The sequence below is a fragment of the Niastella sp. sgz303648 genome, from assembly GCF_059587045.1.
The window spans coordinates 1-230,686 of record NZ_JCAPSW010000002.1 but is presented as its reverse complement, the minus strand read 5'-3'; the positions used below and the strand labels follow the sequence as shown (position 1 = coordinate 230,686).

The following is a 230,686-nucleotide window of genomic DNA, read 5'->3' as shown; positions in this document are numbered from 1 at the left end:
TCATGAACGGTGAATGTGTACTGTAAATTACCTGATATTCTTGGCTCAAATCCTCGAGAAAAACTAACAAATCATTCTGGGCCAACGCATGAAGATTTAATCCTGGCTCATCAAAAAGTAAAATGTAATTATTATCTGGATCATTTTTTACTTTATTGAACCAAACCACAAATGAAAAAAACCAATTAAACCCCTTACTGCGCCTTTCCAGTGGTAATGTGATCTTGTGAGTAGTATTCTTTATCCGTATATCGAGAACAATTTCCGCTGTAGTTTCAGTATAAGCTTCTTTATGAGCATGATTTTCATTCCCGGGATAACTCGGATGATATACTTTATTCTCCTTTTTTGTTTCTATAATAATTTTATCAATCTTGAATTCAATTTCTAAATTTTCATTCCCCTTCCAATACTTAAACATTTGTTCCGATATTTCGTTGGACGCTGCCTCTAACTGAGCGGTAAAATTTTCAAAATCGTTAGCCCCCAACAGGTCATCAATGTTAATCCCGGCAATGTCCAGTAATGCTTCAACCATTTTTGCTCGCTCAGGGCCATATTTACCAGCCTTGTAATCATTGAAATTAATACGACCATCAAGTTGGTAATAATCATCAAAGTACCAGAACTTAGGTACATGTGGCTCGATGTATGTATTATAAATATAGCCACTAAGCTGGTCTGTCCATTTGGTTGCTTTCATTATGGCTGTCAGAAATTTCGTCAATTCAGGTCCCTCACCTTCTGGAAGTTGAACCGCAGTAAGTTCATTGAAGCTTTTTGCTGATTGAATAGATTGTAAAGCCTCTTCACCAATCTCGTGTTTATATTTTTCTATTAGATGGTATAGGAATGATTTAAAATTATGCGTAAAAGCACTTACATAGTTTTGATTACTTTTCCATTGTCTGTAAATTTCAAAAGTAGTTTGTGTAAAACAGTTAGGGCCTAATTCTTGATTGATTTCATCAGTGAGCTCTTGCCCTATTAAATATTTAGCCCGAATAATATCCGTATCATCTTTGCTTTTCTGGAATTGTATTAATTCCTTACGTGGATAATCTTGTGTTAGTTCGAACTTAAATTTAATATCCTTTGGATTAAAGTATTTAAGTTTTGCCATTGCTTCCAGTAATACTGTTTTTCCGGCCTCATTCATACCTACTAGCACTGTAATGTCATCTTCAATCTTAATGGTTTGCGGCGACTGAAAACTTTTGTATTTATTAATTGTAACTTCTATAAGTTTAATCATGAAATAATTGATTTAGGAAAGTGATCTACTAAATACTTTCTATCAGAAAGATAAACTCCTAATATAACGAAATTTCAAATTAAATTCTCTGAAAATAATTTATTTCATTGCTTGAATTGTCTATGGCCAACGGTTACTACCACTGCCAGCTATCCCGGAAGTGGAAATTGGTCAATTTCAATATAATAAATGAGTTTTTAAACGCCGTTGCCGGAGTTGCTTCCAGCAACATAACTACTCAGTGAATCGGCAAAGCTTTTTTTCCCTTTGCTTCGGCTTCGTGTGATAACAACATCCAGCGGCGGAAAATATAAAAAAATTTTCATCGCAAATGGGGCCCGGCTAATCATGTGTTTTAAATACATTTCGTGGCTTAATAGAGTTTCGTCTCCAACTAAACCGATTTTGTTCTTCCTCCAAAACCTTTTATTTTAGCTCCAAACTTAAAAGGAGTCCGGTGTTAAAGTCAATTTATCAAACCATGCAAACCACGATTTTGCCCGTCCTGCATTTTCCAAATGTTCGGACTATTTCTAATAACTTTGTAATACATTTTTATTATTATTACAAATCCTTATCAAAATCCTTCTCCTGCTCCCTAATCAACTACATTAATACACATTATTCCCCATTAACGCCTGATTCAGCGTACAAAATATTTTTGCCTGTCCTGAAATTCGAAAAGCCGAACCAGAAATTTATTAGTTATAACCGAACTGCACATTATCAATGAACGAGCAACTCGATACAGGAACTTTAGAAGCATTCGTAAACGGAAAGCCAGGGGGATTTAATGCGGTCTTTAATTTATATTATACACAGATTTGCTATTTCTGCGAAAAATTAACCGGCAGTCGTGAAGAAGGTGAAGATATTGCCACACAGACCTTCACGAAACTTTTCAAAATGCATGACCGGTTCAATACGCTGGACAACATAAAAGCGTTTATATTCATTACAGCCCGGAATAATTGTCTTGACTACCTGCGTTCACTTCAAAGAAAACGCAGCCATGAAAAACAGTTTTCTGAACTGGTAGATGTAAAGATGGTTGATAATAAAATTATAGAATCAGTAATTATAAAGGAGGTGTACGAAGCGATAGAAAAGCTTCCACCGGAGTGCGGAAGGGTTTTTAAACTTCTATATGTTTATGGAATGAAACCGGCGGAAATTGCCCAGGAGCTTTCTATTACTCAATCCACTGTTCGCAATCATAAAAAACGCGCTTTAGAATTATTACGCATCTCCCTGGTTAGCAATGAATATGCCGTTACATGGTTAATCTTTCTGAGTGTTTTGGAATTAGACCATTTATTGCAATAGAAATTTCCATAAAAAAAATCTAAAATTTTCCTGTTTATTTCTTAGACGCTTTTTTAAGCGCCATCGTTTCTATATTGTTAAGTGTAAATTATTTTTTTGTTAAGTGTTGTTCGCATAATTACCTCAAGGTTATGGTGAAGAAGGAAATATATACGATAACATTTTTTTTCAAATGATTACAAAACTCGAAAATATCGGAAAGCTGGTAGGCAAATATCTACGGCAGGAATTAACAGAAGAAGAACAAAAACAATTGAATGAATGGATTAATGAATCGGACGATAATAAAAAGCTATTTGAAAAATGGACTGATACTGCAGAACTGATGCAGAACATCAGCGATTGGGAGCGACTGGAAAACGGGAAGCAGGATGTATGGCAAAAGATGGATGTTGGTGCGGATGAAAAATTGCCGCGTTCAAGGCTGTTGAGTTTTCAGTTGTGGAAATATGCAGCAGCTGTAGCCATCATTATTTTAATGTTAGCCGGTTTATATATGTGGAATGACACTAGAAAAGAACAGGCACTGGCTACAACTGAAAACAAGAAAAACAGATTTAAGACAGATAAAGAACCTGGTAAAGATGGTGCGATACTCACACTTGCTGATGGAAAACAAATTGTGCTGGATGATGCCGCAAATGGCAATCTTGCAACGCAAGGCACTACACAGGTAATTAAAGAAGGCGCATCGCTTTCTTATGATCAGGAAGGAAAATTAACAGGGGAAGTTCTTTACAATACATTGAGCACACCACGGGGCCGCCAGTTTCAATTACTCCTACCGGATGGCAGCAGGCTATGGCTGAATGCAGCATCATCAGTAAGGTATCCCACAGTTTTTGAAGGCAAGGAAAGGGTGATTGAAATTAACGGGGAAGCCTATATGGAAATAACCAGAGATGCCTCCCGACCTTTTAAAGTGCATATGGCACATAATGCCGGTGATGCTAATGGGGTTTGGGTGGAAGTATTAGGCACACAGTTTAATGTTAAAGCCTACAAAGATGAAACGAGTGTAAGTACTACGCTGATAGAAGGCAAAGTGAAAATAAGTAGTGGTAGCTCTATTGCATTACTTAGTCCCGGAAAGCAGGCTATTGTCGCTGAAAACCGGAGGGATGTCATTAAAGTCGTTGAAGATGCTGATACCGAGGAAGCCCTTGCCTGGAAAAACGGCCTGATTGCTGCCAACCGAGCCACTATAAAGGAAGCGCTGATGCAAATATCCCGCTGGTATGATGTGGATTTGGTATTTAAAAATGAACTAAAAGAAGAAGATATGCGAATAAGAGTGCCCCGCACTGCTTCGTTAGCCAGTGTATTGAAAATATTTGAACTAAGCAGCCGGTTGCGGTTCGAGATTGAGGGAAATAAGTTAATCGTTTGGCAGCAATAAGCAGTTATGCGCACAAAGGAAGAACAGGATATTAATATGCTCTACCGGCAATATGCTGAAAAGCTGAGGAATTATATATGTTGGTACATGCGATCGGAATTTTATGCAGACGATATAATGCAGGATGTGTTTTTAAACCTGTGGCAGAAAAGAGAACAGCTTCGACAGATTAAGAATAAGGAAAGCTATTTGTTTATGATGGTTAAGAACCGTTGCTGTGATTTCAGGAAATACCAGGGACGCATCAGCGGAATTGAAGTAAACAACAGCAATGCAGTGTATGATGCCGATGCCATCATACACAAAGAGTATAACAGGCTGTTTGAACAAGCGGTATTGCAGTTGCCTCAGCGCCAGCGCCATGTGTATTTACTGATGGATCTGGGATATAAGCGCAGAAAGGTGGCTAAAAGTATGGGCATAGCACCCCGTACAGTAAGCACCACCCTGCAGCAGGTAAGAAAAAAATTAAGCGCCTTTGCAATTAATCACTTGCAGCTAACACTGCAAGACGCAGCATAAACGGATAACATAGTTGTTGGTGCCCTTCGGCAAGCTCAGGACACACAACAACGGCATTAAAAGGTCAACAACTGAAACTGAAACTTATGGTTAGGTTCACCCGCATACGAAAAGGCGTGGCACTGGGATGCTTTGCATTACTATGCAGCCTCACAGCATCTGCACAGCGCGGCAACCAACCTGCTATCTTATATACCTTCCTCCATGTAAATTCCTCTGCAACCACAATTCTAAGCTCTACGAAGTCTATAGGCTTCGTAGAGCATAAAATAATGTTGTTGGTGAAAATACCAACAACGGCATTAACCATGCCTTTCTTCTCTTTTGAAAAACCCAAATTTATTGAATCAATACATCAGCACCCGGCCCCAAAACCGGTGCTACCGGAATATATAAACATCAACTATTGGCTGCCCTCATGCTGTTAACCTATTAAACCTGACTTATTAAAATTGTTTTATCCTGATCTGACCATAAGCCCTTTGGATAGCAAAGACTGCTGTTATCCATTTCTCCTCCGCCAGTTGGCGGAGAGTTAGAGAGGGCCGGGGCAATAAAAAACCGGCAGTGTCATCAGCACTACCGGTTGAAGATGTCAGGATGAAAAACAAAATGCTGGAGCAATCTATTTTCTAACCTAACAAAGTAAAATTATGCAAGATTTAGGTCTTTGCAAAGTTCAGGTTTTTGCCTGGGCTAAACCAAAACTAACGACTGCCTTCGCCCCTATAAAGTCAGGGGCAGGCAAGCAAATATTGCGGATTATGAAGCTAACCGCCATCATAATATTAACCGCCTGCCTGCAGGTAAGTGCAAAGGGATATTCTCAAAAAATTACCCTTTCGGTAAAAGATGCCCCACTGGAGCAAGTTTTTAAAAGCATAGAAAAGCAAAGTGGTTTTTATTTTAATTATATGCATGAGCTGATAAAACAGGCACATCCTGTTACCATACAGGTAAAGGACGCAAGCCTGGAGGAAGTATTGGGATCATGTTTTAAGGGGCAGCCTTTGGACTATACTATAGTAAATACTGACAAGCTTGTTATTATTAAAGAAAAGAAACAATTAATCTTTGCGGAAACGGAAAAGCAAAAGCAGGCTCCACCTATTGATATTAGCGGCAAAGTGACCGATGAAAGAGGAAATCCACTTGAAGGCGCTAATGTCATAGAAAAAAACACTTCACATGGCACCACCACAAATGCTGATGGTGTTTTCGTTTTAAAGGGTGTTGATGAAAACGGAACGCTTGAAATATCCTATGTCGGTTACTCAACCCTGCTTGTTCCTATCAATAGCAGAACCTCTATTGCCATTTCCATAAAACAAACTGAAACAAGTTTAACTGAAGTGGTGATAAATAAAGGCTACTATACAGAAGCGAAAAGATTTAGCACAGGCAATGTTGCTCAAATAAGTTCGAAGGAAATAGAAAAGCAACCGGTGCAAAACCCTTTGCTGGCCTTGCAAGGAAGAGTGCCTGGTTTAGTTGTTACGCAGACTACAGGGCTAAATGGTGGAAACGTAACAGTTCGGATACAGGGCCAAAACAGCTTTAGAGAAGAAGGATTAGAACCTCTTATTATAATTGATGGCGTTCCCTATCCAACGCAGCTACTCAATGCAGGATTCGAAGGGATTCTACAAGGAGGAAGTCCATTGAGCTATATTAATCCAAATGATATTGAATCTATTTCAGTGTTGAAGGATGCGGATGCAACAGCAATTTATGGCTCCCGCGCAGCCAATGGTGCTATATTGATTACAACAAAAAAGGCAAGAGCGGGCAAGCCAAAATTAAGTGTAGACCTGCAACAAGGCTGGGGTAAGGTGACGCGGCACGTAGATATGATGAATACACGTCAATACCTGGACATGCGCTATGAGGCTTATAAGAATGATGGAATTGATTTAACAACACAAAACATTGGTAACCGCACTTATGACCTTATGCTTTGGGATACTACCCGCTATACAGACTGGCAAAAAGAATTGATTGGTGGCACTGCTCAATATACCAATATCAATGCCGGTATATCTGGTGGAACATCGATGTTTCAATACATGGTTGGTGCAAGTTTTAATCGACAAACTACTGTTTTCCCCGGCAATTTTGATAATAAAGTGGGAGGACTGCATTTTAGTATGAATGGTGCATCTCCCAACCAACGCTTGCGCATTCAATTATCGGGCAGCTATCAATATAATCAAAATGGTTTGCCTGGTATTGATCTCACTCAAAATGCTGTTTTACTTGAACCTGTTGCGCCAAAATTGTACAATGATGATGGTTCACTCAATTGGGCGCAAACTGCCAGCGGCAGATCTACATGGACAAATCCCTTAGTTAATTCTTTGTATAGAGAATTCAGCAATACCACAAAGAACTTAATAACCAGTTTGAATCTCGGTTACACCATTTTGCCAGGACTGGCTCTAAGTAGTAATTTTGGCTACAATAATCTTAATGCAGATTTATTTCAAGGTACCAAATTGGAGGTCAATCGTCCTGAAAACAGACCCTTTGCTCAAAGAAGCGCCAGTTTTGGAAGCAGAAATATAAGTTCTTGGATCATAGAACCTCAACTACAGTTGGAGAAGAATATCGGAAAAGGAAAGCTAGATGTTTTAGTAGGCGCTACTGTTCAAAAATCTGTTTCAAAGTTTTTGTATGTACAGGCTTCCGGACAACCAACCGATGAGCTATTGCATTCCCTGGCTGCAGCAACATCAATCACAGCCGGAGCTTCCGGAAATGATTTAGATCGTATTACCAGATTTAATGGTCTGTTTGGGAGAATAGGTTATAACTGGGATAAAAAGTATTTGATCAACCTGACGGGTAGGCGTGACGGTAGCAGTAAGTTTGGGACAGAGAATAGATTTCACAATTTCTGGAGTGCTGGTGTAGGCTGGATCTTCAGCGAAGAAAAGTTCCTACAATCAAGTAAATCATGGTTAAGTTTTGGAAAGCTAAGGGCAAGTTATGGAACTACCGGCAATGACCAGATTAATGATTACAGTTACCTAAATTTATACAACATACTTAGTACAAATATTCAATACCAGGGTGCGACAAGCTTTGATGTTGCAGGTCTTTCAAATCCCTTCCTCCAATGGGAAGAGACACGCAAATTGCAAGGAGGTATCGATCTTTCTACATTCAATGAAAGAATAGCAATTGGGGTTACTTATGTTCGTAACCGTTCATCCAATCAATTAATAGCGTACTCGTTGCCTGATTTTACTGGCTTTTCAAACTTTATAAAAAACTTCCCGGCTACCATTCAAAATACAGGGTGGGAGTTTAGTTTAAATACAATTAATGTAAAAAGTAAAAATCTTTACTGGAGTACCAATTTCAACCTGACGATTCCTCACAATAAAGTTATTAGCTTTCCCGGAATTGAGCTCACATCATATGCTTCCGGAAATAATGGAGTAATCATTGGAGAACCGATTGGCATACAGAAAAAATATCAATATGGCGGTGTCGATCCTGCGACGGGCAGTTATTTTCTTTTGGATTCAACTGGTAAGGTTGTCGATCCTAATGTTTCCTTTGACGCACTTAAACAATCTGAAAAAATTTCTCTTTTACCTAAATTCTATGGTGGTATGAGCAATACCATCAGTTATAAAGGATTTCAACTGGATTTTCTTTTGCAGTTTGTTTATCAAATGGGTGCAAAAGATATGTACTATTCGAATCCGAATATAGTACCGGGACTTTATTTTAGAGGAGTAAATAGTAATCAGCCCGTGACTGTTTTAAAACGTTGGCAAAAGCCAGGTGATAACGCAACTATTGGGCGATTCACCGTAGATCCGAATGGTAGTTTTGCAATTTGGCCTTATTATTATTCAGATGCCGGCTACAGTTATGCCGCAGGTTCTTATATAAGACTAAAAAATGCATCTCTGTCCTGGCAATTACCGGATGTATGGGCAAAGAAAGCACATCTTCAAGCTGCGAGAGTTTACTTCCGTGGTCAAAATTTAGCAACGATTACTGGATATAAAGGTCTTGATCCCGAAACCAGGAGCATAAGTACCTTACCTCCACTTAAAATGTGGACGTTGGGGGCTAAGATTGAACTCTGATTAATTGATTAATCTAATTAATAAACTAACAAAGAATATGTCAACTATAAATTTATATATAAAGCAAAAATGGCAAGGCGTAAAGCTCCAATGGGAAGTTATATTTCTGCTTCTTTGTTTGATTGTTGCTTCGTGTAAAAAACTGGTAGATATACCACCACCTACCCAAACTTTAGCTGAGAATAAAATTTATGCTACTGACGCTACAGCTATTGGTGTTTTAAATGGTATATATGCCAATTTAACAATTGAGGATTACTACAATTTTTTTCAAGGTAACACTAGCATTGGTTTATTAGCAGGCTTATCCGCCGATGAACTTACTAACCTCACTACTTATAATCCCTATACTTCTTTTTTCGAAAATAATTTGAGTATAGGTACAGCTGGTTCCGAATTTTGGGCTCCTCTGTATAATAAAGTTTATAAATGCAATGCTGCCATTGAAGGTTTAGAGAAATCAACAACATTAACTCCGGTAGTTAAGGAACAATTATTGGGAGAAGCAAAATTTATGCGTGGGCTTTTCTATTTCTATTTGGTGAACTTATTTGGGGATGTGCCGCTGGCTTTGTCAACTGATGCTGTCGCCAACACTTTGCTCTCACGCTCACCAAGGGCTGATGTATATAAGCAAGTCATAGTGGATTTAAAAGAAGCAAAAGATTTGATGAATTCGAATTACCCCGACGCTACCCTTTTAGGTGCTACGAGTGAAAGAATCCGTCCAACTAAATGGGCTGCAGAGGCGCTTTTAGCGAGGGTATATTTATTTGCAGGAAATTTTGCCAATGCGGAAGAGGAAGCTACCGGCGTAATAAATAACACGGCTCTTTACGGCCCATTGCCTGCTTTGAATGATGTGTTTCTAAAGAATAGCAAAGAAGCCATATGGCAGTTACAGCCTACTACCAATAATTTTAATACGTTAGAGGGATATGCCTATGTCGTTTCTCCCACAGGTCCAAATGGAAGAGTGCTTTTGAGTAAGTTTTTACTGAGCAGTTTTGAATCTGGGGATCAAAGAGCAGTTTTTGGAAATTGGATTGATACTACGATTTATCAAAACACTCCTACAACTTACGATACCGTTTATTATCCTTTTAAGTACAAAGTGTATGCTTCGCCAGGTGTTAGCTCTGCTGCTGATATGAGTGAGTATTTTATGGTATTACGCCTAGGAGAACAGTATTTGATAAGGGCAGAGGCAAGAGCGCAATTAAATAAGATCAATGAAGCAAAATCTGATTTGAACGCTATACGTACAAGAGCAGGTCTGCCTAATACGACTGCGATTGATCAATCGACATTGCTGACGGCAATTTTGGATGAGCGCAGACATGAATTATTTTGCGAATGGGGGCATCGATGGCTGGATTTGAAAAGAACAGGAAAAGTAGATGCTGTAATGAGTGTAATTACTCCGCTGAAATCTAATAATGCTATACAGTGGAGATCATATCAACAATATTATCCTGTATCAAAAGGTGAATTAGACAAAGCACCGAATTTGAGACAAACACCCGGGTATTGATAAACCATCCCTTTGAAGAACAAATCCATCTCATGAAATCCATACCGGAGGCGAGTAATCGCTAACCTTATTCCTTGTCCTATTTTTTCAACCTAAAAAATTTTCAATCATAAATACCATCCTTTTCCAAAAAGCAAGGCAGGCTCGTGAAACTATGTCCCGGCCTGCCGGTTTGGGACTATGACCTCATTCCTTCCTACTTGCGCTTTGCAGACCGGAATCAGGGAATGGTGGCCCTTCCTCAAGGCCGAATCTGTTCCGGCAAAAAGCAGGTGGCTCAGGGCTTAAACCCCGAACCGGGGAAACAAGGTAAGCCCGGTGAAAACCACGGTATGGCTCTTCCAGTCCCTTAATCGTAACCTAATGACAATTGCACTTAAATATGCAAATACCATTAATAACCATCAAAATCAATCCTTTATGGCAGATTATCTTCCTAAAGATGAACCCTCTCTTGTGCTCTGGCTTGGTAATTACCAGGCTAAACTGGCAACGCATGGCCCTACTCTGGGGCTGGCGCCGGCAGAACTCACTGCATTGAGTACGGCCTGCACTGAGCTTTCCGGCCTTGTTAACAATGTGGAAGCGGCAAAGGCCGCCCTCAAAAATGCGGTGGAAGCAAAGAATGCCGGTAAGGATAGCAACATCGCATTGATCCGGAAGGCGAATAACAAAATGAAGACCAGCAATGCTTACACCGATGCCATTGGCGAGGATATGGGCATAAAGGGCGGGAGCAAGGACTTTGACCCCGAAACCGCGAGGCCCAAATTTTCCGGCGAAGCTTTTCCCGGTTATGTACGATTGAAGTTTTCCAAAAACGGCCTGGATGGCGTTAATATCTATTCCCGGCTGAAGGGACAGGCAAGCTGGAACTTCCTCTCCCGTGATACCAATTCACCTTACGATGACCATAAGCCTCTTGCTAACGGCACGCCAGAGACAAGGGAGTATATCTGCATTGGCGTGATGGAAGATACCGAAGTATGCCAGCAAAGTGATATTGTAAACTGTGGTATTTGGAGGGTGAGGAAGGAGATGACATCCTTTGCTTTGGGCTGTGTGCTGTACAGGATGTCATCTCTACAGTGGGCAGGCATTGCGAAATAGTTCTTTACAAGTTGGGTGAAATGTATATCCGAAAATATCAGAACCAGGATTTTCAGGATTAAAAGAATTACAGGATTTGAGATTTACAGGATCAGGACTGGTTGAAGACTCTTTTAAATTGGAGACTCTTTGCACCGATGTTTATTAAAAGGCCAGTTTCCATTTTATAAGCTTTAAGGTAATTGCGTGCCTGTGCCAGGTGAACATGTTCCAGTTGAATGATGGCTTTCAGTTCGACCATGATTAATTTCTCGACAAAGAAGTCAACACGACGGCTGCCAATGTTCTGACCCCTGTAGAAGATATCCATCGGCTTTTCCATTGCGAAACCCAATCCAGCGTGATTCATTTCTATTGCCAGTGCACGTTGATAAATCGCTTCCTGGAAACCGTTGCCTAATGTTTTGTGTACCTGCATAGCACAACCGATTATTTTTTCGGTTAATTCTTTATGTATCATTTCTTACCGTTTTAATCTTTTAATCCTGAGAATCCTGGTTTAAGACAAAAGGAAAATGCAAAGAGACATAAAGAAAAATGCGAAGCCGGTTTTTAAACCTGTATATCCGATGTTAAATGTGTACACACAGATATTTAGTTGATATAAACACTACATGATTCATTTACTCTTAAAATCACTCAGCAAAATACTCTACGGGAGCTACTTAAAAAATGCGTCCCTCCTTATTCAATTTTCAATAAACAAAAGCAAAATAAAATGAAGAAATCAATCTTAAGCTTACTCATCTGGAGCCTGCCCTTTATATTATTGGCTCAAAACAATTCTTCGGCGCAGTCTATCATGACGAAGGACGGACCTGGCATGACAGAGGAAAAAGGAATAAAATGGACCACCGGCCTTTCCTGGGAGCAGGTAAAGCAAAAAGCAAAAGCAGAAAACAAGTACATTTTCATCGATGCTTTTACCACCTGGTGCGGACCATGCAAGATGATGGATAAAACAGTATTTATAAATGATACTGTGGGTGCTTTTTTCAATGAGCATTTTATATCTGTAAAAGTACAGATGGACAAAACCAAAAATGACGATACATATGTAAAGAGCTGGTATAAGGACGCATCTTTCATCGAAAAAGAATACATGGTTAATTCATATCCTACGGCCATCTTTTTTTCACCAAATGGATCAATAGTCCATAAAGATGGCGGCTTTAGACCCGTACAAGATTTTATAAGCATGGCCAAACTGGCTTTGACGCCTGGAAAAGTATATGAAGATCCATATGTCGAATATAAAATACTTGTGAATGAATATAACCAAGGAATAAAGCATTATGACCGCGTGGCAGATATGGTCAGAATCGCTTTTCAACTAAATGATGGTGATTTTGCAAGGACGTTGTTCAAAGATCATTTGAACTATGCTTCCAACCTGAATGAAAAGGAAAGGTATACGCCCAAAAATGTTGAAGTGTGGTCATCATTTATTTTAAAACCGGGTTCTAAAGTGCTTGGTTTTTTCGTTAAAGATGGGGATAAGATCGACAAAGCGATGAACAAAAAGGGATATTCAAGAGATATTGTTGATAAGAACATACAATCAACGATAGTAGATAGTTTTTACCGGATGCAAAAAGGCGAAACTATGACAATTGAAGGTGTGAAGGTGGCCAATAGTGAGGTTATGTTTAAATGGCTTGCTACAAGAAAAGATGGAAAAATCGAGCCCGATTATGTAGAAGCTGATTGGAAAACATTGGAAACTATGATCAGAAAACATTTTAAGAATGATTATTCGAAAAGAAATGTGTTAACCGCAAGATACAAATGGTATAAACAACACCAAAATATAGTGGCAGCGTCGAAAGTGTATTTTGCACAATTGGACAAATATCCTCCGACGAATTTTGAAGGTGGTCGAATGTTCATAAACCAGTCTGCTTGGGAAACCTTTTTGTATTCGAATGATAAAGAATTGCTCAATAAGGCAGCAGAATGGCAGTTGAAGGTAATACGCAAATTTCCAAATGATGATGCTTTTTTAGACACCTATGCCAGTTTATTATATAAACTCGGAAGAACAAACGAGGCGATACAATGGGAGGAAAAGGCAATTTCTGCAACGAACTCAATGAATGAAGATCAAAAGAAAGTTTATAGGAATGTGATAGAGAAAATGAAAAAGGGTGAACCGACCTACCAGGAAGAGGGCGCTACATGGATGAAAGAACAATTTTAAATGAATAGTTCAAGATATGTGTATGGATGAAAAGACGGTATTAACCCTTTTGTTCGGATATTATGGGCGGACAACAAAAGAGCAACCATTGGACGGGTGCCTATAGTTGCCAAGATTGCTACAGCCGGATATCTTCTGCAGGGGCAATTAAATGATCAACCACAGAGATTATTCCTGTAGTTGCTCGGATTGTGCGCCCGGTATGATCATACCTTGAAGATGTAAGTCTGTAAATTTCGGCGAAGGTGGTTCTTCGTCAGGCTTGGTGGTTTACTAATCTTTTTCTTAAAAGCTCAAAACTCGCCCTGCCGTACATTTGACGCTTGATTATTTTTAACTTATTAACCAGACCTTCTACCGGACCATTACTCCATGGTAATTTTACGCCATTTTCGATTGCTTCGAAATCAGAAAGTAAACCTTTTGCAAATCCTTTTATTTCTTTGACGTTTGATGATATAGCATTTTTGATCCATGCATTTAACATTGAGCCGTCTTTTTCTTGAGCATATTTTTAAATTGCCGTATGAGCTTTGCAGCCCTTTTTATTTCTTTACTCTCCGTGCATAAGGTATCAATAAACATTTTCTCTTCCTTTGATAAGCGTCGTCTATCAATATAGAAAAGATTGCTGGCTTTAGGTGGTACCCAGAATACTGTTGACAACTGATTCGCAGTATTATTTATTTCTCCTCCTCGTAATTTTCTGACGTTTTCATAACACATAGTTATTGAGCCGTTATATCCCATTTCTGTAATTTTCTTTAAAACTTCCTTTGTTTCAATCCTTGGATTTTCATCCAACATTTTCCTTACTGCTTCATCATAAAGATGCATGTTGGTCATTTTGGGTGACCTCTTAGGGGGCAGAAAGTCAAATGACTTCCACTTTCTGATAGTAATTCTTGTTACGCCGGTATCCCTTGCAATTTTTTTAATACTATTACCATCCAACAACATTTGCTTCACTTGATAGAATTTTTTGGCTATCACTCCATTCTCAGTTGTTTCATTTTCTTTTCTCACAACGGGTTGAGGTTGAATTTCGTTATGCGCTTGAATGCTCTTCCGATGTCTGGCGGCTTTTAAACTGACAACATTTCTATCCAATACTTTTTGCATAGCATCACCCAGGTTTTTAAGCAGGTGCCAACGGTCTGCGACATGCTTAATGGATGGAGATGCATTTTTTACACCATTGGCAAAATTAGAATACCGATCTCGACTTACAATTTCAACACCTGGATGTGCTTTTAGCCATCCCTCAACTGAAAGAGTTTCTCTATCAGGTAACAAATCGATTATCTTTCTTTTTTCAAGATCTACGATAATTGTGCCATATCGAGATCCCTTTTTAAAAGCCCAGTCATCAATACCCAATACTTTAGGAACAGAGCTTTGTTCAAGGGGTTGCTGATGTATTAATCTAATTAAGGTTGAACTGCTGGTCGGTATATTCATTAATTGACATATTCGAACACCTCCATTTCCTCCCATTAACGAAGCAATTTTTAATAACTTTTCATTTACTCGTTTTGTAACTGTTTTACGGGCGACTATATGCTCCGAAAACCGTTCTGCAAATACTTTTTGGATGCAATTGACATTAAGGCAATAAAACTTTCTTGCATTGATAAGTAACCAGGTTTGGCTACCTACCATCGGCAAATCCATAATCTTTCTTGTATAATAACTGTGTATACGGGAACTTAATTCATTACAATTCGGACAATTACTGCCTGATTGCTTACTCTTGACATAAATTAACACCTTCCCATCTTCCTTTTCAGCAGTAATCACCTCAAAAATTTCCGATCCTCCAAACATCAATGCATTATATGGCATTCCAGTCGTTTCCCGAGATTACAAACTTCTTCTTACTTTATAAAAGAGTTATGTCTATTTAACACGACCACCAAGCCTGACGAAGAACCACCATCACCGAAATGAGGGGGTACCATAAAACGTATTAGGGGGATACCATGCTCCGGTATCTACAGTAAGTCCTTTACAGGCGCTGATAGTGGGAACCGTTAGACGTAAATACCCGAGATGTCCCGTCGATGAAAATTTTTGATTGAATAATAATTTGCGCTCTTTGACATAATGTAAAAACTTAAACTGGATGGAACATTCAAACAAGCCTTCACGTCCTCACAGGAATGATGAAGAAGTTAAAGCACTACTCAAGGAGTTCGAAGAAAGCAATGTAACAGTAAAAGAGTTCTGTGAAATTTATTCGATTCATGAAACAACATTTTATCAATGGCGTAATAAGCATTCACCAAAAAAAGAAATGCAAGGCGAGTTCATTCAACTGGTAAATGATTTCAGTGCTACTAACACTCCAGGTGTTTATGCTGAATTGGAACTTCCTTCAAAAGTCATCTTTCGTTTTTACGAAAGGCCGGATGTTGATCTCATTAAAGCACTGATGTAATATGCTAAGTATCGATAAAAAACAAAACATCCTTTTGTACTCTCAGCCTGTTGATTGCCGCAATCGTTTTAATGGACTGCTTAACATCATTCGAAATAAAATGTTCTGCGATCCTGACAATGGTTTTATCTACGCATTCATCAACAAGAGAAAAAATACCATTGTATTATTAAGATGCGAAGATGACGGCATTGCTATTTATACAAAACGATTGGAAGTTGGCGGCGTATATGAACGCCCATTGCTTGAGATAAAAAACAATGCAACACTGGTCAGTGAAAGTGTTTTACTGATCATCATCAATGGTGCAGTTGGCAACATCAAGTTTAGAAAACGTTACTCACAAAAGCGTGTGTAATGTGAATAAGTAAACTACTTTTTTAAGTAGTATTTTACTCTTCACAAATCGTCTTTAGTATGACGATGCAAACTGCTTCATATACCGACTTCAAAACACTTTACGAAGAGCAAAAGCAAGAGAACTTAGAACTCAAAGCTGAAGTTGAAAAGCTTCAGCTTTTTGTTGCAAAGCTTGCAGCGATGCAGTTCGGATCAAAGAGTGAGAAGTTTGTTCCTGCTGATAAAAATCAATTATCACTTAGCATCAGTGCAGATACAATCGGTGAGCATTGCAAACTGAATGAAGGAAAGCAGGTAACGTTTGTTGCATCAGCAGAAAAAAAGAAACGTGATCTTCCTGAACTCTACTCTTACTTAGAAGCACTTCCAAAAGTTTACGAGACAAATGAACCGAAAACTCCATTACCAAAGGATGCAGAGAAGATCGGTGAAGATGTTCACTACTCACTTGAGATAACACCGGCAAAACTTTTTGTAAAAGTTACCATTACTCCAAAGTACAAAGTAGGTGTTGATGCAAATGGTAAAACAATCATCGCACAAGCTGAGCCACCGGAACGTCCAATAAAGAAAGTAGTTGCAGGAGCAAGCGTTATTGCAACCATACTCACAGACAAGTTCAGTGATCATCTTCCTATCTATCGTCAAAAAGATCGCTTTACAAGAGCAGGAGCAAAACTTCCTTACAACACAACAGTTGATTGGGGTGCAAAAGGAATCGATTTACTCGATCCTATCTTCTATGCACTTGAGAAAGAAGTTCTTTCTTTAGACTATATCCATGTCGATGAAACAGGACAAGCTGTTTTATGTGGCAGAGAAAATAAAAACAGAAAGAAGATACATGATGGCACACTATGGTGTTATCACAGCTCGATAAAAAATCTTGTCTTCTTCGATTATCAACCTGGTAGAGGTTCGCAGTGGGCACTCGGCAAACTTGAAAAGTTCAAAGGCATTATACAAACTGACGCATGGGGAGCTTATGAGGTAGCTGCGAAAAAACTTCAGCATTTAATACTTATTTGCTGTCTTGTTCATGCACGAAGAAAGTTCATCGAAGCAAAAAAGCTTTATCCAGAACTTGCTGATGTTGCACTTGAAATGTTCCACCGCATTTACAAGATCGAAGAGCGATGTAAAGACGAAGGACTATCATGGGATGAGATTACCAAAGTACGACAGCGTGAGACGGTTCCAATACTCGATGAACTACACGCATGGATGATTAAAGTATCAACTGAACAAGTTTTAAGACCTACTTATGCGATCAGCATAGCAATTAACTATTGCCTGAAGCGTTGGGACAAGCTTACCTACTTCACAAAGAACGGAATGCTCAATCCGGACAACAATCCTGTTGAACGAAGCATACGCCCTGTGGCTGTTGGAAGAAAAAACTTTCTATTTGCAGGAAGTCATCTTAGTGCACAGCGTATCGCAAAAATCTATAGCCTTGACGGAACCTGCAAGATGAACGGAGTTGATCCCAGGGAGTGGCTTAATGATGCCATCTCACGAATCAATAATCATCCTATCAATAAAATCCACGAACTACTACCACACAACTGGAAGAAAAACCAACAGTAGTTTTTACAGTATGTCAAAGAGCATTTTTTTTTATTCACCAAGACGGGGAATGTCGGGTGTTTACCGTTAGACTGAGGCAAGGGTGTTGAAACTCACGCAAACGGGTATTGGGGGATAAGTCATAGTCCTATACTACAAAGAGCGTTGAACAACCCTTACTTATCTCTCAGAGAGAGTTAAGCACCCTTCCCACTGTACGACTGTATTATTCTGATGTGCCGCCTTTTATGTACCGTATGTACGGTGGCTGGAGGGGACAGGTAGCGAACTAATCGCTACCTTCCTACTCACTTTTACAATCCATTTAATAATTCGTCAGTTTGTACTACTCAGTTGTTGTTGTTTGGACAGAAGAAGAGCCACAATCTAAAACTACGCCACTAACTGCACATGGAGAACTTGAGTTCCCTGTAGAAGGAGTGGTACAAAGCCACGTGGATCCTGAATCTCCTGTATTGGCATAATTCGGGCATTTTTTAGCACAGTGGGGTGAAGAAGAATTTGGGAGGGCCCAGCAAAATCTGCTTACACCTTTAGCTTCAAAAGCGAGTGCGCCAGCTACTGTTGCTAATACACAAAAAGACAGAAGCATTATTTTTATTTTTTTCATAAAAGAAGTGCTTTTAATCTAAAGCTAAATTTTATTATTTCAAAATTGCCTACTATTTTATAGTGGTTTTCGGCTTCTCCACATGGTACTATTAGCCTGTTTAAATATTTTCCTTAGTTTGCTTTCGCTGATTTCAAAAGGATTGCACCATAACATGGAAGAGCAACCACAGGACAGTGCCTATAGTTGCTCAGATGACTACAATATCGTATTAAATGAATCGTGGATTAATTTAAATCCATTTAATAATTCGTCAGTTTTTACCCCTCAGTTGTTAATGTTTGTACAGAAGAAGAGCCACAATCTAAATCTACGCCATTAACTGCACATGGAGAACTTGAATTCCCTGTAGTAGGAGTGGTACAAAACCATGTCGATCCTGACGATCCTATACCTGTAGAAGTCGGACATTTTTTGCTGCAGTAGGGTGAAGAAGTAGCTGGGGTCGCGTAGCAAAATTTGGATGTACCTCTAGCTTTAAAAGCCAGTGCGCCAGCTACTGCTGATAATACACAAAAAGATAGAATCATTAATTTTACTTTTTTCATAAAAACAGTGCTTTTTAACCAAAAAGCTAAGTTTTATTTTTTCAAATTTGCCTACTCTATTATAGTGGTTTTCGGCTACTCCACATGGCAGTTGCATTTACGCAACTCCCGTTTGCTCTCAGATGCTTATTTTATGTTCCTTAAATTAAGCATCTTGTAAAAGTCCTGCTAATTATGCCGGCAGGGCCCAGCCTTGGTAATTTTATTAGCAGGTTTCCAGCCCGCCTGATCAGGGCAGACCAGGTATTGCGCAATACATTATTCTTCGGCAGCTTTTTTTAGCTGCCTGATATATGTTTGACCCAAAAATGCCTGTTTTAATTTTTTGTCTTTTCCGTATACGGCGATATAGGGAAGGCCGCCAATTTCGAAATAATCGTTGATAAAATTGGCACTATCTAATCCTACAGTGATGTTAGGCTGTTTGTCCAACTCAAATTCCTGAATATACGTCTTAACGGTTGAAAGTGGAAAACTCGATATGAAGTAAAAGTGGATATCTTGTAACATATCCATTTCTTCTATAATTTTTTTCGTTTGCGCCTTGCAGTAAGGACAGTATGGGCTAAACACTACTAAAGCAAAAGGCTTATTGGCCGGAATGTTCCTGCTATGGATCCTCGTAGTGCTGTCGGTAAGCAGGATGCTAAATTCAGGTAAGGATTTTCCTTCTTTTCCTGTTTTCTCAGGTTCCGCTCCAAAACAACCGGCTAAACAGGCAATAATAAAAAATAGGATGATTTGTTTCATAAATTAATCTTTTAGTACTTAATAATTTGTTGAGGCTTCATATTTGTGATACAGGAATCCGTTGTTCAAAAGCCTCTTGTTCTAATTTTTGTTTGTCAGAACTACTCATGCTTCTCATTAGTTGCAGGAACCAATCTACTAACAACAAGGCAGTTATTGTTGTTAGCACAATCGGAAATGACTGGAACCTTAACGCAGCGGAAGAAGCGAATATGGTAAAGCCTGCATTTAATAGCCAAACGGTAGCTGCTATCATAGTCATTTTATTAAAAACTTTATTGTATTGCCAGCCATTTAATAATATATAATACAATAGACCAAATAGCATAATCACATTTACAATACCAGTAAGGATAGGATAAAAATCCAACACCCATGTTTGGATATTTGTCATTCTTGTATATACTTTCCTGGATTTATAGCCAAACCATTTTGTTGCCTGTTTTGTAACGTCATCCTTGCGGGAGTTATAGGAATCAAGAAACTCGATAGGCGGGGCATAATATTTCTTTGAATTGGGCCAGGCGAAATAGCGTAAGAAATAAAGAGGGTATTTTTTTATTATATAGGAGCCATATTCTTTATAAAAGGGACCCATGCTGGCCCATCTTTTAAAATCAGTAGTTTTAGCAGTGTCCTTAAAAAGGCTGTCGCGATAATCCATTAAGGGCATCCCTTTGGACCACATATAGAAAGTGCTTGCCTGCTGTTGTTCTGAAGGATACATAGAGAAATTTCGGGTGCGGTCATAAAATTTCCGAATCATATTATCCAATGCCTGATATTTTGGGAGTACGGGCTTTCTATCGGCACTGTCTACATAACGGTAAGCATACATGGCATTGTTGGCTATTTGCCAGCCACTAAATGGCGCGTATTGCCAATAACCGGTCAGTTTTTTATGTTGGTACATGGTTATCCCAATAAACCATCCACATAACAATAGAGGAAGAACCATTCCTGCCATTTTATTGCGTAATGATAAACTTGACAAACTAAAAGCCACGGCAGCAATAAAGGGATAAATCAAAGCATTATATCGTATAGTGAAAGCGAAAAACATGACCAAACCGTGCCAAAGGATGATTTTTTTCGATGGGCGGTGAATGATCCACAACAGCAGTGAAAACCAGGTAAGGCTTAGGGAAAGAAATATTCCGTCGCTGCTTACCATATTTCCCAGGTGCAGGAATAGGGGATTAAAAACCATAAAGCATAACAGTATCCATTGCATTAACTTTCCCGGACGATAGAAGTAAAAAATGGTAAAGAGGAAAAACAATGCACTTGCCTGAATTAACAAGTACTGCAGTCCGACCAATACCAAGTCAGGATTAGCAAAAACGCTTACTAATCTCAAAAATTTGGAATAACCGATTGGATGAATAGCGATAGTTACATTGTCATCAGCAGCCTGAAGGTATTTAAACGAATCCCCATGTATAAAACTAGCAAAGGGATATAAGTATTTGAATATCGCAAACTGTATGATAATGGCGGCTGCTACGAACCATAAGATAGTTCTATTACGCTTATCTTTAAAAAGGAAATCTTTAAAGGACATTCTTTCTGCTGGTATTGCAATTGACTCATTCATAACAATGATATTTTACCGATGAAATGATTGTCGATTTTAAAAATTGGAATTATTTACCTTTGAGATGCGAGATATGTATTAACATCATTCCATGCTTTTGTTTGTTCTTTTTTTTCTCGTTTTTGAAGCCTTATGGCTACCGCATTTAACAAAATGAAAACGGTATTGAATACAAGGTGCTGTTTCCAGGAGAGCAAGGCGATGATCCCTCCGCAACTGCAAGGTAGCTCCTTGTTGATAGAGAAAAGCCCTATGATGTAAGCGGTAAACAGGATCATCAGCGTCAATGTAGCGTAGAATCCTTTCAATCGCCACCTGGGAACAATCAACATCACCACAATAGCAAATTCTATCCAGGGCAATAGCAGAGCTACGGGAGTTGCAGCAAATCCCAGGATCGGCGAATCTTCCAGTTGTTCTCTAAATTCACTGTATTCCATAATTTTGGAAATACCAGTGTATAGAAACAGGATAATGTTGAGTACAACAATCGCCTCAATGGTCGTAGTGCGCTTTATCATTTAGAAAAGTTTTGTTGTTTATGCCTGTACCTGTTGAAAGCCTACGCTTTTATTCTTTTGAACAAACAATTGGTTATTGAACAATCCATACTTTATAATGCAATAGATTGCTCTAAAACCATCCTTCCACCCAATCTTCTTCCCCTCAGCAAATGTTCTTCCATAATAGCTTATCCCCACTTCGTATATTCTAATCCCAGGCACCATGCTTATTTTTTGCGTTACCTCCGGCTCAAATCCAAATCGCTTTTCATGCAAGTAGATTCGCTGTATAATGGATGTACGGAATACCTTATATCCAGTTTCCATGTCAGTTAAGTTTAGATTGCTGAACATGTTGCTAAGGAAGGTAAGCACGCGGTTGCCGATAGAATGCCAGAAGAAAAGAATGCGGTGTGGATTGCCGCCGATAAATCTTGAGCCATATACCACATCTGCCGAGCTCAATACAATGGGTTTTAAAAGTGTATTGTATTCGCCCGGGTCATATTCCAGGTCAGCATCCTGTACCAACAGGTAATCGCCGGTTGCCTGGGCTATACCTGTGTGGATGGCCGCACCCTTTCCCTGGTTTACCTCGTGTCTTATGTATTTGAAATAGCTAATTGTAAGATTGGAAACATTGGAAGTATAGCTTTGTATAACCGCTTCTGTTTTATCAGTAGAACAGTCATTTACGATGATCACCTCCTTTTCGATATTTCGTATGAGCTTTACTTCGTTTATACGGTCAAGGATCAATGCGACGGAATTTTCTTCGTTATAAGCAGGAATTATGATGGAAAGGCGTTTTATGGCACCAGAAGTTGCAGGTTGTTCATTAGCCGTTTCACTATCCAGGTTAACGCTATCATTTGTAGCCGTTGTCGGCGCCAATCTGTTAACCTGGCCAATTTCATTCTGCATAGTAAACTAGGTTTAATAGTTAATGATCGCTACTAAAATCAAAACTGATGAAAAATGGTTGCCCCATCTTGGAGTGGCCGTATCTGCTGCGCCTGGAAAGGCGCGGCGTACCGGCTTAAACCTTATCCTTTTGAGAAATTTCGTACTGTATCACCACAGCCAAATCCTACCCGTTCACTCCATTTCTATGGAATGTCCATTCGGATTCTATATGCTTAATTGTTTGAAATTTTGATTGCCTTTCTTCTTTGTGGAGTTGTAAATTACAAATGGCCTTTTCGTCTTCTTCCGGTGACAATCAACCGGAGCTTTATTCATTCTGTATGCAAGTTAAGAGGAACCTAACGGTGAAGCAAATTTATTGTTTGTCAAATTGCTTAACATTTTTGTCCGATACACTGGTTTTTTTGTCCAATAAATTAAGTTTCATTGTGCCTAACACCGTCATTTCGAATCCCGCAAGGCGGGATGAGAAATCTCCTCGCGAAGCGATTGTATAATAAGTCCATCACAACTTTCTCTCAATTCCCAAGACTGGTTGATTATTAAAAAAAACAGTTGCCAAAAAAACCTGGCAACTGTTTGTAATGAATTTGCTATTTATCCGACTTCTGACTTGCTGTCTCTGCGAACAGCGATCCGCGAATGGCGAACAGCCATCTCTTCCTCACTACCCACCTCCTTCATCCTCCACGGCCAACCGTCATTTCGAAGCGCAGCGAGAAATCTCCTCGCAAAGCGTTTACTTCTGACCGGAGCCTGTCCTGAGCGAAGTCGAAGGAACTTCAGACTTCTGTTCCTTCATCCTCCACTCAGGGCATTTCTTCTTTTCAGGCCAGATCTCATCCAGGGTTTCGCTATCATACAAAACCCCCGCCTTCATCACATACTTAATGGTGTTGGTGTTATGTATGTCCTCTAATGGATTTTTATCGAGTATGATAAGATCAGCAATCTTGCCAACTTCTATTGAACCCAAATCCTTTTGCATACCCAATGCCTCTGCTGCCGTAATAGTTGCCGTTTCCAATGCTTCATAATTTGTTAATCCTCCCATTTGCAAACCCCAAATTTCCCAATGCGCTCCAATGCCCTGGTCTTCTCCATGGCTCCCCATTACTATTTTACCTCCGGCATGTTTTATTCTTGCATCGATTCTCGATTGATCTATAAAGCTGGAATCTAAAGTATTTGCATCGATGTCTTTTAAAATTCTGTTTTTATTCCAACTGGAATCAGGATAAAAACGAGATTTTCTATCTAAAAAATCTTTACCATAAAGCTTATGGAAATAATATTGAGAAAATTCACGGCCATAACAAAACGAAAGAGCGGGGCATAAATAAGTTCCTGATTTCGATACGAGTTTTATCATATCATCATAAACATCTCCCCATGTTGGATTATGTTCAATTCCGGTTGAGCCATCTTTACACATACCCAGGTAATAGAAAGGTTCTTTCGCTGCTTCGTTGGTCATGTTTACTCCTTCCTCCATGCAGGCTTGCAATAATAGTTGTCTTTGCAGTCTTGTTGGTTGGGTGTATTGTTTTATATAGGTGGCGCCAAATTTTGCTCGATTACTTACTACAATTCTTGATTCGTTTAAATTGTTTAGATTATAGATGTCGTCCCTTATGATTCCTCCTACTGTCAACAACCGTGGCCCTATTGTCTCTCCTGTTTCTATCAGTTCACTATAGCCAAACGCATCAAAGCAACCTGAAGGGTCGCGCATGGTGGTTACTCCATAAGAAAATTGTAATAAACGTAGCCAGGATTGTTGACGAAATATATCCATTCGATCAGCCTCATGCATGTGACTATGCATATCGATCAAACCAGGCATAACCGTCTTCCCACTGGCATTAATGATATTTGCTTCTTTAGGTATAGTTACTTTGTTACTTTCTCCTATCTTAATAATTCTCCCGTCCTTGATTAAAACAGTTCCCTTCTCAATAACAATACTGCCATGCATGGTGATTATTCTTGCATTTTTTAGTACAGTGATTCCAGTACCTATTTGACGAGGAGCTTTTAGATTAATGCTTATCACTTGGCCTGACGGGATATCAACATCTATAACTCTTGTTAGAGGCAATCCTTCCAGTGTACTGTTAGGCTGAAGATGTTCCGCTGCTTCAATAATCTTATCGGGATCGATACTGTAATAATGATTTCTATCGAGCCATGACAAGGTCTTACCGCCTTCTTCCCAGACAGGGTCGATTACGCCTCTGGCAAACCTGATTAATGGAAGCTGATCAGGATTATCAAAAATGCATTGAACGCCTCCTATACTTGCCAAAGTGGAGAGATAAAGATCACCGTTATAAATAAAAGCACAATATTTTCCATCAGGTGATAAAACGGTTTGACGAATAGGAATCGGGGAAATAAGGCTTTTCGAATTTCTGGTATATACTAAAACAGTTTCTTCTTTAGTATCTATACTCTTTGATACAAGCCTTGGCCATAACTTTTCCTCTGAATTTTTCTGATCGGGTGTCAAAATAATTTGATTTCCTTGCATTGAAAACATAAGCTCATTAAAAAGAGGTACTTTATCTTCAATAACTTTTACAGTACCATCTTTTACTGAAATAACTTGCAATTGTCCGTTGTTACTTTCAATTTGGGTTAGTTCTTTCTCACCTTTAACTACGGCTAACATTTTTCCATCACGCGACCAGGAAGGATGCATGTATAACCCTGGAACTCTTGATATTTGTTCAGCTTTCCCTCCAACCGAAGGAACACGCCACAGGTGTCCACCCACGGTATCACTCCAACTTACATAAGAAATCCATTTGCCATCGGCAGAGTAAGCCGGCTGAAATTGACTAAATGGCTGATCAACTAAAATACGAGGCTTCCCATTAGGCAAATCCTGGAAATAAATTTTATTCAAAGCAGAAAATACAAGGTGCTTTCCATCCGGACTTCTTCTTACTGAACGTATGTACTTTACACTCAAAGAGTCAAGAGAAACAGGAAAGGTATTGTAGTTCAAAGTTCCCATATCAACTTTTACGTTAGCTGTAAAAGGAATGATATCATTCTTTCCGTTTTCAAGTTCTATACGATGGATCTTTCCGCCGTAACCAATAAATAAGTATTTAGAATCTTTTGAAAAGGAATAATGCTGATTTTTTAGAAAATTTGTCGTGAATTTTATATTCAAATCTACAAGCATTTTTTCTTGGCCCGTATTTAGTTTGATTGCCATCAAACTATCCGCCTCAGTATATTCGTCATTACTAAGATTAACAACTTTGAATTTGATATAGGTTAGCCAGTTGCCATCAGGAGAAATTCTCGGATTATTAAAAGTAAACAGCTTGCTGCTCAATATCAACAATCTCGTTTTCCCTTGATTTAACCTATCATACTTTATAAGAGCTGATGAATCACTGGAAATATATTCACTTGAATAGACAAACCTTCCATCGGATGAAAACCCTAAAATGTTTTCCACCTTCCCTGATAAAGAGGAGGTCACACCAGTTAAATGATATATTTTATCATATTTAAGATAAACGTGTTTGCCATCAGGAAACCAGATTGGATTTAGAATTTCATCATAATAAGATTTTACACCTAAAATTTTTTGAAAACTACCTGCAAGATTAGTAACATGCAATTTTACAAAACCCGTAGCATCGCTTTCATAGGCAATCAATTTACCATCCGGAGACCAAATGGGGCACCTGTTAATAGCCAGGCCTCTGGTTAACTGTGTAGCCGCACCACCCTTTGCCGGCAAGGAAAATAACTCACCCAAGCAACTGAATAAAATGGTAGAGCCGTCCGGGGAGATGTCTACATCTAAATAGCTGGCTTCATTTGTCGTGATAGAGATTGTACGCGCTGGCTTTATTGGCAGACGAGAATTATTTTTTAAAGGAGCATTCAGTGATAACCCAGAGGAAGTGGAAGTTTGAGCAAGCTTGCCATTTTTTGTTTGGGAAAATGTTTTGCCAATACAAAATGCTATGAAAAGAATTAGAAAAATGAACTTCATTCCGGCAATTTTTATGTTTTTAATACACAATGCAACTACTGTTGAGAAACAACGAAAAGATAGGATATTACATTCAGATAACAATAGCCGGTTCTATAGTAATCAACTGAAGCTTCATTCTGTATGCAAGTTGGGTTGAAGATAACGTCACCCAATTTATTGTTTGTCAAATTGCTTAACACCTCTGCCCGATACCCTGGTTTTTTTGTCCGATAGGTTAACTTTCATTGCAGTGTTGGTATCCATCTGCTTTTCCCATTTACAGGGGGAAATGCCCTTTACTCTTTTGAAAGCCTTGTTGAAACTGCTTTGGCTGCTGTAACCGCAGAGTGCTGCTATTTCCTTTGTGGTTAATGTTTCATCGGATAGCAAAATACAGGAAACAGTTATCCGGATAATCTCACAGTATTCACTAATTGTTCTCCCGGTCTTGTACAGGAAAACGGCCTGCAATGTTGATTGGCTAATCCCGCTGTAAGCTGATAATTCATCCGGGCTTGTCCATTCAAGCGGGTGACTATTTATATATTGCATGGCTTTGTTGAATGCTTTCATTGTCTTGCGGCTAAAATGATTTTCATCAGGGGCGCCGCAGCTCTTCCATTCGGGCGGATACTGATTGATATATTTGATGGCTTTTCCAAGTGCATTCAACTCAGTCTGTCTATATTTACTTTGATTGTGCATTGTAGGTTAAGGTTGTTGTGTACAATCAGATATTATAAATTCTCATGCAAATTGTATTATTATGGCCGAAGCAGCTAGCCATATGGTCATTCTATTGCGCTTGTTTTGAAAAAGGAAATTCGTAAAAAAATCTCTTTCTCCTGCAGGTGGCAATTATCTCATTCATCTATCGAATGCCAGAAGAAAAGGATGCGGTGCGCATTTGCCACCCATAAATCTTGACCCATATACCCGTCGGTTGTACCCGGTACAGGGCTGGTGATGGATGGGAGCGACTCATCCTTGTAATGACAACTTTTCATCGGTATCGCATTCTGACCCTCGATTTAGTTTTAATAAAAATTGTCTCACCAGCCTGTGACTCGGGTTATACCTTCCAACCTTCCGCCGACCGGCGGTAAGGCGTATTGGATTTCACAGGTTTGCTATGAGAATATGGGTTTTCAGTTTAGATTTTGACAACAACTTATTAGCAACCGTATGGGCCCCGGCATGATTGCCGGGGCGTACCGGCTTAAACCTTATCCTAAATAGTAGGAATTAATACAAGAGACTTAAGAAACAATTTCTGTTATCTAATTTCTGATAAAATTCTTTTCATTCAAGCTAAGCAGGGCAAGATTAAGGTTGTTTTCAAAAGGCAAGATTATTCCTGATCTCCAATGATTTCATTGTTAGCAAGCAGTAGTAAGTCAGCAATTTCCCATTACTAATTAGATGATACTGGCACCGGTTTAATCGGAAATTCAGTTGTGATTCTTGATAAAATGAAATTGTTTGTATTGTGCGTGGGAATGCTACAAATCCCTATGGTAAGTATTGAGCTTTCATTTTCTTCCGGCGATAAATAACCGGAGCCTAAATTCTTTTTCCATTTAATACATTTTCGTTTCAATCACTGATGTAAAGTTACTATCCATTACAACCGAAAAGAAGTTCTTTGCCGGGAATTTCTTTTCCATTTTTACCTATTTTGAAAACAAAATTCATTCATTTTGGAAAAGTCGGTAAGGAGGATGGCCAAAACGGAGCTTGTATTTCTTTGAAAAATTTTGGGCGCTGCTGAAGCCCAGCATGTCAGCAACTACTTTTTCGCTTAGCCGTTTGGTTTCAACCAGCCGCAACGCCAGCCGCATCTTTTCTTCGGATTGATGCTTCAGAATAGGGTATCCGTAAATACTATGAAATAGCACTTTCAAACTATACACGCTAAGTCCCACCTCTTCGGCCAGTTCTTTTAAATTATTATTCATGTAGTAATTGCCGGCCGCCTGAATAATATCGGCCGCCTTATAAATTTTATTTACTTCCTCCTGCTTATCTATAATAGCTGTTTTACGCAGCCCGTTGGTAAGGCACGATACGCCTTGTTTTACCAGTTGGTGAACGATCGTTTCACCAACCTCATTCGATTTATTGGTAGCCGCTATCCATTCGGCCAGTTCATCTATCCATCGTAGTAATTCAATTGAAGCAACCTGTTTACGGGGCGCCAGCTTAACGGCCAACTTGCGGTTTACTTTTCCCATGAAATGCTGCAGGGCCTCGGCGGGTATTGCTAACGATTGCAAATAGTCTGCACATAATAATATATCCACAAAAGAAAAATCAGCACCCGCTTCTACCTGGTATTCCATAGACGGATGCGGCAGGTAAAAGCAGTTATAATTCCTTTCATGAAATATCTGCATGTTAAAGCTGCGGGTAGTATACCGGTGCGAACGCCGTGTGGCCCATCGTACGGTAATGGGTTGGTCGGTAATTACCGTAAGCGTATCCTTTTCATAGGAAAAGAAATGACAACACATAATTACAGCCTCCACCACATTAAATTGCTGAAAAAGATAATAATACCGGTTATCCGGTGCGGCAGCTACCTGTATATGAGCGCCGGGAAGGATCAGGCCAGGGGGAGCATTCGGAAACTCTTGGGCAACCGGTAGCTCGCCCCATTTGCTGGAATAAAGTTTAATGGTCATATGGTGTGCAACAATTTAACTTACAAAATCAGGATTCCTTGTTTTCACAGAACCGGAAAGGCTGTAATGAACAGTACCGGATTTCCATTCATTTAATAGGATTGTTAAAATGAGGGAAATCGAATCCATTCCATCGCCAATCCCCTAAGTCTATATAAGCCCTGATCTCTCCTTCAATATCCTGTTTACGGGTTTCACAATCCTTAATAAGCCGGTTTAAAGCCCGCTTATAGGTCTCTTTGTATCGGCTAATCGCTTTATCCACCAACTGTTCGAAAGGCAATAATTCATCCCCCCATCGTGCTATCAGGAATTTATTGATTTCGGATTTTTTACTATCGTAACCTATTAAAAACGGGTCGGGCGATTTATCATCATACCATATTTCCATTTTAGGAAACCATTCATTTTCTTTGCAGCGATGAATTTCTTGCAAAACCTCTAACGGCAGGGTACCGGCTCCATAGTCTGTATATAGTTCTCTACAGGGACAAAGCATATGGTAAACCCTTTCCGTACGCGGATCTAATTTCATGTAAGGGTTAGCCACTTTCTCTACTTTACCTATTTTTTTTAACTGTTTTTGAAGGCCCAAACCGGTACACAATTGCTCCCACTCTCCGGAATTTTCGTGTAGCTTTTCCAATTCAGGTTCGATAAAAATTTGAGTTGTCATTTGATTTGTTTTTTAATTGTTATGAAATTTGGCAGCTATTTGTTTAGCCACTCAAGGTGTAATGCCAGTGAGATTAATAAATTTCTATTCTCAGGACAAAATATACCCGATCACTCCTTTTCAGGGAAATGTACATTGCAATTATCTGTTGTTTGGAAATTTGATTGCCTGTATTCTTTGAGAAGTATTAAAGCTGCAAACGGCCTTTATTATTCTTGTTATTTCTTCCGGTGACAATCAACCGGAGCATCATTCATTCTGTATGCAAGTTACAAACGAAAAATAAGCGATTCCGATCAATGTATAAGTGATTCCGTTTTTTAAGACAGGTATCATCATAAAATTGTTTTCATTCAAGAAAGCCAAGCAGAATTAAAATTATTTTCAAAAGGCAAGACTATTCCTGATCTCCAATGATTTCATTGTAAGCAAGCAGTAGTAAGTCAGCAATTTTCTATTACTAATTACATGATACTGGCACCGGTCAAACCGGAATTTCAATATTGATTCCTGATAAAAATGGAATTGTTTGTATTGTGCGTGGGAATGCTACAAATCCCTCTGGCAAGTATTGAGCTTTCTTTTTCTTCCGGCAATAAGTAACCGGAGCATCATTCATTCTACATGCAAGTTATAACGAGTAATTTGACATTTTTGCAGTATTGTTATGCATTTTTGCAAGAATGTTGTGCATTTTTGTATACTCATGGCCGTTGGTATTAGCCAAACAGGTTTTGCCATTCGGTTGGGGTAATCTTAAACTCCCGCTTGAAGGCCCGGCAAAACGACGCCTGTCTTTTATAAAAACAATTCGCTGCCACTTCTTTCTTTGCCATGCCTTCCTCCAAAAATTTTTTGGATGCTTCCAAACGCTGCCTGACCTGGTATTCTTTAATACCAGAGCCATAAACTTCTTTAAACGCTTTTTCAACAATGCTTCTATTCGGAGTTTTTAAATGGTCGAGTAATTCAGCGGATGTTCTGAATTGAAACGGGTTTTGGTCTATGTGTAGTTTGATCTTTTCGATGGCGAGCAACACATACCTGGAATAAGGTTTACCGGCGTCTTTATTGAGCATGGCAGGAAAGGTTTTTAACTTACAAATCAGTTTGAGTTCCTAAAGTTCATAGCATACGAATCCTGGCTTAGTTTTAACAAAGTCGGAATAAAGGATAACCTGCAACGAAATGTTGCAATAATTGGAACAATTTAGAGTGAAGGTCAATATGCAAGAGTACGGAACTGCCGGTGAAGTAGTAATAGAAAACGCTTAGAAGTACAAATTTACCCTACATCCATAAACGGATTAAATTTATTTTATACGCTTATGTAAGGACGTGATTTTCATTCTTTGCGGTTTGGAAAGATTTCATCTTTTGGAATAATATCACTATTACGATACAACGCCATTATTATACAAGCCTTGCTGCTACTGTCTTTTACTACATTTGAATGCGGTTCGATTTCACCTCTATTGTGACTAAAATTTGTAATTTATCACTGCTTACTGAAAACAAATATTTAAATTTGGTATAGGCAACACCGCTATTTCAGCAATTCTTTATGTTGCCGGTTTTCATTAAGATCATATAAGCATTGACTGTAAAAAACAGTCTTAATCTGTACCGGTCATTAATAAGTTTTTTTTGTTATTTACTAACAATTCCTCATATCTATTTCAAAAGAAAATTATGACTACCACCACCTCTATACAATATCTCCTATCAAAGTTGGAGCAATTGCCCATGTTAAAGGATGAACTGCCCTTTGAATTTCCGCATTTCATACCAGAATTATTCTATGTTGATTTCTTTCTTGATTTCTTAATGGATTTTAAAGCTCATAAGGATGAAAACATAATTCCTTTCATCAAACAACAATTGGAAACCCCGCTGGAACACTGCATTACTGACATTTGCCGGATACTGGATCAGCATCCTGTTGACGGGTCGACCATCTGGAATATCACCAGTGAAAGACGTTTTATCCTTAAACGTGATCAACGTTCCTATAATAAACGAATTAACGGTAAAGTTCCAAAGGGGATCTCACAATCCTATTGGATGGATTATAATCACTGGCTACTTGCCCTCATCTTCTGGAACGGCATTGAGCAATCACTTGCACCCGGATACAAAGTTGATTTGCCACCGATGGCAGAAGGCCCTGTAGATGCCTTATTGGCCGATATTTATAAACCCCTGTGGGGTATGTGGACCAGCTTTAGCGCTGCGGGCAGGCCCTGCCTTACATTGCCCAATGATCGTGACGGTGATTGCATACATGTCCAACCATTCAAATCATGGGGGCGATACAAGAAATATCTTCAAAACATGTCTCCCCTTGCGGGTAAGGAATAACTACTTCCCTTGCTATTTTAAATTGCACATGCCTCAAAGCCCCATCTGAAGAGAAGGGGCGTACCTTTTTTAGAGCTTAGATTTGTGGTGCCCTCTTTCGAGGAGTGTTATAAGTAAATACACCTATGGGATGGAATTGACAAAAGAATTTTTTTCTTTTATGTTGTTTTGGCTTGAACTCCCGATATGGAACGGGATAAACTCCAGAACCAAAAATCCAAGGACAAACGAATGGTCCGCCCATTTACAATTATTGAAATTCATCACAGCCGTTGCCGGTGAGAATGTATAATACAAGGTGTTTTTCACGTTTCCTGTTTCAGAATATTTATATATTAAAAAAACGAACCCATCCCGAAGAATCGGGACGGGTTATACACACAACAGCAATGCAAATACATTGGTGCTATTTACGATCTTTTAAACCTCACATCACCATATCACTTATATGCACCTCTTAGTATAGCGCTTCACACCATTTTTATGAAAGTAGAATTTGAAATCACATTCATTCTTTATGATAAATTCTGAATTCCAATTCTCCTTTGCCTGCAGGTAATTGAATTTTTCGTGAAATGATGTAAGGACTTTTACTTACATCTTTACCGATTTTATATTCTGCAATCCTGTCTGAAAAATCCGTTAAGAACTGATAAAGTTTGTTATAGGCAACAATTTCATCATCTGGAGAAATATCTTTAGGCTTATCTCCTTTCCAAAAACTTACAATTATATCTTCTCTGATTTCTAATGCATACGAAATGTCAGAGACGGTTAATCCTGGTTTGGTCAACACCCTTTCAAGCTTTTGCTGAATTGTTGGAGGGATGTTAACTATCATTTCATCCAAAAATTTATTTAGCTTGCTATATGTTGCCTCGTTTTCGGGTATTTCCCCTTTGAGGATACTCAGCATAGTTTCAGCAGGAGTATTTGTGAGTTTAGAAATCGTTAATACTGTGATGCCCGTTTTGGATACCACAGTCTTTATTTTTTCATCAATAGGCAATAACCCGGAATCGTGTGTATACTCTAAAGATTGTTTATCAGATTTCATATGTGTAATTTTTATTTAAAAATATTTTTTTTAGAACCTACGTGATTTAACGTGTACAAATTATAGTTTAAGCCGCCTTTTACATTTCCAACATTTTTCAAAACTTTTCAGGGCGTTATCAAATTCCTGAATTATATTACCAATGTGAATAGGCACAAATTCTTTGACAGATTGATAAATACATCAACTATACTCCAGTATTTCGTTGTCGGCCAGCCCTGTTACTTCCCTGATTACTTGTAGAGCGGCAGCTTTAGTGAGATTGTCGCTGTTTTTTTGAATGTATCGCGCAATGGTAAATTCTGTACAACCCAAAGCATCCATTAACCGCCGCCGGATGGCAGGGTTATTAATGGCCTTCAGTGCTTTATTACTTAGCTTCATATTTCTATTAATGTTTTAGTATTTCTGCCTTTACTTTATAAATCGCTTCTATGTGGTTCCAGTGTCTATCAATGGGCGGGTATTTTTCCTGGTCGGGATTGTCAGATAATAGTTTAATGCAGTTCTGAATTTCACTGGCATATACTCTTCGAATGTTACCTATGCCGTTTTTATCAACAATGTAATAATACTCTGCCCAATTAAGAATTTGTGGATTTTGTAAGCTGGATATGACAGCCAGTGAGCCATGCCTGAAGGTTGGGTACATACTATCACCCCACATTTCAACTAAACTATCTGCTGGGCCAAGAAGTGTCAGTAGTTTTTGTAGTATTTGCCTGGCTTCTTTATTAAATTGAACCGCTTCAGATGTGCTTTTTATATCTTCTAATATATTATCAAGATAGTTTGTTAGTTTAATATAATCTTCCGGGTTACTGGGTCTTGTGCCACGGAACCATTTATAAATGTTATCTTTTGGAAAGCCGTTGGCTTTAGCAATTTCTGCAAGCGGTAAGCCTGTTTGCTGAATTACCTTTTTTATCTTTTCCTTAAGTGATTGCATATTCGTTGACACATTGCTTTTAATTCAAGTAGAGCTATGTTAATGCCTCTTTTTCCAGGTCTTTAAATATTATATCATCCAATGACACCGCAAAAAATCTGGAGAGTTTAATTAAGCCTTCGAGAGAAGGCGTAGTTAGACCATTTTCATAATAAGAAAATGTACAACGGGTAAAACCGAGACTGGATCTTACTTTTAGCTGGGTTAACCCCTTTTGCTTCCTTAGAAATTTCAAATTTTTTGAAAAATTAGTTGCGCTCATTGTTTTAAAATATTAACAACATTCAGGTTACTCATTTTCTAAAATATGATAAGCCGCTTCACCCAGGCATAAAATATTGCGGTAGGTATATAATAACTGCACCTCATTCATATTTTCCGGGTATATACCCGTAAACGTTAATCCTGCTTCCAGTAAATCGTTCAGTTCACGGCGGATATAAACAATAGGAAATATGTTGAAGAAATCATTGATTACCTGCAATGGCTCTACAATCTGCTTCTGGTTAAGGTATGTAGTTGTTTCCTTAATTTTTATTTCTTCTTTGGTATGCCTGATATTATGGACATACAGGGCATCAATGAATAAATGTAATTGTTCAACAAAATTTAAAACCTGCCCACGCTGTTCACCTTCTTCATATAAATAAGTATCCGCTGATAATGCTACCATTTGCCAATCACGCAGTTGATCTTGCAGAAACTGCAATGATTCGTCATTAAACACCTGGCTGATTACAAACAACGGATCTTCGCCAACTTTTTCTATAAGTTGTGGTGGCTTATTGAATTGGTCATTCTCTGAAACAATACTCTGTTCATTTTTTTGGGTTTTAGCCTGGTCAACTGCCGTATTAACCGTCCGTTCTTCCGCATTGCTTGCCTGTTTTTTTAGTTTTATTCGTTCTTGTTTGCGTAAGCGCCTATGAAACTTTTTTTGTAGGATGAAGCAGGATTCTACTATTGCTTCCATTTTTTCATAAAAATAAATATGATTGTTACGTTCATATGGTTCACTGGAAATACCGTGAGGGCTGGAAATAACTTCTACCGTCCAATTCCAAAGTATTTCGCGTACCTCATTCAAATGATAACATTCAAAAAAATCTTTGAGGATTAAAATTGGGTTTTGTTTTTGTTCTTTAGTAAGGCGAAGTGGCTGATTGTACCATTGAGGGTGTTTGTTGTGGGTTTTCATTTTTGCAAGGTTTAATCTTTATAATAGATATTCCGCTCCAATAGATGTTTTGCCTATCGGAGTATTTTGACCGAAAACTTATAAAGCATCGGGGATAAAGTAAAACAATCGGCCACTGGATTCCCAGGAGGAGAAACCGGCGGGATGAAATTGTTTTATACAAAGTAAGGACAGATAAAGGCGTAACCTACCAGAAAGGATTTGTAGTTTACCGTAAAATAATGACGATTAACGGTAGGATAGTCTTTGGTGTGTATTTTGACCGCTAATTTATAAGGACAGCTTTGGCAAACGTGGAAGATTGGAAACGCAATCACCGGCAAATTCGGGTTATTTTTATATATTTGATTCTATAGAAACAGAATATTATGGAACAGACTTTAAAACGCCCGGTTCACCAGGGCCAAAATGTTCAAAAGCTGAGGTTTATACGTAATATGAGCCAGGCTGATTTGGCTGCTGAACTTGAAGAAAAACGGCATAAACCTGTCAGCCAGCAGTTAATTTCGGATATTGAAAGCCGGGAAACCATAGAAGATGATGAATTGCTTAAGCAGATCGCAGAAATATTAAAAGTTGACCCCGATGTAATTAAGAATTTGAGTTGGGATGCTGCAATAACTGTTATAGGAAGTTCATTTACTACCAATGATCAGGCTCCTGCAATTAATCAAGCTATTCAATCAACGATTAATCAAACTTTCAATCCGCTTGATAAACTAATTGAATTATTCCAGAAAGAAAAAGATGAATTAAGAAGTGAGATTCAGCATTTAAAAAAGGAAAACGAAGAGTTGAGGAAAGGGAAAAAGTAGAAGTTTGTAGCAACAGGTTGTGGCCTGTTCTTTAAACTGGCCGTAGTGCTCTACGACCAGTTTCTTTATATATTATGGATACTACGTAATACAACAACCATTGCCGCGATTTCTGGCCACAAACCAAATAAACATGAAATGAGAACCGCCGGGTTCAATAAAACCCAGGCGGGATATAAAGTCTGCAAAGTTTTTCTCTGTAATTCTCAAAACGAGACACGGAATTACAATTAATTGCAATTAATCCCCATGAATTACAATTAATCCGCAATTGCTCCCTAATTGCTCCGCAATTGTTTCGAAGGCTTTAATGTATCATCCAGAATAAGTTTATCTGGGTAAGATTCTGGTTTTGTTTATCAACTTACTACAATGGCATTAATAAAGCGTCATGATAATTAGCACTGTCACTTTTGTTTTTACCATCTTTTACCAGCTATATCTTTCCTTTTTTCACCCTCTCTATGTCATTATTTCCTTTCTTCACCCTCAGCCGATATGTGATTTGTAGATTGTGCGGCAAATTTTTCATTAACCGTTGAACAGCAAGGACCATCCTACTCTTTATATTTTCATCTAATTGATTATCAATAATTTGTATCTTTATGAAAGCAACCATTAAACCGCTTACTGCCACTGAACCGTTTAACGTTAAGCGATTTGTATCGGAAAATCTGCACAGAACGGAAGACATTACAGCAAATGAAGTAAGGCAGCTGGAAAGCTTTAAAGACATAAGCGATGAACAGGTGGCGGAACTAATAAAGGCGATAAAAGAGTTTACCATGATTGTTTTTGATGTAATGGCTAAACAGGAAAGAAAGGCGACAATAGTAACCATGCAAACAACACAAACGAAAAATAAAGCAGCATGAATACAACAGTCAAATCCCTTCCTATCACCACCGGCCTCAACCTCTTTGAGCCTTTTGCACGGGGCAAGCAAAAGCAACAGCTTCGGGGCAGCCGGTGTGTCATATATACGAGAGTATCAACAAAAGAACAGGCTGACAATAATCTTTCGCTGGAAACCCAGCGCAAAGCCTGCGAGCAATGCGCCCTTAAAAACAATTACACAATCATGGGTTATTTTGGCGGTACCTATGAAAGCGCCAAAACAGATGAACGCAGACATTTTAACGCCATGCTCAGCTTTGTAAAAAAAAGCCGGGAAAAAATATCGCATATCATTGTGTATAGCGTGGACAGGTTCTCCCGCTCCGGGGCCAATGCCATTTACATAGCCGAGCAGCTAAAGAAAGAAGGCATAACGGTTTTCGCCGTATCGCAGCCTACCGATACCACCACTGCCAGCGGCAGCCTCCAACAGAACATCCAGTTTATTTTTTCGGAATATGATAATCAACTCCGCCGGGAAAAGTGTATGGCAGGGGTAAAGGAAAAGCTGCTGAAAGGCATTTGGGTGAGTACGCCACCCATTGGTTATTCCATTGTAAAATCCGGTGGTCAAAAGTCCATCGTCCTTAATGAAACCGGTAAGCTGATCCAGAAGGCTTTTCATTGGAAGGCGCAGGGGCTGTCTATTGAGGAAATCACAAAACGTTTGGCAGAAAAGGGACTAAAGATTGACAGCCGACGAGTAGGTGATTTTTTAAAGAATCCGTTTTATTGCGGCCTGTTGGTACATAATGCGCTTGAAGGAAAAGTAGTAGAGGGCATACAGGAAAAAGCGGTATCACGGGAATTGTTCTTGCAGGTAAACGGACTGTTGGCGTCCAACCATCACGGCTATAGCATCCAACCGGAAAACGATGATATACCGTTGAAACGTTTTATCCAATGCGAATACTGCGGGGCTTATTTAAGGGCTTACAAAGCATGGAAGAACCAGGAGTATTATTACAAATGCAATACAAAGGGTTGCCAGTGCAACAAGCGGGCTGATTCGATACACGAAAAGTTTTTGGAGTTAATGATACCCCATCAATTAAATATTAATGAAGATACCGGCAGGGTGATCGCCCGGCAAATGATCACCACCTATCACCAGCTTACCCAGGAAAAGCAGGAGGATAAGGAACGTATCCAGAAGCAGCTTGCGGAAGCGGAAAAGAAAATCCAGCGGCTGGAGGAACGTTATATCAACGAGGAAATAGACCGGGACTTATTCCTCCGGTATAAGGAAAAGTTCATTAACGAGCGGCGGGAAATCGAGGCCAAACTCGTCCAGGCCGATGACAGGGTGTCGAACCTTGAAAACCTGGTAGAAAAAGTATTGCACTATGCCACCAAACTCACGTCCCTGTGGGATTTGGGCGAATACCAGGAAAAGCAAAAGATACAATTTTGGGTATTTCCGGAAGGAATGACCTACAACCGCAAAAAAGACGAGTGTCGAACTCCGAGAGTGAATAGTGTATTCCTCTACATTGCAGAACTGGCAAGGATTTTAGAACAAAAGAAAAGCGGGGACAAAGCTAAAATTAGCTTTGTCCCCGCTTTGGTGGAGGTGACCGGATTCGAACCGGTGTCCAAACATATCCGCCAAGAGCTTTCTACATGTTTATTCCGGCATTAATTGTAGGGAAACAGCAGGAACCGGACGAACCAATTGCTTCCTTAGCTGGATAGTCTTAAGCAACCGTCACAGCCTTCGATTGCAGCATTCTGTATTTGTTTTGAGTCGGCGGCGGAGCGTGGTAACAGAACGACCTGCCCGGCGGCCCTAATGACTACTTAATCACTGATTAGGCAGCCATGGCAAATTGTGTATTGCCATTTGAATTTTGAATATTCAGATTAACGTGCTAATTATCCAACGCACGACATGCTTACACTCTCAAAGATCTATGCTGTCAAAACCATACACCCCCAAAATCAGTTCTAAGTTTTAAGTTCTAGGTATGAAGAACAAAGAACTAAGAATCCTGAACTGAGAACTTAGAACCTGCAAAAGTAATGCTATTTCCCCTTCCAAAATAGCTTTGGTGTGGCTAAAATTTTAATTACCAGACATATATCATCAACCGAAAGGTGGTCATCCGCCGGTTGGAGGGTGAGGGCTTACCCTGATTCATTACAAGCTCCTTATCTAAACATCAACAGGGTGAATCATCCACCAGCCAGCGAATGCCCCACCCTTCAAATAAAAATCCCCTGCAAGACTACAGGGGAGATAACCAAAACTAACTGCTATGAGAAACTTATATTTTAAAATTTCGTAGAATGTTGTCAAAGGTATTATACAGCAGCTCACTTAACCGGTACAACTTATTGAACAGTTGTTTTCATTTATTGAACTGTACTATATAGACAATAAACGGGCTATTTTGGTTGTAAGGCAGGCTCTCCACAAGGAGTTTTTAACATTTTTTAAAAAGATGGGCAACCGGAAGCCGCTTTGGCCATAATGAATTACCCAAACATCGCGCCCGGCCGGGAATATTGATTTTGCAACTCATTGTTTCACAATATCATACCTCCCCAGGTTTACCTAAAGTTTACCTTTCAATTAGACATAAAATTGATTTTCAAGATATTGCAAAATACAAGTTTACCTATTGTTTACCCAAAGTTTACTCTTTGTTTACCCTTTGCTTACTTTTCGTATACCTCTTGCTTACTCATTGCTTACTCATTGGTTACTCTTTTGTATACCCCTTGAACGTATTTTCTTTATACCTCCTTTATGTTTTGCTTACCCTTTTCTTTACCTAAGGGGTAATAAAAAGGTAAGCATGGTATTTACCAAATACTTAGAAGGTGTAAAGAAGGTGGTAAAGAAAGGTATAGAATCTAACTCCCAAACGGGAAAAGGCTGGTAGTTAAAAATACACCTTTGGCCTCCAGGCTATGGAAAAGAAAAGCCCTTCCGAACAAGTCGGGAGGGCGATTCATTTATACCTGTATCCTTAGCGAAGACCCGCCCATAGGCGGGTCGAAGGATCGTGAAAGTCGAAGATAATTAATGCTTAAACAGATATCGCCAGAAGTCCAGGCCCAATGCATAAGCCATTACCCCTAACAACAGCACCATACCCGCCATTTGCGCATACTCCATAAACTTGTCGCTCGGTTTGCGGCCGGTGATCATTTCGTACAGGGTAAATAATACGTGTCCGCCATCGAGGGCCGGAATGGGCAAAATATTCATAAACGCCAATACAATGCTCAGCAGAGCAGTCATCGTCCAAAAGCGCTCCCAATCCCATCTTTCGCCAAACATGCTGCCGATGGTTAAGAAGCTGCCAAGCGATTCGCTGGCTTTTACCTCTTTCGAAGTGAACAACAGCTTGAAGTTCTGCACGTTCATTACCAGGGTGCTCCAGCCTTTTTTTACTCCGGCGGGTAACGACTCGAGGAAAGTGTATTTCTTTACTGAAAAGGTCAGGAGTTTTTCGGGTGAACGGGGAAAGAAACCAATACTGGCGTCGGCCGATAGCTGAACCTGTACCTGGGCCGTATCGGTTTGATTACGCAATACGGTGATGGTAACTTCTTTATTCTTATAGTTCTTTTTTACATCGTTTAATTCATACAACGACGTAATGGATTGATTGTTAAACCCAACGATCTGGTCATCTTTCTGCAAACTGCCCGACTTGAATTTGGACGTTTTGGGAACAGAATCAACCACAGCCGGAAATTTGGCGTAAGCCAAAGGATCGCCTTTACGTTTTATCAGTTTGCTGATGGTGCCTTCGGGAATCGGTACATCAACATTTTGACCGTTACGTACCACCTGAATGGTTTTGGCCTCATTTAAAATGATATCGGTGCTCAGGCGCTGAAAATTCTCCACCTCTTTGCCGCTTACCGATACAATTTTATCGCCATCCTTCAAACCAACGCTTTTTCCGAGGCTATCGACATAAATGCCATATACCGCATTTTTTGCCGGCAGGTACTCTTCACCCCACACCCACAAAATCATGGCAAAAAGGAAAAAACCTAATATCAGATTTACAGTAACACCGCCGATCATAATGATCAGGCGTTGCCAGGGCTTTTTACTGCGGAACTCCCAGGGCTGGGGAGGCATTTTCATTGCCTCTTTGTCCATGCTCTCGTCGATCATACCCGAAATCTTTACATATCCTCCCAGTGGCAACCAGCCAATACCATAAACGGTTTCACCAATCTTCTTTTTTGCCAGTGAAAACCAGGGATCAAAGAACAGGTAAAATTTCTCAACGCGGCATTTGAACCATTTGGCGGGAAGAAAATGGCCCATTTCGTGTAATATGACAAGTATCGATAAGCATAATACCAACTGCCCGGCTTTTATACCTACTACAGCCCAATCTATTGCTAACAATGTGATCATAAGCGCTAAATACGCGATGCGTTTAATTTAAAATAGCCTCAAAATATCGAATAATCCTGCAATTCGGTTAACCGCTCACCAAAATTGTGAAAAAGTTTACCTAAAGCCGGTTACCAGTTGCAGGTTACAAGTTGCAGGTTACAAGTTTCAGGTTGCAGGGCTTTCGATGCAGACACCCTTATTATAATCACCGGAAACAACTACTGCCTACTGCCTACTGCCCACTCTCCTACTCGCCACTTACTACTTACAACTTACGACTTACAACTTAATGAGTGAGGCAGCAAAATTACGCGCCTCACCATCGCTGTCAAAATATTCTTCCAGCGTGGGTTTTTCGATCATAGGCACATGCTGCAGGGTTCGTTCAATCAAATCGGTCATGTCTAAAAACCCGATACGGTTGCGTAAAAAGGCAAATACGGCAATTTCATTGGCAGCATTCAATACACAAGGTTGGTTGCCCCCCTTGAACAGAGCTTCTGTAGCCAGTACCAGGTTGCGGAAGGTTTTGGTATCGGGCTCTTCGAATGTAAGCGAACAGGGGTTTTTGAAATTATACCGGGGAAACTCATTTGGAATGCGGTGCGGAAAAGCGAGCGCATATTGTATGGGCAGCTTCATATCGGGCAACCCCATCTGCGCTTTGATGCTGCCATCTTCGAACTGCACCATGCTGTGTATAATACTTTGCGGATGAACAAGCACATTCACCTGCTCGGGCCCCAGGTCGAACAACCACCGGGCTTCTATCATCTCTAATCCCTTGTTCATCAGCGTGGCTGAATCTATAGTTATTTTAGCGCCCATTTGCCAGTTGGGGTGCTGCAGAGCGTGATCGCGTTTTACATTTACGAGGTAATTAGGCTTCTTACCCAAAAAAGGTCCGCCGCTGGCTGTTAAAATAACCTTTTCGATCTTATTGCGGGTTTCGCCTACAAGGCACTGAAATATGGCCGAATGTTCTGAATCGACCGGAATAACAGGCACTCTTTTTTCGATCGCCTTCTGCATTACTATATCACCTGCAACCACCAGCGTTTCTTTATTGGCAAGAGCAATGGCCTTACCGGCATCGAGCGCGCATAATGTAGGACGTAATCCAGCAAAACCAACAATGGCCGCCAGCATCATGTCGTAACAATCCATCGAAGCCACGTCTTCAAGTGCCTTTTCACCGGCAAATACTTTGGTATTGGTGTGCGACAACGCTTCTTTTACAGTAGCATATTTACGTTCATCGCCAATAACAACAATATTGGGATCAAATTGCAGGGCCTGTTTTATTAACAGTTCATCATTACTCTGTGCAGTTAATATCTCCGCTGTGAATTTGTCGGGATTGGCGGCAATAACTTCCAGCGCCTGACTGCCAATTGAACCCGTAGATCCAAATAAAGCAATGCGTCTGTGTGAAATACTGTTCGACATGTTCCGGTTCAATAATGTTTTTTATATAAGCAAATCAGACAGCCTAAACGCAAAAACTACTCAACATATTTTTCAAGTGCCGTAGCAATATTGCGGTCATTGCTCAAACGGGGCACTTTGTTTTGACCGCCTAATTTACCAATGGATTTCATAAAATCAATGAACCCATGCTTTTTTACCGGGCGAATATGAAGCGGTAACAATATATTACCGGTGATCAGATCATTATAATAGATGTTCTTATTACGCAAATAGGTATCAACCTTCAATGCAAACCGGTCGAGGTTGGCCGGCTTATTTTCAAATTCAATAAACCACTCGTGGTACGATTTGCCCTTGCCCTGCTGTATCATGGGAGCTACGGTAAACTCGGTAATGTGTATGCCTTCTTCTTCGGCAGCTTTTATAAGACTGTGCTCCACTTCTTCTCCAATAACGTGTTCGCCAAAAGCCGAAATAAAATGTTTGATACGACCGGTTACTACCAGCCGGTATGGATTGGTTGAAACAAATTTCACGGTATCGCCAAGGTTGTAGCCCCATAAACCGGCATTGCTATTTACCAGCATGGCATAATTCTCGCCCACTTTAACATCTTTTAACGATAAGCGGGTAGGGTTGGTATTGAATATTTCATTGGCAGGAACAAATTCGAAGTAAATGCCGCTGTTGGTATTTAATAATAACCCTTCGGCCTGCTGCGAATCCTGAAATGCAAAAAATCCTTCCGATGCAGGAAATGTTTCAATAGTGGCAATAGATGAACCAATGCTTTCGAGCAATTTGGTTTTATAGGGTTCGAAGTTTACACCGCCATGCACCAGTACCGAAAAGTTGGGAAATATTTCCCTGATCTTTTTACCGGTTTTCTCCATCAGCCTGTCGAAATACATTTGCATCCATGGCGGAATGCCGCTGATCAGCGTCATATCCTGGTTGATGGTTTCGGCCACTATGCTATCGAGTTTGGTTTCCCAGTCGTCGATACAATTGGTTTCGTAAGAAGGCAATTGATTTGCGCGCAAATAGCTCGGCACATGATGGTTTACTATACCGCTTAAACGCCCGGTGGGTATGCCGCCGATACGCTCCAGCTCGGGCGAACCCGATAAAAAGATCATTTTACCATCGGTGAAATTGGTATTGCCCGATTCGGCAATATAACACAACAGCGCATTGCGTGCCGTGTTGATATGGTTATCGATCGACTCCTTACTGATAGGTATATATTTAATACCACTGGTGGTGCCTGAAGTTTTGGCAAGATAAATAGGCCGGCCTTTCCACAGCACGTTGTGCTTTCCTTCCTTTATTTTTTCTATATACGGCTTGAACTGTTCGTAATCGCGCACAGGAACGGCCTGAACAAATTCTTCATACACATTTATATCCTGAAAATGGTGGTCTTTACCAAATTCAGTTGCCTTACCTGTTTTGAGCAGCTCTTTCAGAATGTTTTCCTGATCAGCTACTGCGGTAGTCATGCCTTTTTTGATGCCTTTATATATATAGTGGGCAAAAGGTTTTGCCAGAAACGATTTTATTTTCATTGAATCCCGTATTCCAGTCTTTAGGAAAAACAAACCTACGTCAATTGTTGAAATACACAAAGAGCGTTTTGTGTTTACAGAACAGGATTGATGGTTGGATTGTTTGATAGTTAGATGGTTTTACGCTCATTTTAAAAGCCCTGATAAAAATCATGCAGGCCCGGTACGGAAAAACATATATAATAATATGCAAGCCTGCCCTGCGCTCCTTACCCTATTAACCTGCTTTATTTACAGGTAATGATAGCTGGGGCGGACTCCCAACAATCTAACCTTTCAAACAATGTAACCATTTAATTATTATACCTTTACAAAAAATAAGCCTTCGCTGCTCTAAAAATTGTAAAAAAATACCTGTAAAACCTTCACAATCTGCTGCAAACCCTTACCTTTGCACTCCTAATTTTGGAAATCCATGTTTGCAATTGTTAAAATAGCCGGACAGCAATTTAAGGTTCAAAAGGACCAAACTTTATTTGTACCACGTGTTGATGGCAAGGCCGGAGACAAGGTTGAATTCTCAGAGATCCTTTTGCTGGATAATGAGGGTAAATTATCAGTTGGTACTGCAGTTAAAGGTTCTGTTAAAGCAGAGATCATTGACCAGGTTCAGGGCGATAAAGTAATCGCTTTTAAAATGAAAAGAAGAAAAGGTTTCCGCAAGAAACATGGTCATCGTACTCAGTATACTAAAATTTTAGTAACAGGAATTGCTTAAATAATTTGATTTGTCTTTTGCATTTTCAAATTATCTCATTTTTCAAATTTTCAAATTAATTACAATGGCACATAAAAAAGGGGAAGGCAGTGTAAAGAACGGTCGCGACTCACAAAGCAAACGCTTAGGCGTTAAAATTTATGGTGGTCAACCTGCTGTTAGCGGTAACATCATCGTTCGTCAACGTGGCACTGTATATCATCCCGGAAAAAATGTTGGTATTGGAAGAGACTTCACTTTGTTTGCGTTACAGGATGGCGTAGTTGAATTCAAGAAGAGTTCGAACGATAAAACGATCGTGAACATTGTAGCTGTTGCCTAACATGTTTGTTGCATAATGATTTTTTCACAAAATGTGAAAAAATTTTTGGCGGTTTGAAATTAGTTTTTATTTTTACACTTGTTAAATTCTATTTACTAACCGTTAAATTCACAAAAACATGGCAACTAAGAAAAAAGCTGCAAAAAAAGCTGCAAAGAAAGCCGCTCCCAAGAAAAAGAAAGCTGCAAAGAAGAAGAAATAACTTCAGCTTTTTGGAAAGCAAAAAATATCAAAGTCCCGAAGTTTACTTCGGGACTTTTTTATTGTAGACGCTCTGCGGAACTTGTAGCTCCGCAGTTTCATTCTATGGCCTTTGGCCATTTATATTGGTGCCACAGGCAACAGAGTTGGCGCTTCGACTTCGCTCAGCGCCAAACAAGAATCCTTCGACCCTTCGACTACGCTCAGGGCAAGCCCGCTCAGGATCATCACCTACCTCACGAAACCCGGTCCCCGCCTGCATTTCATTGGATCGCATTTTTAATATCTGTATTACTTCTTTATAAAAAAAACTTTCTTACCCGGATGCTTATTCCATTCAATGATTTACCAAAATAACTTCATCGATAACCTGCTGCCGTTTTATTTTAATACTGTACTTTGCACATTCACTACAACAGAGAAAACTCACCTACTACTGAAGTCCGGAACGTTATCCTTTATCTGTTCGGTACCGGCTTAACCGATAGTCACATGTAAACTTATTGTCAACATTGTATAGTGCGCCCCCGTGTAATGGCGAATTTGAAGAAATTGCATTGGCAGTTTATGGTTTGTGGTTTGTGGTTCTTTCGGTGGATCGTACTGTGCGATTTTGATCCTGTTACAATTTTAAGGTGTGGCGAGGTAATAATGATTTTCAAAATCGCGGCAGCAACTACAAACCACAAACCTCAAACAAACAAATTTGCCCCTGGCACTACTTTTTTATAAAAAAAATCCAATGTCTTTTGATGAAAGACCGTTGCCCGACTGTTTTTATATTATACACAACAACTGCTTTGTCATGTTCAAAAAAATTCTTGTTGCCAACCGAGGCGAAATTGCTATCAGGGTATTGCGTGCTGCTACCGAATTAAATATTAAAACCATTGCCGTTTACACATTCGAAGACCGGTACTCATTGCACCGGTATAAAGCCGATGAATCTTATCAGATCGGCAAAAATGATGATCCGCTGAAACCTTATCTCGATATAGAAGAAATTATTCGCGTTGCCAAACGCGAACACGCCGATGCCATTCATCCCGGTTACGGTTTCCTGTCAGAAAATGCCCGCTTTGCACAAAGATGCGCCGAAGAAAATATTGCCTTTGTTGGTCCTTCGGCTTATATCATGGAACAACTGGGCGATAAAATTGCCGCCAAAAAAGTAGCGCGTAAGGCAGGCGTGCCCATGATCGAAGATAGCCAGGCCGATATCAATATGCCGGCAATTGCTCATCAGGAAGCACAACGCATTGGCTATCCCATTATCATTAAAGCAGCAGCGGGTGGTGGCGGCCGGGGCATGCGCGTGGTACGAAACGATGAAGAACTGCAAAAAACAATGCAGGAAGCCCGCAATGAAGCAAAAACCGCATTTGGAAATGATACCGTGTTCTTTGAAAAGTTTATCGAATCGCCCAAACACATCGAAGTGCAGATATTGGGCGATCATCATGGCAATGTCATTCACCTGTTCGAACGCGACTGCTCGGTACAACGCCGTTTTCAGAAAGTGGTTGAAGTAGCGCCTGCTATTTCGTTGAAACCCGAAACCCGTACACAACTGCACGATTACGCCATTCGTATTTGCAAACAGGTTAATTATAATAATGCGGGCACGGTTGAGTTTTTGGTCGACAAGGCCGGGAACATCTATTTTATTGAAGTAAATCCGCGTATACAGGTTGAGCACACGGTAACAGAAGAAATAACCGGTATTGATATTGTTAAAAGCCAGCTGCTGATAGCACAGGGATATGCGCTAACCGATGCGCCGATCAATATTATTTCGCAACAGCAACTGCAAATATCAGGCGTGGCCATTCAATGCCGGGTTACTACCGAAGATCCATCCAACAATTTCAAACCCGACTTTGGTACGTTGATCGCCTACCGCAATGCAGGCGGACCAGGTATTCGATTAGATGAAGGAAGCTCCTACCCCGGCGTTAGCATCTCCCCTTTCTTTGATTCGTTGCTGGTAAAGATCACCGCCAGCGGCCGCAACCTGGCCGAAACCTGCGATCGTTTGGTGCGCACTTTAAAAGAATTTCGTATCAGGGGCGTTAAAACAAATATTGCTTTTTTGGAGAACGTATTGCTACATGCTACCTTTCAAAGCGGCGATGCAACGGTTGATTTTATCGATAACCATCCGGAGCTGTTTCAGCTAACACCACGTATGGACAGGGGCACCAAAGCGCTGCAATACCTTGCTGAAATTATTGTAAACGGCAATCCCGATGTTTCTGAAATAAATCCCAATATTACTTTTCGTACACCGGTGGTGCCCGATACCGTGCAGCGTACTATCACCAAAGGCACCAAAGACCTGCTGACCGAACTGGGCCGCGACGGGTTCATTAACTGGTTAAAAAATTCCAACGCCATTCAATATACCGATACCACGTTTCGCGATGCACACCAGTCGCTACTGGCTACGCGCGTACGCACTACCGATATACTGAGGGTGGCAGAAACAGTAGCGAAAAATCACCCTGAAATATTTTCGCTCGAAATGTGGGGCGGCGCTACGTTCGATGTTGCCCTGCGCTTTTTACACGAATGTCCCTGGCAGCGATTGCAACTGTTACGCGAACGCATTCCCAATATTTTATTCCAGATGCTGATACGCGGCTCCAATGCCGTGGGTTATACAGCGTATCCCGATAACCTGGTAGAAACATTTATTGAAGAATCGTGGAAGAACGGCATCGACATCTTTCGCATATTCGATTCGCTGAACTGGCTCGAAGGAATGCAGGTAAGCATCCGCGCCGTTCGCGAAAGAACGGGCGGATTGGCCGAAGCATGCATTTGTTATACCGGTGATTTTCTGGATCCGGAACGCAACCACAAATTCAACCTGCAATATTATATCGACCTCGCCAAACGGCTCGAAGATGCCGGTGCGCATATGCTCGGTATAAAAGACATGGCCGGTTTGTTAAAACCCATGCAGGCAGGCATACTGGTAAGCGAACTGAAAAAAGCCATTAACATTCCGGTTCACCTGCACACGCACGATACCTCGTCGATACAAAGCGCTACTTACCTGAAAGCCATTGAAGCGGGTGTTGATGTAATTGATGTGGCGCTGGCTTCTATGTCGGGCCTCACGTCGCAACCCAATTTCAATTCAATAGTGGCCATGATGAAGGGCCATGAGCGCGAGCAGCCCATGAACCTGCAAAAGCTGAATGAGCTAAGCAATTACTGGGAAGATGTGCGTGAATTTTATTATCCGTTCGAATCGCAGTTAAAAGCAGGCACTGCCGAAGTGTTTGATCATGAAATACCCGGCGGACAATATTCCAACCTGCGTCCACAGGCGCGCTCGCTGGGGCTCGAAGACCAGTTCACCGATATCAAGAAAAATTATGTGGTGGTGAACAAGCTGTTTGGTGATATAGTAAAAGTAACGCCTTCGTCGAAGGTGGTGGGCGATATGGCGCTGTTCATGACAGCCAACGGATACACCGAGCAGGATATATATGAAAAAGGCGAAACCATTTCTTTCCCCGATTCGGTGATCGGATTGTTCCGTGGCGATCTGGGACAAACGCCCGGCGGCTTTCCCGCATCATTGCAAAAGATCATACTGAAAAATGAAAGGGCTTATACCGATCGTCCGAATGCCCATTTACAACCTTTGAACCTTTCGCTGGAGCAGGAAAAGTTCGAAGCAAAATACGGAACGCGGTACAGTAACCTCGATTTGTTATCGTACCTGTTTTATCCCAAAGTGTTTGATGAATACCATCAGTTTAAATCAACCTACGGAGAAGTTTATTATGTTCCCTCGCCTGTATTCTTTTTCGGATTAAAGCCCAATGAAGAAACGTTGATTGAGCTGGCGCCCGGCAAAAGCATTCTGATCAAGTTTGTATACATGGGCGAAACGGACGAGAACGGGTACAAGCAGGTATTTTTTAAACTCAACGGACAAACGCGTTCGATATTTGTAAAAGACAGAAGCTTTACCTCGGTAAAACCCACGCATAAAAAAGTAAGCGCCCCCAACGAAATCGGCGCGCCGTTACAGGGCAAGCTGTCGAAAATACTGGTAAAAGCAGGCGATACCATCAAAAAGAACACACCCCTGTTTGTGATCGAAGCCATGAAAATGGAATCGACCATTGTAGCGCCCATTGCATCGGTGGTGAAAAATGTGGTGTTGCACGAGGGCGTGTTTGTTGAGCAGGATGATGTGGTGGTGGAGTTGTGATGAGTTGGGAGTAGCAGTTAGAAAAAAGCCTGAGGGCATTAAGTGAATAGCCTCCGACTGATTGCCTTTAGGCTTTGGATACCATCTATAAATTGCGTAAATTCGTATTAATGTACTTTCCACCCAAATACCTTATATCCTAAAAACATTCTCATATGTCTGAAAACACTTTTCATATCCGCATTAAAAAACAATATGCTGCGGCTCTTATTGAAGACCTGATCAAGGTGCATGCCGTGGAAACTATTCCCGAAGAAGAAGCCATTGAACTTACTGAACAGCAAAAAGCAGCTCTTGACAAAGAATTGGTCAACATAGCCTCCAACCCGGATTATTTACTTAAATGGAACGATATCAAACACCGGTTTAAAAAACCCTGATGCCTTATACCATCTGCATTACCCCTACTGCTGTTGATGATATTGATACAGCTATAGAATATTATAATGCGCTTGCTACCGACCTTGGCTACCGCTTTGCAGATGTGATTCAGGAATATTTTGAACGCATTGCCCTTACACCTGCCGCGTCTGCCATACGATACAAAAACATTCGCTGTAAACCCGTTAAAAGATTCCCTTTTCTTATTACATATACAATCGACGAGGCCAACTATTACGTTAATATTCTGCGTGTTTTTAATACCTATCAGGAACCCCTTTGGTAATAACCGGAATCATTTAATTTAGCGGCATATAATTCATTAATCATTACAATTGCCATCAATATGGTCGACAACTACTTCATTGCTGAACAATTTTCGCTGCTGGCGAAGCTGATGGATATGCATGGCGAAAATTCGTTCAGGTCGAGAACTTATTCAGGCGCCGCCTTTGCCATTGAAAAAATAACACAGCCGCTGGCAGAGATACCCGAAAATAAACTGGTTTCAATAAAAGGAATCGGCGATTCGGTTGCCAAAAAGATTATTGAATTGCTGCAAACCGGCAAGCTGAGCACCCTCGAAGATTATATTTCCAAAACCCCGCCGGGTGTGCTGGAAATGATGAACATAAAAGGACTTGGTCCCAAAAAAATTGCTACCATCTGGAAAGAAATGGGCGTTGAGTCGGTGGGCGAACTATTATATGCCTGTAACGAGAACCGTTTGCTGCTGTACAAAGGCTTTGGCGCCAAAACGCAACAAAACGTGAAGGAAACCATTGAGTTTTACATGAAAAGCCAGGGCAGTCACCTGTATGCCGAAACAGAAAGCTACGCCGCCGTTATTGATGCCACTTTAAAAACGCAGTTTCCCAACCGGCAATTTGCACTAACCGGACAATTTAGGCGTCAATCTGAGATCATCGACCGGTTAGAATGGGTAACTACCGCTACCTCCACCGAACTGCTCGCATTTCTCGGCGCCAATAATTACACCACCTCAGAAACACTGGATGATATCATCAGCGTAATGGGACCCGAAAATGTTTTGCTGAAATTTTACAGCACTACCGATGCGGGCTTCTACCCTACCCTGTTTACCACCAGCGCCAGCGAAGAATTCATTACAGCCTGTCAGGCATTGCCGGGCTGGAACAACGCATTGAACAGCCAGTCGGAAGAAGCGATTTTTGAATCGCTTCAGTTACCCGTTATTCAACCGGCACTGCGCGAAAAAGCCGATGTAGTTACCTCCCCGAAAAATAAGGGTACGCTTATTCAGCCGGGTGATATCAAAGGCATCATTCACAGTCACAGCCAGTGGAGCGATGGGGTTAACACCGTTGAGGAAATGGCAAAAGCATGTATCACCCAGGGTTATGAATACCTCGTGATCAGCGACCACAGCAAAAGCGCCTTTTACGCCAACGGATTAACCGAAGAACGCATCAAAGAACAACATAAATACATTGATGAGCTGAACGATAAACTGGCGCCCTTTAAGATATTTAAAAGCATTGAATGTGATATTCTGAACGATGGCGAGCTCGATTATTCGAATAACGTACTGGGTACCTTCGATCTCGTGATCGCTTCGGTACACTCGAATTTAAAAATGACGGAAGAAAAAGCCATGATGCGGCTGCTGAACGCCATTCGAAATCCTTATACAACTATATTGGGCCATATGACCGGACGCTTATTACTCAGCCGTCCCGGTTACCCCGTTGATCATGTAACTATTATCGATGCCTGCGTTGAACACCAGGTGGTCATTGAACTGAATGCTCACCCCCGCCGCCTCGATATCGACTGGCGATGGATCGATTATGCGCTTGAAAAAGGCGTACTCATTTCCATCGACCCCGATGCGCATGCTGTTGAAGGATATGATGACTGCCGTTACGGGGTGCTGGCAGCGCAAAAAGGCGGACTCACAAAAGATCGAAACCTCAGCAGCTTTTCGTCGCAGGAGTTTGAGGAGTACTTGCAGAAACGTAAGGCCGCACGAGGCTTATAATTAAATATTGAATATCGAATGTTAAATGTCGAATGTTGAAGTAAAGTGCTCAACATTCGACATTTCGATATTTGAAATTCAACATTCAATATTCGATATTAATTTGCTCTCAACAACGGTATTTTCACATAAAACGTTGTTCCCGTTCCTTCCTTAGTCACAAACCATATTTCGCCTTTGGCCTGCTCAACAATACCCTTACTCATGGCCAGACCTAAACCCGTTCCCGATGTTTTGGTAGTGAAGTTGGGCGTGAATATGCGCGACTGCGTTTGCTCGGGAATGCCCTCGCCATTATCGGTTACACTTACGGTAATGTATTCATTGTTCAGTTGTTCATTCATGCGAATAATTCGCCGGTCGCGAATGGTGCAGGCTTCAACGGCATTTTGCAGCAAATTGGTGAACAAGCGGTTTAGTTGCGTACGGTCGGCAAACAACAATACTTTTTGCTCAACCGGGTTCCATTTAAAATCAAGATTGCCGCCGGCATTATATAGTGCAGCTAACGATTGCAGCATTTCGTGCAGATCAAATACTTCGTTTTTGGGGTTACCAATATTGGCGAATTGCGAAAAGTCACTGGCGATTTTTGATAAGTGATCTATCTGTTCTACCAGTGTTTTGGCAACATTGGTAGTAAGCGTTTTTACATCGGTTTGATTATTGTCGATGGCTTTTTGCAGGTATTGAATGCTCAGCTTCATGGGGGTAAGCGGGTTCTTGATCTCATGCGCTACCTGCCGGGCCATTTGTCGCCAGGCGCCCTCACGTTCACTTTTGGCCAACGTTTCGGCACTTTCTTCGAGTTTCTGCACCATCTTGTTATACTCCCTTACCAGTACCCCTATTTCATCATCGCGTTTCCAGTTAATGGCCTCATTCACCTTACGCAGGTTCACTTCGCGCATCTTTTGACTAATGATGGTAAACGACTGCGTAATGCGGTTGGTGATCACCAGCGCAATACCGCCCGCTATGAGAAATATAAATGCGATCAGGTTAATGACCGTTACCACAAAGTTCGAGATCTCCTGTTTCAATTCGGCCTGACTGCTGTACGATGGAATATTCAAAAAAGCAACGGCATGCCCGCGTTCGTTTCGAATGGGTGAATAAATACTCAGGTAATCGAGCTTTCCCACCTGTTCGTTGGTAACCGTTTGCACCTGCTGTAAATGATATAACCGGTAATGAGCCAGCGGGTTCATCTTGGTGCTTAACACCCCGCTGATATAAATATTCATATCCTGGTTAGATGTTACCCGTAAATCGCCCAGGGTATCATACAGGTTCACATCCATACCATGTACTTCACTTATTTCCTGTATCAGGTGCTCCATTTGTTCGTTGAACACCGGCTCATAAAATACCGTATCAGTAAACGAATGGCGCTGGTTGATATGCGTTTGCACCTGGTTCACCATGATCTGCATGGCGCGGGTGAGCCGGTCCTGGTTATTACGCTGGTACCGGTTTATGAAGAACAGAATGGTAGCCACACCGATCACAACGAACGACAACAAACTCACCATCAAAATGGTACTGTGTATCTGCGAACGGATGCTTAACTGCATGTACTGTTTCAATTCTGACCAATGGAAGCGACTGCGGATGATCAGCGAAGTGAACCGGTAAAATGCCAGCAGAAATAAAAAAGTACTGAACAGATAGGCAAACAAGGTAATAGCCTCTATGAAAGAATTTCTTTTGCGGGCTATGATCACCACTTTATCTGATGAAGGCCGGTACCACAATTCTTCGAATGAATTATTGCGGCGGCGTTCAAATTCATTTTGGGGTATGAGCCCCTCGGCCAGATGCGTTGGAAAGGCGTAATCGTTGTAATTCGATATCAGGTTGCGGTTGCTGTCGTAAATGGCGTATGAGTATACCGAAGAATACTGTTCGGGCAGCATTACGTTGTTTTGCCGGAACAACTCGGGTGTAAGCGCTTCATTCTTATTTCGCCGCGGATCGGCCAGCACAAATAAGGATCCCAGTTTTTGTTTCCCTTTGATTGCTTCGCGCCTGAAAATATAGGAGAACTTATCGAACGAACGTTCAAAGAAGCGCATGCCCGAAATAGCCGTTTTTTTACCCTGTATCTGCCATATGGTGTTCAGGGTATCAAACGAAGCCTGCTCACCATTGAACAGGGGATTATCGGTTGAATCGAACGTGAATATCCTGATATCATATTGCCGGTTCAGATCAACACTTCTTCGTACAATACTGTCTTTGAGATAAGCATTGCTTTGCCGCATGCTGAAGCGGCCCATATTCTGCACCACAAAATTACTATCGAGATAGGCAAGATTAACGCTCAGCAGGTGTTCACTCGTGGGGTCGGCCTGAAGGGCCAGTTTTTCGGCAAAACGTTTGCGCTCTTCCAGTTCAATTTTTCCATTTTCAAAAATGATCACAGCCGACATAGAGAACGAGAACACGAACAGCCAGAACAATACTTCCGACACATTCAGTCTGAAGTTAAGACCTGCAAAAATGCGCTGTTGCATCAGCCACATAAAAGCCAGCAGCCAGGGCAATACATACAGGTTCAGTTCAACGATGCTATTGTTGCCGGTGAATGTTAGTATGATCAATCCAACACCCGCGGCAATAATGAACATAAAATAGTTTCTATCGCCCACCATTTTCCCCGCCACGGTCAGCAATATCTGCGACATGAAAAAATAGGTAATCGCCAGCGTTGCCAGCACAAAAAAACCTACAAAACTATATGGTGTTGCAATTAAGCTGAAGAAGTTGGTAACGTTGAATGATATCTTGGCATCCGATACCATGGTTTGCAAAATGGTCGTAAACGTAAACGTTACAATCACCAGTGCACTTATGGATGCACCCAGCGCCAGCCAGTTTTTCCAGGGTTCGTTATAAGGGCGAATATCCGCTATATTTATGCGCCGGTTAATAAAAGTAATTACCCAGGTTAGCAACAGCGCATTAATGAGCAGGTCGCCCAGCGAGCTTAATACATAACTCGACCCGTAAATAGCAGGATCGAAGAGTTCAAACTGGCGAAGGGCCAAAATATCGGGAAAACCATAAACGATCAGTCGTATGGCCCCTACCACACCAGTCAGTAATCCAATGCCGTACCATATACCATATGTGCGGCCTACATAATCAGCCCCCTGGTGCAGGAACAGGAATAACAAAAAGAAACCGACTATCGTCAATGATATCACCCACACATTATGCGGCCGGCCATGCAGGGTGTTTTGTTGCAGGTAAAACAACACTTCGCCCGAAACACTTTTTACCGGGAAATCGGTTACCGTATTGGTAATATCAACCTGCCGCGTGGCTCCTTTGAAGCCAACAAATTCCTTTTGCAGATTTTCAGTTTCAACGTTATACTGCCACTTCCGCATTACCGGTATCAGCGCTTCTGCAATCAGGCGCCGGTCGTTACGCAGTAATAAAACCTTGAAATTATGAACATAAAGACCGTTTGATAACCGGTCGAGACGACTTTTCGCGGTGTCATCTGATATATACACACCATTCGATAACCGTTCCATTCGGCTCGCACTGTCTTCCGGTACGCGTTTAAGCGGAAGTATTTGTTGAGTATTCCAGAAAAGCAGGGCGGGCGGCACATCAAAAGCCGTTTCGGTTTCATCATAGATGTATAACCCATACCCTTTTTCTTTGTCGAGCAAATCCTGCAGCTCGCTTTCGGTATATCTTTGATCAACCAGCCGGCCCATTAAAGTAGTATCGCTGGTGACCTGTTGAAAATCTTTTTCTTTTTGCTGTATTCTTTCCTGAATGATACGGGCAAAATATCGTGGCGAGGTAACATCGGTTACATACCTGTTCAGGATCCAGGCAATAGTAAACAAACCAATGGCAGCCAATAATGTGTAGGTATGCCTGTTCAATAATTTTTGCTGCAACTGATTCAAGTATCGGGGTTTTGTTTTTTGATCGTATTCCAGATAGCATCCATCTCGTTCAGGGTCATATCCGTAAGCGATTTACCCTGTTGCAAAGCCTCCTGCTCCATCAGCGTAAATCGCTTTATAAATTTTTTGTTAGTCTTTTCGAGGGCGTTTTCAGCATCTATCTGCAAAAATCGTGCATAATTGATCAGTGAAAAAAGCAGGTCGCCAAATTCCTCTTCTATCCTGTGCTGCTTGTTTTCAGCTACAGCTTCGTGCAGTTCGCGACTTTCCTCTTCGACCTTATCCCAAACCTGCTCGCGATTATCCCATTCAAAACCAACCTGCTTTGCTTTTTCCTGCAGGCGGGTGGCTTTTACTACGGCAGGCAGTGAAACAGGCACGCCGCTGAGCACCGACTTCTTACCTTCTTTCAACTTCAGCTTTTCCCAGTTCTGTTTTACTTCTTCCTCGTCCTTTACCTGCACATCGCCATAAATATGCGGATGCCGGTGTATCAGTTTATCGCAGATGCCATTAATAGCTTCTTCGAGAGTAAATTGTTGTTGTTCAGCGCCTATTTTGGCATAAAATACAATATGCAGCAACAGGTCGCCGATCTCTTCCTTTATACCCTTCCAGTCTTTATCGGTAATGGCGTCGGTCAGTTCGTACATTTCTTCAATCGTCAGCGGCCGCAGGGTTTGCTCGGTTTGCTTTTTATCCCACGGACACTTTTCCCTTAAATCATCCATAATACCTACCAATCGCATAAAAGCTGCGGCCACCGGTTGTTGTTGCATAAACACAATTTGTTAAAGTTTGAACAAAATAACAGATAAGAATACCGTGAACAGGAATATAAGGGAAAAGAAAGCCAATATGTTCAATATGGTGAATTTTAAGAATGTTTTTCCCCCACCCTGGCCATAAAATTTACGCATGGCTTTGTAAGCATAATACATCCCATATAACAGCAGAATTGCTTCAAGTCCGTACAGCCAGCTCCATCCCAAAGCATCTTTTAGCTTTTGTACCCCAAACACCAGTAACAGATCGATGAAGGTAAAAATATAAAGGTAAATGAGAAAAAGGGCGTGGCTTACAAATAAAAATTGTTTGCGCCGCACGTAAAGTAGTTTTAAATACAGGGCATACAATGGTAATGAAACGAACAGCAGGTATGGGAAGCTATGAAAAAACCGCTCCATCAGCTCTTCTTCCAGCGTGTCGCCATTATCGCCATACCGGTTGCGTAATTCTATACCACGATGCTGCATGGTACGCTCGAACCAGCCGGCGCGTTCATCTTTGGGAAGGGTATGTTGAGCCGAATCATATTCCTTTATGCTGTTATATTTTATACCTTCTTGTACGTTTACATCAACCTTGTTCTTCTTTTTTTCTTTCTTCTTTTTCGAAGGGGCTTTTTTTTCGGGAACAGCAAGCGATTTCCTGGCTTCCTCAAATGCTTCTGCAACCTTTGCAGAATCGGCTTTATTCCCGGCTTTGGCCAGTGAATGTGCCCTTACAGTATCAAGCTTTATTATGGCTGAATCATTTCTTCCGGTTTCATTTTTTTGGGCCTCTTTCCTGTCATCCTCATCGTCGGAATTCCAGTTTTTAACGTTCACCAGCGAAAAGAAGATCAGAAAAAATACGGCAGAAGTAAAAACATACATTCTGATAGGATGCAGGTAACGGGCACGCCTGCCTTCGAGATACTCTTTGGGTAAAAAACCGGGGCGGGTTATCAGGTACCTCGAAGTACTGAAAAACTTACCGTCGAAATGGGTTATATCGTAAAAAAAATGGCTGATTAGCCCCCAAACCGTTTCTTTTGGCTCAATATTTTCCTGTCCGCATACATGACAAAACCTTCCAAACAGATCAGCATTACAATTCAGGCATTTTTTTTCGTGACGCTCTTTACTATGTGACAAATGGTAAAATTTCATTAAAAATAAGGAAAGAGGTTATTTTACAGAAAAATTCGAAGTTGCATTGTATTATTCGATCAAATTCTTCGTTTCTAAAGCGATAAAAAAAACAGCCGTTTTTAATATGAATAAAATCCTGGTATTTACCGTTTTTGTTTGTTTGCTTACTCATACAGCCCACAGTCAGCATTATTACAACGACCTTGTAATGACCAACGAAATCAATAAAAAGCGGGCTATTTATCAAACGAATAAGATCAAAGCTGTTCAAATGACCAGCTTCGATAACAACAACCAGCCCATTGAGGGATTTGGCGGTACCCAAAACATATCGAATAATTTTAGCATAATAACCACGGTTACCACTACCGACCTGAGTGGTAAAGACGAAACCACCCATCAGTTTAACGATAAAGGACAACTGACGCAAAGCATCGATACCAGCGACGGCAATAAAACCGTGATTCAGTATACCTACGATGCCAATAATCAGCTATCGGGCATTACCAGCTTGTCGTTTTCGCCCGGCGGTTATTCAACTTCTGAAAAACACCTGTGGTATTACGACAAAAACGGCAAGCCCGAAAGAATGCTGAAAATAAAGAACGGCACCGACACCGCCATCATAAATTTCAAACAGGATGAAAAAGGCAATGTGGCCGAAGAAAGAAGCGTGCATGCCGGCCAGGACCAGCCCGCCGTTTATTATTATTACGACGATAAAGGCCGCTTAACCGATGTGGTAAGATATAATACCCGCGCCAAAAGACTATTACCCGATTACCTGTTCGAATACGATGCCGATGGCCGCGTAGCCATGATGCTGGTTACCACCCAGGGCGGCGCCGATTACCAGAAATGGTATTACCGGTACGATGATAAGGGGCTGAAACAAAAAGATGAATGTTTTGCGAAGAATAAGATGATGATTGGGAAGGTGGAGTATAGTTATAAGTTCTAAGTTGTAAGTTTTAAGTTAAGAGTTATGAGAAGAGCAAAGTAATTTTTCAGACAAAAAATGTGGAGTTTTAACAGGTTAAAAGACGCTTCAAAAATTAAAGTTGTAGAAATACAATGGCAAGGTCCTTTTTCGTGGCCTGATTACGAAACCCCAAATAATTCTGACACAATTCCCGACATAGAAGGACTTTATCTGTTAACCTATAAATACAAGGATGGTTATTTGATTTATGCTGCTGGAATTACAAACTCTACTAAAAAGAGAATCAGAAGTCATACCCGTGAATACAGAAAAGGTAATTACACAGTATTAGACGTTAGTGCCGCAGTAAAAGGAGAACGACAGGAAATCTGGCACGGATGGAAATACGCAAAGACTCATCGTGAAGAATTTAACGAACGAAAAGAAGAAATCTTAGCAGCAATTGACGAACAGTTAAAATCTTTTAAAGTATTTGTGGCTCAGGTTACCGACAAAAGGATGAGAGAAAGGTTTGAAGCGGCAATAATGCTCAATATTTATTGCTGCAAAGAACCCTGGGCCGAATTAGCAGACAGAGGAATGTTCTTAAACGGACGATACAATGCTGAAATGCCTATAGAAACTAAGAACATAAGTAATTGCAAAATTTACGGACTACCGGATACATTAGAAATTTAGAGTACTAAGTATATTTAAACCCTGGCTTCCGTATGCGAGCTTTAAAATTAATACTGCTCTATTCCCTATTCCCGTTATCGCTTACTTTTTTTGCGACAAGGTTACACGCACAAAATTCAGGAAATGTTCAGACCAGACATGCTGAAAAGTAGCATTAATAAATCTTCCTTTTTTTTCATTTTAGTGATAGAGATCATTTTTTTACATTAACATAATTATTTCCTTTACAGCGTTATTATTTGTTACTTAAATGGCAAATTCAAAACAGCTGGCAGGCTTAATTGGTCCAACACTTATAGTACTTTCGATATCTGAAGCATTAAATTCTCACATCTGGTTAAAGGTTCCCGCCACACAAACATACCTGGCGGGCGCTTTATGGTTTGTAGCTGGTCTCACGATAATTCGCACACACAATATTTGGACGTTGGATTGGCCTGTACTTGTAACACTAATTGGATGGTTTGCATTTCTTGGAGGTTTGGGAAGAATGTTTTTTCCACAAACTGCACAGGAAGGCGGTCAAAATACTGTTATTGTATTGGCATTTCAAATAGCTCTTCTTGTGATTGGTATCATTTTGACTTTTGTTGCTTATATCCGTAAGTGATTCCTTATAAATTAAAAGTTAAATATGAAGGCATCAGGAAAAAGATCTTTAGTTAACTTTTTTTTGCTGCTATTTGGTTTATCCACTCCATGTTGGCTGCTGGGAGCAATTTATGATGTACAAATTTTCCCGGGATTTAAATTATTTCAGCTGCCACTTGCTATGCCAATGGTAGCCGCTCTGATTCTCATTTATAGAGAAACCGGAAAAATTGGGGTAATTGCACTTTTGAAAAGAACCTATGACTTTCGCAATTTTAAACCCAAAATTTGGTTTCTCCCAATACTAATTATATTTCCCAGCATCGGTTTTCTTAATTTTTTGATATTGCGCTTTTCGGGAACTTCCATTCCATCACCACACTTTTCGTTAGCCGTACTTCTCGGTTACAGCACCGTTTTCTTTATGACCTATGGAGAAGAACTGGGCCTGACCGGATACGCCATTGACCCGATGCAACAGCGTTATAGTGCTTTAAAATCAGGCATACTCCTTGGGTTAGTGTGGGCAGGCTATCATATTCCTGGTTTCATTATTAGTGGATATTATTCATTCGGGTGGATTTTCTGGCACGCCCTCTACACTGTAGCGTCCCGGGTTTTATTCGTCTGGATTTATAACAACGCGGGGAAAAGTTTGTTTTCGATGGCTTTGTCCCATTGGACATTTGGCTTGTTTTGGAGCCTATGGCCACAGGACAATTTACAGAGAGCTGTTCCTTTTTATGACCCACGCATCTGCGCCATTATAGCTATCTTCTATACTGTACTTGTTGCTTTCTTGTGGGGACCAAAGACATTAGCTAAATATAGATATGCTTAACCTGAATGGGGTGAATATGGTTTTCGGGTTATTAAACCCAAGCTGCTCAACGCTTTGTACAACGATCCTTCGACTACGCTCAGGATGCTTTAACCCTTCGACTTCGCTCAGGGCCTTTCCCCGGCCAAACCACACTGGCAACATACGCCACCACCACACAAATCAGCACGGCAGCGACGGGATATAAAAAGAAATTGATGATGCCGGCGGCTTGTATGAAATACAGACTGATGGCGCTTACGATAAAACCGGTAATGATGCCCCTGCTGTTGATGCGGGGGAAGAAGATGCCGGCCACAAACATGCCTGCCAAACAACCGCCAAACAAACCGATGATCTTAATATACTGGTCCCAGATAGAAGCGTTGCGCAGGTATACCATGTATACGGCAATCATACAACCTAATCCACCCAGCGCTACAGTTACCCATCGTGCAAAAACAAACCGCTGCCTGTCGGTGCTTGCAGGACGAACCGATTGATAAAAATCTGTAGTTACAACGGTGGCTATCGAGTTCATGCTGCTGCTGATGGTGCTCATGGTGGCGGCAAACAATCCGGCGATGACTAAGCCTGCCAGTCCACTGGGCAACTGGTTACTGATATACCAGGGAAATACATCGTCGATACGCCCGTGCGGATTTAAGTTAGCCGGGTTATGCCTGAAATATACCCACAATGCCGTACCCACGCTGAAGAAGATGAGCGAGGCTGGAATGACCAGTATGGCATTGGTATAAATTGATTTCTTTGCTTCCTGTTCAGTAGAAGTAGTAAGATACCGCTGCACCACTACCTGGTCAGATGAATACGTTACCAGCTGCGTTAAAAATCCACCCACAAACACCACCCACAACACCGGCTCGGTAATTGTTAAATCGGTTATGGCCATCCGAAATTTATCGTGCTGTGCAGCTTCGGTAAACAACTGACCAAATCCACCATCCAAAGAGTTGGCAATAAATATCAATGTAACAAAAGCACCACCCAGCAACACGCCTACCTGCATTACTTCGGTCCACACCACGGCTTCGATACCACCCGATACACTATACGCCGTTGTAATTAAACTGGTACCAATAATACATGTGAATATATTAATACCGGTTACTGCACTCAGCACCAGCGCCGGTAAATAAATAACAATGCCCAGCCGGCTTACCTGAAACACCACGAATGTTAAACTACCCAGCCATTTTACCTCGCGGTTGAATCGGATGTTGAGGTATTCGTAAACACTGGTGAGCTTTAGTTTGCGGAAGTATGGCAAATAAAAATAAACCACTATGGGCGCCACTGCAACGATCATAATATTATTGAGCAAATACACCCAATCTGTTGCGTACGATTTGGCGGGGATAGCAATAAAAGTAAGTGCACTTAGTTTTGAACCGAAAATACTCAATCCTGCTGCCCACCACGGAATTTTTCCGCCGCCCAAAAAGAAGCCGCTGGTAGTTCGCTGCATGTTGCGCGAAACAATAACGCTGATAGCGATCACTAATAAAAAATAAATGCCAACGATTATCCAGTCGAATAATCGAAAGCCACCGGGCGGCTGAACGGGCGCAGCCATCAGCACCCGATTGGTGCGGGTACCCGGCCGCACTTCGCCACCTGCAAATACAATATTACCATTCCATATAGTAGCCGTTGTGGTAACCGGCGCCCAGGTGCTTGCATTCGGATTGTTTTCGGCATCTGCTTTATTATCGGTACTGATATTTCCGATAGAAGTCCATGTATTGGTGATGGTATTGTACATCCACACGCTGTTTGAAAAGCCCGGATGTTTTTGTTGCAGCAAGGCATTCTGATCAAAGTATTTTCCATTATCGCCGCCGAACAGTAACAAATGCGATTGACCCGCAGTATAGGCAGGTCCCGGTGCAGCTGCAACCGGCTGGGGAAGATCGGCAATGCGGCTCCAGCCTTTACCGGGAATATATTTGTACGCATCCGTTAGATATTCACGACGGGCTGTGCTGTCGCCGGCATGCATGTTAAGATGCACACCGCTGAATAAATAAAAAGCGCCTTCCTGTGTTCCGGCCACCGGCAGCATGCGCGATGGTCCGGGCCATGGATCTAATATTTTCCACGCACGTTGCGAAGCGGGTTGCAGCAGATCGAGCTGCCAGAAATTATTTTCGGTTTGTGTTGCATTTGGTTCTTTTATGCCACCTGCGATGTATAGTTTGTCGCCTATGATCACACCACCTGCATTGGTTATGGGTGCAGGCAGCGCAGGCAGATTTTCAATGTTGATCTTTCCATTTACATATTGCAGCAGCATTACTTCGTTTACATGTTGGGTAGCATTACTACCACCTGCAATGATAACGCCATCACGCCAGGTAAGCGAAACAGCATATGCCAACGGATGTGGTAACCGGCCCGCTTCTTTCCATTGGCCATCGGGCTTTTCGAGCACAAAAATTTTATCGTACCAGGTTTTTATTCCACCATTCCACGGAGTACCATTTACAAAGTTTGAACCTCCCGCTACAATCAGTGAGCCGTTAGATATACCGGCTGCAACTCCTGCAAATCCAATCTGATCAGGAATAGCAGGCAACTGCGACCATTGCAGGTAAGGCTTTGGCTGATCTTCGCAAAAGCTGGTCAGCCAAAATAAAAGGCATAGGAAAAGGAATAATACATTGAGGCGTTTTTTCATGTGGTGCACCTTTATTAATATCGAATGTCGAATATTAAATGTAGAATGTTGAAGTTGTTTCTACTTCAACATTTGTCATTGGACATTTAATATTCAATATTTCTTTAGTTCGGCCTGCAAATCCAGTCAAAGAAACCAATATTTTTTAATTCGGTTTCGAGCAAGTTATACTCGTGGTCTTTAAACGGATTCAACGGTAAGCGTACGTTGCCGCAATCGGTGCCAATCAGTTTCATCATGGCTTTTTGGGCACGCAACCCGCCGTATTTTACAATGATGCGCACCATTTCGACCGATATGAACTGCAACTGTTGCGCTTCGTTCAGGTTGCCTTTTTGAAAGGCTTCTATCATGGCATAATATAAAGGAGCCACAAAATTGTAAGTGCTGCCGATAAATCCTTTGGCGCCGGTGGCCAGTGCGCTCAGCAACATTTCATCGGTACCATACAGTATATCGAATTTATTATTGCTGAAGTTCAGGCATGCCTGGTAATCGTGTATCAGTGGAGCGGTGTATTTGATACCGGCAAATGTGGGGATCACCTCCCCTGCCCTTTCGAGCAGTTTAACCATATCAAGACTAATACCGGTTAACACAGGGATATTGTAATAATATAACGGCAAAGATGGCGCGCCTTTTGAAATTTCGAGCAGGCACGATACCAGCAAATCAATTGAATCTACCTTAAAATAAGTTGATGGCGTGGCTGAAATGTAATCGGCCCCTATCTGTTGCGCATGTTCTGCCAGCAAGCGGGCTTCGGTTATGCTGTTGTGGCCTACATGCACAAATACCTTTAATTGTTTATTGGCGGCTTTTACAAAAGCCGCTGCCAGTTGTTTTCTTTCTTCAGTGGTTAAAGAAGGTCCTTCGCCCGTGCTGCCACAAACGAACATACCTTTTACTTTGTTATTAATAAGCAGGTTCACCACATCGGGTACTTTATCGAAATTAATCGATCCATCGGCATGCATAGGAGTAAAGGGCGCAGCTACCAGTCCTGTAATTTGATTCATCGTTGTAGACATTATATCGAAAATTGTTTTTTGATTTAAGTTTCTGCAAAGGCGTGAAAGCTTTTAAATATCGAATATTGAATATTAAATGTAGAATTTCGAAGTAGAAACAACTTCATCATTGGTCATTGAACATTCGTTATTCGATATTTCTTATTTTTTGAAACACAATCGTCTCATACGGATTTTTTACTCCCGCTTCGTACAGACAGGCAATTATTCCGTTCGATATCGCCATACACGAATACGCCGAAGGCCCTGCATAAAGGGTACGGATTACAGGCCAGGTTTTGCCTTCGTCGTAGCTTGCCCTGATGGTCATGTTATGCCGCATTCCCGAACTGGCAGGGTTTAGGAACAGCATGCAACCCTTCTTCATTTTACCGGGCCAGGAATATCTTATGATGCTTGCCTGACAAACCGGTTCAACCAGTGCAGGCACATCAAACGGGGCCGTCCACGTAATACCGCCATCGTAACTGATAGCATGGGTACGGCAATACCTTTTAAAGTACGAGCGCATATTCATGAGCAAGGTGCCATTGCCATCGGCTACTTCAATCACCTGGCATTCGTTTACTTTGGGCGTAATGGCGCCTCCCAGTTTCCACGAATCGCCATGATCATCACTATAAATAATATGCGAACCCATGCCGGATTGCCCATCGGCAGGAATGGCAGTTGAATCATCGAAACTATAATCGCACGGGATTACCATGCGGCCTTTATGCGGACCGTTTTTTATTTGTATGCCTATACCCGGGCCAGTTGCATACCATCCCCAGCCGGGCTTTTTGGTGGTGGCGGTAATGTCAACAGGTGCACTCCAGGTAATGCCATCATCACTGCTTTTACAAACCCATGCTGTGCGGGTTGACCGGCTTAACTTTTTTACAATAGCGCCTTCTTTATCATCACCCAAATTGTGGGTCATCAATAACCAGATGGCGCCGGTTGCTTCATCGATCACAGGGCATGGATTGCCGCAGGTATTGGTGCTATCGTCCCATATTACCTGCTGCGCGCTCCAGGTGCGTCCGCCATCGGTTGAACGTTTCAATAACAGGTCAATATCTCCTGCATCGGCCGCACTGTTCTTTCTTCCTTCACAAAAAGCCAGCAAGGTTCCTTTTTGTGTGGTAATGATTGCAGGAATGCGATGGCTTTTGTATCCATCGTTACCAGATACAAACAGCGAAAGGGTATCGGGCTTTATAGCTGTTTGTGAATGCGCGAAAAATGAAAAGCACATTCCCATAACCAAACCAATAATGCAACAACCTTTTTTTATCATCATACTATCAATCTATAATTATTGTTCTTTGAACATTGTTAAGTGCTCGCTAAGGTGAAGGCGCTATAAATATCGAATGTTGAATATTAAATGTAGAATGTCGAAATAGAAACAACTTCAACATTTATCATTATTCGATTTTCTTTTGCTTTGCGCCCTGGCGCCTTTGCGAGAGCCTTATCTAAACTTATTCAACGCCACACTCTTAAACGCAATGCCTTCGTACGGTTTTGATTTACCGGCTTCGTATAAAATTCCGATGCGGTCGTTGGGTAACAGTACCAGATCGCTATACGCCGCAGGACCTTCGTATACTTTAAAGGTTTTGGTCCAGCGGGTGCCATTGTCGCTGCTCATTCTGATGGTTATGTTATCGCGCGTACTGCTGAAACAGTTCGAAATAAATAACTGGTGCGCCCCGCTGTATTCACCATTTAGTAAGCTGCCCTGACAAACAGGATCGAGCAGATTATAATCTTCCCGAACTTTATCCCAGGTAACGCCGCCGTCGTTACTTATGGATACCATTCTAAAGCCGGTGCTGCTGCGCATGTTCAGCATCAATCGTCCGTCGTTTAATTCGGCCACTGTGCATTCGTTGGTTTTGTCGGTAGCAGCAATACCACCTAATTTCCAGTTGACGCCTTTGTCGTCGGAATAAATTACATGCGACGATCCTTTTTTGGTGCTTATTTCAATGTAATCGCAGGGTATTACTATCCGGCCGGCATATTGTCCTTTTCGTACCTGCAGGCCATGACAGGGGCCTGTTGCATACCAGCCCCATCCGGGCTTTTTCACGGCGTCGGTTATTTGTACAGGTGTTTTCCAGGTAAGGCCATCATCTTCTGATGTGGTTACAAATACGCGGCGGGTATCTTTACCGGTACCACTGTTGATGTCGCCAATATCATCAGGTCCGTAGTTCCAGGTCATCAATAAAATAATAGTGCCGGTTTGTTCTTCTACAATGGGCACGGGGTTGCCGCAGGTATTCTTTGCATCGTTCCAGATGGTGATGGTGGTATCCCAGGTTGCGCCATTGTCGTACGATCGCTTTACTACCATGTTTATGTCGCCATTGTCGCCGCAGCTTGTTTTGCGTGCTTCGGCAAATGCCAGCAGGGTGCCCTTTTTGGTTTTTACAAGCGCCGGAATGCGAAAACAGTTATAACCCTCGGTGCCGGTTTTATATACGTATGTAAGATTAGAATCGGCCGTTGAACCAGTGGTATCAACAAACCGTTGTTTTCCGTTATCGCTTTTGCCACAGCGATTAAAAGAGATCAGGCTTAACCCCCCAAATAATACCAGCAGTATCTTAAAAAATTTCATCTTTATATATGGTTTGATGGTTAAATGGTTTAATGGTTATCGTTGAGTATTTTATTTACCTCACTGTTACGTAGGGTTATCAGGTTTAGTCCGGGTGTTTACGTTATCGGGTAGCCCAACAATCAAACAATCGAACTATCAAACAATCAATACCCCTCCGTTTGTTTAATCTGTCCGTTATTGGCAATTACATTCGCTGCCAGTGGCCAGAACAGCGGAGTAGTTTTATTCAGGAGGTTCGGTACATAGCTGTATACATCTATGGTACCTCCCTTATGAAACCGCACCAGATCGTACCAGCGTTTATTTTCAAAGAACAATTCGCGGCCTCTTTCATCCAGAATTTCTTTTTCAACCGACAACTTATCGGTAGCGCCTGCATAATTTCCAATACCTGCGCGCACCCGCGTTTTGTTCAGGTATTCTATTGCTTTTGTGGTGTTGTCGATGCCTGCATAAGCTTCTGCTTCCATCAGGTATAAATCGCCGAGGCGGTATAGAATAACATCGTTATCCGAAACGCGGTCATCGGCATATTTTGTTCCGGGCAGTTTGGTGATCCATGAAATTTTAAGTGTTGTCCCCTGGCGCTCGGTAACCCAGGTAAAGGGTATGCGTTTATCATTGGTAGCAAACAATGCTTTCGATTTGGCACTGATCTGGTAAGCACCTTGTCCGTAAGTGGTGGTATTGCACCACGGTAAACTGTCTAAATTGGCAGCGCCTTTTACGCCCGATAAATAGGGTAATGCATTCAATCCGTAATTGGAACCGCTTTCATCGCGCAGGTAAAAAGCGGCCAGCAGTATTTCAGTACTAGTGCGTGTGGTAGTTACTTCTTTAAAATCAGCTCTTAGCGTTAAGCCGGCTTTTTCTACTTCGGCGAGTGCGGTGATGGCGTCGTTGAAATCTGTGAGTCCGCCGCCCAATACTTTTGCGCTCCACAACTTTGCATCGGCCTTTAATGCCTGGGCTGCATAATACGAAAAACGGTATTTGCTCGTAATGGTTTTTGAAGGGAACAGACTGATTGCCTTATCCAGATCTGTTATAATTTGTTTCATTACATCAGCAGTTGATGAACGCGGTAACTGTGGCGTTTCATCGCCATACACTGCCTGCAACATAATGGCAGCATCGCCTATAACACGGGTTAAGTGAAAATAAGTATAGGCGCGCAGGCAATAGGTTTCGGCCATAATGCGCTTTTTGGCATCCTCGCTGGCAAAAGAAAAGTCTGCAATTTTTTCGAGTAGCAAATTGCAATGACCAATGGCCCTGTACCAGGTGCTGTAATCTACCGTACCCACGGTGGCACTCAAATTGTGCGACCATGCATTGGAAAACCTCGAGTTCAATGCCGACACAAGCTCTTCGCTTCGTTCGGTACCATAGGTGATATTATTGCACAGTGTTCGCATATACGTATAGATGCCGGTAACGTAGGGATCAAAATCGCCTTCGTTCTGAAAATATACTTCGTCTACGATCTGCGATTGCGGCGTTACGTCGAGTAGCTTTTCGCAACCGGCGCCTGTTACCAGCAAACTGATTATTATGAGTAACTGAAATATCCTTTTCATATATAATAAATTCAATCGTTAGGAATTTTTGTTTCTGGTTTGCGCCCGCCCGGATGACCCGGTCGGACGGGGTTTATTGTTTGTGGTTACGTTGATATTTTATTCTGTTAATTGTATTTGCTTTCTTAAATTTTAAAATCAGGAGTGTCTATTAAATAATAATGCATTTTGCTACCTAAAGAACTATAAACCACAAACCTCAAACTATAAACTATCGCTTCGACTACGCTCAGGATCTACGCTTCACTCTTCGACTCCGCTCAGAGTCGGGCAGTAGCTCCCAGCGAAAACTGGCGCGGACGAGGATAGCCAATGGCATCAAAGCCGCTGTATGTTTCGGGGTTTACGCCTTTGTAGCGGGTGATGTAACCTATATTATAAATGCTGCCAAATACATTCAACCCCGTAATGTGCGCTTTGCGCACGATTGTTTTCGGTAATTCATAACCGAGGTAAATTTCCCGGAAGGCCAGAAAATCGCCTTTTTCGAACATCGTCGATACATCTACTCCATAGGAGTTATTGGTACCTACTGAAGTTACCTGCCTGATGTAATTGCGCTGGCCAAAATCGTAATCGGCAAATGAAAAGCGTGCATACTTTTTACCTTCATCGCCCGATTGCTTCCAGATATCGTTACCCAGTGCTTCGGCCGGAGCACCTTCGTTAAAAGCCCTGCCCTGTCCTAACGAACGGGCCAATGCGCCATTACTGATTACATGGCCCAACGCATAGTCAACGGCCAGTCGTAACGTGATGCTTTTATAAGTAAATGTGTTTTGCATGCCGCCGATTTTATCTGGCGCGCGGTAGCCCATGAACACCATGTCTTTGGTGTCGATCACGTTATCGCCATTTATATCGGCCCATTTGTAATCACCGGCATGTTTGCCTACGGCCTGTCCGGCAGGCGACGCCATCAAATCGGTTTTACCCCAGGCGGCGGCTTCGGCATCGGTAGCAAAAACGCCTTCTACCTTAAAGGCCCATAAGCCATAAGGGCGTTCGCCTTCGGCGAAGCCGCCTACTTCAATATCACTTTTTGACGAAGCATCGTACACTACGCCTCCGCCCTGGCGGTTCTTGGCCCGGCCATTCGATGGCAACATTGTCACCAGCGTACGGTTAAATGCAAACGAAAAATTGGTTTTCCATGTAAATTCTTTTATGTTCAATACCGTGGCGCCCAGTTCTATTTCAATCCCTTTATTTTGAATGGTACCATTATTATAAGTTATGGAAGGAAAAGGCCCTTCGAGCGGCAATGGTTTTGAATCTAACCTGTTTTTGGTAAGCTTGTTGTAGAACTCTACCGTAAGGGTGATCCTGTTTTGCAGAAATGCAGCATCAAATGCGGCATCGGTGGTTTCGGTAGATTCCCATACCAGATTTCGGTTCGATAAATTACCCCGCAATACGCCGGGCGATTGTGCATAGATGGTAGACACATAATTTCCGTAGGTATCGCTTAGATCGAGGTCGCGTGAGCCCGCCTGTCCCCAACTTGCCCGCAGCTTCAGGGCATTCATCCATTGTACATGCCAGAATTTTTCGTTGTGAACATTCCAGCCTGCCGAAAAAGAGGGGAACAATGCATATTTGTTAGAGGGGGCGAAATTCGAAAAACCATCGTACCGGATGGCGCCGCTTACCAAAAAGCGGCTATCGAAATCGTAGTTCAGCTGTCCGAAGTAGCTGGCCGATTTTGTTTCCAGCAAACCGGTACTAAAATCAGTTACGTTGGTAACTGTTGCACCGTTTACGGTAGTGAGGGCCGGTTCATCGATCGTAAACTGGTAATCATTGGTAGCCCGTTGCGAGCCGATATTAATTACACTTCTTGTTTCGCGGGTGTAATTAAAACCGGCCAGTAAAGAAATGTTATGCTGGTTGTTCAGCGAATAATCGTACTGCAATACCTGATCAACCATCAGCTGGCGCAGATTATTGGTATTCTCATTTTTCTGGCGGGTGGTACTCAACTGAATCGAACCGGGATAGGCTTTGCGAAAGTACATGTACCGGTAATCGTCCATCACATAAGAAACCGAAGGACGAAAATGCAATCCTTTAATAATGGTAAGATCGCCTGCGAGGCGCGATACAATGCGTTCGGTGCTTACCCGGGTATCGTCGTATTTTAAAGTATGAAAACGGTTGCGGGTGGTGGTTACTTCACCAAAGGTTGGCAAGCCGTCATCTTTAAAAATGCGAATCAGCGGCGTAACGCGTGTTGCGCGTACGAGGTCGTTGGTGTACGATTCAACATAATTGGGCAACACATTCTGGTAATTCACCATGGCCTCGAGCTTAAAATTATCGGTTACCTTGAAACCGAAATTGCCCAGCGCGTTGTAACGTTTGTAATTGGTGCCCACAAAAATGCCTTCCTGATTAATATAGCCGAGCGATACATTGTAATTGGCCCGGTCGCCCCCGCCGGTTACACTGGCGTTGTAGTTATTGGTAATGCCGGTGTTCCACAACATATCCTGGTAATGATTATCGGCAAAAAGCAGTTTGGTGCCGGGGTTAATGGGATCGTCGATCACCTCCCAGCCGTTGGCCAGCAGGTTATCTACATAAGCCTGCCCTTCAACAGCCACTACGTTATCGTATAATGCAGTAAGATTTATTGAATTGCCATACTGACCTTTGGTAGTGAACGTGGTGGTGCCGGCCGAAAAACCGCCCTTGTTCAACAGGTTGTTTTTATCGAGCGGGTCGGTGGTATTTTGAACTGTGGTTCGGGCCAGCGTGAGGTAATCCCTTGCGCTTAAATAATTGTAATCGCGCATCTGGGTTTCCCAGTTCCTGCGGTAGTTAAAGGTTACCACCGGTTTTGCGTTAAATTTTCCGGCTTTCGTTTTTATAACAATTACGCCATTGGCGCCACGGGCGCCGTAAATAGCGGTTGAGGCAGCGTCTTTCATTACCTGGAAAGATTCAATATCGTCGGTATTGATATCGTTGATAGATCGAAATACACCATCGATCACCACCAGGGGCCCTGATGCATCAACACTACTATTGGCACGGCCACCGCTGGTACCCAGGCCGGTTCCGTAGGTGTTCAGCTTTGTTCCGCCACGAATCAGAATATTATTAGCGCCCGAGCCGGGTTGCCCGTTTACAATGGGAACCGAAACACCGGCAATTTTTCCCTGAATGGCCACAACGGGGTTGGGGTTGGGTGTATTCAGCAATTCTTCAGGAGCGAGTTTTGAAATAGCAGCCGATGTTTTGTTGCGGGTCGATTGGGTGTACCCCACTACCACCACATCGGCGAGCGAAATACTCTGTGCATCCAGCTGCACCTGTAATATGGTTTGGCCGCCGATGGCCACCTCTTTCGACTGTGCTCCCACATAAGTGAACACTAAAGTGTCGGCGGTGAGGCTGTTTACCTGTAATTGGAACTGTCCTTTGAAATTAGTTACGGTTGCATTTGAAGTTCCTTTCAAAACGACGGTTACATTTTGCAACTTTTCGGAACTATTGTTAGTTACTGTGCCAGTAACAATGGGTTTGGTTTGCCCAAAGGTTATAGCAGACAGTAGTAGCCAACAACCCATGATGGGGAAGCAGATTGATTTTTTCATAAATGGCTTGACGTTAGTTTTGCAATACGTAGTTATGTACTACATAATACAAATATAGAACTATACATATTTAACCCAAATATTTTTGTCTGAAATTTTGTCAATGATAACTTTGATAATTACAGACCGCACCAAGGATTTGCACCTGCCGACTTTTTGAACTATTCCCGGTGGCCGCGTATCCATCTCTAAAACAACAACTTACAAAAGTACAGCCAGAAAAAGACAACAACACCTGAGTTCGTGACAACAACACCTGAGTAGTGCCATTATGCTACTTAACACATATTTTTATGTGGTTATGAGCATATGTTGCACATACAATATTGTTTATTAAGTATTACATATTCCGCTAATTATTTTTTATTTTTGATTGTATGAGCATTGAAAAAGACCTATTTAAACTAAAACCCATCGCCTACACGACCATGGCCGACCAGGTGGAAACACATTTAAGGGAGTACATTATCAAAACGGCGATCAAACCAGGGGACCCGATTCCCAAAGAAACCGAAATTGCCCAGGCTTTAGGTGTAAGCCGCAATGTGGTTCGCGAAGCATTAAGCCGGTTACGCATGCTGGGAATGATTGAATCGCGCAAAAAACGCGGTATGATTTTAACCCAGCCTGATGTAATGAAAGGACTTGAATGCATTATTCACCCAACTATCCTCGACGAAGGAGTACGCAAGCAATTATTTGAGCTGCGCCTGGTGTTGGAGGTAGGTTTGGGAGATCTGCTCTTTCGCCGTAAAACTGATGATGGCCTTAAAAAACTGGATGCTATTGTTGAACGCGAACAGAAAGCCACCACACAAATTGAACGTATCCGCTGCGAAGTTGATTTTCATTCTACCTTGTATGAAATGGCCGGCAATGACACACTAAAACGTTTTCAGGATATCCTGATGCCGGTTTTTGAATATGTTGTGGAATATGAATCGAAATTAGACCATACCTCGGCCGGCTCAGTAACGCATGCCGATCTGGTTAAAATTTTATACAGCAATGACGTTGATGCCTTCCCCAATGCTATGCGCAAACACCTGATGCCGCATCTGGATCATTTGTAAGCCGGGCTTATTACTGCATGAGATTATAGATAATTGACTAAAACAACTTTTATATAGGTGTGCCTCACTAAATGTGAAGCACACCTTTTTTTTGCCTCACCCTCAAAGGGCTCCCTTCCCCTGAAGGGGAAGGGCGGAGGGATGGGGCGTTAAGTCCATGTTAAACGCCCCCACGGCGAATAAGCGAAGCAATTTTATATCGTCTCATGGTAGCAACTACATTATATCATTAATAAATACAGTATTATGAAAAACGTGATTATTATCGGCAGTATGCTGTTATTTACCGGTACAACCGCTTTTTCTCAATCCGAAGTAGCTTTATCACTTCCAAACGAAATTATATTACATAAAACCGCAAAGAGTGCAAAGGCAGTTTCATCGCCCTCATATTCAACCGAACAACAATTTTTAAGCGACTTTCCCGGTGCTACCGAAGTTACCTGGAGCCGCGACAGAATTGAACAGGCCAGTTTTTTATTCAATGGAAAAAGGATGAACGCTTTTTATGATTACAGCAGCGCGCTGATTGGTACAACTACCGATGCATCTTACGACAAACTGCCGGAAGTTGCCAGGAAGTTTATTGAAAAACATTATGAAAATTACACGCCCAAACAGGTTATTGAATTTGATGACAACGAATATAACGACAGCGACATGGAGCTATACGGAAATCCTTTTGAAGATGCCGACAATTATTTTGTTGAACTTTCAAACAATAATAAAACTCTCGTGTTGCAAATAAGTAAGGATGGGTTTGTGACGTTCTTTGAGGATTTAACCCATCGCAATGTTAAATAACATTAAATATTACCCGTTTTCGGATTAATTTTCGTAGACCTGTAATATTAAAATAACCGAATCATCGTTATATATTTTTTATGGAACCTGTGACTATATTACTGGCAGAAGATAACCTTGTTTTGGGCCTTTTTGTTAAAAGCTTTTTGCAAAAAGCCGGTTACCGTGTTTGGTTTTGCATGGATACTGCCGAAGCATGGCAATATTATTCCGACAAAAAACCTGATCTTGTTTTGCTTGATGATAACCAGCCAACGAAAAATTTTAAACTGGTGCAAAAGATTCGTGGGATAAATAAAATTGTACCGATCATGTATTTGTCGGGCAAAACGTTTGAGGAAGAATTATTCGATAATACATGTACTGTGGAATCGTCTTCGCAACAGGGAGCAACACAGGTGCTGAATGAAAAGAAATTGTTGAAACATGTGCACGAAATAGTGCCGGTTGCAGCACCTGATAATACTACTCCGGCATTTAATGAAAAAGATATGAGATTGTGCAGCGCCGAAGATATTCTGATTCTTACCACCTTCTTTGAAGATTCGCTACATCTGCGGCAATATGTAGTTAACTAACTAATATTATTGAAAGCGGTGCCACGGTTTTGAACCGTGGCACCGCTTTCCTGCAATAATTTTTTTACTGTTGCTTAGTACCGGGCCGATATAGCTGCGCCGGAGCCTTCAACAAATTCCTTAAATCCGCGAATATCATCTTCAACCATTCTTTTAAATACGGGAGTAAATATACGCGCCAGTTGTTCACCGGCTTTACCCAATGGTGCATGATAAGTGAGAATTACATCTACCGTAGTGCCCAGGTTTCCCAACGAATCGCGAAATCCTACCTTGCCTGCATTTTTGATATCAGATCCTGATAAACTTTGCCATGCGATCATTTCACCGGGACGTTCCTTTACAATTTCAGCCTTCCACTCCAATGTACCAACGCTACCCGGCAAATCCATTACCCAGTTTGAATATTTTTCGTCGATTTCCTGCACACTACGCAGATGTTTTATGAATAAAGGAAGATTGGAAAGATTTCTCCAGCTTGAATAAACCTGTTCGCGTGGTTGATTAACAACCATCGAAACACGGATATTCAGGTTTCGGCCTGTCGTTACTTTTTCAATAGAATGGTAAACTTCGTTAAATGATCGCCTGCCGGCAATACCCTTATAGGCAAGATAACATCCCACAACAGTTTTCATAAAACGCCTTGATGAATTTCTGTTGAATGCACTGCCAATTAACAGCAATCCTCCTGTTACCGAGGCGAACCGTTGCAATGAGGCGGCGCTCATTAATTTATCTCTGTTGCTGTGCATAAAAATAAATTTTAAAAGATGGATAGTATAAATGGATAGCATTAAGTATCAAAATACTATACCAGTGCCGCTGTGCACTGCTCATGATGGAGGGGAGTAAATTGTGGCAATATTTCTACACTATTTAACGCGAAGTCGGAGGTCAGAAGTCTGATGCCTGAAGAACCCGAAATCTGATAACACTTAACAGGACCAAACCACAGGTTCTTCAGACTTCAGACTTCAGACTTCAGCTATCGTGCCGCATGCCTTCCGCCACTCTGAAAATATGAATGATGTAGGGAAACAATGCGTCCATGGTTTCTTCGGTGCCTTTTGTAGAGCCGGGTAAAGTAAGTATAAGGGTATTTTTTATAAATCCTGCTACCCCGCGCGACAACATAGCGTAGGGCGTGCGTTGTTGTCCGTACTGACGGGCAGCTTCCATGATACCGGGAATGTATCTGTCGAATAAAGGTGTTATGGCTTCGGGGGTTACATCGCGGGGCGAAAGACCGGTACCGCCGGTAAACAGCACCAGGTTATAGCCTTCGCTGCTTAGCTGCTGTGCTTTGGCCTGGATGATTTTAAACTCATCGGGAATGATTTCATAAATTTCTGCACTCAGGTTGTATTGCTTCAGCTTTTGTATGATGGCTTTACCGGCCCTGTCTTCTTTATCACCGGCCGAAATACTGTCGGAGCAAACGATTACGGCGCAACGCAAATTTTTGGTGAGCGAATCTTTAAAATCTGTTTTGCCGCCTTTTTTATTTAGCAGCTTAATGGTGGCAATTTCAATTTCTTTATCGATCGGCTTCAGCATATCGTACATAGTTAATGCTGTAACCGATGCGCCGTGCATGGCCTCTACTTCAACACCCGTTTTATAAATCGTATGCACTTCAACGGTGATAATAATATTCAACCCATCGACGGCATGGGTAATGGCGGCAAACTCCACCGGTAAGGGGTGGCAATCGGGAATTACATCGCTTGTTTTTTTAATAGCAAGCAAACCAGCAGCGCGTGAAAACTCAAACACATCTCCTTTCGGCACTTTTCTTTGCTGAATGGCATCGATAGTTTCCTGTTTCGATACTTTTACAATAGCAGTAGCAACCGCCTGGCGTAAACTGGTTATTTTATGCGTAATGTTGATCATCGTGGTCAATGGTGAATGGTGAATCGTGAAACGGCAAACGTGAAACGTGAAACGGCAAAACGATCACTGCCTTGTTAACTTGTCAACTTCTCAACCTGTTAACTTTTTAACTTGTCAACTTGTTATCCTGTGAACTTCCCAACTACTTATTCTCCTTCCATTGGTAAGATTCATCTTCAAAAATCTCTTTTCCCCAGATGGGCAACTCAGCCTTTAATCTTTCCACGGTTTCGGTACAGGCATCAATGGCTGCTTTGCGATGTTCGGATGAGGTAAACACAAACAAACAAATGTCACCGGCGGCAATGGTACCCAAACTGTGGTGCACATGCATGCAGATGAGGGGATATTTTTTAAAAATATCTTCGCGTATAAGGTGCATTTTTTCCAGGGCCATTTCTTCGTAGGCGGTGTATTCAATAGCCTTTACTTTGCTGCCATTGATCACATCGGCCCTTACCTGCCCCAAAAAAATGCTGTGCCCGCCGATATTCGTTTTGGTATTGTGCTTCTGAATGCTGTCGGCAATAAAGGCAGCTTCAATAGCTCCCTGTTTGAATATATTTTTCGGTTTGCGTTCTGTAAGCATGATTACGAGTGTAATTAAGTTAAGATTTAGTTTCTCGCAAAGGCGCTCCCGCCACAGCGGGATAAAGTCGATCGCTTCGCGATCTGTAAGAAGCTAAGAAAAAGCTTAGCGCTTTTGCGCCTTTGCGCGATACATTCTTATCCTCCCGCAAATGGCGGCAGCAACGCCACGGTGTTATTACCGGTTAATGCGGTGTTGGTGTTTACGATCTGTTTGTCAACAGCAATGATATAGGGCGCATTTACGAGGGCCGGATATCGATCCTGCAAACGTTGAATCAGCTGGCTGGTATCGGCAACATCATCTACCGTAACCGCACCATGACCAAAAATATCTGTAAGCTGTCCAAACACAATCACCTGTACCGGCATAAAACTGATTTAATGGTTCACAGGCCTGAAGGGCCCGGGATTTTATTTTTAATTATACGGCATGAAGCCGGGATAATTAATCGCTCATTTTTCTCCGGCCTGAAGGCCAGAGCTATAATCAAATTTACCCCAGCCTGAAGGCCGGGGCTATGCAAAATTACTTAACTAATTCTATAATCGCTACACCCCTATCCTGCTATGGATGGAGCCCCGGGGTAACCACACTTATCAGGAAAAATTATAAGCGAAGTGGAAGGATTGGCCGCTTTGTTGTTCAATTTGGGCTTTTCTGCGGTAAATATCAATTTCAAGGAAGCTACCAGTAAGGCGGTGGCCAGGATATTTTTTAGAATAACCTGTTTGAAACGCAGTGCTCCGAAATACGCTCCTGCGAGTCCGCCGGTGAAGGCAACGGCCACATAAGCAAACATATCTGCACTAATCTGAATGCCCTGGGTAAGCTGTCCGAATAAACCGGCAATCGAGTTCACAAAAATAAACAGGGCGCTGATAGCAGCAGTTTGCTTTTGATCGGTCCACTTAAGCATCAGCAAAATGGGCGATAAAATAATACCTCCGCCAATACTGATCAAACCCGATAAAAAGCCAATGGCACCGCCGATCAGTAACGACAAGGCCCAATTGGATTTTTTAAATTCGGTAACATCTGTTTTGCTGAAAAACCAAAAACGAATAACAGGTATCAGCAATAATAAACCGAGTATTTTTTTATAGATCATTCCGTCGATAGACATTACCCCGCCAACAAACGACATCGGTATTGAGGCAAGGGCAAACGGCAGAAATATCTTCCATTTAAAATGTTTGCCGCGATAGAACTGGATGAATGAAGTAAGCGACACAAACAGGTTCAACACCAAAGCTGTTGGCCTCATAACCGCCATCGATACATTGAACAAAGCCATCAGGGCCAGGTAACCGCTTGCGCCGCCGTGGCCTACCGAAGCATATAAAAAGGCTACGAGAAAAAGTAAAACGTAGAAGATTATTTCCATTGCGCTCATAGATATAAATATAGTCGGAAAGTCGGAAAAGACCGAAAGACGGAAAGATGCATACCTAACAATCATTTTTTTTCGGACTTCCGGACTTTCCGACTTTCGGTCTTTTATACAGGTAATAAATGTACTTCCACCATATCCCCTTCGGTAAACTCCATTTTTTCTTCGGGTAAACACAACAGACAATTGGCCATGGCAAATGAACGCAACCGGTACGATTCCTGCGCATCGAGCGGTGCAACGGTTTGTCCGTTATAATACGCCTTTAAGAAAAATGTAAGCGGCGCGGTTTTCGTATAGGCTTTACCTAAAGGAACATGTATTGTTGGCAATATATTTTTTTGCTGCGTCAGTTGTTCAATGGCCGGTATTACATATTCGTAAAAACAGGTAAGCACCGAAGAAGGATTACCGGGTAATCCAAATACCAGCTTGTTTTCTTTTCTACCAACAAAAATAGGCTTACCGGGCCGTTGTTTTATTTTATGAAACAACTTCGTAACACCACAGGCGGCGGCGGCTTCGGGAACAAAATCATAATTACCTACACTTACACCTCCTGTCAACAGCACCACATCACTATCGTCTAATGCATTGTTCAATACATTTTTTAGCGTTTGCGGGTCGTCTTTGGCAGTAAAAACAGGCACATCTTCTATTTGCAGTTGTTGCAGCGCTGCCCGCAACTGGTATGAATTGCATTCGTACACCTGGCCATATTGCAATGCATGGCCTGGTTGCTGCAATTCGTTTCCGGTTACAATGATACTCATCACCGGAACAGGATATACCAGTACTTCTGCTACGCCGGTAGTGGCCAGAAAGCCTATTGCCGCAGGGGTTAAACGCTGTCCTTTGGCCAGCACCAGTTCACCGGCTTTTATTTCAGATCCTTTGAGCCGTACATTAATACCTTCCCTGAGCTGGTCGTCGAGAATATGCAGGGTGTTGCCTTCTACCTGCACCTTTTCCTGCATCACCACGGTATCGGCCCCTTCGGGTACGGCAGCGCCGGTAAAAATGCGCGTGGCATTACCAGGCTGCAATAAAAATAATTCTGCGGAGCCGGCAGGCACTTCGCCGTGTATCTGCAAAGTTTTATGCAATTGCCATCCTGCAAACGACAATGCATAACCGTCCATAGCCGATTGGGCAAATGCCGGTATATCGGCGGCTGCATACACATCGGCAGCAAGCACTTTTCCTACTGCATCCTGCAGTGGTATTATAACAGGCGATAAAGCATGGGTATTTGTGCGAATAATATTTTTAGCTTCTGCTACAGCAATCATGTTGGTGGTATTAGCCTCCGATAGTAATCATACTACGGTTTTGAATGGCCGTTGCTTCAATATGTTCAAAATCGGCGCTGAATTGTCCGCCCAATTCTTTGGCCTTTGCATGTACGCTGGCACGAATTAAAGGAATAACATCTTCTCCTTTGCGAAGGGCTGAAAGAAGATCGGTTTCATCTTTGGAGAAAAGGCAATTTTTCATTTTTCCATCTGCGGTTAAACGCATCCGGTTGCAGGTACCACAAAAGGGCGCACTCATGGTACTGATCACTGCAAAGGTTCCGGCATGACCGGGCACCATATATTTTTTAGCCGTATCGTTCAATTCATCTTTCAGTCTGATAAACGAATATTTCGATTCAATGATTTCCAGCATCTGCTGCCAGGTAAGCACTTTATTGCTCGTCCACCGGTTGCCCTGAAACGGCATGAACTCAATAAACCGAACATGCACCGGCGTATCTTTCGTCCATTCAACAAAATCAACGATCTCGTTTTCGTTAAATCCTTTCATCACCACCACATTAACTTTGGCGCGAATATTATTATCTAGCAACAGGTGAATGTTGTCGTACACCCGTTTAAACTGGTCGCGGCGGGTTACGAGTTGAAATTTATCGGCCTGCAATGTATCAAGACTCACATTCAGCGATTGAATATCGGCCTGTTTTAATACCGGTAAAAATTCATGAAGGCGGGATCCATTGGTGGTGAACGTTAAAGTAACCGGTAGTTTTGATAAGGCAAGAATGATATCAGCCGCATCTTTTCGAACCAGCGGTTCTCCGCCGGTAAGGCGTATTTTTTTTACACCGAGGCTAACGAATGTTTTTGCCAGCGCTTCAATTTCATGCGCCTGCATCAGTTGTGAGGCAGCAGCAAATTCATACTCCTCTTCCGGCATACAATAAAAGCACCGGAAATTGCAATTATCTGTAAGTGAAATCCGTAAATAATCGTGAACCCTGTTAAACTGATCTATTATCATTTGCCGCATCGATTAGCTGTAAAATTAACTTAAAAAAACCGAAGTCGGAGGTCAGAGGTCGGAAGTCGGAAAACTGAAGTCAGAAGTCGGAGGTCGGAAGAACCCGATTTGCCTGGCCCTTGACTATTTCTGCCCTCTTCAATTTCTATCTTCGGACATCTGACTTCGGACATCTGACTTCGGACATCTGACTTCGGGCTTCTGACTTCGGACATCTGACTTCGTTGCAGACTTCATTCCTGCTATTTCATACTTCGTTTTAATTCCTCGTATTCCCCGGTGGTATCTATATCAATATTTCCCTGCAGAAAAGGAATGGTGGCCACCTGACCGGGATTTTGTTGCATGATCTTTTTTGCACCTGTGTCGCCCTGTAAATCAAGCAATTGCACAAATATTCGCTTATCAAATAAGGCGGGTATGCCAATGGTATTTTCATAAGCACTGGCTACAATGGCTTTACCGGTTTTTTGATGTTCGCTGATTAACTCCCTTAATAAACCGGCAGACACATACGGCTGATCGCACACCATAAAAATAACAAATTCTGGAACCGGGTCCTCTTCGTTTAATAAAGCATACAAACCACAACGAATGGAAGATGCAATGCCTTCCTGCCAGGATGGATTCTGTACGATTTGTGCAGCGGCAGGATCTAATTCAGCACTCAATTGTTCTGCATTTGAGCCCAGTACAACTAACGGTTTTATAATTTCCCCGGCTGTTTCCACTGCACGCTTCAGTAAAGTTTTACCCTGCCATTGTAATAGCTGCTTAGGTTGCCCCAGGCGGGTTGATGCGCCTGCGGCTAATATTATTATGCCGGATCTGTTCATTTGAGTGTTGTGAGGGGCACTTCTTCAATCTCCTTCTGTACCCGCGGATGAATCGTATCGGTGCTGTTGCGTAATGATTGCCCCTGGCGGCCGGCAATCACTGCTTTAATTTCGGCAATGATCGATAAAGCGATTTCCTCGGCATTTTCGGCGCCGATGTTCAGGCCAACGGGCCCGTATATACCGGCCAGTTGTTCTTCGGTTGGCTGAATGCCTTCGGCTTTCAATTCATCGAGCATGCGAACGAGTTTCTTTCGCGGGCCCAGCATGCCAATATAGGTATTGCGCCGGGTGATCAGTTGCCTGAATATTTTCAAATCGTAATTATAATTATGCGTCATCAGCACAAAAACAGTTTGTGCATCGATGGTAACCTGATCAATAACGGTATCAGATTTTGCCACCAGCACCCGGCTTGCAGTGGGGAAACGGGCAGCGGTAGCATATTGCGGGCGTCCGTCGGCCACTGTTACCTGCCATCCCATAATATCAGCCATTTGCGCCACCGGAATAGCATCATTACCTGCCCCTATAATAATCAGCGACACTGCCGGTTTGATCAGTTCTAAAAAGGCGGTGTATTGTTTTCCTTCCGAAACATATGTTTTGGTAGAAGAAACCTGATTTATAAAAGCGGTTTTGGCATCGGCTACCAGCGCTTTTTGCAATGCTTCGTTCGATGTATTGGTGGCAACGGTTGAATTCTGCAATTGCAATAAACAGGTACCGGGCTGCACTTCCCTGCGGTCCTGTAACGAAAAAAGTATTCCCAGCACAGCATTCTGCCGTTGTGCACTGATAGCTTTTAATAACTGAACGGGATTTTCGTGTTGTTCGGGAAGAATCGGTTCTATTACAATATGAATGATGCCTTCGCAACCAAGTCCTACCCCCAATTTGGCATCATCTTCATCGGTGGTATCGTAAGTAACCAGCATCGGTTGTTTACGAACCATCACCAGCAAGGCTTTTCGTAAAGCATCGCCTTCAAGACAGCCGCCGCTGATGGCGCCGGTTAATTGTCCGTCCTGCGTAATGAGCATACGGGCCCCGGGCTGGCGATAAGATGATCCCTCAACATGTACCACCGTTGCCAGTGCTGTTTGCTTTCCCTGTTGCTGCGCCTCATCAAAGGCCTGTATAATGGCTTCTACCTCTTTCATATGAAATCAATTTTGGGAATTTCGGGATTTCGTGATTTCGGGATTTAAATCTCAAAATCTCTAAATCGCAAAATCAGAAATTCAGGGCTTATTTAAAATTACAACTGTTACGACAAAAAGTTGTAAAAATTCGACCAATGGTGTTTGGCAAAATTACATTACCGTTGATATAATTAATTTTTATAGCGCCGTTTCATTGTATTAACTTGACAATGATTATTTGATGGTTTAAAATTTAAATCCTTCATTTTATGGCTTCATATAAACTCAGCATCAATGGCGCCAGCTATGCCGTGGAAGCCGATCCCAAAATGCCGTTGCTGTGGGTACTTCGCGATTTGTTGAATTTAACAGGAACAAAATACGGATGCGGAATGTCGCAGTGCGGGGCCTGCACGGTACATCTTAACGGTTATGCCATACGATCGTGCACCATGCCTGTTTCGGCAGTGGGTAATAAAAAAATAACAACCATCGAAGGAGTTTCTACCGATAACACACATGCAGTACAACAAGCCTGGATTGCCGAACAGGTGCCGCAATGCGGCTATTGCCAAAGCGGACAAATCATGTCGGCGGTAGCTTTGCTGAAACAAAATCCAAATCCAACCGATCGCGATATTGATCTGGCCATGCAGGGCAATATTTGTCGCTGTGGTACTTACCCCCGCATTCGCAAAGCCATTCACCGGGCTGCCGAACTGATAAAACAACCACAGCCAAAAAGTTTTTAACCGCTAATCAACCTGCATATGCAACCAACTAACTCCATCAACCGGCGTACGTTCCTGCGATTATCAGGATTAACCGGCGCCGCACTAACCATAGGTTTTTACTTTCCTGCATTGGCAGCTGAAAGCGAAGCCATCATCACCGCCGAAACAGCCGATACGCTGGGCATTGATCTAACGGCCTGGATATCGATCGATAAAACCGGTAAAGTAACTTTACTCAATCACCGCTCCGAAATGGGCCAGGGTTCTTTTCAGGCAGTACCGCAAATAATTGCCGAAGAACTGGAAGTAAACCTCGATCAGGTAAGCATTTTATTTGCACCCGGCGATCAAAAAAAATACGGCAGCCAGACAACCGGAGGAAGCTCTACCGTTCGTTCGGCCTGGAAACAATTATTACGCACCGGCGCCACCGCCCGCGAAATGCTGATAGAAGCCGCCGCCAAAAAATGGAATGTACCAAAAGAAGAATGCTTTGCACAAAACAGTCAGGTTATTCACCGCCCCACCAGCCGAAAATTCGGTTACGGCGAGCTGGTAGAAGAAGCTTCGAAGCTAACACCACCCAAACAGGTGACGCTGAAAGAAAGAAAAAATTACAGCATCATCGGCAAGCCATTGCAACGTCAGGATACGCCAGTAAAGGTAAATGGCAAAGCTGAGTTTGGTCTTGATAAAAGATTGCCCGGCATGTTGTATGCCGTAGTAGAACGCAACCCGCGCTTTTTAGGGAAAGTAAAAAGTTACGACGACAGCGCCGCTAAAACTATGCCGGGCGTTAAACATATTTTTAAAGTGCAAATGCCGGTATTTGATACGGTACGCGAAGGTGTGGCCATTGTAGCCGACAGCACCTGGGCCGCCATGCAGGCCCGAAAGGCATTGAAAGTAGAATGGGACGATACCGGCTTTGAACACCTGAGTACCACAGCCCTGTATAACCGCATGAAGGAAGATGTAAAAAAAACAGGCTTATCGCAACGAACAGGAGGCAACTTTGAAGCCGTATATGCAAAATCTGATAAGAAACTCGAAGCCGTTTATGAAACGCCTTACGAAGCCCATGCCTGCATGGAGCCGCTGAATTGCGTGGCCGATGTAAAAGAGAACAGCTGTGAAATATGGGGTCCTATACAGGGGCCCGACTGGATACAACGCGACCTGAGTGATCGTTTAAAAATGCCGGTAGAAAATATTAAAGTGCATATGACATTCTTAGGTGGCGGTTTCGGGCGCAAAGCATTTACCGACTATACCGCAGAAGCTGCCCTGATATCGAAAGAAATAAAAGCACCTGTACAGGTGGTATGGACGCGTGAAGACGATACAACACAGGGCCCTTTTCGACCCGGCGCCGTGTATGAATGCAAGGCAGCAATAAACGACGGACGCATTGCCGCCTTTCAAACAAAAATGGCATCGCAGAATATGGACCACCAGTGGCCCCATGCCGATAAAGCGCATTTTAACGGAAGCACCACCGAAGGGTTGCCGGAACCATATTTTAACGCCATTGATCATTATAGCTTTGCCGATATTCCAACCGAATCGCCCATACCTGTTATGTGGTGGCGTTCGGTATATTCTTCAACCAATGGTTTTGCCTATGAAAGTTTTATAGATGAACTGGCACATGCAGCCGAAAAAGATCCGCTCGATTTCAGGCGCCAGCATTTGTGGGATGAGCGTTACCAGGCACTGATCAGCACCATAGAAGAAAAAACAGGATGGAAATCGCGGGCCAAAAATGAAGGCTGGGGCGTGGCTATAACCGAATGTTTTAAAAGCATTGTAGGCGAAGCCGTGAAAGTTTCGCGTAAGCCCGATGGTAAAATTAAGATCGACCGCATAGTGGCGGTAATGGATTGCGGCTGGTATGTTAATCCCGATATTATAAAAGCGCAGGTCGAAGGAAGCATTGTAATGGCGCTTGGCGCTGCCGCCATACATGAAACCCATTTTGATGATGGAAAGGCGGTAGAACAAAACTTCGACAAGTACCCGATGCCGCGCATAACAGATGTACCCGAAATAGAAGTGCATATTATGGAGAATGATGAAAAGCCCGGCGGTGTTGGCGAACCGGGGTTGCCACCCTTTGCCCCTGCCCTGTGCAATGCCATATTTGATTTAACAGGCAAACGAATCAGAAAATTGCCTTTTAATATGAACGACGTGTAACCAGAGGTTGCTGATGCGGGAATTTAGTGATTTCAGCAAGGGTGGGTATCCTGAGAGGAACTCACCCTTTGCATTTTTTGTTTCTCGCAAAGGCGCTAAGGCGCTAAGTTGATCGCTTCACGATCCCTACTCGCCACTACACCACTTGCCACTGCCTATTGCCCATTGCCTATTGCCTTTTACTCCTCACCTGCACAGCCGTAATTGCTTTTGCCTTATTGCCCCAGCTGTTGCGCACAAAGTTCAATACATCGGCCACCTGCTGATCGGTTAACTGGGTTTGAGGGGGCATATCGAGGTTATACATCTTTCCGTTCACGGTTATTTCGCCATTCAATCCGTTCACCACAATACCAATGGCCCGGCTTGCATCTTTCAGTAAAAAATCTGATTTTGCCAGCGGCGGATATAAACCCGGCTGGCCCAGTCCATTATCCATATGACAGATATGACAAATGTTTTTGTATACTTCCTCTCCGCGTTTTACACTTTGCGACAGTGAATTGTTTTGCGAAAAAACCAGCCAGCAGCTACCCATTAATAATATAATTACAATCAGCGCCCTTTTAATCATAGGTACAAAATTGAGTGTTGCTATAAGACAACAATGATACCTGTTCCCTATGGAATAACGTATAATTTTATCCACATACCTTTTAGGAAATAGCACCCGGAATCAAAATCATCGGGGCAAATGCAGATCACAAAAAATCTGCGGCTTAATGTTTACCCCCTCCATTTATCCTGCACCCCCATAAATAATAAAATAAAAATGCATTTATTTCAACAAACCTGGCCTGGCTTATTGAAATAAATGCATCGGTAATGTATAGTAAACCAGCCCCTGTTACCAGAAAGCCGTATATAAGGCAACCAGCAACCCGATGATGATCAAAGCGCCAACGGCAAAACCAGTAGAGGTTTTGAACATTTTGGCATCTATTACCAACCCGTGCGGGGTTACGCCTTTTCTGTTTTCGATGATACTTATAATATACATGCCTATTATACAAAGCACAAATACGATCGCCATTCTGTCGAGGAACGGAATTTCAAATACTCCTTTTGCATTCGCCACCGCAAAACCTGCGGACTGCAGAAAATCAAGATTGATAATACCGGGCAGGAACTTGAGTACTACAGAAAATATAAAACCGCCAATGGTAGCGAACAACGCGGCATTGGATGTAGTTTTTTTCCAGAAGAAACCCAACAGGAACATGGCGAAAATACCGGGCGATACAAAACCGGTATATTCCTGTATGTACTGGAATCCCTGCTTGCCTTCGCCCATCAGGGCATCACCCAAACCCAGTGTAAGCAGAATACCGATAAAGGTAGAAACAACAATAGCGACCTTACCCATATTCACTAATTTTTTTTCAGAAGCCTCTTTGTTGTACACCTTTTTATAAATGTCCAGCGTAAAAATGGTGCTGATGCTGTTTACTTTGGCGGCCAGTGAAGCAATAACGGTTGCCGCAAAAGCCGCTACGGTAACGCCTTTTACACCGGCAGGCAGCAACTTTAATAATGCGGGATAGGCTTTATTGCTATCGGCAACGGTCTGTCCATCCTTGGTAATATCGATCAGCGAATTGTCGATCATACTATGCTGATACAAATAGTAAATAGCAATACCGGGAATTACAATAATAACCGGCATGAGCATTTTTAAAAAAGCGGCAAACAAAATGCCTTTTCTGGCCACGGGCAAACTGGCGCCCAGGGCACGCTGCGTAATGTACTGATTGCATCCCCAGTAGTTCAGGTTGGCGATCCACATACCACCGATCAGTACACTTATGCCCGGAAGATCTTTATAAAACGGACTGTCTTTTTTAAATATCATATGAAAATGGTCCGAGGTATCTGACCGCAGTATAGAAAAACCTTTTACAATACCACTTCCTCCGCCAATCAGATTTAATGAAATATACAGGGCTATAAAACCGCTTACTACTAAAAAGAACACCTGTATGGCGGATGTATATCCAACAACTTTCATTCCGCCCAATGCAATAAAAACTGAAAAGATCGCCAGTATAAACACACAAAGCGTAAAGTCCCACCCTGTAATACCTGAAATCGCTACTGCTCCGAGGTAAAGTATCGACAACAGGTTAACAACAATATACAGCAGCAACCAGAATACGGCCATGATCAGGGCTACACTGGAATTGTATCGCTCATTCAAAAATTGCGGCATGGTAAATATCCTGTTCTTCAGGTACACAGGCATAAAGAATACCGCAACGATGATGAGGGTAAGCGCGGCCATCCACTCATAGGAAGAAATGGCAAGCCCCAGTTGAAAACCCGATCCGCTCATACCGGTCATTTGCTCGGCAGAAATGTTCGAAGCGATCAGCGATGCGCCGATGGCCCACCAGCTGAGCGAGCCTTCTGCCAGGAAAAAGTCGGCAGATGAAGCTTCAGCCTGCTTTTTACGCTTGTAGATCCAGTAGCCGTAAAAAGAGACTATGATAAAATACAGGAGTATAATGATCCAGTCAATCTGTAGCATAAGTATGTTTTTTTATGTTTTCTATAGTTTGAATTTTATGTTGAATTGTCGAAGGTGAACCAGAAATCTTATACGGAGGCTGATTATAGTCATTACCAATACCCCTTTTTGATCACCTTTTCAGGGCCTGTATGCAACCACCCGCCTATCGGGGTGTTATGCGTATCTTTATAATTCAAAAACCCGGCTATGAAACGGAGTGATCAGGAATTTGAACAGGCATTGGATGCCGCCCTCGGTAAAGCCAGGTATTATGTTGATGCCGAAGAAAAAAAAGAAGGCGAGCGATATTTCTGGTTTCCGAACGAGGGCGATAGCATGACTGATAATACCCACCGGTCGATCCCCGCCGGAAGCCTTGTACTGGGCAGATTGTTACCGGTAACCAGTGTAAGAGACATTCCACTTCACCGGCCTATAGTTGTGATCATCAACGATAACGGCCGGCAATATTGCCTGCTAAAAAGCGCCTGCGCCATTACAACCAACGAAGCACCCGATGCCGATGCCAATACCAATTCAGAAGAATTTTGTTTGCGAAGTTATAACCCGTCGCCCCGGTGCGATGATTTTTGGCTGCCCTTCTTTTGCGTGAAATTCATGTTTGTAGTTGAGCGGGTGAAACGCCCCGATGGCAGTGAGTTTGTTCCCAAAGAAGAAGAAGTAATCAGAAAAAGAAACCGTTGAATTAAGCCAGGTTTTACCGCAGGAGGGCACAGATAAAAATTAGTTGCCGGTTGCCAGTTACCGGGAACCGGCAACTGGTAACATTGGTTATCCTTTGTGCAACAGCTTCACAAATTTTTCCAAAGAAATGGTGCCATTAACCGGCAGCCGCTGAATCAATAAATAATTCTGCAGAGGCAATTCGTTCAGGCGGTTGCCTGTTTGAAAGGCCAGCGCAATTTTATTTTTGGTAAGTGTTTTCAAAAGCCGGTACCGCTTTAACGGATTCAAGGTGGGAAATGTGCCCTGCGAAAAGGCCATGCATGACTGAAAAGGAATCCTCATCGATTGCAGCAGATCAATACTCTTTACGATATCAACATTAATTTCATCAATCGATAAGTCGTTAAAGTTTTTATTATCGAACGACTGAAAACCAAATTCTATCAACTGCGGATCAATGGCGTTAATATCTTTCAGGTGCAGATATTCATTAGCTATTTCAATAGTTTGTTCATTTTCGTTTTGCACCAGAGAAGGTACCAGGAATATATTGGCCTTCATGCCGTAGTTTTTCAACAGCGGATACATAAGCGTATAATTGTTACGATATCCGCCATCAAACGTTATTAAAACAGGATTGGGAGGTAACGGTTTTCCGGAATGAGCATATTTGATCAGCTCATTTAAAAATACGGGACAATAACCCTCATTAAGAAGGTAATTAAAATGAGATTCGAGCCGGGTTACATCGATTGTTGTTTCATTGGTATTATTGTCATTATCCGAAACGCTGCGATACAGTAATACCGGTAAGCGCGGACGATTACGCAAATAATACCTCTTCAACACAAACCATGCGATAAGGGCTATTATTACAAAAATATACCAGTAGAGGATTCCGTTCAACATAGGTTTATTGACACCTTAAAATTACATAATTAAGCACTTTGACCGGGGTATTGTTCTTCACAAAAGATATCTGACTGAATATGAATACAATACCAACTCATTACAATTTCTTTAAATAAGTTCCTGAAGTTATCATTATATAATGTAGAACATTTTAATAAGTATTTATAAAATATTTTAGGTCATTTAATAAATCCTTCGTTAATGTATAACTGCTTTATAATAAGATTACTTTAAAATTTATCCACATCTATTTCATTGTGGGAACAATAAAGAGTATGTTTACACCGATTATATTACTTGTTTTTCCCGTGTGTAAATCCGGAACCCTTTATGTTAAAACTTAATCCCTTGAAAGCCCTGCTTCTATCCCTATTGCTATGCAGTATGGCTGCAGGCCTGCATGCACAATCAATGACGCTCACCAAATCTGTAATAAACTTTACAATAGGCGGTGATGGTTCATTAGCATCAGATGGTGATGTATTGATATATACAATCACCGTTAAAAACACCTCTTCGAGCAATTTTACCGCCTCCAAACTATACGATAATATCCCGGCAGGGGTATCGTATGTAGCCGGCTCAACAACGCTGAATGGTTCAGCTGTTGCCGATGTGAGTGGTAAAATGCCCTATGCCAATGGAGGGCTCATCAATACATCATCGAATGGCTCAGGGATATTAGGAGTTAATAAAACGGCTACTATTACTTTCAGTGTTACGGTTACCGCCAATGCCGGAAGTATTAGAAACACCGCAACCGTTGATGCTACCTACAATAGTAACACTTCGTTTGTTAAACAATCCAATACGGTATTTACGAATCTTATTGAGGATGCACTGTGTTCAACCATTTTCCAGAGTACCGGCGCCACACCAACAAGCAACGTATATACCCAGCTCAGAGATGTAGACCCTACTACAGGGCAGGCAACAACTGTTTATTACAACGGTACATCGGGCCCCTGTTATAATGCCAATACCGGCGCAGCGCTTACAAGCGGCACTTTGTATGCGACCCCGGCAGCCATTGCCTACGACAAAAGTAAGAACCGCATCTATTTTGTGAACCAGGGCACCAGCTCGCCGCCGCTCGGTTATATCGACTTAAACTATTCAACGCCCCGTGCTTATTCTTATGTTGGATATCCGCTTGAAACAAGTACCTGCGGAGGCTGCGGCATCAACCGTATGGGTTTTTCTTCGGATGGTTATGGATATGCCCTCACCTCCAATGCAAACGATCTTATACAATTTTCTATCAACTCATCGAATGTACCTGTCATCAATCGATTAGGATCGCTGATCAACGATGCTTCCAATACTTCCTCACACGATATTTTATCTGAACAGGGGGGAGATATTTTTGGCGACGGTTCAGGAAAGCTGTACCTGATTGCGCATTCGGGCGCTATGTACAAAATAAACCCTTCAACACGAGTAGCCGTTTACCTCGGCACCACCAGTCCTTCGCCCGGCGATTCCTATTCGCTGGCTATCGAAGCTTCGGGTGATGTATATGTTGGCGGAGGTTATCAGAGTGTGCTTAAAGTTGACCTGAACACCATGGCCTTAACACAGGTTAACAGCGGTACCACCAATGTTTATTGGGCCGGTGATTATACCAGTTGTTCTTTCCCGGTATTATCGCCTTTGATAACTGCCAGTAAAACATTCGTAAATGTAAATGGAAGTTCAACGGTAGTGGGTGGCGATACCGTTAAATATATCATTACAATAAAAAACAGCGGTAATCTTAATGCTGCCGTTGTAAAACTGTATGATTATATTCCTTCTTCAACACATTACCTGGCTGGCTCAACAACCCTGAACGGTTCAGCTGTGTCAGATGTTAGCGGGGCCATGCCATATTCTGTTACAGGAGGCACCTATGTAAATACTGCAGGAGAGCAGGCCGGCATCCTGAAGCCCGGTGCAGCCAATGCAGCGGTAGTAACCTTTAAAGTGGTTACCGAGCCGTTAAAAACAGTTTGTAACCAATCGAAAATTACCCTGCTCGACGATGATGGCAATATCATATTTGTTAACTCAAGCGATCCCGATAGCGTTGGCCAAACGCCTACCTGTTTTGTTACCGATCAGTTGCTGATCTTAAATGATCTGAAATTCAAAGGCAGTCTAAACAACGGACAGTCGCTTTTAAACTGGTCGATGACGGGAGATGAAAATGTAGCTTACTACGAAATTGAATACAGCGAAACCGGCAGTTCATTTACAACGCTGGGAAAAGTACCCGGCAAAGGAAATACCGGCGTCCTCAACAGCTACCGGTACACAGATGTTACCAACAACCTGTCGGCCATACGTTACTACCGGTTAAAGATTGTACAAAACGGCGGCAGCAGCAGCTATTCGGGCATTATAAGGCTCGATGTAAACGGAATGAGTATACAGGTAGTACCTAACCCGTTTGATAAAAGTTTGAACCTGCAATTGCAGTTAAAAACCCAACAGTCGATTCAGATACGGTTACTCGATTTATCGGGCCGGCCGGTTTATACAACCAATGAATTGTTAGGGGCGGGCAATCATTCGCTCAGTATTAATTTGCCGGCGGGCATTGCAAAAGGCATGTACGTACTGGATGTATCGTCAGGAAATACCCTGTTATTCCATAAAAAATTGCTGAAACAATAGATCCGGAAAATAACAGCAATTATAATCACACACACGTCCCGCCATGGTTTCGTTCATGGCGGGATTTTTTTATTGCAAATTTTCAATACATTTATATAAGCACTTACCCGTTTTTGGCAAACCTGCAACTACGGCACCCAAATTGCAATTATAACGATCAACAAAGCATTTGTTATGACACTTACCGAATTTCTGATCCTTCTTGTAATTGCCGCTATTTGCGGTTCGATAGGACAATCCCTGGCCGGTTACGACCTCGGCGGCTGCCTTGTTTCTATTGTGGTTGGTTTTATCGGCGCTTATATCGGACTGTGGATCGCCGGTAAATTCGGGTTGCCTGAAATCTTCGCTATTAAAGTGGGTGGAAAAACTTTTCCGGTTATTTGGGCTGTTGTAGGCTCGGCCGTTTTTACTTTACTAATTGCATTATTAAGAGGTGCGGTATTCGGAAGGCGACCTTAGCCTTCCTTCGACCCGCCAAAAGTTGGGCAGGCCCGCCGACAGTCAGGCAGGCTTTCGCCAGTGTCGAACACGTCGCTCAGGATTTCGACATTTACTGAAATATTCATTACAAAAAAATCATATCTGCGTTTTTTTGCTTTCACAAAAAACCAGGCAGTAGACACTGCCCGTTTTACACTTTTAAAAACTGTGCCGGATCTATGAGATTAAAAATCCGGCTTCGCATGAGATCTGCCTGTAAGTTCCTCCTCTGTTTTTAATATTCTTAATAAAACCGCCTGAAGCGGGGAAATTACCGAACAAAAACGAAATAATCAGGTTTAACGGTAACGTACAACCTCACTTCAACCCTTTATATACCGCATTTCATCGATAGCACAAACCATTTAGTGTAAAACAATCAATATCTTTATTGTATAACCGAAGCAGACTATAAGGGAAGCGCATCACACACCAACCTTAAGGTATGACCAAAGCTATTATCATCGAAGATGAACTACTGCAGGTTCGTCATCTGGTAAAACAACTTCATGAGGTTCGCCCGGATTTACAAATTGAAGAAGTGATTACCAGTGTGGCAGACGGAATTGCTTTTTTGAGCAGCGAAAGATCGCGGCCGGTTGATATCATTTTCAGTGATGTAAACCTTACTGATGGCGTTTGTTTCGATATCTTTAATAAAGTAAAAGTGAATACACCGGTAATTTTCACTACCGAATATGACAAATTTTTACTCGACGTTTTCAACTATAAACAAATGGCTTATATAATTAAGCCCGTTCGCAAACTGGCGCTTCACATTATACTGAATAAACTTTCACAACAACAGATATCGTCTGGTATGGAAAGCAATGAAGCTTCTGCGATACATAAAAAAAGACTGCTGGTAAATAAACGCGGGGAAGTGTATTCTTTGTTACGGCAGGATATTATTCTGTTCTATTCGCGAAATAAAACAGTACAGGTACTGGATAAAGAAGGCAAATGGTATTTTTCAGAAAGAAGTCTTACCGAACTCGATCTTATGTTAGACCCTGAAATTTTTTTCAGGGCCAACCGGCAATATATTCTCAACATTAATTACATCAAAAGCTTTTCCACCCACGAGAAAAATAAAATACAGGTAAACATTGCACATTATTTAACCCCGGTTATTGTAAGCCAGGATTCGGCCTCCTCTTTCCGTAGCTGGATGCAGAACGCTTAGCACTTCGATGGTTTGATTGTTTGATGGCTTGATTGTTGGGCTGTCGAGAATCTTAATGGTCTCAGAAACTCAGCAACCCAACAATCAAACAATTTAACCATCAAACAATTTGTCTGCTACGGCTTATCCCACCAAACCCTGTTATCGTGAACATCGCCACCAGGATAAGGCATGGCAGATACAGCGGCATTGTATGCTTCTTTATTCAAATTGTCTTCTGTTGTAGGATACGCATACCGGCGCGGAATTTTTCCGCTGGCATTCTGTGCATCCGGTGCAGGAAGAAGATCAGGCACACCGGTTCTGCGCCATTCATTCCAGGCAAACTGACTGCTTCCGAATAAAGCGATCCATTTTTGTTCCTGTATGATGTTGATGGTTACATCTGCGGCAGACGATACGCCAAGGGCTGCGAGGTAAGCCGTTGCATCGCCCGACACCCCCCATTGATCAAACGATTTTTGAATACCGTCGCGCAACAGTATATAGGCATCCTCACCCGTATTATAGCGCATTTGCGCCTCGGCCCTGAGCAGGTATACATAAGCAGCCGGTAAAATGGTAGCTGTTGAAGTTGCCTTTTTATAGTTCGTGCCATATGCTTTGCTATAATCGGGGTTGGTGTTTAACCAGGTAAGGTTATTCGCCCTGCTAAATCCGTAAGGTATCCCCTTCACCTTCCCTCCTACCGCTTCACCATATGCAAACACCCTGGGATCGCTATATGTATTCAGTTTTGTGCTTATAGTAGCAGCAATGGCTAATTCCGAAGCCCCTGTTAAATTATAAAAGGGATAATTGTACGTACCGCCGGGAAACTGCAATGCAAAATTCTGCGCATTTTCTTTTATATAACCACCGGCATCCTGTAATGCAGCAACAAATTCGGTTTTACTTTTATTGGCGTCAATTTTCGACAGGTTCATGGCAAGCGCCATGCGCAGGGAGTTGGCAAAGAATTTCCAGTTTGCCAGTTCGCCGTTATAAATAACATCGCCTTTAACAGCAGCGCCGGTATTTTCAAATCCGGCAATGGCTTCTTTTAATTCTTTGAGCAGGTCGTTATAAATATCCTGTTGTTTATCGTACTGAATTTTTGGAACACCCTGCAACGCATTGCTATAAGGGATATCGCCATATCTGTCGGTAAGCGACATATATATGTATGCTTTCAATATCCTTGCAATCTGAATCTGGTTCTTAGTATTGCCCGAAAGCGCTGCAGGATCCGGATTAGCCGTATTTACATCAATCATCGATTTTAAATCCATAAGCGGCCCTGAGTATAAATCGTCCCAACCCACATTGGTTTGCGCATACAACTGGTCGCCGGGGTATTGCACCTGCGAATAAAATTGTGTGTAATACGACATATTGCTCGACATGCCTACCGTGGCCAGGGTACTCTGGGCTTTTGTAAGCAACGCCGAGGTCACGGGTTTATCCGATTCGTTTGGATTAACATTGGTATCGCCAAACTTTTTGCAGCCTGAAATCATTAAAAGACCAGGCATCAGAAATTTATATAAGATCGATTTGCTTTGTGTCATAAATAATTCCTTTTTTAAATTAAAATCCAACTTTTAATGTGAGGCCATAAGACCGGGCCGGTGGCAGCTGACCCGATTCGCCATACAAACCAACAAACTCAGAAGGATCGAAGTTTTTGTTGGCAGTATATATCAGCCAGGGATTTCTTGCAAAGGCCGACAGCTGCAGGTTTTGCAGGTATTTTGAAAGGCTTCCCATTGTTTTTACCGGGAAGGCATATCCCAGGCTCACTTCACGTAGCTTTACAAAACTGGCGTCGTGCACATAATTTTCATGCACCGCATTACCACCATTTCCAATAAAATAATCAATGGCCTCAACATACATATCGACCGGCGCTTTATTATTATCCACGCCTTTTAAATGAATACCACCGCCATCGGCAACCGGGTCACGAACAGGTTTTCCTTTGTCGTTTAAACCGGCTGTGTTGGCATATAATCCTGAATAAGATCCCCAGAATTCAGAAAGGGAATAATATTTACCGCCTTTGCTGAAATCTACCGATAAAGCAAGGGTGATATTTTTATAGGAGAACTGGTTAAAAACGCCTCCTGTGAAATCGGGCAACACGGTTCCGAAATTTTTATTGTTTTCGAAAGCATATAAACCAGTAGCCGGATTAATAACGGGCTTTCCATCTATATACTGAATACCTCTTCCTCTTAACTGACCCCATTCGCCTCCGGCAACATGCGTGGCCACGGGAGCGTAATCGGCATAGCCACGGCTTTCCCTGTTGTAATCGCTTCTTCCTACTACGTATACATCGATACCGGGCGTCAACTCAATTACTTTCGATGTATTTCGGGCCCAGTTCACCATAGCTCTCCATTGAAAATTCTTTGTTTGAATGGCAGTGCCTTCCAAAGTCAGTTCCACCCCTTTTCTTTCGAGCTTACCGGCATTGATGATCTTGGTTTTAAAACCACTTGCCGATGCAATCGGTACTTCGAGTATTTCGTCTTTCTTTGTTTCGGTGTAATATGTTGCGTTGAAGCTTATGCGATTCTTTAAAAAACGCAGATCAATACCGGTTTCATAGGCCGAAGAAAGAGATGGTTTAATATTCGGGTCGATCAATCTATCGGGAACCGGCATAGTGATATTACCATTCCATGATCCCTGATCGATTTTATAAGTAAGCGCGGTATTGTAGGGATCAAGGTCAGAACCCACTTCTGCCCAGCTTCCTCTTACTTTAGCAAAGCTTAACCAGGGCAGTGTTGGATTCAGGAATTTTGTAAAAATAAAACCGGCGCCCACCGAAGGATACAAATACGAGTTGGCATTTACAGGAAGCGCCGAGCTCCAGTCGTTGCGCAATGAAAAATCAAGGATCGCAATGTCGTTCCAGTTAACAGAGCTTCGGCCATATACCGAACGAACTATTTTATTGGTGGTTATACTTTCGTTGAAGGGTGTTCCTTTACTATTGGCTATGGTAAACAAATCGGGAACTACCAACCCGCCACGGGTATTGTTGTTAAGATAAGTAACAACGTTTTTACGAATGTTACCGCCCACATTCACTTCTACAGAAAAATCGCCGAATTTTTCATCGTAGCTGCCAAGCAGTTCATAGTTGTTTTCGATTGTTTTTTTGAAATTCCTTTTATAAGTAGCCCGTACTGGTCTTGTAGTGGCATTTTCGTTATAAGCCAGCGGCGTTTGACCATCGGCAGTACTGATTTCAAAAATCACCGGTAATTTCGATTCATAATTTTCTTCATTCTGGCTTCGCCTTACAAAACCGGCCAGCTTTAAATGATTGGTAATTTTGTAACTCAATCCCACATCGCCAAAAAAGCGATCATTTTTTCGAACAGCTGAAGACAGTTCATAATAGGCAAAGGGATTCATCCAGTACAGGCTTCCGTTGTTGATGGTTTCGGGACTGATGCCATTGTGGTCATCGAGGTTCCAGTTGGTAAGTTTTCCGTCGGGAGATTTTAAAAAGCGTAATTCTTTTAAGATATTAATATCAAGGTCGCGGTGAAACCATTGGTTAAACGACCCCGATGCATTATTACCATAAGTATCAGAAAATTCTCCGTTTACTTTCTGGCTCACAAAATTGATATTGGCATGTGCAGTGAGCCGTTTCGTAAGGTCTACCGAAGCTTTTGTTGACAAAGCATGTTTATTCAAACTGGAATGAGGGATCAGTCCGGTTTCATTTTGATTGGTATAAGAAAAGCGTACACTGTAGCCATCGCCGGTTTTACTCAATGCTATATTATTAAGCAGCTGTAATCCCTTATCGTAAAAATCGCGAACGTTATTTTTTTGCGGCGTTAAATTAGCCGTTTTGAATGAATATTTTGTTCCCGGAAACCAGGCATACCAGGGAATGTATTCGCTGCCATCCATTTTGGGTCCCCAGGAAGCATCGTCGTAATACGTGTGGTACTTTTTTCCATCCAGCGGTTTCCATTCGTCTGGCATTCCCGTGGTCCATTTAAAAGTCTGAAAACCATAACCGGCTGTTCCGCCCGAATATTCGTTTTGATATTCAGGGGTAATACCTAATGTATTGAGCACAGCGCTTGAATTGAGCTCAACACCAACACCTGGTCTTTTCTTAGCCTCTTTGGTGGTGATCATGATCACACCCGCATCGGCCCGCTGGCCATAAATGGCGGTGGCGGCAGGGCCTTTTAAAACCTGAATTTCATCTACATCATCGAGGTTCAATGCACTGATATCGTCAATGGGGGTACCATCTACAATATACAAAGCACTTTTATCTTTGATAGAACCCACGCCCCTGATACGAATGCCTGAGTTCTCGCCTAATTTTGCTCCCGATTGTGAACGTATTTGTACACCGGCAATTTTACCTGCCAGGGCATTGTTCACATCTGTCATACGGGTTACGCTCAGCTTATCGCTTTTAATTCCCTGCGATGCATAGGAAAGCGCATCGGCCTTACGGCGAACACCCAGGGCCGTTACCACTACTTCCTCCATTTCATCTCCGCCCCGTTGCAAAACTATTTGCATGGTAACACCTGTAACGGCAACCGTTCGGGTTGCAAAACCAATGGCAGAAATAATGAGGCTGCCTTTATCTTTTATTTTGATGCTGAATGAGCCATCCGAATTAGTTTGTACCGCTCTTCGGGTGGCTTTGTCGAGGACTGTGGCGTAGGGAACAGGATCACCACTTTGATCCTGAACGGTACCCGTGACCGTTTTTTCCTGGGCATGCAATGTAATCATGACCATAAGCAGAATAGTCAGGCTTAGAATTTTCTTCATGTGTGTAGTTTTAAAGTTCTGTTAGACCCATAAAACTTACAAATCATTGCAATCCGAAAATAGCTTTCGCCCTCAAAACGAATTTTGTCTGCTTAATGACGGAATTTAGTAACCGAAAAACCGTCAATAATGTATCAGTAGTAAATAAATGAATAAATAAAAATTATTCGCAATAACTATGGGGTCATCAGCACTACATTCTGTAAACAGCCAGGCAGGCTGCCGCCAGCGTTAATATGATCAGGGCATAGTAAGCGGTTTTGGAGTAGGGCTTATTACCAAATTTTATATTTATAAGTGTAACAATGAGAAACATACTCGTTTTAGGAACCACCTTGTAATAATTAATATACGGATATTTCATTACTACCAGTAATACTCCGGTAACCAACAGCACAATGCCGAGCAAAAGGCCTTTGTGGGTTACCGGTTGCCAGTTACCGGTTTCCGGTTACCAGGAATCCGGGAACCGGTAACCGGATAAATAGGTTCAACGCCTTTTGCAATACTCCTGGCCACCACTTTGGCAGTACCTTGTTTGGCAATTACGAGGTTATCAAATTGTGCTGTACATCTGGCGCCGTTTTCATCGGCCGTCAGCAGTCCGGCCATTCCTTTTGTAAATGTTGTATCCATCGCCTGAAGCACCTGAACATTATCAACAAAGCCTTTTATGGTTGAACCTGCAAAACGCAGTTTCATTGTATGCCAGGTGTTGGCCGAAACTTTGGCTGCTTTGCCCGATGCCAGTAAGCGTGGTTTCACTTTACTATCCTGTGTTACGCAGTATAAGGCACAATCACCCTGTTCGGTCATAAGCATATAATAGCCATTCGGCTGGCAGCCGTATCCGGGGCCTGTAGCATTTACCCTGCCCATTAATCCTGCCGAACCTTTATTTTCGATATATACATCTGCATTTACATCATAGTTGTCCCAGCTGGAATCTCCTATAATCGTATAGGGCATCCATTCAGGGGCCCAGCTTTGTGGAATATCACGGATCACCTGGCGCAAACATTTTCCTTTTTTATCGGTACGTTCGGCAATTTCAAACACGCCGGCTATATCAGCCGTATAGTTTGGTAAATAGCCCCATTGTTTGGCATTTTTATATTCATCAAATGATTCGTAATAAGGCAATGGAAAAGGTTTTGAAACAGGAATTTTTTCAAATGATCCTTTTTGCTGTCCGCGGGTAGTTGAAACTGAATACACCGAATTGGGCTCAAGGGTTATTTCAAAACTTCCGTTCACAGGAACAATGTCGGCCTGTTTAATAAATTGAGCAGTGGCATTGCTTTTCCAAACGCACAGATTGCCGGCCGATAATCCCCCGGTAATATTACAGGTGATTTTCTGACTCTGCGATGCGCCTTTTGTTTCGATAATCATACTATAATCGCCGGTGGGTGATTTCAATGTTACGTATGTGCCACCTGCATTCAGTTTTCCGCAGGCGCCGTTTACATATTGCCAACCTGGTTCGGTGAATTGTCCGTAATGGGCATACCCCCACATCACTTCTCTTGTATAATAATGTCCACTCCAGGGTTCACGGGCGATCATGATAGCAGGCGTTTCGGCAAATGGTTCAATACTATAGGTTGAACCCACGAGGTACCAGTTCACAATTTTGGTAGCGCCGCTTTCGATAAAGTTTTTATTAAAAGATTCTACAAGACTTATTTCGCAATCAAAGCCTTCTTTATATACATGCTCTTCCGAATTCCAGATGGGCTTATTTAATTCACTGCTTAACTGAATAATATCGGGCGGCGTGGCTATTTCATACATGGTGTGGGCGCTCATAATATCTACGGATGCCCTTAATACAGAATCGGTTTTCATGTCTCTGCACCAGTCGAATTTATCTTTTGTCCAGTTATCGAACGCATGGATCTTTACATTCGCCAATCCGTTTGCGTTGAGCGTGCTGCGTAACTTCTTTACAAAATCATAGTTTACGCCTTTTTCATTGCGGCAACCTATGGCATCGAGTGTAAGACCATGAACATTTTTAAGTCCCTTTATCCATTTCACATAATAATCGCACATGTCCTGCGACCAGTATTGATTGTCACCTACCCAACGGGGAGCGCTCCATCCATTGGCATCGAGCGTTATGGCCGGATTTCTTTTTTTGGCTTCTTTCATAATCCACCATTCGTACCCGCGGTAATAATTTTCATCGTTCTTTGTGTGCATGTGGCTGGGCTCGCTACCTTGTGTTGAATTTCCATCACCGGGCACTTCAATCAATAAAGCTGATAACGAAGCACCGAACTTAGGTTTGAATAAAAGATCGAGCACCTCGTTTCGTTGCACTACCGGATAGTCTTTCAACAATACCGAGGTAGCGCCGCCGCCGCTTACAGCGCCGATACCATCAAAGCGTTTGCCCCCAGCATTACCATCAATAATGATCGATTGGGCTGTTGAATGCTGCAACTGAGCGAAGAATAGAAAAATGCTGAACACTAAACGCATAACGCCGAAGGCTGAAAACTTGCTTAGCGCCGAAGGCTTAACGCTGAAAGCCGAGTGTTGTATTTGCGTTTGGCATTCTGCGTTCAGCGTTTCGCGTATTGGGTTTTGCGTTTCGCGTTCCTCGTTCAGCGTTTTGCGTTCTGCGTTCAGCGTTTCGCATTCCGCGTTCTGCGTTTCGCGTTCTGCGTTTGGCGTCTGTATCATGGTATTTTTTTTCATTGGCACAATCTGCGCGCGAAAATACGGCAAAACAGATTGTAAAGAAATACCCCGCACCTGCTGAAATTATTCCTGAAAAAACTATAACCTTATAGATCGATGGAGTACATTTAATTTTTTAAAGAATAAATAGTTATGTTCCTCAAAAAGATACCCCCCCATAAATATTGTCCTGTTTTTTGTTATGCTGGGAGTAGTTGCAGCGGCAACGGTTGGAGTGATTAAATTTATAAAAGAGCAGGATGATCCCTATGATAACTATGTAGAAAATACTTTCAATGCAACCCTTAGCAAATATTATACAGATAGTTTGATGCAAACCCCGCTTGCCGAATTAGGCGCCATCAAAATACAGATATACGATTCTGTTGAAAACAGTCCCAAACACTATGTGCTATGCAGCATATCAACCTACGAAAAGGTATCATTGAACGAGGCAAAAAACAGGGCGATTTCCGACTTACTGTCTGTATTCCCTTATGAAACCTGGAACGGCGATTTTAAATATACTCATGTACAAATAAACAGGGTCCGGGTGGTGAAAATACCTTTGGGCCCAAAAGAATTGGAACAGGAAATTAAATGGGAGGATTTTTTTGATTAAAAACACTCAACGCTGAAGGCTTGACGCCGAAAACCGAATATAGTATTTATGTTGCACGTTTAGTGTTTTGCATTCTGCACTCTGCGTTCTGCGTTTTGCATTCGGCGTTCAGCGTTCTGCGCTCTGCGTTTTGCGTTCTGCGTTTTGCAATTTAACGGGATTTCCTTACGGTAAATACCCGCGATAAATTGAATCCAAAACGCACTTCTCCTTTTGCCCAGTTGCCTGTAGTATTGGTAATAAAGGCTTTTTCGTTCATACCTGTGGCATTGGAAAAATGCAATTGAAATACATGCCCGCCTGTTTCAATATCGAAACCTATAGATAAGGGGTCTTTGTACAATTTTTTATCGAGTCCTTTTACGATATAATGATAATCTGCAACAAAAGCTATTCGCTTTGATAGTTTGAACCGTGTTCCAATACCCAGGGCATACACGTCGTTTTCATCAGTAGCCAGTTGTACCAGGTTCCTATGTATAAAAAGCGGGGCCACCTGCAGGCTAAAGCGTTCACTGAACTTGCGGCCAAGGATCACTTCATTGTAAAATGCCATCCGGCTGCTGAAATAATTTTTCCGGGTGGTATCGCTCCACGACTGGGTACCCAGCGTTACACCACTTACCAAAACAATTGAAAATGGAAAAGAGCCCGGACCGGTAGATTGCCATACGGGGCAGAATTTGATAAATCCGTCTAGCTCTTTACCCACGTTGCTCCGGCCAAAACCTACGGTCAGATTGTTCAATATGCCATAATCCAAACCAAAACGCATGCTGGCCTGGTCAAGACCAAAGAGGTTATTCACACCCGAACTAACTTCACCAAAGCGATGCAGAATGCGAAAATCAAGCACGCCTTTACCTAAAAATTCTATAGAATGTCCGTTGATCACGCGGGAAGATTTAAATGCATTGGTAACCCGCTCTTTTTTTATCGTGTCGTTTTTGTCGACCAGAGACAATAAATCGTCCTGCGCAAACGCCATTTGCGAAACAGTTACCAGTAACAGTCCGAGCACCAATTTTTGCATGTTCCAATATTTAATTTTACCTGAGTACATTATAGTTACAGTTTACTTTTATGGTAACTGTTTGAGAAATTTTATCTTTTACCAGTGAGGGTATGTCTATTTTATAATCGGCCAGTAACACGGTAAATGAAGCATCCGAATGAACGGCTTCACCGGTTACTTTAAATGTGCCGGTTGTTTCTATTTCTTTTTTTACCCCATGCATATCCAGCACGCCTTTTACGGTTACCGGGTAACTGCCGTCTTTCTGAAAATTTACTTTATCTATATTGACAATTTTGCCTTTGAAAACCGATTTGGGGAATTTGTCGCTTTCCATATAATTTTCATTGAAGTGCTCCTGCATCAAAGCTCTTTTAAATTCGAACCCTTTTACCAGCACCGCAAACTCTATTTGACCGGTTCCGGCATCAAATACGCTGGTAGTGGATTTATTAATTCCATCAATATCCTCCCCTGTACCGGCAGCAAAATTTATTTGACCAGTTTTTGTAAAGTATCTTTTCTGTGAAAAAACCGGAAGTGCAAGAATGAATAATACAATAGCTATCAGCGTTTGCTTCATAGAATTAGCATTTAATTTTACAGGCAACCTTATTCCACAAGGCTGCATTTATTTAATACAACATCTGTTAACATGCCGGTGCATACTCCTTTTATACGTGCAGAGGAACCGGCTTTTATTTTTTTAACACCTTCATCATTTTGATAAAAACTGCAGGTTACAGCAGCAAGCTGGTCGTTGGTTTGCAGGTATACCGTTGCCTGTCCGCTGCTATCGGTTTGTATATCGGTGACCGTTCCTGTCACAATCAATACCTTGTCAACATATTTCGCGTTGCCGGCCATTTCGTTCTGCTGAAATGCTTTTAACAGATCAACTGCAGTTATTTCAATACCGCCCTTTTGCTTTCTTATATCAGGAGGTGCTTTTTGATACTGGTACCATCCATAGCCTGCCCCTGCAAGCGCCAGTATGATCACTACTGTTACTATTTTTTTCCATGAACGCATAGTGGGTATCGTTTAGTTATTAGGTGTGCCCGAGCTGATCCAGCATTTTAAGATGGCTATTTCTTCTGATGACAGCGCCGTTCCGGGCGGCATTGTTTTTTCAACAATCGCCCGTTGGTTGATCCTGTCGGCTTTTGCTTTGATCTGGTCAAAGGTTTCCAGCACCGTACCACCTGCTGCACTTTGTGCATTGTGACAACCGGAAGTACCGCATTTGCCCGTTATAATTGGTTGCACTTTGCTGAAAGTGGCTGATACTGTAGAACAGTCAACAGCGCTGTTAGGGTAAAGTAAATCAGCTTTATCGTAATAACAGCCTGTCATTGCTATAGTCATTACAGTTATAACAGGCAAAATGAGCCATCCCCTCCTGTTTGGCAGGAATGGTATTCGTTGGATATTCATATAAGTTTTAGTTATTTGCGGACCCGGCCTGGACCCATTTTTCAATTTGAAGTATCTGGCAACCCGTTGGTTTATTACTTCCCGGTGGCATTGGTTTATATCCTGTTGCCTGTTTAATACTGCCCAGCAGCCTTCCATTAAGGGCAACAACCTTTACACTGTCGTAGTTACTTAAATCTATTCCTGCACGGGAAGTGGTAGCGTTATGGCATTTTATACAATAGGTAGTCATCAGCGGCGCCACGGCGCCTGAATAAGTAAATACAATGGTGCCGCAGGTATCGTTGTTTACCGGCGGGTTATTACCATCGTCTTTGTTCGTTATCGGAATTTCATGTTTACAGGTTGCAACAAGGAGCGCTGTTATAACAAACGAAATAATCAGACCTGATTTCACAGTAGTTTTCATAAGATTATAAAACGGACAAGATCATCCGCTTTTGTTATAAACTCAATTTCTATGCAGATATTATCATGATATAGTTTCAAAATACTCATTGGTAGAAATTCAATTCCGGATAGCCGTTTTTTACAGGCTGAGTGGTAAAACTTTTTTTATTAAAAAGATCAATAATGTCAAAAATATTGCACAGGATGATATATTGTCAGTTTAACAATAAACAGCAGCCATCAGTACTGGCAGCTATTAAAAATAACTTAATGTGAAAACAAATGAAATAAAATTCAGCAACCAAAAGAAAGAAAACGGCGTATAAGTTGTTATATAAACAATATGCGCATACTAATTATCGATCAGGATTCCCAGGCTATAAAACATCTTGAAAAATTATTAAATGAGATTGCGCCTGCAATGAAAATAAGCGGCTATTGCAGGGATATTAAAACTGCCGCACATTGGCTTCAAAAAAATCAACTGCCCGATCTGATCTTCTCAGTAATAGAGTTGCCCGATGGGTTAAGTTTTGACATATTTAATAATTTAAGGGAAAAACCACCGGTAATTTTCATAGGCGAATATGAGAAAAATGCGATTGATGTATTTAAGGCTAATGGTATCTATTATTTGTTGAAGCCTGTCAAAAAAGAAGAACTAACAGAAGCGCTTAACCGGTATGAAACTTTTTTTTCATCTATGAAGCCTGAAACAACAATTAAACCTGCCACAATAACCGGTAAGGTTTCGTATCAGGAAAGATTTCTGGTGACTATAGGCCGGCAAATGAAATTAGTACCGGCAGAAGAGGTGGCCTATTTTTTCACAGAAAATAAAATTGTTTACCTGGTTACTTTTCAGCATGTAAAATACAATACGGGTTTTACGTTGGAACGCCTGGAGCAGCAACTGAACCCTTCCCTGTTCTTTCGCATCAACCGGCAGTTTATCATTAATATTTCTGCTATAGAAAAGTTATTGCCTGCCAGCAAATCAAGAATGCAGGTTGTATTGAAGCCCGAAACTATCCACGACACGATCACCAGCTTTGGCCGCACCGAATCATTTTGTAACTGGATGTTGGGCGGCTTTGAAATGGCATGAATGTAACGGCATTCCGGCCCGGGCAGCACTTGCCCCAACATTCCCTTATTTCACCACAATTGTTTTAACGCCAAACGGTGCATTAAAACTATAACTGCTTAATTTTACCGGTATGAAAAGCAGCAAACGCCTGTATATTTACCACATTGCCGGATGCCTGGCCGCGCTGGCTTTGCCTGTTTTTCTATTTCCCCATCCACCGGAAGAAATTGGCTTTCTTTTTTCAAAACCTACGATAAGAGATTTCATTGCCAATGCATTAATACTGGCCTTCTTTTATCTGAACTATTATTTGCTGATACCGCGTATTTACTTACGCAGGCAGTTCATAATTTATGCACTTTGCATAGCTGCCGGCTTTTTGGCTATTACCCTGCTGCCTTCATTATGTACCGGCTATAATCCTATGGAACCGCGACAAGAGGTATACGATATGCCCAAAAATGCTGAACACTGGATCCCTCCCCCGCCAAAAGGCTCCTGGTTCATTCAGGAAGTAAAACATCATATATTTCTTTTTTTAGCCGTTATTCTGTTTTCATTGCTGCTTCGGATACGACAACGATTATTTCAGGCACAGGAGGATAAACTCAATGCAGAACTATCGTCGTTAAAAGCACAGATCAATCCGCATTTTTTATTCAATACGCTCAACAGTATTTACGCGCTGGCTGTAAAAAAAGATGATAAAACGGCCGATGCCGTCATCAATTTATCAGAGCTGATGCGGTATATTATTAAAGACGCCCACAACAATAAGGTGGCCCTTGAAAAAGAATTGAATTACATCGGTAATTATATCGACCTGCAAAAATCGCGTGTAGGCAATACGGCGCGCATTTATTTTACAACAACAGGTAATGCCGAAGGAAAGGAAATAGCCCCGCTGCTATTGATCACTTTTATTGAAAATGCGTTTAAGTACGGTATCAATCCCGATGAGGATTCGGAAATTCGTATCGCGATCAATATTGAAAAACAGGATGTGCATCTGCAGGTGTTCAACAAAAAAGTAAAAACAATTAACAATACCGGTTCAACGGGTATTGGCATTACAAACACCAAAGAGCGGCTGCAGCTGCTGTATCCTTCCAAACACCATATAATTATTCAGGATAACAACAGCTATTTTTCCGTTGATCTTACAATTACGCTGATATGATAAAAGCCATAGCATTGGATGATGAGCCGCCTGCGCTGGAGATTATTGAAACATTTTGCAACAGGGCAGGTACTATTGAACTGGTAAAAACATTCACTAAAACCAGTGAGGCTTTCAGCTATCTTGAAAAATTTCCGGTCGATTTAATTTTCCTCGATATCAATATGCCGTCTTTATCGGGTATTGAGTTTTATAAATCCATTCCGCAACAATCGATGGTCATATTTACCACTTCGTACAGCGAATATGCCGTGGAAAGTTATAACCTCAATGCGGTAGATTACCTGTTAAAACCTTTTACATTCAAACGATTTGAGCAGGCCGTGCAAAAAGCCAATGACTTTTACCGGTTTTCAACACAACAGGAGCTACCCGATGGAAAATACCTGGTGCTACGGGTAGATTACGGTCTTGTAAAAATTTTATCGGATGATATACTTTTTATTGAAGGGCTCGATAATTACCTGAAAATTCATTTGCACCAGCAAAAACCGGTGGTTGTTCGAATGACCATGAAAGCCCTTCAGGACAAGCTAACTGCTTCTAAATTTATCCGAGTTCACCGCTCCTATATTGTTTCCCTCACGCGTATAGAAACTGTTCGCAACAAAACGATCTACATTGCAGGAGAAGAGCTACCTATTGGCACGAGTTATGAGGAAAGTTTCTTTTCTGTTTTTGGCAAATAAGTTCTGAGTTCTATTATCTTTTTATTTCTCGCAAAGGCGCTGAGGCACAAAGTTGATCGCTTCGCGATCTATAAGGACGCTAAGAAAAAGCTTTGTCCCGCTATGGCGGGACGCCCTGGCGCGAGAAATTCTTCACTCGCCAATTCGCCACAGGATTTTTCCAATTCACCCCTAACCGGCTATAGCCGAATAAACCCCGCATAACATTTCCGATCCATCTGCACATTAAACTGATTAAAAAACACAACGAATTACTGAAAAACCACATTCTCAAACCCAACGAAAAGAATATGAATCAACGCAAGATCACCTGGAGCGCTTCGGCAGTTTTAATTTGTACGATGATTGTATTTGCCTGTAAAAAAAACAGCGATACTTCTGCCAGCTCAAGCGCAAGCATTACCGCATTAACCTGTACATCGGCTACTTTTTCGGCCACCGCAACCATTAGTACCGCCTACTCAGGAACAGCCACTGTTGCCTATACAGGTGGCAACAGCGTAGCCTATAGTGCAGGATCAGCCATTTCATCAACCGGTGTTACCGGTTTAACTGCAACCCTGCAGGCAGGCACACTGGCCAGCGGTGCAGGCAATTTAACGTATGCCATTTCGGGTACGCCGACATCATCGGGTACCGCATCATTTGCGATTAGTTTCGGCGGACAAAGCTGCAGCCTGTCATTAACAGTAAACGCGGCATCAACAACCAGCAGTTGTTCTTCCGAAACAGGCGTTGCAAAAGTAGTGTGCCTGGCCAACGCATTTCTGGCAACACTAACAAGCGCACAGCAATCAAGTGTGGTGTTGACATTAAATCTTACCAATGCCAAACGGTGGTCAAACCTTCCCTGTGGCGTATCGTGCCGGAATGGTTTGGCATTCACCAGTTTGACCAGCACCCAGCTGGCCGCAGCCAAAGCAGTAATTCAGGCAGCGGCAGGCACTTCAACCGGCGAAGGGTACGATGAGTTTATCACCATCAATACAGCCGATGATTATTTAGGTACTCTTTCAAGCGGCGGTTATTCTTCGGGTAATTATATTATTGCATTCCTGGGAACGCCCAGCACTACCGGTAAATGGATGTTGCAATACGGCGGTCACCACTATGCAGCCAACATCACTTACGACGCCGGTTCGGTAACCAGCATTACTCCATCGCATCAGGGCGTTGAGCCGCATGGTTCCTTTACCTATAATGGAACAACCTACGCATCCCCTCTTGCGACTGAAGCATCGGTAATGGCCAATATGCTGGCATCCTTTACTTCAACAGAACTGGCAAGCGCTAAAATTTCCGGAACATTCTCTGATGTAACAATGGTGCCGGGTTCTACTACCAATACGTTCCCCACTACCAAACAGGGCATTCAGGTAAGCACCTTAAGCAGTACCGCACAGGCTACAGTACTGGCCGCTATGGCGCCCTGGATAAATGACCTTGATTCGGCATCTGCTGCAAAATTTACTACGATTTATACCAACGAACTGGCGAATACATATGTGTGTTATGCCAGCAACACCAGCGGAACATCGGGCAATGCAAGTTCATTCTTTACTACAAACACAGACTATGTGCGTATCGACGGTCCCAGTGTGTGGATTGAATTTATTTGCCAGACAGGTGTAGTTATCAGCAGCCAGATACATTACCATAGCGTGTTCAGAGATCATAACCGGGATTATATCGGATTGTAAAGTGTTTGTGGTTTGAAGTTTGTGGTTTGTGGTTCTTTCGGTGAAACTTGCCGTGCAATTTTGATCCTGTTAAACAGTTAAGGTGTTTGATCTTAATAATGAAACTCCAAAGCGCGGCAGCAACCGCAAACTTCAAACCACAAACAAACAGGAACGTTTAAAATAATGGAAACGTCCCGTAGGGACGAAACACAGAGGCTCCATATTTCGTCCCTACGGGACAATAATAGACCCAAATGATTTTTCTACCGATATCTGGTGCCTACCGGCACTTTGAGCAAACAACCGCTTAAACGACATTTAATCATGTTTAGTAAATCCATAATCAACAGCCGCCTGCCAAAATGGTGGCGGCTGTTTTTCGCCTTACTGATCCCATTTACAGTACAGGCGCATCAAACCCCGTCAACCATTGCTTTGCTTGATGTTAGTCCGAACCGGGTTGGTATGGAGTTGCAGCTACCGCTTAGCGAGCTGGAACTTGCTTTCGGGCATGAGGTTACTAAAGATCCATCAACTCTATTGGAACGACTGGGCCCGCAGCTGAAGGAATATCTGAAAGCGCATATACATCCTTACGTTACAAAAGGCAATTCCTGGCCGGTGGAAATTACCAATATGCGTATGGACAAAGGCGTACAGGAAGCAAGCGGTCCGCCGTATTGGGAACTGGTGGTTCATCTTCTTTTAATTCCACAGCCGGGAGAAAGTACCCGCCGCTTTTACCTCGATTATGATGTGATCATGCATCAGGTTATCAATCATGCAGCGTTTGTATCGGTTCGCAACGATTGGGAAACAGGCAATACAGGCAAACAACCTGTCGAAGCCGGCGTGATACATTGGAACATGGGTGATAATGTGATCTATCCGCTGGAAATAAATTTACAGAAAGGAAGCTTGTGGAAAGGATGCAGCAGCATGCTCACTTTGGGCATGCATCACATTCAGGAAGGAACAGATCACCTGCTGTTTATTATAGTGCTGTTATTACCCGCTATGCTGGTAACAAACGGAAAACAATGGGGAAGCTTCGGCGGCACTAAATACAGTGTTACCCGCCTGCAGAAAATAGTAACCGCCTTTACGATCGGTCATTCCATTACATTGCTGGCGGGGGCATTGGGTTGGGTGCAGCTACCATCAAAACCGGTTGAAATTCTGATTGCATTCTCCATACTGGTTTCAGCGGTACATGCAGTACGTCCGATTTTTCCCGGACGCGAGGCATGGGTGGCAGCAGGGTTCGGATTGATACACGGTTTGGCTTTTGCGGGTGTATTGGCCAATCTGCAGCTCGACCCATTGCGCATGGGGCTTAGCATTCTTGGTTTTAACATAGGCATTGAGCTGATGCAACTGGCCGTTATAGCGGTAACTGTTCCATGGCTGGTGTTATTAAGCCGTTCAACATTATACACAGGGATCCGCATAACGGGCGCTGCAGTGAGTGCAGTGGCAGCGCTTGCATGGATAACAGAGCGCACATCAGAGCAGGCCAATTTAGTGTCGGGCCTGGTACAAAGAGCGGCCCCGTATGCACCCTGGCTGATTGCATTCCTTGCTGTTTTTGCGCTGGTTGTTTTGTGGTGGGAAAAGAATAAGGTCAGGTCTCTGGTAAGGCGTTGCGTGAAAGAACGTTATTATTGATCTTTACCTGTATATAGTTTTTATATTTTTCTATGGCTATAAGCCGGCCAAGCAAATAGCTATAAGAACCGGCGCTAAAATTAAATACGCTTATACTGATGCCAAAAAGCAGTGGCTGCTGGTTGTTTTGCTTCAGGAAATAATGATTCGTATCAGGTTGCTGTTCGTAATGAAGGCAACCTGTTTTGTATATTGAAATTGCTTCCGTGCACTTCTTTAATTCACGTTTCCAGTGTGCACTTTTTCTTTCGCCATCGCCGGGCTGTAAAAGAACTGATTTGTAAACAAATGAAAAATAATCAACCAACCCGGTAAACTGCGGCTTAATCACTTTATAAAAATATACTTCCTCCTGCCGATCCAAAAAGCAGTAACTATTGGCCATTTTTTCTATACTTAGCCATGTTTGCAGGGCTAACCCAAATGCGCATTCTATCCACTTCAGTTCATCTGTTAATTCAGTTGCCTTCTCTTCAATTTCCTGTTCAATTGTTTTATAACTGTGTTTACATGCATTTAGAAAGGATGAATATTCCATAAGTTTTTTTAAATGTCAAAATAAAAAAGGGTAAGTAGACACAAACCCTTTTGCTCTGTTATATGAAAATGGTCACATGAGAGCTTGCTTATCATCCTATTGCCTTTTCTATATCGGATATAACGTTTATCGTTTTTAATATTGAATCCTTTCATTTTTAATTTTAAAAAGGGTAAGTAGACACAAACCCTTTTATGTGAGAAAATTAAACCTACTTATGGAAAAGTTCTACGTTCTAAGTTCTAAGTTTCGATTCGCCATTGACTACCCCCGACAATCGCGCTGGTTAACAAACAAGCTTTGCATGCAATTCCGGAGCAAAGAGTTTGGAATATACCTGATTAGCGCTACGCTCGGCATTTCGTAAGATCTTTACTTTTTGCTCCAGGGAGCCTTTGTATTGATCGCCTACAGGAATTTGCCCGGTGTGCAAATCAACCATATTATTATCGAACGACACAACTTTACCAATCGCCACTATAAAGCTGCGGTGTACCCGGCAAAACAGATCGGCCGGCAACAGCTCTTCCATTTTTTTCATGGTATTTAATATAACATACTGCTGTTTACCGGTTACTATCTTTATATAGTTACGAAGGCTTTCAATGTAAATAATATCGCACAGGTCGATGCGCACATATTTCGAGTTGACTTTTATAAAGAAGAATTGATTCATTTTGTTTTTGGTTTGTAGTTTGTGGTTCTCATTTTTTAATTTCAAAAAAAGGTAAGTAGATACAAACCTTTGTATATGATTCATGGGGCATACGATCAACACTAAAACAACGCATTTGGCGAGTAGGGCTTACTTATTACTTACTACTCGCTGGCTTTCACAGGTGCATTGCTACATTACGAATGCAAAATGAGTTTATTCCTGTTTATTCAGGGGTACGGTGTTTTCGGTAAGCGCTATAATAATATGTTCCCGAAAAAGGGCACATCCCCCAAAAACTGATAAAAATTTTTTTTCTTTTAATTAATACGAACGGGCAAAAAATAAGTACTACCCGGTTAAATTATTTTCTGAAACCCTGTTAATAAGAAGACGCACAGCCCAAAAGGGAGTACTACCTGCTTTGAAAATTTTTTCCCCGCCAGGGCGGGGTTCTGAGAAACAAAAAAGGGTAAGTAGACACAAACCCTTGTAATAACCAAACCTAATTTAACATTGCGAAACATTCTTCTAACCTTGATCAGCGTTTGGTTATATGATTAACCTTTAAAATCAGACACTGTTTGGGTCTCTCGTCCTGTATATTTTTGATTTATTAATAGTATCCAATGTTCAAAAGAAGGGTAAGTAGAAACAAACCCTTGATACTTTAAAATCTAACTTCTGAGAAAAACTGCGAACACCTTTCTGGCTTTCATAACCTAATCCTTTAGCTGTTTTAAAAAAGGGTAAGTAGACACAAACCCTTTTGCTCTGCGTGCGCCAGCCAACTGGCTGGTTGTTTGATTGTGTCACATGGGGATTAGGGGTAAACAGTATGGTTTATTGGGTGCTTATCTCCTATTGCCTTTTCGATGTCTGATATAGCATTTATCGTTTTTAATATTGAATCGGGCGTAACAGAAATACTGTCAATCCCCTGCTCAACCAAAAACTTTGCAAAGTCGGGATAATCAGAAGGCCCTTGTCCGCATATGCCCACTTTAACGTTGTGCTTTTTAGCAGATACGATCAACATACTAATCATTCTTTTCACGGCTACATTCCGTTCATCATAAAGGTCTGCTACCAGCGAAGAGTCCCGGTCTAACCCGAGCGTTAACTGGGTTAAATCATTTGAACCTATTGAAAAACCATCAATGTGTTTGGCAAATTCTTCTGCCATAATGATATTGGAAGGAAGCTCCGCCATCAGATAAAGTTCCAGGCCGTTTTTGCCTTGTACCAAACCATACTCCGACATCGTTTGCTTTACTTTTAATAATTCCTCCACGGTTCTGCAAAAAGGGATCATTACTATTACATTCTCCAGACCCATTTCTTCACGCACTTTCCTGATCGCTTTGCATTCAAGACCAAAAGCCGGTTTATATTTTTCTGAGTAATATCTTGAAGCACCCCGCCAGCCGATCATCGGGTTCTCTTCATGGGGCTCAAAATATTTGCCTCCTAACAGATTGTAATATTCGTTGCTTTTGAAGTCGGAAAAACGAACGATTACTTTATTCGGATAGAACGATGCTGCGATTTTTGCGATACCATACGCCAGTTTGTTAATGAAAAAATCTTCTTCATTTTCAAATCCGGCTATTTTATTTTTAATAGTCTTTGTCAGTTCAGCATCACCCAGTTGCTCATGATGCAATAAAGCAAGCGGATGTATTTGTATATAGTTATTGATGATAAATTCTTCCCGCGCCAGCCCCACGCCGCTATTGGGTAAATTCGAAAATTGAAAACTCATCGAAGGTGATCCCACATTTAACATCACGGGTGTATTAACAACCGGAAGACTGCATAAGTCATGTTCTTCTTTAACATATTCAATGTGCCCGTCATAAACCAATCCTTCATCCCCTTCGGCACAACTGATTGTTATTCGTTTTCCATCGACCAATACATCTGTTGCATTACCACATCCTACAATAGCAGGCACGCCCACTTCCCTTGCTACGATGGCCGCATGGCAGGTTCTTCCGCCTTTATTGGTTACGATGGCAGAAGCTCTTTTCATAATGGGTTCCCAGTCGGGATCGGTCATATCGGTAACCAGTACGTCGCCGTCTTTAAACTCATGTCCCTCTATAACACGCTTGTCCAGGGAATATAAAATATTCACTTCTCCGCCTGCTATTTTATCTCCAACCGCAATTCCTTTTATCAAAACCTTGCTGCTTCTGTTATCATCACAGATTTTATACTCAATAATTTTATTGACGTTTTTTCTTGAATGAATGGTTTCGGGTCTTGCCTGTACAATAAAAAGCTCTTTGCTGAGTCCGTCGATCGCCCATTCAACATCCATGGGCGTCCACTTTTCCTTTATGCTGCTATAATACTCCTCGATCTTAATAACCCAGCCGGCTAACTTTAGCGCTGTTGAATCTTTCAAACAAAAGCGCGACTGAAAACCTTTTTCTGTGGGAATAACTTTCACTCTTTCATTGGTATCATCGCCATACACCATCATTTTATCTTTTACGCCCATTCTTTTTTCAATGAGCGACGCAAATCCTGCTTTCAATGTTGGTTTATGAACTATATATTCATCGGGTGATATGGCGCCCTGAACAACTAATTCGCCCAGTCCGTACGAGCCATTAATCACAACCACATCTTTAAATCCTGATTCTGTATCCAGTGAAAAAGCTACGCCGCTGGCGCCTAAATCGCTGCGCACCATTTTCTGAATACAAACAGAAAGCCCAACCGAAAAATGATCGAAACTAAAATTCTCTCGGTATGATATAGCCCTGTCGGTAAAAAGGGATGCAAAACAATTTCGAACGGCATCGATCAATGCGGCCGGACCGCGAACATTTAAATAGGTTTCCTGCTGACCGGCAAAAGATGCATCCGGAAGATCTTCCGCCGTGGCGGAAGAACGAACGGCAACGTCGGTTGCATCCTGGCCATAGGACTCTGACAATTCATAATACGCTTCGATAATTTCCTGTGATAATTCAGCCGGAAACCGTGAGTTGCTGATCAGGTTCCTTATTTTCAACCCTGCCCTTCGCAATGATTCGAGGTTGGTAAAATCTATTTCGCTGATTATACTCCTGATCACCGAATCAAGCGCGTTATGATTGATGAACTGATTATAAGCGTTAACAGTAATTACAAAACCTGCGGGAATATTGATCCCTATTTTGGTTAAATGCTGAAGCATTTCACCTAAAGAGGCGTTCTTTCCTCCCACCAGGTCAACATCATTAATACCCACCTGGTTTAGCAGTAATACGTTAGATTTATCCATTTATGTTAGTATAAGAAGATTAAGGATATCTTTTTTTCAGCAGGCAGGGCAAAGGAAATAAAAATAAACTAACAAGTGTTATCAAAATGACAGTCCGGCTATCATGAGGTACAAACCGGTGAAATGGAGGGATGATCAGGCATTACATTCACGGGGTTAAAACGCCGTGCTAAAAACCTTATCTTTATTTCACCTAAAGAAAGCTATGGAACTGATTGAGTACATCAATACCAAAATAAAATTGACCGCAGCAGAAAGCGACGCCATCGACGCCGCTTTTAAAAGGGAATTGCATCCTAAAGGAACCATTCTGGTGCAACCCGATAACCACTCACAAAAGGTTTATTTTGTTGAAAAGGGATTGATCAGGACATTCTATAACAAAGATGGTAAAGACATTACCCATTTTTTCTTTGATGAAAACAGTTTTACAATGCCCCTGGAAAGCATTTATTTCAACAACCCTGACCCTTATGGAAGAGAGGTTCTCGAAAATACCACCCTGCGAACCATTCATTTCAGGGAATTTAATGTACTGTATAAGGAGATAGGCGCATTCAAAGACCTTGCTTTTATGGTAGCCGTTGAAGTGTTGAAACAGTTTTCTGACAGGCTTTTTTCGCTGCAGTTTCAAACCGCAGAACAGCGCTATAAGTATATGATAAACAACTATTCGAACATATTATTAAGAGTACCCCTTGGACATATCGCCTCTTACCTGGGCATTACGCAACAAACTTTAAGCGTTATAAGAGCTAAAAACTGATCCGGACTTTCACTTTTTAAGATATCTTAAAAATTACCCCGCTCTTCTTTATTTGCTTTGCAGTATGAATTACTGATCAAAGAAAATATTGAGGAGATGGACATACACTATTTATATTTCGCAGATGATCTGGGCATTGCCACCATTTTTCCTGCCTTAAAAGACAGGCTTGCCGAACCGGAACACCATCATGTTTCGCTGCTCTATTACTCCATAAACAATACCCATATATTCAAAAAAGAACTGGAAATACTGCAAAAGCATTTTCCCACGCAGTTGTATGTTAGTTACCATTCAAAAGCGCTCAGCGGCCAATGGATCTTTCAGCAGGATGACGTTGAATCGGTGCTGAACGCAAACACCATGCAGCACATGCGTTTCATTATTTCGGGGAATGAAGCTTTTGGTGAGAACGTGAAAGACCAGTTGACTTTTCTGGGCATAACAACCATACAAATACAGGAACAATATTTCTCGGAATAAATAAAAATCACACATGAAACGATACCTGTTTTATTTAACCCTGATCACCTTTTCGTTCCTTGCCAGTTGCAGGAACAGGGAAACAAAACCCACCGGTAGTATCATTGCACCCATTGCAGTAACAACCACAGCCGTTCACCCCACCACCATTGCCGGTGAAGTGTCGGTAAGCGGCAATATCGAAGGAAACACTACTGTGAAATTAGGATTCATGGTGGGCGGCAAAATCAATTATGTTTCCAATAAGGAAGGAGAAAATATTTCGAAAGGACAACTGATCGCCAGCCTCGACCCTACCAATTATTCCATTGCCAAAAAACTGGCCGACGTACAGGTAGGCAATGCCACCGATGAGTATAACCGTTTAAAAATACTACACGACCGGGGCAGTTTGAGCGAGAGTGATTTTTCGAAAATAGGTTACAGTCTTGAACAGGCGAAACTTCAACAAAACATGCAACAGAAAAATTTATCCGATACGAGGTTGTATGCTCCCATCAGCGGCGTATTACTGAAAAGACAGGCTGAGCCGGGTGAGATCGTTGCCGTTGGCATGCCACTGTTTATTATTTCGGATATCAGAAAGGTAAAAGTGCAGGCCTATGTTCCGGAAGGAGAACTGCATGAAATCAAAATAGGGCAACCGGCATCCATTAATATTTCTTCCCTTGATAAAATATTTTCAGGAAAAGTAACCGAAGTGGGTTCTGCCGCCGATGCCACATCAAGGGCCTTTACGGTAAAGATTGAAATAGACAATCCGGGCATACTGATTCGTCCGGGTATGATTGCCGATGTTAGAATTGCCACGAATAGCAACAAACAGGTGATCTTATTACCGGCCGAATGCATTCAACAGGATTTAGCCAACCAGAGTTTTGTTTATGTAGCCGATATGGCACAAAACAAGGCCTTCAAGCGCAGGGTAAGCCTTGGAAACATGATCGATAATAAGATAGAGATATTATCAGGACTATCAGACCAGGAGGCAGTTGTAATAAGCGGACAGAAAAAATTGTCGGATGGTTCTTTAATTTCTATTATTAAATAATTACTGTAATGAACATTATACAAGCATCGCTGAAATATAAGCATGTAACATTATCGGTATTGTTGTTGCTTTTTGCGGTTGGTGTAAACTCCCTGCTGAACATGCCACGCAGGGAAGACCCTAAGATCACGATCAGACAGGGTTTGGTGATTGCCTATTTTCCCGGAGCCAACTCGGCGCAGGTAGAAGACCAGGTGACCAAAAAACTGGAACAATATCTTTTTCAATATGAGGAAGTAGACAAATCAAAAACGTATTCCACTACAAAAGACGGTGTGGTGGTAGTGAATGTTGAACTTACCGAAAGCGTAAAACAACCCGATATATTCTGGAGCAAGTTGCGTCATCAGCTGCTGATTGCAAAGCAAATCGATTTACCCGAAGGTGTGCGAGGCCCCATCGTTAACTCAGATTTTGGCGATACCGAAGCCATGGTGATCGCGCTGGAAAGTCAAACCGCCAGTTACGATGAATTAAAACGCTATACCCAAAAACTGGAAGATTATCTAAGGACAATTGCTGCCGCTTCAAAAATAAAACGTATCGGTGAGCAGCGGGAAGAAATAGTAGTGTCGTCTACTTCTGAAAAACTAAGCCAATACGGTGTAAGCACACAACAGGTAATAAAGTTATTGCAATCTCAAAACAGCATCAATGCCACCGGAGATATAAAAACAGGTATTAATAAAGCACCGTTGTATACCAATGGTTATTATAATACCGAATCAGACCTGGCCAACCAGGTAGTGGGCGCCTCTCAATCGGGTTCAGTAGTAAAGCTGGGCGATGTAGCCGGTTTGAAAAGAGATTATGCCGAACCTCAAAGCATCATTACCGTAAATGGCAACAAAGCCATGCTGCTGTCGGTTCAAATGCAGGAAGGCAACAATATTGTAAAATTCGGAGGGGAAGTAAACCGCAAAATTGAAGAGGCAAAGAAAATCATTCCTTCGAATATTAAAATTACCACCATTATTAACCAGCCACAGGTGGTTGATGAAAATATATCCCATTTTATCAGGGAGTTTTTCCTGGCTATTCTTTCGGTAATTGTTGTGATCGTTTTTTTGCTGCCCTTTCGTATTGCAACAGTAGCAGCCATGGCCATCCCCATGACGGTAGCCGTAACGTTCGCAGTAATGCATTCATTGGGCATCGAGTTACACCAGGTGTCGCTGGCAGCCCTGATACTGGTATTAGGAATGGTGGTAGATGATGCCATTGTAATTGCCGACAATTACGTTGAACTGCTCGATGAAGGCATCGACAGATGGACGGCAGCCTGGCGAAGCGCCAACGACCTGGTAGTACCTGTACTGGCAGCCACCGTTACCATTATTGCGTCGTTTATGCCGATGATCCTTTTAAGAGGTACGGTGGGCGAATTTATTTTTGCATTGCCTATAACAGTAGCTGTTGCCCTTGCCTCTTCATTTTTTGTGGCGATGGTTTTAACGCCTTTGCTTTGTTACACTTTTATCAAAAAGGGATTACATCAGCATCCCTTGCCTGCAGCAGAAGAAGCCAGTCATGCGCCGGCAAAAAAGCAAAGGAAATCACTCCTTGATCTCATGCAAACGGGCTATAATGCATTACTCGACTGGTGTGTAAAGCACCCCCGGTTAACTATTGCCGGCAGCTTAATACCCATCGCACTGGCAGGCTTGTTGTTTTCGAAGGGTGTGCGGCAACAGTTTTTTCCTGCAGCAGAAAGAGCCCAGTTTGTTGTAGAACTATGGATGCCAACAGGAACAAAGCTCGAAAAAACCCATGAAGCGATCACAAGGGTTGAGCGCCTGCTTAAAAACGATAAACGCGTAGAGTCGTATGCCACTTTTACGGGCACAGCTTCGCCAAGGTTCTATTACAATTTTTCACCTGAATTCCCTACCAATAATTACGCCCAGATACTCATTAACACTACCACCGAACAAACCACCGATGAACTATCTGAAGAACTGAGCAGCAAAGTAGATAAGCTCATTCCCGAAGGCACCACCTATGTGAAACTAATGCAACAGGGATCGGCGCTAAAGGCGCCTGTAGAAGTGAGGATCGTTGGAGAAGATATAGACCATTTAAAAACCATTGCCGAACAGGTAAGCGACATTATAAAAAAAGCAACCGGCAGCCGTTTTGTACGGGATGATTTTGCAGAAGATTATTACGGCATCGGCATAAAATTAAAATCATCAGCTAACCGGTTAGGTTATACCACTACCAGCATTTCGCAATCGGTTTATACCGGTTTCAGCGGCGCAGCCATTAGTACCATCTACGAAGGCAGCGATCCGATAAACATTTTACTGCGCCTCGATGAAAAAAGCAGGCAAACTACCAACGATCTTCAAAACGTTTATCTCAGGTCGCCTGTTACCGGAGCCGATGTTCCCCTGCGACAGATCGCCGACCTGGTGCCTCAATGGCAAACCGGTCGTATCATGCACCGCAATGGTGTGCGAACGCTTACCGTGCAAAGCGAAACCACGCCCGATGTACTGCCATCAGAACTATTGGCAGCTATACAGCCGGCGATCAGTAAACTGTCCCTCCCCGATGGCTATCATATTGAATATGGCGGTGAAGATTATAATAAAAAGTCGGCCATGGGTCAGTTAATCACCGCATTGCTGGTAAGCCTTGTTCTGATATTCTTTATTCTGCTGTTCCAGTTTAAAAATATCAAAGAGGCAATGATCGTAATGCTTACCATTCCGCTCAGTTTATTTGGCGCTATCGGCGGATTGTTCGTTACAGGCAACTATTTCAGCTTCACTTCCTTCGTTGGGTTGATTGCTCTTTCAGGAATCGTTGTGCGCAATGCCATCATTCTTGTTGATCATACCCATGAACTGATGAAACACGGTCATGATATAAAAACAGCAGCCATTGAATCGGGCAAAAGACGGTTAAGGCCCATTTTCCTAACGGCCATGGCCGCGGCCATTGGTGTATTGCCCATGATCATATCAGGATCATCGATGTGGGCGCCCCTGGCAAGTGTACTGGCATTTGGCGTGGTATGGAGCATGATCATGGCCCTGCTTACCGTTCCGGTGTTATACATCGCCTGGATAAAATCAAAACCTGTGAATTCGTAAAACATAAAAAACCACCTGATCAATGAAACATACTATAAAATACCTTTTATTGCCGGTGATTTTCACCTGCTGCTGCAATTTGTTGCAGGCACAGGAGGTTCAATCATACTCTCTTGATCAATTAAAAGATTCTGCATTAAAGAACAACTATACTCTTGCCATTAAACAATGGCAAATAAAAGAAAAGGAGGCTAAGATCAGAGAAGATGAAATCAAAAGGTACCCTTCGGCAACTGTGAACGGTAATTATCAATACAATTTCATCTTAGGCGAGTTAACGATCCCTGCCGGCACCATCGGCGCGTTGCCGCTAAGTTCAACCAATACGGTGTTGCTGCCTAATACAGATAAAAATTTTACCGTTGGCAATCATAATAACTATAATATCGGCGTAACGGCTTACCAGCCCATCACCCAGCAGGCTAAAATAAAAACCGGCTTGGAAATAGATAAAACAGATGCAGCGCTCACAGAAAAAGAAAAACTCAGCATATCGTTGCAAATACAACAGGCCGTTGAGAAACTGTATTACGGAATATTGATAGCTCAAAAACAACAGGAAGAAGCAGCAGCCAAATTAGCATTGGCCCAATCGAGGTTGCAGGATGTAGAAAATGCGTTAGTGGCCGGCAAAACCACCACTGCCGATAAGGCCGGTTTGCAGGCAAGTATAGCCGATGAAGAACAAAATATCCTGAAATTAAAAATACAGGCACAGGATTATACAGGCGATTTAATCAACCTCACCCGTATAAATGCAACTTCTTTGAAATTAAATGAAATTGAATCAACGGGCCAGCCGGTGAATGCATTAGATGAATACAAAAATGCTGCTGCCGGCTCAAATGCCGATCTGCAAATAGCCAGGCTTACAAAATCAAAAGCCTTACTGGGCATAACAGCCGCCCGGCAAAGTAACCGGCCCGATGTTGGTTTGGTGGGTGGATACTTTTATCAATCAGGCAATCCCCTATTACCTGCGAGCAACCCCTTTGTAGGGCTGAACCTGAAATGGAATTTACAGGATATTTTTTCAAACAAAGAAATACAGAAGCAAAGGCAATTTCAATTAAATCAGGCAGAAGAAAATTTGTTGAATACACAGCAGCAGATAAACAACAATATTGAAAAAGCATATCGTAAGATCGGCCACTCACAGGAATTGATCGCTGTTGCACAAAAAGCAGTTGCTTACCAAAAAGAGGAAATGAAAATACAGGAAGACAAACAGGCGGCCGGTATGAATGTGAAAACAGATCTGCTCAATTCAAAATCGCATCTGGCAAAAGCAGAAGCAGATTTATATGCAGCCCAATTGGGGTATTTGCTGGCTGTATCGGAATTGAAGCTGTTAACGGGTGAATGATAAGGCAATGGGCAAAAAGAATGTGTGGTAAAAATCCTGCGATTTGGTAAAGCCATTTATCTAAGTTGATATTGATCAAAACAATTTCCCGCACGATTATCTAATACTTAGTTTGCGTATATTGTGCAGGGTAATAAAAAAAATACTATATATCCTCATAAAAATTACCCAAATCTGGTTAAAGCTTGTTTGAGCGTTTCGCATAATAAATTCCGCATGAGATTTCCCGTCACTATTTGACACGTTTATGCATATGTTAAACGATACCAAAAATTACTGCTATGATTGAAGTTGATAAAAATTACCAGATTGTGTATAAACAATTGGTAGATAAAATAAATGGCTCGAGGTATAAAGTAACTCGTGTGGCTAATACTGAATTATTAGCTACTTATTGGGAAATAGGAAGAACGCTCCTTGTACAAAAAGAAAAAGCCGGCTGGGGAAAAAAGGTAATTGCAAAACTTGCCAACGATCTAAAGGCCAAATTTCCCAATATGCGCGGGTTATCTGAACGAAACCTGGTATATATGCAAACTTTTGCTTCAGCCTGGCCATTCTTTCCAATTACGCAGCCAGCGGCTGCGCAATTGTCTAAAAAAGGCCAACCCGATGATTATTCAATTACGCAGTTATCAACTGCGCAATTACAATCACATGAAAATCAAAGCATTGAAGATCAACAGTCGCTACTTTTACAAATTCCATGGACACACCATATGATTATTCTTGACAAGGCAAAAACGTTAGATGAGCGCATCTTTTATATTCAGGAAGCTATTAGAAACAGTTGGAGTAAAAATATGCTTAAACTAAATATCGACACATGTCTGCATAAACGGAAAGGGAATGCTATCACCAACTTCGATTCAAAACTTTCAGAAAATCAGGCAGAATTAGCCACATTAACTTTGAAAAATCCATACATTTTTGACTTCCTGGATATTGGAAACGAAATGCATGAGCGCGATCTTGAAAGAGCCCTACTAAAACATATCAAAAGATTTTTGCTTGAACTGGGAAAAGGATTCGCTTATGTTGGTAATCAGTTTAAGGTAAAAGTACAGGAAGATGAGTTTGCGTTAGATCTTCTTTTCTTTAACTACAATCTTAACTGTTTCGTAGTCTTTGAACTTAAAGCCGGCGATTTTAAATCTGAATATGCAGGTAAGTTAAACTTCTATGTTAATATTATTGATGCCAGGATCAAATTGCCGGGTCATAATCCATCTATTGGGGTATTACTTTGCAAAACGCCCAATGAAATGGTGGTAAAATATTCACTTCAGGGAATTCAGACGCCCTTAGGAGTAGCTGAATATGAGTTAATGCCTAAACAACTAAAAGCTGAAATGCCAACCATTGAAGAACTGGAGCAGGAGTTGGGAAGGGAGATTGAGATTATGATGAATCCAATTGAGGAAAAGAAAAACAAGGCGAAGGACATTCTTGCAGAAGTAAAAGGTCACGAACTAAATCAAAGCAAATGATTATATCTCGCCACAACATCAATGGCCCCTTTCACAGCTCCGCAATGCGACAACCGTTGCTTTAACGAAAAACGGCCCCGATTGAACCGGAACCGTTTTGTATGTTAAAAACCGTATTGCTTACTGCAATACTATCTTCTGCCTTTTTCCAATGAGCTTTCCATTCTGTGATAAACCGAGAAAATAAACGCCGCGCACAAGTGATGGTATAAGCAATGTATTTAATCCCGGAGAAGTATCCTGCTGCAGCAGGAGTTTGCCCTGGGCGTCGAACAGCTGCACCTTCGCATGTACAGTGGCAGGCAGTTTGGTGGTAAACTGCAGCAACCCGTTCTGCACCGGGTTCTGAAGCACTTGCCATTCGGCCTGCGTGGCAATAAAAGGATAGTGTATTAGTCGAAACAGTGTATTGAAGCAGATTACCCGCACAGGTGCCGGCATTGCTGCCGAGAAGGTAATTTGTGCCAGTAGCGGTGGAGGAGATCTTTACCCAGCATTCAAGCGTGAAATCGCTTACAGAAGGAAGACTGTTGCCAATATTCACATAATCATTCGTTCCGTCGAATGAAAGGCAATAATTAGTCTGACTCTTCATGGTCAGCGGGAGAGCAAATGTACCGCATAATAATGCAAGTATTGGTTTCATAGAGTATCAGGGGTGGGTTATAATTATAATGTATCACAACATGCCTTAAACATGTAAAAAATACATATATCTTCCGGCACGAATATAGTTTTATTCTTATTTATTGGCAATAGCAGCTTCCAATTTGTTGATGCAATAGTTCTTAAACATGGTGCGGGTAAAAGTCTAATGTTTTTTTATCCCTAAATAGAATCAGCCGTAGGGGTAATTTACAACATACAGTTTTGTTAAAGGCAGTATGCCATAACCAGAAAGAACATGTCAATGCCTCATCGTAAACGTAAAAACATAATTATTGCCATAATTATCTTTTTAATTGGGTTTATTACTGCTTACTTTTTGTTTATTTGGGGTATTATCAGGTTTGATTTCCTATAACGTTTACCTGTTGCTCCTTTACCTGCCTGACCGCCGGGTAAATAAAAGATAAGGATAACGATTAACAAGGCGCCTTTGACTTTAATCAAGTTTCCATTTATTTAGGCGCATGATTTTTTTGCATTTTATAAAAAAATTGTAACTTTCCCCTACTCATCCGGGTTATTCTTTTCCTGCAGCCTGTTTTTTCGTTTAGCCAAATGTAATTTATATCTACGCATGTAATTCGTTACGCTTAACCAGTGAAATGGAACGCTGCGCACCTGCAGTAAGTGGTTTTACAAATGGCTAAATGGTATACACAAGTGAAATCTATATCATTACAAGTGAAAACGATGCAAATTAACACGTAACAAAGAGGTTTCTGCACGAAACAATGAGAAGGAGGCAATAAACCGGATTCACTTCGACGCTTTTTCCATTGTATCCAGCACTTTATCAGGATGAAGGTAGAGGCAAATCTTACTGGCATAAAATTTTATGTACTCTAACAGTAAAGACTAAACAGTCTGTCCATTTTATGTTCTTTCAGGCTCCTGACTATTTCAGGAGCTTTTATTCCTTTACTAAAAAACATTTGACATGAAAATCTTTTTTTTCTTATTGCTCTCAATCATTTTTACAGGTAATATGCTTCAGGCTCAAAAGCCGGAAGTGATAACGAATAAGAAACCTGGCTGGCATAAAATAGGGAACGCCAATGTAGATTTTAAAACCGATAAGGATGAGTTTTTAATAATGGGAGCCGACAGATTTAAAGCCTTACAGATAAGAGTTTTAGATGCTCCCATACGATTAGAAGACATGCAGGTACAATATGAGGGAGATAAAAAAGAAGATATTTCTCTGAAATCAAATTATAAGGCCGGTACTAAAAGCCGTGTAATTAATCTGAAAAACAAAGATGCTGAAATTAAGAAAGTATCATTTGTATATCATACAGTACCTAATTACAAAAACGAAAAAGCCCATATAGAACTTTGGGGGCTTAAATAAAGTTGGTTTTAAGTATAAACGTCCAAAATGATAGCGGTCTCATTAAAAAGTGAGGCCGCTTTTTGTATTCAGGATTTCACTAACCGTTATCAACATAAAGTTTAAAACAGCAACAGGCAATTGGTAAAAAAAAAGCCTCCCGGAGGGGAGGCTGCACTAATCAAATACCAATAACCATTAAACCTTATCCTATGAAAGGTAAGTTAGCAAAAGTCAATTTATTAAAAGAAAAAATTTATAAAATAAAATTTTTATTGATTTTAATCAATCGTCCCTTGAACAGTAAACAACTTCTAATAACACAACCTGTTCTGATAACACAATCTGAAGTATACTCAAAACAGTTTTAGTTAAGGAACAAACTTTGCATACACAATTTTTACGCGAATCTGTAGAAACAAATCCTTAAGCTATTATTACTCCTTTAAGTTTATTTATTCTGCCGAAGTACCACTTGAAACAACCTGTTACCAGGTTATAGCAATATCCTACATGGATACCAATCATCCGTAAGTTGATTACTCACACAGTAATGGTTTTCATATTGTGTGCGATTTGTTTATCCGGATATTTTAACCATTTAAATTGATGTATTATGAGAAAAAAGCCATCCGGCATTGCCGGCCGTTTCATTGCTCAGGTTGTGTTTTTATGTGCAATAGCAGTGCTATGCATTTTATTACCCCCGGGCTGTATAAAACATGAAATACCTCAAACGAAAGCAGTTGATATACAACTGATAGCCGATAATTTTGTATCGCCTATTCAGGTTGTTGCTGCACCTAATAGCGAACGTCTTTATGTAGTTGACCAGATCGGAAAAGTGTGGGTCATTGATAAAGATGGTAATAAGCGCCCGACCCCGTTAATTGACCTGACCAGCAAAATGGTAACGCTTAATCCTGCTTATGATGAACGCGGTTTATTAGGTCTTGCCTTTCACCATGATTTCAAAACCAACGGTCGTTTTTTTGTTTATTATCAGTTGCCACCGCGTGCGGGCGGACCAGCGCCCGGCGTTACATGGGATAATCTCAGCCGTATTTCAGAATTCAAAGTTATGTCGGACCAACAACTTACAGCAGATCTGAATTCTGAAAAAGTTCTTCTTGAATGGGACGATCCCCAGTCTAATCACAATGGCGGCACACTGGCTTTTGGCCCTGATGGATACCTGTATATTTCAATTGGTGACGGCGGCGGCGCTAATGATGTAGGGCCAGGACATGTTACAGACTGGTATACTGTTAATGCCGGTGGCAACGGCCAGGATATTGATTCCAATTTATTGGGTAACATCTTACGCATCGATGTAAACTCGGGTAACCCTTATGGCATACCATCAGATAATCCGTTTGTAAACAAACCTGGCAAAGATGAAATTTATGCATTTGGGTTTCGTAATCCGTACCGGTTTTCATTTGATATGGGCGGATCGCATCAGTTAATAGTGGGTGATGCCGGTCAGGTTTTGTGGGAAGAAGTTAGTGTGGTAACCAAAGGCGGCAATTATGGATGGAATGTAAAGGAAGGCAGGCATTGTTTCAGCACTGCCGATAGTTCAAAGGTGCTGCCGACCTGCCCTACGGTTGATAATATGGGTAATCCGTTGATTGATCCGGTAATAGAACTCAAAAACTGGGAAAATCCCGAAGGTGGCAGAGCTACTACAGTCATAGGCGGCCATGTTTATCGTGGCCATGAGCTTAGAGGATGGCAGGGCAAATATATTTTTGGAACCTTTTCGCAAACGCCTACAACGGCAAACGGAGAACTGTTTATGGCTACACCGATAGGAAGTTCATGGCCATATGAAGAAGTTTCGCTTAAAAGTCATCCTGATGATGTGGGCTATTACCTGAGAGGATTTGGACAAGACAACGACGGAGAAATATACCTCGCCGTTTCTTCAATGCTTGGTCCGCAGGGAAATACCGGAAAAGTGTTTAAGCTCGTAGCTGCTAAAGGAAAATCTTCTTATTAATTAATTGTAAGCAATATGCAAGGTTACTATTAAAAGCCCTGGTGTATACCACCGGGCTTTTCCTTTTTGGCTACAACAATCTCCATTTTGGCAACATGCCTCAAAAGCAGGTGATGGAAATTTGTTATTCAAATTATAAACAACAATGAAAACAATTTTTATCACAGGCGCCTCAACAGGACTGGGAAAAGCAACAGCAAAATTATTTGCATCAAAAGGCTGGAAGGTGATCGCTACCATGCGTAAACCCGAAAACGAAAAAGAGCTCATTTTGATCAACAACATTACCTTGTTGCCGTTAGATGTTACTAACCCTGCCCAGATTAAAGAAACAACCCAAAAGGCCATTGCCCTGGGCCCTATCGACGTGGTGTTTAATAATGCAGGTTATGGTTTGATGGGACCTCTGGAATCAACCACCGATGAGCAACTGGTGCGTCAGCTGAATACAAACATAACAGGTGTTATTCGTGTTACCCAGGCTTTCATTCCTTATTTCAGAGAAAAACAACAAGGGCTTTTTATAACCACTACTTCAATAGGCGGATTGATCACTTTTCCATTCTGTTCGGTTTATCACGCAACAAAATGGGCTTTGGAAGGCTGGAGCGAAAGCATGGCATTTGAATTGAAAAAAATAGGTGTTGGTATTAAAACGGTTTCACCCGGCGGCATTAAAACCGATTTCCTGAGTCGTTCTGCAGATATGTCTTCCCACCCTGTCTATCAGCAATGGGTTGAAAAAATGTTTGCCAACTTCAGTGAAGATCATTTTTCTTCCGCAGATCAAATTGCTTCCGTGGTTTATGAAGCGGCTACTGATGGAAAAGATAAATTAAGATATGTAGCAGGTGAAGATGCGAAGGCATTCTATTCACAACGTTTGCAAGTAGGTGACGAGGAATTCAGAAAGCACATTGAACAGGCGTTTCTGGCAAACTAATTCACTAACTTTATGCAATGAAAAGAGAAGAAAAGGTACCACATCAATTCAACTCTATATCCGACTTACACCGGGTGATGGGCTTACCCAAGCCGCTTCACCCGCTGGTAAGCCTGGTCGATAATTCGAAGATAGCAGTGGATAAAGACCAGTTGCCCGACTCCTTTCTGCTCAATTTTTATAAGGTTTCCTACAAAAAGGGCCCTGCGGGAAAATTAAGATACGGTCAACATTATTATGATTTCGACGAAGGCGGTTTGGTATTTACATCGCCTAATCAATTGCTGGCCATTACCGATGACACGGAATACTATGGTTATACGCTACTCTTTCATCCTGATTTCATCAGGAATTACCCGTTAGGCAGAAATATTAAAAATTTCGGTTTCTTTTCCTATTCAGCCAATGAAGCATTGTACATGTCTGAAAAAGAAACAGGGATCATCCTGGGTATTTTAAAGAATATTGAAGATGAATTACAAACAAGTATAGACGATTTTAGTCAGGATGTGATTGTATCGCAAATTGAGTTGTTGCTGAATTACAGCAATCGTTTTTATAAACGCCAGTTTATTACCCGCAAAGCAGCCAGCAACGATCTGCTGGCAGCAATGGAAAACATATTGAGTGATTACTTTAACAATGAAACCGGTTTAACGAAAGGCTTACCCACGGTGCAATATCTTGCAGAACAACTGAACGTGTCGCCTCATTATTTAAGCGACATGCTTCGCTCCCTTACAGGTCAAAACGCACAGCAGCATATTCATCAAAAACTTATTGAAAAAGCCAAAGAAGTTTTATCTACCACTAATTTATCGGTTGCAGAAGTGGCTTATAAATTAGGCTTCGAACACCCCCAATCGTTCAATAAATTATTTAAAAGAAAAACGAACCAGTCGCCATTGGCATTCAGGCAGTCGTTTAATTAGCGAGGTACAAATAAAATTATTATCAATGCAAATAACAAGAGTAGGTTCAAAGCCTTCGGGTAAAGGACCCGACAATTGGTTCACCGGCGCAGTACGCATAGATCCTTTGTTCGATGCAAATGAGGCAAGGCGCAGCGCTGCAGCCAGCGTTACCTTTGAGCCGGGTGCAAGAACAGCATGGCACACACACCCACTCGGGCAAACGCTAATAATTACGGCAGGCTGCGGTTGGGTGCAACGCGAAGGCGGCGCTGTTGAAGAAGTACACCCCGGCGATGTAGTTTGGATTGAGCCGAACGAAAAACACTGGCATGGCGCTACTGCAACAAATGGAATGACTCATATTGCCATACAGGAAAACCTAAATGGCAAAGTGGTTGAGTGGATGGAAAAGGTAAGCGACGAACAGTATAGCGATGAGCAAAAATAATGGTGCGGTTTCATCAAAGCCTCCTGAAGCGCCGCAGTAATTTGCTGCACGATGAAGAACCCGCAACTAATCTGCCACCCGGGGTCAATGATAAATGGTTGAAAAAAGGAAGGAGTAGAAACTCCCTCCGGATTGTTTCAATATTGCCGGGGAAAAAAATTTCCGAACCGGCAGCTATTAAAACCAACAAAGATTGCTAAACAGGTCTTATTATATTATCTGTAATGACCTCAAGCTTAATTACATTAGAAATACCTGTAACCAGGCAATCGGTGTAAATTATTACACCGTCTGGAGTTGTTTTGAATGCAGTGGGCTCTGCCAATAAAGTATTAACAGGAACACAATTGAATAGGCTAAATAACAGTATTCGTAATTTCTTATAAAACAATGCAAGCGTAATTGAATGGTGTAAAGCTATGGCTGAGCTGTTTTACACAAGGGCCCGGATTGTTGCAGACTATGGTATGAAATGTTGCAAGCGAATGATTTTCAGCTGATTTATTTGCGCTAAGGACACATTGAAAGCCTTTCTGTACTATTTTTTATCAATTACCACAAACACGACCCCTCTTGCAGGAACCGTTATTTTTATTCCACTATTTGTATCGGCAGCATATGGTTTTAAAGTAGCATAATTGTCGGGACCACCGGCAACACCTGAGGTACTTGCCCCGTTCACTATTACTTTTCTTGAAAACTCCCCATTATCGGTTCCACCGGTCAATGAATACCAGTAAAAACGGCTGCCCGCATTAAAGTTTTTGAATGTCGTTTGCACATTTGCACTGGCCGTTGAAGTATTTACAAGGGCTACTGCAATTTGTCCTGACGAAAAAGTAGTAGCATAACTTATAATACTGCTATTGCCTGCTACTGTTGAATTGATGAATCGGTCACCCATAAACTTTTGAAAGAAATACATATAATAGAAATTGGGGCGGGGATTCCATTTTTGCACGCCGGGTTCATCGCCGCTGCTGAATAAACCCATGTCATTTCCGTTGTTCCAGCCGTTTGCAAGGTCCCATCGACCTGCATAGCCAAATTTATTTTTCATCAGCTCGCCCAGTACAAGTACGGCGTGCATGCCCGATACGCTTGAAACCATTTGCATAGAGCCCTCCGATTGAATATTCCATTCCGTTAAGGCAATTGGTTTTTGGGTGGCAGCGGCTGATGAAACAGATTGTGTAACATAATCCAGCATCGATTTTGTGACCGTTGCGCCCGTATTCAAAATAGTGGCAGCATCGGCATTCGTTTGATAATCGGTATAATAATTATGTACGATAAAAAAATCTGCCGGCGTATTTACCCGTGGCAATACCGTCGCATTCCATGTTTTTGTAGCTGTTGGTTCCCACGACTGCGGTGTATGTTCAATCAGCTGAGCTCCGATATAAATTGTTTTGCCAATTTCTGTAGCGGCCTGGCGCATTGAATCGGCAAAAACTTTAAAATGCGTTCCATATAAGTCGCCTGTTATAAGTTGAGGCTGACCGTCTTTATTTTTACTTACATCAATTCTGTATCCTGCTTCCCAGGTGCCTGCGCTTTCATTACCAATTTCCCAGTATTTTGTTCTGCCATTGTCGTACCGAACCCAATCAGCAGCGAGATGAGCGGCTGTAGCAACAGGATTTGCGCCTGTGCCGTACCGGGCATACGCATAGTTGATGGTGATCATACCCTTATTGCCGGTCTGCTGCAGCATGTTGTAATAATTATCTACAGAGCAGGTCCATCCCTCTGTATTTTTTCCGTACCAATACCCTGCGGCAGATTTCACGCCCTGATCATTAACCAATGTATCCGGCGCTTCGGCCGGTTTTACGTCTTTTGCAGCATTCCAGAAAAAAACATCGCTGATGCTACCACCGGGAAAACGAATAATACGCGGCTGAAAATTAGTTATGTGGGTGAGCAGGGTTGCATCTGTAAAATTGGCCATCCATAAATTGGCATTGTTTGCAAACAGCGTGGGGGGCACTTTTGTAACCACTGTACTCGCATCTATATTCACTGTCACTCCAGCCGCAGCAGGCACTGTGCCGGCCTGGTAATCAGGTGCCGTAAAATTTTTTGCATTCCAGCCGTCAAGAAAAAAGCCGATGGTGTTGGCAACTGCCGGGTCTTGTGGCGTAACTACCGTAACTGTTGTGTCTTGATTATTAGTAGAAGTATCGTTTGTAACTGATTTTTTGCAGGATGTATAAGATATATAACCAATCAGGCAGAAAACAGGTAATAGGAATCGCAGCTTCAACATAGCAATCTTTTTTTGATCGGGTAACAGATGAGTGTTTTAACAATATGAAATTAATCACTGTTTGGCAAAATCAGGGTATATTAATTTGCATTTTATAGGTATAATTTGTTCACAATGGAAGTAAACAGACATTACCCGTCAAAAAAGTATCATCATATCAAATATTGAAAGGTTGCAGGTTGCCAAACGAGGGCTTAACCATTAGCAGAAGCCTAAACGATTTTACTGATGCCTTTTATCCTTATACTCTTTAGGCGACATGCCCATCACCTTTTTGAACATTCTTGAAAAGTAGTAGGGATCATTGATACCTATTTTGTCTCCTATCTCTTTTATCCGAAGGTTAGTAAATAACAAATACTGGCAGGCCTGTTGAATTTTTAAATGATTGAAGTATTCAATGGGCGAAAAGCCTGTTTTACGCTTGAATACATATGAAAAATGTGATGGTGAAAGATTCACTGTAGCAGCAATGTCTTCCAATGATAAATTCTGATCTACGCTTTCCGTTAAATAGTCTATGGCTTTATCGATATCATCTTTCCCATTTATTTTTGCCGCACCAGGCAGTTTGCTGTTAAATACGATGCTGACCAAATAATGCCAGAAGCTCATGTTGGCATACACAAGATTATCATTTGAGTAACCTCTTGTTAATTGGTTATAAATTTCATCAAATAAGCCAACAGGCGTTTGACTGAATTCAATAAATCCTTTATAACTGTGGTTTTTTGTTTTAATCATCGACACAATAGCATCCGCAGCAGGTCCCTTGAAATGTACCCAATATATAGTCCATGGATTTGCTTCATTGGCCTGATAAATATGTGCTTGTTTCATGGGAACAATAATGAATTCGCCCTGCTCAACAGAATAATGTTCTCCTTTAATGACAGCCCTTCCACATCCATCATGACAATAAATAAGAATATGCTGATCGGCGCCTGCCTGGCGTGTTCTATAATGAAACTTTGCATTAGGATAATAGCCGATATCGGTTATGTACAGAGAGCTTATGACTGCGTTCTTTGCACAGCGGGTTGATAATATATTGCGTGGGATGACAATCGCTTTTTGTCCTTCAAAGCCTTCTTTTTTATAAACTTTCTTTTGGCGCATAATCGAAAAGTTAATTAAATACTGTTCGAAGTCTAAAACGAATGTATTCAATTGAATCGTAAAAAAATCCATCAAATACCTTTTTTTGTCTATTTCTTTTAGCGCAACAAAAATTCAAATTTGTGTAGCGCTTAACACTTGCCATATGACTGCACACCACCAAAAATTCAACCAGGGGTACATGCTAAGGATATCTTTCATAGCCGCTATGGGAGGTTATCTTTTTGGTTTTGATTTCGCAGTCATTTCAGGAGCCCTACCCTTTTTAAAAACAGCATTTGGATTGAACGAATACTGGGAAGGATTTGCAACAGCTTCTTTGGCATTAGGTTGTATAATTGGATGCATCGCTGCCGGAAAAATTGCAGAGGTACAAGGGCGCAAAAAAGCTTTACTGATAGCAGCAGCAATATTTTTAGTTTCCTCTATAGCCATGGGATTATCGAACCGGTTAAACTTATTTATTGCTGCAAGATTTGTGGCAGGCGTTGGAGTGGGTATGGCATCGGTAGTATCGCCCCTATTCATTGCTGAAATTGCGCCGGCGCCCATAAGAGGTAAAATGGTGGCGATCAACCAGCTTACCATTGTTACCGGTATATTGATTACGAATGTTGTCAATTATTGGCTTAGCAAAAGCGGTGCAAATGCATGGCGATGGATGTTTGGTCTGGGGTCTGTTCCTTCGTCGTTGTTTCTTATTGGTACTTTGTTTTTACCTGAAAGTCCGCGATGGCTGATTTTGCGTAACCGTTTACAGGAAGCTAAGAAAGTGCTTTCTCGTATCGGTGATCCCGATTTTGTGAATACGTCTATCGCTTCAATATCACAATCGGCCGACAACAAACAAAAGCCTAAATACAGTGATCTATTCAATAAGGCAGTGCTCCCCGCTGTTTTGATCGGTATTGGTCTTGCTATGTTTCAACAGTTTTGTGGGATCAATGTTGTTTTCAATTTCACTACGTCTATTTTTAAAACCATCGGTTTTTCCCGGGAAGACCAATTAAAACAAACGGTTTTCATAGGAGCCGTGAATCTCGTTTTTACGTTGCTGGCCATGTGGCAGGTTGATAAGGTAGGACGTAAACCGTTAATGATCATTGGTGCGGCTGGTTTAGCCGTTCTTTATATATTCAGCGCTATCGCACTTCAACAGCAATCATCGAACGCTGCATGGTTTCTGCTTGCCGCAATAGGTACTTATGCTATGTCTCTGGCTCCTGTAACCTGGGTGCTTATTTCTGAAATCTTTCCAAACCACATAAGAGGTATTGCTACATCTGCGGCAGTAGTGGCTTTATGGTTATCGTATGCATTGCTGGTTTTTACATTTCCCATCCTTGCTGAAAAAATGGGTGCTTATACACCCTTTTACATATACGCCGGTATTTGCGTTTTAGGATTGTTATTTATTCTGCTTAAAGTGAAAGAAACCAAAGGAAAAACTTTAGAACAGGTAGAAGCTTCATTTGCTGCTCACTAAGGTATTTAACAGCTATGCCTAAATAATTATTACTTCTGATAATACAAACGAGTGTTGCTATGAATGTTAAAGTATGGACTGAAAAAGTAAAAATTCCGACCTATAAGATTGGTAAGCCCGATAAAAATCCGATGTTTTTTGAGAAGAGAGTTTATCAGGGAAGCAGCGGTGTTGTTTACCCTCATCCCGTAATTGATAAAGTGTATGATCAAAAAGAAGAAAAAGAATATACCGGATGTTTTTTGGAAAATGAATATTTGAAGGTGATGATCCTTCCCGAATTAGGAGGCAGGATCCAAATGGCTTATGATAAAACGAATGATTACCATTTTGTTTATTACAATAGCGTGATCAAACCGGCATTGGTTGGTTTGGCAGGTCCGTGGATCAGCGGAGGCATTGAATTCAACTGGCCACAACACCACCGCCCTTCTACATTTGAAGCAGTTGATTACACGATAGAAAAAAATGAAGATGGCAGCGCTACTGTGTGGGTGAATGAATACGAGAAAATGTTTCGCACAAAATGCACATTAGGGTTTACGCTTTATCCCGATAAGGCTTATATCGAATTGCATGCACAATTACATAACAGAACACCTTTTCCGCAAACATTTTTGTGGTGGGCTAACCCTGCGGTAGCCGTTAACGAAAACTATCAAAGCGTGTTTCCGCCCGATGTTCATGCAGTTTACGATCATGGAAAAAGAGATGTAAGTTCTTTTCCTGTTGCAACCGGCACTTATTATAAAGTAGATTATTCTCCCGGCACTGATATTTCGAGATACATGAATATACCGGTGCCTACTTCATACATGGCCGTTAACAGCTCATTTGATTTTATGGGAGGTTATGATCATGGAAAAAAAGCAGGCCTTATGCATATTGCCGATCATCATGTTAGTCCGGGCAAAAAGCAATGGACCTGGGGGTGTGGAGAATTTGGTAAAGCCTGGGACAGGCAGTTAACCGACGAAGATGGTCCTTACTTTGAATTGATGTGTGGTGTTTTTACCGATAATCAACCTGATTTTAGCTGGCTCATGCCAAATGAAACAAGGCATTTTACACAATATTTCATGCCTTATAAGGATATCGGTTATGTAAAAAATGCTTCGGTAGATGCAATGGTCAATCTGGAATTTGATGCAAAAGAAGTTACTTTTCAGGTGTACGTTACACAACCACGGTGGGTCACCATTGCACTAAAGCATAACGACCTTGTAATTTTCTCAGAGAAAAAATTTCTTACGCCTAAAGAAGGTTATAAAAATATACTTCAAAACATATTCGAATCTCATTCGCCGCAAAACTTTACGTTAAGTGTATTTGATGAGAAGGAAAACCTTCTGGTGAAGTATACACCTGTTGTTAAAAAAGAAGAAGCTATTCCTTCTGCGGCAAGCCCAATTCCCGAACCGGAAAAAGTGGCAACCATCGAAGAATTGTATCTGGCCGGTTTGCACCTTGAGCAATACCGCCATGCCACTTATTCGCCGCCTGATTATTATAAGGAAGGATTGAAACGTGATAAAGGCGATATCAGATGTAACAACGCGCTTGGACTTTTGTATTTGAGAAGAGGGCAGTTTGCAGAAGCAGAAGCACATTTCAGAACGGCCATTGAAAGAATCACCAGGCATAATCCCAATCCATTCGATGGAGAGTGTTTATATAATTTAGGTCTTGCGCTGAAGTTTCAGAATAAATCAGATGAAGCTTATGATGCGTTTTACAAAGCTACCTGGAATGCAGCATGGCAGGATAATGGTTTTCTGCAAATGGCATATAGCTGCAGCATGAAGCAAACCTGGGAGCAGGCTTTAGTTTTTTTGCATCAGGCATTGATGCGAAATTTTGAAAGCCCGGAGATAAGACACCTTTACGCCATTGCGTTGCGCAAATGCAATAAACTTCAGCAGGCAAAGGAACTGGTTCAGGAAACTATAAAAATCGACCGGTTTGCTTATGGGGTTTTATTCGAGGAATACCTGCTTCTTCTTAGTGATAATAACACAGATCTGGCGGCCCAAAAATTACAGCAGTTGAATTTGCTGATGAGGGGTGAGATCAATACGTATATCGAAATTTCGATCGACTATGCGAATGGTGGAAATTATACCGAAGCCATTGCATTGCTTGATCTTTTACAAAACGCCGATCATCCTTTGGTCCATTATTACAGAGGGTTTTATCAATTCAAAAACAATGAAATTGATTCAGCCAGAACAAGTATATATAATGGCGCTGACTGTTCTCCCGACTGTGTATTCCCCAACCGGATAGAGGATATCGAAGTGCTGCAGCATGCAATAAGCATAAACCCGAACGACTATAAGGCATATTATTATTTAGGCAATCTTTATTACGCCAGGAAAAGATATTCGGATGCTATCACTGCATGGCAACAGTCAATAAGCATACACGATGGTTTTGCAACAACTCACCGCAATCTGGGAATTGCATACTATAACAAGCTAAAACTGGAACAGGAAGCGCTGAAACATTATGAACGTGCTTTTGAAATTGATCCTTCCGATTCGAGAGTTTTATTTGAACTGGATAACCTGTACAAACGGCTTAAAAAATCTCCGGATGAAAGATTGAGGTTTATTGATAACCATAAATCACTCATAACCGAACGCGACGACCTGTACATTGAGTATGTGGCATTACATACAATAACCGGAAAAACAGAAGAAGCAAAGCGTTTGCTGCTCGATAGAAATTTTCATCCGTGGGAAGGCGGAGAAGGAAAAGTTTCGGGTCAGTATGTGGCTATTCATATTGAACTTGCTAAAAGGGCGCTTTCAGAAAATGATTTTGACATCGCCATACAATTCCTTGAAAAAACTAAAATTTATCCTCATAGCCTGGGAGAAGGGAAATTGTATGGAACATCAGAGAACGACATCGACTACTGGCTTGGTTGCGCTTACAAATGTTTAAACCAGCCTGAAAAAGCAAAAGAATACTGGCTGAAAGCTTCGCACAGTAACCTGGAGTTAAAGCCTGCCATTTTTTACAATGATCAGCAACCCGAAAAATTATTTTACAAAGCCCTCGCTTTAATTAAGCTGGGAAAGGCAGATGATGCAGAAAATTGTTTTCAAAGCTTCCTCTCATATGGCAGGGAGCACCTGAACGATGCCATTAAAATTGATTTTTTTGCGGTTTCCCTTCCTGACCTGATGATTTTCGATGAAGACCTTACACTTCGTAATACCATCCATTGTCATTACCTGATGGCGCTTGGGTTTTTAGGGTTGCGAATTTATGCATTATCAGAGGAACATTTTAAGAAGGCATTACAGTTGGAACCAGCTCATACCGGCGTTCAACTTCATTATAATATGTTAAAACAGCAACAGCTAATGGAGGTATCATAACCATAAAGTAGCCATGAGAAAAACCATGATTGAAAAATAGTATTTCAGTTTTCATTTTCTACACCCAAAAAACTAACGATGCGTATGAAAAAATTGTCTATCAACATCCCCTTCCTTTCGCTGCTTATTGTTCTTTTTATAGCATGCACAAAAGACGATAAAGTAAACGTTTATCGTCCACCTTCGGCTGAGATCCATTTCAGTAATGTGTCTGATTTCATTGTCGACAGCCTTGGTAAAACCATCTCTGTTAAGGCGCAAATTGCGGCCGATAATGGTATACAGCAAATTGCGCTGATCTATGATCCGTGGAATTTGAATAAAGTGATTACAAGCTTTTCCGATCCGGCTAAATACGATCTGAATGAAAAGGTAGTTATACCCAAAAATGCTGCCTTACAAATTCATTCCTTAAAGATTGAGGTCACCGATAAAAAGGGCAATATAAGTGTTACTGAAATAAAGGTGGGGTTACAGGACCTGAATTACACAACCTTATACCTGGCCGACGTTAAGTCACAATCAGAGCTTACAGGAAATCTCTTTGGCGTTCCGGTTGCAATGGATAAAATTTCTTCCCACACTTATCAAATAACTTATTACGCCAGAAACGACAATACCCAGGTAAGATTTATCCCCAATCCGGCATCGCTCACTCCGGTTGCAATTGGTTTAGATGCTTCAGGTTCTGCAAAACTTACAACAGATGCTGCTAAGTCGCAACCCCTTGTGCTGCCCCAAAAAGGATATTACAAAATCACTGTAAATACCCTGCTCCTTAATTATTCTGCAGAGCAGGCAGCACCAAAGGGCACAGCGTATGATCAGGTGGCGTTGGTTGGAAGAGGTTTCTATGATTATCCAAACATGAACTGGCAGAACGCATTGCCCGATATCATTCTTCTTGATAAAAGCCCTGTCAATCCTTTTTTGTTTACAAAGACAATTAAATTGGGAATTCCTCCCGGCCAATCATACAACACCGCTCAATTTATTCTCACCACAAACAATGGCTGGACAAACTTCTGGAGGTTTGATAATGCCGTAACACCTGCCAAAGCTGTATTTAATGGAGGTACAAATACCGACATACCCATTACAGGCACACCAAAAAGCTATCTGTTTGTGTTTGACAGTCAAACAGGCATCATCCAGGCAATTAAACAATAACTCAAATAGTAACAGCATATGAACTATTTATTTTCTTCAACAAGAAGTTTCATCATAATTCTGCTCATGACTTCGCTTTGGTCATGCAAAAAGGACGATTCTGCTACGCCGGAAGTTAAAAATGCACCCGTTGTTTCTTTGACCAATGAAGTTATTGTTACTACACTGGGTTCCGAGTTCTTTCTTGAAGCCGATTTGGCAGATTCAGCAGGCATCAAATCTTTTACATTTCACTATGATGACTGGTACCTGTACAATACCATCTCTCTTCAGGACCTGAACTATCCGCATACATATCATGTGAAGTATAAATTCAAAATGCCGGATACAGCAGCCAACAAAACGCACAGTATTGATTTTAAAGTTACCAATATCGGAGGTAAAGAAACGACTGCACAGTTTAAGGTGTTATTAAATGCCGATTTCCCGAAAATGTATGTTACAGAAACATTAGATGCTACAATATTAAGCAAAGATTTATTCGGTGTTCCGGCCCTTGCAGATAAGGTATCTTCTTATAATTATTCTGCAACTTACTATGCGGCACAGTCGAATACAAAGATTTGGTTTATTCCGAGCAAAACCACAACAAAACCTTTTGCCTACGGTTTAGACCCAAAAGATCCCACGAAACTTACCGGCGATGTAAACAGCGCTCAACCCATTGTATTAACTGCTAAAGGATACTATTCCATCAAATACAACACACTTAATTTAACCTATAGCATTACAAAGCTGCCAGACCCGGATCCTTCGTCGGCTTTTGTTCAGGTTGCCTTAGCCGGGCGTGGATTCTTTGATTATCCAAACATGAATTGGCAAAACGCATTGCCTGATATCATTCTGCTTGATAAGGATCCTGTAAACCCTTATTTATTTACAAAGACAATAAAATTGGGAACGCCTCCTGGTCAATCGTACAACACGGCTCAGTTTATTTTCACAACAAATAATGGGTGGACGAACTTCTGGAGGTTTGACAATGGAACAGATCCTGAAGCCACAGTTTTCAACGGAGGTGCAAACGGAGACGGTTTTTCTATTTCGGGTACTCCTGTTACTTACAAAGTAACATTCGACACCTGGTTGAACCGTGTCAAATTCGAAAGACAATAATCTTAAATTTTTTTTTATGATGACGAGATTCAGGCTTTATATATATATGTTTTCTTTCCTGGTCATTTCAATAAATGATGCTTTTTCACAAGCAACAATAGTTGTGAAAGGGCGAATTATGTCGCAGGATGGCGCTCCCCTGGCAGGCGCCAGCGTTAGTCAGAAAAACGGGACAGCAGCTACTACATCAAATCACGAAGGCTATTTTTATATAAATGTACCGGGTGGTGTAACATTGGTATTCTCTTACATAGGTTACGAACCTAAGGAAGTAGTTGCTTCAGAAATCATGCAGGTAACGCTTTCTCCTCTGGCTTTAAAACTGGAGGATGTTGAAATTGTGGTAGACAAGGGTTATGGAAAAAGCAGAAAGATTGCCGTTTCCTCTTCAATAGCCTCTGTTAGTGGAAAAGATATTCAAAATCAAACGGCATACAATATAGGGACCTTATTGCAGGGCAAAGCAACCGGTGTACAGGTAACAAATACCAGCGGCGGATACCCCAAAATATTGATCAGAGGCTTTACAACACTGAACACCAGTACCGATCCTTTGATCATCATGGATGGAATTAATTTAGGAAGGGCCAACTTAAACCTGGTTAATATTAACGATGTTGAAACAATCGACATTTTAAAAGATGGCGCTGCTGCAGCTATTTATGGTAGTGACGCTTCAGGTGGTGTAATTGTGATAACAACAAAAAGAGGAAAAGCCGGTAAGCTGCAAACAGATGCAACTGTTAATTATGGAACTGAGTTCTATAAAGATCCTAAGCTTGCCGATGCCAATGAATATACAGAAATACAAAAAAGAAGATTCAGCAATTATACAACTCCGTCCTGGGCAACGGCTACCGATTGGTGGAATACCGTAATAAAGCCAACCAATGTGGTTAACGCAAACATTAGCATGAGCGGAGGCACCGATAAATTAACCAGCTACGGAAGCATTGGATATTACCGTACCGAGGGGCCATTTTATAATGGATTTACACAAAGAGTAACAGCGAGAGTAAACTTAGATTATAAGCCCAACAATGTTATCAAAGCAGGAACTACGCTTTATCCAAGATTTGAAAACTGGCAAAATTCGGGGTTCAATGGCGACCTGATGTCGGTTATGCGTACTGAACCCATTTTACCCGTTTACATCAACAGGCCGGGACAAAATGAATACAGTCAGTTCTCAGCTTCCTTTATTGAACGTAATGTAAACCCTGTTGCTTACCTCGCAAGGAACAGGCACAACTGGAATTATTTCATGGCACTAATTGGTGATGTTCACGTAGAAATTACGCCCATCAAAAATCTCACGTTGCGTACGCAGGCTGGTGTAAATACCGGGAACGGGTTTTCACGATCTTACTCACCGCCTTTTTACAACAATGCCAACGGCGCAAGAGATCAGAACTATGATAGTGTGGCATCGAACCCCGATCAAACAAAAGACAATTACCTGGGTGCGTCAAGGGCCTACTCAGGTTCTAATTACAACATTGACTGGCGATTGACCAACACCGCCAATTATTTTTATGCAATTGGCGCCAGCCATAAATTTAATTTATTGATTGGCTATGAAACAAGAAAAGAAAGTGGTGCGCGGAATAATACAGGGCGGTCTTACATACCCGTTGACCAGCCGGGTTTATGGAACCCTGATAATGCCGGTACGCCGATCTTAGCCACATCTCCCAATAATTTCGTCACCGGAGATGGCAGCCGTTATAATGAAACATGGCTTTCGTATTTCAGCAGATTCAATTATGAGTTCGATAATAAGTATTTTCTGGAAGCTGCGATAAGACGAGACGGCTCATCAAGGTTTCCGGAAAATAAACAATACGGAATATTCCCTTCCATATCGGGTTCATGGGTAGTGACGAACGAAAAATTTGCACAGGATTTCGGCAAACTCTCATTTTTAAAATTGCGTGCCGGTTATGGCACCGTTGGTAATGCATCGTTTAATGATCCTTCGGTGGGACTTGATTTGTTAAGCCGTCGCATCGTAAGTTATGGCGGCCCGAATAACTACTATGTTATGGGTGGCGCTCCCGGTAATATACTGGCGCTGGCCCGGCCCGGTAATCCCAATTTAATATGGGAAACCACGCAGGATAAAAATGCCGCTGTTGAATCGTATTGGTTCAGGAATAAACTATACATCAATTTTGAAATATACAATCGCCGGTCAAAAGATCTTTTATTCTTTGATGATGCAGGACGCCCCGATCTCGGTATTCGTTCAGGCTCATGGTACAATTTAGGTACTTTGGAAGTAAAGGGAATGGAAGGGATTATTGGATACAAGGATAAATTTTCAAATGGACTCTCTTACGATTTTAGTGTGAATCTTTCGCGCAGCCGGGTATACCTGAATAAGCTGGGTACCAATAACGTTCCTTTATTAGCAAGCTCGCAGGGTAATTACAGAGTGGGCGAAGATCTGGGCGGAGCTTTAGTCAAAATCGATAAAAATGGCGGTGCATTAGGAGATTTCTATGGTTACCAGGTGGAAGGCGTTTTTCAAAATTTGTTTGAAATAAATGCATACACGAACAAGAACGGAAACTTAATTCAGCCTAATGCAGTACCCGGGGATTTCAAATTTGCCGATTTAAATCATGATGGCGTTATTGATGAAAAAGACAAAACAACCTTAGGAAATGCCTATCCGAAACTGGAGGCCGGTATCAATTTAAAAGTAGAATACAAAGGATTTGATTTAGCTGTTACGGGCTACGGACGTTTTGGTCATAAAGTATTTTGGGTAGCCAAAAAATGGATGGAGATGGGCGCTTTGGGCTCGAATGTTTTGAAAGGCTCGTTAGATAAGGCGTGGAACGGAGAAGGATCAACGAATGATTATCCAAGATTTATTAATGATGCACAGGATGCCAACAAGAATTTAAAAACTTCAAATTCGTGGTTCATTGAAAATGGCGATTATTTCCGGCTAAATAATATACAGCTTGGTTATAAGTTAAGCAAAAAGCTGATCGAAAAATACCACATGAACCGGTTACGCATTTATGTGAACCTTCAAAACATTGCAACCATAACCAAATACAAAGGACTCAATCCTGAAATATTTAATAACGATTTTGGTTTGCTGGCACCGGGGTTTGATTTATCACAGGCCCCTGTTCGTAAGGCCGTAACATTTGGCCTTTCTGTTGGATTATAAGTTTTTCAACTTTTAAAGAAAAAAACTATGAACAAAATATATAAACCGGTAACATTTGCTGCATGGTTGCTTTTTATAACCATTGCAGGCTGCAAAAAAAGTTTTTTGAATAAAGAAGTTATCGGCGTAAACACCCAATCGGGATCATTGGATAATGCCGGGAATGCCAGAGCAGCCGTAAGCGCCTGTTATGCATATGTGAACGGAGGCGACTGGAACCAGTGTTTGTTTCCAAGGCTCTTAATGGAATCCGGCACCGACAATGGCTGGGGCGCCAATGATTACCAGGACAGGCCGGCCGAATTAGGTGTTTGCGATTTTACCGGAGTGAACCCAACCGTTTCTTATATCGAAAACTACTATAAGAACATGCATGAGGGTATTCGTAACTGTAATTTCGTTATTAACGGGTTAGCAAACGTGACTACAATAGCAGACAACGTGAAAAACCGGTATATAGCAGAAGCAAAATTTCTTCGTGGATTCTTTTATTTCGAGCTGGTTAAAACTTTTGGGGACGATGTCATCAACATCGATTTCAAACCAGCTGATGCAACCTTATTCCTGGCACGCTCGCCCAAAGCGGATATTTACAAACAGATCGCCAAAGATTTTCAGGACGCTGCTGCCGTATTACCCGAAAAGGGACAATATGGAAGTGCTGATATTGGACGTGCTACAAAAGGAGCAGCATTAGGTTTTCTTGCAAAAGTATATCTGTTCAACGGTGATTATCCAAATGCAGAAAGCACAGCCCTTCAAATCATTTCATCAGGAAAATATTCGTTGGAAAATACCTACAGCAAAATTTTCGAACCGGAGAATGTAAACGGGAAAGAAAGTTTGTTTGAAGTGAATTATACCAATGCGGTAGGTTTTGGTAACGGCCCTTTACCTGCTGAAGTAACCGGTGCAGCTTCTGTTGACGGAGGATGGGGCTGGTTTGGTTTAACAAGCGATCTTGAAAATGCGTTTATAAAAGAGGGTGATGATGTAAGAAGAAAAGCCACTATTAATAAAGCCGGCGATGTGGTAGATAATGAAACCCCCACACGAATTTATCCAAAACATTTGGTGGGAAATAAACCGGCGCATACTTCCTGGCGCTATTACAGGAAATTTTACATACCGCTTTCAAAAAGAGTTGGAACACCCTGGCAGTACAATGATATTAAATTGCGTTATGCGGAAGTATTGTTAATTCACGCAGAAGCTGCGGCATTCAATAACAAGCCCGCAGAATCGCTGAATTCTCTGAACCAGGTGCGCAGAAGGGTTACACTTTCCGATAAAACGGGGCTAAGCGGAGATGCGTTAAAACAGGCTATCTGGGATGAACGGCGCCTTGAGTTAGCCGGTGAAGGCACCTATCGCTGGGATGATATAAGAAGAATAAAAATAAATGGCAAAGTATTGATTACATTACTTATGGGACCCGACGGTTCATTTGTAAAGTATAATACAACAACGAACACCGACCCGGTAGAAACAGCTACACACCGGGAATCATTGAATAAAGGCTATTATTTCAAAGAAGGCGTTCATGAACTATGGCCCATACCCGCAAGTGCTATCAATTCCAATAGCGCTATGAAACAAAATTCCGGATATTGATCGTGAATGGTGAATGGTGAGTGGTGAGTGGTGAATGGGCGCTTCAATTTTAAACTTCGCTATTATTTTCGAAGCCCACACAACAGAGGGCTATTCACGATTCACGATTCACGATTGCCGATTCACGATTCACGATTGACCAGTAATACTAATACCAATGAAAATATTTACAATTACAAATAAAATGATAGCAGTTGGTTTGATTCTCATAATGACGGTATCATGTGGCAAAGGTGGAGCTCCTGCTCCACCACCACAGCCGTTGAACCCTTGCATAGTTAATGGTGTTGACACCTGTGCAGCATCAAAAGGTATTAAAGTCAGCATCGATTTGAGCCAGTCATTCCAAACCATTCACAGTTTTGGCGCCTCTGATTGCTGGACGATCAAATACATAGGTAAAAACTGGCCTGATGCAAAACGAAATGAAATTGCCGACCTCCTGTTCAGCAAAAGCTTTGATGCTGATGGCAATCCCAAAGGCATCGGGCTGTCGATGTGGCGCAGCAACATCGGGGCAGGAAGTTTTGAACAAGGTGCAGCAAGTAACATCAGTTCCGACTGGCGAAGAGAAGAATGTTATTTGAATAGTAACGGAACATACGATTGGACAAAGCAATCAGGCAATCGTTGGTTTGTAAAAGCCGCAAAGGACAGAGGTGTAGAAAATTTGCTGCTTTTCTCAATCAGCCCCCCTGTGTGGATGACTAAAAATGGATACGCTTTCGGCCCCGATGGAACGGAAAAAAGCAAGTTGAATCTGACAGCAGGTAAAACCGATGCATTTGCAGATTTTCTTACCGAAGTAGTGAAACATTATAACCAGGATGGCCTTCCGGTAAATTATGTAAGTCCCGTAAACGAACCTCAATGGGACTGGACTGCAAACTCATCGGGCAAGGCATCGCAGGAAGGTTCTGCTGCCACTAATGCAGAATTTTCAGATTTGATAAAAGCAATCGATCAAAAAATAACAGGTAAAACGTTGCCGGTTAAAATTGCAGCAGGTGAAGCAGGTTCTTTGAACTACCTGTATCAGACAGTGACCGATAACCCGTTAAGAAGTGATGTTGTCAATTATTTCTGGAACTCAGGCAGCAGTGGCTATATCGGCAACCTGCCTTCCGTTGAAAAAGCCATGTTAGGACACAGTTATTTTGCGCAGCCAACCCTTTCGGATCTTGTTTCGAACCGTGTTGCACTCCAAAATAAAATCAGCGCAGTGAATCCCAATCTTAATTTCTGGCAATCGGAATATTGCATTCTTTCTTATGAATACAATACAGCCGGCAACGGAAGAGATTTAGGAATTGAATCGGCGTTGTATATTGCAAGAGTTATACATACTGACCTGGCATTAGCCAATGCAGCGTCATGGAGCTGGTGGTTGGCGGTGAGTCCTGGTGATTATAAGGATGGATTAGTTTATGTTTCCGATTTGTCGGGTAACATGGGTGAATTGGAAGCCACAAAAACAGATGGCCTTATTTACAAGTCAAAAATGCTTTGGGCAGTTGGAAATTTCTCCAGATTTATAAGACCGGGGATGAAGAGAATCAGCGCTGCAACCGATACTTACTCAAATCCCGAAGATGCAGCAAAGAACGTAATGATTTCAGCTTATAAAGATGAAGTCAATAAACAGGTTGTTATTGTTGTCATTAATATGACTACCGCATTACAAAACATTAATCTTACGGGTGTGAATTTTGTTCCAGGGTCGGTAAAATCATATACCACTTCAGGTTCAAAGGATTTAAGTGTGTCATCCGTTTCTGATGTATCGAAGGTTTTAGTAGAGGGAAAATCTATCATAACACTGACAGGTAATTACCAGTGATTAATTATAAAAGCACAAGAATGAGATTTGGTTTACTGTTTTTAATTGTTGTTTTAAGCTGTTCTATTGTACACGGCCAACAATTTTCATTGAATGGAATATGGCAGGTTCGTCTGGATTCAAACCATAAAAAACAGGCTGTTTCACTTCCCGGCACATTAGATGATGCAGGCATCGGCAATCCTGTTCAAATAAAACCGGAACTAAACACGGCAACCCTGACTCACCTTACACGAAAAGTTGAATTTACCGGTAAGGCTTATTATACAAGAACATTCACAATACCGAATGCTTTCGCTTCAAAAAAAGTTGAACTGGAATTAGGAAGAGTAATCTGGAAATCCAGTGTCTGGATCGATGGAAAAGAACTAACAACAACACAGGAGAGCCTGGTAACGCCGCATACATTCGATGTAACCGGTTTTGTTATTCCCGGAAAAAAACAAACGATTACTATTTGTATTGACAACTCGAATATTTATCCCGGCATCAATGTGTATGGTAAAAGATATCCTAAAGGCAGCGAGGAAATGGCGCACGCCTACACCAATCATACCCAAATAAAATGGAATGGTGTTTTAGGTTACATCGGTCTTATAGCAAAGCCAGCTATTTCTATTAGCGATGTACAGCTGTTTCCGGATTTGCAGCAGAAACAGCTTCGGATTGCTGCTGCAATTCACAATAACAAAAACCAAAAAGTAAAGTTTACCTCGTATGTGGTTGACGCCACCGGCAAAAGATGGAGCAATTCATCCTATACATCGGCTACAACTGCTGATTCCCTTAACTACAAAATACCACTGCAAAAAGACGTTACGTCCTGGAATGAATTCACGCCAACCCTGTATACGCTTGTAACCATTGTACAAAGCGAATATGGCAATGATACCGTTAAAACAAAATTTGGCATTCGCGATTTGCATGTTAAAGACAATGATTTGTATTTGAATAATGATCGCCTGTTCATACGAGGTAATCTTGAATGCATCATCTTTCCAAAGAAAGGTTATCCGCCTATGCAAAAGGGTGAATGGATGAAATTATTTTCAACTGCAAAATCGTATGGGTTAAATACATTTCGATTTCATAGCTGGTGCCCTCCGGAAGTTGCCTTCGAAGCAGCCGATGAAACCGGTTTTTATATGCAGGTGGAACTGCCAAACTGGAATCTGGAAGTTGGCAAAGACACGGCTGCGTTTAACTTTTTGCATCGTGAAGCTGCAGCAATACTCAAAAAGTATGGCAATCATCCTTCTTTTTGTTTTTTCAGTATGGGCAATGAACTGGAAGGGGATTTTAATAAACTGAATGCGCTTGTTGCAGCACTTAAAAGTAAAGATTCGCGGCATTTATACAGCACTACTACTTTTACTTTTCAGAAGGGAATTACAGGGGCGCCACAACGGGAGGATGATTATTACATAACCCAATGGACAAATAAGGGCTGGGTGCGTGGACAGGGAGTTTTCAATGACGAACCCCCATCTTTCAGTAAAGATTATACCGCCTCTCTTGAAGGTGTTAACGTACCTATCATTTCACACGAGATCGGTCAATATTCAGTATATCCTGATTTGGCGGAAATTGAAAAATACAATGGCAATCTGTTGCCGTTGAATTTCATTGCCGTAAAAAATGACCTGCAAAAAAAAGGATTGCTGCCAATGGCGCCTTCATTTTTACAGGCATCGGGCAGGTTCGCTTCATTATTATACAAAGAAGAAATAGAAAGAGCGCTGAAAACAAAAGGCTTTGACGGATATCATCTTTTGCAATTGCAGGATTTTCCGGGTCAGGGAACAGCATTGGTTGGATTGCTGAATGCATTCTGGCAAAGCAAAGGCATTGTAACGGCGAATGAATTTCATCAGTACAACAGCGAGGTTACTCCCCTGATTCGTTTTCCAAAAGCCGTTTACCGGAATAATGAAACCTTTGTGGCTGAAGTAGAACTGGCCAATTTTTATAAACCGCTTAACGCAGCAATAGGTTGGAAAATACAGGATGAAACCAACAAGGTTTTGGGAATGGGTTCATTCGAAAAAAAGGAATATGCAATTGGTAACTGTTTAGCAGTTGGCGCATTAAAATTCGATTTAAAGCAAATTACTTCAGCTCAGCATCTGACCGTAGAAGTATCTGTCAAAGGAACTCCCTACAAAAACAAGTGGAGTATTTGGGTTTATCCTGCTGAGCTTACAGAAGAAAACACAGATGTGATTGTCACCGGCTCTCTAATTGAAGCGTTAAATGCTTTACATAACGGACGCAAAGTTTTATTATCTCCATCTCCGGATACTTTAAAAGGTATCAAAGGAAAGTTCGTTCCTGTTTTCTGGAGTCCTGTTCATTTTCCTGACCAACCCGGCACCATGGGTCTTTTGATAAAACAACATCACGAAGCACTAAAAAATTTCCCAACCGATTTTTATAGTAACTGGCAATGGTGGGACTTAACCATAAAAAGCAAAACACTTGATGCGAATACTTTACCGGATAAAGCCATTATAGTAAGGGTGGTTGATAATTTTGTTCGAAATAAGAGTCTTACCAATTTATTTGAAGCAAAGCTTGGAACCGGTCGTTTAATTTTTTGCAGTATTGATATTCTGTCTGATTTAGATAACAGGCCTCAGGCAAAACAGTTACGGTACAGTTTGTTAAAGTACATGAACACCAACCATTTTAATCCTCCCGTAAGTATAACGCAGGAGCAATTGAGTGGTTACTTTAAGAAAGTTTGTCAGTTTATGTTTTTATTTAATCATTGAATTGTTTACCGGCTGGCTATCGACGAACTGCTCAAAACTAATAATTTTACCATCCTTCAATTTCCACAGGTGCGCTACCCTTGCTTCAAAATATTTGCCTGTTGCTTTGTATGTGCCTGAATAGGTACCATAGGCAACAACCTTGTTGTCATTGGCAACATAATCTTCGGGAGTGAATTTGTAATTCAACCATTCGCTGCCTAATCTGGTGAAAACATTTTTAGTTATACTTGTTAGGCCAATATATGTTCCTGCATAAGGAAAGCCTTTGGCTTCGGTCCAGGATATATCTTCGGCTACATGTTCAGCTAAATTTTTACCGTTTTCTTCTGAAGTCTTTCCTTCGTAAGTGCTTTTGATAATTTCCAGGTTTGTCATTCTGCTTTTATTTAAAAAACAGCCCGACAATACAACGAGCATTGTCAGGCTGCCTATAATTTGTTTTACCATTTCATTTCTCCTGTGTTCACTTTGGCTCCTATTTGCAGGGCAATGTCAAAAGTTAATGTTGGATATTTTGCTTTTAATGCGGCAATCAGGGCTTCCGAAGTTTTATTTGTTTTCAAAGCTTCTTCATAGTATTGGATATATGTTTTAGTATGATTCACAGCGGTTAAATCAAATGGTGAATCTGATTTGGCGTGAGCGGGAACTACAATAGCCGGTTGCAGCGATTCAATTTTGTTCAACACGCTTATCCATTGTTTACGGGCTTCTGCAGTTTGTGCATCAGCCATCCAAAGATGAAAGGTGTTGCCAAAAACATTTATTCCTCCAATAACGGCTTTAACAGAAGGTATCCAAACAAAAGTTTTAGATGGAAATTCTTCGAGTCCAATGATTTCCAATTTTTGCCCCTCCAGTTCAATACTATTCCCTTTCAGAACCTGTGGTAAAACGGCATTGGAAGTAATGTTTTTGCCTAATCTTTCGCCCCAGATCTCCAATTTCTTTTGAGCAGTAGCTTTGATATGCTCTACGGTTGCAGGAGAGGCGTAAGCAGTAACTTCCGGGAAATATTTTTTGAATACTTCCAGTCCGAAATAAAAATCGGGGTCGCCATGTGAAACATAAATAGTGGTGAGCTTTTTACCAGAGTTTTTGATTTCCTGTGCTACTTTTTCAGCATCTGCCAATGTAAATTGTGCATCAATTAAAACGGCTTCTGTTTTTCCTGATACAATTACCGATGCTACACCAAAACTATTTTCTGAAGCGTTGTAAACCTGAAGTTTGAAATTGCTGGTTTCAATAGTTTTGAAATTTTGTGCCTGGGTATCCATTTTAAATAAAATTAAAATTATTAATAATGCGGTTACTTTAAGTTGTTTCATTTGTTCTGTTTAATTGGTTATGCAAAGATGCATCGACCCAATCGCTGAAACATTGAACAAGTTCAATAAATGAAACGCGCTTATTTGTGGCCGGCTAATTTCTTTCTTATTTTACTTAAAAATTCGTGGCTGATGCCCAGGTACGCAGCTATTTGAAGATTAGTAAGCCGGGAATAGATGTTGGGATATTTTTCGATGAAATCAAGGTATCGCTGATCAGCCGTTTTACTCAAATTATCTATCATGCGTCTTTGCAGGGCGACATGCGTTTTTTGTGTCATTACCCTGAATAACTTTTCAATTTTAGGTAAATTCGTATAAGCGAACTCTTTATCTTTTTTTGAAATTAAAAGCACCGTGCTGTCTTCAAGCGCTTCTATATAAAGTTGTGATGGCTTTTCATTGGTAAAACTATCAATATCGGCCACCCACCAATTTTCAATGGCAAAATACAGTATTTGTTCAAAGCCATTTTGGTCAATATGATAAACACGAAAAAGTCCTTTGGTAACAAAGCCTTCAAACCTGCAAACTTCGTTTTCTCTTAATAAAAAATCCTTTTTTTTAATCAACTTCTGTTGAAATAAATTACAAAAGGCTTCCGTTTCATCATCAGAAAGAGAAATATGGCTGGCGATATTTTGTTTGAGGAGGCTTGTCATATCGAAAATAAAGATATCGATTTGAAAGCAGAACAAAAAAGAAGCCCGTCAACCAGAAACCGCTATTTACTGTTCACTGTTTGGGAATTGTAAGTAATTCTTTAATGACTGTAGTTAGTCCTTCAATAGAATGCGGCTTTATCAGATATTTTACAGCGCCACATTCATATGCTTTTTTAATAATAGCCAGGGAGCTGGCGGTAGAAAAGATAACCACGGGAGTTGACTTAACCCCTGAGTACTCTTTTATTTTTTGTAAGCATTCCACGCCATTTTCCCCCGGCATATTCATATCGAGTAAAATAAGATCAGGTAAAGTACCATTATTTGAATATAAATTTGTCAAAAGCGTTTTGCAGTTTTTAAACCATGTGATTTGAACTGAGGCATTGACTTCCTTTAATGCAAGTGAAAACAAATAATAATCGTCCGGATCATCATCAACCAAACAAATATGACGTATATCCATTTGCATTAGGATTTGTTTTTTACAGTTAATCTTGTACTACATAAGAACAGCCGTTTTGATTATAACTTCTTAAAAACTCATAGGTGGAGTATTGCAATTTACATTCCGTGTCAGTGTATTTAATAAGTATAAAAGCAAAAGGGGCGAAACGCCCCTTCTGTAGTGCAACATTTTGGAAATAGCTTGTGCATCAAAGGCAAGGAAACATTACTATGTAGTGGTTGAAGATGCATCAGAAATAATATCAGGTGGATGCTGCCCGATTGCAGGCGGTAAAGATTCCTCCTGCTTTCTGCGGTTAATTTCTGTCACAAGAGCATCAATATTAGCTTTGTGAAATGCAGACTCCGTTAATGTGCCACTAATAAAAGCCTTAGTATATTTTTCAGTTTCCTCTGCCAGCAAATCAATTAATGATTGCAAATGTAATTGCTGGTAGTTTTGATCCATATAAAATCCGCTAAGCCACAAATGTTGAACCATTCTTTGGGTTATAGAAAATATTCATATGTTTTTTTTATAAAATCACCTGAACATTAAAGATTTTCATTTACAGTATTTTTTCAATACTATTTTATTTGCATAAATGAAGAACTGAATATGTAGAAAATATTCTACAATATGTTGTCGGTTATGGTTGATAAGAAAAAAAGTGTTTGGTATATGTTCCGGTAATCCAACTTCTATCTGCATTTTTTCCTGTCCGCTTTGTTTCTTTTCTTCTTTCAAAATTTACTCAGCGCTTATTAATTTAATACGTTCAGGCTTCCGGCTCTATGCTCTTAACCGGGCGCACTCAATAAATGATCCGGTCAATGACGACCGGATTAAACTTTAATCACATCGAATGAAATAACACAATTCTAACTGTAAGGAATATACAATATTAACTTCCGGGGTTCATGAAAAACTACAATAATTACAGGGAATTTGATAGCCGTCAATATCCCCCATTTTAAACTGCAAGTGGCTAAAAATTATATCCATGTACGGAATAGTTATTGCGTTCATTTAACCATTGTAAAATCATTCAAAAAATAATATATGGAAACCAACATTCAGGCAACCAAAAATTCGATGTTGCAGAACTTTTTTGAAACATCTCTGCAGGAACTTTATTGGGCAGAAACACACCTGATACAGGTGCTCAATTCAATGAGCACGTCTGCTACCAATACCCAACTTAAGGAGGTGTTTATTGAGCACATGGAAGAAACAGAAAAGCATAAACAACGGCTTGAGGAAGTTTTTTCGCTGTTAGATATTCCTGCCCGCACTCAACGTTGCATGGGTCTTCAGGGACTTTTTGACGAGGGCTGGAAGGTAATAGATGAAACACAGGAAGGGTCGGCGCAGCGTGATGTTGCATTGATTATTGCAGCTCAAAAGGTGGAGCATTATGAAATAGCTTCGTATGGCAGCCTGATAACCCTTGCCAAAACAATGGGGCAAAATAAGATCGCAGATTTATTGGTCCCTACATTGGAAGAAGAAAAGGAAGCCGACCTGGCCCTGACTACCATTGCTGAAACCGGCATCAATACCGAGGCGAGTCAGGAAAAGGTGAACGCTTAACGTGTAAAGATAATAATGGCTTTTTAGCGTCTGTATTTTAATAGTAGTTGGGTGAGCCCCTGAAAGCCCGGGGCTCCCTACTCTATATTAACCAGTTGATAAGATACATACGGTTTATCGCCGTCACTTTTGGTATAGGCAACCATTGATTGATGATCATTTAAAGGTGATAATACCGGATAGCTTGCCAATGAACCATCACTTGTTAAGAAAGCTTTTTCTTCACTGATTCCCTCTTTGTTTCTTACCTCGATACCAATTCTTTTATTTACTTTATTGCCCGTCACCTGCGATTCATCCCAAACAATTACCACGTTTCCATTGGTCAGTGAAGCGAGTTGCGGATGAGAGCCCAACGAACTTACACTATCCTGCATTACAAAGGTTTTTCCGTTGTCGGTTGATTTTGTATAAAAGCAACCGCGTTTTTTGCCTCCTGTAAACCAGGCAAAGTGAAGTCCATCGGCATTTTCTGTCATGGCAGGGCCTGTATGCGGGCATCCGTTGATTACCCAGTTATCATTACTGATTCTTTCAGGATTAGTAAAACTGTTACCGCCATCTGTTGATACAATATGAACCATATCACGTATACTGTCCATAATGATGCCGCGATACAAAACATGAACACTGCCTTTTTTATCAACGAAAAGATCAGTGCGGCAGCACTGACAACAGGGCTGACTGATTAAACGGGCATTTTCAAAGCCATTGTTACCATGAGTAGCGGCAAAATACAGCCCCGACCCTTCCTTTGCGATTGTTTTCCGGTTATCGAGCCAGATAATACCTGCTTCTCCGTTTGGCATCAACGCTATATCATAATATCGCTGGTCGTAACTCGCCGTATCAGTTACCAATGGTTTGGGGGCCGTCCAGTTTTTTCCTTCATCAAACGACTGCACATAATACACCAACCCCGAATACTTATTTTTAGGATTGGGGTTGGCTGCTCCCCAGAGAGCTAAGATTTCGTGCGATGGTTTAAAAATGATCTTCGGAAGATTTTCTCCATGCGGTTGAATATTGCTGCTGCCTGGTATTACAATGGGTGCGGCAAATGTTTTTCCATTGTTACAAACGGCATAACAAAAAGCGGATGTGCTGTCATTGATCATACGCACCCAACTGATAACCGTATTCCCTTTTTCATCTTTAGTCAAAAAAGGACATTGACCGGGAATACTATCAATTTGTATGGCCTGATTTGAGTTGATCAACGGTTTTTGGGAACTGTTATGGCAACTAATACAATTTATTGCCAGTATACAAATGATAAAATATTTCATTTATTATTTCTTAAAGATGTTCGCAAAAATACCTCTTTTTGACTACAACAACAGTAGATTCAGCTACAGCTGTTTCGTGACCATTGTGAAACTTTGCAATATCAAAAAACAGCAAGTATGAAAATAGTTATTACAGGTTCGTTAGGGAACATCAGTAAACCACTGACAAAAGAGCTGGTATCGAAAGGACATTCGGTTACGGTTATCAGCAGTAACCCCGAAAGAAAAAAAGACATCGAAGCTATTGGTGCAAAAGCTGCCATTGGCACCATGGAAGATGCCGGTTTTTTAACAGACACTTTTAAAGGGGCCGACGTAGTTTATGCTATGGAAGCGCTTGGCTACAGCAGTTTCTTTGATCACAATGTTGACGTGATGGAGGCTATTGATAAGATTGTAAATAACTACAAACAAGCCATTGAACAGTCTGGTGTAAAACGCGTAGTGCACCTGAGCAGTATTGGCGCCCATACCGATAAAGGCAATGGTATTCTTGCCTTTCATCACAACGCAGAAAACATTTTGAAACAATTGCCGGCCGATGTAGCTATAACTTTTATGCGCCCTGTTGGATTTTATTATAATTTGTATTCCTTTGTAAATGCCATTAAAACGCAGGGCGTAATAGCATCAAACTATGGAGCCAATGATACATTTCCCTGGGTTGCACCGGTAGATATTGCCGCTGCCGTTGCCTCAGCACTGACAGCACCTCCTGAAGGCAGAAAAATACTTTATGTTGCCAGTGAAGAAATTTCCTGTAATGAAATTGCAGGTATATTGGGTGCAGCAATCGGAAAGCCCGATCTGAAATGGATCATTATTCCTGATGAACAATTACAAAGCGGTTTAATAGCAGCAGGAATGAACCCGCGCACGGCTGCCGGTTTTGTTGAAATGAACGCAGCTATACATAGTGGTAAGTTATATGAAGATTATTACAACAACAAACCGGTTCTGGGAAAAACAAAGATGACAGATTTTGCCAGGGAATTTGCAGCCGTTTATAATCAAAAATAATCCTATTATTGTAGCATGGCGGGCGTTCAACCATATAGAATTAAAACGATCAGTGAATTTCATAAGTTCAGGAATTTACCAAAGCCTGAACATCCGTTGATCAGCGTGATCAATATGGAATTGATCAAAAAGGTTTCCGGCGATGAAACAAGCCTGGTATTGGATTTTTATAACATTGCCCTTAAAAGGAATCTCAATGCCAGGGTGAAGTACGGTCAGCAGGAATATGATTTTGATGATGGCATTCTATTCTTTATTGCTCCCGGCCAGGTTTTTAGAGTTGAACCCCGTAATCAACAGGAAAGTAAACAATCAGGATGGATGTTACTCGTCCATCCCGATTTTTTATGGAATACACCTTTGGCCAAAACCATAAAGCAATACGAATATTTCGATTACGCTGTTAATGAAGCCCTGTTTCTTTCAGAAAAAGAAGAAACTACGGTTATAGGTCTTATACAAAACATCGAGCAGGAATATCGTTCGAATATTGATAAATTCAGTCAGAACATCATCATTGCGCAGCTTGAATTATTGCTCACCTATGCTGAAAGATTTTATCAGCGTCAGTTCATCACCCGCAAAATCACCAATCATAAGATCCTCGATCGTCTCGAAGAAATTCTTACAGACTATTTCAACAGCGATACTTTAATAAAAAAAGGATTGCCAACCGTTCAATACATAGCCGGTGCATTAAATGTATCGCCCAATTATTTAAGCAGCTTACTGAAAGTATTAACCGGACAAAGCACCCAGCAGCACATCCACAATAAACTGATTGAAAAGGCAAAGGAAAAATTGTCGACCACCGATTTAACCGTCAGTGAAATAGCGTATGAACTGGGTTTTGAGCACTCACAGTCATTCAGCAAATTGTTCAAAAGCAAGACCAGTCTTTCGCCGTTGCAGTTCAGGGAATCATTTAATTAGGGGGGGTGATCCGCTCAGCAGACAATGACCTTTTGCGGCAATGTTCTGATTATAGATAATCCTGCCGTATTGGAGTAAACACATCCACAACCTGACCCGCTTCGATGATTTCAATAGAATGCTCAACATTGGCAGGAATGGAATAGGTATCTCCTTCCGACAATAAATATTCTTCTCCTCCAAATTTCAATTTGTATTTCCCTGAGATAACATAACCACTTTGTTCGTTGGGGTGTTTATGAAAAGGAACAAAATCTGTTGCCTTATATAACATCTTTGCTACCATTGAGTCGTTACCAATGGAAAGAACTACAAAATCAACTCCTAAAAATTGTTTCGGAGTACCCTCTTCTTTTTTTACTATGTTTCTCATGTTTTTTCAGTGATTTTCACGTGAATATACTTCTTAAAAACAAAAAAGGGTGTGTATACACAAACCCTTGTAACCTAAGTTATGAGAAACCTGCTGCGAACGCCTTTCTGAGTTTCACCCATTGCCCTCTACCATCTCTATTGCCAGTTCTTCTACAAGATCGCCAATGAACCGGTCGATGGTTTGGGTAGTAATACCCGGCATACAAATAACATGCGATAAGCCACCTTCGCTGGCCAGTTGCCATTTGATGCATATTTCTTTTGACGGTAAAACAAGCATTTTATATAACCAGCTGATGTGCAGGAGAAAATAAGCCATACCCGGCTCTTCCCTAAAAAAAATGATTTTGGTACTCCCCCTTTTTTTCGGCTCGTGTGTCTTATATCTAAAGCGCGTGATTTATTACAACACGCAAAAATTTTAAAAATAAGTAGTACTTGTTTTTGGGCTGTGCGACTTCTTATTAGTAATGCCCATGTATACTATCTATGAGAAAATAATTTTATCAGGTAGTACTTATTTTTTGGTTGTGCGTATTAAATAAAAGAAAAAAAATTATCCCGCTTTGGGGGATGGGCCCTTTTTCGGGAACATATTATTATACGTGCTTAGGAGAAAATCATTTAGCATTCGGCGTAATGCACCTGTGAAAAGCCAGCGAGTAGGAATCAGGAAGTTATAAGTAGTAAGTAAAATCCCGCTTGCATCGACCATTGACCATTGACCATTCACCATTGATCATTCACCTTTTTTAGTGTTTTGTAATCTGTACTCTTTGAAAAACCGGCAGTTTGAGCCCTGTGAAAATGAAGTACAAGGGTTTGTATCTACTTACCTTTTCTTTTTCCAATAACTATGAACTTACAACTTAGAACTTAAAACTTAGAACTCAGAACTAAGAACTCTTTCCATAATGTAGGTTTAGTTTTCTCACATAAAAGGGTTTGTGTCTACTTACCCTTTATTATGAAATTAGAAATAAGGAATGAAAAATCAGAAATGAAAAAGTTCGGGCTGGCGATAACCACAAACCACAAACAACAAATTACAAACTAAAATGCAACAGTATTTCTTTATCAAAGTGAACTCGAAATATGTGCGCATCGATCTGAGCGACATTGTTTATGTAGAAAGCCTTCGTAACTATGTAAAGATCATAACCGGTAAACAGCAGTATGTAATATTAAATACCCTGAAAAAAATGGAAGAGCTGTTGCCGGCCGATCAGTTTTGCCGAATACATCGCAGCTTTATCGTGGCTATCAATAAAGTAGCGTCGTTCGACAATAACATGGTTTATATAAACGCTGAGCAAATTCCTATCGGGGATCAATACAAAGGAGCTATGGAACAAAAAGTAATGATCCTGAGAAATGGCGAGCGCAATGGCGAACAGGTATATACGAAATTTTTCGGCCCCGAATTACATACAAAGCTTTTTTGCCAATAGCTGTTTAGTTACCGGTTACCGGATTACTGGTACCTGGTAACTGGCAACCGGTAACCGTAATGCAATTGCATTAAAAATAAAAAAGGCCCCGAACGGGGCCTCCCTGCTGAAACAGGTTTTCAATTAAAGTTGCATCGCTTGCGGTTTCAACAAATACCCTTGTTTGTTGGGTTAACAAAAAGCTCAACGTATGGTGTATTGCTTTGGTTAGTTAGGTTGTGAAACCTGTAAAACTGCAACATAGATGGTCAGGATAAGGCGGGCAGCATTAGGTAATAGTTAACTGCCCCGTGTACCTGCTGTCAGACAGGTCATTGCCCTTAGTTTTCTTAAAGGCCAGCCAGGTATGAACCGTTTGACCCTTAAATTTGGGCACATTAATGGTAGCTGTACCAGCAATGCGCACAGCGCCATTCAACTTATACACGGTTTTGTTCAGTGCCTCGCAGTAAACTACCAATACTGCTTTGTCATTGGCTGAAGAGAAACCTTCGGCACTGGTATCAGTCCAGGTAAATGTTACCTGACCCGATCCCGCAGTGGCTGCGGCGTCATCTTCATTCTCCAAATCGCCCCGGCTAACAAGCACCTTGCTGTAGTTAATGCCAAACTCAGGGTATTCGCCCGAAACGGCATTCTTAATGTTGTAGCCGAGGGCACTGTTTAGCCCCGTCATATTGTTGGCAAACCGGGCAAAGCTGATTTCAAGCAATCCGTTCATGGAATGCAGAAAACGCGCTACCACTTTAAATTTTGCCTGTTGAATTAACTGGTCATCACTGGGTGCTGACCGTTTACGGCTGGAGCGGCCTTTCATTACATTTATGCCTTTCCAGCTACTTCCTGTTACGGTTCCTACTTTGCCGCTGAATGAGCCGAGGATACCTTGTTCAAACTTTCCCATAAAAAATGGTTTTTAATGTGAAACAAAATGGTTTACTAACGGAACCGTACCCTGTGAGTAACCGGTATATCACTGGCCCGATTCCGACACAAACATACAGCGGCAAAAAAAGGGGCCTTTCGCATTTACTCACATTCGCTCACTTTTACTCATTTATACTCGTTTATACTCACATTTGTCCGCTTTTGGCGTATTTGTCGCGCAGAATTGATTGAATCGAAGGGGTTATAAACAGAAATAGTATTGTTGCCGCCTATTCGAACAACAAAATAAAAATCACTTATTGCAACAGTAAAGGCGCCGGGATGTATTCAGCTTTTGTTCGGGAAGTATTCGGGAAGCATTCAGGAAGCGTTCGGGAATCCTCCGAAGCCGTCCCGAAGCCATCCTGAATACATCCCGGAATCATCCCGAATACAAGGAAGAATAAAAAAGCGCCGCTATTTGAATGAAGCGGCGCTTAGCGTATGCAAACCGTAAAAATGTATCACATCTTCCAACTTTTGTATAATGATCAGGCAAAACTTGTCTTCTAATTTTACATCATTATTAAAAACTAAATAATGAAAAAGACAATATTAATTACAGGCGCCTCCCGTGGATTTGGAAAACTATGGGCAAAAGAATTTCTTAAACGTGGTGATAATGTAGTTGCTACAGCAAGAAACACCGAATCGCTCAATGATTTAACTAATGAATATGGAAATTCAGTGCTGACGCTTCAATTAGATGTAACCAACAGAGCGCAGTGTTTTGAAGTGGTAAACAAGGCGTATAAACATTTTGGGAAATTAGATGTTGTTATCAACAACGCAGGCTATGGATTGTTCGGCGCCATAGAAGAAGCAAATGAGCAGGAAATCCGAAACCAGTTTGAGACGAACGTTTTTGGCACATTGTGGATTAGTCAGGCTGCCATTCCGGTGATGAGAAACCAGGGCAGTGGACATATTATTCAGGTATCCAGCGTTTTGGGAATAACAGCTATACCATTATTAGGGATTTATAATGCTTCCAAATGGGCCCTTGAAGGTATTACTGAATCAATGGCACAGGAAATAAAGAATTTTGGCATCAACACAACGCTCATTGAACCTATTGCTTACAATACCAATTTCTCTGGTGATTCGGCGGTAAATTCGAAAACCATTGATGCTTATGATGGTCTGCGAACCGTAGTTTATCAACAAAGAGAGCATATGCCTTTTGGCGATCCCGTAGCTACAACACCTGCCATTTTAAAAATCGTAGATGCAGAAAATCCACCGTTCCGTATTTTCTTTGGCAATACGGCTTTGCCATGGGTGAAACAGGTTTATGCCGATCGTTTATCGCAATGGGAACAATGGAGTGAATTATCAGTGGCAGCTCACGGATAAAACCTACACCTTCGGGATGGCGCCTGGCAAGTCGTAAACTTAAATTTTAACTGCCACTACCAATAAATTCTATAAAATCTATGTCCCAGTACATAGATTTTTGTTATTTTGTTTATATTAGAAAAAGCATGAAACATTATAAAACCATAAGCGAACTATATACTAAAAATGGATATCCGCCACCGGAAAATCCTTTGTTTAGCCTGGTAACATGCGAAGAGTTAAGCAGTTGTACATTGGCCAATGCTGAGTTCACGACTGATTTTTATATCATTTCATTTAAAAAAATAAAATCAGGCACATTTTTATACGGCAAAACCAGGTACGACCACGACAATGGCTCCCTGTCGTTTATAAAACCCCGTCAAATTATAGCAATAAGCGACCTTGAACTAACTGAAAAAGGTTTTATAATTCATATACACGAAGACTTTTTGATTAAGCATCATCTTCATTCAGATATAAAAAAGTATACTTATTTCGACTATGAAGTAAATGAAGCCCTGCATTTATCACCCAAAGAAGAAGAAATAATCTGGGACTTATTTTATAAAATAAAGCTGGAATATTATAATAACCAGGATGAATACAGCAAAGACATCATGCTTACTCATATTGACTCCATTTTAAAATATGCCCAACGGTTTTATAAGCGGCAATTTTTAAACCGCACTGTATTTTCCGGAACAATAATTTCTAAGTTTACTGAAATTTTGAAATTGTATTTTGAAAATGGAAAACTTCAAAAAGATGGTTTGCCAACAGTGAAATATATGGCATCTCAATTATCAATTTCTTCCAGATATTTAAGCGACTTACTAAAACAGGAAACAGGTAAAACAGCATTGGAACACATCCATATCTTTCTGATTGACGAAGCAAAAAATATGTTGATGAGTACTGATAATACTGTTGCAGAAACTGCTTACCAATTAGGCTTTGAAAACCCTCCCTATTTTTCGAGGTTGTTTAAAAAAGAAGTAGGACTTACACCTGTTGAATACAAAGAGCAGTTTATGAATTAGCGGCTTTGCGGCTCAGGCCGGCACAGCTCAATTCAACGTCTTATATTCATTGGGCGTATACCCCACACGTTGTTTAAATAAACGGCTGAAATGCTGGGTGTATTTAAAGCCCAGTTCATAGGCAACATCGCTGGCTGATTTTCCCGGTTCAAAAATTTTTTCTTTGGCAAGGTCAATCACCTTTGCATGTATATATTCCTGTGCTGATTTTCCCGTTTCTTTTTTTATCAGGTCGCCAAAGTAGTTAGCCGAAAGATGTAATTCTCCGGCGCAATAATTCACTGTTGGTAAGCCAAGATTTTGCGGCTTATCAGATTGGAAATAGCTATTCAGTAAATCTTCGAACTTTTCTAAAATGCCTTTATTAGCCTTGTCACGGGTAATAAATTGTCGGTCGTAAAAACGAATGCAGTGATTTAGAAACAATTCTATAGTTGATACTATCAGCATCTTGCTGTGCTTATCAACTCCATGTTTTAATTCAAATTCAATCTTATTAAAAAGGTCTAATACAATCTGCCGTTCGTACTCCGACAAGTGAAGCGCCTCATTCACTTCATACGAGAAAAATGTATAGTCACTCATATGCCTTCCAAGCGAAGTGCCATGTATCAGGTCAGGATGAAAGACCAACGCATGTCCTTGTGGTTGATAATATTCGCCCGGGTGGTTTGATCCAATCACTTGCCCCGGGGCAAGAAATATTAATGTGCCTTCTTCGTAATCATAGTAGTTGCAGCCATACCGCAAATCGCCACATTTTATTTTTTTTAAAAACACAGTATAGAAGTTATAATTCATTCGCCGGGCTTCTCTTGGATCTGCCTTTGATAAATCAACAATGCTAACGAGGGGGTGCAGCGTTTCCTGTTTATTGAAAGCATTGTATTGGCTGATTGTTTCAAACCTGAGAATGTTATCCATATACTTATTTCTTAAAATGGCATGATACAAATTTACTAATTATTGGGTGCCTGTAATAATGCCCGCCGGTAAATCAGTGATTTTGGTACAGAATACCGTAATCCGTATGCATACCAACCGGAAAATCGCCCTGACCTTTGCATCAGCAGGGAAAAAACACTTCATGAATTAAAATGACAGGTATGAAAAGAATAAAATTGATACTTCTTCTAACACTCGTTTCTGCTCGCCTTGTTTTTGCAGGCAACACTAGCACATACAACATTATGCAAACAAATCAGGCATTGGATGCCAGGCAGCAGGCGATCGTCACCATTTCTGCGTTCACAGCACAGGGAAATATGGTGGAATTACAGAAAGCATTGAACAATGGATTAGATTCCGGATTAACAATCAATGAAATAAAAGAAGTGCTGGTACAGCTTTATGCTTATGCCGGATTTCCACGTAGCCTCAATTCCCTTCACTCCTTTATGGATGTTTTAAAGGATAGAAAGCTGAGAGGAATAAAAGATGAGTTGGGTAAAGCCGCCAATCCTTTTACAACAAATAAAAGCAAGTTGCAATCAGGAACAGAGATTCAAACAAAACTTGTAGGACAACCTGTTACCGGCGAAGTTTATGAGTTTGCACCTGCCATTGACCAATTCCTGAAAGAACACCTGTTTGCCGACATTTTCGGACGTGACAATCCTGACTGGAAAACCCGTGAGCTTGCAACTATTTCTGCGCTTGCAAGTCTCGACGGAACAGAAAACCAATTGCGTTCTCACTTCAATGTTGGCCTATATAACGGACTTACAGAAGCTCAGCTCAATAATCTTGTATCTATTATTCATACGAATGTTGGTAATAACCAAGGTGTTGCTGCAAATGAAGTATTGCAAACAGTTTTGAAGCAAAGGAAAAATAATAATTCATCAAACAAAACAACATCAGGTAGCAATTTGCCCGTTAGAGAAGAACCTGCCGACAGCAATGGTATTCATGTCGAAAAAGTTTTCTTTCCCAATCAAATTGTTCCAAAGAGCAATATTAATATAGCCGCCAACCTGTTTTTTCCTCCCGGTTTTGATACATCAAAAAAATACCCGGCAATCATTGTAGCACATCCGGCTGGCGGTGTTAAAGAACAAACTGCCGGCTTATATGCCCGTAAACTTGCTGAACTCGGTTACATTACTTTAGCTTTTGATGCATCTTATCAGGGAGAAAGCGGAGGAGAGCCAAGGTTTTTAGAAGACCCGGAAGTACGTGTAGAAGACTTCAGTGCAGCCACCGACTTTTTAAGTTTGCATTCTTCAGTTGATCCGAACAGAATAGGCGTTCTTGGAATATGCGCAGGAGGAGGCTATGCGGTTAAAGCTGCACAAACAGAACACCGCTTAAAGGCAGCAGCTACTATTAGCATGGTTGATTTAGGCCAGTTACGCAGAGAAGGTTTAGGCGGTATGCTAACCCCATTATTGCAAAAGCGTATGGATGAAGTGGCAGTGCAACGTACAAAAGAAGCGGCTGGCGAACCGTTAAAAATGGTTTCATTTAGTTCGGGTGCCGGTTCAGATCCATCAAAAGTTCCCACCATGTACCGTGAAATAGCGGATTATTATGGTACACCAAGAGGCTATCATCCAAGAGCAGCAACAGGGTATGTGTTTACCAGCCTTTCGAGGCTGTTTAACTTTACTGCTTTAGATCATGTTGAATTAATTGCTCCAAGACCCCTTTTGTTTATTGTAGGCAGCATTGCCGACAGCCGCTACTTCAGTGACAATGCTTATGCAAAAGCAGGTAAACCCAGCGAGTTATTTGAAGTAAAGGGCGCAACACATGTTGATATGTATGATAAGCCGCAGTATGTTCAACAGGCAGTAATCAAATTGAAAGAATTTTATGGTAAATACTTATAGCCTGCATCAACAAAAATGGGTAACAAATCTCCAATAGGATGTTTAATTTTTAATAAAAATCTTAATAATAAAAATCATGAGTACCAGCAATGAAATAAGCGTTGAAAAAGTCCGCTTCAAAAACCACTTTTCTATAGAAGTAGCAGGCAATATGTACCATTTGAAAGATATGGATAATGCCCAAAAGTATCCTGCTATTGTAGTGGGGCATCCATTTATGGGTGTTAAGGAACAAACAGCGGGACTATATGCTAAAAAACTTGCCGAACTGGGCTATGTAACCCTTGCATTCGACGCCTCCTATTATGGAGAAAGCGGAGGTGATCCCCGCAATATAGAAATTCCCGCTGTACGAGTTGAAGATTTCAGTGCAGCTGTAGACTTTCTTAGCAATAACCCTTTAGTCGATGAAAACCGTATTGGCGTATTGGGCATTTGTGGCGGTGGCGGTTATGTTGTTAGTGCAGCACAGATAGATCACCGAATGAAAGCAGTGGCGACGATAAGTATGTACGACCTGGGGCGTGCACGCAGACAAGGTCTTGGTGATAATGTTCCCTATGACCTTCGTATGAAAACACTTGATGATATCGGGCAACAACGAACAAAAGAATTCAGAGGAGAAACCCGCAGAGATTACAACTCAAGCATTGACCTCAATCCAAGCCCCGGAAATCCGGATCCGAAGAATGCGGAGATGGGACGTGAATTATATGATTACTATGCAACATCAAGAGCTTACCATCCCAATGCTTTAGGTCGTGTTTCGTACACAAGTTTGGCTAAGATGATGAATTTCTTCCCTTTCGCACAGATTGAAACCATTTCGCCCCGTCCACTACTTTTTATCGTTGGCAGTCGTGCCTTGTCAGCCTATTTTAGCGAAGATGCGCATAGCAAAGCCGCCGAACCGAAGGAGCTCTTTGTAATTGATGATGCATCGCATGTAGATTTGTATGATAAGCCGCAGTATGTTCAACAAGCAATACAAAAAATGAAAGATTTCTTTGGCAAAAATCTCTAAACAGGTAAAAGGATGAAACCAACAAGTATTTCAATAATTGCTTTCATCATTTCAATGCTTTTTTCATGTACTCCCGGGAAAAACAGAATGACAATGAGCAGCACTCAGAATACAGTCAGAATATTTCCCAAAGGCGAAAAAATCACCAATGATAATTTTATAGGAAATGCGTGGCTTGAGCAAATGATTGCACCGGACAGCTTGAATCCCACACAGGTTGGAAGCGTAACTTTTGAACCGGGTGCAAGAACGAAATGGCATTTACATCCGGGAGGTCAGATTTTATTAATCATCAATGGAACAGGTTATTACCAGGAAAAAGGTAGTCCGAAAAGAATAATTCATAAAGGTGATGTTATTAAATGTTCCCCGAACATACCGCATTGGCATGGTGCAGGCAAAGACGATGAGTTGATTCAAATTGCTATAACGAATACTCAAAAAGGTGCAACAGTGTGGTTAGAAACAGTAACGGATGAAGAATACCATAAGTAAGTAGCTAACAATTTAAAAATCGGAACATTGGAAGGTTATGGGGTTTTAGATAATAAACATTCATTTTTGACCTGAATATACTTCTCATATTTTTCCAGGGCAATCAGTCTGCCGGGTAAATAGCTGTAAGAACCGGTGTTAAAATTAAACACGCTCATATTGATCCCGAAAAGCATCGGCTGCTGGTTGTTTTGCTTCAGGAAATGAATATCCGAATCGGGTTGTTGCTCATAGTAGCGGCAACCTTCTTCGTATGTTGACATTATTTCACGGCACTTCTTTAATTCAATTTTCCAGTATGTGCTTCTTTTTTTGTCACCCGGCTGTAAAAGAACTGATTTGTAAATTAAAGTAAAATAATCGATCAGCCCGGCAAACGCTGCTCTGATGATCTTATAAAAATAAATTTCCTCCTGCTGACTCAAAAAGCGGTAATCATTAGCCATCTTCTCTATGCGCAACCATGTTTGCAGCGCTAACCCGAATACTTGTTCTATCCACTTCAGTTCATCGGTCAATTCAACAGCCTTCTTTTCAATTTCATGTTCTAATGTTTTATAAGTATGCAGGCACTCTCTTAAAAAAGATGAATATTCCATAAGTTTTTTTAACTTAAAAGAAAGGGTAAAAGAATATTCATAGGCTGCAATTGTCATTCTTAGCTGAAGACAATAAAAGGTAAGTAAAAACATACCCTTTTATCTGTTGCATGGTGTGTTACATGAGAAAACTATAAAATGAAGGGTAAGTAGAAACAAACCCTTGAATCTAACCTTTGTATGTTAAAACCTACTGCAAACATCTTTCTCTTATGCTGCCACATAAATGGTATGGGTAAGTGTATACCCTGCCGATATACTTCCTGTTACCGTACTCAATTCAGTTGTCAGCGAATCGCTGAACACCATATCGGCCGAATTGGCTGTATCCTGTGTACCTCGTGCTGTATAGGCCGAGTGTGTTGTATACACCGTGTTGCACACGTCGGTAGGAAATGCTATTTGGGTTACGAGCAATGAAGTACCTGCACTATTGTAAATATGTGCATGAATGTGTGGCGCTCTTGGCGAATACCAGCCCGGGAAAATACTGGTAAAAGTTACCAGCCCGTTTGAATCGGTTGTTTGACGCCCTCTTAAAAAATGTGAAGCCGTATAATCAATAGTAGCATAACTGCCGCCAGGCGTGTCGCTATATTCGGAATAATAACCCAGTGCGGTGCAATGCCAGATATCAACCAGGGCGCCGGCAAGAACAGCACAACTGTTATTGATGTTCTTAATAGTAATTTTAATTGTTAACGCTACGCCACTCTGACCGTCTGTAATATTGCTGCGTACCAGCGATGAAGGAGTAACTGTAGGGTATGGCCCTGCTGTTTCGGAACCTGTAGCCGTACATGAGCTGGAAGATGAACCGGAACCTGAGCTTGAATCCGAACCGGAAGAATCTGATCCTGTGCTTTTCTTACACGAATTTGCCAATGGTAAAACTGCCGCCATGCCTAAAGCCGCCATGCCTTTTTTCAGAAACGTCTTTCTTTCCATTTGAATTTAGTTTTTATAAGTACGAAATATTTATGCATTGTTGCAATTTGTATTACGACGGTTCACATTGTGTTCGTTGGGTGAAGTATGTAATTTTTTTTTGATTTATTTTTTTCAGGCAACGTAAAAAAAAGGGTTACTGCAAATGAATCTTCTTTCTTCACTTTCTTATTTTTCATTTTTCATTCTTCATTTCTCATTTAAAAGAAAGGGTAAGTAGAAACAAACCCTTTTTTTGATGGACATGTATTGTCACCTTAAAAAAACATAGTTCAAATATTTTATTACAGATACAGGGCCGTACTAAATAAAAAGGGTAAGTAGACACAAACCCTTTGCTCTGATTTAGCATTGCACATGAGAAAACTAACTATTCGGATACAACGCCGTACGTACTTTTTCAATAATAAGCTGTATATGCGCTTTGCTTTGAGGATCGGTAAAGCGCACCACCGATGCTTTCAACTCAGGTAGCAGCGACACCAAATGCGCCCTGATGAGTGCTATTGCATCGGCATCGTAGCCGGCTTCCGGCGCCACTATTTTTTTATCCTTGTCGGGCAGAACTCCCTGAATCATATCATTGATGTAGGCGTTTTGCAGATCGCGCCGGTAAGCGTCGATCGCTTTACCCGTGGTCAGCTCGCGCCAGATACTTTTTTTCATATCGTTCAGAAATTCAAAAGCAGTATAGCTGTTTCCAACCTGGGGTGATCTGTCCTGCATAAACAGCCATCCTATTTTCGACATCGTGGCTTCCAATAATCTAACGCCGGTTGTAGTCATTGCTCCCATGGTGGGGTCTATATTCTCCTGAATTACTTTATTGGTCAACCATTTTGGTGTTTGAAACACCTGTTCATCCAAAAAGGCTACGGCTTCTTTCTGCCGGTTGCGCGACAAAGACCGGTACTGGGGACCATTTTCTTCCACTGACTTAAAGTCGAGATAAAAGCCGGCTATATTGTTGATCACATGTACAGCATATTGCGCGTATTGATTCACCAGCGCCTTATACATTTGATTCAGGCTGGTATAAGCCACTTCGTTTGGCTCACGGGTCCATGATGGCAATTGCTCTATAATACGTTTGAGATTTTTGATACCATAGGTACTTGCTTTTGCAGCATTATCGCCCAGGTCTTCATTTTGATTTCTGGGGTCGTATTGGTATAATGTTGGTTGAGGGCCATACCATAACCGGTGATTTTTAGTAACACTGTCAATGATCCATTTGTTAAGCAAAGTCTTTTCGGCTTTGACGTTCATGGTGCCCGGGAACCGACGGTACCCCCATTCAATGGCCCATTTATCATAATCGTTTATTCGCGGAAAGATGCCTTTTTCACTGATGCTGTCTTCAGGCTGCGCCACGTAATTGAAACGCGCATAATCCATGATGGAAGGTGTATGTCCATGTGCCTCCACCCATTTTTTATTACGCAGGCTGTCAACCGGTACCGTAGAAGAGGAACCGAAATTATGCATCAGCCCCAGCGTATGCCCAACTTCGTGCGAAGAAACAAAACGGATCAATTGTCCCATCAGTTCATCGTCAAATTCCATTTTCCTGGCCCTCGGGTCTACCGCACCTGCCTGTATCATATACCAGTTGTGCAACAGTTGCATTACATTATGAAACCAGCTTACATGGGTTTCGAGTATTTCGCCGCTGCGCGGATCGTGCACATGTGGCCCCATAGCATTGGGTACATCAGAAGGTTTATACACAATAGCTGAATGGGCGGCATCATCGAGGCTCCAGGTGCTGTCATCGGCAGGCGCTTCCTTAGCTATGATCGCATTTTTAAAACCGGCCTGCTCAAATGCTTTCTGCCAGTCGTTCACGCCCTGTATGAGGTAAGGCACCCATTTTTTGGGCGTAGCCGGATCAATATAAAACACGATAGGCTTTTGAGGCTCCACCAGTTCTCCGCGGAAATATTTTTCCCAGTCCCCTTCTTTTGGTTCAAGCCGCCAGCGGGTGATCATATCGGTATTTTTTACCCCCTGCGGGTTGGCATCGAAGTCTACATAACCGGTTGAAAAATATCCTACCCTTCTATCAACATAACGGGGCTGCATAGGTACTTTTGGCAGCAATAGCAGCGAATTGTTCACTTCGAACGTCATAGCATCGGGCATACCTGGCCCCCCGGCACCATATGTTCTGATCGTTTTTATTTCAATATTTTGTGTAAAGGTTTTTATACACTTTACATACGACCTGTCTTTCAGAAATGCGCCGGCCCCTACAGCTGTTTTGTAACCGGGATCCCAGGAAAGCAGGCTGTTATCGTTGCTGACCAGGTCGGTGATATCGATTACGCTGGCAGGTTGTTTCGTGTTATACGTTTTTACCGGAAATGCGGCCACTATGGGCTGCACGCTTGACTGTAACACCGAACGGTACATTCCGTTTTCAGATGAATCGGCCGAGTGTATCTGGTACGACACGCCGCGTACGAATATTTTATCGGCGGGGCCTTTTTCAAAGCGGATCACTTTTTCGTTCACTTCATCGCCTGCATACAGGCCCATGCGCAAACTTTCCGATTTTCGTACAACCGGTGTTTGCGTTAACCTTGTTACCAGCAATATATCACGTCCCAGCAGGCTGTCGAGAATTTCGAGGTAAAAATTTTCATCAATCTGGTGCACCGTTAGCATACCCCTTTGAGTAACCGCTTTGGTTGTGATTACCTTGTCGTAGGCCATAGGCTTTTTTAGCGAAGGGCTATCGATTTTCAGGGCACTTTTGCCTGCCGTGGTATCGCTCTTTAACGGATTTTTTTGCGCCCATGCAGCTGTCGATAATAACAACAGGCATCCAACCAATTGTTTTTTCATCTGTAAATATTTATTGTTTTTTGGCCAGATGGATCTTACCATCCCGATTGCATTGGGATGGTAAGATTCATTTGATTAGCTCCGGTTTTGTCTTTTTTTATGTCAGGAAATAAAAAGCCGGCCAACAATATTGCTATTGTTGATTAACCGGCTTTTGCATAAAAGTTAACGGTCAGTAGCCATCATTCTGAGTGAGATTCGGATTGGCGATCCTGGGATTATCCGGTATAGGAAACAAAACGGCGGTCGACGTCCAGGTGGTTTTTAAAGCACCCAATACATCATCGGCCCTTGTTTTTCCTGATGTGGTGAGGCTGGGCCAGCGTTTTAAATCGAACCAGCGGTGGCCCCATTCGCAAAACAGTTCGTGTCTGCTTTCCCTTTCGATAGCAACCATGGCGGTTGATTTATCTACCATCGTAGTATCATTGGCCAGTCCTGCCCGGGTGCGGATCCTATTAATATCAGCACGGGCACTGTCGATGTTGTTCTGTTGTGCTCTTGCTTCTGCCCTGATTAAATATTGCTCGGCCAGACGCAGTATTACAAGATCTTCATCATTAGTTGTCTCCAACGTAGTTCTTTTATATTTATAGGCGGTGGTTGAAGTATTGTAGGTGAGGGTCCAATTGGTCTTTCTGAGGTCGCCGGTTTCAAAACTGTTTAAGAAGTCTGAACGAAACGGGAAAAATATCAATTTACTGCTGTTATAGTAGCGCAGGAAATCAGTGCCCTCAGCCGTGTTTGTATAATTGCCGGTAGCGTTCCATTCGAGGATAGATTCCTTTTGATTTTTCTTAAATACCGATGCAATACCGACGAGACTATACAAAGTCTGGTTACTGATCAGTTCTGCAGCCATTGCTTCGGCATTGGTGTAGTCGCCCGTATATAGATATACCCTGGCCAATAGTGCGGTAGCCGCCCATTTGTTGGCGCGAATACGTGAGCCGCTGGCAATTGTATAATCTGCAGGCAGGTTATTACGGGCATCCAGTAAATCGGTCTTTATCTGTGCATACACATCTGCTACTGCAGTGCGCGGCAGGTAAGCAGTTTTGGTAACATCGGTCTCTAACACCAGCGGTACCTCTCCAAAAAGATTGACCAGGTGGAAATAGCAAAACGCCCTGACAAACTTTGCCTCGTTGATGAATTGCTTTTTATTGATATCAGACATGCCTGTGGAGGCGCCGGCGTATTTTATGATGCTATTGCATCCAAGCACCAGGCTGTAATTATTATCCCAGAAAACTTGTGCAACAGAGTTCGATGTGAGAATTTTGTTCTGGGTAAATTGATCATAATTCACATCGGTTATGTAATAAGTAAATTCATCGGCTGATACCCCTGTGTATAGCGTAACCAGATCTTTGGTGGCAGAAAGCGTTACCAGTTTACCATACAAGCCGGATATTGCGGTTTGCGCATTATCGTCGCTGGCAAATATTTTTTCAGTTAGAATCTCTTCTTTAGGCTCTCCGGGGTCAACTAATTTTGAACAGTTTGTTAGCATCACAGATAATAAAAGCACTACGCCACCCAAGCCATATATTTTATTGAAAACAGTTTTTTTCATAAATACTCGTTTTAAAATGAACATTGAAGACCTGCCTGAATGCTTAATAAGGGAGGAACGCTGGTTACACCTGATTCAGGATCGAGACCATAATATTTTGACCAAACCCCCAGGTTTTGCGCCCGCATGTAAAGGCTGGCGGCCGACATGTGCAATGGTTTTACCCATTTTTCCGGGGCCATATACGAAAGCGCCACATTGGTGAAGCGAATAAAAGACACATCCCTTAAAATAGCATCGCTTGCTGTATAATTATTCCAGTCGTTTAGTCCGTCAACAGCATTAATCAATTTCTTATCCAGTCCTCTTTTATAGATTTCTTCCAATACTTTTTTGGGCACATTCGTCATTGTACCTGGTCTAAAAGCTCCCGAGAGACTTCCCAAAATATCGGGTTTGGTCATTCCTTTTCTGAACTGGAAGCTGAAATCGACCCGGAAATTTTTATAAGTAATGCTATTGGTTATCCCCCCAAAAAAATCATCGTATGTTTTGCCCAAATACACGTTATCACCTTTTCCATACGCAGCCAAACCGACTGTATAAGTAGTTTTTCCATCTTTATTGGCATCCTCGAACTGAAGATTACCTGCTGTATCCAGCCCCAGGTATCTAACCCCGTAAATTGAAGAGAGGGGTTTACCAACTATATAAATATTTGCGTAGGCGGTTTTCTCAATGTTGGGAAAACTTATCAGTTTGTTCCGGGGAATGGTAACATTAATAGTGGTTTGCCATTTAAACGATTTTGATTGCAGGTTTATCGTGTTCAGATCTATTTCAAACCCGGAATTTTCAACCAGTGCATTTAAGTTGGTCCTGTAACTGCTAAAACCGGTTTGAGTGCTAACAGGATAGGACACGAGCTGGTTGCCTGACCGGCCACGGTACCAGTTACCTATAATGTTTACACGATTTTTTAAAAAAGCCAGTTCCATCGCAACATCTATACTGTGCGTTACCCCCCATACAAAATCGGGGTTCTCTAATCTTGCAGGGAACATGCCGCCGCTCGTACCTGCATAATAAGTACCGGTGGCCTGATAGGTTGAAAGATAGTCGAAGGAGCCTGCATTCGAATTACCTGTGAGCCCATAACTCATTCTCAGCTTACCGAAAGTGAAGATATCAGATTCGGGGAAAAATTTCTCTTTTGTAAATATCCAGGCGCCTGCTACCGACCCGAAGTTTCCGAAACGATGGTTGGCGCCAAATTTTGAAGAACCATCACGCCTGAAATTCGCGCTAAATATGTATTTACCGTCCCAAATGTAACCGAGGTGGCTGAATACCGACAAATATTTGTAGTCGCTATATCCATTACTGATAAAAATGTTGGCTGACCCTACCGAGGCAAGATTACCGAGGAAAGCATCTGAAGGGAAATTTTGGGCAGTAACAGCCATAGGCGTTTCAGACATGCTTTTTTGGAGTGTACTGCCAATTAACACATTCAAATTGCCTTTGGCAATTGGCTGGTTATATTGCAATTGCGGTTCAAAACTGAGGTTTTGGGTGCGGGAAATGCTTGTTACTTCCGAGGCAACATTAGTATAGCTCGAATTTTTAGGGTAAAGCGTTTCCATATGCGTTTGCAATAGGTTATATCCAACCGTGGCTGCCAGATTCAGACCGGGCAAAATGTTATACCTTACATTCAAACTATTGCCAACCATTAACGACTTACTGAAAAAAGACTGCAGCAGTGAACTGTAAGGATTAGCGAGGCCGGTAATATAGATCAATTTCCCGGTACTATCCCTCGGCACAAAATTAGGAGGAATCATATAGGCCGCCGTTGTTGCACCACCCGGAAGGCGAATAGTGGAAAAGTTCAGCAAATTGTTGTAACCAAAAGAAAACCTACCGTTGGGCGATGCATGGTTGATCGACAAATGCAATCCACCGGTGCTGGTGCCACGCCTGTCGACACTAATCGTGTTGGTATGGGTATAATTTGCCGAAAGCAGGAAGCTGGTACCGCCTACACCACCCGAAACAGATGTGTTTGCGGAAACCGTTTGCGCCGTATGTCCAATTAAATCATTCTGCCAGTCGGTATACTTTGTAGTGTCGAATGGGTAAACAGGGTATGTATAAAACATATCAGGAGCAGCACCACGATAGATGGGGTTAGCAGCCACGAGGGAATCAATATTATAACCCCCGTTCTTAAAACCAAGACGCCTTAATGCGAGGTATTCCTGTGTATTCAGCAAATCGAGTTTCTGTGTTACCATACTTATACCGGTATTCACGTTGGTACTAAAAGTAGTTTTACCCTGTTTGCCTTTTTTGGTGGTAATTAACAATACGCCATTGGCTGCCCGCGAACCGTAAATGGCGGTGGCATCTGCATCTTTCAATACTTCAATGCTTTCAACATCATTGGGGTTGATATTATACAAAGTGCTGCCATATCCATTTGGCCCCTGTACAGAATTGTAGCTCCCGTTGACGCTCTTATATTTATACGTAGGCGGCACATTGGGATAGGGAACACCATCTACAATAACGAGCGGTACGTTCAGAAACGGATCGGTCGTTGTATTACTGGAACCATCCGGAGTTTGAAGCGACCGTTGCCCTCTTATCTCGAAATAGATATCACCGCCGGGAAGGCCCGAAGTTTGATTAATGCTTAAACCGCTCACCCTGCCCACCAGCGCCTGCAGCACATTGGTAACCGGTTGACGGGCAATTTCATCAGCAGTAACCCGTGAAACAGAGCCGGTGCTGTACCTGCGTGTTGTTTTTTGGTCGTAGGCAAGCACATGCACTTCATCGAGCTTGTCGGGCGACACTTTTAATTGAACCGTCACAATCCCACTCTTATAATCCTTTACAGCCACTTCCTTTCTTTCGTAACCCATGGCAGCGATTATCAGTATATCGTCTTCGTCTACGTCACTTAGTCTGAACTCGCCATTTGATCTCGTAGTGGTACCCCGGCCGGTTCTTTTATTCAATACATTGGCGCCTGCTACGGGAGCACCATTTTCGGCGGTTATGATACCTCTGATATCAGCACGCGGCTCAGGTGTTTCGGCAGGTTCATTAATTTTAATGGCCACCTTCGGCTTCAACACTACGTTATTTTCAATGATCATGTAGGTGAACGGCTGGTTCTTAAAGCAAATACCAAGCGCCTGCTCGAGGCGAGCATCGCTAACCTGTATATCCACTTTTTTACTTTGGGCCATCCATTCATCTTTGTAAATGAAATAATAGCCCGTTTGCCTGCTTATTTCCTTCAAAACATTCTTAAGCGACGCATCTTTTAAAGAAAGCGTAACGTTTTGTGAATGTACCTTGGCGGTTACCTGCAGACACGCAGCCAGCAATAAAATAGCTGTGAGCTTCATAATCAACAGCGTTTTTCGCACCGCCCGCATGTTCGTTATACGTGCAGTGATAGTTTTGGTTGATGATCCCCGCTTTTGTACGGGCAAAGCAGGGACGCTACAAAGAGCCTCAAAATGCATAACTTTGTTTAGTTTGGGTGAACAATCCCGATGGTCAATCGGGTTTAGCAGTCTTAGTCGATTGTAAAATTTTGATAACCCAAATACTCAGCGCTCCGACTTGCTCTCGGAGCGTTTTTCTTTTAAGGCATCATTTCATTGAATATTCACAACGGTGTGAAATCGGCTTTTGTCAATTGGATTTTGTTTTATTATTTATTGTTTTTTTGCCTATTGCTTATTGTCTATTGCTTATTGCCTATTGTCTATTGCCTATTGCCCACTGCCCATTGCCCTACTTACTAACAATTACCTTCCTGCCCTCAATCTTAAAATGCACCCCTCCCATTGCTTCCATTATCTTCAATACATTGGCAATATTGGTATTGCGGCTTACCTGACCCGAATACGTACCCTTCGGTATATATTCATACACAAATTCAATATTGTACCACCGCGCTATTTGCCGCATTACTATTTGTATGTCGCTTTTATCAAAATTGAATATCCCGTTCTTCCAGGCCATCACCTCCTCTACCTCCACTGTCCGGACTGGGATGGTTTGGGATGGTTGGGATTTTTGGGAAATTGATCCCTGTTCACCAGGTTTCAATATAGCTGATGCAGCATCTTTGGTAAGTTTTACAGAGCCTTCGAGCAAAGTTGTTTTTATTGCCGGTTCATCATCATAGGCATTGATATTAAAATGCGTACCTAATACCTCAACACGGCCTCCCCCAACCCCTCCGGTGGAGGGAAGTATGTCAACAGCAAAAGGAATTTTTTGGCCTGATGCATTTCGAAGCTTTTCTATTTCAAAGTATGCTTCGCCTGTAATCTCAACTCTTCTTTCATTACCTGTAAATGCCGTTGGGTAACGGATCGACGATGCTGCATTCAGCCATACTTTGCTTCCATCGGGCAACACTAACTGATACTGACCTCCTCGTGGGGTAGCCAGGGTGTTGTAACTCAATGGTGAATGCCCGCCCGGACGACCCGGTCGGACGGGGTCAATGGTCAATTGTTTTGCGTCGTAAACCAATTTACCATCACCTGATTTTATAACTGTGGTTTTTCCTTGTTGTACCAGTGCGCCGTTCGCTGCGTTATTCAGATCAATAGTTGAATTATCGGCCAGCGTTAGAATGGCTTTGTTACCACCGGGTACTACTTCATCTGATACCGGTTTACCGGTTTGTTCGGTGACTACCACATCCCTTTTCGGTGTACGGTTGTAATACAGGTACACCAATGTTCCTGTTACCAAAATAACAGCTGCAGCCGCAGCGATGCGGAAAAATGATCGCCTGTACAATGGTATTACGGGCGGTTGCTGTTCGTATTCCTGCCGGCCTGTTGTTATCGATTGCCTGATATCCTGATACAGCGATGCCATCCACGCTGCTTTGGCTTCTTCACTCATTGTTGTCCACTCATTCACAACTACCTCCTTTTGTTCAAGCCATGCTTCAATTTGCAATTGCTCTTCCCGGGAACAGGTTCCGGCCAGATAACGGTCTAATAGTATTTGAATAGCTTGTTGGTCCATATGCATATGCTTATAAGTAGTCGTACGAAGAAACAGTTGGTACTATTAATTGATAAAATTTTTTTAAGAAAGATTCCCGGAAAAGGTAAAAGCAGGTACCATATCAAAACCACCACAATAAAACAGCCAGCTTACTCACGAGGGAGCGCAGGTGGCTGAGTGCAGTAGTAAGTTGATTTTTAACAGTTTGGGGTGAAAGCTGCAGCTCTTCGGCTATTTCAGAAACAGTGCGGTGCTGATCGCGGCTCATCCGGTAAATTTGTTTTACACGCGCCGGCAATTGCTCTACGGCCTGCTCAATAACTGTATGCAGATCCTTCCGGTCTATCACCTGTTCTGTTTCCGTTTGAGCCTCCACCTGTAACGACTGTAATTTTTCGGCGTATTCGCGCCTGGTACTGTGGCGGCGAATGTGATCGATAATGCGGTAACGAACCGCTGCAAATAAAAAGGCTTTGAGGGAATGGGTTATAACGAGGTGTTCTCTTTCTTCCCACAAGCCTGTAAAAAGATCGTGAATAATATCCCTTGCATCTTCGAGCGAATTAAGGCGGGCGGCCGTAAAGCCAATTAAAGCAGCAGCGTATATTTCATATAAAGTAGCAAAGGCTGCTTCATCGCCCGTGAGCAGACGTTGCAGCAATTCTTTCTCATCGTATGAGGATTCCTCCGGCACGGTTTTGTTGAGCGGTTTAATTTTCAATCAGATGTTATAGAACAAGTATAACAGGGAAGGTTTAAAGATAAGGGGTGATTAGTTAATTAAAGGCCTGAACACAAAAGTATTAAAATATTTGTACAGGCTTTGTCCCACATTTAACCCCATTAAAACTATATTTTACCACAATACCAATATAAGCAGCCAAAGAAAAACGATTTTTGCTTTTAAATTAACCTGCATGGTTAAAATGATTGAGCGTAGCCGTATAACAACGCATATTTTTTACTTTTTGCTTTTTCTGGTAGTGCCGGTGCTCGTATTTCCCCGGCTGCCCGGTGAAGCTTTTTTTGAAATCAACCGGCCATTTGTACAGGATACTATAGCCAACTGTTTGCTGCTCGTTTTTTTTTACCTCAATTACTACATTTTAATACCCCGTTTCTTTTTCAGTAAACACTACGCTGTTTATATATCATTCGTATTGCTTTCCCTGCTCATTGCGTTTTCATTGCCGCACCTGATAGTAACCTACATAATAAGGGTGAAGGATTTTGATCATACTTTATTACCCCAGGTCAATAATCATTCTCCGGGCCCACCGGTCAATCGTACGTCTCTTTTCTTTCTGGCCGAAGAGTTGCGCCGCCATCTTTACCTGTTCTTTGCAGCTACTTTTTTTGCTATTTTTTTGAGAACGCGGGAGCATTTGTCGAAATTAAAAGAGGAGAAACTTAGTGCAGAATTGTCATCGCTCAAAGCTCAGATAAACCCTCATTTCCTTTTCAATACCCTGAACAGCATTTATGTATTATCAATCAAGAAAGACAATAAGGCCGCTGAAGCGATCATTCATTTGTCGGGTTTGATGCGCTATGTAATTAAAGACGCCAATAATTATAAGATCTCCCTGCAAAAGGAAATTGATTACATCTCGAATTATATTGAACTGCAAAAGGCCCGGTTGGGAAAAACCACCTATGTCCGGTTCGAGTGTTCGGGTGATGCGGGCAATAAAGAAATTGCTCCATTGATATTGATCACCTATATCGAAAATGCCTTTAAATATGGCATTAACCCCAACATCGATGATTGTATTGTAGAAATAACCCTTCAGGTTACCGACACCGGCATACGATTATATGTGTTTAATAAAAAAGTACAGGATTCACAGAACATGGAAAGTACAGGCATTGGCATCAACAATACCGGCGAAAGGTTAAAACATCTTTATCCTGACAAACATGTTTTGCAAATCAGTGAAAATAAAGAAACATATTCTGTAATGCTTTCACTTCAATTAGTATGATCAAAGCAATAGCAATAGATGATGAACCATTGGCGATTGAATTAATTGAAGCATTCTGCAAAAATGTTGATTTCCTTCAATTTGAAAAGGGATTCACCAATACAGATACAGCTTTACAATACATTGAGAAAAACCCGGTTGATCTGTTATTTCTTGATATCAGTATGCCCGCCATAAGTGGCGTTAATTTTTACAAATCACTGCCGCATAAACCCATGCTGATATTTACCACTTCGTACAGTGAGTATGCATTGGAAAGCTATGAGTTGAACGCTGTTGATTATTTGCTAAAGCCATTTACGCTAAGCCGGTTCGAAAAGGCGGTTGGTAAAGCCCATGAATTGTATAACCTGGTTCATAATGCCACTGCTGCAGAAGGATCAAAATATATAATGCTGAAAGTTGAACATGGGATGGTAAAAGTAATCCTCGATAATATATTATTTATTGAAGGCCTGGATAATTACATAAAAATCCATGTGCAAAACCAAACGCCTGTGGTTGTGCGGTTAACCATGAAGGCATTGATGGAAAAGCTGAATGAAAAAGAATTTATCAGGGTGCACCGCTCCTACATCGTGCCCATAAACCGCATTGAATCGTTTAAACAAAAAATTATCACCATCGCAGGGGAAGAGATTCCTGTAGGGAAAATTTATGAGGATCAGTTGAAGACTTTATTTAATCCTAATAGTTAAATGGCTTGATGGCTTGATTGTTTGATTGTTTGATGGTTATGCTTTCAATGCAAGCCAGTTGCCATTAATCGACCTGGCCGAACCGCGAAGACCCAACAATCAAACAACACAGCCATCAAACAATCTACTTAAATCACTTCACCCCAAATTCAAATACGTTTACCACATTACGCCTCCTTTCATTAAACACGAAGAAAGTTTTGTACTCTAAGTAATGGCTACTGTTTTTTTCCAGAATCAATTTTTTTTTGACTAAACCAACCATTATGAAGGGAAAGTTCGTATTGTTTATTTTATCGGTAGTGCTTACCGTAGCAGGTTTTATTGCCTGTAAAAAAGAAAGTAGTGACAGCAGCAGCAGTTCAAGCAGCAGCGCCTCAGTTTCAGCCCTAAACTGTTCTTCTGCAACATATTCGGCAACTGCCACTATTAATGTTGCATACTCAGCAACTGCAACCGTTCCATATACCGGTGGTAATGGAGTAAGTTATTCGGCAGGATCTGCCATTTCATCAACAGGTGTTACAGGTTTAACGGCAACGCTTGCATCAGGCACGCTGGCAAGCGGCGCAGGCAATCTTACTTACGCCATTAGCGGTACCCCTACTTCATCGGGTACTGCAGCATTTGCTATTTCATTCGGCGGTCAGTCATGTTCGTTAAGTTTAACAGTAAACGCTGCCGCTACAACTACAGATTGTTCTTCAAAAACGGGCATAGATAAAATACTTTGCCTTATTGACAATGTAAAGGCCACACTTAGTTCTTCGCAAATATCTTCAATGCAAATAAGTTACACGCTTGCTTCTGCCGAAAAATGGTCCAACTTCCCTGATGCTATTTATGGTAGCAGGATTGGTTTGAAACTTAGTGGATTAAGCACTACCCAAAAAACAGCCATATTAGCTTTATTGCAAGCCGTATCCGGCTCAGGCAGCAATGAGGGGTATGACGAATTAGTACAATTGTTAGCTGCGGATAATTATCTTGGCCAAAGCAGCAGTGATTATGGTGAAAGTAATTACCATATTTGTATCTTAGGTACTCCATCTGCAAGCGGTACTTTCGAGATTTATTTTGGTGGGCATCATACACAACTTTCCAACACGTATATAGATGGTACATTAGCAGGCGGTACACCATCTTTCAGAGGTGTAGAGCCTTGTACATATGGTACCTCTACCTCTTTCTCTGCAGCAGTAAATAGCAGCAGTACTGCAACCAGCATTATACCAATGAATCAGGAAGCAGCGACACTTTCGGCTTTACTTACCGGCCTTAGCAGCACCAATCTGGCTACAGCACAACAAAGTACCACATTTAGTGATTTGGTATGCGGACCACAAAAGGATTGGAGTTTCCCTACTACCAAATTGGGTGTAAAAGGCAGCAGTTTATCATCGTCGGAACAGGCATTGTTATTAGCTGCCATTAAAACTTACATAGACGACCTTGATGCTACCAGTGCATCAACATTCCTGACACTGTACACTAATGAATTAAGTGATACTTATGTTGCTTATTCCGGCACTACGGGGCTTATCACCAAGTACGATTATATAAGAATAGATGGCCCTCACGTATGGATTGAATACTCTGTAGGTAGCGGTGTAGTATTGAGCAACCCGGCCACACACCCGCATTCTGTATGGAGGGATAGGTCTTACGATTATGGTGGAACTAAGTAAAATTAACGCAATTAACGACTTGTTGTAGCATATAACTGCACCTGTAAAAAGGTGCAGTTATTATACTCAAATATTATTTTAGTATTTTATGAACCGTGGTGTTTTAATATTTTTACTTTCGCTTTTGCACTTGTTCTCGTCTGCCCACCCGATGCCCAGCTCGGTAGTAAGCCTTTCCGTGATGGAGAACAATATTGCCGGTGAGGCGAAAATGTCTCTTCTTGATCTGGAAGCTGCACTGAAAATGGAGTTCAGTGATACGCTTAACGTCAACACCCCTTTTTTTATGGATTATTTCCGCCAGCATATAAAAGCATACAGTGGGAAGGAATTATGGACTACTTCTGTTGACAGTCTGCGCATCACAACCGACATGGATATAAATGTAGGCAAATACCAGGAAGTGCTTATCCGGTTTACAATGACCCCACCACAAGGAAAAAGCCTTCGGAGTTTTTTATTTAACTACGACGTGATTATTCATCAGGTAATAACGCACAGGATATTGGTGTATTTAAAAAACGATTGGAAGAATGGAATACACTCAGAAGATGAAAGCAGGCCTTTAGGTACAATATATACCAATTTCATGATTGGAGCCGGTGAGTACCAGGCGCTTAACGTGAGTCTTGAAGATGGTAGCTGGTGGAAAGGTTTTAAAGTTATACTGAATTTAGGAATGCAGCATATTAAAGAAGGTACAGACCATTTATTGTTCCTGATCGTATTGTTACTGCCGGCTACCCTTTTAATAAACGGAAAGCAATGGGGTAAATATGGCGGCCTGAAATATAGTGTTGTCCGTTTATTAAAAATTGTAACGGCTTTTACCATCGGACATTCTATTACGTTACTAATCGGTGCATTGGGGTGGGTAAAGTTGCCCGCTCAGCCTGTTGAGATATTAATTGCCATTTCTATTCTGGTATCGGCTGTTCATGCCATATACCCGATTTTTCCAGGAAAAGAAATGTATGTGGCTGCAGGATTCGGACTCATTCACGGGCTTGCTTTTGCGGGCGTTTTATCGGGCATGAACCTAAGCGCCGGCACACTGGCAGTAAGCATCCTTGGCTTTAATATCGGCATCGAGCTGATGCAACTGTTTATTATTGCGATGATCATACCCTGGCTGGTATTGCTAAGTCATACATCGGTGTATAAGTGGGCGCGTATCAGCGGAGCTGTATTGGCGGGTATTGCAGCCATGGCCTGGGTAATAGAACGAAGCTCCGGCAAATCGAACTTCATAACCGGCTTCGTTGAAAAAGGCGCGCAATACAGCCTTTGGGCAATTGTTGCACTGGCTGTTTTTTCAATAATAGTTTATAAAAGCTATAGAAAAGTGCTGAGTTCTTAGTTCTGATTTCTATTGTTTAAGTTGTGATGCACTCTGATCACGGCCCCGGCTGAAGCCGGGGCTTTTTTTGCTACATACTATACAAGAATTAATTGATCTAAACTTTTAACTCGCCACGAAATCCTCTGGCGGCATAATAAGATTCGGCGCCGTTGTGATATACAAAAACAGTATCGTAACGACGATCACAAAAGAGAGCGCCACCGAGTGCTCTGATATTTTCAGGAGTTTGCACCCAGCTCGATGTTTTCGTATCGAAATTTCCCAGTTTCTGCAGCTGGCGGTATTGTTCCTCCGATAAAAGCTCTATGCCCATGGCAACTGCCATTTCAATAGCACTATCATCTGGTTTATGTTCCTTCCTTGATGCCAGCGCCTCACCGTCGTAACAAATACTTCTGCGACCTTTAGGGCTTTCAGGGGAACAGTCATAAAAAATGTATTCGCCCGTTTTTTTATCATAACCAACAACATCGGGCTCACCGCCGGATGCCTCCATTTCATTGAGCGACCACAGTTTCTCCGTATTTTTCTCCAGCTTAGCCTGTACGTTAGTCCATTCAAGACCTTTATGGCGATTGCTGTTTTTCTCAAAACGGGCTTTCAATGTTTTGAGTAGTGCAGTACGTTGTTCCGGTGACAAATTCTTTTTGCTTTTCATATTTTTATTTTATCAGGGTAAACAGTTACTGCAAATATAAACGTAGCTATTTAGCTACGCAAATTTTACCTGATAAACCGGAAGTTCCCTGTTGCTATTATTATTTTATTTTGCTGAGCCTGTATAAACCGGCGCCGTGGTTATTAATACTTACAGAAAATTTATTTGTAAAAACACCTACCTGCTTACCTGTCCACAAATCCTGAATTTTACATTGCTGCAAACCCAGCTTTGATAAATCAATATCGATCATGGCTGAAGCCGGTGGCTCGGGGCCCGAAGGTTGTTCGGTAAACACCATACATTGCAGGGTGGCGCCCACATTTTGATCGGCGGCTGCTTTATCGATGCCAACCATAGCCGTAAAGCGGGTAACCCCCTCAGGAAGGTTGTATTCAATCACAGAACTGGCATGAACACCCAGGCCACGTTCGTATTTTTTTTCTTCGACGATCAGATCGTTGCCCGATACCGCTTTATTAACACGGGGCTTTCCCCAGCCTGAAGTTGCCTTCACCCATTTCAGCGAAGTCAATGAAATGCTATCACTTCCTTTATACAGCACCGGGTTTATCCAGTCGGCATGGTCCCAGTCGGGATTATCCACTGCCGAAACCCCCAGCCATAGTTTTTTGGGGCCATTTACGGGTACATCTGCCAGTTGCGAAGCGTGTTGCCTGTTAAGTATATCGCTTTTCCATAGCGCTTTGCTTTCGATCATTTCTTCACGGTCATCGATATTGAATACAGCTAAAAACAGATCGCCATTGGCGGGATCTTCTGCAACCCATGCCGCCTGTTTTTCGTTTTTGAAAAGCGGCCGGTTATTGATGCTTTTATTCAATATATACAACATGTTTTTATTGGTGATGAGTGAATTGGTAAACGCATCGTTATCGGGCAGGTTACCACCGAACATCAGCGGCGATTTAAAAATGCTCCACAACGTCATTAAGGTGTATTGTTCATCCCGGGTGAAATTCGTCATGCGCGGGTCGCCTCGTTCAGCGCGGATGCCTATGCGCCCAATGGGCAGCATATCGCCATCGGGATACGCGCCGTAGGCGCGCCATTTGTTCCATCGTTCAAACACGTCGAAGTGTTCTTTTAATTGCCGCCAGCTATCCCAGAAATCGCCAACGGTGCGCCACATATTGGCATTTTGCTGCACATGCGTTGCATGATCGATGGGCGTTTCACCGGGCGAAGTGCTCAATACGATCTCACGGCCGGTTCGTTCAATAGCCTTCCGTATCATTTCAACTTCACCCGAAAAATAAATGGGCGATGAAAGGTCATCGACCTTTACAAAATCGAGTCCCCAGGATGCATATAAATCAAAAATGGAGTTATAATATTCCTGCGCGCCTGCTTTGTCAGGTAAGATGGTGTACATATCGTGCAGCCAGCGGCATTGACCGGTCGTTGAATAAATATCGGCGGCGGTAAGCTTTGTGCCTTTAACGGGCAGCTTTTGTTTTACAGCTACCACCGGCACACCGCGCATGATGTGTATGCCGAATTTCAATCCTTTTTTATGCAGGTAATCGGCCAGCGGTTTAAATCCCTTTCCCCCTGCTGCCGAAGGAAAACGGTTTACCGCAGGCAAAAATCTGCCAAAGCTGTCGATGTTATAATCAGGATCTTTTTCGTTATACCCATGTGATTTGTCATTGGCCACATACCAGCGGATATCCACTATTATATAATTCCAGCCGCTCGATTTCAGATGGCTTGCCATATAATCGGCATTGGCTTTTACTTCTGCTTCGGTAACAGTTGGGCCAAAGCAATCCCAGCTGTTCCAGCCCATAGGCGGTGTGGGCGCCCAGCTGTGAAAATCATTCTTACCAACTAATTGTGCCTGCAGAAAACAGGTGGCCAATAAAGCAATAGTTACAAGTAGCGACTTCATGTAAGTATCAATAAAATCATCAAAATTTAAGGAAACGAATAAAGTAACAACAATTTTCATTAAATACATACAAAAAGTAGTGTTCCATCACTGGCATGGAATGGTCTTTTATTTTGGGAGAAGCAATTGAATGTGTGAATGATATAACTTATTTGTACAATTGTGTAACAGTTATTGACGATAATAGATGCATTTTTGTATTTCTGTTTAATTTTTAATTAAACATTTAAAAGTGCATTATGCGAAAAATATTGTTATTAACCTCTATTGGTTTGTTGTTTTTTTGTGTGTCTATATCCGCCCAAAAGGTCAATACAGATTCTCTTTCCTTAGTATCGAAAATCAGCGCGGATCAATTGAAACTGGGCAAACTACAAAATCAGGTTGAACAAAAAACAAAAAACGACCAGGACGCTTCAGATCAGGCTCAAAAATCTGCGAATGAAAATTCAATCGCAGCAGATAAATTAAACGATAATCCTTCAAACAGGAAATTAGCCCGAAAAGCCAATAATGAAGCCGGTAATGCCAAAAGCGATTCCAGATTTGCAAGAAAAGAATCAAACAGATTGGATAAATTGAATAAGGATATCCAGGCTCTAAAAAACAGAATAGCTGATAATCAGGTCAAATTGAACAAGCACATGTTATTAACTCCATAAGGTGCCCGGCCCTGTTATGCTCTACTTCACCTGTATTACCCTTGTACAGTTTTACTCCGAAAACACATGTTGTGCGGACATTTTTTAATGAGGATGTGCTTTACACCGTTATCTGGTTTTTATTTTTTCATCAATGAAATCAAATAATTTCTGCCTGGTATGAGGTTCGGGAGCGGCTTTATCAACGATTTGTCCGTTCTTATCGAACAGTAAGTAATGCGGAATTGAATATACGTCTTTTGCGCCCCATATCAGGGTTGTTAAACTATCCTTTAATGGTTTACCTGCGCGAATATGATTTCCCGAAAGATTGTATTTATAAATATATGCCCGCCATAAACTATCCTGCGCATCGCGATCGATGGATATATAAACGACCTGAACACCGGCATTTTTCAAATGATTATACAACTCCCGGCTGTGTTTAAATTCTTCCATACAGGGTTCGCACCATGTGGCCCACAAGTCGATGTAGAAAGGCTTTCCCTTAAACAGTGCGGCTAACTGGCTTATTGAGTGAATGGATATATAATTGTTAACGATCTTCGGCTTGTCATCCTGCCTGTAATCAGTTGCCTTAGGATTTCCCTTAACCGAAAAATGCAGAACCGAAAGGTAAATCAGGGTAAAAAATGTATTCATATTTATTTTTGTAATAATAATTCAATACTTCAAATACATATGAATTTTGTGGGCAAACGTTTGCCTGTTTTCAGTTAAGCGAGGATGTTGCATCGATTAAGACATCTTATAAAAGTTTTTGCTTTCTAAAATTTAGAAGTATTTTTATAACGTTATAACAATGATATGAATGAACCCCAAATTCAAGACTGGTTTCAAGACTGGTTTCAAATCCTGCTCCTTGTAGCATTTATTATTCCTGTTATCTTTTTCTGTTTGACGCAACAACGAACTTTAGAGTTGATTCGTGCCGCCAATCGGCGCATGCGTCCCGGGCAGGTATGGCTTCAGCTAATTCCACTGTTCGGACTAATCTGGCAATTTTTTGTAATTCGAAAAATTTCTGATTCAATCCGTGACGAATTGAATACGCCAACCGGCGATTCAATATTTGCTGAAGATCCTATTCCTCAAAGTAATAAACCAACTTATAGTGCAGGCATTTCGTATGCAACATTATTTTGCATAAGCGTATTACCCATTCCAATGATAAAAAGCCTTGCTGCTTTGGTTGGATTAGGTTCATGGATTAACTATTGGATTCAATTATACCGCTATAAAAAGAAACTTAAAGAGCGGGCATTGTTATTGAATTCATAAACCGCCAAGCATATTACCGGCGAGGCCTTTCATTTCCTCCTCCCATAGTTTTTCGGCATTCTGGAGTGCCCGGTTTAATGCAATGATCAGCAGATCTTCCAGTTCTTCCTTTCTTTCAGGAAAAAGTAACTGATTATCTATTGAAATTGTTTTTACTTCTCTGTTTCCGGTCACCGATACCTTAACGGCTCCATCGCCGGCATCTCCGTCAACGGTTACATTGGCAAGTTTTTGCTTGCCTTCGTTCATTTTCTGTTGCGCTTCCTGAAATTTATTAAACAGATCACCAAACATGGCAAATAATTTTGGACTACAAAGATAGGGACATAATGCAGTCAAAGCAATTTGTCATGCCTGAGGGTATAAAGGAAAAGATAGAAAGGAAAAAAGATATTGCTTTTTATCAATGGTTTCTTCCTAATTGTTTCATGAGTCGCACATGCGAGTAAATGGCCTGCCTCAGGGTTGGGTAATAATTGTAGGGAATACCAAATAATTCACATTGCTGCCGTATTATTTTACTCAATGCCGGATAATGTACATGACTAATCTGTGGAAAAAGATGATGCTCTATTTGAAAATTCAGTCCTCCCACTAACCAGCTAACCACCTTATTTTGAGGGGCAAAATCGGCTGTGGTTTTTACTTCATGAATAGCCCATTCAGATGCTATCACCTTATGATTTTCTGCAACTGAATCAAAAGAAGTTTTTTCTACCACGTGAGCCAGTTGAAATACAATGGATAAAACAAGCCCCATGGTTATATGAATGATTAAAAAACCGGTTAACCATGCCTGCCATCCCAAAAAATAAACAGGTACAACAACATAAAAGAAAACATATAGCACCTTACTAATCCAGAATATGATATGCTGCTTTATATCAATTTTATTAATTACAGTAGTATGGATCTTTTTTGAAAAGTATTTATAAAAATCTGTACCCCACATCCAGGCAAGCGTGCTTACAGAATACAGGATGAACATATAGATGAACTGGAAACGATGTATAGGCATCCATTTTTGAGTATTGCACTGCCTTAATAACGGACCATTGGCAATATCATCATCAACCCCGTCGATATTAGTATAAGTATGATGAATAATATTGTGTTTAATCTTCCAGATAAAAGCATTGCTGCCTAAAACATTCATACTTAAACCCATGAATTCATTGACCCATTTTTTGCCGGAATAACTGCCATGACAGGCATCGTGCATAACATTAAATGCTATGCATACCAGGGTAAACCCAAACAGCGCCGAAAGCAGGATTCCGGCCAGCCAGCTATAATTGCCAAACAGGAGCCAGCTATATATTGCAACAGCAACCGGTACCAGTACCAATGCTTTTACATACAATTTCCAGTTTCCTGTTTTTTTGAGCCGGTTGCCTTTAAAATAGGCTTCCACTGAATTTTTAACAGACTGGAAAAATAAATGATTACTATTATTAAATGTTATTTTAGGCATGCTTTATACCCTGGTTGGTGAATGAAATATTATTTTGTTTACCCTTCATCTCCCTGCCTGACAAGAAATTCATTTATCAGGTTGTTAATCCGAATCGAATTTCGCTTAATAACATCCAGGTATATTTCAAGATCATTATCCTCTATTAAGGATTCGAGCATTTCAACCGATAGATTGATATGGCCCAATGGATTCCGGAACTCCTGCATCAGTGCATGCATCCGGTCAGTATGGTTATTATTGTTTGTAGTCTTATTTCCAAATGAAAAAATAGAGGGCTGATAATCAGCCGCTGTATTACCGCTGAAGGCAATTATAGGTGACTTCATTTTATTCAATTTTAATCAGGTCAAGGCTTCAGCAAAGGTGCCTGTATTTCACCGTAGAACCGTTATATAGTTTTATGAGATAGTTATATTATTCACACATTATTACTTTACTGCCTTTACTCGTATCCGCTTTTTATGGTAGTCAAAATCATTTTAAACCGACCGTTATGCTTTATAAAATTCGGTGAATGCGCAGGTATGATAATTCCCTGACCCGATTCGAGTACATTGGATATCTTATCAATAACGATCTCTGCCCTGCCTTCGATGATCTGGGCAAAAGTATCAAAGGGAGATGTCTTTTCTGTTAAACCTTCTCCGCTATCGAAAGACATTATGCTTATATTGCCGGTTGATTTTTTGATTATTGTTTTGATCACCACCGAATTAGGTACATACTCAATAATTTCAACAATGATGTGTGATTTTGATTTTTCGAGTTCCTGCGTATCTGATTGCTGGTTTTTATTTTCGTTATCCATAATCTTAACATTTAGTTGACTGATTCCAGAACTTCAATATTTATAATTTTCAGTTTTATTTCTAATAAAAAAGGGCCAGGATAAAAATCCAGCCCTGATTAATCCAATATCCTATGAAAAACCAGAACGAAGATAGACGTATGATTTGCTTTGAGCATTATACGATTTTTTAAATATGTTACATGATTCACATGTTTTCAGTTTTAAATAGCGGTCGTTACCTGTTTATTATGTTTCACCAACGCTACTATTTTTTTTGCCACATCTTCTGATGAAGCAGGGTTTTGACCGGTGACGATATTCCCCTCCGCCACCACATAACTAACATAATCAGCTCCCTTGCTATACAAAGCTTCAAGTGAACGCAGTTTAGTTTCTAATAAAAAAGGTACAACCCTGATGTAACCTGTTGATTCCTCTTCCCTGTTGCTGAAACAAGTGAGATGTTTTCCTTTAACCAGGGCCTCACCTTTATCATTTTGTAATGAGATCAGGCCCACAACACCATGACATACCGCTCCAATGGGTTTAACGTCGTTGTCAAAAGATTCAAGCAATTGCTTTAAATCTTTGTTGTCGGCGAGATCCCATATGGCGCCGTGCCCGCCAGGGAGAAATACCACATCAAAATCATCTGCCTTTATTTCCGACAACACTAAAGAATGGGCCAACCAATTCATCGCCTCCTCATCTTTCAAAAAGCGTTTTGTACTTCGGGTTGCAATAATGATAGCCTGGCTTTTGGGATCCAGCGGCACCTGGCCGCCTTTAGGAGAGGCAATCGTAATGTCGGCGCCCACCTCCTTAAATACATAATATGGCGCTGACAGTTCTTCGAGCCATACACCTGTTTTATCGCCGGTGTTGCCAATTTTTTCATGCGATGTAGTTACGAATAAAATTTTTACAGATTTCATTATGTTTAACTTTTTATATGCTAACAAAAATTGTCAGTAAACAGTACTGACAATCATGATTATACGTAAAAAAACCACCGCCGGGTACGTGAAAAGAGGCAGTAGTTTTTAAAAATGAAAGAATGGCTACGGCGTTTCAATAATTTTTTGCAACTCCTCTTTGGTTTTACCCAGTTTAACATGGAGGTTTGCCAACATTTCGTTCTTCTTGCCTAATTCAAAAAACAAATCCTTATCTGTAAGTGCAGGAAATTCCTTCTTAAGCCTTGCCTTCAGTTCATTCCAGCTTTCTTTTGATTCTGTTTTAATTGTCATTTTGTTTTAGTTTTAATAAAAACCTAATGTATAAAGGTGTACCTCTTTTCGTTGATAAGTGTTACATAATTAAACAAATAGGTTACATCATTCACACATTTTCATGGGTGAACCATACGTGCAAAAGCCTGGAAAACTCATAGAAAGGATGTGAACCGAAGGGATTATTGGTCTTCTTTGGGAACGAAACTCATAATATACGCACACGCAAATGTGTGAATGATATAACTTATTAATCAAATTATGTAATAGCTACCTGAGATTAAAGACCCAGTTTTGCATTGTGTTGTATGGTCGTTTCAATCATTCAAATTTATGTCAAACAATATCAATAATATTTCTATTAAAGACAATGAGAAGTTTAATCCGGCAAACTATCAAAATGCGATACGTGAACTTTCAGCTTTAAACCAGGAGATAACAGATATCCCTATTTATTACAAAGTTGAGATCATTGTATCTTACTTAAAAAATCACAGCCTGAAAACTGCCTGGATCGATGCTAATCCTACCCTAACCCGGATGATTACGTCAGGCTTTTTCAAAACATCTCATCTGGAATCACTATTTGAATCGTGCCGCAGCAATAAAGTTTTTTTGAATGATTTTGAAGAATACATCAGCAGGCTGCTTTTGATGCGAAGGAATTAACTTTTAGTTGGGCAAAATCTCTTCTGTTATAATTTTTCTATATATCTTGTGGCAATAAAATAATCAGAAAGGCCGGGAAAATATAAATGTTTTTTATATTTTGTCAAATTATTCCCGCATCCAATGATTATTATACCAGTAACCCCTACCAAACTCCTGCAAAAAGGCGCTATTCTTTTTTTGCTTATTTTATGTATTTCGTTGAAAAGTCTGGCGCAGCCAACCATAAGTTCGTTCTCGCCTGCATCGGCACCGGTAGGAACTTCTGTTACCATCACAGGTACCAATTTCAGTGCAACTCCCTCTGGTAATATTGTATTTATTGGATCGGTAAAAGCGAATGTTACTGCAGCCTCCACAACAGCATTAACGGTTACTGTTCCGGCCGGGGCAACCTTTCAGCCCGTAAGTGTTACCACCAATGGGCTCACGGCTTATTCGCCTAAGCCTTTTATCGTAACGTTTAGCGGTGGGGCCCCTTTCTTCACGCCACAATCTATTGATTATGCAGCCCGGGTTGATTCGGTAGGTAACGATATCGAAACAACAAAATATACGATCGGCGACATTGATGATGATAAAAGGATTGATGTGATTACCGTTGACGGGTTAAATAATACCATGTCGGTTTACAGGAATACAACGGCGGGAGGAGATATTTCATTTGCACCCAAAATTGACTTTACTACAGGTCAAAAACCAAGGGCTGTTGCCATAGCCGATATAGATGGCGATGGAAAACCCGAAGTAGTGGTAACCAATAATAGCGCTAATACAGTTTCAATATTTAAGAATACATCCGGCAGCGGCGTTATTTCATTCGCTCCAAAAGTTGATTTTGCTACCGCCACGCAGCCTGCGGGCATATCTGTAACGGATATTGACCAGGATGGTAAACCAGATCTTGTCATAAATACAGTTAATTTAGATGGGTATGTTTCCATACTGCGAAACACCGGAAGCATCGGTTCACTTTCCTTTGCTCCGAGGGTAGATTTGCAAACCGTGGGCGGGTCAATTGAGGAAATAAGAACGGCAGATATAGATGGAGATGGGAAGCCTGATATTGTACTGCCCGACTTCGCTTCAAACAAAATAAAAATTTTTCGCAACACGGGTTCGGCCGGTAACATTTCTTTCGCTTCACCGGTCAATGTAAACGCTTATCAAAACCCTGATAATATCGAAATAGGAGATTTCGACAATGACGGCAAACCCGATCTGGCGATTAGTCATTATTCAAACCTCTCGGTACTGATTTATAAAAACGTAAGTACTGCCGGAAACATAGTATTTCAATACGGCACATCAAATTCTTACGGAAGTTCGATATACGGAATAGCCATCAACGATCTGGATGGTGATGGAAGACCTGACCTGGCCCTTGACTTCGGCCTTGAATCCGTTAAACTTATAAAAATTGCAGCGGATTTTTCTTTCAGCTCATTAGCTACTGTTCCGGCAGCAGGTACTTCACATGCAATTAGTGGCGATTTCGACAATGATGGCAAACCTGATCTGGCTTTTAATACCGGTATGTTCAGGGTTACGGTATATAAAAACAGAACTACAAGCCCGCAGATCTATTCATTCTATCCTTCGCAGGGCAAGGCCGGCGATACGATAGCCATCTATGGAAGTAACTTTACAGGCGCCACCACTGTAAGTTTTGGCGGGATATCGGCCGCATCCTTTACAATAGAGAATGCAACAAAAATTTCTGCTATCCTGGGTACCGGCGCTACCGGGGATATTAAAGTTTTAACCGCTACAGATTCAGCAAGCTTTTCGGGGTTTTTATATCTGGGTCCGCCTGCTATATCTTCTTTCACGCCCGGTTCAGGCGCATCCTATGAGAAGATCATTATCAAAGGACAAAATTTTACGGGCACAACCAGTGTAAAATTTGGTGGTGTACCGGCAACATTCAATATAATAGATCCATTTACCATCGAGGCATATACCGGTACCGGAGCATCGGGCGACGTTAGCGTTACGAATACTTATGGAACAGCTACTAAACCCGGATTTATTTATATTCCCAAACCATTTATTGCTTCCGTTTCGCCGGTTGAAGCGATAACCGGTTCAACTATTACCATAAAAGGTTTGAACTTTACAGGTGTTACCTCAGTTAGTTTTGGCGGTACAGCTGCAACTTCTTTCACAATTATTGATTCTGCTACACTACAGGCTGTAGTGGGCAATGGATCTTCGGGAAGTGTGAATGTAACCAATGCGTATGGCACAGCCGCAAAACCTGGTTTTACATATTATCCGGCTCCTGTAATTACATCCTTTACACCCGTTTCGGCAGCTCAGGGCGATACCGTAACCATTTCAGGTTTAAATTTTTTACATTACTATAATAATGCTTCCATCACATCCGTTAAATTCGGCGGTGTAGATGCGACTTCATTTACGATCATTGATTCTTTTACTATCAAAGCAAAAGTAAATGCCGGTGCTTCAGGAGCAATAACAGTTATAAGCAACCGGGGAAATGCGTCTTTGCCGGGTTTCACCTTTATTTCACCACCTGTTATATCTTCTGTTTCTCCTAAAATAATCGGCCAGGGCACCGAGGTGATAATTACCGGACAAAATTTTACGCCAGCTACTGTTGTTACATTTGGAAACACCCCGGCAGCTTCATTCACTGTGGTATCGGCCGACACGATAAAAGCAATTGTTGGCGCAGGCGCTACGGGTTTTGTTACGATCACTACTCCCAAACACACTGTAACGAATGGTTCGGTTGAATACATTACAAGCCCGTTTATTTATAACATTTCACCAACATCGGGCCCGGTTGGTACAACCGTTACTATTTCAGGTATCAATTTTCAACCCGGCGTTGCGAATAATACCGTTTATTTCGGGGGCATGAAAGCAAACATACTTTCAGCAACGGCCGATAAAGTTGTTGTTACAGTACCTGAAGGTACAGGCTACAAACCCATTTCATTAGTATCACAAACAACCCGGTTAACCGCCGGTTCCGATGTGCGTTTTAATGTAACCTTTGCTGTAGATACTGCCGCGTTTAATGACAATTCTTTTGCCGGCAATATGGATTTTACTACCGGCATTCAACCCTATCAGGTAAAACATGCAGATATAGATGGCGATGGCAAACCAGATATGATCGTTATCAACAGTGGTTCAACTTTTATTTCGGTGTTCAGAAATGTAAGTTCTCCGGGTAAATTAAGTTTCGCTCCGAGAACAGATATAGAAATAGGGTTCAATGCCAAAGCACTGGGAGTAGCCGATCTTGACGCTGATGGCAAACCCGATTTAATGATTTCAAATGATGGTGCTGCTCCAAAAATTTTTATTTTCCGCAATCAAAGTACGCCGGGAAATATCGCCATTGAAAATTCTTTTACATTAGGATTACTTACTTATAGTGCAGGAGTTATTGAAACGGGAGATTTTGACCTCGATGGCCGTCCCGATATTGTTTTTTTGTGTACCAATTGCGGCGGCAACGGGCGCATCGATGTTTGCAGAAATACAGGCAGCAATGGAAGTATTTCGTTTGCCACCCCCACAACCTGGACTTATTACTATTACGGGTGGACTACCCATGCCGGCATTAATGCGGGCTTAACCATTACTGATTTTGACCGTGATGGTAAACCTGATGCAGTCGTTGGCATGGGGATGTCATCGGCGCTTTTCTTATTTAGAAACACATCCCAGGGTTCGTCTATATTCTTTGATATAACAAAAGTGGATAATCACGATGATTATGGCGGGTATTCTTCCGGACCGACCTTTACGGCAACATTCAGTTCAGGAAAATATCCTGATCTGGCAGCGGGATCATTTATCTTTAAAAATAATTCCGGAAGCTTTTCAGAAGTGTTAACTACACAAACGATGCTTACCACGTACGTGTATGATCTGAATGGTGATGGCAAACAGGATATTGTGGCAGTGGGTGGGTCGTGGGGTAATATATTCCTGCGAAAAAATACCAGCGTTGGTAATTCAATTTCTTTTGCATCGGCTTACCAACTGAATACATATGGCAGTGGTTTAATGGAAGCAGGAGACCTCGATGGAGATTCCAAACCTGAAATCTGCATGGTGTACGGTAATCAAGGGTTGAACACGCTCAGGATTTTGCGCAACAGAATGGGTGAACAGGCGCCTCCTAAACCCGTTATTACTTCATTTAGTCCGCAAACAGCCGCTTTTTCAAACCAGGTGCTTATTACCGGCAGCAACCTGAGCCAAACAACATCTGTTACATTTGGTAGTGTTCAGGCTTTATATTTCACCATCATATCACAAGACAGTATTTTGGCTACCGTTGGAAACGGCGCATCAGGTTATGTAAAAGTAACTACACCGGGAGGATCAGATTCGCTTGCCGGTTTTACATTTATTCCCATGCCGGTGATTACATCATTTACTCCCACCGCAGGAGTAAGGGGTACAACGGTGGTAATTACCGGCAGCAATTTTACCGGTGCTACCAATGTTAGTTTTGGGGGTGTTCCTGCCGGTTCTTTTACTATAAAATCAGCCGATAGTATCATTGCTGTTGTTGGAAATGGCGCATCAGGTAGTGTAAGTGTAACCACACCGGGTGGTACAGCAAGCCTGGCTCGATTTACTTTTATTTCTCCTGCCATTACTTCATTTACGCCAACTACTGCAGGTACCGACACTGTTGTTACCATTAAAGGGAAATTTCTTTCAGGCGCAACAGCGGTTAGTTTCGGTGGCGTACCGGCTTCATCATTTACAGTTGTTGATTCTGCAACGATAACTGCTGTGGTGGGTTCGGGCGCATCGGGCAATGTAAGCGTAACTACTCCGGCTGGCACGGCAACACTCAGCGGGTTTATTTATAATAAAGTAACGGCCATTGTTGACCCGGCTAATGTAAATTCAAAGGACCTAACGGTGAACCCCAATCCGGCGCACGATATTTTGATCATCAATCACCCTGCTTCGGTAAAAAATGCAAAGCTGCGGTTTATTGATATACTGGGCCATGAAGTAAAAACAATTGTTCCGGCACGCAACGCAACGCAAACAGTAACCAGCGTGAACGGTTTCATGGCAGGAATGTATACGATTATCTGGAGCGAAGGAACTCGTAACCTGAGCCGGGTTTTCATTGTGCAGTGATCAGGTAACCATATCGACTACAACATTTACCAATCCGGCTACTTTTTGCCGGGTATCATGGATGAATTTTGTAGTTCTAAACAATATGGTTATGAACAATCAAATTAAAGGTAAAGTAGTAGCTATTACGGGGGCAGGCAGTGGCATTGGGAAAGCAATCGCACTGGAACTGTCAAAACTTGGAGCCAGGGTGGTATTAGGAGCCCGGCGAACAGCGCCATTGGAAAAAATCGCAGCAGAGATCAAACATGCAGGAGGCGAAGCGATATGCCTGGCTACAGATGTGAGTCATAAAGCTGATCTGGCACAACTGGTAGATGCGGCCGTTGAACAATATGGCCGTTTGGATGTTATGATCAATAATGCCGGCGTTGCACAGCTTAACCGGATCGACGCATTGGATATTGAAGGCTGGGAAGAAATGATTGACATTAACCTGAAAGGTGTGCTCTATGGAATGGCGGCAGCCATACCCGCCTTCAGACAACAGCAGTCGGGGCATATCATCAATATCATTTCCACTTCAGGCATAAAGATTGTACCAACACAGGGAGTGTATGCCGCTACAAAGAATGCCGTTCGTACTTTGACGGAAGCTTTCAGGCAGGAGTCAGACGGTACCATAAGGATAACGGGTATTTCTCCGGGAATGGTAAGAACGGATTTCTCCAATAATATGAAGGATCCTGAAGCCCGGGCGGCCATTGCAGAAAAAATGGAGCAACTGGCCATCGGTCCTGAAGCCATTGCCAATGCAGTGGTTTATGCCATCAGCCAGCCTGCAAACGTAGAGGTGGGCGATATTGTGATCCGCCCGGCCCGACAGAATTAAATTAACCTGTCAAAACCTTTATGCATGAGCGATTTAATGTCGGACCACTACCCCATCAGAAGCATCTCTGAACTGATGCGTTATCTTAACCAGCCGGAACCTTTACATCCACTGATTGCCCTGGTAGATTACAGCCGGGTGCAACCGGAAACATTTGAAAAGGGAAAGAAGATCGTTTTAGATCTATACAAGATATCGTTCAAAACAACATTCAGCGGACAGGTAAAATATGGTCAGGGGCATTATGATTTTGAAGAAGGCGGTTTAGCATTTCTAAAGCCCAGGCAAATCGTCACCGCTTCAGATGATGACCTGAGTTATGAGGGCTATGCACTTTTCTTTCATCCTGATTTTATCAGGAACTATCCATTGAACGATGTCATAAATTCCTATGGCTTTTTTTCATATTCCGTTTCAGAGGCGCTATTTCTGTCGGCTAAAGAAAAAGCGATTATCCTTAATATATTCGGGACTATAGGCGCGGAACTGGAGAATAACATAGACCAATTTAGTCAGCACATTCTCGTATCACAAATAGAACAGTTATTGAATTACAGCAACCGGTTTTACAACCGGCAGTTTATTACCCGAAAAGCCGTAAACAATGAGATCATAACGTTGCTGGATAAGTTACTAAAAGCGTATTTCGAGGAAAGTAAAGGTTTGGAAAACGGTCTGCCTTCTGTGCAGTATGTCAGCAACCGGTTGCAATTATCACCCCGGTACCTCAGTGACCTGCTTCGATCGCTGACCGGGCAAAATACGCAGCAGTATATTCAACAAAAAGTGATCGAATACTCCAAAGACCTGCTTAGTTCAACTTCGCTTTCAGTAGCTGAGATAGCTTATCAACTGGGTTTTGAACATCCGCAGTCATTCAGCAAGCTGTTTAAAGTGAAAACCAGCTGCTCGCCTTTAGCATACAGAAAGTCGTTTAATTGATCGGGATCCATCACCGGATCAGCATCAGCGGCCCTTTCAATATTCTTTTGCCGTTATCGATATTGATCAGGTAAACATATGTGCCGATAGGTTGATCGGCGCCATTAAATTTTCCATTCCAGCCTGTATTGGTATTGCGCGTTTGAAAAACGAGCTGTCCATAGCGGTTGAAAACACGCACTTCAAAAGAAGACAAGGCACTTAATGCAGGAATATTCCACGAATCATTGATGCCGTCTTTATTAGGCGTAAACGCATTGGGCACAAAAATATCTTTGTACACAAAAACATGCATGGTGTCGGTTGCAGTACCACAGCCCAACTCCGAAATAACTGTAAGCGCATAGTCTGTACTAATTGCGGGCGTTACCACCGGGTTCAGCAATTGAGCATTGGTTATATTCAATACAGGCGACCAGTAATAATGAATATCATGCCCTTCTGCTACGCCTTCGAGTTGAGCGGCACTACCCTCAAAGATCGATTTATCGGGTCCTGCATTGGCATAAGGCTTTTTGGTTACATTTACTGTAACCATTGCTGTATCGCTACAGGAAAACTCATTATATACGGCAACTGTATAATTCACTGTATCTGTTGGCCTGGCAACGGGCCTGTCAATGCCTGCCGAGGATAAACCGGTAGCCGGTAACCATTGATAGTGTATGCCTCCACTGGCTGTTAATTGCACCGAATCGCCCTCGCATATGTTGGAAATGGCAGGCCCTGCAGCGGCCAGCGGCGCCGGATTAACAGTAACCATAACTGAATCCCTGTTCATGCAACCGCCTGTACTGGTAACCGTTACATAATATTTTCCCGATTGCTCAGGTTGCACATCATTAACAGACACAGTTGGCAGGGCTGATGTAAAGCTGCCCGGTCCTGTCCATTGATATTGCGCGCCACCCGTTGCAGTAAGTATGAGGTTGGCGCCTGCGCACAGGGGTGAATTGCCGGATATAGTAGTGGTCACATTCGTGTTAATAGTAATGGATATAGGTTTAGAAGTTGTTCTGCAAACGGTTGAACCTATATTACTGCTTTCGACTGCGGTCAGCCGGTACAGATAGGTGCCTGCCATCATAGTGGAGGGAAAATCTTTGGCAAGGGTTGTGGTGGTGGCGCCGGGAATATCTACCCAGCCACTCCCATTGATATTTTGCTGCCATTGAAGAGAAGGATTGGCATAACCCGCCAGTATTGTACCGGTAAAACTATAGGAATGAGCTTCTCCTTCGCAAAAAGACTGACTGTTGGAAGAAAGGCCAACAATAGATGCAGTAATATCAGGGCCACAGGGCCGTAAAGTAATATCATCCAGGGCAATATCATTACCACAACCGCCTGGTGCATTGTTCACCATGCGCAATACAACTTCTGTTAATCCAACCGGGGTAGTAAAAAAGAAGCCAACCTGTTGCCATGAAGGGCTGGATGTTGGAGGAATATTACCGGTATTATATGTTGACAAAACAGTGCCGTCTGTTTTTTCGATAGTAAATGTAAGATTGGGTTGTATGCCATTGCCTGAACAGGCAGTTGGTTTATGTATATTGGCTATCCATGCAGCAAACTCAAAAGTTGTATTACTGCAAAGTCCCCGAACTGTTTCCAAATAAAAAGCCCCGGGCTGATAGGTTGCGTTAACAAGCATAAAATAACCATTTGCATTGCCGGTATGATCGGCCGAAAGGGAATGCCATTGATTATAAAAACATCCGGAGGTACTGTTGCGAACTGTATAAAAACCATCGTTGGGGCAATCGTTCGCTACATACTGGTAGGAGGTGGTGGCAGCGGCCAGTGGCTGTCCCGGATTGGCGCCTGAGCCAAATGTAATATTCACAATGGGATCGCCAAGGCTGCCCTTACAAAGCTGGGCATTTGTTGCCTGAAAAAAAAGTAAGATCATTACTGTAATAGCAGGTACACTACAAACCGGTTGCATAGGCATTTTTAAACGGGAAAAATGGTTATAACCGGATATTCAATGGACAGTTTCCTTAACCTCATAAAGAAGACAATGTGTTCGTTCTGTGAATTTACGCAGTAAATGCTGATAAAGTGGAAATGATTTATATACATGCTAATAATTATAATATGTGAATAAGTAAGCTTGTTGGTATGTTGATCATAATAAAAATGCTGTTCCGTAAAATACAGAACAGCATTTTTCCTGCATGGCTTAGCCATTATCTGAGTTTAGATACTTCAGACTAATAAGCAAAAGCTTCTTCTTCCATTACCAGGTTATTTACAACACTGGTTACACCTGGCGCCGACCAGGCGGCCTTTTCTGCATCTTCGCGTTCGGCAAATGAACGCACAGTTCCGTTGAGTGTTATTGTGGTCCCATCTGTTGTAACAGAAATTTTTCCTGAATCAATGGTTGCACTGCGAATAAATGCATCTGTAATTTTTCGTTTAACGTTATTAGGTTTAACTAAAGGCTTTATAATTACATAATTGTTTATTCTTCGTACACCTGCCAGCGTTTCAACAGCACTTTGGGCCGCGTTGCGCTGGTATTCCCATTCCACTTCTCCCTCGAGCGAAACTACACCGTCTTCAACCAGTACTTTTATTTTTTCATCAGGTATTGTTGTGTTCCATTTTAATGCAAATACCACGGCTTTTGCAATTTCAGTATCTGTTTTTCGAAAGCCGGGAGAAACACCTACCTGTATAACTTCTGCAACAGCTTTAACACCGGCTATTTTTTTAGCCGCATCTTCTGCCGCAATTTTTTTTGAATAGGTATCGACAATACCTGAAAGCGTAACTATTCCGTTTTTAACAGCTACACCTATTTCCGCAGCATTTAAACCGGGTTCCCAATTAAGCTGCTCAATCACATCATTCTGAATCTGGATATCGCTTTTCATTGTGTAAATTTTAAGGTTACAAATAAATTAAAAAGCATCCTGTGCAAATAATCTTCAAATGTGGGTATATATCAATGCTTACAATACAGCCATGTAGAATTTATAGGGAAGGAAATATCATATTAACCAAATTACGTAGTATGCTAAAGCGAAACAATGATCAAAATCAGCCTCAGCACTGATTGAAGCCACTTAGGGCAATGCCTGGTTTGATAAATTCAGCTTTTAAGTGTTAATGGTGACAACAATCCTAAGCAGGTTTGATCTGCGTCACAAAAATAAGCCCTCAAATCATGTAGCTTTAAGGAGCAAATAATATTTATAACCCTCAAAGCATTTAACATGAAAAAGTGTTTCGCCAGGTTAAGTGTATTTACGATATTAACACTTGCCGCAGGAAATCTGCTTGCCCAGGATACTATTCCATATAAAACATTGCCGCCGGTTATTATTACTTCCACCCGTACAAAGGTGCCCGACAAGGTTTGGACAAACTTTCAGAAATATTTTGCAGATGCCCATAATCCTCAATGGTATGAACTCAATAAAAAGTACCTGGTAAAATACATGACAGAGGATAAAAAAAACCAGGCAGTATTTACAAAAAAGGGAAAATTGGTATATAATATCAGTTATGGGTATGAAAAAAACCTGCCCGAGGACATCAAAAAACAGATTAAGGGTGCCTATTATGATTATAATATCACAAGGGCCATTAAAGTAAGTCAGAATAATAGAGAGATATGGGTTGTAAACGTTGAAGACGCGAAGAACTTTATTTTAGTGCGCCTCGAAAATGGTGAAATGGAAGAAGTAGAAAGATATAATAAGTCATAGAATTTTTATTGATTTCGGGATCTTTAAATAATGCCAATCGTAAGATCAGTAAAACCTCTTTAGTTCTTATCTGCCTGTTAATTTTTCAAATTTAAAAGGTAAATATGAAATTCCCCTTTCATCACCCTTATCAGGTTGCTTCTGAATATTCCATTCCCGTTGCCTATTTCTGCATGGAGTATGCTATACATCAGCCGTTAAAATTGTATGCAGGCGGCCTGGGTTTTTTGGCCGGCTCACATATGCGTAGTGCATTCGAATTAAAACAGAACATGGTAGGCGTTGGTATTTTATGGAAATATGGCTACTACGACCAGATACGAAAAAGCGATCAGTCGATGGATGTTTTGTTTGAGGAAAAGGTTTATGGCTTTTTAAAAAAAACGGACATTAAATTTACCATCCAGGTTTCAGGTCACGACGTATGGGTTGCGGTGTATTATCTTCCGCCGGAAGTATTCAATACTGTACCGGTTTTTTTATTGACTACAGATTTGCCTGAAAATGATTATCTCGCCAAAACCATTTCGCACAAATTATACGATGCCAATCCTGAAACACGCATTGCAGCTGCCATATTATTAGGTATTGGAGGAGCTAAATTATTTGAATTTTTGGATTGGAAGCCGGAAGTGTATCATTTGAACGAGTCGCATGGATTGCCGCTTGCATTTTATCTCTATAACCAGTATAAAGACATTAATGAAGTCAAAAAAAGACTGGTGTTTACAAACCATACACCTGAGCAGGCTGGTAACCCGGAAACAGATTTTCTATTACTTGAGAAAATGGGATTTTTTTGTGGTATACCTGTTACAGAAGTACGGATGATCACCGGGATAGAAGACCGGAGATTGAACCATACATTAACCGCACTACGGTTATCAGGTATTGCAAATGCTGTATCTAAAATGCACTTGCAAACATTAAAGGAAATGTGGAAAAAATACAAGGATGTTTGTCCTATAATATCGATAACAAATGCGCTGAATTTTACATATTGGGCTGAGCCCGGAATGTATAAAGAAATTGAGAAGAATAATATATCCGGCTTACAACAACTGAAATGGTTAGGGAAGAAAGAACTATTTGAAATTGTTGCTGATCAAACAGGAGAAATATATGATGAAAAAGTGCTAACAATTGTTTTTGCCAAACGATTTGCAGGATACAAACGCGCTGATTTGCTCTTATACGATATGGAAAGATTTAACAGGATTGTAAATAATACCGAAAGGCCAGTACAGATTATATGGGCCGGCAAACCATACCCAATGGATTATACAGCCATAGGAATTTTTGATAAAATCGCAAACATAACTAAAGGATACAAAAACTGTTCGGTGTTGGTTGGATATGAAATAAAACTCTCTAAGCTACTAAAAAAGGGAGCCGATGCATGGCTGAATGTGCCCCGGTTAACACATGAAGCATCCGGAACCAGTGGGATGGCTGCAGCAATGAACGGAGCTGTAAATATAGGTACGCCCGACGGCTGGTTCCCTGAATTTGCGACAGATAAAATAAACAGTTTTATAATTCCACCTGCATCATTAAACCTGCATGAACATGAACAGGATGCAATTGAAGCAGGTAACCTGTATGATTTATTGGAGAAAGAAATCATACCCATGTTTTATGATTACCCCTCCAGATGGTTGTCGATTGTTAAAAACAGTATGCAAAATATTATACCCTATTTTGATAGCAACCGTATGGCAGCCGAATACTTTCAACAGTTATATATACCAAATATGCAGAGTGATATTGAAAAATATGCTAAAGAAAAAAGTACAGGAGATCATTAACTTCGATACACCATTATCAGATTAAAATAGTATTCAGCTCTTAAATGAACAATCAACAATTTTCTTCGGCGCCTATCGATCAATTGTTTGTACAGCTTCAAACCTCTGAAAAAGGATTGCACCCTGCCATTGCTGCTGAAAGGATTAAAGCACAGGCCAAACTGTTTAAAACTCCAGGCCGGTATAAGAAAGTAATAAAGTTACTGGTTCGACAATTTACAAATCCGTTGGTATTACTATTGGTAATTGCAGTGATCTTATCTGCCATTTTAGGCCAATCTTCAGATAGTTTTATTATTCTTTTCATTTTGCTGGCAACAGGCTTGCTGGGTTTCTGGCAGGAATTGAATGCGGGCAGGGCAATGGAGCAATTGCGTAAATTGACCGAGACAAAACATACGGTATTGCGTGATGGCCGGCTATTGCAATTACCAACGCAACACGTAGTTCCGGGTGATATATTATTGCTGGATGCCGGAGATATTATTCCTGCAGATTGTCGTATTATCGAAAGCAACGACCTGCATATTAATGAAAGCAGTTTAACAGGAGAATCGTACCCCGTTGAAAAATCAGCCGGTCAACTGGATAACACTTTGCCATTGAGTAAAAAGTATAACTGCCTGTGGCAGGGAACAAACGTAATCAGCGGAAACGCTACAGCGATGGCTGTGCATACAGGCAACGAAACAGTTTTCGGGCAAATGGCTCATAGTCTTATCGAAACTCCTGAAACAGCATTTGAAAAAGGAATAAAGCATTTTGGATTTTTTCTTTTAAGAATTACAGTTATTCTTTCGCTCGTAATCCTGCTTTCAAATCTTTACTTTAAAAAGCCTTTTTTCGATGCTGTTTTATTTTCGCTGGCCGTCGCCGTTGGCATGGCGCCGGAACTACTGCCGGCTATCATGACGTTTGCAATGGCCGCAGGAGTTAAAAGAATGCTTAAGAAAAAAGTGATCGTAAAAAAGCTTTCGAGCATTTTTAATTTCGGAGAAGTGAATGTTTTATGTACCGATAAAACAGGCACTATTACGGAAGGGGTTGTTACAATAAAAGACATTGTTGGTGCAGATGGAAAAACAAGCGACCGGCTGCGTTTATATGCATTCTTAAATTCCGCCTTTCAAAAAGGTTTTACAAATCCCATTGACCAGGCCATTGTTTCATTAAATATACCAGCAGAAGATTATGAAAAGATTAATGAAATTCCTTATGATTTTATACGAAAGCGGCTGAGTGTAGCTGTTAAAAAAGGACCGAAACGCTTTTTTATCACTAAAGGAGCATTTAGCAATATATTGCAGGTATGCAGTTACATAGATCCCGGTAATGAAAACCCGCAACCAATTGAGGATTTGACACGAAAGCAACTTGAAAATGACTTCATTGTTTATAGCCGGCAGGGGTACCGGGTTTTAGGGCTATGCTACAAGCCAATACAAACTGATAAAATAATAAGGGACGATGAACGGGAGATGATCTTTCTGGGATTCATCCTGCTTGAAGACCCACTGAAAGAAAGTTCCCTTTCTTCTATTCAGCGGCTGGAACAATTGGATATTGAAGTAAAAATTATTACCGGCGATAACCGTTTTGCGGCTTTTCATGCGGCGCAAAATATTGGCATGAAAGACCCGGTGATATTAACCGGTGAAGAAATGGACAGATTATACCCGGAAGCGCTGGTTGTAAAAGTTAAGCATACAAACATCTTTGCAGAAATTGATCCGCACCAGAAAGAAATTATTATTAAAGCACTTCAGAAATCACATCTCACAGTAGCTTATATTGGCGACGGCATTAATGATGTAGCGGCTATTCATGCGGCCGATATTGGAATATCAACCAATAATGCCGCGGATATTGCTAAAGAGGCTGCAGATTTTGTTTTGCTGGAGAAAGACCTGTCTGTTCTGGCAGACGGCATTCATGAAGGCAGAAAGTCATTTGTGAATTCCATGAAATATATCTTTATCACCACAGGGGCTACGTTTGGCAACATGTTCAGCATAGCCGGCGCTTCTTTATTCCTTCCTTTTTTGCCTATGCTGCCGAAACAAATCCTGTTAACCAATCTTGTTACCGATCTTCCCTTTTTGACAATTGCATCAGACTATGTGGATAATGAAGAATTGGCCAGACCCGGGAAATGGGATATCAAATTGATCCGCAGGTTTATGATTGTTTTCGGCTTACACAGTTCGCTTTTTGATTTTATCACCTTTTATGTTCTCTATATTTATTTCGGGCTTTCAAATGCGTCGTTTCAAACAGGATGGTTCCTTGAATCAGCCATCACCGAAATACTGATTCTTTTTGTAGTGCGAACAAAAAAACCTGTTATAAAAAGCAAACCAGGTAAATTATTACTTGTTACAGCATTATCAGCAATTTGTATAATCATATATCTGCCGTTTTCGCCTTTTGCTACTCTATTGGGATTTTCCATTGCACATGTACAACAAATAATCGCCATTGCCCTGATATTGCTTGTTTATATAATTACAGCCGACCTGTTGAAAATTGTTTTTTTCCGGCAAAACCAAAAACCCGGGATACATGGGTACCAGCGGTTCCATAAATAGTACTTATCGTATGAAGTAAACTCTAATCAACAGCCATTCAATTTCTATGCTCCCTACCCAACTACTGTACTGCAACAGTTTGCTTCCCTGCTTTTTGTTTTTGCTTTTCGAGTTTCCTAAAATATCCGCGGAACAGGAAATTATGTTTCAGCGCCTCCATATTCTGGCTGAAGGCATCTGTACCTTTCTGAATATTATCCAGGCTGCTGCTTATTTTTGTTACCATCGAAGAATCTTTCAGCAATGCATTTACAGGTCCTTTACCTGTATTTACATCTCGCTGTACATTGGCTATTACCGAATTAAGGGCAACAGCCAGTTCATCGGCCCTGTCTCCTACTCCTTTTATTTTTATAATTGCATCATTCAGGTTCTTTGCAAAAGCAGTATCGGTAAGCACTGCACCCACCGATCCCTTTCCATTTTTAACGCTACTGATGATAGATTGCAGATCATTTGTTATAGCCGAAGCACGTGCAGTGGCTAATTGTACATTGGCAGCAGAAACTCTTATATTTTGCGGTAAAGTTTCGTCATTTAAAATTGTCCATAAAGCCGTACTGTTATTTATACGTTGTACGGTTACTTTTAGTTGTGCTGCAATAACCGCCACATCCTGGTTGGTTTTAGATAAAATCTGCACCATATCATCGGTACTAACAGCTTTACGGGTGTTTAATATCGATCCTCCGGTAACGAGGGGCGCCGGTGTTCGTTCAGGAGAAATATTTATCACCTTGTTACCCATTAATCCATCTGAGCCAATTGAAACAATGGCGTTACTACGGATAATTTTTTTCATCTTATCATCTACTACCATTATTACTTCAATCGAGGTATCACTCAGTATATTTATCCGTTTTATGGTTCCTATTTCAATACCGGAAAACCTTACATTATTGCCCGGCACAAGGCCCTGTACATTTTCAAACTGTGCTTTTAAAACGAATGATGGTCCAAATATATTCTTGTTTTTCCCGATCATATAAAGCAGTAGTATGAGGAATAATAATCCCGCAACTACAAATACACCCAGTTTTATTGTATTGATTGCATTCTTTGCCATAAAATAATTATTCAAAAAACTGTTTTACTTTAGGATCATTGGATTTTCGTAATGTTTCATATGTTCCCTCCGCATAACAATGGCCATCTACAAGTACCACTACCCTATCGGCTGCCAAACGCACACAAGTCATGTCGTGCGAAATAATCAGGGAAGATGATTTATATTTTTTCTGTATGGCCACTATCAGTTGTATAATTTCTTTTCCGGTTACGGGATCAAGGCCGGTAGTTGGTTCGTCGTACAAAATGATATCGGGTTTAAGAATGAGCGTTCGCGCCAGTGCAATTCTTTTACGCATTCCCCCCGATAACTCTGCCGGCATCATATTTACCGTATGCGCCAAACCTACATCATTCAATGCTTCCTGCACCATTTTATCTACTTCCTGCTGTGTAACCTGTATCCAGTGACGACGCAAAGGAAACTCCAGGTTTTGGCGCACGGTCATAGAATCGTACAGGGCATTGCTTTGAAAAAGAAAACCAACCTTGGCACGTATCTTATCGAGGTCTTCGTGATCCAGGTCGGGAATATTTTTTCCGAACATTTCAATGGCGCCTTTATCCGGCTCAAGCAAACCAATGATACATTTAATTAAAACCGATTTTCCTGAACCTGATTTGCCCAGCACCACCAGGTTTTCGCCTTTACCAAGGGTAAGATTGAAATCTACCAATACGGCATTGCTTCCAAACGATTTATACAGGTGTTTAACAACCATCACTTCCTCTGCACTTTTCTTTTTTGTTTGTTGTATGACTAATTGTTCTTCCACTCACTTACGGTTTAATTCAGGTTAAATACATCTGTAATTTGTACAGCTATAAGGTCTATTATAAATATCATAATAGACGAAACCACTACAGCCGAATTGGCCGACTGTCCTACCCCTTCCGTTCCTTTGTTTGAAAAATACCCTTTATAGCATCCAATAATACCAATTGCAAAACCGAAGAAAAATGATTTGATAAAGGCAGGCAACACATCACCAAATTCAAGACTGTTGAATACCTGCATATAAAACAAACGGAAACTGGTTACTCCGCGAATGTTCACGCCCAGATATGATCCGTATAATGAAATCGCATCACTAAGCATTGCCAATACCGGCAACATCAGTGTTGACGCCATTACTCTTGTAACCACCAGGTATTTAAACGGATTGGTACCCGATACCTCCATAGCATCAATTTGTTCGGTTACCTTCATAGATCCCAGTTCAGCGCCAATACTGCTGCCAATTTTGCCGGCAAAGATCAGGGCCGTGATAACGGGACCAATTTCCCGTACAATCGCAATACCTACCATGACAGGGAGTTGTGATTCTACACCATATTCAATCAATGAAGGCCGCAACTGCATGGTTAAAACAAGGCCCATGATAAAACCGGTTAAACCAATAAGCGGTAATGATTTGTACCCGATCACAAAACATTGGCGAATGAACTCAGCTACTTCGTACCGGGGTTTGAAAGCCTCTTTAAAGAAGCGGCCGGCGAAGGCAGATATACCGCCGGTTTGTTGCAAAAAATCAGCTGTTTTAACCGGTAACGCCATACAAATGTGTTATTCTTAAAGTTCCACCTGTTTAAGCAAACCGTATATGAAGCTGATCATTTGGAGGAATGATAATGATCACAAATGTAATGTCAACCGTATTTTGGCGCACCTGAACTTCAGGTTGGCCCCGTAAGGGAGAACGGGGAACAGCATTGGAAAGTAAGACCTGTTACCTGATGATGTTTATCATCTCATCACATTATTAAACTCACCGGTTATAATGACTTTTGTTAGGCATAAACGGCAGCAATACTAATAGCTTTATAACTAAATGATCAATAACTCCTATAATACAAATTCATTTTTAAAACACCTGCAGATTATCCTATTCACAGCGGTTGTTCTTTATTTTGGCAGAACACTGTTTGTGCCAATTTGCTACGGTTTGCTGATTGCTATGGTATTATACCCCGTTTGTAAACGGCTCGAACAACATCGTTGGCCGCGTAGCCTGGCTATTACAGCAGCTTTGCTGATCGTTTTTATTTTCTTTGGCATTTTAATGAGTCTGCTTTTTATGCAGATTAATGAACTGCGGCACGACGTACCACAATTACTGAATAAAGTAAAGCCTTCTTTATCGGAATTACAGCAATGGATAGCATCGGGTTTTGGTTTTTCTATCGCCGCCCAAAATGAATGGTGGCAGCAGTTGGTGCATAATTTTGGTAATAGTACAGGTAGTATTTTACAATCAACAATTTCTGCAACAGCCGGTGGCTTATTTACTTTATTTCTTGTACCGGTGTATGCAGCGTTGTTCTTATATAACCGCGAGGTATTTGTTCAATTTCTGGCAAAACTAACCGGCAATAAATACAGTGAGCAATTAAAGGCCATTTTAAGTGAAACCATACATACCTACTTTAATTTTATTAAAGGCATGGTTATGGTGTACCTGATCGTTGGCGCCCTTAATAGTATCGGACTGCTGGCGCTGGGCATTCCTCATGCCATACTATTTGGTATGCTTACCGCCATCATGACGATCATTCCATATGTAGGTATTTGTGTGAGCGCCCTGTTACCAATTTCAGTAGCCTGGATCACGAAAGACTCTGTGTGGTACCCAATAGGGGTTGTAGCCGTATTTTCGTTTGTACAATATCTTGAAGCCAATGTTATTTTCCCAAAAGTAGTAGCTACCCAATTAAAGGTAAGCACCTGGGCAACGCTGGTTGCAATTATTGCGGGAGGCATTATATGGGGTGTTTCGGGAATGATCTTATTTATTCCTTTTGCAGGCATGCTCAAAATCGTAAGCGATTATATTCCTGAATGGGAAGCCCTGAATATTTTGCTGGGCAGAACAACAAGCCGCAAAAAAGCACATAGTGCGATAGTTAGTAAAACCCTGCTTGAAAAAGAAATCATCAATTCGTGAGCATGGTATAGATAATGCGATTTGGCGAAGGGTACAGAAATTTGCAAGACATATCTTAATAGTGAACGGGACTGCATGTGCGGTCCCGTTGTTTTTTATATTAAATAGTTAATAATGATAAACTGCAAATATTGATTCCCGTTAATAATAATTTCGTGTGCAGGTTTAAAAACAATGGTAATTCGTTAACAGAAAAATGTATATAGAAATGGAACATGCAATCAAGCCCGACGAACAACGGAAACGTTCATTTGCAATAGTACAATCAGAGTATAGCCATTGAAAAAGAGTGACAAGAATCATATTTTTTCATTAAAAATTATTTCCAACCTTTGTCTGCAATCCTTTCACCTTCTGGATAGTCCTTCTTAATCCAAACGCCTGTTTAAGAAATAGGAACCACAAAACAAAACATTTAATTACTAAAACCTTAAAGCGATGTATGTGAAACACACAGTTTCATTCTGCATTTTTATTTAAATCTGAGAGCAGTCATTATTTAGTAAAGAATCAAACTTCCCTTTAATTCTACATCGGGGGGAATGAACAATATTACTATGTCCAAACTAAAAGAATAATTTTAAAATCAGGAGGTCAATCATGAACAAATCAAACAGCCCCGAGGAGGTCTTAACCCGCATCGTTAACATGGCGAACCAGGCACTCGAGTCTACAGGCGGCGAGGAAGAAAAAAAAGGTGTATCCGAAGAAATCGGATGTACCATTAAAACGCTTCCAAATCATCTGCTTGCCAAAGCTGCTGAAACAGCTATCAAAATATTTCCTGTCAATAGTCCTGTAATCGAGTCCTCAAGAGAAATGGCAGCAATATTAGCGGCTGATCCACAAAAGCTAACACTGCTTATAACAAAATACTGGGGGCCTTCCCAGAGGAAGCTAACGGTAAGCTTTATGGAACCTACTCCCGCTAATCTCAAAAAAAAGATCATAAGTCACATGAACGCATGGTCAAAAACGGCTTGCATCTCTTTTGTAGAAACATCAGGACCTGGCAATGTAAGAATTTCCAGGGGTGGCGGTGGGTATTGGTCTTATCTTGGAACAGACATTCTGCACGTTCCGAAACACATACAAACCATGAACCTGCAGGGATTTACAATGAATACAATTGATTCAGAGTTTTACAGAGTGATAAGACATGAAACAGGACATACGCTTGGGTTTCCCCATGAACACATGAGGCAGGATATTGTAAACAGGATTGATCCGGAGAAAGCTTACGAATATTTTGCAAGAACCCAGGGTTGGGATCGCAGAACAGTAGATCAACAAGTGCTTACTCCGTTAAACGTAACATCAATTATGGGTACTCCTGCAGATCAGACTTCCATAATGTGTTATCGTCTTCCTGCATCCATTACCCGCGACGGTAAACCAATATTGGGTGGTACAGATATTAATGAAACGGATTACACGTTTGCAGCTAAAATTTATCCCAAACCGTCCAGCACTCAACATGCAGAACATGGGAATGAAGCCTTTGGGGAAGAGTGGACTGAAGAAGAGGACGTAAGTGACACAGAGATTGAAGAAGTAATTACGTCAAGTTTGACAAAGGAGGTCAACTAATAGCAAGCTAATCCAGGTTATGGCTCAACTGGTCACAATTGATAGCATTCAGGAATTACCGAAAAAAATTTATATCAACGCAGGTGATGTTTTGCTTTTTAAGGCAACAGGCGGGCATCAGATTTCAGGAAGCGATGTCATTGAATTCATAGGCGTTTTTTCAGAATCTTTTTTACTTCCTTCGGGAGAAAAAATTTATCCGCAGGGCTCGCCTAACATTGTACTTTTTAAAGCCCTTAAACAAGGAGAAGCTACACTAAGTGTTGTCATTGGTGACGCATGGAGTAATCCAATGCCTAAATCATATGTGATTACAGTTGAGCCATAAAGCTAAAGCTTGTTAGAAGTTTGCGAACCCGTTTTTCATAATTGGGTATTTTCGACTTTGGTGGAGATAGAAATAATTTAATATGTTATGTTTTAACCAAATCCTTTCTGAATATTTTTAGAATTGTTCCGTGTGCTACAATCCTTGCCCCTTCTGTTATATCAAATTTAAGCCCTTCATATAATCTACCAATTTGTGCTTCTGGTGCAGCAAAGGTCATATATACTTTAACCTGGTTGCCTGGGTAACATGTAACCTGCCCTATAAACTCCTGCATAGCCGAATTATACTGCCCATTGTAATGAAATGTACCGCGATAGCCACTGTAAACAAAATAAGACCGCCCGCCTTCTTCAGTTTTTAAATAATAAATTTCGGCTTCAATGTCCCTGTCTTTAAGTGAAAAATCCTTTGCATTGTTAAACAAGAAATCTGAAATCTTATTCTTAATTATTTCCTGTTCATGTATCAACCCCATTAAACCTGCGGCCTTATCGAGATTAAGCCAGAATCCGTAAGTGAACCGGTCTTCTACTTCATCTGAAAGTTCAATTAAACTTTCCAATGCGAGTCCATATTCATGATGCTCCATGAACTCATAAAAGTTTATAAGTTGCCTCTGTGCATGGAACTTTTTGTCAACTAGCTTAGACGCGTCAATTAAAATATCTTTGGCTATTGATTTCATTTAAGGAGTATGAGTGGTTTGTTATGCCACTTGCTTTTTGAAAATACCGAAAATATTTAAGTATTATCCCCATTCTGCAATATCATCTACAGAATTGAGAAGCCTAACTTCCAGCCATTTAAAAGTTCTAATCTTATCATTGGCATTTTTCGTACGACAAAGCTTATTGGGTTAGGCATTTTGTCGTCACCCGATTTAATTTTTTAATTTACTTTGCTTAATGCAGCCATTCAATATTTCGTTAAGAGAATCAGTATCATAATAACTTTTAGAAAAATAATCCTTTATTGTAACATTATGGTCTAATCGCCGTATGATACAACTGCAGAAGGTGTCAGTATTGATCATATTAACATAAGGGCTTTTCGTAATAGAGTCATTAAATTGTTTGACCAAAACTTGTCTGTATTTCCCCAGATTCATTTTGTAAGTTGTGTCGAGGATATTGGCAACTATACAATCCTTAAGAAGACTCATCGAACTTTCTTTCCCCCCTCCCTCCAAACCCCAAAAGCCAACTTCCTCAAATTTTTTGACTTTTTCGGGATCGTTCTTAATTATCTCGTAGTATTTTGGTAACGCGCAATCGCATACTTTGACCGAATCCACTGCCGCCCCAAATAATTCATTGACTGCGCCCAGGCATGGCGTTTTGTTTATATGATGGCCGGCAACTATGATTTCATTCTTGTGCGTTCCAAGCAATTTTTCTTTTGCAAGGTTGATTAAAATTCCAATGCCTATTGCAATAAGTATTGCTTTGTTCCCTTTTGTCATAAATGGATCAAATTACTGTATTGGGGCCAATGAGCGCTTCCTACATTTATTGGACTCAACAAGACCGAAATATACTACTACATTAGCAAATATGAAATTCCTTTTCTATTTTCATCGCATAAAACCAGAACAGCATTTTTCCTATATGGCTTAGCCATTATGTGAGTTTAGATATTGGCATTTATCGCATTGGTAAGAACTTTGAATACCACCTCCGACATTTGTTTGTCATAGAATTGCAAAAGCAGCTCTGCATTATTTTTTTGCAGGCCTATGCCGTCGGTATAGGTATCAAATGAATTCAATTGAGAAAAGGGTATAGAAAATGATTGTTGACTGGCAGCAAATACTACCCGCCTATTGGTTACAACAAACACTCCCTGCTGGTTTGTAGTTACCTCTTCTCTCATAGGCGTGTTTCTGCTTGAACCCAATCGGTATGACACGCCTTTCGCCACTTTAATACGTACCCTACCGCCTTCACTGATATACCCTGACATATTATTTCTGGCGGCCACCAGGTTTGAGCTTATTTCCCAATATGCCACCTCGTCATTTTGCGTTTCAATGGAAGGCGGTTTCATTTCAGGCAAATACCCTTTATCCAGGGCATTTAATAACGTAAGGAAATAATAGTCTTCCCGCAGCTTTTTATCGATTGCAGCTTCCCGCATATTGATGCCCAGTTGTTGCGCTAATTTTTTCAACGCCTGCTGTTCGTCAACAGTTACCATATTATCAGAAACTACCTGCCTGACTGCGTTTTCGTATAATGCAGAAGCATTTTTTTTATTAATTCGATTAACCTCGTCCTCAGAAATATTCAACTCTTTTGCAAACAGCCCGATCTCCTCTATTTCTTCTTCAGTCAATTGGTTGTCGGCCAGCTTTTGTTTTGAAAGATTAGTTAATGCAGTTTTTGCATACTTGCTTTTAATGGAATCAATAGCGGTATCGGACAACTGAAAATAATCTTTTATTTTCCTGAGTACATCTTTTTCTCCATCAGTGATCGAATAATCCTGTATAATCTCTTTCAGATTGCTTTCATAAATCTCCAATCCAAGTGATTTAAGCTTAACAGGATCGGCTTTTTGGGTACTTGTGCTATTATATTTATCGAAGTGGGATTCCCAGTTTTTGTAATTGTCGTTCCTGATATCCCGAATTAATTTGCCGCTGGATGAAAAGTTAAGAAGAAGGTTTTTGAACATTGACTGAATGGATTTGTACAGGATTAAAGATATAAAAAACGGCCGTAAAGTAGGTGTTTTGAATTAAACAGAATTGACTTTTCGTTTAATTCAAAGTGTTTGGGATTAAACGGAATGGACTTTTCATTTAATGCAAAGTCGTTTGCATTAAACGAAATTGGCTTAGCTGGTATTTTTATTTTCTAACTTCCAAATTTTTCGTCATGAAAAAGAATATAATAACGTTTAAGAAAGAACGCGACCTGGCAACCATTTGTCAACGCGTTATTGAGAAAATGGAAAACAATCCGGTTTTCCCCAATCCGCCGGCGACCCTGGCAAATCTCAAAAAAGTGCTTCCTGAATTACAGGCAGCGCTAGTAAAAGCCAAAAGCCGCGACAAGGAATGGGTGTCTGTTAAAAACGACAAGAAGGCGCTGACGCTGGCATCGCTGGAAGAACTGGCTCAATATGTAATCGCCACCTGTAAAGGCGACCGCACATTGATCTTAAGCAGCGGCTTTGATGTTACAGATGAACAAAGCAGCCGCATTGCAACAGCTATCGAAACACCGGAGGTTGACCTAGGTGCGCCTGGTGAAGCCACCGTACGTGTTAAGAAAGCAACAGGCACCGTAGCCTTTGTGTATCAGTATGCTTCCGAATCACCGGGCCCGAATACCGTGTGGGTCGGTGAAGAAAGTACCATACGTGATCACACGTTTAAGGGGCTGGCGTCTGACAAACGGTACTGGTTCCGCGTAATTGCGATCGGCCGCAGAAGTCAAAAGGCCTGGTCGCCGGTTGTTTCCAGATCGATACAGTAATCGATCATACATATCTTAAATAGTGAACCCCGCCTTTGGGCGGGGTTGTTTTTTATATTAAAGGAAATAATGAAATTCAGATAAGGGATTTTGGCGGTTGGGATCCTGGAGTGAATTGCCCCAACGTAGCACAAATGCTTAAATCGGATGAAATTATTCAGGTGAGTTCGATATTGCCTGCCATAAATTTCAGGTTGTACTTGAATTTGTTTATCCGCCAGGAATTTTCAAGGAAAACTAATTCAATATCATACGTTCCAACAAATTCCCGTGTTTTGCCGTTTAGGGCTGATGACTTATAATGAGTGGCGGTTGCATATGCCGATACAATAGCTATTGCGTCTTGAATGTTCACAATATAATTACCGGCGAGATGATTAACAGAATCTATTCCTTTAAATCCGTCGTTCCAGAGGTCACATATTTCCTTTGAAGTTAAAAGAGACTTTTGCCCTCCAAGCGATGACATATCAAAAAAAACCTGGTCTGTAAATACTTCGTTTTGAAGTTTGTCCCACGTTCTGTTATCCGTGTAAACGAATAATTTGTTTACAACTTCAATGATATCTTCTTTGCTGATTTGCATATAAATTATTTATTATTTTGTATAATGTTCGTAGGCTGTTTGCTTAATATTTCATCACCTTCAACGTTGTTGGTTCAGTGCCATCGTTATTGATTAGCTGAATAAAATACATACCTGCCGGTTGTTTGCTCAAATCGATCAAAAGCTGATTTTCCGCCGTTCCAATAACCGGATGTAATTGCTGAATCAGGTTGCCGGAAGCATCGCTGATGTTTACCTGTATTTGCTTACTATTTGCAGTGTTTTGTAATTTCATCAAAAAGCGCCCGCCACCCGGGTTAGGATAAAGTGACACCGCTGCTACTGTTTGGCTGGAGAATTTAACGGCAACCACTTTACTATAACTATATCCACCATCAACATCCACCTGTTTAAGGCGGTAATAAGATGTTGCCGGATAAGGATGAAGATCCCCGAAGCTATATTGCATTACTGGTTCACACCTGCTGCAACCATTTACTTTTCCTATGGTTTCAAAATGCACGCCATCGTTACTTCGCAGCACTTCAAAATAACTGTTATTGAGTTCTTCAGTAGTGATCCAGGTAACATGTACGCCCGATTGTTGTGGTTTGGCATCAAAAGAAAGCAGGGTTATTGGTAAAGGAGTTGCTGCCAGATTATATTTAGCAATGAAAATGTCAGAAGAACTATTCATGCTTATTAGGTTGTAAACAGATGCATCCGGATCAAAATCGGCCATAACCGTAAAATAACCGGTTGTAACTACGTTACCTGCTGCATCAGCAACAATACCTATGATATTTTTATTAGTAGTGGTCCCCATGCTTTTCGCTGTTATATAATTACCCGATGCATCATAGCGGGCAAGAAAATAATCACTTGTTCCGGAAGCAGAAACATTCGCCGTGGCAGCTGAAGGATCAAAATCGGCAGTTCCGGCGAAATAACCGGAGATATACAGATCACCGTTGCCATTGGCTGTAATACAAGTGCTCACATCAGTACCGCTACCGCCCATGTTTTTTGCCCATACATAATTGCCCGAAAGATCATATTTGGCAATATACATGTCGTCGTTTCCTGTACTTGTAAGTGTACTAACACCGGCGCCAGCGTCAAAATCAACAGTGCCACTAAAGTAACCGGTTATATATAAATCGTTGTTTTGGTCCATTGCCATACCCAACGAAACGTCGGTAGCTGCAGCTCCTATGCTTTTGGCCCATACATAATTGCCCAACGCATCGTACCTGGTTATAAAAATATCAAAACTACCAACGCTTGTCAGGCTTGCCACACCAGTACCGGCATCAAAATCACCCGTACCTGCAAAATATCCTGCTACATACAAATTGCCGCCGGCATCCGTAGTAATACCAGAGACCCTATCGGTACCGGTACCACCAATATTTTTTGCCCATACAAAATTGCCGGCTGCATCATAACGCACAAAAAATACATCGGAACTACCGGCACTCGTCAGGTTGGCCGTTGCTGCACTTGCATCAAAATCAACGGTACCGTAAAGAGTTCCTGTCATAAATACATTACCGTTTCCATCTATCGCAATGGCAAAGGGAGAAGAGCTGTTTCCTGCAATTGCCGGTGTAAAATTTTTCGCCCATACAAAATTGCCGGCGGCATCATACTTTGTAAGATATATACCAAAACCTGGGCTGGTTAAGTTCGCTATCCCAGCCCCTGCATTAAAATCGACAGTATTACTAAATGTTCCTGCTATGTAGGCATTACCATTTGCATCTACAGCAATAGTTGTGGCAAACTCAGCGTTTAGGCCGCCGATTTGCTTTGCCCATATATAGTTACCGGCGCCGTCGTATTTGGCTATGAAAATATCGTATTGGCCCGCACTCGTCAATGTTGCGTTCCCGGGGCCTGCATCAAAATCAACTGTTCCATTAAAATAGCCGGTTACATACAAATTGCCACTGGCATCCAATACTACTTTTCTTGCATTTGCGAATGATGTAGAAGGATTATATCGCCCTAACTGACCAGCCCAACCGTAAGTACCGTTGCTATTATATTTAGCTATAAAGGCATTACTGGTAGTTGCTGTAAGGACGCCGGAGCCATTTACATTCGGATTGAAATCAGTTACACTATTGAATGAACCGGTAGTATAAGCATTTGAACTGCCATCTATGGAAATGCAGTTGCCATTGGGGTAACCATCACCTGACGTAACAGCTTCCCAAATCCTGTTCCCCGTCATATCGAGCTTGAGAGTTATTATTTCATGGCTGTACGCGCTGGGAATAGTTACGGAATAATAATCAGTGAACCACGAACCCGTAATATAAATATCACCACCCGCATTTGTTGCAATGCTTCGTCCAAAATCATCTCCTGTATCACCAAAGCAAAATGCCCATGCATAATTGCCCGAGGCATCATACCTGGCAATATAGATATCGGAGCCACCATAACTTGTATAATTTGTGGTACCTGCGCCTGCATCAAAATCAACTGTGGCTGAAAAAGAACCAGTAATATTTACATTACCAGTTGCATCAACCGAAATACCACGCCCAATATCATCACCGGTTCCACCTATAGTTTTCGCCCAGGCGAATGTGCCGGAAGCATCATACTTTGCCCAAAATATATCGGCATTACCCATGCTGGTATAATTGGCAACAGGTGCATCTCCATCAAGATCAACTGTACCGGTAAATGAACCGGTGATGTATATATTGCCACTGGCATCCAGTACAACAGCCAACGCACTATCTGTACCGGTTCCGCCCATATTTTTCGCCCACAAATAATTGCCTGCAACATCATAGGCTGTGAGAAAGATATCAGTACCACCCATACTTGTCAGGCTGGCAGTACCGGCGCCTGCATCAAAATCGCCTGAACCGTTAAATGATCCTGTTATATAAATATTGGAAGCAGCATCCACTGCAATGCCGGAACTGATATCATCGGCCGTACCGCCCATATTCTTTGCCCAGCTATAATTTCCGGAGCCATCATATTTTGCCAGAAAAATATCTGCGCCACCCGCACTTGTTAAATTAGCAGTGCCTGTGCCGGGATCAAAATCAGCAGTTCCCCGAAAATAACCTGTCACATAAACATTACCGTTGCCATCTATTGTAATACTGCTGCTATCATCATTAAGCGTTCCGCCGATGTTTTTAGCCCATACATAATTGCCCGACGCATCGTATTTGGCTATAAAAATGTCGGCGCCGCCGGTACTTGTTAAAGTTGCAGTTCCCGTACCCGGGTCAAAATCGGCGTTTGCATAGAAATAACCGGTTACATAGGTATTACCTGATGCATCTGCTTTAATGCCGGTACCATAAATATTGCCACCTAAAGGTTCAGGGTTACCAAAGCCTTTAGCCCATAATAAACTTTGCGCATGGCAAACCTGAAATGGAAATGCCCATAACAGCAATAATGCCAGTGAAAAATAGAAATGGATTGATTTTCTGTTCGAAGGTGTTAAAAGGATAAAAGGCCGGGAAAAAAAGCCCAGGGTTAACTGCCGGTTCATGGGTTGAAGGGTTTACTAAATAAAGGTTTTGGTTGTTATGTTAAATATTGTGCGTATTGAACACATTGCAAAATATATAATATTTTTTAACGGAGCGACCTTTATAAATGATTAAATCAAATATCCGGGACGGAGAATTATCTGGTCAAATATTGAATGTAGTATTGTTGTAGTACGGGAAAGGATGAGCGCAAACAGACTGCGTTTTCCCACACTTCTTAAAACGCCGAAAGCCGATCTAAGAGCGGCTTCTAACTTTGATGTGTACCCCCAAAGGGAGAATTATCTAACCAAATTCTCATTGATTTACAAGCGTTTGCGCATGCTTGCGATTCTGAGTGCCTGACCGGATTAGCACAGGGTTTTGTATCTTTATATTCATGGAAAAGAAAGGAAACGCTGAATAAGGCGTTTTTTTATTGTGTTATCTTGCACCTCTTGCGGATTCTGATTTTTTCCAACTTTAATTAAAAATTTATATGAAGTATTCAGCCGTTTTAAGCATTCTCATCCTGTTCGCTTGCGGATGCAATCGTAATGCAGTGAGGACAAAACTTTTGAGCGAACAAAAACTCCTAAAGGATAGCGCTAATAATATAACCGAAAGGATAGACGGCTACGTGCAAAAAGGCGTTTATGACAGCGCTGAGGCTAAAAAGAAGCAACTTGGAACCGTTCATGCCCGGTTAATAGATATTCAATCTTCAATTGATAGTCTTGAGAAAATGAAATAATAGTTGCAGAAATTTCAAACTGAGACACTACCGAAATATGGCTAATAAAAAGAAGATTTCCACTGAATTGATGAAGTTATATTTCCGGTCGTTGAATTGCAGTTGAAAAAACTTTTTAAGTTTTTTCATAATGGAACCATGAAAACGGAAAAGAAGTTGAAAGCAAAAACGACTGAACTCCAATATGAAAAGAAAAGCCTGGATGGCAGCCAGGAAAATCAATCACCTGTTTAGTGCGTCCAGATCAATCCCTGTCGATTGATCTCCAAATGATACTTTTGCGCTTCTCCAAAGGTTTTAAAATCCATTCGTTGGCCCAATATTATTTCCTGGTAAGCCATAAACATTTGACTGGCGCAGACTCCAGGCTGCATTCCACCTACACCGGTGCAAAGGCCCGGAACAGCGATTGAAGAAATTCTTTCATCGGCTAAACTGGCAATGAGTACTGCTTTCATTGCCAGATAAGCATTTATGGAAGTATCAATATTGAAATTAGTAGGAATACGCATGGTAGGAGCTGAAATTAAAAATGGGATTTGCGAATCACCTGTTTCCAAAATCAATGCCCTACCTGCCAACAACTCGCCTTCGGGCAGTGCCTTTATTCTTTTTTGCAATTCTTTTTCCAGCCCCCATCCTAACCGTTCCGAAATGACATAATCAACGCCTCCATCCATAAAACCGAAAGAATTGGCCGGACTCACGATCGCATCACATAAAACTGTAGTTATATCGCCTGTAACAATTTCCACGTTTTCTGCTTCAGAAAAAACTTCCTGCCAGGCATACCCCAGTGAAGGATTGGTATCTATAAGTGTTATTTGCATATAGCCTGATTAAAAATATTTCTATTTAAATTTATGCATTACATAGTAAGCTGAATTCCGTTGTAGCGAATATAAAAAGAAGGATACAAAAAACACCCTTTCCTAATTAACGTTCGCGGGTTTATGCCTGTTAATACGGTCAAAAATCTCTCATCAAAACTTAACTTTACCTAAGTGCTTATATTTTATAATAATTATTTTACTTATGACTAAAAGAATAATTTTCACATGTATGTTAGCAATGGGGCTGATAACCGCAAATGCACAAACACAAACGTCTGCGAAGCGTGACACACTTACCATATTTAGAGATAAAATTGACCAACTTGATAAGGATATTGTTCGCCTTCTGGGTGAGAGAATGGAAGCTGCAAGAGCTATTGGAGCATATAAGCTGAAACATAATATAGGAGTTGTACAATCCAATCGATTCAATGAAGTGCTTCAGCAAGCGATAACTTATGGTAAAGAACAAGGCCTTTCAGAAGAATTTATTAAGGCACTTTACGAAGATATTCACAAAGAAAGCATCCGGCAACAAGAAGCTTTAAAGCAATAAAACGCCAAAAGCCGCTCCGGGAGCGGCTTTTGTTTTGTACCCGGGATGGGAGTTGAACCCACACTAGCATTGCTGCCAACAGGATTTTAAGTCCTGCGTGTCTACCAGTTCCACCACCCGGGTGGAAGAGTCCTTAAGTAAATAAGAACATTCCGACCAATTTTGCACCGGTGTGCAATTATCTTAAATCTACACCAAATACCTGATCCCGGAACAACACCTTAGGATCTTAGTGAAACAAAAAATTCCATCTGATACCGGATGGAATTTCTTTTGAGCGGAAGACGAGGCTCGAACCCGCGACCTCAACCTTGGCAAGGTTGCGCTCTACCAACTGAGCTACTTCCGCTTTTAATCGTCAACGCCTAAACGAAGACGATAAATATTCTTAAAGATCTTATTTTCTTTCTTCTTTCAAACCCGCTTTACCCTTTCAGTATCAGCGTTTTTGATTTGGGAGTGCAAAAATAAGGATTATTTAATTTCTGCAAAATTTTTCTCCTTAAAAATCACTTATTTATACTGAGGAGTGTATTGCGTATTCGCAGGCACCTCTACCTTCGGCTTACCCTTATAGCGATGCTGATAGAGGCTGTAACAGCCACCAGCTACAAAAGCAATAATGCAAAATACCTGTAGGTAAAATAAAAATACGGATGAATTTACCCAACTGTGTTTAAAATCTTTTTCGCGGGGATCTTTTTCCTGAATTTCCATAACTCGTTGATTGCAGTGCAAAAATAATAGTTCAGACCAAAAAATCAGGGTTTATTTTCAACAATTTCTGTAAAAGTTTTTTTGCCTCGTATAAAGTAGCTCCACACCACGCTTTTATGCAGATAACCATACAGTTCGCCTTTCTTTTTTGGCGGGAAAAGTCCCTTCTTTTTCTTCACAAACAGCCATTTCAAAAAAGCCGCATGCGCTTTCATCACACTCCGGTAATAGGTTTTTTCCCCCGCCAGCAACGATTTAAAGGCCGAAATATAATCCAGCCAAAACCGGTACGATATCTTCCAGGTGGCCTCCCAGGCTGGCAGGTTCTTGGCCATCATTACCAGGTTGTTCCTGAAATTGAGCAATACCTTCCGGGCATTGCCCTTGGGTAAAGTTCCTCCACCTACATGATATACAACCGATTGCGGACATGCAAACACCTTATACCCCGCCAGCTGCACCCGCCAGCAGAAATCAATTTCCTCCTGGTGCGCAAAAAAATATTCATCCAGTCCGCCTAAGGCGTGGTACACATTTGCCCGCACAAACAACGCCGCCCCGCTGGCCCAGAAAATAGGCACGGCCGTATCATACTGCCCTTCATCCTTCTCACACACATCAAAAATACGCCCCCGGGCAAACGGATAACCATAATGATCGAGCCATCCGCCCGCCGCCCCGGCATATTCAAAAAGATCTTTATTAAAATATTGAAGAATTTTGGGCTGACAGGCAGCTATCGATGTATCGCTTTGCAGCAAATTCACCATTGCATCGAGCCAGGTGGGCGTTACCTCCACATCGGAGTTCAACAACACATAATAATCTGCCTGAATTTGTTTCAACCCTTCGTTGTATCCCTGCGCAAAACCGTAATTGTGCTTATTTTGAATAATGCGTACTGTGGGCCATTGTTCCTGAAGATAAGCCACCGAATCGTCGTTAGAGGCATTGTCAATAACCACCACTTCCCTGTTATTATAGGTGGTTGCCAGTACCGATGGCAAAAATTGTTGCAGAAAATTTCGCCCGTTCCAGTTCAATATTACTATGGATACAAATGGTGCTGCCATGCTGGTTATAAAATATTTCACCTAAATAACGGATGCAAAGGAACGGTTTTTATATAAATTAGTTGAATGATTCAACCGCTTTTTAACTGGAGAACCGGATTAGCCCTTATTGCCATAGCCATTGTTAGCGGAACTATTTTTTACTCGCAATACCTGGCAAGGAAGATCGCACTCGAAGAAAGACAAAAAGTTGAAGAATGGGTAGAAGCGACCAAACTGCTGGTGCACGATACCTCGGGACTGAGTGATAAACTGGTAAGCATTATTATTGCCGAAAATAAAACCATTCCTATTATTGTTACCGATGAGGGTGGGCATGTGCTTGATCATGTAAACCTCGATTCGGCAAACGTTGCCAACGATTCCGGTTATGTGCAGAAAAAACTGAATGAATTCCGTTCGCAAAACCCGGCTATTGAATGGGTGAACCCGTTTAACAAGGCAGAAAGGAACCTGTATTATTACGGTCACACCACGTTGCTGAACCAGGTGCGATACTATCCGTTGGTGCAACTGTTCGTTGTAAGCATGTTTATAATTATTACCATTCTGGCACTTACTACCAGCTTCAGGTCATCGCAAAACCAGGTATGGGCGGGCATGGCCAAAGAAACGGCCCACCAGCTGGGCACTCCGCTTACTTCGCTGCAGGGCTGGGTGGAAATGCTGAAAGAAAATTATTCCGATGAAAAAATTGTGGTGGAAATGGAAAAGGATGTGAACCGGTTAAAGCTGGTGAGTGACCGGTTTGGCAAAATCGGCAGTACGCCCCACCTCGAGCAACATAATATAGTTACCCAGGTGGCCAGTATGATGGAATACATTCGAAAAAGGGCAACCGGCAAAGTACAGTTTCAGCTGGATACACATAATATTAATGAGATCACTGCCATGATCTCTCCTCCCCTGTTCGACTGGGTAATTGAAAATCTGCTGAAGAATGCGCTGGATGCCATGGAAGGTAAAGGCCAGATAGCGATTCACATCTGGCAGCAAAACGGAGAAACCTATATCGATGTATCTGATACAGGCAAGGGTATTGCCAAACAAAATATCAGCAAGGTGTTCAAACCGGGCTTTACCACCAAAAAACGCGGGTGGGGATTGGGCTTAAGTTTGTCGAAACGTATTATTGAACAATATCATAAAGGACTGCTGTTCGTTAAAACTTCCGAACCCGGTAAGGGAACCACATTCAGGATTGTGCTGAAAGACCAGCAGTAAAAGAAAATAGTTACACACTTATTGCCAAAAACTGCGCGCTTTTGGCCCAAATCAGCACGCTTAATGAGTTGATTTGACAATATATTTTGGTTCTTTTAACTTAGAACCAAAATCAATCCTTTCATGCATATACATAACCACTGTTATGTTCCCCAAATTAATCTATAAATAAGCAGCAGCAACTGCGCCATGCTGTTACACACAATCAATCATTTATTTTTAACCATAATCCTTTTTATGAACAAACAATTCTACGCTGTTACATGTTCTCTCTTTTTCTTATTCCTATTAACCGGTATTGAAAACGCTGTAAACGGGCAGCAATGTTCTGTAGTTTACCAGGCTACAACCAATATTGCGAGTGGCGGCAACCTCACTTACCGGTATATCCGAACCTTAAATACCACAAACGGAACAGGAGCCACCATCATTTATAACGGGGCTACAGGGCCTTGTTATAATGCCCTTACCGGTGCGGTATTACCAGCCGGTAGTATATTAACGAACACTGCCGCTTTGGCTTATGACCCAAATACGAACCGGTTGTATTTCGTTAATAATACAACCAGTGCCGAGGACCTTTGTTACATTGACTTTAACAGCAGTCCCATTTCGGCAAAAAGATATATTGGCTACCCGCTTGAAACAACTGTGAGCTCGGGTTATAATATTAACCGCATGACGTTTGCTGCTGACGGCTATGGTTATGCTTTAACTTCAAACGCACAGGACCTTATTCGCTTTTCTATTGATCCTTCTTCCGGCCTGCCGGTGATCAGCCGTTTAGGGGCGCTTGTAAATGATTCAACAAATGGCGCCAATAACATATTATATGAAGCGGGCGGAGATATTTTTGGCGATGCTTCGGGTAAATTGTACCTGATCGTTAATTCCGGCAGATTGTACAGGATCAATCCTGTTACACGTATAACAACATATCTGGGCGCCATAGGTCCGGTATCCGCAAGCGGCTATACCTCAGCAGCGACAGATCTTGCAGGCAATGTATATTTAGGGGGTGCTTATCAAACCGTATATAAATTGGATCTGGCTACCATGAGTGTTACGACTATTAATAGTTCTACCACCAATGTTTTTTACAACAGCGACTACGCCAGTTGCGCCTTACCAACACTGGCTCCGGTATTAAAAGCCGATAAATCGTACCTGAATACAGCCGGCAGCACTACCATAGTATCAGGAGATACAGTTGAATATACTATTGAAGTTACCAATACAGGGAACATAAACGCAGCCGGTATAAAATTGTACGATACCATTCCCGCAGGAGCTTATTATTTTACTAATTCCACCACACTGAATGGTATACCGGTATCAGATGTTAACTATTCAATGCCCTTTTCAGTAACCGGCGGCCGTTTAATTAATTCACCGGGCGAATTAGCAGGTATTGTTAAACCCGGAAGCGCCAATAAAGCGGTGATAAAATTCAGTATAGTGACAGCCCCTGCAAAAACTATTTGCAATCAATCAACAGTTATTTTTCCTGATGGTAGTGATACCCTGTTCATTAAATCCGACGATCCCGCGCAACCCGGCACACAGGATTCAACCTGTTTTTGGTCGGATAGCGTAATCATAAATGGCCGGCTTGCCATACAACCGATACAATCGTCGTTGAACAAGGCAAATGGTATTCGTTCTTATCAGGTAAAACCTAATCCATTTGTTAGTGAGCTGAACGTGCAGGTACAATTAAATACGCCGCAAACTGTACGGGTACGACTCATTGATCTTTATGGAAGAACCGTATTTACAACACGTGAAAAATTAGGAACTGGTATTAATTCGATGCATGTTTCTGTTCCTGCATATCTTACACATGGTGTTTATGTGCTGGAGCTTTCGGCAGGGAATAACAGCTTACTGCAGAAAAAATTAATAAAGCAATAATAATTCATCTATCACAGCCAATTGAAGTGTACCAATTCAGATGCATTTCAATTGGCTGTGATATTTTTTTAACAGAACCATCATCAATACTATTGATAATTTTGGGCCGGAAGTTTCACTTACTGTAGTTAACGGGCTATAAAAGAAGGAATGCTAAAGTTTATCTTCTTATTGAACAATTCCTCCAATAGCGTCGAATAGCGTATTCGCAACCCCACCTGAGTGTCCTTTTAGATCCCTGCATGACGATGATCAAGAATTGTCGTTAATCGTATAATTCCTATTGTAAACGTCAAAACACGCTATTATTTTAGCTATACATTTCAATTTGATATCAGATTGCATTCGATATCCAGGGTTAAACTTCACTTACCCAAAACGTTTAGTACTTCTATTTTTAAAATCTCTATATCCTTCTTAAAAGACACTGTTTAGCCATGAATGTGGCTCTTTCAGAATACTTTTTTTGGCATCAGTTTTGACTAATATTATCAACCACTTAATCCTGAACTTTATGAAGGAAGCTATTCTTATGTTTACCTTTTCTTTTATAATCTCCTACATCTTCGCTCAAACAAGCTCTGAAGTAGTAAAGAATGAGAATCACTATTTAAAAAGCGGGCTGACTTTAAATAAACCTATAACTGAAGTTCGAAACGGAGATCTTACTTTTTCTGTGATTAAAGTAGAGGGCAACAATAAAAGCCAGTTGGTAACTATTGAAATTCTTATCAAAAATAAAGGGCGGCGATTGGAAGCCTTCACGTCCTATGTAAAATCAATTATTGATAATAATGGCCTCGAATATCCGATGCATAAATCGTTTATTGGTAATAAAGACGCGACAGTATTTGCTTTTACCGATCTCAATAGCTATACTTTATTAACATGTAAGTATGTATTTAAAGGTATTAAATCAGAAGTCAGGTTTCTTAGATTATTTAACTATCCTGTAGAATATCATATTCCTGGTTCCAATCCATCAGATTTTAAAATGAGAAATACTGAATTTAGAGATCTTACTATTGACTGGAAATAATTGCGATAATAACCGGTGTACATTTACATCCGGAGATTTTTCCTGCACCCGAAGTATTGCTAAATATATTCGTTTCATAAATAGCATTTTCTATACCTAAGTTTAATGCGTTAGTGTGGCACACATTTTTTATTATGTAAAGAGGCGTTAACAATTAGAATTATGTCCGTTTCAAGCTCCTGCAAAGTCAGGAGCTTTTTTCGTGTACCCATTTGTAACATGAAAGGTCAATGGAATAGAATAAAGTATACTGATTTAGATCAGCATCCATAGGATTTTTAATGGTATAAAAATTTACGTATTATAACAGTAAAGATTAAGCAGTCAGTTCATTTTATGTTCTTCCAGGCTCCTGAAATAGTCAGGAGCTTTATTTTTCACCATCGCCAATTGAAATTTGGAATATTGATGTGACATGAATGGAGTACACACATCAGAGCAATTTTTAAAACCGATATTTTCTGTGGAGACCACATCGCTTTTTCTCTATTTTATTGTTATTACCGTATCCCTCCGGGAAGTTGAAAAGCTTTTGTTAAGTAAGCAAT

185 protein-coding genes, 2 tRNA genes, 1 other RNA gene and 1 pseudogene (1 of these 189 cut by a window edge) are annotated in these 230,686 nt (G+C 41.4%); 89 read left to right on the top strand and 100 right to left on the bottom strand.

Annotated elements, in window-relative coordinates; all coding sequences use genetic code 11:
* On the bottom strand, window positions 1–1,255 hold the 5' portion of the coding sequence (locus AC59IL_RS05625) for an AAA family ATPase (protein WP_496551115.1). It extends 728 nt beyond the left edge of the window; the window shows 1,255 of its 1,983 coding nt (coding positions 1–1,255); it begins with the start codon at window positions 1,253–1,255; its stop codon lies off the left edge, out of view.
* Between the two features lie 729 nt (window positions 1,256–1,984).
* Here AC59IL_RS05625 and AC59IL_RS05620 point away from each other — a divergent pair.
* The 6 genes from AC59IL_RS05620 to AC59IL_RS05595 all read left to right on the top strand — a co-directional run bounded on the left by AC59IL_RS05620 (window position 1,985) and on the right by AC59IL_RS05595 (window position 11,252).
* Window positions 1,985–2,581, top strand: a complete 597-nt coding sequence (locus tag AC59IL_RS05620) for an RNA polymerase sigma-70 factor (protein ID WP_496551114.1) — start codon at window positions 1,985–1,987, stop codon at window positions 2,579–2,581.
* A 172-nt stretch (window positions 2,582–2,753) separates the two neighbouring features.
* Entirely contained in the window at window positions 2,754–3,980 is a 1,227-nt protein-coding gene (locus AC59IL_RS05615) for a FecR family protein (RefSeq protein WP_496551113.1), read from the top strand.
* A 6-nt stretch (window positions 3,981–3,986) separates the two neighbouring features.
* Window positions 3,987–4,502, top strand: coding sequence for a sigma-70 family RNA polymerase sigma factor (locus tag AC59IL_RS05610; RefSeq protein ID WP_496551112.1), 516 nt, complete (start codon window positions 3,987–3,989; stop codon window positions 4,500–4,502).
* Between the two features lie 653 nt (window positions 4,503–5,155).
* On the top strand, window positions 5,156–8,608 hold the full coding sequence (locus AC59IL_RS05605) for a SusC/RagA family TonB-linked outer membrane protein (RefSeq protein ID WP_496551111.1): 3,453 nt from the start codon (window positions 5,156–5,158) through the stop codon (window positions 8,606–8,608).
* A gap of 37 nt (window positions 8,609–8,645) precedes the next feature.
* Window positions 8,646–10,142 (top strand): RagB/SusD family nutrient uptake outer membrane protein, encoded by a 1,497-nt coding sequence (locus tag AC59IL_RS05600; RefSeq protein WP_496551110.1) that lies wholly within the window; start codon window positions 8,646–8,648, stop codon window positions 10,140–10,142.
* 420 nt (window positions 10,143–10,562) lie between these two features.
* Complete coding sequence (locus AC59IL_RS05595; RefSeq protein ID WP_496551109.1) at window positions 10,563–11,252, top strand: hypothetical protein; 690 nt, start codon at window positions 10,563–10,565, stop codon at window positions 11,250–11,252.
* A 91-nt stretch (window positions 11,253–11,343) separates the two neighbouring features.
* Here AC59IL_RS05595 and AC59IL_RS05590 read toward each other — a convergent pair whose 3' ends face one another.
* A complete protein-coding gene (locus AC59IL_RS05590; protein ID WP_496551108.1) occupies window positions 11,344–11,712 on the bottom strand; it encodes a GxxExxY protein in 369 nt (122 codons plus the stop codon).
* A gap of 258 nt (window positions 11,713–11,970) precedes the next feature.
* On the opposite strand from AC59IL_RS05590, the gene AC59IL_RS05585 reads away from it, so the two are divergent.
* A complete protein-coding gene (locus AC59IL_RS05585; protein WP_496551107.1) occupies window positions 11,971–13,452 on the top strand; it encodes a thioredoxin family protein in 1,482 nt (493 codons plus the stop codon).
* A 256-nt stretch (window positions 13,453–13,708) separates the two neighbouring features.
* Here the strand turns inward: AC59IL_RS05585 and AC59IL_RS05580 are convergent, their stop codons facing one another.
* Both AC59IL_RS05580 and AC59IL_RS05575 read right to left on the bottom strand, forming a co-directional pair.
* A complete protein-coding gene (locus AC59IL_RS05580) occupies window positions 13,709–13,939 on the bottom strand; it encodes a transposase (RefSeq protein ID WP_496551106.1) in 231 nt (76 codons plus the stop codon).
* Entirely contained in the window at window positions 13,933–15,297 is a 1,365-nt protein-coding gene (locus tag AC59IL_RS05575) for an ISL3 family transposase (protein ID WP_496551105.1), read from the bottom strand. The genes AC59IL_RS05580 and AC59IL_RS05575 overlap by 7 nt, the downstream gene beginning before the upstream one ends.
* 280 nt (window positions 15,298–15,577) lie before the next feature.
* Here AC59IL_RS05575 and tnpA point away from each other — a divergent pair, with 280 nt between their 5' ends.
* The 3 genes from tnpA to tnpC are packed head-to-tail and all read left to right on the top strand — an operon-like array spanning window position 15,578 to window position 17,842.
* Window positions 15,578–15,892: an IS66 family insertion sequence element accessory protein TnpA gene (gene tnpA, locus AC59IL_RS05570; RefSeq protein WP_496551104.1), complete on the top strand. Its 315-nt coding sequence runs from the start codon at window positions 15,578–15,580 to the stop codon at window positions 15,890–15,892.
* A 1-nt stretch (window position 15,893) separates the two neighbouring features.
* Complete coding sequence (gene tnpB / locus AC59IL_RS05565; RefSeq protein WP_496551103.1) at window positions 15,894–16,250, top strand: IS66 family insertion sequence element accessory protein TnpB; 357 nt, start codon at window positions 15,894–15,896, stop codon at window positions 16,248–16,250.
* A 59-nt stretch (window positions 16,251–16,309) separates the two neighbouring features.
* Window positions 16,310–17,842 (top strand): IS66 family transposase, encoded by a 1,533-nt coding sequence (tnpC, locus tag AC59IL_RS05560; RefSeq protein ID WP_496551102.1) that lies wholly within the window; start codon window positions 16,310–16,312, stop codon window positions 17,840–17,842.
* Between the two features lie 870 nt (window positions 17,843–18,712).
* On the opposite strand, the gene AC59IL_RS05555 is transcribed toward tnpC, so the two are convergent.
* From AC59IL_RS05555 to AC59IL_RS05510, 10 genes are all read right to left on the bottom strand, one after another.
* Window positions 18,713–19,000, bottom strand: coding sequence for a hypothetical protein (locus AC59IL_RS05555; RefSeq protein WP_496551101.1), 288 nt, complete (start codon window positions 18,998–19,000; stop codon window positions 18,713–18,715).
* A 258-nt stretch (window positions 19,001–19,258) separates the two neighbouring features.
* Window positions 19,259–19,750 carry a TlpA family protein disulfide reductase gene (locus tag AC59IL_RS05550; RefSeq protein ID WP_496551100.1) on the bottom strand — a complete coding sequence of 164 codons (492 nt, stop codon included), beginning with the start codon at window positions 19,748–19,750 and terminating at the stop codon, window positions 19,259–19,261.
* A gap of 37 nt (window positions 19,751–19,787) precedes the next feature.
* The gene (locus AC59IL_RS05545) at window positions 19,788–21,347 is read right to left on the bottom strand and encodes a hypothetical protein (protein WP_496551099.1); all 1,560 of its coding nucleotides are present in this window, start codon (window positions 21,345–21,347) and stop codon (window positions 19,788–19,790) included.
* A 53-nt stretch (window positions 21,348–21,400) separates the two neighbouring features.
* On the bottom strand, window positions 21,401–21,868 hold the full coding sequence (locus AC59IL_RS05540) for a MauE/DoxX family redox-associated membrane protein (protein WP_496551098.1): 468 nt from the start codon (window positions 21,866–21,868) through the stop codon (window positions 21,401–21,403).
* An 18-nt stretch (window positions 21,869–21,886) separates the two neighbouring features.
* Window positions 21,887–22,774, bottom strand: coding sequence for a glycosyltransferase family 2 protein (locus AC59IL_RS05535; protein ID WP_496551097.1), 888 nt, complete (start codon window positions 22,772–22,774; stop codon window positions 21,887–21,889).
* A 742-nt stretch (window positions 22,775–23,516) separates the two neighbouring features.
* Complete coding sequence (locus AC59IL_RS05530) at window positions 23,517–26,801, bottom strand: amidohydrolase family protein (protein WP_496551096.1); 3,285 nt, start codon at window positions 26,799–26,801, stop codon at window positions 23,517–23,519.
* A gap of 156 nt (window positions 26,802–26,957) precedes the next feature.
* Complete coding sequence (locus tag AC59IL_RS05525) at window positions 26,958–27,488, bottom strand: helix-turn-helix domain-containing protein (RefSeq protein WP_496551095.1); 531 nt, start codon at window positions 27,486–27,488, stop codon at window positions 26,958–26,960.
* A gap of 986 nt (window positions 27,489–28,474) precedes the next feature.
* Entirely contained in the window at window positions 28,475–29,467 is a 993-nt protein-coding gene (locus AC59IL_RS05520; protein WP_496551094.1) for a helix-turn-helix transcriptional regulator, read from the bottom strand.
* 88 nt (window positions 29,468–29,555) lie between these two features.
* Entirely contained in the window at window positions 29,556–30,143 is a 588-nt protein-coding gene (locus tag AC59IL_RS05515) for a hypothetical protein (protein ID WP_496551093.1), read from the bottom strand.
* A gap of 719 nt (window positions 30,144–30,862) precedes the next feature.
* On the bottom strand, window positions 30,863–31,222 hold the full coding sequence (locus AC59IL_RS05510) for a helix-turn-helix domain-containing protein (RefSeq protein WP_496551092.1): 360 nt from the start codon (window positions 31,220–31,222) through the stop codon (window positions 30,863–30,865).
* A 613-nt stretch (window positions 31,223–31,835) separates the two neighbouring features.
* Here AC59IL_RS05510 and AC59IL_RS05505 point away from each other — a divergent pair.
* A complete protein-coding gene (locus AC59IL_RS05505) occupies window positions 31,836–32,504 on the top strand; it encodes a hypothetical protein (protein WP_496551091.1) in 669 nt (222 codons plus the stop codon).
* 508 nt (window positions 32,505–33,012) lie between these two features.
* Here the strand turns inward: AC59IL_RS05505 and AC59IL_RS05500 are convergent.
* From AC59IL_RS05500 to AC59IL_RS05480, 5 genes are all read right to left on the bottom strand, one after another.
* Complete coding sequence (locus AC59IL_RS05500; RefSeq protein WP_496551090.1) at window positions 33,013–33,561, bottom strand: hypothetical protein; 549 nt, start codon at window positions 33,559–33,561, stop codon at window positions 33,013–33,015.
* A 183-nt stretch (window positions 33,562–33,744) separates the two neighbouring features.
* Window positions 33,745–33,945: a hypothetical protein gene (locus tag AC59IL_RS05495; RefSeq protein ID WP_496551089.1), complete on the bottom strand. Its 201-nt coding sequence runs from the start codon at window positions 33,943–33,945 to the stop codon at window positions 33,745–33,747.
* 7 nt (window positions 33,946–33,952) lie between these two features.
* Complete coding sequence (locus AC59IL_RS05490) at window positions 33,953–34,510, bottom strand: LexA family transcriptional regulator (protein WP_496551088.1); 558 nt, start codon at window positions 34,508–34,510, stop codon at window positions 33,953–33,955.
* A 34-nt stretch (window positions 34,511–34,544) separates the two neighbouring features.
* On the bottom strand, window positions 34,545–34,772 hold the full coding sequence (locus tag AC59IL_RS05485) for a helix-turn-helix transcriptional regulator (RefSeq protein WP_496551087.1): 228 nt from the start codon (window positions 34,770–34,772) through the stop codon (window positions 34,545–34,547).
* Between the two features lie 27 nt (window positions 34,773–34,799).
* The gene (locus AC59IL_RS05480) at window positions 34,800–35,708 is read right to left on the bottom strand and encodes a hypothetical protein (protein WP_496551086.1); all 909 of its coding nucleotides are present in this window, start codon (window positions 35,706–35,708) and stop codon (window positions 34,800–34,802) included.
* Window positions 35,709–36,076: 368 nt separating this feature from the next.
* Here AC59IL_RS05480 and AC59IL_RS05475 point away from each other — a divergent pair, with 368 nt between their 5' ends.
* The 3 genes and pseudogenes from AC59IL_RS05475 to AC59IL_RS05465 all read left to right on the top strand — a co-directional run.
* Window positions 36,077–36,523: a helix-turn-helix transcriptional regulator gene (locus AC59IL_RS05475; protein WP_496551085.1), complete on the top strand. Its 447-nt coding sequence runs from the start codon at window positions 36,077–36,079 to the stop codon at window positions 36,521–36,523.
* Between the two features lie 605 nt (window positions 36,524–37,128).
* Window positions 37,129–37,398 carry a hypothetical protein gene (locus AC59IL_RS05470; protein ID WP_496551084.1) on the top strand — a complete coding sequence of 90 codons (270 nt, stop codon included), beginning with the start codon at window positions 37,129–37,131 and terminating at the stop codon, window positions 37,396–37,398.
* Window positions 37,395–38,249: pseudogene (locus tag AC59IL_RS05465) on the top strand (recombinase family protein); the annotation flags it as partial. The gene AC59IL_RS05470 and the pseudogene AC59IL_RS05465, both read left to right, overlap by 4 nt.
* A gap of 736 nt (window positions 38,250–38,985) precedes the next feature.
* Here AC59IL_RS05465 and ssrA read toward each other — a convergent pair.
* The 4 genes from ssrA to AC59IL_RS05445 all read right to left on the bottom strand — a co-directional run bounded on the left by ssrA (window position 38,986) and on the right by AC59IL_RS05445 (window position 44,791).
* Window positions 38,986–39,357, bottom strand: a transfer-messenger RNA (tmRNA) gene (ssrA, locus tag AC59IL_RS05460).
* A 1,091-nt stretch (window positions 39,358–40,448) separates the two neighbouring features.
* A complete protein-coding gene (gene rseP, locus AC59IL_RS05455) occupies window positions 40,449–41,810 on the bottom strand; it encodes an RIP metalloprotease RseP (RefSeq protein ID WP_496551083.1) in 1,362 nt (453 codons plus the stop codon).
* 261 nt (window positions 41,811–42,071) lie between these two features.
* Window positions 42,072–43,241, bottom strand: coding sequence for a 1-deoxy-D-xylulose-5-phosphate reductoisomerase (locus AC59IL_RS05450; RefSeq protein WP_496551082.1), 1,170 nt, complete (start codon window positions 43,239–43,241; stop codon window positions 42,072–42,074).
* A gap of 56 nt (window positions 43,242–43,297) precedes the next feature.
* The gene (locus tag AC59IL_RS05445) at window positions 43,298–44,791 is read right to left on the bottom strand and encodes a GH3 auxin-responsive promoter family protein (RefSeq protein WP_496551081.1); all 1,494 of its coding nucleotides are present in this window, start codon (window positions 44,789–44,791) and stop codon (window positions 43,298–43,300) included.
* Window positions 44,792–45,206: 415 nt separating this feature from the next.
* On the opposite strand from AC59IL_RS05445, the gene rplU reads away from it, so the two are divergent.
* From rplU to AC59IL_RS05415, 6 genes are all read left to right on the top strand, one after another.
* Complete coding sequence (gene rplU / locus AC59IL_RS05440) at window positions 45,207–45,509, top strand: 50S ribosomal protein L21 (protein ID WP_496551080.1); 303 nt, start codon at window positions 45,207–45,209, stop codon at window positions 45,507–45,509.
* Window positions 45,510–45,573: 64 nt separating this feature from the next.
* Window positions 45,574–45,831, top strand: a complete 258-nt coding sequence (gene rpmA, locus AC59IL_RS05435; RefSeq protein WP_496551079.1) for a 50S ribosomal protein L27 — start codon at window positions 45,574–45,576, stop codon at window positions 45,829–45,831.
* A gap of 1,006 nt (window positions 45,832–46,837) precedes the next feature.
* On the top strand, window positions 46,838–50,266 hold the full coding sequence (locus tag AC59IL_RS05430; protein WP_496551078.1) for a pyruvate carboxylase: 3,429 nt from the start codon (window positions 46,838–46,840) through the stop codon (window positions 50,264–50,266).
* 155 nt (window positions 50,267–50,421) lie between these two features.
* A complete protein-coding gene (locus tag AC59IL_RS05425) occupies window positions 50,422–50,646 on the top strand; it encodes a hypothetical protein (protein WP_496551077.1) in 225 nt (74 codons plus the stop codon).
* On the top strand, window positions 50,646–50,933 hold the full coding sequence (locus AC59IL_RS05420; RefSeq protein WP_496551076.1) for a type II toxin-antitoxin system RelE/ParE family toxin: 288 nt from the start codon (window positions 50,646–50,648) through the stop codon (window positions 50,931–50,933). Before AC59IL_RS05425 ends, AC59IL_RS05420 begins: the two co-directional genes overlap by 1 nt.
* Before the next feature lie 60 nt (window positions 50,934–50,993).
* A complete protein-coding gene (locus AC59IL_RS05415) occupies window positions 50,994–52,670 on the top strand; it encodes a helix-hairpin-helix domain-containing protein (RefSeq protein WP_496551075.1) in 1,677 nt (558 codons plus the stop codon).
* Between the two features lie 98 nt (window positions 52,671–52,768).
* Here AC59IL_RS05415 and AC59IL_RS05410 read toward each other — a convergent pair whose 3' ends face one another.
* Genes AC59IL_RS05410 through AC59IL_RS05400 form a run of 3 tightly spaced genes read right to left on the bottom strand, consistent with a single transcriptional unit; the run spans window position 52,769 to window position 58,524 of the window.
* A complete protein-coding gene (locus AC59IL_RS05410; RefSeq protein WP_496551074.1) occupies window positions 52,769–56,605 on the bottom strand; it encodes a sensor histidine kinase in 3,837 nt (1,278 codons plus the stop codon).
* On the bottom strand, window positions 56,602–57,384 hold the full coding sequence (gene mazG / locus AC59IL_RS05405; RefSeq protein WP_496551073.1) for a nucleoside triphosphate pyrophosphohydrolase: 783 nt from the start codon (window positions 57,382–57,384) through the stop codon (window positions 56,602–56,604). The genes AC59IL_RS05410 and mazG overlap by 4 nt, the downstream gene beginning before the upstream one ends.
* 12 nt (window positions 57,385–57,396) lie before the next feature.
* Window positions 57,397–58,524 (bottom strand): DUF3667 domain-containing protein, encoded by a 1,128-nt coding sequence (locus AC59IL_RS05400; RefSeq protein ID WP_496551072.1) that lies wholly within the window; start codon window positions 58,522–58,524, stop codon window positions 57,397–57,399.
* Between the two features lie 121 nt (window positions 58,525–58,645).
* On the opposite strand from AC59IL_RS05400, the gene AC59IL_RS05395 reads away from it, so the two are divergent.
* The 4 genes from AC59IL_RS05395 (at window position 58,646) to AC59IL_RS05380 (ending at window position 61,574) form a co-directional block, all read left to right on the top strand.
* Window positions 58,646–59,482, top strand: a complete 837-nt coding sequence (locus tag AC59IL_RS05395; RefSeq protein ID WP_496551071.1) for an RHS repeat domain-containing protein — start codon at window positions 58,646–58,648, stop codon at window positions 59,480–59,482.
* Between the two features lie 57 nt (window positions 59,483–59,539).
* A complete protein-coding gene (locus AC59IL_RS05390; protein WP_496551070.1) occupies window positions 59,540–60,142 on the top strand; it encodes a hypothetical protein in 603 nt (200 codons plus the stop codon).
* A gap of 250 nt (window positions 60,143–60,392) precedes the next feature.
* On the top strand, window positions 60,393–60,752 hold the full coding sequence (locus AC59IL_RS05385; RefSeq protein WP_496551069.1) for a hypothetical protein: 360 nt from the start codon (window positions 60,393–60,395) through the stop codon (window positions 60,750–60,752).
* A gap of 24 nt (window positions 60,753–60,776) precedes the next feature.
* Window positions 60,777–61,574, top strand: a complete 798-nt coding sequence (locus tag AC59IL_RS05380; protein WP_496551068.1) for a CPBP family glutamic-type intramembrane protease — start codon at window positions 60,777–60,779, stop codon at window positions 61,572–61,574.
* 79 nt (window positions 61,575–61,653) lie between these two features.
* Here the strand turns inward: AC59IL_RS05380 and AC59IL_RS05375 are convergent, their stop codons facing one another.
* From AC59IL_RS05375 to AC59IL_RS05350, 6 genes are all read right to left on the bottom strand, one after another.
* The gene (locus tag AC59IL_RS05375; protein ID WP_496551067.1) at window positions 61,654–64,254 is read right to left on the bottom strand and encodes a sodium:solute symporter family transporter; all 2,601 of its coding nucleotides are present in this window, start codon (window positions 64,252–64,254) and stop codon (window positions 61,654–61,656) included.
* A gap of 104 nt (window positions 64,255–64,358) precedes the next feature.
* A complete protein-coding gene (locus AC59IL_RS05370; protein WP_496551066.1) occupies window positions 64,359–65,285 on the bottom strand; it encodes a dihydrodipicolinate synthase family protein in 927 nt (308 codons plus the stop codon).
* Between the two features lie 127 nt (window positions 65,286–65,412).
* The gene (locus AC59IL_RS05365) at window positions 65,413–66,570 is read right to left on the bottom strand and encodes a sialidase family protein (protein ID WP_496551065.1); all 1,158 of its coding nucleotides are present in this window, start codon (window positions 66,568–66,570) and stop codon (window positions 65,413–65,415) included.
* 174 nt (window positions 66,571–66,744) lie between these two features.
* Window positions 66,745–67,902 (bottom strand): sialidase family protein, encoded by a 1,158-nt coding sequence (locus AC59IL_RS05360; RefSeq protein ID WP_496551064.1) that lies wholly within the window; start codon window positions 67,900–67,902, stop codon window positions 66,745–66,747.
* Between the two features lie 146 nt (window positions 67,903–68,048).
* Window positions 68,049–69,485 carry a RagB/SusD family nutrient uptake outer membrane protein gene (locus AC59IL_RS05355; protein ID WP_496551063.1) on the bottom strand — a complete coding sequence of 479 codons (1,437 nt, stop codon included), beginning with the start codon at window positions 69,483–69,485 and terminating at the stop codon, window positions 68,049–68,051.
* A 260-nt stretch (window positions 69,486–69,745) separates the two neighbouring features.
* Window positions 69,746–73,087 carry a SusC/RagA family TonB-linked outer membrane protein gene (locus tag AC59IL_RS05350; protein ID WP_496551062.1) on the bottom strand — a complete coding sequence of 1,114 codons (3,342 nt, stop codon included), beginning with the start codon at window positions 73,085–73,087 and terminating at the stop codon, window positions 69,746–69,748.
* A gap of 377 nt (window positions 73,088–73,464) precedes the next feature.
* Between AC59IL_RS05350 and AC59IL_RS05345 the strand changes: the two genes are divergently transcribed.
* From AC59IL_RS05345 to AC59IL_RS05335, 3 genes are all read left to right on the top strand, one after another.
* Entirely contained in the window at window positions 73,465–74,160 is a 696-nt protein-coding gene (locus AC59IL_RS05345) for a FadR/GntR family transcriptional regulator (protein ID WP_496551061.1), read from the top strand.
* Between the two features lie 246 nt (window positions 74,161–74,406).
* The gene (locus tag AC59IL_RS05340; RefSeq protein ID WP_496551060.1) at window positions 74,407–74,964 is read left to right on the top strand and encodes a hypothetical protein; all 558 of its coding nucleotides are present in this window, start codon (window positions 74,407–74,409) and stop codon (window positions 74,962–74,964) included.
* Window positions 74,965–75,044: 80 nt separating this feature from the next.
* Window positions 75,045–75,542, top strand: a complete 498-nt coding sequence (locus tag AC59IL_RS05335; RefSeq protein ID WP_496551059.1) for a response regulator transcription factor — start codon at window positions 75,045–75,047, stop codon at window positions 75,540–75,542.
* Window positions 75,543–75,616: 74 nt separating this feature from the next.
* On the opposite strand, the gene AC59IL_RS05330 is transcribed toward AC59IL_RS05335, so the two are convergent.
* The 9 genes from AC59IL_RS05330 to AC59IL_RS05290 form a co-directional block, all read right to left on the bottom strand.
* Complete coding sequence (locus AC59IL_RS05330; protein ID WP_496551058.1) at window positions 75,617–76,297, bottom strand: SRPBCC family protein; 681 nt, start codon at window positions 76,295–76,297, stop codon at window positions 75,617–75,619.
* A gap of 229 nt (window positions 76,298–76,526) precedes the next feature.
* A complete protein-coding gene (moaCB, locus tag AC59IL_RS05325) occupies window positions 76,527–77,441 on the bottom strand; it encodes a bifunctional molybdenum cofactor biosynthesis protein MoaC/MoaB (RefSeq protein WP_496551057.1) in 915 nt (304 codons plus the stop codon).
* Window positions 77,442–77,583: 142 nt separating this feature from the next.
* On the bottom strand, window positions 77,584–78,030 hold the full coding sequence (locus tag AC59IL_RS05320) for a molybdenum cofactor biosynthesis protein MoaE (protein WP_496551056.1): 447 nt from the start codon (window positions 78,028–78,030) through the stop codon (window positions 77,584–77,586).
* 137 nt (window positions 78,031–78,167) lie between these two features.
* On the bottom strand, window positions 78,168–78,401 hold the full coding sequence (locus tag AC59IL_RS05315) for a MoaD/ThiS family protein (protein WP_496551055.1): 234 nt from the start codon (window positions 78,399–78,401) through the stop codon (window positions 78,168–78,170).
* Window positions 78,402–78,589: 188 nt separating this feature from the next.
* On the bottom strand, window positions 78,590–79,426 hold the full coding sequence (locus tag AC59IL_RS05310) for a sulfite exporter TauE/SafE family protein (protein WP_496551054.1): 837 nt from the start codon (window positions 79,424–79,426) through the stop codon (window positions 78,590–78,592).
* 104 nt (window positions 79,427–79,530) lie between these two features.
* Window positions 79,531–80,715 (bottom strand): molybdopterin molybdotransferase MoeA, encoded by a 1,185-nt coding sequence (locus AC59IL_RS05305; RefSeq protein WP_496551053.1) that lies wholly within the window; start codon window positions 80,713–80,715, stop codon window positions 79,531–79,533.
* 10 nt (window positions 80,716–80,725) lie between these two features.
* Complete coding sequence (moaA, locus tag AC59IL_RS05300; protein ID WP_496551052.1) at window positions 80,726–81,706, bottom strand: GTP 3',8-cyclase MoaA; 981 nt, start codon at window positions 81,704–81,706, stop codon at window positions 80,726–80,728.
* A 242-nt stretch (window positions 81,707–81,948) separates the two neighbouring features.
* A complete protein-coding gene (locus AC59IL_RS05295) occupies window positions 81,949–82,542 on the bottom strand; it encodes a nucleotidyltransferase family protein (protein ID WP_496551051.1) in 594 nt (197 codons plus the stop codon).
* A complete protein-coding gene (locus AC59IL_RS05290; RefSeq protein WP_496551050.1) occupies window positions 82,539–83,705 on the bottom strand; it encodes an XdhC family protein in 1,167 nt (388 codons plus the stop codon). The genes AC59IL_RS05295 and AC59IL_RS05290 overlap by 4 nt, the downstream gene beginning before the upstream one ends.
* A gap of 251 nt (window positions 83,706–83,956) precedes the next feature.
* Here AC59IL_RS05290 and AC59IL_RS05285 point away from each other — a divergent pair, with 251 nt between their 5' ends.
* Window positions 83,957–84,439, top strand: coding sequence for a (2Fe-2S)-binding protein (locus AC59IL_RS05285; protein ID WP_496551049.1), 483 nt, complete (start codon window positions 83,957–83,959; stop codon window positions 84,437–84,439).
* An 18-nt stretch (window positions 84,440–84,457) separates the two neighbouring features.
* On the top strand, window positions 84,458–86,620 hold the full coding sequence (locus tag AC59IL_RS05280) for a xanthine dehydrogenase family protein molybdopterin-binding subunit (protein ID WP_496551048.1): 2,163 nt from the start codon (window positions 84,458–84,460) through the stop codon (window positions 86,618–86,620).
* 169 nt (window positions 86,621–86,789) lie between these two features.
* Here the strand turns inward: AC59IL_RS05280 and AC59IL_RS05275 are convergent, their stop codons facing one another.
* Both AC59IL_RS05275 and AC59IL_RS05270 read right to left on the bottom strand, forming a co-directional pair.
* Entirely contained in the window at window positions 86,790–87,194 is a 405-nt protein-coding gene (locus AC59IL_RS05275; RefSeq protein ID WP_496551047.1) for a c-type cytochrome, read from the bottom strand.
* 273 nt (window positions 87,195–87,467) lie between these two features.
* Window positions 87,468–89,147: a sodium:solute symporter family transporter gene (locus tag AC59IL_RS05270; RefSeq protein WP_496551046.1), complete on the bottom strand. Its 1,680-nt coding sequence runs from the start codon at window positions 89,145–89,147 to the stop codon at window positions 87,468–87,470.
* Between the two features lie 189 nt (window positions 89,148–89,336).
* On the opposite strand from AC59IL_RS05270, the gene AC59IL_RS05265 reads away from it, so the two are divergent.
* Window positions 89,337–89,834 carry a hypothetical protein gene (locus AC59IL_RS05265; protein ID WP_496551045.1) on the top strand — a complete coding sequence of 166 codons (498 nt, stop codon included), beginning with the start codon at window positions 89,337–89,339 and terminating at the stop codon, window positions 89,832–89,834.
* 87 nt (window positions 89,835–89,921) lie between these two features.
* On the opposite strand, the gene AC59IL_RS05260 is transcribed toward AC59IL_RS05265, so the two are convergent.
* Window positions 89,922–90,725 carry a polysaccharide deacetylase family protein gene (locus AC59IL_RS05260; protein WP_496551044.1) on the bottom strand — a complete coding sequence of 268 codons (804 nt, stop codon included), beginning with the start codon at window positions 90,723–90,725 and terminating at the stop codon, window positions 89,922–89,924.
* Window positions 90,726–91,076: 351 nt separating this feature from the next.
* On the opposite strand from AC59IL_RS05260, the gene AC59IL_RS05255 reads away from it, so the two are divergent.
* From AC59IL_RS05255 to AC59IL_RS05245, 3 genes are all read left to right on the top strand, one after another.
* Window positions 91,077–93,386, top strand: coding sequence for a T9SS type A sorting domain-containing protein (locus tag AC59IL_RS05255; protein WP_496551043.1), 2,310 nt, complete (start codon window positions 91,077–91,079; stop codon window positions 93,384–93,386).
* 174 nt (window positions 93,387–93,560) lie between these two features.
* Window positions 93,561–93,848, top strand: coding sequence for a GlsB/YeaQ/YmgE family stress response membrane protein (locus AC59IL_RS05250; RefSeq protein WP_496551042.1), 288 nt, complete (start codon window positions 93,561–93,563; stop codon window positions 93,846–93,848).
* Window positions 93,849–94,314: 466 nt separating this feature from the next.
* Window positions 94,315–95,055 carry a LytR/AlgR family response regulator transcription factor gene (locus AC59IL_RS05245; RefSeq protein ID WP_496551041.1) on the top strand — a complete coding sequence of 247 codons (741 nt, stop codon included), beginning with the start codon at window positions 94,315–94,317 and terminating at the stop codon, window positions 95,053–95,055.
* 116 nt (window positions 95,056–95,171) lie between these two features.
* Here AC59IL_RS05245 and AC59IL_RS05240 read toward each other — a convergent pair whose 3' ends face one another.
* The 4 genes from AC59IL_RS05240 to AC59IL_RS05225 form a co-directional block, all read right to left on the bottom strand.
* Window positions 95,172–96,605, bottom strand: coding sequence for a SusD/RagB family nutrient-binding outer membrane lipoprotein (locus AC59IL_RS05240; RefSeq protein WP_496551040.1), 1,434 nt, complete (start codon window positions 96,603–96,605; stop codon window positions 95,172–95,174).
* A 19-nt stretch (window positions 96,606–96,624) separates the two neighbouring features.
* Window positions 96,625–99,870: a SusC/RagA family TonB-linked outer membrane protein gene (locus AC59IL_RS05235; RefSeq protein WP_496551039.1), complete on the bottom strand. Its 3,246-nt coding sequence runs from the start codon at window positions 99,868–99,870 to the stop codon at window positions 96,625–96,627.
* Window positions 99,871–100,063: 193 nt separating this feature from the next.
* Window positions 100,064–100,279: a hypothetical protein gene (locus AC59IL_RS05230; protein ID WP_496551038.1), complete on the bottom strand. Its 216-nt coding sequence runs from the start codon at window positions 100,277–100,279 to the stop codon at window positions 100,064–100,066.
* 14 nt (window positions 100,280–100,293) lie between these two features.
* The gene (locus AC59IL_RS05225; RefSeq protein ID WP_496551037.1) at window positions 100,294–102,564 is read right to left on the bottom strand and encodes a galactocerebrosidase; all 2,271 of its coding nucleotides are present in this window, start codon (window positions 102,562–102,564) and stop codon (window positions 100,294–100,296) included.
* A 199-nt stretch (window positions 102,565–102,763) separates the two neighbouring features.
* On the opposite strand from AC59IL_RS05225, the gene AC59IL_RS05220 reads away from it, so the two are divergent.
* Entirely contained in the window at window positions 102,764–103,183 is a 420-nt protein-coding gene (locus AC59IL_RS05220; protein WP_496551036.1) for a hypothetical protein, read from the top strand.
* A 151-nt stretch (window positions 103,184–103,334) separates the two neighbouring features.
* On the opposite strand, the gene AC59IL_RS05215 is transcribed toward AC59IL_RS05220, so the two are convergent.
* The 5 genes from AC59IL_RS05215 to AC59IL_RS05195 are packed head-to-tail and all read right to left on the bottom strand — an operon-like array spanning window position 103,335 to window position 106,032.
* Window positions 103,335–104,216 carry a DUF5777 family beta-barrel protein gene (locus AC59IL_RS05215; RefSeq protein ID WP_496551035.1) on the bottom strand — a complete coding sequence of 294 codons (882 nt, stop codon included), beginning with the start codon at window positions 104,214–104,216 and terminating at the stop codon, window positions 103,335–103,337.
* Between the two features lie 16 nt (window positions 104,217–104,232).
* A complete protein-coding gene (locus AC59IL_RS05210) occupies window positions 104,233–104,781 on the bottom strand; it encodes a YceI family protein (protein ID WP_496551034.1) in 549 nt (182 codons plus the stop codon).
* A 29-nt stretch (window positions 104,782–104,810) separates the two neighbouring features.
* Entirely contained in the window at window positions 104,811–105,230 is a 420-nt protein-coding gene (locus tag AC59IL_RS05205; protein ID WP_496551033.1) for an OB-fold protein, read from the bottom strand.
* Between the two features lie 12 nt (window positions 105,231–105,242).
* Entirely contained in the window at window positions 105,243–105,635 is a 393-nt protein-coding gene (locus AC59IL_RS05200) for a hypothetical protein (protein WP_496551032.1), read from the bottom strand.
* A gap of 7 nt (window positions 105,636–105,642) precedes the next feature.
* Complete coding sequence (locus tag AC59IL_RS05195; RefSeq protein ID WP_496551031.1) at window positions 105,643–106,032, bottom strand: hypothetical protein; 390 nt, start codon at window positions 106,030–106,032, stop codon at window positions 105,643–105,645.
* 336 nt (window positions 106,033–106,368) lie between these two features.
* Between AC59IL_RS05195 and AC59IL_RS05190 the strand changes: the two genes are divergently transcribed.
* From AC59IL_RS05190 to AC59IL_RS05170, 5 genes are all read left to right on the top strand, one after another.
* Window positions 106,369–107,133, top strand: a complete 765-nt coding sequence (locus AC59IL_RS05190; protein ID WP_496551030.1) for a LytR/AlgR family response regulator transcription factor — start codon at window positions 106,369–106,371, stop codon at window positions 107,131–107,133.
* A 112-nt stretch (window positions 107,134–107,245) separates the two neighbouring features.
* The gene (locus AC59IL_RS05185; protein WP_496551029.1) at window positions 107,246–108,295 is read left to right on the top strand and encodes a sensor histidine kinase; all 1,050 of its coding nucleotides are present in this window, start codon (window positions 107,246–107,248) and stop codon (window positions 108,293–108,295) included.
* A complete protein-coding gene (locus AC59IL_RS05180; RefSeq protein WP_496551028.1) occupies window positions 108,292–108,984 on the top strand; it encodes a LytR/AlgR family response regulator transcription factor in 693 nt (230 codons plus the stop codon). The genes AC59IL_RS05185 and AC59IL_RS05180 overlap by 4 nt, the downstream gene beginning before the upstream one ends.
* 290 nt (window positions 108,985–109,274) lie before the next feature.
* Complete coding sequence (locus tag AC59IL_RS05175; protein ID WP_496551027.1) at window positions 109,275–110,684, top strand: DUF3500 domain-containing protein; 1,410 nt, start codon at window positions 109,275–109,277, stop codon at window positions 110,682–110,684.
* A 306-nt stretch (window positions 110,685–110,990) separates the two neighbouring features.
* A complete protein-coding gene (locus tag AC59IL_RS05170; protein ID WP_496551026.1) occupies window positions 110,991–112,334 on the top strand; it encodes a HupE/UreJ family protein in 1,344 nt (447 codons plus the stop codon).
* On the opposite strand, the gene AC59IL_RS05165 is transcribed toward AC59IL_RS05170, so the two are convergent.
* From AC59IL_RS05165 to ppsA, 3 genes are all read right to left on the bottom strand, one after another.
* On the bottom strand, window positions 112,291–112,872 hold the full coding sequence (locus tag AC59IL_RS05165) for an RteC domain-containing protein (protein ID WP_496551025.1): 582 nt from the start codon (window positions 112,870–112,872) through the stop codon (window positions 112,291–112,293). The two genes, AC59IL_RS05170 and AC59IL_RS05165, sit on opposite strands and share 44 nt — an antisense overlap.
* Window positions 112,873–113,158: 286 nt before the next feature.
* Window positions 113,159–113,548 carry a LytR/AlgR family response regulator transcription factor gene (locus AC59IL_RS05160; RefSeq protein ID WP_496551024.1) on the bottom strand — a complete coding sequence of 130 codons (390 nt, stop codon included), beginning with the start codon at window positions 113,546–113,548 and terminating at the stop codon, window positions 113,159–113,161.
* An 802-nt stretch (window positions 113,549–114,350) separates the two neighbouring features.
* Window positions 114,351–116,807 (bottom strand): phosphoenolpyruvate synthase, encoded by a 2,457-nt coding sequence (gene ppsA, locus AC59IL_RS05155; RefSeq protein WP_496551023.1) that lies wholly within the window; start codon window positions 116,805–116,807, stop codon window positions 114,351–114,353.
* Between the two features lie 205 nt (window positions 116,808–117,012).
* Between ppsA and AC59IL_RS05150 the strand changes: the two genes are divergently transcribed.
* From AC59IL_RS05150 to AC59IL_RS05125, 6 genes are all read left to right on the top strand, one after another.
* Window positions 117,013–117,573: a Crp/Fnr family transcriptional regulator gene (locus tag AC59IL_RS05150; RefSeq protein ID WP_496551022.1), complete on the top strand. Its 561-nt coding sequence runs from the start codon at window positions 117,013–117,015 to the stop codon at window positions 117,571–117,573.
* A gap of 96 nt (window positions 117,574–117,669) precedes the next feature.
* Window positions 117,670–118,056, top strand: a complete 387-nt coding sequence (locus tag AC59IL_RS05145) for a hypothetical protein (RefSeq protein WP_496551021.1) — start codon at window positions 117,670–117,672, stop codon at window positions 118,054–118,056.
* A gap of 13 nt (window positions 118,057–118,069) precedes the next feature.
* Window positions 118,070–119,107 carry an efflux RND transporter periplasmic adaptor subunit gene (locus AC59IL_RS05140; RefSeq protein WP_496551020.1) on the top strand — a complete coding sequence of 346 codons (1,038 nt, stop codon included), beginning with the start codon at window positions 118,070–118,072 and terminating at the stop codon, window positions 119,105–119,107.
* Between the two features lie 8 nt (window positions 119,108–119,115).
* Window positions 119,116–122,208 carry an efflux RND transporter permease subunit gene (locus tag AC59IL_RS05135; protein WP_496551019.1) on the top strand — a complete coding sequence of 1,031 codons (3,093 nt, stop codon included), beginning with the start codon at window positions 119,116–119,118 and terminating at the stop codon, window positions 122,206–122,208.
* Window positions 122,209–122,230: 22 nt separating this feature from the next.
* A complete protein-coding gene (locus AC59IL_RS05130) occupies window positions 122,231–123,574 on the top strand; it encodes a TolC family protein (protein WP_496551018.1) in 1,344 nt (447 codons plus the stop codon).
* 281 nt (window positions 123,575–123,855) lie between these two features.
* On the top strand, window positions 123,856–125,064 hold the full coding sequence (locus AC59IL_RS05125; protein WP_496551017.1) for a PDDEXK nuclease domain-containing protein: 1,209 nt from the start codon (window positions 123,856–123,858) through the stop codon (window positions 125,062–125,064).
* A 61-nt stretch (window positions 125,065–125,125) separates the two neighbouring features.
* Here AC59IL_RS05125 and AC59IL_RS05120 read toward each other — a convergent pair whose 3' ends face one another.
* Window positions 125,126–125,710 (bottom strand): LamG-like jellyroll fold domain-containing protein, encoded by a 585-nt coding sequence (locus AC59IL_RS05120; RefSeq protein WP_496551016.1) that lies wholly within the window; start codon window positions 125,708–125,710, stop codon window positions 125,126–125,128.
* A gap of 960 nt (window positions 125,711–126,670) precedes the next feature.
* Here AC59IL_RS05120 and AC59IL_RS05115 point away from each other — a divergent pair.
* The 5 genes from AC59IL_RS05115 to AC59IL_RS05095 all read left to right on the top strand — a co-directional run bounded on the left by AC59IL_RS05115 (window position 126,671) and on the right by AC59IL_RS05095 (window position 131,373).
* Window positions 126,671–127,084 carry a DUF2541 family protein gene (locus AC59IL_RS05115; protein ID WP_496551015.1) on the top strand — a complete coding sequence of 138 codons (414 nt, stop codon included), beginning with the start codon at window positions 126,671–126,673 and terminating at the stop codon, window positions 127,082–127,084.
* Window positions 127,085–127,679: 595 nt separating this feature from the next.
* Window positions 127,680–129,068: a PQQ-dependent sugar dehydrogenase gene (locus AC59IL_RS05110; RefSeq protein WP_496551014.1), complete on the top strand. Its 1,389-nt coding sequence runs from the start codon at window positions 127,680–127,682 to the stop codon at window positions 129,066–129,068.
* Window positions 129,069–129,213: 145 nt separating this feature from the next.
* A complete protein-coding gene (locus AC59IL_RS05105) occupies window positions 129,214–130,011 on the top strand; it encodes an SDR family oxidoreductase (RefSeq protein WP_496551013.1) in 798 nt (265 codons plus the stop codon).
* A gap of 17 nt (window positions 130,012–130,028) precedes the next feature.
* Window positions 130,029–130,943 carry a helix-turn-helix domain-containing protein gene (locus AC59IL_RS05100; protein ID WP_496551012.1) on the top strand — a complete coding sequence of 305 codons (915 nt, stop codon included), beginning with the start codon at window positions 130,029–130,031 and terminating at the stop codon, window positions 130,941–130,943.
* Window positions 130,944–130,968: 25 nt separating this feature from the next.
* Window positions 130,969–131,373, top strand: a complete 405-nt coding sequence (locus AC59IL_RS05095; RefSeq protein ID WP_496551011.1) for a (R)-mandelonitrile lyase — start codon at window positions 130,969–130,971, stop codon at window positions 131,371–131,373.
* Between the two features lie 538 nt (window positions 131,374–131,911).
* On the opposite strand, the gene AC59IL_RS05090 is transcribed toward AC59IL_RS05095, so the two are convergent.
* Window positions 131,912–133,645, bottom strand: coding sequence for an alpha-L-arabinofuranosidase family protein (locus tag AC59IL_RS05090; RefSeq protein WP_496551010.1), 1,734 nt, complete (start codon window positions 133,643–133,645; stop codon window positions 131,912–131,914).
* 222 nt (window positions 133,646–133,867) lie between these two features.
* On the bottom strand, window positions 133,868–134,764 hold the full coding sequence (locus AC59IL_RS05085) for an AraC family transcriptional regulator (RefSeq protein WP_496551009.1): 897 nt from the start codon (window positions 134,762–134,764) through the stop codon (window positions 133,868–133,870).
* A 145-nt stretch (window positions 134,765–134,909) separates the two neighbouring features.
* Between AC59IL_RS05085 and AC59IL_RS05080 the strand changes: the two genes are divergently transcribed.
* The 8 genes from AC59IL_RS05080 (at window position 134,910) to AC59IL_RS05045 (ending at window position 151,343) form a co-directional block, all read left to right on the top strand.
* A complete protein-coding gene (locus AC59IL_RS05080) occupies window positions 134,910–136,250 on the top strand; it encodes a sugar porter family MFS transporter (protein ID WP_496551008.1) in 1,341 nt (446 codons plus the stop codon).
* Window positions 136,251–136,309: 59 nt separating this feature from the next.
* Complete coding sequence (locus tag AC59IL_RS05075) at window positions 136,310–139,639, top strand: DUF5107 domain-containing protein (protein ID WP_496551007.1); 3,330 nt, start codon at window positions 136,310–136,312, stop codon at window positions 139,637–139,639.
* A gap of 84 nt (window positions 139,640–139,723) precedes the next feature.
* Window positions 139,724–140,809, top strand: a complete 1,086-nt coding sequence (locus tag AC59IL_RS05070; protein WP_496551006.1) for a hypothetical protein — start codon at window positions 139,724–139,726, stop codon at window positions 140,807–140,809.
* 66 nt (window positions 140,810–140,875) lie between these two features.
* A complete protein-coding gene (locus tag AC59IL_RS05065) occupies window positions 140,876–141,925 on the top strand; it encodes a hypothetical protein (protein ID WP_496551005.1) in 1,050 nt (349 codons plus the stop codon).
* Between the two features lie 16 nt (window positions 141,926–141,941).
* Window positions 141,942–145,115 carry a SusC/RagA family TonB-linked outer membrane protein gene (locus AC59IL_RS05060; RefSeq protein WP_496551004.1) on the top strand — a complete coding sequence of 1,058 codons (3,174 nt, stop codon included), beginning with the start codon at window positions 141,942–141,944 and terminating at the stop codon, window positions 145,113–145,115.
* Window positions 145,116–145,142: 27 nt separating this feature from the next.
* Window positions 145,143–146,729, top strand: a complete 1,587-nt coding sequence (locus AC59IL_RS05055) for a RagB/SusD family nutrient uptake outer membrane protein (RefSeq protein WP_496551003.1) — start codon at window positions 145,143–145,145, stop codon at window positions 146,727–146,729.
* 157 nt (window positions 146,730–146,886) lie between these two features.
* Complete coding sequence (locus AC59IL_RS05050; RefSeq protein WP_496551002.1) at window positions 146,887–148,569, top strand: glycoside hydrolase; 1,683 nt, start codon at window positions 146,887–146,889, stop codon at window positions 148,567–148,569.
* Window positions 148,570–148,589: 20 nt separating this feature from the next.
* Entirely contained in the window at window positions 148,590–151,343 is a 2,754-nt protein-coding gene (locus tag AC59IL_RS05045; protein ID WP_496551001.1) for a DUF8487 domain-containing protein, read from the top strand.
* Here the strand turns inward: AC59IL_RS05045 and AC59IL_RS05040 are convergent.
* The 5 genes from AC59IL_RS05040 to AC59IL_RS05020 all read right to left on the bottom strand — a co-directional run bounded on the left by AC59IL_RS05040 (window position 151,329) and on the right by AC59IL_RS05020 (window position 154,291).
* Window positions 151,329–151,721 (bottom strand): nuclear transport factor 2 family protein, encoded by a 393-nt coding sequence (locus tag AC59IL_RS05040; RefSeq protein ID WP_496551000.1) that lies wholly within the window; start codon window positions 151,719–151,721, stop codon window positions 151,329–151,331. The genes AC59IL_RS05045 and AC59IL_RS05040 overlap by 15 nt on opposite strands.
* 65 nt (window positions 151,722–151,786) lie before the next feature.
* Window positions 151,787–152,677 (bottom strand): MBL fold metallo-hydrolase, encoded by an 891-nt coding sequence (locus tag AC59IL_RS05035; RefSeq protein ID WP_496550999.1) that lies wholly within the window; start codon window positions 152,675–152,677, stop codon window positions 151,787–151,789.
* Between the two features lie 80 nt (window positions 152,678–152,757).
* Window positions 152,758–153,339: a Crp/Fnr family transcriptional regulator gene (locus tag AC59IL_RS05030; RefSeq protein WP_496550998.1), complete on the bottom strand. Its 582-nt coding sequence runs from the start codon at window positions 153,337–153,339 to the stop codon at window positions 152,758–152,760.
* 73 nt (window positions 153,340–153,412) lie between these two features.
* Entirely contained in the window at window positions 153,413–153,814 is a 402-nt protein-coding gene (locus tag AC59IL_RS05025) for a response regulator (RefSeq protein ID WP_496550997.1), read from the bottom strand.
* A gap of 204 nt (window positions 153,815–154,018) precedes the next feature.
* A complete protein-coding gene (locus AC59IL_RS05020) occupies window positions 154,019–154,291 on the bottom strand; it encodes a hypothetical protein (RefSeq protein WP_496550996.1) in 273 nt (90 codons plus the stop codon).
* Window positions 154,292–154,852: 561 nt separating this feature from the next.
* Between AC59IL_RS05020 and AC59IL_RS05015 the strand changes: the two genes are divergently transcribed.
* Window positions 154,853–155,383, top strand: coding sequence for a YciE/YciF ferroxidase family protein (locus AC59IL_RS05015; protein WP_496550995.1), 531 nt, complete (start codon window positions 154,853–154,855; stop codon window positions 155,381–155,383).
* A 77-nt stretch (window positions 155,384–155,460) separates the two neighbouring features.
* Here AC59IL_RS05015 and AC59IL_RS05010 read toward each other — a convergent pair whose 3' ends face one another.
* Window positions 155,461–156,603 carry a sialidase family protein gene (locus AC59IL_RS05010; RefSeq protein ID WP_496550994.1) on the bottom strand — a complete coding sequence of 381 codons (1,143 nt, stop codon included), beginning with the start codon at window positions 156,601–156,603 and terminating at the stop codon, window positions 155,461–155,463.
* A gap of 186 nt (window positions 156,604–156,789) precedes the next feature.
* Between AC59IL_RS05010 and AC59IL_RS05005 the strand changes: the two genes are divergently transcribed.
* The gene (locus AC59IL_RS05005) at window positions 156,790–157,692 is read left to right on the top strand and encodes an NmrA family NAD(P)-binding protein (RefSeq protein ID WP_496550993.1); all 903 of its coding nucleotides are present in this window, start codon (window positions 156,790–156,792) and stop codon (window positions 157,690–157,692) included.
* 15 nt (window positions 157,693–157,707) lie between these two features.
* Complete coding sequence (locus AC59IL_RS05000; protein ID WP_496550992.1) at window positions 157,708–158,625, top strand: helix-turn-helix domain-containing protein; 918 nt, start codon at window positions 157,708–157,710, stop codon at window positions 158,623–158,625.
* Window positions 158,626–158,674: 49 nt separating this feature from the next.
* Here the strand turns inward: AC59IL_RS05000 and AC59IL_RS04995 are convergent, their stop codons facing one another.
* Both AC59IL_RS04995 and AC59IL_RS04990 read right to left on the bottom strand, forming a co-directional pair.
* Window positions 158,675–158,998 (bottom strand): cupin domain-containing protein, encoded by a 324-nt coding sequence (locus AC59IL_RS04995; protein WP_496550991.1) that lies wholly within the window; start codon window positions 158,996–158,998, stop codon window positions 158,675–158,677.
* A gap of 114 nt (window positions 158,999–159,112) precedes the next feature.
* On the bottom strand, window positions 159,113–159,319 hold the full coding sequence (locus tag AC59IL_RS04990; RefSeq protein WP_496550990.1) for a hypothetical protein: 207 nt from the start codon (window positions 159,317–159,319) through the stop codon (window positions 159,113–159,115).
* Between the two features lie 739 nt (window positions 159,320–160,058).
* Between AC59IL_RS04990 and AC59IL_RS04985 the strand changes: the two genes are divergently transcribed.
* Window positions 160,059–160,451, top strand: a complete 393-nt coding sequence (locus AC59IL_RS04985) for a LytR/AlgR family response regulator transcription factor (protein ID WP_496550989.1) — start codon at window positions 160,059–160,061, stop codon at window positions 160,449–160,451.
* A 268-nt stretch (window positions 160,452–160,719) separates the two neighbouring features.
* Here the strand turns inward: AC59IL_RS04985 and AC59IL_RS04980 are convergent, their stop codons facing one another.
* Entirely contained in the window at window positions 160,720–161,355 is a 636-nt protein-coding gene (locus AC59IL_RS04980) for a DUF6266 family protein (RefSeq protein WP_496550988.1), read from the bottom strand.
* Between the two features lie 563 nt (window positions 161,356–161,918).
* On the opposite strand from AC59IL_RS04980, the gene AC59IL_RS04975 reads away from it, so the two are divergent.
* Together AC59IL_RS04975 and AC59IL_RS04970 are read left to right on the top strand one after the other, a co-directional pair.
* The gene (locus tag AC59IL_RS04975) at window positions 161,919–162,734 is read left to right on the top strand and encodes an SDR family NAD(P)-dependent oxidoreductase (protein ID WP_496550987.1); all 816 of its coding nucleotides are present in this window, start codon (window positions 161,919–161,921) and stop codon (window positions 162,732–162,734) included.
* Between the two features lie 128 nt (window positions 162,735–162,862).
* On the top strand, window positions 162,863–163,759 hold the full coding sequence (locus AC59IL_RS04970; RefSeq protein WP_496550986.1) for a helix-turn-helix domain-containing protein: 897 nt from the start codon (window positions 162,863–162,865) through the stop codon (window positions 163,757–163,759).
* 27 nt (window positions 163,760–163,786) lie between these two features.
* Here AC59IL_RS04970 and AC59IL_RS04965 read toward each other — a convergent pair whose 3' ends face one another.
* Complete coding sequence (locus AC59IL_RS04965; RefSeq protein WP_496550985.1) at window positions 163,787–164,683, bottom strand: helix-turn-helix domain-containing protein; 897 nt, start codon at window positions 164,681–164,683, stop codon at window positions 163,787–163,789.
* A 182-nt stretch (window positions 164,684–164,865) separates the two neighbouring features.
* Between AC59IL_RS04965 and AC59IL_RS04960 the strand changes: the two genes are divergently transcribed.
* From AC59IL_RS04960 to AC59IL_RS04950, 3 genes are all read left to right on the top strand, one after another.
* Window positions 164,866–166,593, top strand: coding sequence for a carboxymuconolactone decarboxylase family protein (locus tag AC59IL_RS04960; RefSeq protein ID WP_496550984.1), 1,728 nt, complete (start codon window positions 164,866–164,868; stop codon window positions 166,591–166,593).
* 76 nt (window positions 166,594–166,669) lie between these two features.
* Window positions 166,670–167,617, top strand: coding sequence for an alpha/beta hydrolase (locus AC59IL_RS04955; protein ID WP_496550983.1), 948 nt, complete (start codon window positions 166,670–166,672; stop codon window positions 167,615–167,617).
* A 12-nt stretch (window positions 167,618–167,629) separates the two neighbouring features.
* Window positions 167,630–168,112 (top strand): cupin domain-containing protein, encoded by a 483-nt coding sequence (locus AC59IL_RS04950; protein WP_496550982.1) that lies wholly within the window; start codon window positions 167,630–167,632, stop codon window positions 168,110–168,112.
* A gap of 35 nt (window positions 168,113–168,147) precedes the next feature.
* Here the strand turns inward: AC59IL_RS04950 and AC59IL_RS04945 are convergent, their stop codons facing one another.
* The 7 genes from AC59IL_RS04945 to AC59IL_RS04915 form a co-directional block, all read right to left on the bottom strand.
* Complete coding sequence (locus AC59IL_RS04945) at window positions 168,148–168,711, bottom strand: hypothetical protein (protein WP_496550981.1); 564 nt, start codon at window positions 168,709–168,711, stop codon at window positions 168,148–168,150.
* Between the two features lie 210 nt (window positions 168,712–168,921).
* On the bottom strand, window positions 168,922–169,659 hold the full coding sequence (locus tag AC59IL_RS04940) for a dioxygenase family protein (protein ID WP_496550980.1): 738 nt from the start codon (window positions 169,657–169,659) through the stop codon (window positions 168,922–168,924).
* 366 nt (window positions 169,660–170,025) lie between these two features.
* Window positions 170,026–172,509 carry a zinc-dependent metalloprotease gene (locus AC59IL_RS04935; RefSeq protein ID WP_496550979.1) on the bottom strand — a complete coding sequence of 828 codons (2,484 nt, stop codon included), beginning with the start codon at window positions 172,507–172,509 and terminating at the stop codon, window positions 170,026–170,028.
* Between the two features lie 172 nt (window positions 172,510–172,681).
* Window positions 172,682–174,088: a RagB/SusD family nutrient uptake outer membrane protein gene (locus AC59IL_RS04930; RefSeq protein WP_496550978.1), complete on the bottom strand. Its 1,407-nt coding sequence runs from the start codon at window positions 174,086–174,088 to the stop codon at window positions 172,682–172,684.
* A gap of 11 nt (window positions 174,089–174,099) precedes the next feature.
* Complete coding sequence (locus tag AC59IL_RS04925) at window positions 174,100–177,453, bottom strand: SusC/RagA family TonB-linked outer membrane protein (protein WP_496550977.1); 3,354 nt, start codon at window positions 177,451–177,453, stop codon at window positions 174,100–174,102.
* Window positions 177,454–177,847: 394 nt separating this feature from the next.
* Window positions 177,848–179,104 (bottom strand): FecR family protein, encoded by a 1,257-nt coding sequence (locus tag AC59IL_RS04920; RefSeq protein WP_496550976.1) that lies wholly within the window; start codon window positions 179,102–179,104, stop codon window positions 177,848–177,850.
* A 103-nt stretch (window positions 179,105–179,207) separates the two neighbouring features.
* The gene (locus tag AC59IL_RS04915) at window positions 179,208–179,780 is read right to left on the bottom strand and encodes an RNA polymerase sigma-70 factor (RefSeq protein ID WP_496550975.1); all 573 of its coding nucleotides are present in this window, start codon (window positions 179,778–179,780) and stop codon (window positions 179,208–179,210) included.
* A 223-nt stretch (window positions 179,781–180,003) separates the two neighbouring features.
* Here AC59IL_RS04915 and AC59IL_RS04910 point away from each other — a divergent pair, with 223 nt between their 5' ends.
* The 4 genes from AC59IL_RS04910 to AC59IL_RS04895 all read left to right on the top strand — a co-directional run bounded on the left by AC59IL_RS04910 (window position 180,004) and on the right by AC59IL_RS04895 (window position 184,817).
* Entirely contained in the window at window positions 180,004–181,071 is a 1,068-nt protein-coding gene (locus tag AC59IL_RS04910; protein WP_496550974.1) for a sensor histidine kinase, read from the top strand.
* The gene (locus AC59IL_RS04905) at window positions 181,068–181,769 is read left to right on the top strand and encodes a LytR/AlgR family response regulator transcription factor (RefSeq protein WP_496550973.1); all 702 of its coding nucleotides are present in this window, start codon (window positions 181,068–181,070) and stop codon (window positions 181,767–181,769) included. Before AC59IL_RS04910 ends, AC59IL_RS04905 begins: the two co-directional genes overlap by 4 nt.
* A 266-nt stretch (window positions 181,770–182,035) precedes the next feature.
* Entirely contained in the window at window positions 182,036–183,457 is a 1,422-nt protein-coding gene (locus AC59IL_RS04900) for a DUF3500 domain-containing protein (RefSeq protein ID WP_496550972.1), read from the top strand.
* Between the two features lie 181 nt (window positions 183,458–183,638).
* Window positions 183,639–184,817, top strand: coding sequence for a HupE/UreJ family protein (locus AC59IL_RS04895; RefSeq protein ID WP_496550971.1), 1,179 nt, complete (start codon window positions 183,639–183,641; stop codon window positions 184,815–184,817).
* 97 nt (window positions 184,818–184,914) lie between these two features.
* Here the strand turns inward: AC59IL_RS04895 and AC59IL_RS04890 are convergent, their stop codons facing one another.
* Entirely contained in the window at window positions 184,915–185,478 is a 564-nt protein-coding gene (locus tag AC59IL_RS04890; protein ID WP_496550970.1) for a DUF4256 domain-containing protein, read from the bottom strand.
* A gap of 100 nt (window positions 185,479–185,578) precedes the next feature.
* Entirely contained in the window at window positions 185,579–187,462 is a 1,884-nt protein-coding gene (locus tag AC59IL_RS04885) for an NPCBM/NEW2 domain-containing protein (protein ID WP_496550969.1), read from the bottom strand.
* A 170-nt stretch (window positions 187,463–187,632) separates the two neighbouring features.
* On the opposite strand from AC59IL_RS04885, the gene AC59IL_RS04880 reads away from it, so the two are divergent.
* Window positions 187,633–188,055, top strand: a complete 423-nt coding sequence (locus AC59IL_RS04880; protein WP_496550968.1) for a hypothetical protein — start codon at window positions 187,633–187,635, stop codon at window positions 188,053–188,055.
* A 108-nt stretch (window positions 188,056–188,163) separates the two neighbouring features.
* Here the strand turns inward: AC59IL_RS04880 and AC59IL_RS04875 are convergent, their stop codons facing one another.
* Window positions 188,164–188,697, bottom strand: a complete 534-nt coding sequence (locus AC59IL_RS04875; RefSeq protein WP_496550967.1) for a TlpA family protein disulfide reductase — start codon at window positions 188,695–188,697, stop codon at window positions 188,164–188,166.
* 165 nt (window positions 188,698–188,862) lie between these two features.
* Here AC59IL_RS04875 and AC59IL_RS04870 point away from each other — a divergent pair, with 165 nt between their 5' ends.
* Window positions 188,863–189,336 carry a hypothetical protein gene (locus AC59IL_RS04870; protein ID WP_496550966.1) on the top strand — a complete coding sequence of 158 codons (474 nt, stop codon included), beginning with the start codon at window positions 188,863–188,865 and terminating at the stop codon, window positions 189,334–189,336.
* On the opposite strand, the gene AC59IL_RS04865 is transcribed toward AC59IL_RS04870, so the two are convergent.
* From AC59IL_RS04865 to AC59IL_RS04840, 6 genes are all read right to left on the bottom strand, one after another.
* Window positions 189,331–189,630 (bottom strand): YbaB/EbfC family nucleoid-associated protein, encoded by a 300-nt coding sequence (locus AC59IL_RS04865; protein ID WP_496550965.1) that lies wholly within the window; start codon window positions 189,628–189,630, stop codon window positions 189,331–189,333. The two genes, AC59IL_RS04870 and AC59IL_RS04865, sit on opposite strands and share 6 nt — an antisense overlap.
* 109 nt (window positions 189,631–189,739) lie before the next feature.
* Entirely contained in the window at window positions 189,740–190,810 is a 1,071-nt protein-coding gene (locus tag AC59IL_RS04860; RefSeq protein ID WP_496550964.1) for a fatty acid desaturase family protein, read from the bottom strand.
* A gap of 38 nt (window positions 190,811–190,848) precedes the next feature.
* Window positions 190,849–191,139, bottom strand: coding sequence for a histidine kinase dimerization/phospho-acceptor domain-containing protein (locus AC59IL_RS04855; protein ID WP_496550963.1), 291 nt, complete (start codon window positions 191,137–191,139; stop codon window positions 190,849–190,851).
* 116 nt (window positions 191,140–191,255) lie between these two features.
* The gene (locus AC59IL_RS04850) at window positions 191,256–191,621 is read right to left on the bottom strand and encodes a cupin domain-containing protein (protein ID WP_496550962.1); all 366 of its coding nucleotides are present in this window, start codon (window positions 191,619–191,621) and stop codon (window positions 191,256–191,258) included.
* Between the two features lie 203 nt (window positions 191,622–191,824).
* Entirely contained in the window at window positions 191,825–192,538 is a 714-nt protein-coding gene (locus tag AC59IL_RS04845; RefSeq protein ID WP_496550961.1) for a type 1 glutamine amidotransferase domain-containing protein, read from the bottom strand.
* A 126-nt stretch (window positions 192,539–192,664) separates the two neighbouring features.
* Window positions 192,665–192,853 carry a CsbD family protein gene (locus AC59IL_RS04840; RefSeq protein ID WP_496550960.1) on the bottom strand — a complete coding sequence of 63 codons (189 nt, stop codon included), beginning with the start codon at window positions 192,851–192,853 and terminating at the stop codon, window positions 192,665–192,667.
* A 315-nt stretch (window positions 192,854–193,168) separates the two neighbouring features.
* Between AC59IL_RS04840 and AC59IL_RS04835 the strand changes: the two genes are divergently transcribed.
* The 4 genes from AC59IL_RS04835 to AC59IL_RS04820 all read left to right on the top strand — a co-directional run bounded on the left by AC59IL_RS04835 (window position 193,169) and on the right by AC59IL_RS04820 (window position 200,429).
* Window positions 193,169–193,504 (top strand): hypothetical protein, encoded by a 336-nt coding sequence (locus AC59IL_RS04835; RefSeq protein WP_496550959.1) that lies wholly within the window; start codon window positions 193,169–193,171, stop codon window positions 193,502–193,504.
* 123 nt (window positions 193,505–193,627) lie between these two features.
* The gene (locus AC59IL_RS04830) at window positions 193,628–198,655 is read left to right on the top strand and encodes an IPT/TIG domain-containing protein (protein WP_496550958.1); all 5,028 of its coding nucleotides are present in this window, start codon (window positions 193,628–193,630) and stop codon (window positions 198,653–198,655) included.
* Between the two features lie 91 nt (window positions 198,656–198,746).
* A complete protein-coding gene (locus AC59IL_RS04825) occupies window positions 198,747–199,487 on the top strand; it encodes an SDR family oxidoreductase (RefSeq protein WP_496550957.1) in 741 nt (246 codons plus the stop codon).
* 24 nt (window positions 199,488–199,511) lie between these two features.
* Window positions 199,512–200,429: a helix-turn-helix domain-containing protein gene (locus AC59IL_RS04820; RefSeq protein WP_496550956.1), complete on the top strand. Its 918-nt coding sequence runs from the start codon at window positions 199,512–199,514 to the stop codon at window positions 200,427–200,429.
* Window positions 200,430–200,439: 10 nt separating this feature from the next.
* Here AC59IL_RS04820 and AC59IL_RS04815 read toward each other — a convergent pair whose 3' ends face one another.
* Complete coding sequence (locus tag AC59IL_RS04815; protein ID WP_496550955.1) at window positions 200,440–202,380, bottom strand: T9SS type B sorting domain-containing protein; 1,941 nt, start codon at window positions 202,378–202,380, stop codon at window positions 200,440–200,442.
* A gap of 268 nt (window positions 202,381–202,648) precedes the next feature.
* Complete coding sequence (locus tag AC59IL_RS04810) at window positions 202,649–203,317, bottom strand: BON domain-containing protein (protein ID WP_496550954.1); 669 nt, start codon at window positions 203,315–203,317, stop codon at window positions 202,649–202,651.
* A 342-nt stretch (window positions 203,318–203,659) separates the two neighbouring features.
* On the opposite strand from AC59IL_RS04810, the gene AC59IL_RS04805 reads away from it, so the two are divergent.
* From AC59IL_RS04805 to mgtA, 3 genes are all read left to right on the top strand, one after another.
* On the top strand, window positions 203,660–204,154 hold the full coding sequence (locus tag AC59IL_RS04805) for a hypothetical protein (protein ID WP_496550953.1): 495 nt from the start codon (window positions 203,660–203,662) through the stop codon (window positions 204,152–204,154).
* A 104-nt stretch (window positions 204,155–204,258) separates the two neighbouring features.
* On the top strand, window positions 204,259–205,962 hold the full coding sequence (gene glgP, locus AC59IL_RS04800) for an alpha-glucan family phosphorylase (RefSeq protein WP_496550952.1): 1,704 nt from the start codon (window positions 204,259–204,261) through the stop codon (window positions 205,960–205,962).
* Window positions 205,963–206,006: 44 nt separating this feature from the next.
* On the top strand, window positions 206,007–208,550 hold the full coding sequence (gene mgtA, locus AC59IL_RS04795; protein WP_496550951.1) for a magnesium-translocating P-type ATPase: 2,544 nt from the start codon (window positions 206,007–206,009) through the stop codon (window positions 208,548–208,550).
* Between the two features lie 61 nt (window positions 208,551–208,611).
* Here the strand turns inward: mgtA and AC59IL_RS04790 are convergent, their stop codons facing one another.
* Genes AC59IL_RS04790 through AC59IL_RS04780 form a run of 3 tightly spaced genes read right to left on the bottom strand, consistent with a single transcriptional unit; the run spans window position 208,612 to window position 211,176 of the window.
* Window positions 208,612–209,616: an MlaD family protein gene (locus AC59IL_RS04790; protein WP_496550950.1), complete on the bottom strand. Its 1,005-nt coding sequence runs from the start codon at window positions 209,614–209,616 to the stop codon at window positions 208,612–208,614.
* Between the two features lie 7 nt (window positions 209,617–209,623).
* Window positions 209,624–210,394 carry an ABC transporter ATP-binding protein gene (locus AC59IL_RS04785; protein WP_496550949.1) on the bottom strand — a complete coding sequence of 257 codons (771 nt, stop codon included), beginning with the start codon at window positions 210,392–210,394 and terminating at the stop codon, window positions 209,624–209,626.
* Window positions 210,395–210,405: 11 nt separating this feature from the next.
* Entirely contained in the window at window positions 210,406–211,176 is a 771-nt protein-coding gene (locus tag AC59IL_RS04780; protein ID WP_496550948.1) for an MlaE family ABC transporter permease, read from the bottom strand.
* Between the two features lie 274 nt (window positions 211,177–211,450).
* Between AC59IL_RS04780 and AC59IL_RS04775 the strand changes: the two genes are divergently transcribed.
* From AC59IL_RS04775 to AC59IL_RS04765, 3 genes are all read left to right on the top strand, one after another.
* On the top strand, window positions 211,451–212,563 hold the full coding sequence (locus AC59IL_RS04775; RefSeq protein WP_496550947.1) for an AI-2E family transporter: 1,113 nt from the start codon (window positions 211,451–211,453) through the stop codon (window positions 212,561–212,563).
* A 600-nt stretch (window positions 212,564–213,163) separates the two neighbouring features.
* Window positions 213,164–214,153, top strand: a complete 990-nt coding sequence (locus AC59IL_RS04770; RefSeq protein ID WP_496550946.1) for a M12 family metallopeptidase — start codon at window positions 213,164–213,166, stop codon at window positions 214,151–214,153.
* 19 nt (window positions 214,154–214,172) lie between these two features.
* On the top strand, window positions 214,173–214,481 hold the full coding sequence (locus AC59IL_RS04765; protein WP_496550945.1) for a hypothetical protein: 309 nt from the start codon (window positions 214,173–214,175) through the stop codon (window positions 214,479–214,481).
* A gap of 85 nt (window positions 214,482–214,566) precedes the next feature.
* On the opposite strand, the gene AC59IL_RS04760 is transcribed toward AC59IL_RS04765, so the two are convergent.
* From AC59IL_RS04760 to AC59IL_RS04750, 3 genes are all read right to left on the bottom strand, one after another.
* Window positions 214,567–215,169, bottom strand: coding sequence for an EF-Tu C-terminal domain-related protein (locus AC59IL_RS04760; protein WP_496550944.1), 603 nt, complete (start codon window positions 215,167–215,169; stop codon window positions 214,567–214,569).
* A gap of 195 nt (window positions 215,170–215,364) precedes the next feature.
* Window positions 215,365–215,946, bottom strand: a complete 582-nt coding sequence (locus AC59IL_RS04755) for a hypothetical protein (RefSeq protein ID WP_496550943.1) — start codon at window positions 215,944–215,946, stop codon at window positions 215,365–215,367.
* A 167-nt stretch (window positions 215,947–216,113) separates the two neighbouring features.
* Window positions 216,114–217,160: a hypothetical protein gene (locus tag AC59IL_RS04750; RefSeq protein ID WP_496550942.1), complete on the bottom strand. Its 1,047-nt coding sequence runs from the start codon at window positions 217,158–217,160 to the stop codon at window positions 216,114–216,116.
* Window positions 217,161–217,363: 203 nt separating this feature from the next.
* Between AC59IL_RS04750 and AC59IL_RS04745 the strand changes: the two genes are divergently transcribed.
* Window positions 217,364–217,966: a hypothetical protein gene (locus AC59IL_RS04745; protein ID WP_496550941.1), complete on the top strand. Its 603-nt coding sequence runs from the start codon at window positions 217,364–217,366 to the stop codon at window positions 217,964–217,966.
* A 157-nt stretch (window positions 217,967–218,123) separates the two neighbouring features.
* On the opposite strand, the gene AC59IL_RS04740 is transcribed toward AC59IL_RS04745, so the two are convergent.
* Both AC59IL_RS04740 and AC59IL_RS04735 read right to left on the bottom strand, forming a co-directional pair.
* Complete coding sequence (locus tag AC59IL_RS04740) at window positions 218,124–218,552, bottom strand: nuclear transport factor 2 family protein (protein ID WP_496550940.1); 429 nt, start codon at window positions 218,550–218,552, stop codon at window positions 218,124–218,126.
* A gap of 43 nt (window positions 218,553–218,595) precedes the next feature.
* Window positions 218,596–222,048: an SBBP repeat-containing protein gene (locus AC59IL_RS04735; RefSeq protein ID WP_496550939.1), complete on the bottom strand. Its 3,453-nt coding sequence runs from the start codon at window positions 222,046–222,048 to the stop codon at window positions 218,596–218,598.
* Between the two features lie 479 nt (window positions 222,049–222,527).
* Here AC59IL_RS04735 and AC59IL_RS04730 point away from each other — a divergent pair, with 479 nt between their 5' ends.
* A complete protein-coding gene (locus AC59IL_RS04730) occupies window positions 222,528–222,782 on the top strand; it encodes a hypothetical protein (RefSeq protein ID WP_496550938.1) in 255 nt (84 codons plus the stop codon).
* 230 nt (window positions 222,783–223,012) lie between these two features.
* On the opposite strand, the gene AC59IL_RS04725 is transcribed toward AC59IL_RS04730, so the two are convergent.
* Entirely contained in the window at window positions 223,013–223,612 is a 600-nt protein-coding gene (locus AC59IL_RS04725) for a macro domain-containing protein (RefSeq protein WP_496550937.1), read from the bottom strand.
* Between the two features lie 205 nt (window positions 223,613–223,817).
* On the opposite strand from AC59IL_RS04725, the gene AC59IL_RS04720 reads away from it, so the two are divergent.
* The gene (locus AC59IL_RS04720; protein WP_496550936.1) at window positions 223,818–224,171 is read left to right on the top strand and encodes a chorismate mutase; all 354 of its coding nucleotides are present in this window, start codon (window positions 223,818–223,820) and stop codon (window positions 224,169–224,171) included.
* 37 nt (window positions 224,172–224,208) lie between these two features.
* Here the strand turns inward: AC59IL_RS04720 and AC59IL_RS04715 are convergent.
* The 4 genes from AC59IL_RS04715 to AC59IL_RS04700 form a co-directional block, all read right to left on the bottom strand.
* Window positions 224,209–224,294 (bottom strand) — tRNA-Leu (locus tag AC59IL_RS04715).
* A 153-nt stretch (window positions 224,295–224,447) separates the two neighbouring features.
* A tRNA-Gly gene (locus AC59IL_RS04710) sits at window positions 224,448–224,520 on the bottom strand.
* A gap of 164 nt (window positions 224,521–224,684) precedes the next feature.
* Window positions 224,685–224,888 (bottom strand): hypothetical protein, encoded by a 204-nt coding sequence (locus AC59IL_RS04705; RefSeq protein WP_496550935.1) that lies wholly within the window; start codon window positions 224,886–224,888, stop codon window positions 224,685–224,687.
* Between the two features lie 44 nt (window positions 224,889–224,932).
* Window positions 224,933–225,961, bottom strand: a complete 1,029-nt coding sequence (locus tag AC59IL_RS04700; RefSeq protein WP_496550934.1) for a glycosyltransferase family 2 protein — start codon at window positions 225,959–225,961, stop codon at window positions 224,933–224,935.
* 66 nt (window positions 225,962–226,027) lie between these two features.
* Between AC59IL_RS04700 and AC59IL_RS04695 the strand changes: the two genes are divergently transcribed.
* The 3 genes from AC59IL_RS04695 (at window position 226,028) to AC59IL_RS04685 (ending at window position 230,138) form a co-directional block, all read left to right on the top strand.
* Complete coding sequence (locus AC59IL_RS04695; RefSeq protein ID WP_496550933.1) at window positions 226,028–227,185, top strand: sensor histidine kinase; 1,158 nt, start codon at window positions 226,028–226,030, stop codon at window positions 227,183–227,185.
* A gap of 237 nt (window positions 227,186–227,422) precedes the next feature.
* Window positions 227,423–229,099, top strand: coding sequence for a T9SS type A sorting domain-containing protein (locus tag AC59IL_RS04690; protein ID WP_496550932.1), 1,677 nt, complete (start codon window positions 227,423–227,425; stop codon window positions 229,097–229,099).
* Window positions 229,100–229,613: 514 nt separating this feature from the next.
* The gene (locus tag AC59IL_RS04685) at window positions 229,614–230,138 is read left to right on the top strand and encodes a hypothetical protein (protein WP_496550931.1); all 525 of its coding nucleotides are present in this window, start codon (window positions 229,614–229,616) and stop codon (window positions 230,136–230,138) included.
* Window positions 230,139–230,686 lie beyond the last annotated feature (548 nt).

Bases quoted from the DNA above. Each gene is read 5' to 3' on its own strand.
- AC59IL_RS04985 (WP_496550989.1), top strand. From the start codon at position 160,059: ATGCAACAGTATTTCTTTATCAAAGTGAACTCGAAATATGTGCGCATC.
- AC59IL_RS05450 (WP_496551082.1), bottom strand. From the start codon at position 43,241: ATGTCGAACAGTATTTCACACAGACGCATTGCTTTATTTGGATCTACG.
- AC59IL_RS05505 (WP_496551091.1), top strand. From the start codon at position 31,836: ATGACTACCACCACCTCTATACAATATCTCCTATCAAAGTTGGAGCAA.
- AC59IL_RS05115 (WP_496551015.1), top strand. From the start codon at position 126,671: ATGAAAATCTTTTTTTTCTTATTGCTCTCAATCATTTTTACAGGTAAT.
- AC59IL_RS05305 (WP_496551053.1), bottom strand. From the start codon at position 80,715: ATGATTGCTGTAGCAGAAGCTAAAAATATTATTCGCACAAATACCCAT.
- AC59IL_RS05420 (WP_496551076.1), top strand. From the start codon at position 50,646: ATGCCTTATACCATCTGCATTACCCCTACTGCTGTTGATGATATTGAT.
- AC59IL_RS05110 (WP_496551014.1), top strand. From the start codon at position 127,680: ATGAGAAAAAAGCCATCCGGCATTGCCGGCCGTTTCATTGCTCAGGTT.
- AC59IL_RS04685 (WP_496550931.1), top strand. From the start codon at position 229,614: ATGAAGGAAGCTATTCTTATGTTTACCTTTTCTTTTATAATCTCCTAC.
- AC59IL_RS04770 (WP_496550946.1), top strand. From the start codon at position 213,164: ATGAACAAATCAAACAGCCCCGAGGAGGTCTTAACCCGCATCGTTAAC.
- AC59IL_RS05490 (WP_496551088.1), bottom strand. From the start codon at position 34,510: ATGCAATCACTTAAGGAAAAGATAAAAAAGGTAATTCAGCAAACAGGC.
- AC59IL_RS05100 (WP_496551012.1), top strand. From the start codon at position 130,029: ATGAAAAGAGAAGAAAAGGTACCACATCAATTCAACTCTATATCCGAC.
- AC59IL_RS04840 (WP_496550960.1), bottom strand. From the start codon at position 192,853: ATGACAATTAAAACAGAATCAAAAGAAAGCTGGAATGAACTGAAGGCA.
- AC59IL_RS05595 (WP_496551109.1), top strand. From the start codon at position 10,563: ATGGCAGATTATCTTCCTAAAGATGAACCCTCTCTTGTGCTCTGGCTT.
- AC59IL_RS04975 (WP_496550987.1), top strand. From the start codon at position 161,919: ATGAAAAAGACAATATTAATTACAGGCGCCTCCCGTGGATTTGGAAAA.
- glgP (WP_496550952.1), top strand. From the start codon at position 204,259: ATGAAATTCCCCTTTCATCACCCTTATCAGGTTGCTTCTGAATATTCC.
- AC59IL_RS05190 (WP_496551030.1), top strand. From the start codon at position 106,369: ATGCGCATACTAATTATCGATCAGGATTCCCAGGCTATAAAACATCTT.
- AC59IL_RS05510 (WP_496551092.1), bottom strand. From the start codon at position 31,222: ATGCTCAATAAAGACGCCGGTAAACCTTATTCCAGGTATGTGTTGCTC.
- AC59IL_RS05145 (WP_496551021.1), top strand. From the start codon at position 117,670: ATGGACATACACTATTTATATTTCGCAGATGATCTGGGCATTGCCACC.
- moaCB (WP_496551057.1), bottom strand. From the start codon at position 77,441: ATGATCAACATTACGCATAAAATAACCAGTTTACGCCAGGCGGTTGCT.
- AC59IL_RS05395 (WP_496551071.1), top strand. From the start codon at position 58,646: ATGAATAAAATCCTGGTATTTACCGTTTTTGTTTGTTTGCTTACTCAT.
- AC59IL_RS05185 (WP_496551029.1), top strand. From the start codon at position 107,246: ATGAAAAGCAGCAAACGCCTGTATATTTACCACATTGCCGGATGCCTG.
- AC59IL_RS05050 (WP_496551002.1), top strand. From the start codon at position 146,887: ATGAAAATATTTACAATTACAAATAAAATGATAGCAGTTGGTTTGATT.
- AC59IL_RS05140 (WP_496551020.1), top strand. From the start codon at position 118,070: ATGAAACGATACCTGTTTTATTTAACCCTGATCACCTTTTCGTTCCTT.
- AC59IL_RS04695 (WP_496550933.1), top strand. From the start codon at position 226,028: ATGATTCAACCGCTTTTTAACTGGAGAACCGGATTAGCCCTTATTGCC.
- AC59IL_RS04855 (WP_496550963.1), bottom strand. From the start codon at position 191,139: ATGAAGTCACCTATAATTGCCTTCAGCGGTAATACAGCGGCTGATTAT.
- AC59IL_RS05360 (WP_496551064.1), bottom strand. From the start codon at position 67,902: ATGAAATTTTTTAAGATACTGCTGGTATTATTTGGGGGGTTAAGCCTG.
- AC59IL_RS05330 (WP_496551058.1), bottom strand. From the start codon at position 76,297: ATGCACAGCAACAGAGATAAATTAATGAGCGCCGCCTCATTGCAACGG.
- AC59IL_RS04930 (WP_496550978.1), bottom strand. From the start codon at position 174,088: ATGAAAAAAACTGTTTTCAATAAAATATATGGCTTGGGTGGCGTAGTG.
- AC59IL_RS05000 (WP_496550992.1), top strand. From the start codon at position 157,708: ATGGCGGGCGTTCAACCATATAGAATTAAAACGATCAGTGAATTTCAT.
- AC59IL_RS04790 (WP_496550950.1), bottom strand. From the start codon at position 209,616: ATGGCAAAGAATGCAATCAATACAATAAAACTGGGTGTATTTGTAGTT.
- AC59IL_RS04910 (WP_496550974.1), top strand. From the start codon at position 180,004: ATGGTTAAAATGATTGAGCGTAGCCGTATAACAACGCATATTTTTTAC.
- tnpC (WP_496551102.1), top strand. From the start codon at position 16,310: ATGACGATGCAAACTGCTTCATATACCGACTTCAAAACACTTTACGAA.
- tnpB (WP_496551103.1), top strand. From the start codon at position 15,894: ATGCTAAGTATCGATAAAAAACAAAACATCCTTTTGTACTCTCAGCCT.
- AC59IL_RS05060 (WP_496551004.1), top strand. From the start codon at position 141,942: ATGATGACGAGATTCAGGCTTTATATATATATGTTTTCTTTCCTGGTC.
- AC59IL_RS04825 (WP_496550957.1), top strand. From the start codon at position 198,747: ATGAACAATCAAATTAAAGGTAAAGTAGTAGCTATTACGGGGGCAGGC.
- AC59IL_RS05030 (WP_496550998.1), bottom strand. From the start codon at position 153,339: ATGACAAGCCTCCTCAAACAAAATATCGCCAGCCATATTTCTCTTTCT.
- AC59IL_RS04865 (WP_496550965.1), bottom strand. From the start codon at position 189,630: ATGTTTGGTGATCTGTTTAATAAATTTCAGGAAGCGCAACAGAAAATG.
- AC59IL_RS05520 (WP_496551094.1), bottom strand. From the start codon at position 29,467: ATGACCATTAAACTTTATTCCAGCAAATGGGGCGAGCTACCGGTTGCC.
- AC59IL_RS04810 (WP_496550954.1), bottom strand. From the start codon at position 203,317: ATGAAAAGCGATATCCAGATTCAGAATGATGTGATTGAGCAGCTTAAT.
- AC59IL_RS05165 (WP_496551025.1), bottom strand. From the start codon at position 112,872: ATGGAATATTCATCCTTTCTAAATGCATGTAAACACAGTTATAAAACA.
- AC59IL_RS05005 (WP_496550993.1), top strand. From the start codon at position 156,790: ATGAAAATAGTTATTACAGGTTCGTTAGGGAACATCAGTAAACCACTG.
- AC59IL_RS04760 (WP_496550944.1), bottom strand. From the start codon at position 215,169: ATGAAATCAATAGCCAAAGATATTTTAATTGACGCGTCTAAGCTAGTT.
- AC59IL_RS05310 (WP_496551054.1), bottom strand. From the start codon at position 79,426: ATGAGCGCAATGGAAATAATCTTCTACGTTTTACTTTTTCTCGTAGCC.
- AC59IL_RS05480 (WP_496551086.1), bottom strand. From the start codon at position 35,708: ATGAAAACCCACAACAAACACCCTCAATGGTACAATCAGCCACTTCGC.
- AC59IL_RS05180 (WP_496551028.1), top strand. From the start codon at position 108,292: ATGATAAAAGCCATAGCATTGGATGATGAGCCGCCTGCGCTGGAGATT.
- AC59IL_RS05260 (WP_496551044.1), bottom strand. From the start codon at position 90,725: ATGTTGAACGGAATCCTCTACTGGTATATTTTTGTAATAATAGCCCTT.
- AC59IL_RS05210 (WP_496551034.1), bottom strand. From the start codon at position 104,781: ATGAAGCAAACGCTGATAGCTATTGTATTATTCATTCTTGCACTTCCG.
- AC59IL_RS04965 (WP_496550985.1), bottom strand. From the start codon at position 164,683: ATGGATAACATTCTCAGGTTTGAAACAATCAGCCAATACAATGCTTTC.
- AC59IL_RS05600 (WP_496551110.1), top strand. From the start codon at position 8,646: ATGTCAACTATAAATTTATATATAAAGCAAAAATGGCAAGGCGTAAAG.
- AC59IL_RS05315 (WP_496551055.1), bottom strand. From the start codon at position 78,401: ATGCCGGTACAGGTGATTGTGTTTGGACAGCTTACAGATATTTTTGGT.
- AC59IL_RS05200 (WP_496551032.1), bottom strand. From the start codon at position 105,635: ATGAATATCCAACGAATACCATTCCTGCCAAACAGGAGGGGATGGCTC.
- AC59IL_RS04740 (WP_496550940.1), bottom strand. From the start codon at position 218,552: ATGCAAATCAGCAAAGAAGATATCATTGAAGTTGTAAACAAATTATTC.
- AC59IL_RS05515 (WP_496551093.1), bottom strand. From the start codon at position 30,143: ATGACAACTCAAATTTTTATCGAACCTGAATTGGAAAAGCTACACGAA.
- AC59IL_RS05545 (WP_496551099.1), bottom strand. From the start codon at position 21,347: ATGAATGAGTCAATTGCAATACCAGCAGAAAGAATGTCCTTTAAAGAT.
- AC59IL_RS05295 (WP_496551051.1), bottom strand. From the start codon at position 82,542: ATGAACAGATCCGGCATAATAATATTAGCCGCAGGCGCATCAACCCGC.
- AC59IL_RS05130 (WP_496551018.1), top strand. From the start codon at position 122,231: ATGAAACATACTATAAAATACCTTTTATTGCCGGTGATTTTCACCTGC.
- AC59IL_RS04995 (WP_496550991.1), bottom strand. From the start codon at position 158,998: ATGAGAAACATAGTAAAAAAAGAAGAGGGTACTCCGAAACAATTTTTA.
- AC59IL_RS04730 (WP_496550938.1), top strand. From the start codon at position 222,528: ATGAAGTATTCAGCCGTTTTAAGCATTCTCATCCTGTTCGCTTGCGGA.
- AC59IL_RS05105 (WP_496551013.1), top strand. From the start codon at position 129,214: ATGAAAACAATTTTTATCACAGGCGCCTCAACAGGACTGGGAAAAGCA.
- AC59IL_RS05425 (WP_496551077.1), top strand. From the start codon at position 50,422: ATGTCTGAAAACACTTTTCATATCCGCATTAAAAAACAATATGCTGCG.
- AC59IL_RS05250 (WP_496551042.1), top strand. From the start codon at position 93,561: ATGACACTTACCGAATTTCTGATCCTTCTTGTAATTGCCGCTATTTGC.
- AC59IL_RS05320 (WP_496551056.1), bottom strand. From the start codon at position 78,030: ATGCTTACAGAACGCAAACCGAAAAATATATTCAAACAGGGAGCTATT.
- AC59IL_RS05290 (WP_496551050.1), bottom strand. From the start codon at position 83,705: ATGAAAGAGGTAGAAGCCATTATACAGGCCTTTGATGAGGCGCAGCAA.
- AC59IL_RS05045 (WP_496551001.1), top strand. From the start codon at position 148,590: ATGAGATTTGGTTTACTGTTTTTAATTGTTGTTTTAAGCTGTTCTATT.
- AC59IL_RS05085 (WP_496551009.1), bottom strand. From the start codon at position 134,764: ATGCGCCAAAAGAAAGTTTATAAAAAAGAAGGCTTTGAAGGACAAAAA.
- AC59IL_RS05390 (WP_496551070.1), top strand. From the start codon at position 59,540: ATGTGGAGTTTTAACAGGTTAAAAGACGCTTCAAAAATTAAAGTTGTA.
- AC59IL_RS05215 (WP_496551035.1), bottom strand. From the start codon at position 104,216: ATGCAAAAATTGGTGCTCGGACTGTTACTGGTAACTGTTTCGCAAATG.
- AC59IL_RS04755 (WP_496550943.1), bottom strand. From the start codon at position 215,946: ATGACAAAAGGGAACAAAGCAATACTTATTGCAATAGGCATTGGAATT.
- AC59IL_RS04780 (WP_496550948.1), bottom strand. From the start codon at position 211,176: ATGGCGTTACCGGTTAAAACAGCTGATTTTTTGCAACAAACCGGCGGT.
- AC59IL_RS05530 (WP_496551096.1), bottom strand. From the start codon at position 26,801: ATGAAGTTCATTTTTCTAATTCTTTTCATAGCATTTTGTATTGGCAAA.
- AC59IL_RS04720 (WP_496550936.1), top strand. From the start codon at position 223,818: ATGACTAAAAGAATAATTTTCACATGTATGTTAGCAATGGGGCTGATA.
- AC59IL_RS04980 (WP_496550988.1), bottom strand. From the start codon at position 161,355: ATGGGAAAGTTTGAACAAGGTATCCTCGGCTCATTCAGCGGCAAAGTA.
- AC59IL_RS05575 (WP_496551105.1), bottom strand. From the start codon at position 15,297: ATGCCATATAATGCATTGATGTTTGGAGGATCGGAAATTTTTGAGGTG.
- AC59IL_RS05580 (WP_496551106.1), bottom strand. From the start codon at position 13,939: ATGTTAAATGCATGGATCAAAAATGCTATATCATCAAACGTCAAAGAA.
- AC59IL_RS05345 (WP_496551061.1), top strand. From the start codon at position 73,465: ATGAGCATTGAAAAAGACCTATTTAAACTAAAACCCATCGCCTACACG.
- AC59IL_RS04805 (WP_496550953.1), top strand. From the start codon at position 203,660: ATGAAAAAGTGTTTCGCCAGGTTAAGTGTATTTACGATATTAACACTT.
- AC59IL_RS05540 (WP_496551098.1), bottom strand. From the start codon at position 21,868: ATGATAAAGCGCACTACGACCATTGAGGCGATTGTTGTACTCAACATT.
- AC59IL_RS05555 (WP_496551101.1), bottom strand. From the start codon at position 19,000: ATGAAAAAAGTAAAATTAATGATTCTATCTTTTTGTGTATTATCAGCA.
- AC59IL_RS05235 (WP_496551039.1), bottom strand. From the start codon at position 99,870: ATGAAGAAAATTCTAAGCCTGACTATTCTGCTTATGGTCATGATTACA.
- AC59IL_RS05225 (WP_496551037.1), bottom strand. From the start codon at position 102,564: ATGATACAGACGCCAAACGCAGAACGCGAAACGCAGAACGCGGAATGC.
- AC59IL_RS05220 (WP_496551036.1), top strand. From the start codon at position 102,764: ATGCTGGGAGTAGTTGCAGCGGCAACGGTTGGAGTGATTAAATTTATA.
- AC59IL_RS05075 (WP_496551007.1), top strand. From the start codon at position 136,310: ATGAATGTTAAAGTATGGACTGAAAAAGTAAAAATTCCGACCTATAAG.
- AC59IL_RS04850 (WP_496550962.1), bottom strand. From the start codon at position 191,621: ATGGATAACGAAAATAAAAACCAGCAATCAGATACGCAGGAACTCGAA.
- AC59IL_RS04905 (WP_496550973.1), top strand. From the start codon at position 181,068: ATGATCAAAGCAATAGCAATAGATGATGAACCATTGGCGATTGAATTA.
- AC59IL_RS05495 (WP_496551089.1), bottom strand. From the start codon at position 33,945: ATGAAGCTAAGTAATAAAGCACTGAAGGCCATTAATAACCCTGCCATC.
- AC59IL_RS05245 (WP_496551041.1), top strand. From the start codon at position 94,315: ATGACCAAAGCTATTATCATCGAAGATGAACTACTGCAGGTTCGTCAT.
- AC59IL_RS05150 (WP_496551022.1), top strand. From the start codon at position 117,013: ATGGAACTGATTGAGTACATCAATACCAAAATAAAATTGACCGCAGCA.
- AC59IL_RS05135 (WP_496551019.1), top strand. From the start codon at position 119,116: ATGAACATTATACAAGCATCGCTGAAATATAAGCATGTAACATTATCG.
- AC59IL_RS05375 (WP_496551067.1), bottom strand. From the start codon at position 64,254: ATGAAAAAACGCCTCAATGTATTATTCCTTTTCCTATGCCTTTTATTT.
- AC59IL_RS04935 (WP_496550979.1), bottom strand. From the start codon at position 172,509: ATGAAAAAACAATTGGTTGGATGCCTGTTGTTATTATCGACAGCTGCA.
- AC59IL_RS05055 (WP_496551003.1), top strand. From the start codon at position 145,143: ATGAACAAAATATATAAACCGGTAACATTTGCTGCATGGTTGCTTTTT.
- AC59IL_RS05265 (WP_496551045.1), top strand. From the start codon at position 89,337: ATGAAACGGAGTGATCAGGAATTTGAACAGGCATTGGATGCCGCCCTC.
- AC59IL_RS05500 (WP_496551090.1), bottom strand. From the start codon at position 33,561: ATGAAATCTGATAAACAATCTTTAGAGTATACACACGATTCCGGGTTA.
- rpmA (WP_496551079.1), top strand. From the start codon at position 45,574: ATGGCACATAAAAAAGGGGAAGGCAGTGTAAAGAACGGTCGCGACTCA.
- AC59IL_RS05620 (WP_496551114.1), top strand. From the start codon at position 1,985: ATGAACGAGCAACTCGATACAGGAACTTTAGAAGCATTCGTAAACGGA.
- AC59IL_RS05585 (WP_496551107.1), top strand. From the start codon at position 11,971: ATGAAGAAATCAATCTTAAGCTTACTCATCTGGAGCCTGCCCTTTATA.
- AC59IL_RS04860 (WP_496550964.1), bottom strand. From the start codon at position 190,810: ATGCCTAAAATAACATTTAATAATAGTAATCATTTATTTTTCCAGTCT.
- AC59IL_RS05065 (WP_496551005.1), top strand. From the start codon at position 140,876: ATGACTTCGCTTTGGTCATGCAAAAAGGACGATTCTGCTACGCCGGAA.
- AC59IL_RS05020 (WP_496550996.1), bottom strand. From the start codon at position 154,291: ATGGTTCAACATTTGTGGCTTAGCGGATTTTATATGGATCAAAACTAC.
- AC59IL_RS05430 (WP_496551078.1), top strand. From the start codon at position 46,838: ATGTTCAAAAAAATTCTTGTTGCCAACCGAGGCGAAATTGCTATCAGG.
- AC59IL_RS04735 (WP_496550939.1), bottom strand. From the start codon at position 222,048: ATGAACCGGCAGTTAACCCTGGGCTTTTTTTCCCGGCCTTTTATCCTT.
- AC59IL_RS04885 (WP_496550969.1), bottom strand. From the start codon at position 187,462: ATGTATTTAATGAAAATTGTTGTTACTTTATTCGTTTCCTTAAATTTT.
- AC59IL_RS05605 (WP_496551111.1), top strand. From the start codon at position 5,156: ATGCAAGATTTAGGTCTTTGCAAAGTTCAGGTTTTTGCCTGGGCTAAA.
- AC59IL_RS05370 (WP_496551066.1), bottom strand. From the start codon at position 65,285: ATGTCTACAACGATGAATCAAATTACAGGACTGGTAGCTGCGCCCTTT.
- AC59IL_RS04835 (WP_496550959.1), top strand. From the start codon at position 193,169: ATGTCAAACAATATCAATAATATTTCTATTAAAGACAATGAGAAGTTT.
- AC59IL_RS05175 (WP_496551027.1), top strand. From the start codon at position 109,275: ATGAATCAACGCAAGATCACCTGGAGCGCTTCGGCAGTTTTAATTTGT.
- AC59IL_RS05485 (WP_496551087.1), bottom strand. From the start codon at position 34,772: ATGAGCGCAACTAATTTTTCAAAAAATTTGAAATTTCTAAGGAAGCAA.
- AC59IL_RS05040 (WP_496551000.1), bottom strand. From the start codon at position 151,721: ATGACAAACCTGGAAATTATCAAAAGCACTTACGAAGGAAAGACTTCA.
- AC59IL_RS05205 (WP_496551033.1), bottom strand. From the start codon at position 105,230: ATGCGTTCATGGAAAAAAATAGTAACAGTAGTGATCATACTGGCGCTT.
- AC59IL_RS05525 (WP_496551095.1), bottom strand. From the start codon at position 27,488: ATGCACAATCAAAGTAAATATAGACAGACTGAGTTGAATGCACTTGGA.
- AC59IL_RS05350 (WP_496551062.1), bottom strand. From the start codon at position 73,087: ATGAAAAAATCAATCTGCTTCCCCATCATGGGTTGTTGGCTACTACTG.
- AC59IL_RS04970 (WP_496550986.1), top strand. From the start codon at position 162,863: ATGAAACATTATAAAACCATAAGCGAACTATATACTAAAAATGGATAT.
- AC59IL_RS05385 (WP_496551069.1), top strand. From the start codon at position 60,393: ATGGCAAATTCAAAACAGCTGGCAGGCTTAATTGGTCCAACACTTATA.
- AC59IL_RS05535 (WP_496551097.1), bottom strand. From the start codon at position 22,774: ATGCAGAATGAAATTGGCCAGGTTAACAGATTGGCGCCGACAACGGCT.
- AC59IL_RS04990 (WP_496550990.1), bottom strand. From the start codon at position 159,319: ATGGCTTATTTTCTCCTGCACATCAGCTGGTTATATAAAATGCTTGTT.
- AC59IL_RS05170 (WP_496551026.1), top strand. From the start codon at position 110,991: ATGTTTAGTAAATCCATAATCAACAGCCGCCTGCCAAAATGGTGGCGG.
- AC59IL_RS05415 (WP_496551075.1), top strand. From the start codon at position 50,994: ATGGTCGACAACTACTTCATTGCTGAACAATTTTCGCTGCTGGCGAAG.
- AC59IL_RS04960 (WP_496550984.1), top strand. From the start codon at position 164,866: ATGAAAAGAATAAAATTGATACTTCTTCTAACACTCGTTTCTGCTCGC.
- AC59IL_RS05285 (WP_496551049.1), top strand. From the start codon at position 83,957: ATGGCTTCATATAAACTCAGCATCAATGGCGCCAGCTATGCCGTGGAA.
- AC59IL_RS04920 (WP_496550976.1), bottom strand. From the start codon at position 179,104: ATGGACCAACAAGCTATTCAAATACTATTAGACCGTTATCTGGCCGGA.
- ppsA (WP_496551023.1), bottom strand. From the start codon at position 116,807: ATGGATAAATCTAACGTATTACTGCTAAACCAGGTGGGTATTAATGAT.
- rplU (WP_496551080.1), top strand. From the start codon at position 45,207: ATGTTTGCAATTGTTAAAATAGCCGGACAGCAATTTAAGGTTCAAAAG.
- AC59IL_RS04830 (WP_496550958.1), top strand. From the start codon at position 193,628: ATGATTATTATACCAGTAACCCCTACCAAACTCCTGCAAAAAGGCGCT.
- AC59IL_RS05355 (WP_496551063.1), bottom strand. From the start codon at position 69,485: ATGAAAAGGATATTTCAGTTACTCATAATAATCAGTTTGCTGGTAACA.
- AC59IL_RS04900 (WP_496550972.1), top strand. From the start codon at position 182,036: ATGAAGGGAAAGTTCGTATTGTTTATTTTATCGGTAGTGCTTACCGTA.
- AC59IL_RS04690 (WP_496550932.1), top strand. From the start codon at position 227,423: ATGAACAAACAATTCTACGCTGTTACATGTTCTCTCTTTTTCTTATTC.
- AC59IL_RS05125 (WP_496551017.1), top strand. From the start codon at position 123,856: ATGATTGAAGTTGATAAAAATTACCAGATTGTGTATAAACAATTGGTA.
- AC59IL_RS04875 (WP_496550967.1), bottom strand. From the start codon at position 188,697: ATGAATACATTTTTTACCCTGATTTACCTTTCGGTTCTGCATTTTTCG.
- AC59IL_RS05340 (WP_496551060.1), top strand. From the start codon at position 74,407: ATGAAAAACGTGATTATTATCGGCAGTATGCTGTTATTTACCGGTACA.
- AC59IL_RS05335 (WP_496551059.1), top strand. From the start codon at position 75,045: ATGGAACCTGTGACTATATTACTGGCAGAAGATAACCTTGTTTTGGGC.
- AC59IL_RS04700 (WP_496550934.1), bottom strand. From the start codon at position 225,961: ATGGCAGCACCATTTGTATCCATAGTAATATTGAACTGGAACGGGCGA.
- AC59IL_RS04845 (WP_496550961.1), bottom strand. From the start codon at position 192,538: ATGAAATCTGTAAAAATTTTATTCGTAACTACATCGCATGAAAAAATT.
- AC59IL_RS05365 (WP_496551065.1), bottom strand. From the start codon at position 66,570: ATGATGATAAAAAAAGGTTGTTGCATTATTGGTTTGGTTATGGGAATG.
- AC59IL_RS04745 (WP_496550941.1), top strand. From the start codon at position 217,364: ATGAAAAAGAATATAATAACGTTTAAGAAAGAACGCGACCTGGCAACC.
- AC59IL_RS05275 (WP_496551047.1), bottom strand. From the start codon at position 87,194: ATGATTAAAAGGGCGCTGATTGTAATTATATTATTAATGGGTAGCTGC.
- rseP (WP_496551083.1), bottom strand. From the start codon at position 41,810: ATGATCACATTGTTAGCAATAGATTGGGCTGTAGTAGGTATAAAAGCC.
- AC59IL_RS04750 (WP_496550942.1), bottom strand. From the start codon at position 217,160: ATGTTCAAAAACCTTCTTCTTAACTTTTCATCCAGCGGCAAATTAATT.
- AC59IL_RS05615 (WP_496551113.1), top strand. From the start codon at position 2,754: ATGATTACAAAACTCGAAAATATCGGAAAGCTGGTAGGCAAATATCTA.
- AC59IL_RS04880 (WP_496550968.1), top strand. From the start codon at position 187,633: ATGCGAAAAATATTGTTATTAACCTCTATTGGTTTGTTGTTTTTTTGT.
- mazG (WP_496551073.1), bottom strand. From the start codon at position 57,384: ATGCAACAACAACCGGTGGCCGCAGCTTTTATGCGATTGGTAGGTATT.
- AC59IL_RS04895 (WP_496550971.1), top strand. From the start codon at position 183,639: ATGGAGAACAATATTGCCGGTGAGGCGAAAATGTCTCTTCTTGATCTG.
- moaA (WP_496551052.1), bottom strand. From the start codon at position 81,706: ATGATAATAGATCAGTTTAACAGGGTTCACGATTATTTACGGATTTCA.
- AC59IL_RS05025 (WP_496550997.1), bottom strand. From the start codon at position 153,814: ATGCAAATGGATATACGTCATATTTGTTTGGTTGATGATGATCCGGAC.
- mgtA (WP_496550951.1), top strand. From the start codon at position 206,007: ATGAACAATCAACAATTTTCTTCGGCGCCTATCGATCAATTGTTTGTA.
- AC59IL_RS05160 (WP_496551024.1), bottom strand. From the start codon at position 113,548: ATGAATCAATTCTTCTTTATAAAAGTCAACTCGAAATATGTGCGCATC.
- AC59IL_RS05095 (WP_496551011.1), top strand. From the start codon at position 130,969: ATGCAAATAACAAGAGTAGGTTCAAAGCCTTCGGGTAAAGGACCCGAC.
- AC59IL_RS04955 (WP_496550983.1), top strand. From the start codon at position 166,670: ATGAGTACCAGCAATGAAATAAGCGTTGAAAAAGTCCGCTTCAAAAAC.
- AC59IL_RS05120 (WP_496551016.1), bottom strand. From the start codon at position 125,710: ATGAAACCAATACTTGCATTATTATGCGGTACATTTGCTCTCCCGCTG.
- AC59IL_RS05080 (WP_496551008.1), top strand. From the start codon at position 134,910: ATGACTGCACACCACCAAAAATTCAACCAGGGGTACATGCTAAGGATA.
- AC59IL_RS05280 (WP_496551048.1), top strand. From the start codon at position 84,458: ATGCAACCAACTAACTCCATCAACCGGCGTACGTTCCTGCGATTATCA.
- tnpA (WP_496551104.1), top strand. From the start codon at position 15,578: ATGGAACATTCAAACAAGCCTTCACGTCCTCACAGGAATGATGAAGAA.
- AC59IL_RS05590 (WP_496551108.1), bottom strand. From the start codon at position 11,712: ATGATACATAAAGAATTAACCGAAAAAATAATCGGTTGTGCTATGCAG.
- AC59IL_RS05070 (WP_496551006.1), top strand. From the start codon at position 139,724: ATGAAAAAATTGTCTATCAACATCCCCTTCCTTTCGCTGCTTATTGTT.
- AC59IL_RS04950 (WP_496550982.1), top strand. From the start codon at position 167,630: ATGAAACCAACAAGTATTTCAATAATTGCTTTCATCATTTCAATGCTT.
- AC59IL_RS05015 (WP_496550995.1), top strand. From the start codon at position 154,853: ATGGAAACCAACATTCAGGCAACCAAAAATTCGATGTTGCAGAACTTT.
- AC59IL_RS04925 (WP_496550977.1), bottom strand. From the start codon at position 177,453: ATGAAGCTCACAGCTATTTTATTGCTGGCTGCGTGTCTGCAGGTAACC.
- AC59IL_RS04820 (WP_496550956.1), top strand. From the start codon at position 199,512: ATGAGCGATTTAATGTCGGACCACTACCCCATCAGAAGCATCTCTGAA.
- AC59IL_RS05270 (WP_496551046.1), bottom strand. From the start codon at position 89,147: ATGCTACAGATTGACTGGATCATTATACTCCTGTATTTTATCATAGTC.
- AC59IL_RS05470 (WP_496551084.1), top strand. From the start codon at position 37,129: ATGAAAGCAACCATTAAACCGCTTACTGCCACTGAACCGTTTAACGTT.
- AC59IL_RS04940 (WP_496550980.1), bottom strand. From the start codon at position 169,659: ATGGAAAGAAAGACGTTTCTGAAAAAAGGCATGGCGGCTTTAGGCATG.
- AC59IL_RS04890 (WP_496550970.1), bottom strand. From the start codon at position 185,478: ATGAAAAGCAAAAAGAATTTGTCACCGGAACAACGTACTGCACTACTC.
- AC59IL_RS04765 (WP_496550945.1), top strand. From the start codon at position 214,173: ATGGCTCAACTGGTCACAATTGATAGCATTCAGGAATTACCGAAAAAA.
- AC59IL_RS04815 (WP_496550955.1), bottom strand. From the start codon at position 202,380: ATGCAACCGGTTTGTAGTGTACCTGCTATTACAGTAATGATCTTACTT.
- AC59IL_RS05380 (WP_496551068.1), top strand. From the start codon at position 60,777: ATGAAGGCATCAGGAAAAAGATCTTTAGTTAACTTTTTTTTGCTGCTA.
- AC59IL_RS04775 (WP_496550947.1), top strand. From the start codon at position 211,451: ATGATCAATAACTCCTATAATACAAATTCATTTTTAAAACACCTGCAG.
- AC59IL_RS05550 (WP_496551100.1), bottom strand. From the start codon at position 19,750: ATGAAACAAATCATCCTATTTTTTATTATTGCCTGTTTAGCCGGTTGT.
- AC59IL_RS05240 (WP_496551040.1), bottom strand. From the start codon at position 96,605: ATGACACAAAGCAAATCGATCTTATATAAATTTCTGATGCCTGGTCTT.
- AC59IL_RS04870 (WP_496550966.1), top strand. From the start codon at position 188,863: ATGAATGAACCCCAAATTCAAGACTGGTTTCAAGACTGGTTTCAAATC.
- AC59IL_RS05090 (WP_496551010.1), bottom strand. From the start codon at position 133,645: ATGTTGAAGCTGCGATTCCTATTACCTGTTTTCTGCCTGATTGGTTAT.
- AC59IL_RS04705 (WP_496550935.1), bottom strand. From the start codon at position 224,888: ATGGAAATTCAGGAAAAAGATCCCCGCGAAAAAGATTTTAAACACAGT.
- AC59IL_RS05610 (WP_496551112.1), top strand. From the start codon at position 3,987: ATGCGCACAAAGGAAGAACAGGATATTAATATGCTCTACCGGCAATAT.
- AC59IL_RS04945 (WP_496550981.1), bottom strand. From the start codon at position 168,711: ATGGAATATTCATCTTTTTTAAGAGAGTGCCTGCATACTTATAAAACA.
- AC59IL_RS05035 (WP_496550999.1), bottom strand. From the start codon at position 152,677: ATGAAACAACTTAAAGTAACCGCATTATTAATAATTTTAATTTTATTT.
- AC59IL_RS05475 (WP_496551085.1), top strand. From the start codon at position 36,077: ATGGAACAGACTTTAAAACGCCCGGTTCACCAGGGCCAAAATGTTCAA.
- AC59IL_RS04725 (WP_496550937.1), bottom strand. From the start codon at position 223,612: ATGCAAATAACACTTATAGATACCAATCCTTCACTGGGGTATGCCTGG.
- AC59IL_RS05445 (WP_496551081.1), bottom strand. From the start codon at position 44,791: ATGAAAATAAAATCGTTTCTGGCAAAACCTTTTGCCCACTATATATAT.